The sequence below is a fragment of the Paraburkholderia caledonica genome, assembly GCF_000383275.1.
GTDB classification, from domain to species: domain Bacteria; phylum Pseudomonadota; class Gammaproteobacteria; order Burkholderiales; family Burkholderiaceae; genus Paraburkholderia; species Paraburkholderia caledonica.
The window spans coordinates 115,343-309,344 of record NZ_KB911042.1 but is presented as its reverse complement, the minus strand read 5'-3'; the positions used below and the strand labels follow the sequence as shown (position 1 = coordinate 309,344).

Annotated in this window: 159 protein-coding genes, 1 tRNA gene, 3 pseudogenes and 1 riboswitch (1 of these 164 only partly in view); of the genes and pseudogenes, 67 read left to right on the top strand and 96 right to left on the bottom strand. The window is 60.6% G+C overall.

Features of this window, described 5'->3' with window-relative positions; genetic code table 11:
- Nucleotides 1-564: 564 nt before the first annotated feature.
- The 7 genes from H281_RS36990 to H281_RS0124950 all read right to left on the bottom strand — a co-directional run bounded on the left by H281_RS36990 (nucleotide 565) and on the right by H281_RS0124950 (nucleotide 9,857).
- Nucleotides 565-996, bottom strand: coding sequence for a hypothetical protein (locus H281_RS36990; RefSeq protein WP_164701941.1), 432 nt, complete (start codon nucleotides 994-996; stop codon nucleotides 565-567).
- Nucleotides 997-1,165: 169 nt separating this feature from the next.
- A complete protein-coding gene (locus H281_RS34845) occupies nucleotides 1,166-3,094 on the bottom strand; it encodes an AAA family ATPase (protein WP_020069869.1) in 1,929 nt (642 codons plus the stop codon).
- 83 nt (nucleotides 3,095-3,177) lie between these two features.
- Entirely contained in the window at nucleotides 3,178-3,522 is a 345-nt protein-coding gene (locus tag H281_RS0124985) for a hypothetical protein (RefSeq protein WP_020069868.1), read from the bottom strand.
- A 131-nt stretch (nucleotides 3,523-3,653) separates the two neighbouring features.
- Nucleotides 3,654-3,938 (bottom strand): hypothetical protein, encoded by a 285-nt coding sequence (locus H281_RS0124980; protein WP_020069867.1) that lies wholly within the window; start codon nucleotides 3,936-3,938, stop codon nucleotides 3,654-3,656.
- Nucleotides 3,939-6,160: 2,222 nt separating this feature from the next.
- Nucleotides 6,161-6,547, bottom strand: coding sequence for a hypothetical protein (locus H281_RS36985; protein ID WP_164701939.1), 387 nt, complete (start codon nucleotides 6,545-6,547; stop codon nucleotides 6,161-6,163).
- Nucleotides 6,548-7,051: 504 nt separating this feature from the next.
- The gene (locus H281_RS0124955; RefSeq protein WP_164701937.1) at nucleotides 7,052-7,408 is read right to left on the bottom strand and encodes a hypothetical protein; all 357 of its coding nucleotides are present in this window, start codon (nucleotides 7,406-7,408) and stop codon (nucleotides 7,052-7,054) included.
- A gap of 799 nt (nucleotides 7,409-8,207) precedes the next feature.
- Entirely contained in the window at nucleotides 8,208-9,857 is a 1,650-nt protein-coding gene (locus H281_RS0124950; protein WP_020069861.1) for a methyl-accepting chemotaxis protein, read from the bottom strand.
- Nucleotides 9,858-10,109: 252 nt separating this feature from the next.
- Between H281_RS0124950 and H281_RS0124945 the strand changes: the two genes are divergently transcribed.
- Complete coding sequence (locus tag H281_RS0124945; RefSeq protein WP_020069860.1) at nucleotides 10,110-11,207, top strand: MraY family glycosyltransferase; 1,098 nt, start codon at nucleotides 10,110-10,112, stop codon at nucleotides 11,205-11,207.
- 588 nt (nucleotides 11,208-11,795) lie between these two features.
- On the opposite strand, the gene H281_RS0124940 is transcribed toward H281_RS0124945, so the two are convergent.
- The 5 genes from H281_RS0124940 to H281_RS0124920 form a co-directional block, all read right to left on the bottom strand.
- Nucleotides 11,796-13,628, bottom strand: coding sequence for a hypothetical protein (locus H281_RS0124940; protein ID WP_020069859.1), 1,833 nt, complete (start codon nucleotides 13,626-13,628; stop codon nucleotides 11,796-11,798).
- Nucleotides 13,629-14,020: 392 nt separating this feature from the next.
- Nucleotides 14,021-15,904, bottom strand: a complete 1,884-nt coding sequence (locus tag H281_RS0124935; protein ID WP_027804924.1) for a polysaccharide biosynthesis protein — start codon at nucleotides 15,902-15,904, stop codon at nucleotides 14,021-14,023.
- Between the two features lie 5 nt (nucleotides 15,905-15,909).
- Nucleotides 15,910-16,935 (bottom strand): MraY family glycosyltransferase, encoded by a 1,026-nt coding sequence (locus tag H281_RS0124930; RefSeq protein ID WP_408735245.1) that lies wholly within the window; start codon nucleotides 16,933-16,935, stop codon nucleotides 15,910-15,912.
- Between the two features lie 14 nt (nucleotides 16,936-16,949).
- Entirely contained in the window at nucleotides 16,950-17,906 is a 957-nt protein-coding gene (locus tag H281_RS0124925) for a UDP-glucose 4-epimerase family protein (RefSeq protein WP_020069856.1), read from the bottom strand.
- Complete coding sequence (locus H281_RS0124920) at nucleotides 17,903-18,748, bottom strand: glycosyltransferase family 2 protein (protein WP_020069855.1); 846 nt, start codon at nucleotides 18,746-18,748, stop codon at nucleotides 17,903-17,905. The genes H281_RS0124925 and H281_RS0124920 overlap by 4 nt, the downstream gene beginning before the upstream one ends.
- Nucleotides 18,749-19,193: 445 nt before the next feature.
- Between H281_RS0124920 and H281_RS0124915 the strand changes: the two genes are divergently transcribed.
- From H281_RS0124915 to H281_RS0124885, 7 genes are all read left to right on the top strand, one after another.
- Nucleotides 19,194-20,627, top strand: a complete 1,434-nt coding sequence (locus tag H281_RS0124915) for a mannose-1-phosphate guanylyltransferase/mannose-6-phosphate isomerase (protein WP_020069854.1) — start codon at nucleotides 19,194-19,196, stop codon at nucleotides 20,625-20,627.
- Nucleotides 20,628-20,766: 139 nt separating this feature from the next.
- On the top strand, nucleotides 20,767-21,222 hold the full coding sequence (locus H281_RS0124910; RefSeq protein ID WP_020069853.1) for a GtrA family protein: 456 nt from the start codon (nucleotides 20,767-20,769) through the stop codon (nucleotides 21,220-21,222).
- A 301-nt stretch (nucleotides 21,223-21,523) separates the two neighbouring features.
- The gene (locus H281_RS0124905; RefSeq protein WP_020069852.1) at nucleotides 21,524-22,654 is read left to right on the top strand and encodes a glycosyltransferase; all 1,131 of its coding nucleotides are present in this window, start codon (nucleotides 21,524-21,526) and stop codon (nucleotides 22,652-22,654) included.
- A gap of 55 nt (nucleotides 22,655-22,709) precedes the next feature.
- Entirely contained in the window at nucleotides 22,710-24,608 is a 1,899-nt protein-coding gene (locus tag H281_RS0124900) for a glycosyltransferase family 2 protein (RefSeq protein ID WP_027804922.1), read from the top strand.
- The gene (locus H281_RS0124895) at nucleotides 24,605-25,537 is read left to right on the top strand and encodes an NAD-dependent epimerase/dehydratase family protein (protein WP_020069850.1); all 933 of its coding nucleotides are present in this window, start codon (nucleotides 24,605-24,607) and stop codon (nucleotides 25,535-25,537) included. The genes H281_RS0124900 and H281_RS0124895 overlap by 4 nt, the downstream gene beginning before the upstream one ends.
- A gap of 230 nt (nucleotides 25,538-25,767) precedes the next feature.
- Nucleotides 25,768-28,392, top strand: coding sequence for a glycosyltransferase family protein (locus tag H281_RS0124890; protein WP_020069849.1), 2,625 nt, complete (start codon nucleotides 25,768-25,770; stop codon nucleotides 28,390-28,392).
- A complete protein-coding gene (locus H281_RS0124885; RefSeq protein WP_020069848.1) occupies nucleotides 28,389-29,336 on the top strand; it encodes a glycosyltransferase family 2 protein in 948 nt (315 codons plus the stop codon). Before H281_RS0124890 ends, H281_RS0124885 begins: the two co-directional genes overlap by 4 nt.
- An 820-nt stretch (nucleotides 29,337-30,156) precedes the next feature.
- Here H281_RS0124885 and H281_RS0124880 read toward each other — a convergent pair.
- Nucleotides 30,157-31,161, bottom strand: coding sequence for an acyltransferase (locus H281_RS0124880; RefSeq protein WP_020069847.1), 1,005 nt, complete (start codon nucleotides 31,159-31,161; stop codon nucleotides 30,157-30,159).
- Nucleotides 31,162-31,577: 416 nt separating this feature from the next.
- Between H281_RS0124880 and H281_RS35450 the strand changes: the two are divergent.
- A pseudogene (locus H281_RS35450) lies at nucleotides 31,578-32,630 on the top strand (transposase).
- Between the two features lie 468 nt (nucleotides 32,631-33,098).
- Nucleotides 33,099-33,386: pseudogene (locus H281_RS37360) on the top strand (hypothetical protein); the annotation flags it as partial.
- A gap of 674 nt (nucleotides 33,387-34,060) precedes the next feature.
- Here the strand turns inward: H281_RS37360 and H281_RS0124865 are convergent.
- The 18 genes from H281_RS0124865 to H281_RS0124780 all read right to left on the bottom strand — a co-directional run bounded on the left by H281_RS0124865 (nucleotide 34,061) and on the right by H281_RS0124780 (nucleotide 53,438).
- Nucleotides 34,061-35,788 carry an ArnT family glycosyltransferase gene (locus H281_RS0124865; protein WP_020069846.1) on the bottom strand — a complete coding sequence of 576 codons (1,728 nt, stop codon included), beginning with the start codon at nucleotides 35,786-35,788 and terminating at the stop codon, nucleotides 34,061-34,063.
- On the bottom strand, nucleotides 35,775-37,517 hold the full coding sequence (locus tag H281_RS0124860) for an ArnT family glycosyltransferase (protein WP_020069845.1): 1,743 nt from the start codon (nucleotides 37,515-37,517) through the stop codon (nucleotides 35,775-35,777). Before H281_RS0124860 ends, H281_RS0124865 begins: the two co-directional genes overlap by 14 nt.
- A 14-nt stretch (nucleotides 37,518-37,531) precedes the next feature.
- Complete coding sequence (locus tag H281_RS0124855) at nucleotides 37,532-38,908, bottom strand: glycosyltransferase family 4 protein (protein ID WP_027804919.1); 1,377 nt, start codon at nucleotides 38,906-38,908, stop codon at nucleotides 37,532-37,534.
- Nucleotides 38,909-38,951: 43 nt separating this feature from the next.
- Entirely contained in the window at nucleotides 38,952-40,577 is a 1,626-nt protein-coding gene (locus tag H281_RS0124850) for a glycosyltransferase family 4 protein (protein ID WP_020069843.1), read from the bottom strand.
- Nucleotides 40,577-41,674 (bottom strand): DegT/DnrJ/EryC1/StrS family aminotransferase, encoded by a 1,098-nt coding sequence (locus H281_RS0124845; protein WP_020069842.1) that lies wholly within the window; start codon nucleotides 41,672-41,674, stop codon nucleotides 40,577-40,579. Before H281_RS0124845 ends, H281_RS0124850 begins: the two co-directional genes overlap by 1 nt.
- A 46-nt stretch (nucleotides 41,675-41,720) precedes the next feature.
- The gene (locus H281_RS0124840) at nucleotides 41,721-42,131 is read right to left on the bottom strand and encodes a sugar 3,4-ketoisomerase (protein ID WP_020069841.1); all 411 of its coding nucleotides are present in this window, start codon (nucleotides 42,129-42,131) and stop codon (nucleotides 41,721-41,723) included.
- Nucleotides 42,118-43,092, bottom strand: coding sequence for a GNAT family N-acetyltransferase (locus H281_RS0124835; protein ID WP_020069840.1), 975 nt, complete (start codon nucleotides 43,090-43,092; stop codon nucleotides 42,118-42,120). The genes H281_RS0124840 and H281_RS0124835 overlap by 14 nt, the downstream gene beginning before the upstream one ends.
- Nucleotides 43,089-43,943: a glycoside hydrolase family protein gene (locus tag H281_RS0124830; RefSeq protein WP_020069839.1), complete on the bottom strand. Its 855-nt coding sequence runs from the start codon at nucleotides 43,941-43,943 to the stop codon at nucleotides 43,089-43,091. Before H281_RS0124830 ends, H281_RS0124835 begins: the two co-directional genes overlap by 4 nt.
- A 65-nt stretch (nucleotides 43,944-44,008) precedes the next feature.
- Nucleotides 44,009-44,686, bottom strand: coding sequence for an acetyltransferase (locus H281_RS0124825; RefSeq protein WP_020069838.1), 678 nt, complete (start codon nucleotides 44,684-44,686; stop codon nucleotides 44,009-44,011).
- A 9-nt stretch (nucleotides 44,687-44,695) separates the two neighbouring features.
- On the bottom strand, nucleotides 44,696-45,445 hold the full coding sequence (locus H281_RS0124820) for a methyltransferase domain-containing protein (RefSeq protein ID WP_020069837.1): 750 nt from the start codon (nucleotides 45,443-45,445) through the stop codon (nucleotides 44,696-44,698).
- Nucleotides 45,446-45,475: 30 nt separating this feature from the next.
- The gene (locus tag H281_RS0124815; RefSeq protein WP_241077911.1) at nucleotides 45,476-46,888 is read right to left on the bottom strand and encodes an ABC transporter ATP-binding protein; all 1,413 of its coding nucleotides are present in this window, start codon (nucleotides 46,886-46,888) and stop codon (nucleotides 45,476-45,478) included.
- Nucleotides 46,821-47,678 carry an ABC transporter permease gene (locus H281_RS0124810; protein ID WP_020069835.1) on the bottom strand — a complete coding sequence of 286 codons (858 nt, stop codon included), beginning with the start codon at nucleotides 47,676-47,678 and terminating at the stop codon, nucleotides 46,821-46,823. Before H281_RS0124810 ends, H281_RS0124815 begins: the two co-directional genes overlap by 68 nt.
- Nucleotides 47,679-47,834: 156 nt before the next feature.
- Nucleotides 47,835-48,746, bottom strand: a complete 912-nt coding sequence (locus tag H281_RS0124805) for a glycosyltransferase family 2 protein (RefSeq protein WP_020069834.1) — start codon at nucleotides 48,744-48,746, stop codon at nucleotides 47,835-47,837.
- Nucleotides 48,728-49,621, bottom strand: coding sequence for a dTDP-4-dehydrorhamnose reductase (gene rfbD, locus H281_RS0124800; RefSeq protein WP_020069833.1), 894 nt, complete (start codon nucleotides 49,619-49,621; stop codon nucleotides 48,728-48,730). Before rfbD ends, H281_RS0124805 begins: the two co-directional genes overlap by 19 nt.
- Nucleotides 49,622-49,628: 7 nt before the next feature.
- Nucleotides 49,629-50,180, bottom strand: a complete 552-nt coding sequence (gene rfbC / locus H281_RS0124795; RefSeq protein WP_020069832.1) for a dTDP-4-dehydrorhamnose 3,5-epimerase — start codon at nucleotides 50,178-50,180, stop codon at nucleotides 49,629-49,631.
- The gene (gene rfbA / locus H281_RS0124790) at nucleotides 50,165-51,058 is read right to left on the bottom strand and encodes a glucose-1-phosphate thymidylyltransferase RfbA (RefSeq protein WP_020069831.1); all 894 of its coding nucleotides are present in this window, start codon (nucleotides 51,056-51,058) and stop codon (nucleotides 50,165-50,167) included. The genes rfbC and rfbA overlap by 16 nt, the downstream gene beginning before the upstream one ends.
- 10 nt (nucleotides 51,059-51,068) lie before the next feature.
- Complete coding sequence (rfbB, locus tag H281_RS0124785) at nucleotides 51,069-52,130, bottom strand: dTDP-glucose 4,6-dehydratase (RefSeq protein ID WP_020069830.1); 1,062 nt, start codon at nucleotides 52,128-52,130, stop codon at nucleotides 51,069-51,071.
- Between the two features lie 396 nt (nucleotides 52,131-52,526).
- Nucleotides 52,527-53,438, bottom strand: coding sequence for a GDP-mannose 4,6-dehydratase (locus H281_RS0124780; RefSeq protein ID WP_020069829.1), 912 nt, complete (start codon nucleotides 53,436-53,438; stop codon nucleotides 52,527-52,529).
- A gap of 203 nt (nucleotides 53,439-53,641) precedes the next feature.
- Here H281_RS0124780 and H281_RS0124775 point away from each other — a divergent pair, with 203 nt between their 5' ends.
- Entirely contained in the window at nucleotides 53,642-54,526 is an 885-nt protein-coding gene (locus H281_RS0124775; RefSeq protein WP_027804917.1) for a symmetrical bis(5'-nucleosyl)-tetraphosphatase, read from the top strand.
- A gap of 12 nt (nucleotides 54,527-54,538) precedes the next feature.
- Here the strand turns inward: H281_RS0124775 and H281_RS0124770 are convergent, their stop codons facing one another.
- The 8 genes from H281_RS0124770 to H281_RS0124735 form a co-directional block, all read right to left on the bottom strand.
- A complete protein-coding gene (locus H281_RS0124770) occupies nucleotides 54,539-55,378 on the bottom strand; it encodes a lysophospholipid acyltransferase family protein (protein ID WP_020069827.1) in 840 nt (279 codons plus the stop codon).
- A gap of 69 nt (nucleotides 55,379-55,447) precedes the next feature.
- Nucleotides 55,448-56,728: a dihydroorotase gene (locus H281_RS0124765; protein ID WP_020069826.1), complete on the bottom strand. Its 1,281-nt coding sequence runs from the start codon at nucleotides 56,726-56,728 to the stop codon at nucleotides 55,448-55,450.
- A 93-nt stretch (nucleotides 56,729-56,821) separates the two neighbouring features.
- On the bottom strand, nucleotides 56,822-57,847 hold the full coding sequence (locus H281_RS0124760) for an aspartate carbamoyltransferase catalytic subunit (protein ID WP_020069825.1): 1,026 nt from the start codon (nucleotides 57,845-57,847) through the stop codon (nucleotides 56,822-56,824).
- An 86-nt stretch (nucleotides 57,848-57,933) separates the two neighbouring features.
- Nucleotides 57,934-58,473, bottom strand: coding sequence for a bifunctional pyr operon transcriptional regulator/uracil phosphoribosyltransferase PyrR (gene pyrR, locus H281_RS0124755; protein WP_020069824.1), 540 nt, complete (start codon nucleotides 58,471-58,473; stop codon nucleotides 57,934-57,936).
- A complete protein-coding gene (gene ruvX / locus H281_RS0124750) occupies nucleotides 58,460-58,900 on the bottom strand; it encodes a Holliday junction resolvase RuvX (RefSeq protein WP_020069823.1) in 441 nt (146 codons plus the stop codon). Before ruvX ends, pyrR begins: the two co-directional genes overlap by 14 nt.
- 10 nt (nucleotides 58,901-58,910) lie before the next feature.
- On the bottom strand, nucleotides 58,911-59,489 hold the full coding sequence (locus tag H281_RS0124745) for a YqgE/AlgH family protein (protein WP_020069822.1): 579 nt from the start codon (nucleotides 59,487-59,489) through the stop codon (nucleotides 58,911-58,913).
- Between the two features lie 252 nt (nucleotides 59,490-59,741).
- Nucleotides 59,742-61,151 (bottom strand): hypothetical protein, encoded by a 1,410-nt coding sequence (locus tag H281_RS0124740; RefSeq protein WP_020069821.1) that lies wholly within the window; start codon nucleotides 61,149-61,151, stop codon nucleotides 59,742-59,744.
- A 245-nt stretch (nucleotides 61,152-61,396) separates the two neighbouring features.
- Nucleotides 61,397-61,567 (bottom strand): rubredoxin, encoded by a 171-nt coding sequence (locus H281_RS0124735; RefSeq protein ID WP_006047743.1) that lies wholly within the window; start codon nucleotides 61,565-61,567, stop codon nucleotides 61,397-61,399.
- Between the two features lie 286 nt (nucleotides 61,568-61,853).
- Here H281_RS0124735 and H281_RS0124730 point away from each other — a divergent pair, with 286 nt between their 5' ends.
- From H281_RS0124730 to cysC, 3 genes are all read left to right on the top strand, one after another.
- Nucleotides 61,854-62,714 carry a hydroxymethylpyrimidine/phosphomethylpyrimidine kinase gene (locus tag H281_RS0124730; protein ID WP_020069820.1) on the top strand — a complete coding sequence of 287 codons (861 nt, stop codon included), beginning with the start codon at nucleotides 61,854-61,856 and terminating at the stop codon, nucleotides 62,712-62,714.
- Between the two features lie 267 nt (nucleotides 62,715-62,981).
- Entirely contained in the window at nucleotides 62,982-64,193 is a 1,212-nt protein-coding gene (locus tag H281_RS0124725; RefSeq protein ID WP_020069819.1) for a sulfotransferase family 2 domain-containing protein, read from the top strand.
- A 17-nt stretch (nucleotides 64,194-64,210) separates the two neighbouring features.
- Nucleotides 64,211-64,825, top strand: a complete 615-nt coding sequence (cysC, locus tag H281_RS0124720) for an adenylyl-sulfate kinase (RefSeq protein ID WP_020069818.1) — start codon at nucleotides 64,211-64,213, stop codon at nucleotides 64,823-64,825.
- Nucleotides 64,826-65,002: 177 nt separating this feature from the next.
- Here the strand turns inward: cysC and groL are convergent, their stop codons facing one another.
- Both groL and groES read right to left on the bottom strand, forming a co-directional pair.
- Nucleotides 65,003-66,643, bottom strand: coding sequence for a chaperonin GroEL (gene groL / locus H281_RS0124715; RefSeq protein ID WP_020069817.1), 1,641 nt, complete (start codon nucleotides 66,641-66,643; stop codon nucleotides 65,003-65,005).
- 52 nt (nucleotides 66,644-66,695) lie between these two features.
- Nucleotides 66,696-66,986 (bottom strand): co-chaperone GroES, encoded by a 291-nt coding sequence (gene groES, locus H281_RS0124710; protein ID WP_006047749.1) that lies wholly within the window; start codon nucleotides 66,984-66,986, stop codon nucleotides 66,696-66,698.
- Nucleotides 66,987-67,389: 403 nt separating this feature from the next.
- Here groES and H281_RS0124705 point away from each other — a divergent pair, with 403 nt between their 5' ends.
- Nucleotides 67,390-68,922, top strand: coding sequence for a methyl-accepting chemotaxis protein (locus H281_RS0124705; protein ID WP_020069816.1), 1,533 nt, complete (start codon nucleotides 67,390-67,392; stop codon nucleotides 68,920-68,922).
- A gap of 218 nt (nucleotides 68,923-69,140) precedes the next feature.
- Complete coding sequence (locus H281_RS0124700; RefSeq protein WP_020069815.1) at nucleotides 69,141-70,115, top strand: FkbM family methyltransferase; 975 nt, start codon at nucleotides 69,141-69,143, stop codon at nucleotides 70,113-70,115.
- 130 nt (nucleotides 70,116-70,245) lie between these two features.
- On the opposite strand, the gene H281_RS0124695 is transcribed toward H281_RS0124700, so the two are convergent.
- Nucleotides 70,246-71,289, bottom strand: a complete 1,044-nt coding sequence (locus tag H281_RS0124695) for a glycosyltransferase (protein ID WP_241077910.1) — start codon at nucleotides 71,287-71,289, stop codon at nucleotides 70,246-70,248.
- Nucleotides 71,290-72,217: 928 nt separating this feature from the next.
- Here H281_RS0124695 and H281_RS0124690 point away from each other — a divergent pair.
- Both H281_RS0124690 and H281_RS0124685 read left to right on the top strand, forming a co-directional pair.
- A complete protein-coding gene (locus H281_RS0124690) occupies nucleotides 72,218-73,780 on the top strand; it encodes a hypothetical protein (protein WP_020069813.1) in 1,563 nt (520 codons plus the stop codon).
- A gap of 183 nt (nucleotides 73,781-73,963) precedes the next feature.
- On the top strand, nucleotides 73,964-74,599 hold the full coding sequence (locus tag H281_RS0124685; protein ID WP_020069812.1) for an FMN-binding negative transcriptional regulator: 636 nt from the start codon (nucleotides 73,964-73,966) through the stop codon (nucleotides 74,597-74,599).
- A gap of 506 nt (nucleotides 74,600-75,105) precedes the next feature.
- Here the strand turns inward: H281_RS0124685 and H281_RS0124680 are convergent.
- The 4 genes from H281_RS0124680 to H281_RS0124665 all read right to left on the bottom strand — a co-directional run bounded on the left by H281_RS0124680 (nucleotide 75,106) and on the right by H281_RS0124665 (nucleotide 80,897).
- Complete coding sequence (locus H281_RS0124680; RefSeq protein WP_020069811.1) at nucleotides 75,106-77,064, bottom strand: RICIN domain-containing protein; 1,959 nt, start codon at nucleotides 77,062-77,064, stop codon at nucleotides 75,106-75,108.
- Between the two features lie 25 nt (nucleotides 77,065-77,089).
- Nucleotides 77,090-77,713, bottom strand: a complete 624-nt coding sequence (locus H281_RS0124675; RefSeq protein WP_020069810.1) for an SCO family protein — start codon at nucleotides 77,711-77,713, stop codon at nucleotides 77,090-77,092.
- 367 nt (nucleotides 77,714-78,080) lie between these two features.
- Complete coding sequence (locus H281_RS0124670; RefSeq protein WP_241077909.1) at nucleotides 78,081-79,610, bottom strand: NosD domain-containing protein; 1,530 nt, start codon at nucleotides 79,608-79,610, stop codon at nucleotides 78,081-78,083.
- 375 nt (nucleotides 79,611-79,985) lie between these two features.
- Nucleotides 79,986-80,897 carry a polysaccharide deacetylase family protein gene (locus H281_RS0124665; RefSeq protein ID WP_020069808.1) on the bottom strand — a complete coding sequence of 304 codons (912 nt, stop codon included), beginning with the start codon at nucleotides 80,895-80,897 and terminating at the stop codon, nucleotides 79,986-79,988.
- Nucleotides 80,898-81,517: 620 nt separating this feature from the next.
- Here H281_RS0124665 and H281_RS0124660 point away from each other — a divergent pair.
- From H281_RS0124660 to H281_RS0124650, 3 genes are all read left to right on the top strand, one after another.
- Nucleotides 81,518-83,770, top strand: a complete 2,253-nt coding sequence (locus H281_RS0124660) for a polysaccharide biosynthesis tyrosine autokinase (protein WP_020069807.1) — start codon at nucleotides 81,518-81,520, stop codon at nucleotides 83,768-83,770.
- Between the two features lie 88 nt (nucleotides 83,771-83,858).
- Complete coding sequence (locus tag H281_RS0124655; protein WP_020069806.1) at nucleotides 83,859-85,103, top strand: polysaccharide biosynthesis protein; 1,245 nt, start codon at nucleotides 83,859-83,861, stop codon at nucleotides 85,101-85,103.
- Between the two features lie 10 nt (nucleotides 85,104-85,113).
- The gene (locus tag H281_RS0124650; RefSeq protein ID WP_164701935.1) at nucleotides 85,114-86,268 is read left to right on the top strand and encodes a hypothetical protein; all 1,155 of its coding nucleotides are present in this window, start codon (nucleotides 85,114-85,116) and stop codon (nucleotides 86,266-86,268) included.
- Here H281_RS0124650 and H281_RS0124645 read toward each other — a convergent pair.
- The 4 genes from H281_RS0124645 to H281_RS0124625 form a co-directional block, all read right to left on the bottom strand.
- Nucleotides 86,262-87,194 carry a glycosyltransferase gene (locus H281_RS0124645; protein ID WP_020069804.1) on the bottom strand — a complete coding sequence of 311 codons (933 nt, stop codon included), beginning with the start codon at nucleotides 87,192-87,194 and terminating at the stop codon, nucleotides 86,262-86,264. The two genes, H281_RS0124650 and H281_RS0124645, sit on opposite strands and share 7 nt — an antisense overlap.
- 75 nt (nucleotides 87,195-87,269) lie before the next feature.
- Nucleotides 87,270-88,211 carry a glycosyltransferase gene (locus tag H281_RS0124640; RefSeq protein WP_020069803.1) on the bottom strand — a complete coding sequence of 314 codons (942 nt, stop codon included), beginning with the start codon at nucleotides 88,209-88,211 and terminating at the stop codon, nucleotides 87,270-87,272.
- A gap of 58 nt (nucleotides 88,212-88,269) precedes the next feature.
- Entirely contained in the window at nucleotides 88,270-89,424 is a 1,155-nt protein-coding gene (locus tag H281_RS34830) for a glycosyltransferase (protein WP_020069802.1), read from the bottom strand.
- A 1,273-nt stretch (nucleotides 89,425-90,697) separates the two neighbouring features.
- Nucleotides 90,698-92,419 carry a hypothetical protein gene (locus H281_RS0124625; protein WP_020069800.1) on the bottom strand — a complete coding sequence of 574 codons (1,722 nt, stop codon included), beginning with the start codon at nucleotides 92,417-92,419 and terminating at the stop codon, nucleotides 90,698-90,700.
- Between the two features lie 46 nt (nucleotides 92,420-92,465).
- On the opposite strand from H281_RS0124625, the gene H281_RS37355 reads away from it, so the two are divergent.
- The 3 genes from H281_RS37355 (at nucleotide 92,466) to H281_RS0124615 (ending at nucleotide 95,786) form a co-directional block, all read left to right on the top strand.
- On the top strand, nucleotides 92,466-92,762 hold the full coding sequence (locus H281_RS37355) for a hypothetical protein (RefSeq protein WP_020069799.1): 297 nt from the start codon (nucleotides 92,466-92,468) through the stop codon (nucleotides 92,760-92,762).
- Between the two features lie 1,233 nt (nucleotides 92,763-93,995).
- Entirely contained in the window at nucleotides 93,996-94,631 is a 636-nt protein-coding gene (locus tag H281_RS37350) for a hypothetical protein (RefSeq protein ID WP_084690173.1), read from the top strand.
- A gap of 87 nt (nucleotides 94,632-94,718) precedes the next feature.
- Nucleotides 94,719-95,786 carry a hypothetical protein gene (locus H281_RS0124615; protein ID WP_027804912.1) on the top strand — a complete coding sequence of 356 codons (1,068 nt, stop codon included), beginning with the start codon at nucleotides 94,719-94,721 and terminating at the stop codon, nucleotides 95,784-95,786.
- A gap of 19 nt (nucleotides 95,787-95,805) precedes the next feature.
- Here the strand turns inward: H281_RS0124615 and H281_RS0124610 are convergent, their stop codons facing one another.
- Both H281_RS0124610 and H281_RS0124605 read right to left on the bottom strand, forming a co-directional pair.
- Nucleotides 95,806-96,879 carry a glycosyltransferase gene (locus H281_RS0124610; RefSeq protein ID WP_033379665.1) on the bottom strand — a complete coding sequence of 358 codons (1,074 nt, stop codon included), beginning with the start codon at nucleotides 96,877-96,879 and terminating at the stop codon, nucleotides 95,806-95,808.
- Nucleotides 96,879-98,132: an oligosaccharide flippase family protein gene (locus H281_RS0124605; protein ID WP_020069795.1), complete on the bottom strand. Its 1,254-nt coding sequence runs from the start codon at nucleotides 98,130-98,132 to the stop codon at nucleotides 96,879-96,881. Before H281_RS0124605 ends, H281_RS0124610 begins: the two co-directional genes overlap by 1 nt.
- Before the next feature lie 371 nt (nucleotides 98,133-98,503).
- Here H281_RS0124605 and H281_RS0124600 point away from each other — a divergent pair, with 371 nt between their 5' ends.
- Nucleotides 98,504-99,706, top strand: coding sequence for a glycosyltransferase (locus H281_RS0124600; RefSeq protein WP_020069794.1), 1,203 nt, complete (start codon nucleotides 98,504-98,506; stop codon nucleotides 99,704-99,706).
- 60 nt (nucleotides 99,707-99,766) lie between these two features.
- Here the strand turns inward: H281_RS0124600 and H281_RS0124595 are convergent, their stop codons facing one another.
- The gene (locus tag H281_RS0124595; protein ID WP_020069793.1) at nucleotides 99,767-100,915 is read right to left on the bottom strand and encodes an acyltransferase family protein; all 1,149 of its coding nucleotides are present in this window, start codon (nucleotides 100,913-100,915) and stop codon (nucleotides 99,767-99,769) included.
- 278 nt (nucleotides 100,916-101,193) lie between these two features.
- Here H281_RS0124595 and H281_RS0124590 point away from each other — a divergent pair, with 278 nt between their 5' ends.
- Together H281_RS0124590 and H281_RS0124585 are read left to right on the top strand one after the other, a co-directional pair.
- Nucleotides 101,194-102,636, top strand: a complete 1,443-nt coding sequence (locus H281_RS0124590; RefSeq protein ID WP_020069792.1) for a hypothetical protein — start codon at nucleotides 101,194-101,196, stop codon at nucleotides 102,634-102,636.
- Nucleotides 102,633-103,850, top strand: a complete 1,218-nt coding sequence (locus H281_RS0124585; RefSeq protein ID WP_020069791.1) for a glycosyltransferase — start codon at nucleotides 102,633-102,635, stop codon at nucleotides 103,848-103,850. The genes H281_RS0124590 and H281_RS0124585 overlap by 4 nt, the downstream gene beginning before the upstream one ends.
- Before the next feature lie 98 nt (nucleotides 103,851-103,948).
- Here the strand turns inward: H281_RS0124585 and H281_RS0124580 are convergent, their stop codons facing one another.
- Both H281_RS0124580 and H281_RS0124575 read right to left on the bottom strand, forming a co-directional pair.
- Complete coding sequence (locus H281_RS0124580) at nucleotides 103,949-105,682, bottom strand: FAD-dependent oxidoreductase (RefSeq protein ID WP_020069790.1); 1,734 nt, start codon at nucleotides 105,680-105,682, stop codon at nucleotides 103,949-103,951.
- Between the two features lie 169 nt (nucleotides 105,683-105,851).
- Nucleotides 105,852-106,466: an LbetaH domain-containing protein gene (locus H281_RS0124575; protein WP_020069789.1), complete on the bottom strand. Its 615-nt coding sequence runs from the start codon at nucleotides 106,464-106,466 to the stop codon at nucleotides 105,852-105,854.
- 183 nt (nucleotides 106,467-106,649) lie between these two features.
- Here H281_RS0124575 and H281_RS0124570 point away from each other — a divergent pair, with 183 nt between their 5' ends.
- On the top strand, nucleotides 106,650-107,144 hold the full coding sequence (locus H281_RS0124570) for a hypothetical protein (RefSeq protein ID WP_027804911.1): 495 nt from the start codon (nucleotides 106,650-106,652) through the stop codon (nucleotides 107,142-107,144).
- A 31-nt stretch (nucleotides 107,145-107,175) separates the two neighbouring features.
- Here H281_RS0124570 and H281_RS0124565 read toward each other — a convergent pair whose 3' ends face one another.
- The 9 genes from H281_RS0124565 to H281_RS0124525 all read right to left on the bottom strand — a co-directional run bounded on the left by H281_RS0124565 (nucleotide 107,176) and on the right by H281_RS0124525 (nucleotide 119,465).
- Nucleotides 107,176-108,507 carry a glycosyltransferase WbuB gene (locus H281_RS0124565; protein WP_020069787.1) on the bottom strand — a complete coding sequence of 444 codons (1,332 nt, stop codon included), beginning with the start codon at nucleotides 108,505-108,507 and terminating at the stop codon, nucleotides 107,176-107,178.
- Nucleotides 108,508-108,570: 63 nt separating this feature from the next.
- Complete coding sequence (locus H281_RS0124560; protein WP_020069786.1) at nucleotides 108,571-109,713, bottom strand: glycosyltransferase family 4 protein; 1,143 nt, start codon at nucleotides 109,711-109,713, stop codon at nucleotides 108,571-108,573.
- A 25-nt stretch (nucleotides 109,714-109,738) separates the two neighbouring features.
- A complete protein-coding gene (locus H281_RS0124555) occupies nucleotides 109,739-110,695 on the bottom strand; it encodes a GDP-L-fucose synthase family protein (RefSeq protein ID WP_020069785.1) in 957 nt (318 codons plus the stop codon).
- A gap of 5 nt (nucleotides 110,696-110,700) precedes the next feature.
- Nucleotides 110,701-111,819, bottom strand: a complete 1,119-nt coding sequence (gene gmd, locus H281_RS0124550; RefSeq protein WP_020069784.1) for a GDP-mannose 4,6-dehydratase — start codon at nucleotides 111,817-111,819, stop codon at nucleotides 110,701-110,703.
- A 98-nt stretch (nucleotides 111,820-111,917) separates the two neighbouring features.
- Nucleotides 111,918-114,152, bottom strand: coding sequence for a polysaccharide biosynthesis tyrosine autokinase (locus H281_RS0124545; RefSeq protein ID WP_020069783.1), 2,235 nt, complete (start codon nucleotides 114,150-114,152; stop codon nucleotides 111,918-111,920).
- A gap of 49 nt (nucleotides 114,153-114,201) precedes the next feature.
- Entirely contained in the window at nucleotides 114,202-115,341 is a 1,140-nt protein-coding gene (locus H281_RS0124540; RefSeq protein WP_020069782.1) for a polysaccharide biosynthesis/export family protein, read from the bottom strand.
- Between the two features lie 68 nt (nucleotides 115,342-115,409).
- Nucleotides 115,410-116,795 carry an undecaprenyl-phosphate glucose phosphotransferase gene (locus tag H281_RS0124535; protein WP_020069781.1) on the bottom strand — a complete coding sequence of 462 codons (1,386 nt, stop codon included), beginning with the start codon at nucleotides 116,793-116,795 and terminating at the stop codon, nucleotides 115,410-115,412.
- A gap of 52 nt (nucleotides 116,796-116,847) precedes the next feature.
- Complete coding sequence (locus H281_RS0124530) at nucleotides 116,848-118,395, bottom strand: mannose-1-phosphate guanylyltransferase/mannose-6-phosphate isomerase (protein WP_020069780.1); 1,548 nt, start codon at nucleotides 118,393-118,395, stop codon at nucleotides 116,848-116,850.
- An 86-nt stretch (nucleotides 118,396-118,481) separates the two neighbouring features.
- Complete coding sequence (locus H281_RS0124525) at nucleotides 118,482-119,465, bottom strand: helix-turn-helix domain-containing protein (RefSeq protein ID WP_027804910.1); 984 nt, start codon at nucleotides 119,463-119,465, stop codon at nucleotides 118,482-118,484.
- Between the two features lie 789 nt (nucleotides 119,466-120,254).
- Here H281_RS0124525 and H281_RS0124520 point away from each other — a divergent pair.
- The 4 genes from H281_RS0124520 to H281_RS0124505 all read left to right on the top strand — a co-directional run bounded on the left by H281_RS0124520 (nucleotide 120,255) and on the right by H281_RS0124505 (nucleotide 125,577).
- Nucleotides 120,255-122,255, top strand: a complete 2,001-nt coding sequence (locus H281_RS0124520) for a hypothetical protein (RefSeq protein ID WP_020069778.1) — start codon at nucleotides 120,255-120,257, stop codon at nucleotides 122,253-122,255.
- A 126-nt stretch (nucleotides 122,256-122,381) separates the two neighbouring features.
- Complete coding sequence (locus tag H281_RS36980; RefSeq protein ID WP_020069777.1) at nucleotides 122,382-122,531, top strand: hypothetical protein; 150 nt, start codon at nucleotides 122,382-122,384, stop codon at nucleotides 122,529-122,531.
- Nucleotides 122,532-122,604: 73 nt separating this feature from the next.
- Complete coding sequence (locus H281_RS0124510; protein WP_020069776.1) at nucleotides 122,605-123,057, top strand: GDP-mannose mannosyl hydrolase; 453 nt, start codon at nucleotides 122,605-122,607, stop codon at nucleotides 123,055-123,057.
- Nucleotides 123,058-123,180: 123 nt separating this feature from the next.
- On the top strand, nucleotides 123,181-125,577 hold the full coding sequence (locus H281_RS0124505; protein WP_027804909.1) for an RICIN domain-containing protein: 2,397 nt from the start codon (nucleotides 123,181-123,183) through the stop codon (nucleotides 125,575-125,577).
- Between the two features lie 46 nt (nucleotides 125,578-125,623).
- On the opposite strand, the gene H281_RS0124500 is transcribed toward H281_RS0124505, so the two are convergent.
- The 5 genes from H281_RS0124500 to H281_RS0124480 all read right to left on the bottom strand — a co-directional run bounded on the left by H281_RS0124500 (nucleotide 125,624) and on the right by H281_RS0124480 (nucleotide 132,077).
- Nucleotides 125,624-126,709: a glycosyltransferase family 4 protein gene (locus H281_RS0124500; RefSeq protein ID WP_027804908.1), complete on the bottom strand. Its 1,086-nt coding sequence runs from the start codon at nucleotides 126,707-126,709 to the stop codon at nucleotides 125,624-125,626.
- A 415-nt stretch (nucleotides 126,710-127,124) separates the two neighbouring features.
- Entirely contained in the window at nucleotides 127,125-128,606 is a 1,482-nt protein-coding gene (locus tag H281_RS0124495) for an MFS transporter (protein WP_020069773.1), read from the bottom strand.
- Nucleotides 128,607-128,668: 62 nt separating this feature from the next.
- Nucleotides 128,669-129,907 carry a CaiB/BaiF CoA transferase family protein gene (locus tag H281_RS0124490; protein ID WP_020069772.1) on the bottom strand — a complete coding sequence of 413 codons (1,239 nt, stop codon included), beginning with the start codon at nucleotides 129,905-129,907 and terminating at the stop codon, nucleotides 128,669-128,671.
- A complete protein-coding gene (locus H281_RS0124485; RefSeq protein ID WP_020069771.1) occupies nucleotides 129,904-130,887 on the bottom strand; it encodes a hydroxymethylglutaryl-CoA lyase in 984 nt (327 codons plus the stop codon). The genes H281_RS0124490 and H281_RS0124485 overlap by 4 nt, the downstream gene beginning before the upstream one ends.
- Before the next feature lie 296 nt (nucleotides 130,888-131,183).
- Nucleotides 131,184-132,077 (bottom strand): LysR substrate-binding domain-containing protein, encoded by an 894-nt coding sequence (locus H281_RS0124480; RefSeq protein ID WP_020069770.1) that lies wholly within the window; start codon nucleotides 132,075-132,077, stop codon nucleotides 131,184-131,186.
- A 268-nt stretch (nucleotides 132,078-132,345) separates the two neighbouring features.
- On the opposite strand from H281_RS0124480, the gene H281_RS0124475 reads away from it, so the two are divergent.
- The gene (locus H281_RS0124475; RefSeq protein WP_020069769.1) at nucleotides 132,346-132,987 is read left to right on the top strand and encodes a LysE family translocator; all 642 of its coding nucleotides are present in this window, start codon (nucleotides 132,346-132,348) and stop codon (nucleotides 132,985-132,987) included.
- A 15-nt stretch (nucleotides 132,988-133,002) separates the two neighbouring features.
- On the opposite strand, the gene H281_RS36975 is transcribed toward H281_RS0124475, so the two are convergent.
- Nucleotides 133,003-133,173, bottom strand: coding sequence for a hypothetical protein (locus tag H281_RS36975; RefSeq protein ID WP_164701933.1), 171 nt, complete (start codon nucleotides 133,171-133,173; stop codon nucleotides 133,003-133,005).
- Nucleotides 133,174-133,210: 37 nt separating this feature from the next.
- Between H281_RS36975 and H281_RS0124465 the strand changes: the two genes are divergently transcribed.
- The gene (locus tag H281_RS0124465) at nucleotides 133,211-133,999 is read left to right on the top strand and encodes a sulfite exporter TauE/SafE family protein (RefSeq protein WP_020069767.1); all 789 of its coding nucleotides are present in this window, start codon (nucleotides 133,211-133,213) and stop codon (nucleotides 133,997-133,999) included.
- 90 nt (nucleotides 134,000-134,089) lie between these two features.
- Here H281_RS0124465 and H281_RS0124460 read toward each other — a convergent pair whose 3' ends face one another.
- Both H281_RS0124460 and H281_RS0124455 read right to left on the bottom strand, forming a co-directional pair.
- Nucleotides 134,090-134,338, bottom strand: a complete 249-nt coding sequence (locus H281_RS0124460) for a hypothetical protein (RefSeq protein ID WP_020069766.1) — start codon at nucleotides 134,336-134,338, stop codon at nucleotides 134,090-134,092.
- Nucleotides 134,339-134,706: 368 nt separating this feature from the next.
- Nucleotides 134,707-135,060 (bottom strand): BON domain-containing protein, encoded by a 354-nt coding sequence (locus H281_RS0124455; RefSeq protein WP_020069765.1) that lies wholly within the window; start codon nucleotides 135,058-135,060, stop codon nucleotides 134,707-134,709.
- A 688-nt stretch (nucleotides 135,061-135,748) separates the two neighbouring features.
- Between H281_RS0124455 and H281_RS0124445 the strand changes: the two genes are divergently transcribed.
- The 3 genes from H281_RS0124445 to H281_RS0124435 all read left to right on the top strand — a co-directional run bounded on the left by H281_RS0124445 (nucleotide 135,749) and on the right by H281_RS0124435 (nucleotide 139,166).
- Entirely contained in the window at nucleotides 135,749-137,248 is a 1,500-nt protein-coding gene (locus tag H281_RS0124445; protein WP_020069763.1) for a TAXI family TRAP transporter solute-binding subunit, read from the top strand.
- 99 nt (nucleotides 137,249-137,347) lie between these two features.
- Complete coding sequence (locus H281_RS0124440; protein WP_020069762.1) at nucleotides 137,348-137,992, top strand: 2-hydroxychromene-2-carboxylate isomerase; 645 nt, start codon at nucleotides 137,348-137,350, stop codon at nucleotides 137,990-137,992.
- A 208-nt stretch (nucleotides 137,993-138,200) separates the two neighbouring features.
- Nucleotides 138,201-139,166: a LysR substrate-binding domain-containing protein gene (locus H281_RS0124435; protein WP_020069761.1), complete on the top strand. Its 966-nt coding sequence runs from the start codon at nucleotides 138,201-138,203 to the stop codon at nucleotides 139,164-139,166.
- Between the two features lie 153 nt (nucleotides 139,167-139,319).
- Here the strand turns inward: H281_RS0124435 and xdhC are convergent, their stop codons facing one another.
- Genes xdhC through xdhA form a run of 3 tightly spaced genes read right to left on the bottom strand, consistent with a single transcriptional unit; the run spans nucleotide 139,320 to nucleotide 143,881 of the window.
- On the bottom strand, nucleotides 139,320-139,919 hold the full coding sequence (gene xdhC / locus H281_RS0124430; RefSeq protein WP_033379664.1) for a xanthine dehydrogenase accessory protein XdhC: 600 nt from the start codon (nucleotides 139,917-139,919) through the stop codon (nucleotides 139,320-139,322).
- A gap of 6 nt (nucleotides 139,920-139,925) precedes the next feature.
- Nucleotides 139,926-142,289, bottom strand: a complete 2,364-nt coding sequence (xdhB, locus tag H281_RS0124425; RefSeq protein ID WP_020069759.1) for a xanthine dehydrogenase molybdopterin binding subunit — start codon at nucleotides 142,287-142,289, stop codon at nucleotides 139,926-139,928.
- A gap of 38 nt (nucleotides 142,290-142,327) precedes the next feature.
- The gene (gene xdhA / locus H281_RS0124420; RefSeq protein WP_020069758.1) at nucleotides 142,328-143,881 is read right to left on the bottom strand and encodes a xanthine dehydrogenase small subunit; all 1,554 of its coding nucleotides are present in this window, start codon (nucleotides 143,879-143,881) and stop codon (nucleotides 142,328-142,330) included.
- A gap of 375 nt (nucleotides 143,882-144,256) precedes the next feature.
- Between xdhA and H281_RS0124415 the strand changes: the two genes are divergently transcribed.
- Nucleotides 144,257-145,468: an MFS transporter gene (locus H281_RS0124415; protein ID WP_027804907.1), complete on the top strand. Its 1,212-nt coding sequence runs from the start codon at nucleotides 144,257-144,259 to the stop codon at nucleotides 145,466-145,468.
- Between the two features lie 189 nt (nucleotides 145,469-145,657).
- Here the strand turns inward: H281_RS0124415 and H281_RS36105 are convergent, their stop codons facing one another.
- Entirely contained in the window at nucleotides 145,658-145,846 is a 189-nt protein-coding gene (locus tag H281_RS36105) for a PAAR domain-containing protein (RefSeq protein WP_084690171.1), read from the bottom strand.
- Between the two features lie 5 nt (nucleotides 145,847-145,851).
- Between H281_RS36105 and H281_RS37660 the strand changes: the two are divergent.
- Nucleotides 145,852-146,076 (top strand): annotated as a pseudogene (locus H281_RS37660) (hypothetical protein); the annotation flags it as partial.
- Between the two features lie 19 nt (nucleotides 146,077-146,095).
- On the opposite strand, the gene H281_RS0124410 reads toward H281_RS37660, so the two are convergent.
- The 4 genes from H281_RS0124410 to aspT (H281_RS0124390) form a co-directional block, all read right to left on the bottom strand.
- Complete coding sequence (locus tag H281_RS0124410) at nucleotides 146,096-147,319, bottom strand: pyridoxal-phosphate-dependent aminotransferase family protein (protein ID WP_027804906.1); 1,224 nt, start codon at nucleotides 147,317-147,319, stop codon at nucleotides 146,096-146,098.
- A 190-nt stretch (nucleotides 147,320-147,509) separates the two neighbouring features.
- A complete protein-coding gene (locus H281_RS0124400; RefSeq protein ID WP_020069754.1) occupies nucleotides 147,510-149,174 on the bottom strand; it encodes a bifunctional aspartate transaminase/aspartate 4-decarboxylase in 1,665 nt (554 codons plus the stop codon).
- A gap of 92 nt (nucleotides 149,175-149,266) precedes the next feature.
- Nucleotides 149,267-150,949, bottom strand: a complete 1,683-nt coding sequence (aspT, locus tag H281_RS0124395; protein WP_020069753.1) for an aspartate-alanine antiporter — start codon at nucleotides 150,947-150,949, stop codon at nucleotides 149,267-149,269.
- 86 nt (nucleotides 150,950-151,035) lie between these two features.
- Nucleotides 151,036-152,718, bottom strand: coding sequence for an aspartate-alanine antiporter (gene aspT, locus H281_RS0124390; protein WP_020069752.1), 1,683 nt, complete (start codon nucleotides 152,716-152,718; stop codon nucleotides 151,036-151,038).
- Between the two features lie 519 nt (nucleotides 152,719-153,237).
- Between aspT (H281_RS0124390) and H281_RS0124385 the strand changes: the two genes are divergently transcribed.
- Entirely contained in the window at nucleotides 153,238-154,263 is a 1,026-nt protein-coding gene (locus tag H281_RS0124385; protein ID WP_020069751.1) for a 2-hydroxyacid dehydrogenase, read from the top strand.
- Here H281_RS0124385 and H281_RS0124380 read toward each other — a convergent pair.
- On the bottom strand, nucleotides 154,260-154,874 hold the full coding sequence (locus H281_RS0124380; RefSeq protein WP_027804905.1) for a plasmid fertility inhibition factor family protein: 615 nt from the start codon (nucleotides 154,872-154,874) through the stop codon (nucleotides 154,260-154,262). The two genes, H281_RS0124385 and H281_RS0124380, sit on opposite strands and share 4 nt — an antisense overlap.
- A 96-nt stretch (nucleotides 154,875-154,970) precedes the next feature.
- Here H281_RS0124380 and H281_RS0124375 point away from each other — a divergent pair, with 96 nt between their 5' ends.
- Together H281_RS0124375 and H281_RS0124370 are read left to right on the top strand one after the other, a co-directional pair.
- A complete protein-coding gene (locus H281_RS0124375; protein ID WP_020069749.1) occupies nucleotides 154,971-155,795 on the top strand; it encodes a crotonase/enoyl-CoA hydratase family protein in 825 nt (274 codons plus the stop codon).
- Nucleotides 155,796-156,034: 239 nt separating this feature from the next.
- The gene (locus H281_RS0124370; RefSeq protein WP_027804904.1) at nucleotides 156,035-157,201 is read left to right on the top strand and encodes an MFS transporter; all 1,167 of its coding nucleotides are present in this window, start codon (nucleotides 156,035-156,037) and stop codon (nucleotides 157,199-157,201) included.
- Nucleotides 157,202-157,268: 67 nt separating this feature from the next.
- Here the strand turns inward: H281_RS0124370 and fahA are convergent, their stop codons facing one another.
- Genes fahA through H281_RS0124355 form a run of 3 tightly spaced genes read right to left on the bottom strand, consistent with a single transcriptional unit; the run spans nucleotide 157,269 to nucleotide 161,309 of the window.
- The gene (gene fahA, locus H281_RS0124365; RefSeq protein ID WP_020069747.1) at nucleotides 157,269-158,570 is read right to left on the bottom strand and encodes a fumarylacetoacetase; all 1,302 of its coding nucleotides are present in this window, start codon (nucleotides 158,568-158,570) and stop codon (nucleotides 157,269-157,271) included.
- On the bottom strand, nucleotides 158,567-159,913 hold the full coding sequence (hmgA, locus tag H281_RS0124360) for a homogentisate 1,2-dioxygenase (RefSeq protein WP_020069746.1): 1,347 nt from the start codon (nucleotides 159,911-159,913) through the stop codon (nucleotides 158,567-158,569). The genes fahA and hmgA overlap by 4 nt, the downstream gene beginning before the upstream one ends.
- Nucleotides 159,914-159,944: 31 nt before the next feature.
- Nucleotides 159,945-161,309 (bottom strand): MFS transporter, encoded by a 1,365-nt coding sequence (locus tag H281_RS0124355; protein ID WP_020069745.1) that lies wholly within the window; start codon nucleotides 161,307-161,309, stop codon nucleotides 159,945-159,947.
- A 322-nt stretch (nucleotides 161,310-161,631) separates the two neighbouring features.
- On the opposite strand from H281_RS0124355, the gene H281_RS0124350 reads away from it, so the two are divergent.
- Nucleotides 161,632-162,465 carry an EAL domain-containing protein gene (locus tag H281_RS0124350; protein WP_020069744.1) on the top strand — a complete coding sequence of 278 codons (834 nt, stop codon included), beginning with the start codon at nucleotides 161,632-161,634 and terminating at the stop codon, nucleotides 162,463-162,465.
- A gap of 102 nt (nucleotides 162,466-162,567) precedes the next feature.
- Here the strand turns inward: H281_RS0124350 and H281_RS0124345 are convergent, their stop codons facing one another.
- Nucleotides 162,568-163,353, bottom strand: a complete 786-nt coding sequence (locus tag H281_RS0124345; protein WP_020069743.1) for an IclR family transcriptional regulator — start codon at nucleotides 163,351-163,353, stop codon at nucleotides 162,568-162,570.
- Nucleotides 163,354-163,447: 94 nt separating this feature from the next.
- On the opposite strand from H281_RS0124345, the gene H281_RS0124340 reads away from it, so the two are divergent.
- The gene (locus H281_RS0124340; RefSeq protein WP_006047845.1) at nucleotides 163,448-164,638 is read left to right on the top strand and encodes an acyl-CoA dehydrogenase; all 1,191 of its coding nucleotides are present in this window, start codon (nucleotides 163,448-163,450) and stop codon (nucleotides 164,636-164,638) included.
- 177 nt (nucleotides 164,639-164,815) lie between these two features.
- On the opposite strand, the gene H281_RS0124335 is transcribed toward H281_RS0124340, so the two are convergent.
- Nucleotides 164,816-165,454: a peroxiredoxin gene (locus H281_RS0124335; RefSeq protein ID WP_020069742.1), complete on the bottom strand. Its 639-nt coding sequence runs from the start codon at nucleotides 165,452-165,454 to the stop codon at nucleotides 164,816-164,818.
- A gap of 342 nt (nucleotides 165,455-165,796) precedes the next feature.
- Between H281_RS0124335 and H281_RS0124330 the strand changes: the two genes are divergently transcribed.
- The 3 genes from H281_RS0124330 (at nucleotide 165,797) to H281_RS0124320 (ending at nucleotide 167,272) form a co-directional block, all read left to right on the top strand.
- Nucleotides 165,797-166,099, top strand: a complete 303-nt coding sequence (locus tag H281_RS0124330; RefSeq protein WP_006047848.1) for a DUF883 family protein — start codon at nucleotides 165,797-165,799, stop codon at nucleotides 166,097-166,099.
- Between the two features lie 139 nt (nucleotides 166,100-166,238).
- Nucleotides 166,239-166,625, top strand: coding sequence for a phage holin family protein (locus H281_RS0124325; RefSeq protein WP_020069740.1), 387 nt, complete (start codon nucleotides 166,239-166,241; stop codon nucleotides 166,623-166,625).
- A 173-nt stretch (nucleotides 166,626-166,798) separates the two neighbouring features.
- The gene (locus tag H281_RS0124320) at nucleotides 166,799-167,272 is read left to right on the top strand and encodes a DUF3318 domain-containing protein (RefSeq protein WP_020069739.1); all 474 of its coding nucleotides are present in this window, start codon (nucleotides 166,799-166,801) and stop codon (nucleotides 167,270-167,272) included.
- 101 nt (nucleotides 167,273-167,373) lie between these two features.
- On the opposite strand, the gene H281_RS0124315 is transcribed toward H281_RS0124320, so the two are convergent.
- The 7 genes from H281_RS0124315 to glyA form a co-directional block, all read right to left on the bottom strand.
- The gene (locus H281_RS0124315) at nucleotides 167,374-167,805 is read right to left on the bottom strand and encodes a type IV pilin protein (RefSeq protein ID WP_027804903.1); all 432 of its coding nucleotides are present in this window, start codon (nucleotides 167,803-167,805) and stop codon (nucleotides 167,374-167,376) included.
- A 10-nt stretch (nucleotides 167,806-167,815) separates the two neighbouring features.
- Nucleotides 167,816-168,364: a pilus assembly PilX family protein gene (locus H281_RS0124310; protein ID WP_020069737.1), complete on the bottom strand. Its 549-nt coding sequence runs from the start codon at nucleotides 168,362-168,364 to the stop codon at nucleotides 167,816-167,818.
- A gap of 80 nt (nucleotides 168,365-168,444) precedes the next feature.
- On the bottom strand, nucleotides 168,445-169,254 hold the full coding sequence (locus H281_RS0124305; RefSeq protein ID WP_033379670.1) for a PilW family protein: 810 nt from the start codon (nucleotides 169,252-169,254) through the stop codon (nucleotides 168,445-168,447).
- Entirely contained in the window at nucleotides 169,254-169,712 is a 459-nt protein-coding gene (locus H281_RS0124300) for a type IV pilus modification PilV family protein (protein ID WP_027804901.1), read from the bottom strand. The genes H281_RS0124305 and H281_RS0124300 overlap by 1 nt, the downstream gene beginning before the upstream one ends.
- Nucleotides 169,709-170,269 (bottom strand): GspH/FimT family pseudopilin, encoded by a 561-nt coding sequence (locus tag H281_RS0124295; protein ID WP_027804900.1) that lies wholly within the window; start codon nucleotides 170,267-170,269, stop codon nucleotides 169,709-169,711. The genes H281_RS0124300 and H281_RS0124295 overlap by 4 nt, the downstream gene beginning before the upstream one ends.
- A 203-nt stretch (nucleotides 170,270-170,472) precedes the next feature.
- Nucleotides 170,473-170,955 carry a transcriptional regulator NrdR gene (gene nrdR, locus H281_RS0124290; RefSeq protein ID WP_020069733.1) on the bottom strand — a complete coding sequence of 161 codons (483 nt, stop codon included), beginning with the start codon at nucleotides 170,953-170,955 and terminating at the stop codon, nucleotides 170,473-170,475.
- A 6-nt stretch (nucleotides 170,956-170,961) separates the two neighbouring features.
- Nucleotides 170,962-172,209, bottom strand: a complete 1,248-nt coding sequence (gene glyA, locus H281_RS0124285; protein ID WP_020069732.1) for a serine hydroxymethyltransferase — start codon at nucleotides 172,207-172,209, stop codon at nucleotides 170,962-170,964.
- Nucleotides 172,210-172,375: 166 nt separating this feature from the next.
- Nucleotides 172,376-172,484, bottom strand: a riboswitch (ZMP/ZTP riboswitch).
- A gap of 238 nt (nucleotides 172,485-172,722) precedes the next feature.
- Here glyA and ydfG point away from each other — a divergent pair.
- From ydfG to H281_RS0124230, 11 genes are all read left to right on the top strand, one after another.
- Complete coding sequence (gene ydfG, locus H281_RS0124280) at nucleotides 172,723-173,469, top strand: bifunctional NADP-dependent 3-hydroxy acid dehydrogenase/3-hydroxypropionate dehydrogenase YdfG (RefSeq protein WP_020069731.1); 747 nt, start codon at nucleotides 172,723-172,725, stop codon at nucleotides 173,467-173,469.
- A gap of 59 nt (nucleotides 173,470-173,528) precedes the next feature.
- Entirely contained in the window at nucleotides 173,529-174,008 is a 480-nt protein-coding gene (gene ybgC, locus H281_RS0124275) for a tol-pal system-associated acyl-CoA thioesterase (RefSeq protein WP_020069730.1), read from the top strand.
- A gap of 157 nt (nucleotides 174,009-174,165) precedes the next feature.
- Entirely contained in the window at nucleotides 174,166-174,843 is a 678-nt protein-coding gene (gene tolQ / locus H281_RS0124270) for a protein TolQ (RefSeq protein ID WP_006047860.1), read from the top strand.
- 10 nt (nucleotides 174,844-174,853) lie between these two features.
- Nucleotides 174,854-175,300 carry a protein TolR gene (gene tolR, locus H281_RS0124265; protein ID WP_025601528.1) on the top strand — a complete coding sequence of 149 codons (447 nt, stop codon included), beginning with the start codon at nucleotides 174,854-174,856 and terminating at the stop codon, nucleotides 175,298-175,300.
- Nucleotides 175,297-176,325 carry a cell envelope integrity protein TolA gene (tolA, locus tag H281_RS0124260; RefSeq protein WP_020069728.1) on the top strand — a complete coding sequence of 343 codons (1,029 nt, stop codon included), beginning with the start codon at nucleotides 175,297-175,299 and terminating at the stop codon, nucleotides 176,323-176,325. Before tolR ends, tolA begins: the two co-directional genes overlap by 4 nt.
- 137 nt (nucleotides 176,326-176,462) lie before the next feature.
- Nucleotides 176,463-177,755, top strand: coding sequence for a Tol-Pal system beta propeller repeat protein TolB (tolB, locus tag H281_RS0124255; RefSeq protein ID WP_027777927.1), 1,293 nt, complete (start codon nucleotides 176,463-176,465; stop codon nucleotides 177,753-177,755).
- A gap of 31 nt (nucleotides 177,756-177,786) precedes the next feature.
- Entirely contained in the window at nucleotides 177,787-178,296 is a 510-nt protein-coding gene (pal, locus tag H281_RS0124250; RefSeq protein ID WP_013338115.1) for a peptidoglycan-associated lipoprotein Pal, read from the top strand.
- Nucleotides 178,297-178,315: 19 nt separating this feature from the next.
- Nucleotides 178,316-179,065 (top strand): tol-pal system protein YbgF, encoded by a 750-nt coding sequence (gene ybgF / locus H281_RS0124245; protein WP_020069726.1) that lies wholly within the window; start codon nucleotides 178,316-178,318, stop codon nucleotides 179,063-179,065.
- Between the two features lie 201 nt (nucleotides 179,066-179,266).
- Nucleotides 179,267-179,342 (top strand) — tRNA-Lys (locus H281_RS0124240).
- 362 nt (nucleotides 179,343-179,704) lie between these two features.
- Entirely contained in the window at nucleotides 179,705-180,079 is a 375-nt protein-coding gene (locus H281_RS0124235) for a hypothetical protein (RefSeq protein ID WP_027804899.1), read from the top strand.
- 176 nt (nucleotides 180,080-180,255) lie between these two features.
- Complete coding sequence (locus H281_RS0124230; protein ID WP_020069724.1) at nucleotides 180,256-181,068, top strand: mechanosensitive ion channel family protein; 813 nt, start codon at nucleotides 180,256-180,258, stop codon at nucleotides 181,066-181,068.
- Between the two features lie 108 nt (nucleotides 181,069-181,176).
- Here H281_RS0124230 and H281_RS0124225 read toward each other — a convergent pair whose 3' ends face one another.
- On the bottom strand, nucleotides 181,177-181,842 hold the full coding sequence (locus H281_RS0124225; protein ID WP_027804898.1) for a VTT domain-containing protein: 666 nt from the start codon (nucleotides 181,840-181,842) through the stop codon (nucleotides 181,177-181,179).
- A gap of 192 nt (nucleotides 181,843-182,034) precedes the next feature.
- On the opposite strand from H281_RS0124225, the gene mutL reads away from it, so the two are divergent.
- Complete coding sequence (mutL, locus tag H281_RS0124220) at nucleotides 182,035-184,080, top strand: DNA mismatch repair endonuclease MutL (protein ID WP_020069722.1); 2,046 nt, start codon at nucleotides 182,035-182,037, stop codon at nucleotides 184,078-184,080.
- A 43-nt stretch (nucleotides 184,081-184,123) separates the two neighbouring features.
- Nucleotides 184,124-185,083 (top strand): tRNA (adenosine(37)-N6)-dimethylallyltransferase MiaA, encoded by a 960-nt coding sequence (gene miaA, locus H281_RS0124215; RefSeq protein WP_027804897.1) that lies wholly within the window; start codon nucleotides 184,124-184,126, stop codon nucleotides 185,081-185,083.
- Between the two features lie 144 nt (nucleotides 185,084-185,227).
- Here the strand turns inward: miaA and purM are convergent, their stop codons facing one another.
- Entirely contained in the window at nucleotides 185,228-186,295 is a 1,068-nt protein-coding gene (gene purM, locus H281_RS0124210) for a phosphoribosylformylglycinamidine cyclo-ligase (RefSeq protein WP_020069720.1), read from the bottom strand.
- Nucleotides 186,296-186,440: 145 nt separating this feature from the next.
- On the opposite strand from purM, the gene H281_RS0124205 reads away from it, so the two are divergent.
- The 7 genes from H281_RS0124205 (at nucleotide 186,441) to panB (ending at nucleotide 192,710) form a co-directional block, all read left to right on the top strand.
- Complete coding sequence (locus H281_RS0124205) at nucleotides 186,441-187,517, top strand: AI-2E family transporter (protein WP_020069719.1); 1,077 nt, start codon at nucleotides 186,441-186,443, stop codon at nucleotides 187,515-187,517.
- 71 nt (nucleotides 187,518-187,588) lie between these two features.
- Nucleotides 187,589-188,332: a DnaA regulatory inactivator Hda gene (gene hda, locus H281_RS0124200; protein ID WP_020069718.1), complete on the top strand. Its 744-nt coding sequence runs from the start codon at nucleotides 187,589-187,591 to the stop codon at nucleotides 188,330-188,332.
- Complete coding sequence (locus H281_RS0124195) at nucleotides 188,325-189,011, top strand: histidinol-phosphatase (RefSeq protein ID WP_020069717.1); 687 nt, start codon at nucleotides 188,325-188,327, stop codon at nucleotides 189,009-189,011. The genes hda and H281_RS0124195 overlap by 8 nt, the downstream gene beginning before the upstream one ends.
- Entirely contained in the window at nucleotides 189,008-190,606 is a 1,599-nt protein-coding gene (pcnB, locus tag H281_RS0124190; RefSeq protein WP_020069716.1) for a polynucleotide adenylyltransferase PcnB, read from the top strand. The genes H281_RS0124195 and pcnB overlap by 4 nt, the downstream gene beginning before the upstream one ends.
- 48 nt (nucleotides 190,607-190,654) lie before the next feature.
- On the top strand, nucleotides 190,655-191,188 hold the full coding sequence (folK, locus tag H281_RS0124185; protein WP_020069715.1) for a 2-amino-4-hydroxy-6-hydroxymethyldihydropteridine diphosphokinase: 534 nt from the start codon (nucleotides 190,655-190,657) through the stop codon (nucleotides 191,186-191,188).
- Entirely contained in the window at nucleotides 191,185-191,865 is a 681-nt protein-coding gene (locus tag H281_RS0124180; protein WP_020069714.1) for a deoxynucleoside kinase, read from the top strand. The genes folK and H281_RS0124180 overlap by 4 nt, the downstream gene beginning before the upstream one ends.
- Nucleotides 191,866-191,894: 29 nt before the next feature.
- Complete coding sequence (panB, locus tag H281_RS0124175; protein ID WP_020069713.1) at nucleotides 191,895-192,710, top strand: 3-methyl-2-oxobutanoate hydroxymethyltransferase; 816 nt, start codon at nucleotides 191,895-191,897, stop codon at nucleotides 192,708-192,710.
- Nucleotides 192,711-192,757: 47 nt separating this feature from the next.
- On the opposite strand, the gene pabB is transcribed toward panB, so the two are convergent.
- Nucleotides 192,758-194,002: the 3' portion of an aminodeoxychorismate synthase component I gene (gene pabB, locus H281_RS0124170; protein ID WP_020069712.1), read on the bottom strand. Its footprint extends 645 nt past the window's final position; the window shows 1,245 of its 1,890 coding nt (coding positions 646-1,890); its start codon lies off the right edge, out of view — the gene reads right to left on this strand; the stop codon is at nucleotides 192,758-192,760.

Here is a 194,002-nt window from a genome sequence, read left to right as displayed (position 1 = left end):
CATTCCCTAAGCAATCAGCTTTACACAGGGCGATACGCCAAAAGGTTGCGCAGGAAATCGTACGTGATGACAAGCCAGGTAGGACCGGGACTCGCCAAGCCTGAATGATAGGTCGAGCGTCAAGCTCGTCAGTTGAATGAGGTGCGAGTCAGCGGATTTCATAGGGGCCCGCAGCGGCAGTACCAGCTGCAACAAGGCCGGATATAGATCTGCAAGCCAGCCTGTCTGCCACAACACACGATAACTTGCTCAAACGGGACGCGTTCATATAGACCCATCATGACGATTCACTCCCGTCGTTTGATGCCTTCCAGGATACCTAACATTCCGCATCGCCGCCGACTTTTTCAACAGAATCGGCCGAACGGAGACGATTCCTTTCCTAGCAGTCTCACGAATAACGGAAACGAGTGCCGCCAGTCTCGCGAACGCGGATCGTGCGTCCACGAGTGTCGCGACGGAATTGTTGGCTAGCTCGTTGATTTACCGGATGCCCGACTCTCACCAATTGCGCCTCCCGGCAGTACGGGGCAGTGAGGCGGGAGCCTGAAGGCGGTGGAGGTTTCAGCTGACAATCTGATTGTCGAAGTCAGAAATCAGGGAACAACACACTATCCACCAGACCTTGGTGCCGCCGCAATGTTCGATAAAAACAACCTCGAGGCAACGAGGAGCGAATTGTTTTAGTCTGAGAGGTTCGATCCGCATCGCACGGCGGACTGCGCTGCCCAATCTGCCAGCGCGTCGGCATTGCCCGCGAATGCCTGTTCGCGCGCCCCGCGCTTCATCGTCGTCGCCTCGCCGCGGGCCGGGCTTTTTTCTCGAAGCCCGAGGTTCGCGGCATAGCACGCGGACAGCATGCTGGCGGTGGGACACGGTCAGGTGTACGAAGTCGTGCAAAATCTCGCGCTTCCCGCTGCGGTCAGAACGGCTGTGCCGCTCGCCGAACACCTGGATCAATTCCCGTCGTGCTGCCATGCTGAGTTGCATCGCCATATGTCGCTCCGGGCTGCCGTCTCACAGGTAGCAAATACTTGAGGCAACGAGCCCGGCCTGGCAAGAAAAGACCTGAGTCAATGCGCCGACCAACATGTTTGTCGGCGTCCACTCGAGACGCTAACAGGGCCACGACGGACGGCGGTATTAGCGTGGTTTCACACTCGATTCAGGCGTTGGAGACAGTGAGCGTCGAGAGTGCCGCGCGCACGTCGACCGCAGTGATGGTGGCGGACCCGTCGTCAATATGTCGCGCTGCCGCTTCATCGATGACGCGCTGAAGAACCGTGTCCGCGTCGGCAATCGAACATCCCTTGAGGCCCGTAATCAGACATTCCACTGTGTGCCGGGAGATCGCAAAGGTGTCACCCGCCCTGAGCCTCAACTGGATGCGGATATAGGCGTCAAGCGCTTCTCGTGAAGGAACGTCGAAGCGGATCTTTTGCTCCAGACGCCCACCGCGCAGCGCGGCCTGATCTAGTGCTTCAGGATGATTGGTTACAGCAATGACTAGTACGTCCGGCACTCGACCATCGGCTCCGTCGATCGAGGCAAGGATCCGGTTGGTAAGCGGTGCGACACCGGACATGCGCCGATCACCCAGTACGTCATCCGCTTCGTCGATTAGCAAAATGCACGGGCGCAGGTCCTTTGCCGCCCGATAGAGCTTGTTCCAAGCCGAGTGAGTGCCGAGCAACTCGGCGCCGCTGGTCTTGAGGAATGCCCAGTTGCTTGCCTTCGCGAGGGCCATTGCGGCTTGGGTTTTACCGGTACCGGGCGGACCGTAGAAGAGAACTCCTCGCGGCAGTGCGCCACCCAACTGCTCGATTCGGTGAACGTTCTGAAGCCGTCGCGTGAGGCGCCTCAAGTCATCACGTGATCCGTCAGGCATGATGATCTCGTCGATTGCCTTGACTGCCTCGGGCAGGTGTCCCTTCGAGCCCTGAATACGACGCATGGCCTGCATGGCAATACCGAACGACACGGGACCTTTCCCGAAAAGTCCCTCCGTCCGCATATCGGCGAGCTGCGGTCCGACAGCCGTCAGGCGTGCCGCACTGAATCCAGCCCAGCGCGCCGCGAGGCTACGCAGAGTGGACTGGTCAAGCGCATCAGCACCAAGCGCCTTGCCGAACGAACCCTTCAGGATCGCTTCACGGGCTGGCAGATCCGGCGGCGGCACCTCAACCTTGAAGTCAAAGCGTCCTTCCCGGATGGCGGCTGCATCGAGCCAGGCGATGTCGTTGGTGGCGGCAACCAGCACGATGCCTGTGCCACGCAGGCGCACGATCTCGGTGAGCATTGTGTTGGTGAGGTCGCGATCCATCGAATGGGTCTGGTCACTACGTGACTTAATGAAACCATCTATTTCATCGATTAGAAAAACTGCCTGCCGCAAGCGCGCTGCCTGTGCAAAGGCAGCCTTCACGCGTTCGGGCGTTTCATTGATCCATTTCGACGCAATGTCCTGGTAGGAGATCGACAGAAAGGGGATGCCCAATTCGCCAGCGAGCGCTTCAGCAAACATCGTCTTGCCGTTACCCGGCTCCCCCGAGAGCAGGATCCCGTTTCTGGCCCGCTCCGGGTGGGTGAGGATATCGCGTGCCATGTTAAGCAGTCGGGCCTTGACCTCAGCCATGCCTGTGATAGCGTCAAAGCCGAATCTCGGACGAAGTACGCGGTCATGGAACGAATATGCTTGCTGTGCCGCCATCTGCTCCGTATCACGCTGGGCTGTTAAACCCTGCGGCGACGAAGGCGCGCTCCCCGGAAGCGCGCACCGGCGCACCCGGCCATACCGCCGGTTTCCCGCAGCCAGAATTATCCAGAGCGCCGCGCCGACCCCTAACGCGGCAGCGGTGTGCAACGATGCGTGGCCGAGAACGGCAACCAGCAGCACGACAGTAGCCATTGCCATCAGTCGGCGAGCGAGAGGGATGCGGTAATGAAGCGCGAGCGCCACGCAAACACAGACTACTACGATGACAATCATCCAAAGGTTATCAAAATGGAGCGCGAACCCGAGGCCGAAGCCTGCGCCACATCCGATCAGGAGCGGCGGGCAGTCAGGGGCGGTGGAAAGAATGGCATCCTTCATGGACAATTCTCCGTGAAAGCTATCTAAGCGAAAGTGGACTGACAAGGACGGGCGCGGGCAATGCGCGCCTCGCAAAGCATCGGCTATTGGAGGTCCGCGAGCATCTCGTAGATGTCGTTGCGGATGACTTGCGCGAGTTCATTACGTTCGAAAAACGCCCCAGTGACAAATAGCGCTGAGACAGCGATAGCGCCGTCCCTCAGCAGCTCGATGACGCCAAGGGGCAAACCGTGCGTCAGCGCGGGCCATGCATGCTGCAGTTGGTCAAGGCCTAGCACGACACCAAGGCAGGACGTGACGGCCATCGTATAGGGCGAGATGAACAACAGAACGGCGGCGCTGTTCCAGAACGCTCGCACAGCGAGGGGCAGGCTTGCGTGATCCGGATGGATAAAATTGAAGAGCGACTGCTGCTGATCGTTATGCATGACAAGCTCCAGAAGTGTCGGAAAGCATTGACCTGTTGAGAAGGATTTGCCCGGTCCGGTGAAATGAAAGCGTCTGGGCGGGACAAAGCCAGATTCGCATTGGGTCGCCCAGACGCAAGTGCACATGCGGCTTATCTAATCGAAAGAAGGGGGCGGCGGCGGTGTAGCCGGATGCGCACCATTAATCCTCGCTGGCGCTTCCGTTGACGTACCGGCTCGAACACCCGGCGCTGACTCGCACGCTGCAGACGTCGCTGCCGGGCGATAGGGCGCCCGAGGGCCGCACGGAGGCGACGATGCCAAGCCTCGATCACTTCCGGCGGGATGCTGGCGTCGACGTAGCCGGTCGCCCCCGAATCGGTAACAATCTTGACGACCTCGCGCCCGTTTTGCGCCGTAAAGCGTCTGGTTTCCATTTGAGACCTCCGTACTATCGACGTGTTTATCTCCGCGTGTGACGCCGTATCCATCGCGCGACGACGACCAGCGGTATGAAGACGTCTGCGAGGTACTCGCGGCATTCCTGGACAAATACCTGCCATAGCCGGTTTATTGGATTGCTCATTGGGATGTCCTTGCGGGTGGTTGTGGAAAGGGGTCTACACGTCCTTTTGGTCATGGATGTCCGTCGGCCAAAGGGCTGACGGATCTGACAAAGGCAGTGAGGGCAAGATGCAGACAGCGCTGGCCCGGATGGCCCCCCGCCTGTCTGTCCCTGCGAACCTCACTGCAGGAACAGACTCAGGATCGCACGGGCTTTTGCCAACGCAAGTCGGCCGTGGGCGATGGCCGGCGGGCGCACGACCTCAGGATCATTTCGACGCAATTGCGCCCGGTTACCGGAACACGCCGCTCAACGAACAACGTCACTTTTTCGCGGCGATCGATGCGGCGCTGGCGCTCAGTTCTCGGGCGAATGCAGAGGAAGGACGACCAATCGGGAGATGCGATAGCGCCGGCACGTCGCAAATGCGGGCAGCCCCTGGCGTCCGGTTGTCAGTTTGGCAAGGTGCATGAAACCGCTTTGCTGCGGCCCTTTGCGGCCGAAACGGGTGCCACTGAAATTGATCGTCGAGATGCGCACAGCCCGGGATCCGTTGAGCATGACGACGCATTGGCCAAAGACGTATGACCCAGCCGGCGCACTTGTGCAGTGGCGGCCACCATGGGCGGGTCGAAGCAAAATGCTGCGGCGGCTTAGCGGTACAGCGAACGCGTCTTGGTTTGGGTCACTACTCCAACTCTAATGCTAGAGCGAAGACTGGCGAGAATAGCCCTCACCGATGTCGAGCGCCGCCTCGCGGAGCTCATGTAGCTCGCCGTCGTTGCCGGACAGCCGGTGATAACGATTTTCGCTAGGTGCCAGACCCACGCCCTCATAGACCCTTCTTGTGGGAAGGTCTATGCGAGCCCGGTGCGACGGCTACGGATCACTCGCCAACAACGACTTCCAAGGACTCCCGACGGCCGATGCAGTGGCGCGCTCATTCAAGCATCTTCGCAATACTGTCCTGTGAGAGCTTTGCCACGGTCACGCTCCACGCAGAACGCGAGCTCACCGCCGACGACATCGAGCGAGTGGATATAAAACGGCTGGTCGGCAGAAGCTGGCGGTCGGGGCGTGGCACGGCCGCGGCACCTCACCTGCCGCGCCTTATACGTTTCGCATACGCGGTCTTCTGCGCCCTGTCCTGGCCTACGGGCTGGATGCAGTCGCGGCGCCCGCCGATCCCCGCGACCTCGATAATGCGGTCGAGAATGACGTCGAGCGCCGTGAGCAGGTCGGTGCGCTGGGGCTGCGCGACTCCTCTGCGAGAAAGTACACCACTGTACGCAAGAGGCAGGAAATTCTGGTCAGCACGATGCAGTATCGCGTGGCCCGCGGCGCCGGGTTTTGCGCCGGATAGATAATGTCCCTGAACGCGCTTTTGTCGATCGTGGCTGTAGCCCCGATGACGCGGCCCTACCCCGTTGCGGTTCACTCGCCACACTACTCGGCGCTGCTCACCTGAAGGCCTTCAGATCGCCTTTGGATATTCATCAACCTTCGTCGGACTGTGAGCAAAGCAGACCGCATTCGGCCTCCTCGGAGTCAGCTGGCCGAACCTCGCGAACGTACGTTCAGAGCCGGCGGTACGCGTCTTGCCGTTCCCGGGCTCGAGCACCGGTACCCCTGGCACCTATGCATTGGAGGCTGCAGAGCTTCCAGCTACAAGTTGACCGTCACCGTACGATGCTCGAGAAAGGTCAGCTCTGCACGGAACAGCAGAAGAGCGGCTTCGACTAAGCACTAACGGTTAACGTCCGATTCCGCTTTGCAGGTGGGGGCTCGGCCCGGGTCGTCGGGTGATTCATTCTCACGTTTCCGAACCCTCAACGGGCCAGCGAGCACGCTGACGTGTTCCGGGAAGGGAACTGTGACCGTCTGCAGGGCCTCTTCCCGCGTCGCCAGCGCGAATTGTCTCAACCGTGCACGAAGCTGCTCGGACGTCTCATTAGGAAGAGGCTTGGATCGTTTTTTTTTCTCATTCAGGCTCTTAAGAGGGATATTGCGCGTGCTCCACGTCGCGTGGCCTCAGGGCATTCCGGTAGCGCTTGCGCTGCTGTGCGCGGCGGTTGCTTCCCATACTAGCTAAAGTCACGTATCAAGCAAGCTGACTTGCGGATGAGATTCCGCGTTGTTTGCGTGCCCAGTGGGGGGCGCATCAGGAGCGCAATCTGGGTCGAATAAACTATTGTCGCGGCGAGGATGGATCTGTGGCTTGAGATTTAATGGTCGCGTGGGCCCGATAGTGTCCTGCAGGTGTCGCGAAGCATCTCCCCAAACAAGGCACGGGCCAGACTGCTGCAGCGGGACGATCTCCGCTTCGAAGATCTCTGCCAGAAGATAAGAGTGCCGCCGCTCGTGCGGCGCTTTCTTGCTCGAAGGCAAATGCGGATTTTTTTCTATGCGATAGGCCGTGGCAACGCTGAATCCAGCGCGTGCGGCCGCCGTGGACGGCCTTTCTGTGCGTTTGTATTTCATGTAAAGCGTCATCTGTGGTCGTTGACGTGTCGTCCGGGCACGGCGGCCTCCGTTGCAAGATAGACTCGTTCATATCCTATCCACCGCGACCACCGGCAAGGCTCTGTGCTAAATGCGAGCGCTTCCGGCACGGCGTTGCGTCGCCGTTTCGGGGCTCCGCCCGTCACCGCCCCCCCGGGCTGCGCCTGCATTCTCATCCTGATTGACGCGCGGTTCTCAGCTTGACTGACGCGCGGCGCGCAGGTTTGACTGGCTTCATTTCTTTGGGTGCTTGAAGAGTCGTTTACGAACGGTATGTCCACGTGTACGAGGCCTTCCTGTCGCTCGTGCGTGCGCTGATCGCCGAAGCACGTTCGAGCGGTTCAATTGCCAGTTTTGCATCGCTCGGCGGACGCGTAAGGGGCGTCTGATAGGTCGCGCGATGGCAAAGTGTTGCACTTACCGTCCACTCCGTCGCAGCCCCTGACGGCTTTTGCACGATGAACACCGCTACCGGGTCGTCGATCAGCGACCGCGAATATATTCCGGCCAGCGGACGTAGGTAGACTCGCCGGATGCCTTCCGGGCCACAGATTGAATGTCCTCGACCTGCATCCAGTGCGCACCACTCTCCAGTTGCGAGACGACATCCCAATATTCGTTTTCGATCGCGAGACATTGGGCAGCGCGCGCGCCCTCCCTGATCGCATAGAGTCGCCATTGGGCCGGCCACTGCGTCTCGCCTTCCAAACGGAAGCGCAGTTGTCCATCGATAAGGATGTCGAAAGAGTTTTGACCGTGCGCGACTGCTTGGACGCGGTCCGTGTATCGCTGGCGAGCTGTGCGCCTGGGTGACGTGACAGGGCGTGGGATCAGTGACATGGAGATCTCTTTAGATTGAAGAGGCATCCTCAGTTTCCTATACACCTTTCGTCATGCAACCTGAACAATTGGTCGAATTACTGTCTGTTTGTCTGGCGCTCTGCCATTTCCAAAGATAAGTTGTGCGCCAGGTTTGCTGTTACGGGGACGAAGGTGGTTGCAGGATGTTTGCTTCGCGTCATAACGCAGGCGAAGAAATGACGAGGCGGCGCTCTCACAAGTGGGCAGTCAGACTGCGAACCACTTACAGTGACTTAGGGTTCCCTGTTCGCGTCGCCATGTACATTCATTCGGGATGGGGCTATCTCGACGTACCGCACGACGATGTCCGCATACACAACTCTGACAGTCCAGCGGGGCATTATCGCGACAGCTTGCGTAATGCGAAGGCGGAAGAGATTGCGCCGTGCGATGCCCGCGGACGGCCCGCCTGTGGCTGACGCAGCATCGTCAACCAGAAGGACCTTATTGAATGGGGAGCCACCGGCGCCTGCCAACTCTGCGACTTTGGCTCCCGGGACCGCTTCCTCGACAGGCGCCTCGTTTCGCGCTGCGTGATTTTGGTAATCTGTCAAGCGGCCTGTCCCCGGTTCCCTTGCCCGGTGTCAACTGGAACGCCGTAATTTCGTTCATCGCGACGGCACCTTGATCGGCCACATTATGGCTTCATGGATCGCCCTGAGCGATCCGGCAGGAGCGATGCGGCATTTCCCTCACCGCCGTGCTCGACCGCAGCAGGCATCGATCCCGGTGCCGCATTAGATGCGAAGATACCGGCCGCACACAGACGCGACAGGACCTAAATAACCTGAACAGATAATGTGTCTTTTCGTGGCGATGCAGCACTGTGACTGCCGTAATTCAATGCCACTCGATCACGGACAGCCAATGTTGACACATTGGCATCAAGCCGGAACACCGCTACCGCGTCGCGCAACACACTCGCTTGTTCTTCCAGCGATTTCGCCGCCGCAGCCGCTTCCTCTACGAGTGCCGCGTTGTGCTGCGTGACTTCGTCGATCTGGGAGACGGCCTTGTTGACCTGCTCGATGCCGTCGCTCTGCTCCAGCGCGGCGGCCTCGATTTCTCCCATGATGCCGGTCACGCGCTCGACCGACTGCATCGCCTCGTTCATCGTGCGGCTCGCCTCGGCCACGAGGGACGCGCCCTGCTCGACCTGAGCCGCCGAATCGCCGATCAGTTCCTTGATCTCCTTCGCCGCCGCGCCCGAGCGCTGCGCGAGGCTGCGCACTTCCGACGCCACGACTGCAAAGCCGCGCCCCTGCTCGCCGGCACGCGCCGCTTCCACGGCCGCGTTCAACGCGAGAATGTTGGTCTGAAACGCAATGCCCTCGATCATGCCGATAATCTCTGTCACTTTGCGCGACGACTCGCTGATGCCGTCCATCGTTTCCGTGACACGCGACACCACCTTGCCGCCGCGCGTAACCGTGTCGAGAGCGCCGTGCGCGAGCCGGTTGGCCTGCTTCGCGTTGTCCGCGTTCTGCTTCACCGTTGCCGACAATTGCTCCATGCTCGCCGCCGTCTGCTGAAGCGCCGCGGCTTGCTGCTCCGTGCGCGCGGACAGGTCTGCGTTGCCCGACGCAATTTCATTGGCGCCCTGTGTAATGGCCGTCGTGCTGCCGCGCACTTGCGACACCGTGTCGACGAGACCGTCGCGCATCTTCGTCAGCGCGCTCAGCAACTGGCCCATTTCATTGCGCGACTGGCTCTTGATCGCCACGGTCAGATCGCCTGCAGCCATCCGCTCGAAGTGCTTGACGGTGGCATTGACCGGCTTGATGAGCGCCGCCGACAACGCAACGCGCGCCGCCACGCCGATCACGATGGCGAGTGCGCCGATTGCTGCAAAGAGAAGCGTCGCAATCTGGAAGCGTTGAGCGGCGGTCCCGGCCTGGCGGTGCTGGTTCTCGGTCTGCGCATGTTCGAGCGCGTCGATCGCCTTCGAATACGTGGAGTAAAACCCGTTCGCCGTCTCGCCCTGAATATTGCGGAACGTATTGAAGTCGAAGTCGGTGAGCGCTTTGAACTCCGGTTCGGTTGCCTTATCGACCAGCGCGTTACGGGCCTGCTCGACGTTTTGCGCGAGCTTCTGCTCCGCGTCGCTCGAGAACGGCCCCGCCATGTAATTGCGAAAGTCCTTGTTCGATTCGACCAGCACCTTGTGCGCGGCGGGCAGCAGGTCGTCGGTTTGCTTGCCGACGCTGAAGAGCGTTTGATAAGAGCCCAGCGCGAGTTGCACCTGCAGCAGCTTCTCCGAGCTTGCCTTCAGATGCGAGAGCGCCGCTGCGCTGCGCTGCGTGTCGTCGAGGCTACTGTTGGCAAGCTTCAGTGCGCCATATCCAACGCCGATTACGGTCAGCAGAAAGGCAACGAATACGCTGATCACCAGCGTCAGGCCGCCACGAATTGTGATGTTATTTAGCATTGGGTCTCCGGAACCGTCTTGTCGATCCGCGGCGAGTGTTCTATCCGCCCGCATTGCGCACACGTCGCCGCATCCAGGTTAACGACACGGCGCGACCCTCGCTACATAGGTGAAATCCATGACTGGCGCGGGTTTGCGCGCGATTTGCGCTTCACTATCTGGGATTTATGGCGGCTCTTGCGAGCCCGGCGCTTTTCCGGGCGTCTCGCGTTTCGTTTGTATAATTCGGCGTCTTCGCTCAGGCCCACTTTCATGCTTAGTTTTGCGCTCGGCTTTATCGTTTCACTGCTGATCACGCTGTTGATCGTGCGCTATGCGCATCTGCATGAAAAATTTTCGACCGACACCGATCTGGCCGGCGTACAGAAGTTTCATGTGCGCCCGGTGCCGCGCATCGGCGGAACGGGCATTCTCGTCGGGCTGATCGTTTCGGCCGTGCAACTGCGCTATGCCTACCCGGCGGTATCGGGCGGCATTCTCGGGCTCATTGCGTGCGGCATGCCGGCCTTCGGCTCGGGTCTCGTCGAGGATCTGACCAAGCGTGTGTCGCCGCTCGCGCGCCTCGTCTGCACGATGGCGGCAGCGGCGCTTGCGTATTTTCTGCTGGACATTGCGGTCACGCGCATCAGCGTGCCGCCGCTCGACTTCCTGCTCTCGTATGCGGTGATCTCGTGCGCGGTCACGGTGCTCGCGGTGGCGGCGCTTGCGAACGCGATCAATATCATCGACGGCTTCAACGGCCTTGCGTCGATGGTGGCGTTCATGATGTTTGCGTCGCTCGCTTATGTCGCTTTCCAGGTGCACGATCCGATCGTGCTGTCGGCGTCGTTCATGATGATGGGCGCGGTGCTCGGCTTCTTCATCTGGAACTTCCCGGCGGGGCTGATTTTTCTCGGCGACGGCGGCGCGTACTTCATCGGCTTCATGCTTGCCGAACTGTCGATCATGCTGGTCATGCGCAATCGCGACGTGTCCGCGTGGTATCCGGTACTGCTCTTCATGTACCCGATCTTCGAGACGTGTTTCTCGATTTATCGAAAGAAGTTTATTCGCGGCATGTCGCCCGGCATTCCGGATGGCGTGCATCTGCACATGCTGGTCTATAAGCGGCTGATGCGTTGGGCGGTCGGCGCGCGTACCGCACGCGAACTGACGCGGCGTAATTCGCTGACGTCGCCTTATTTGTGGCTGCTATGTCTGATCGCGGTGGTGCCGGCCACGTTGTTCTGGCGGCATACGCTGCATCTGTTCTGCTTCGTGGTGGTGTTCGCGGCGACCTACGTGTGGCTCTATGTGAGCATTGTCCGGTTCAAGTCGCCGCGGTGGATGGTGGTGAGGAAGGGGAAGTGATGTTGCTTCCATCACGAGGCGTCTCCGATTGTCGTTTCTCGGCGTCTCGCCTACCACTTATTGTCTTGCATAGTAGCTCACCTACACGGCGGGGCCTTCGCATGCATGCGATCGTCGGACGAACTCATTCCTCACGCCATGGATCCGACCGTGCCGTGTTCACTTCTGACGCAATTCTCACGCTTACGCGGGTTTCGCAAGTCAGCATGCCTGCTGACTGCAGAAACTCCTAAGTCGAAACCGAACAGCTGCTTGGACCGTCCAGTGCGCGGTCCTAGGCGGTGGCAAGAGTGGGCGCTCATTTTCCTCACATCTGGCATTCGACCCTTGTAGACTTTGCGCCAGTTCGGTACCGTGGGTGATTTCGATTGACGACGCCATCTGCCCTTCTCGAATGTGCTCCTGGTCATTGCCGTCCATCGGTGTCTGAGAGCGCTGCGGGCGCGCTTGTGCTCAGCCTTGCAAGGCCAAGTGCTAGACCTAGGCGGCTTCGCGGCGAGATGACGAAGGCCGGTAATGTGGAACATTGAAGCCACGAATCGTATCGCTGCGGCGCCGGCCATCAAGGAGAACGCGAAACGCGCACTTTCAGGGCACGGGTCGTATCCGACACAATTGGTAGGGGAAAATTCCCTGCCCTATGTATGCCCGATAATCCGTACAGGTCGTCGCGTTTATGCGGAGTCCATGTCTTTCAGCAACTGACTGAGCGGCATCTATAAGATCGGCATTTTCCTTTCGAATGTCGCGCACGTCGTCGCTGCGAATGTCTAGGTGGCAGACCTGATCTCGGCTCGCCGGGGCATTCCACACCAGGCGAGCATGCAAATGAAGTCTCCTGACCACACGCTCGGATAGATCGCACTGTTGCGCCCCTCGGCCCAGTCCTAACAGCTGAAAGATGTCGTTCATGTTGGCGACGCTTTCTGCTCGCCAGTTGTATTTGCCCTCGACCACTGCGTACGCCTGACCATTTCGGGAGCGGATCATCCGGATTATTTGCTCATCGTAAAGCGGTGTCAGCGGAAAGCTACCGTCAATTTGCGTGAAGGCCGCGTCGACTGGATAGAACTGCGCGAGCCACGCCCATGCCGGGTTGCCTCCTACAAGCACGAGCGTAGCCCCCTTATCAAGCACTGGCACATCTGCACGGAATGCACGCAGCGCCCAGCGTTCGTGTCCCCAAGTCTCAACGCCGCCGAACAGCACTACTGCACTCGTAGCAGCGAGAAGAAAAGCAGCAACCCGGCGTGCAGTCGCATAAGGGAACATTCCCGTCAGCAGCAAATACGCTATAAGAGGCGCTAGCATCTCGATCGGGACAATATAGCGGTAGATGCTGAAAACCACCATCCACAAGATGTACCCTATCGCTACAAACACGAGGAGATAACGTGCTTTTGGCGAAAGCCTGGTTTGATGACGCCGCGACAACACCCGGGACAGCCGGCAGCATACGAATGCGATGAAGAGCACGTATACAACCGGCCAGATGATCTGATGTAAGCGCGCCTGCCCAACCCGCTTTGAATCCAGCGCGAAAACAAAGGGCCAAGCTATGTATTCGAAGAGGTTGCGCGGTAACCACGACCTGTCAGACACGCCAACCGGTGGAGTTAAAGGGTGCGGAAAAATAGAACTGAACTGCGGAAAAAAAGGATTTCCGAATTTCTGCCAGAGGACCCACATCCAATATCCGCCCGTCAGCGCTACGCCGGCCAGCACTCCAATGCCAAAAACGAACGCAACGCGAACCCGCGTCGTCGGAGATCCCGGAACAAACAGCAACGCGAAACACAGCGCGACGGCATACGTGGCATTGGTGAGTTTCAAACCCATCGCAAGGCCAGCAAAAAAACCAGCCGCGACCAGTTGCCCAGCGCTTCGCGGAGTCAAGGCCGCCATCGTCTGCCACTGCCGAAGCAGCAAAAGGGCAGCACCGAGTATAAAGATGGCGGTGGTGTCATCTCCCATCGAGTTGCCTTCCCCCGACAGGAAATTTGCAGTAATCGCTCCTGCAACAGCGAGGAGCAGCGGCGTCCTATATTTATCTTCCTCCGGCAGATCCGGTAGCGCCTCGTGCGCGATGCCCACCAGAACAACGAAGTTAAGACCGTGAAGGTAGCCCATCAGCACGCCCACCATCGGCGCCGGTAGTATCTCATTGAGCCCGAAGTAAAAGACGTCCAGCACTGGATTGAAATACGTCTGCATTCCCGCAGGCGCGAAATCAACGCCAAGCTTCCCATTCAGAAATGAGAACGCGTTATACAAGTGATAATTCATCAGGTCCCAGTTCCGGTCCTGCCCGAGATACAAAGACCATATGGCAAATAGCACCGGAACTGTCACGCATGCGCGTACCGTGGCCTTTCGCGAATTCAGGTCCAGTAACTGAAACGTGTCGAGCAATGCTTTCATTGTTCTCGGTTTTAGCGGTGTTTCCATCTTTGCCAACCCGTTAGCGTTATCTGAATACCCAAAGCTTCGCCCCGATGAAGTCCAATCGACGACTTTCGACAGTGCGCCAATTATCGACACGCTCCCTCAAGATTGTTTCGTGAAGTATCTCGACTACTGGGCGAATTCGTGTCGCCCATAGGTGTTGAGCGCAACAAATGCGGAGGGGTCCTGGCGGGACATTCCTTACCGCTCAACATGTTTGACTCGCGCTTACTGCATAGGACTGGACATTGTCACAACTATTGTCTCGTTCACGGACTACGGTTCAAAGTTGGCGGTTCAATTCTGCGCATCGCGCTTGGCTTCTTAGCCCCTGCGGTTCAGTCACGACGATTCTCGTCGCGAGACAGCTATGAGACACGCATTACCGGGACAGCCACGTTGCGCAATGCGCTCAACGTGGCCGGCTGGTATTCGGCAACCCAACGGCGCAGGTCGCGGCGAACCTCGTCGTCGGTGGGAATGCGGTGCTGCATTAACCACGGCAAAAGGTTGTCGATGAGGCTGTCCGGCACTTCGCGCGCCTTTGCAATACGCAGTTTTGGATGCGGGGTACGCGTCGTAGTTTCGTCATCGGCAAGCAGTTCCTCAAAGAGCTTTTCGCCCGGACGCAGGCCTGTAAACACGACGCGAATCTGCTCGTCGGTAAAGCCGTAGAGACGAATCAGATCGTGAGCAAGATCGGCGATGCGCACAGGCTTGCCCATGTCGAGGATGAAAATTTCACCTCCATGCCCCATGCTCGACGCCTGCAGCACAAGCTGTGACGCTTCGGGAATCGTCATGAAGAAACGCGTGATTTCCGGATGCGTGACTGTGACCGGGCCGCCGCGCGCAATCTGTTCCTGGAACTTTGGGATCACACTGCCTGCGCTGCCGAGCACATTGCCGAATCGCACGGTCTCGAACTGCGTACACCGCGCACCCTGCTGTTGCAAGGACGAGCACACCATTTCCGCAAGACGCTTGCTCGCGCCCATCACATTGGTCGGGTTGACGGCCTTGTCGGTCGAGATCAGCACGAAACGCGCGACGTCGTGACGGATTGCCGCGCGCGCCACGCGATAGGTGCCGAGCACATTGTTGCGTACGGCCTGCCAGGCGTTCACCTCTTCCATCAGTGGCACATGCTTGTATGCCGCGGCGTGGAAGACGATGTGCGGGCTGTAACGTGCCATCACCTGATCTAGGAGCAGTGAGTCCTTGACGTCGCCGATGATCGGGATCACCGACACGTCCGGATACCTGTCGGCGAGCTCTTCGTTGAGCCGATAGATTGAGAACTCAGAGATATCGAACGCCACCAGTTGCACGGGGCCGAAGCGTAAAATCTGCCGGCACAATTCCGAGCCAATGGAGCCGCCCGCGCCCGTCACCATAACGACGCGGTTCTTCAGCAGCGATTCGACGTGGTCGGTGTCGATCATAACCGGGTCACGGCCAAGCAAATCTTCCAGGTCGATCTGGCGCACGCGGGAAAGGAATGCCTGACCTTGGGTGACATCGGTCAATGCTGGGAGCACGAGTGCACGCACGCCCGCTCTCACACACAGCGTCGCAACGCGACGCTGGACATCCACCGACGCGGAAGGGATGGCGATGATCGCGTATTCGGTTTTCAACTCCTCGGCCATTCGCGGCAATTCGCCGATTGAACCGAGAACCTTGTAGCCGTAAATTTCGCGGCCGTGCTTGGCGATATCATCGTCCAGCAGTCCAACGAGGCGCCATTCGCTGGAGCGCGACAACTCGCGGGCGAGGCTGGCACCAGCGTTACCGGCACCGAGCACCACGACAGGCTTCCCCTGAGCGACTAGTCCGCCGTAAAGGTAGAACTCTTTCGTCGCGCGGTAGAGCGCCCGCGCGCCCCCCATAGCCAGAAACAGAAAGAGCGGCGAGACGACAAGGACAGAGCGCGGCACTATTGGCGAAGGCTGCACCAGGACGGATACGACCATGGCGACGAGAGCTCCAGCGGTCACTGCTTTCGCGATCCGAACGAGGTCGGGCAGACTCGCAAACACCCACATGCCACGATACAGCCCAAAAATGCGGAACATCACGCCGTAGACTGGGAGCACCCAGAAGAGGGCGCGCAGCGCGCCGTCGCGAAAATCAACCGGCACTTCGCCGTTGAAACGGATCACGTAGGCCACCAGCCACGCGCCGGAGACGGCGGCCAAGTCGAAGAGAAAAGCGCTGAAGGATAGCCAGGCGGCCTTGGATCTGAGCATCAGCGTCATACCTCGGATTGTTGGGACGGTGTTGACTGGAACCGACGCCAGCGCAAGTCGACGAGGAACCCGGTAACGCCCAGCACTGCGGTCCACCCCGCCACGGTGCTCCACTGAACGGCCGGGGAACGACCAAGTGCAAACAATGCAAGCGCTATGCCGATGAACATGACGGCGTACCAAGCCCACGCGGTGGCTGCATGGCCGACGCCTGAGCGAACCATCCGTTGATAGTAATGCTCGCGGTGAGCTTGCCAAAACTTCTCGCCGCGCGTCAGACGCCTTGCAAGAGTAACCGACGCATCGCCGATGAACGGCGCAAACACCAGCGCCGGAAACCACACCGGCCACGCACCGCCGCGCCACCCCCAGTAGCCCAGCGCGCCCGCCAGATAGCCGAGCGGGATTGAACCCGCGTCGCCGAGGAAAACACGGGCCGGATGAAAATTAAAAAACAGAAAGCCGAGCGCCGCGGCCGATATGGCGACCGATGCCAAGGCGAGTTCTGGCATCGGATGGTCGGAAAGGAGCGCTGCCGCCGAGTAGCCGGCAAAGCCAAACAGCGCCATGCCACCCGCAAGGCCATCCGCGCCATCCATGAAATTGTAGAGATTGACCAGCCAGATCATCAAGAAGGCCAGCGCGCACAGCGCCCACCATGGCGCGACTGCAGGAAACAGCACGACGAGAGCGGTCACCGCGATCAGATGCGCGGCGAAGCGGACGCGCGCGGGCAATCCACGGCGGTCGTCGACCTGCGACACGGCGGCGAGGAAGGCCGTCGCCAGCGCGGCGAACCACAGCGACGGCGCAACCAGCAGCATCGCCACGACGGCGACGGGCACGACGCCCCAGCCGCCGACGCGCGGTGTCGGGCGCACGTGGAGCGAGCGGTCATTCGGGATGTCGGTCGCGAGGCGCCAGGCAAGGCCTGTCTTCAGCAAAACAAGCAGTATCGCCGCGCACACCCAGACGGCCGCGACCGCGACGAGCGGAAGTGTCCACAGAGCCATCATCAGTGAATCTTGCATCGGCACGAGCGGGCTCAATGAGTCGAACGATACCAGTCGGCGGTTGCCGCCAGACCTTCGTCGGTTGAAAACGGGGGGTGCCAGCCGAGCACGTCGCGAATGTGCGACGTATCGACCTGCAGGCTGCCAAGCAGACGGTCAACCCGCGACGATTGCCCCGTCAGCCGGGCCGCCATGCGCAGCCACGCGGCTGGTACGGGCAACAGCCGGACAGGCTTGCCAAGATGGCGCCCGAGCGAGCGCACCAGTTCCGCGACGGTCGGCGCATCGCTGTCCGCAACGTGAAAGCACTGGCGCGCAGCGCGCGCGTCGGTCGCGCAATGGACCAGCGCATCGGCTAGGTTCCCAACGTACACCATGCTGCGCCGCGCATCGGCGCCGCCGAGCGGCAACGGTACGCCGCGCCAAACGGCGTCCATCAAACGCAGGAAGTTAGCGCGCACGTGCGGTCCGTACACGAGTGGTGGCCGCACGATTACGACCTCTAGGCCGGTGTCGTCGCCCATACGGATCAGCGCATCTTCCGCCGCGCGCTTCGAGCGGCCGTAAGCATCCTCGGGGCGCGGAGAATCATTCTCGCATAGCGATTGTCCGCGACTTTGCTCCGCGACCGCCTTTATGCTGCTTACGAACACGAAGCGCGGCACGCCATGCCGCCGGGCCGTCGCTGCGAGGCGCAGCGTGCCGTCGACGTTGGTCGCGCGAAACGCCGTCTCAGGGTCCGCCGCCGTGTCGTGCATCACGTGCACGCGCGCCGCAAGATGCACGACGCAGTCCGCTTTCATGTTGGCGGGCCAGTTGTGTGCAATGCCGTGATAGTCGGTGCTGGCATCGACCCATTCCGTAACGCCGTCCACACAGTTGCCGGAGCGCCGCACGAGACCTGTCACGCAATGGCCCGCGCCGAGCAGCGCGCGGCACAGCGCGCGCCCGACGAACCCGTTTGCCCCGCTAACGACCACATGACTCATAGCCACTTCCAGCCGAATCGGTTGAAGAACTTGAACGCAGATGCTGCGAACATGCGAACGTGCGCGAATCCCTTGCGGGCCGCCCCGCCGCCGTGGTGCAGCACGCGCACTGCGGGCAAATAGGCGATCCGGGCGAATTCGTGGGTGCGTAGGCTTAGGTCGTAGTCCTCGAAGTAAAGAAAATAGCGTGGATCGAAGCCGGCGAGCTTCTTTAGCACGCTCGTTCGGAACAGCATGAAGCAGCCGCTTACGATGGGTGGATCCCAAACGACGTCACACTCGTTGATTAGGTCGTGCATCTCATAGCGCGCGAGGCGCCCCGCAAACAAATGTCGCACGCGCGCCGGCAAAAAGCCGCGGATGAACAAGTCGACCAACGTCGGATAGCGGCGACAGAGATACTGAAGGCGACCGTCTTCGTCTCCGACGCGAGGCGAAAGCAGGCCAACTTGCGAATTGCTTTCGAAAAAATCCACCGCGCGTGCCAGCGCCTGCCGGTCGAGATCGATATCCGGGTTCAGCACGAGGTGGTAGCGGCTCGCCGCACGCTCAATCGCCAGATTGTGTCCGCGGCCATAGCCGACGTTGCCCTGCCCGGCTATGACCGAGCAGGTTGCGCCACGCGCGCGCAGGAGGTCGAAGGCAGCCGTCATGTCTGGCAGCCCGCCGTTGTCGACGACACAGACGTCGAATGCGAACGCAGGATGCGACTCTTTAAGCGCCCCGTAAGCGCGGGCAAGGCTTTTCAGCGTCTGCACCAGCTGTTGGATGTCAGGCCGGTAGACGACCAGTGACACAGAGAGACCCTTAAGCTCGTTACCGGGCTCACGCGTAGTGTTCATGTGGAAGATGCAATGTGTCTTCTCAGCGACACTTTCATAAGACAGGGGCCATATCGAACTCGCAAGTGTGCGGAAAATGTGGGCGTTCGGCAAGCCGTTTTTCGCTTTGCCACGCGAGATACCACAGGAGGTGTAGCATTTTCTAACGACTTCAGCGTAAACGGGACAATGTCCGGTAACAGACCCGCCCCTTAGGAAAGTTACGAGGCCACGGCACTTATCGCCGCGCTGTTCTCCGTAGCCTCTCGGGCTAGCCCAATTACACCGCGGGCCGGCGACAAAAAAGTGGTTGCGTCCAGATTCCGATGCGTCCCGATGTACCGGATTGACAGGATTTGGCACAATGCCGCATTCCGCGCTCTGACACCGCCCCGCTGCGCCCATCTAGCGTTTTCATGTCATGTGACTGCGCACGTCATCCAGAACTTATTGCTCGAGACCTTCCATGGCGAACCTACCTATCGTGCCTGTCATCCTTGCTGGCGGTTCCGGAACGCGCCTGTGGCCTCTATCCAGGGCGTTATTCCCCAAGCAGTTCCTGGCGCTAACCGGGGAACGCACTATGCTGCAGGAAACGCTCGCACGGCTGGCGGGAATTTCGGGACTCGGCAGCCCGATGGTGATCTGTCAAGATGACCATCGGTTCATCGTCGCTGAGCAGCTTCGTGAGCACACTTCGCGGGACGCTACAATCATTTTAGAGCCGGTCGGGCGGAATACGGCGCCTGCCATAGCCATCGCGGCGCTGCAAGCGTTGAAAGATCACCCCGATCCGCTTCTGCTCGTTCTTGCCGCCGACCACGTCATCGCTGATGTCGACGCCTTCCATCGGGCCGTAGACACCGCAGCACACAGCGCCGAGACAGGCGCATTGACTACTTTCGGAATCGAGCCCGTAGCGCCCGAAACGGGATACGGCTACTTGCGGGCGCAGCCAGGCGAGCAAGGCCAAGTGAAGCGGCTCGCTACCTTTGTTGAAAAACCGGATCTGGCTACCGCACAAGCGTATCTGGAGTCCGGTGAGTATTTCTGGAACAGCGGCATGTTCCTGTTTCGCGCGTCGGTTTATCTCAACGAACTTGAAAGGTACGACCCTGACATGCTGAAGGCATGTGTTGAGTCATTGGACAGGGCCACGAAAGACCTCGACTTTGTGCGACTCGATAAGGAAGCGTTCACACAATGTCCGGAGAACTCTATTGACTATGCCGTCATGGAAAAAACGGACAAAGCGGTTATCGTCGCGCTCAATGCCGGCTGGAACGATGTCGGCTCCTGGTCGGCGCTGTGGGACGTCGCAGACAAGGACGATGACGGAAACGTCACGAAGGGCGACGTCATTGAACTGGGGTGCGAAAACTGCTTCCTTCAGTCGTCGGGCGGGAGGCTAGTCGCGGCCGTCGGACTTGACAACCTCATCGTTGTGGACACCGATGACGCCGTCCTCATCGCGAACAAAGATGACGTTCAACACGTTAAGCAGATCGTTGAAAAGCTGAGGCAGGACGGGCGCTCAGAGGCTGTACAACACAGGTTGGTGTACCGGCCGTGGGGAAGCTACGACTGCATCGACCGCGGATCGCGATATCAGGTCAAGCGAATTACCGTCAATCCTGGAGCCCGGCTTTCCGTGCAGATGCATCACCACCGGGCGGAGCACTGGGTGGTCGTCTCGGGAACCGCACGTGTCAAGAACGGAGAGAATGAAACGCTGCTGACGGAAAACGAGTCGATTTACATTCCCGTTGGAAATATTCACGCGCTCGAAAATCCTGGGAAGATTCCGCTCGAATTGATCGAAGTGCAATCCGGCGCTTATCTTGGCGAGGATGACATCATCCGTTTCGATGACCGCTATGGCAGACATGAAAGGACGTGAACGCGGACGGCGTTTAGCGAGGCTCTCGTCGCCCGGTGGCTGATCATGTACCATACGCCACCTGGCATTCTTGCGACGAGAGAAGGATATTCTTGCGCAAACGGCGTGGGCCGTAGAACCCCACGAGGGCAATCACATTATGACTCGTTTCTTCTCGATCGCGTTCCTTAGGGAAATTTTTGCATTCGGAGTCGTCGGTACAATCGGATTTGTTGTCGACACTGCCGTCCTTTACCTGGTGAAAGGTCATATCGGCTTGTTTTACGGCCGAGGGACGTCCTTTGTCTGCGCCGTAGTTACGACTTGGCTCATCAACCGCACGTGGACGTTCAAGGATAAGCGCTCGTCGCTAGACGCAAAATATGAGTTCGCCGTTTATTTGCTGCTGATGCTAATCGGCGGGGCGGTCAACTACTCGGCGTATGCGTTCACAGTGTCAAAATATCCCGTCGCGGCGACGCACCCGATCATCGGTGTTGCCGTCGGCAGCATCGCGGGCATGTTCGTCAATTTCATGACGTCGCGCATGATCTTGTTCAAACACCGGAAACCATCGGCTCAGTCCGATGAACAGTTCCGCACGACTGTGGGTTAACACTTAACACCATCCCGCCACCTTCGTTTTCCGTTGCATCGCCGCTGCACTTCTGCGCACGAGAGTGACGGCTCCGGCCTTACACAATGTCAACTACATCGGCTGGCGGCTTGACCCCGAATCCAGCCGCGTCATTGTTCGTAAAGAGAGGCTACCCTGCAGGGACGCGCGGCTAGCGGCATCGTCGGGCTCTACCTCTCCACAAGGCTAGCAACCGATGGAACGCCCCTGATAAATCGGCGCCAGCGCGCCAGTGACTCTTCCCTCGAATTCAAAGACACTGCTCAAGAGAACGCCATCCATGCATTCTACGGACTCACAACCTTCGGTCGCGCTCGCGCAGAACCTGCTTGCCCCCGAACTTTCTATCATTGTTCCGACGTTTAACGAAAAGGCAAATGTCGGAGAACTCGTCCGGCGGCTCGATCTGGTCCTCCGCGATATCGCGTGGGAAGTGATTTTCGTAGATGACAATAGTCCTGACCGGACATACGAAATTGTCAAGCAAATTGCTCACAAGGATTCGCGCGTTCGTTGTATTCACCGGGTCGGGCGCAGAGGGCTGTCCGGTGCGTGCATCGAGGGCATCATGTCCAGCTCGGCGCCGACGGTCGCCGTCATGGACGCGGACCTCCAGCACGACGAAACGATCCTGCCGAAAATGTACCAGGCGATTCGCGACGGCGCAGATCTTGTCATTGGCACACGATATTCGGGGGAAGACGCCTCTAGCCAAGGGCTGTCGCCAATCCGGCAATGGGGGTCAAATTTGGCCACCGATCTGGCGCGCAAATTTCTGCATATCGACGTCAGTGACCCGATGAGCGGCTTCTTCATGCTGCCGAGGACGCGAGTGGACGCCGTCACCGCGAAGCTTTCGGAGGAAGGGTTCAAGATCCTGCTCGATATCATCGCATCGACGCCGACTCCCTTGAAGACCGTCGAAATTCCGTATCACTTCAGACAGCGGATCGCAGGCGAGTCCAAGCTCGACAGTCTGGTGACGGCCGAGTACCTCGGACTGTTGTGCTCCAAATTATCGGGGGGCTATCTTCCGATCCGCTTTCTAATGTTTTTGATCGTGGGTGCCACGGGTATCGCGGTGCATCTTGCCATGCTGCAGGTCGCGCTTCATGCCTTCGGCTTCGCCTTCCCTACTGCGCAACTGACGGCCACATTGGTGGCCATCGCGTGGAATTTTGTTCTGAATAACCAGCTGACCTACCGCGATCGGCGGCTAAAGGGCATAAAATTCCTGTTCGGCATGGCAACATTTTATGTGGTGTGCAGTCTGGGTACCTTCGCCAATGTCGGTGCATCCAGCTGGCTCTTTGAACGCGAGCCCAACCAGATCATTGCCGGTCTCGCTGGGGCGATTCTTGGGGCGGTCTTCAACTATGCGGCGTCCTCCACGTTGACATGGCACAAGTAGGCTAGCGGCCATCGACTCTGCTTAGGACCACCCCTTAGAAACTGCTCAGTTCACCATGAAAAGATATGTCAACCTCGCCCGCAGAGTGATCGGCCTTGTTAGGCGCGACGGCGCCTATTCCCTGTGGAAAAGGAGCCTGGCCGTGTACAGCCGCGAAGGGTTGACCGGGCTGAGACGGCGCGCTGGCAATAGCGCGATATCCGGTCGGGACTACGCCGACTGGATAGAGTTGTATGACCGCCTTGATGAAGGCGCCCGCAGCCTGATCCAGTTAGAAATCGCGGCGATGGCTATGCCGCCGCGCATCTCCGTAGTCATGCCAACCTACAATGCCGATCCAGTATGGCTGGCCGAAGCGATTGATTCCGTTCGCAACCAGATCTATCCGCATTGGGAACTCTGCATTGCGGACGACGCGTCCACGAGCGCGAAGGTCCGCCCCCTACTCGAACGGTACATGCAGGAAGACGCACGTATCCGCGTCGTGTTTCGCGCGAAAAATGGGCATATCTCGGCGGCTTCAAACAGCGCACTGGAACTCGTGACGTCCGACTGGGTCGGGTTGCTGGATCACGACGACCTCCTCGCGCAGCATGCGCTCTATTGCGTCGCAAAAGAGATTGCCCGCAAGCCCGATGCGCGGCTGATTTACTCCGACGAAGACAAAATCGACGTAAACGGACGGCGTCACGAGCCGTATTTCAAGTGCGACATGAACATTGACCTGTTCTACTCGCACAACATGATCTCGCACTTCGGCGTGTACCAGAAACGCCTGCTCGACGAAATCGGCGGCTTCCGTGTAGGCCTTGAAGGGTCACAGGACTATGACCTCGCTCTGCGTTGCCTGGAGCGCATCGGCCCTGAAGCGATCGCGCACATCCCGCGCGTTCTCTATCATTGGCGAGTCCATCCATCCAGCACGGCTGCGTCGGGAGACGCCAAACCCTACGCGGTGGTGGCCGGCGAGCGCGCTCTGAACGAGCACTTCGGGCGGCGGGGCATCGACGGTAGCGTTGAAGGTCTTGCCTACGGCTATCGCGCGCGCTACGGTTTGCCTGAGCATCGGCCGCTTGTCAGTCTGATCATCCCGACTCGCAATGGCGTCAATCTGCTAAAGCAGTGCGTCGATAGCATTCGCATCAAGACTACATACGCTCCGTACGAGATCATCGTTGTCGATAACGGCTCCGATGAGAAGGCGACACTCGACTACCTGCACGGTCTCGCATCTGCGGACAATATCCGGGTGATTCGCGACCACCGCCCGTTCAACTATTCAGCGCTCAATAACAGCGCGATCGCAAGCGCCAACGGAGAAATCATCGGCCTCATCAACAACGATATCGAAGTGATTTCCGACAGGTGGCTCGACGAGATGGTGTCGTTGGCCATCCAGCCAGGCATCGGTGCGGTCGGGGCGAAACTGCTATACCCGGATGGAAGAATCCAGCACGCGGGAGTCGTCGTCGGCATGGGCGGCGTCGCAGGCCACGCGCACAGACTGTTCCCGCGTGACAGTTTTGGCTATTTTTCCCGCAACGCCCTGATCAGTTCATTCTCGGCCGTGACGGCGGCCTGCCTGATCGTGCGCAAGGCGATCTATGAGCAGGTAGGTGGATTGAACGAGGTCGACTTGACAGTCGCGTTCAACGACGTCGACTTCTGTCTTCGTGTCAGACAGGCCGGCTATCGTAATGTCTACACACCCTACGCAGAGTTGTACCATCACGAGTCAGCAACACGCGGCACCGAAGACAATCCGGAAAAAAAGGCGCGCTTCGCTCGCGAGGTCGCTTATATGCATCAGCGCTGGAGTGAGTCGCTCCGATACGATCCCGCCTACAGTCCGAATCTGGCATTAGACCGGACTGATTTTTCCCTCGCCTGGCCTCCTCGGGTCGAACCGCTGACGGGCCATGCTGCGCCGCACGAAAATAAGGAATTAGCATGAGAATCACTGTCTTCGGCGGCGGCGGGTTCATCGGATCGACGATCGTCGACCGCCTGCTGCGCGATGGCCACGAGATTTGTGTTTTCGAGCGTGCGCGTGTCGGCCCTTACCGGCGGTTCGACAATGGTGAGGATGTGCGCTGGATGACCGGTGATCTCATGAGCGTGCACGACATCACGGAAGCCATCGACAGTACCGACATCGTCGTTCATCTGGTCTCGACGACACTGCCGAAAAGCTCAAATGACGATCCGATCTACGACGTCCAGAGCAATCTAGTTGCGACGCTACACTTGCTCAACGCGATGGTCGCGAAGAGCGTGAAGAAGATTGTATTCATTTCTTCCGGGGGAACCGTGTATGGCGATCCCATTTACCTGCCGGTCGACGAAAAACACCCGACCAACCCGAAGGTCTCCTACGGGATTACCAAACTGGCGATCGAAAAGTATCTGCTTCTTTACCAGTATCAATACGGGATCAAAGCAAACATCCTGCGCGTTGCGAACCCTTACGGGGAAAGGCAGCGCGTGGAGACGGCACAGGGTGCGATCGCCGTTTTCCTCGACAAGGCGCTCAGAAGGCGGCCAATCGAGATTTGGGGAGACGGTACGATCACTCGCGACTATCTCTACATCGGAGATGTCGCCGAAGCATTCGCCCGCGCAGTCCAATATGATGGTACGGAATCTGTGTTCAATGTCAGCTCGGGTTACGGCACTAGCCTGAACGAAATCGTCGGCAAGATCGAAGCGATACTCGGACACCCGATTGAACGGAGCTACCGCCCGGGCCGTCCCTTCGATGTTCCCGCCAGCGTGCTCGATAACACATTGGCAAAAAGAGAATTGGAATGGCATCCCAAGGTTGACTTGGACGCGGGAATAAAAATGACGGCCGCGTGGCTACGCGCCCAGATTCACGAATAACACCGCGCAACGCGATCGATTTGCGCCCAAATACCGGACCGGTCATACGCCTAGCATCGTAGCGACCGGACAAGGCATCTGCACATGAGTATCGAGATATCATGCCGCGACGCGGTTTGACAAGCGCAACGGAAGATCTTCCGCGCGCAATCAGGTGAGTTCCAATTCCACTCGGGGATGACCTTTTGCCAACGATTATTTGGCGTATTCAGCGAACGGATGCCATTCCGTTGCTTTTACTCATTGCGCTGCCCATCGTTGCGGCGCTGCCGGGACTAATCGGTCTTTATCACGCGAACCCGATGCTGTATCTGGGCGCCGTTGCGCGGAATTATCGGCCCGGTCTGACCCCGGGTTTTCCATACCTCGACCCAAACAACGCTTTTACCGCACAAGCGCTCGGCTATCGTGCCGCGCTGGACTGGATCGGCGGAATCGTTCCCTGGTGGAATTACTTCTCAGGCGTCGGTTTGCCTCTCGCGGCCGAATATCAGCCTGCCGTTTTCTTTCCACCGACGCTGATGCTGCTCTTGCCCAACGGAATGCTGCTGCAGCACATCTTGCTGCAGATTATCGCGGGCTGGGGCGCTTACGGCCTGCTCCGTCAACTCGCGCTCGGCCGCCTCGCCGCCGCAACGGGCGGCATGCTGTTCGCGTTCAACGGCGCGCTCGCTTGGTTCGATCACGCGCCCGCGCTGCCCGTTCCCTTCCTGCCCTGGATCCTGTGGGGCGTCGACCGCGTGTTCGCCAAAGCTGCGCTCGGGATGCCTCGCGGCTGGCGTCTATTCGCGGTCGCGCTGTGGATGAACCTCGTCGCCGGCTTTCCGGAAACCGCGTATCTGAACGGCCTGCTCGCGCTTGTATGGGCGCTTTTGCGCTTTCGGCAGGCGCCTGGATTCAGGCTGGCGTTCATCGTGAGACTTGCGATCGGCGGTGTGGTCGGACTTGCGCTCGGCGCGCCACAAGTGCTTGCGTTCTTCGAGTTTCTGCCGCACGCGTGGCTCGGTGGCCATGACGGCGGGTTCGCCCATTCGGCGCTCGACCCGGCCGGCGTATTGCCCAGTCTGCTGTTCCCGTATGTCTACGGCTCAATTGCGTCCGGCGCGGCGGCTTGGGACCGGCTGGGCGCGATCTGGGGCGGTATAGGGGGCTATGTCAGCATTGCAGTGGTGGTCGTCGGACTGTATGGCGTCATGCTGCGACGCACGGCGATTACCTGGCTGCTGCTGTGCTGGCTGCTTATGGCGTTGGGCAAATCGTTCAATGTGCCTGTCGTGAGCGCGTCGTGGAACATGATTCCCGGCGTCGCGCAAGCCGCGTTCTATCGCTATGCCGTGCCCACTTGGGAACTCTCGTTCATCATCCTGGCGGCGCAGGCTCTTGATGACCTTCGAGGGCAACAGCACGAACGGGCCGCGTATCTATGTCGCATCACGGTCCTCGCCGCGCTGCTGCTGCTCGCGGGCGTCATCTATACGGGATTGCTCTGGCACCACCTTCGCGACTCCGTGGCCGTCCGGAACGCGGCGCTGGCGTCCGTCGCGTGGGGCGTGATTTCCGTCGGCGCTTTCGCCACGATCATGCTGCACTGCCGTCCGGCCCGGGCCGCCACGGCAATCGCCGTGTTTCTCGTCGTCGACAGCGTGCTGATGTTCACCGTTCCGACGCTGAGTAACCCACGTTCGGGCGAAGTGGACATGGACGCGATCGGCTTTCTGCAAAAAAACGTCGGACTGCAGCGCGTCTACTCGCTGGGTCCGATCCAGGCGAACTACGGCGCGTACTTTGGCATCGCCGCCATCAACCACAACTACTTGCCAATCAACCGGCGCTGGGTCGACTGGATTCGCGCGAATCTCGATGCGTACGCTGATCCCATCGCATTCATCGGCAACTATCGGACAGCGGGTTCCACCGTGCCGACGTCCAGCCAGGAACTCGTCCGCCATCTGGAGAACTATGAATGGATCGGCGTCAAATACGTGATCGCGCGCGGCGGCGACAACCCGTTCGTTTCGACACTCTCCAGTAAGACGGATGTCGCGACGCAATCCGCGCTGCCCGTCATGCCGGGCGAAGTCGTGTCGGGGACGCTGCCACCGGGTCTAACCGACAAAACCGTCACGATAGATCACATCGGCATGTTGATCGGCAACTATGGCAATACGTCGGAAGGTATTATCACAGCGGAAGTCTGCGTCGACTCCGTCTGCGCGAGCGGGCAGCGGGACTTGAACGGATCGAGCGACAACTCGATGTTCTACATCCCGTTGGCGCGCCCCTTGCCTGTCGAAGCTCGCTCCGTTGTCAATTACCGATTCACGCGCAGCGGCGGCAGCAAGCCGCTCGCGCTGTGGATGACAACCGTGCACGAACCCGCCGACGACCAGCAACTGAAACGCCTCGACGGCCTGCTCACGGGCCACGGCTTGCAAATCAAGCTGGTGATACGCGATGACAAGCCTTCGCTGGGGAAGCAGGTCTTCGCCGACCAGGTCATGAACATCTACGAGCTGGGCCAACCAAAGCCGTACTTCGAAGAGCTTGGTCAGGCGTGCCAGATCACGTCGCATGATCGGGAGCGTGTGACGGCGTACTGCTCCGCTCCGTCGACCTTGCTGCGCCGCGAGTTGTTCTTTCCCGGATGGTCGGCGAAGGTTAATGGTTCACTCGCGCAGATCTCGGAACATAAAGATCTGTTCCAGACCATCACTTTGCCTGCAGGTGAAAGCAGCGTCGTATTCAGCTACGAACCGCCGCACATGATCTGGGCGTGGACCGCCATGCTCGTCGCTTGTAGCATGTTGTTCATGCCCGTCATAAAAACGAAATCGCAACAAAGGAAACGTCAATGAGGCCGCACAAAATCGCAGTACTGATTCCTTGCTACAACGAAGAAATCGCCATCGGCAAGGTAGTCCGTAACTTCAGGGAGACGCTCCCCGAAGCGGCGATTTATGTCTTCGACAACAATTCCCGCGACAAGACGGCAATCGTGGCCGCGCAGGCGGGCGCGATCGTGCGGACGGAAACGCAGCAGGGGAAGGGGCACGTCGTGCGCCGGATGTTCCGCGACATCGACGCCGACCATTACATCATGGTCGACGGCGACGATACCTATGAGGCCGGTCTCGCGCCCGACATGCTGCGCACGGCCATGGCCGGTCCGTACGATCTGGTGAACTACATCCGCAAGGAAACCGAAGATGCGGCCTATCGTGGGGGACATCGGTTGGGTAACCGCATGCTGACGGGCGTTGTGCGCAAGATCTTCGGCAATCGTGTCAAGGACATGCTCTCGGGATACAAGGTGTTCTCGCGACGCTTTGTGAAATCGTTTCCCGCACTATCGTCGGGCTTCGACATCGAGACCGAGCTCACCATCCACGCGCTCGAACTGTCCATGCCGATTTCGCACGTCGAGGGCCCGTATCGCGGCCGGCCCGAAGGATCAGAAAGCAAGCTGAACACCTATCGCGACGGCTACCGGATCCTCATGCTCATAATGAAACTGATCCGCCACGAACGGCCTATGTTCTTCTTCAGCTGCATCAGCGCGCTGCTGGCGTTGATCGCGCTGGTGCTGGTCGAACCGGTTCTCGTGCAATACTTGGAAACGGGACTCGTGCCCCGCCTGCCGACGGCGATTCTGTCGATGAGCCTCGTGATACTGGCATCGTTGAGTCTGATGACGGGGATGATATTGGACACCGTCAGCCGCGGGCGCAGGGAAGTGCGATTGCTGGCGTATCTGCAGTATTTGCCTTTCAGCACCGTGGAGCGGACTGAACCGGCTTGAAGAGTCGGTACTCTGCCGCACCTGTCCAGCTGTTCCGGCCAATCCCAGCATTAACTAGCTCGACTCATTCGGCCGCATCGCGCCCCGTCACTGAAATTCGCCGACGCAAGCTGGTAATATGCCTGCGCTGATGTCATGGGGATCCTGAATGTAAGGGCGAAACGTCAAGCATTCTGCCTTGAATGAAACGCAGGCGTGATGCGCGGCTCAACTGTGATGTTCCCAAGAAGACGTCAGTCAGAGGTTTGATTCCGCAGAACCGTGACGAACTTTCCCTGAACTAGATTTGATGTCCGCACTCTGGTCGTACCCGAAAATGTGCGGACACCATTCGGGATTTGCTCGCGCGATTGATGCTGAGATCGGACAGATTGTCCCCCATGATCGCGGCGTCTTTTCGTTGCCAATCGGTAATTCGCCCCTGGAGAAGCCCAAAAAATTATCCGTCGCGAGGCTGAAAACAGGGCAGCCACTTCCTCGCGAAACGGCGAGCCGGAACTTTTACCGTCATACATTAAGAACGACCGGGTTTTTTTCGCATCGCTATTAGCAAGGTCGTCCTCGATGAACGAAGCTACGCCAATCTTAAAGATCGCCGATCATCTTGGCACTCATGTGTTGGCAAAATGACAAACAACGAATTGCCAGTTTTCAGGCGTTCGATCGAGCAACCGCCGAACTGTCGGAAACAGTATACCGACAGTATCGCGTCACCCACAAGGATACGAATGCGGAAACCTCTGGTGATAGGAGCCCGCATCCTACCAGCGTATCGACCGAATCGGCATAATCGAGCGCATATGCTGCACGAGATCAACTACTACAAAAAAGAACTGAAAAAATTAATCTTTCTGATCGCAGCCGTAAATAGTGCAGAAAACAGAAAAACAAGTGGAATCGCCAGAATGACAATCTCGGACTGAGAAAATCCACCGATGTGATTCAGCGCATCGAATACAAAAACCATAAACGCGTGATGGAATATATAGATACCCAAAATCAATTTGGCCACTCGCGACAACAACGGCAAGAATGTCGCTTGGATTTTCACGTCCTTGATCATCATGAAAAAAGCAAGTGCTTGCGTAAACACCAGCACCCCGGTATACAACCCGGGATCGAGCAACGGAATATCAACTGCCCTCGCGGCCATCAGCGTGCTAATAGCGGCAATTGCAAAGCTTGCTGCTAAAAATATAAACCAGCAGATTTTTTTGCTGAAACGGAAAATTGAATCTGCGCAGAACCCTAGCAGAAAATACAGCGGCCCTAGCGAACTTTCAACCTGAAAACTGGTCCCGGAGTTTGTTGCCACGACCATCACGCCCGACAGATTTATCAATATGATCGACACAACAACAAACACAAAGACATATTTTTTATCTTCATCCAGAATGCGCATAAAAAGCGGATAGAAGAAATATACAGCGATTAATGCCGGGATAAACCACAAATGGAAATGAGCATGACCCGCAAGGAAATCGACAGGCCACGACTTCATATCCTGGCGCTGGTAGAATCTGTCGAACAGATAATAGGCCAACGAAGCGAATAGGTAGACCTTCACCAAGCCGACCACTTTGGAAAATACGTAGGAAGTCGGTTTTAGGGTGGGTCGGCCGCACAAAAGATAACCGCTAAACATAAAGAAAGCAGGAACAGAGAACCGTGAAAATCCGTTGACTATGTTCGCCAAATAGAACGCTGATGCACTGCTGTCCTTACAAAAGACACCGCTCACGTGGATTGCGATAACACAAATCGCTGCTATACATCGACCGAGATCCATCCATGCGAGTCTCGTGGCCCCACCAGTCGTATCCATGCAGTCTATTTTCCACTGAACTTATTCTTCCGTCCTCACATCGCGAATAGACGATCTGCCGCGAGCAACCGGTTACCGATTGGAGATCGACGAGCGCGCGATGTAGTAAATCGCGCGTCGTTGCGAAGGCGTTTTATGCCTAGGTTGAAGAATACCACCGATTGCTTACCATTGCTTTCGACCACGAAGATTCTCAACGAGCAACGGGACAATGACACCAATCAATGCGTGCGACATCCATAGGTACAGATACGCATAGATCTACGTATGTAGCGCGAGTGTTGAGTAAGTCAGTATGACTCCCGTTCGGCAAGGCTGGCCGCCGCGAGAATTATGCGCGGGTAGCATGGCTGCCAGAGCCGCATTGAGTGCGGCGGAACCGCCACTCAACGGTTTATTCCGCCGCGGAGGCCGGCATGGAACACGATAGCACGCTGTATGTGGCCTGGGTGTCCGCAAGGTTTCGATCACGGTCGCCTATGCGCCCGGATGAGCGAAGTGCAATTGTTCGACAAAGTCGGCACTATGCAGATTGGTGTCGACCGGTTGTGCAAGCGGCTGCAGCCGAACGCGCAGCGCATCTGCCTTGCCTATGAAGCTGGCCTATGTAGGTATGGCCTGTACCGACGGCTGGTCGATAAAGGCCTCGACTGCATGGTCTGCGCGCCCGCGACCTGTCAGCCGTGCACGTGCCGACGGTCGAAGATGAACCCTGGCAGCCGACCAGGCGCGGGCCAGCTCGCGGAAGAGGAAGATCTGAAGGCAGCACGCTGCAGGCTCAAATCTTTCCTGCTGGCCCACGGCGTCCACGATCTCGACCGTCCCAACTGGGGCCAACACACAGGCGCTGTCTCGTTCGACAGCATCTGACAGCAACTGGCGTTCAACTAACATCGGCGCTCGATTGGGGACCGCCTCGCGCAATGCGAGCGGCTGGAGCTGGCTTTGCATCAAGCCGTCATCAGTTGGCGGTTCCATCCAGTGGCACTTGCTTTGCAAGCGATGCGCGGAATCAACTTCACATCGGGAATCGGCCCAATGTCCGAACTGGGTGACCTCACGCGTTTCGAACATCCACGGCAACCGCGCCCCCTGGATTGGCCTGATGCCTTCGGAGCATTCATCAGGCGGAAAGCGACGGCAAGGTAGCATTACCAAGACCGGCAACAGCTATGCATGCAAGCTGCTGGTTGAATCTGCCTAGAGCTGTCGACACCCGGCATGTGTGAGCACCGCTATCCAGCGCCATCATGAAGGTCTATCCAACCGATAATCGATCGTGCCTAGATGCACAACTGAGGCTGTGCAGGCGATATCGTAAACTCCTCGCCGGAGGGAAGACCGCACACGTCGCCATCTTCCCTGTCGCACGCGAACTGGCTGCCTTCATCCGGGACGTCGGTCGGCTTGGGGTGACTCTGGCTGCACCCGCACAGCGAACAAGCAGCATAGACGCAGGATGTAACTGAGGAAAGCCAACTACCAATGAAAGTATCCTGAAAGGCGACGCAGCTTGGTATTCGGGTAACCCGCAGCCGCGTTTGACAAACATCAGTCGACTCGCGTAGTAAGGAAGCGGCATGCTCATGAGACGGAGCTCTGTAGTGCGGAACCCGACTCGCGAATATCAGGTTGATCCACCGTCGAACTTTACTGCTACGCCGCCCCCAGGACATTTGCTCCAACCATGGAGTCGATCTTGAAGACCGATCCCGATCGACATCGGCAGCCATATCAGCGAGGTGCCAGCGACGTCTTGACTCGAGATTGCGATCTCCAGACTCCGGTGCACAGCTATCGACGACGACTTGCGGTGCCAGTGCGTCGATGCGGTTGATCGCGTGCTTCTGGCGATGCGCTCGACGCTCGTCGGGCGGCTTGCGCCCGATCGCTTTCTCAACCTTACCTGGCGCGCCGATGTGCTCGAGCGCCGACCCGAGCTCGACAACCTGCCCGTCGAGCGCGCTGCGGGGCGTGGCCAACCGGCGCAACTACTTGTTTGCCGACGCAGATTCCGGCGGCGAACGGGCCGCCTTGATTTACGGCTTGACCGACACCGCCAAGCTCATCCGAAGTCAATCTGGAGGCGTAGATGCTATGTCCTCGCGCGCATCGCTGAGCACTCGCTCAACCTTGTAGAGGAGCTATTGCCATGGCACGTCGCAGCGGCGTGTACGCCTGCCGCACGTCATCGATCGGTTGCAGCGATGACCAACACTGAATGAACCCCCAAGACTGAAAACACATCGACTCTGCCGGCAACATCCTCGCGCCAAAGCGTCTGTTGAATGCGGACGCTCGGCCTCAAAAGAGATCTGACGTCGCAAAACGTCGACCTCGCAGCAATTCACTTGCCCACGTTCTGATGGCCCGCCGGCGGCCGCAAGTTCATGGTCGCCGCTGAAAATCTGAAGATCGCGGGAGCGACTGCAAAATCTTCGTAGACGAGTCAACGCAGGACCGATTTCACACGCACGCCAACCAGTCAAGACGTTGCTCGGTTGGCGCTTACGATCGTATCCGATGCGCTGACGCGCCCGCAGCGGTCTGCGTCCAAGACTGCGCCGCGCCGTCTTCGGCACGGGCGGCACGCCAGTTTCGGGTATCCGGACGGTTTCTGACGCGAGATCATCCTTATGCGCCTCGCGGGCAGCGATCTGCTTGACCTCATCGAACTGCGGAACTGCATTCGTTGGCGTGCCTGAAGGCTTGCCGTGCGATTGAGCGCCGACGGGAGGCTCGATCGAACATGCGCTGCAGGCTTAACACACTTGAAGCGCGTCAGGGGATTCGTGCTGCTATCGACGCGTTCGCACCGAATGAGTGCTTAACAGCCCCCGTCCTATCGCAGATCCGGCGTCAGAATTACTGTAGGTGAGAAATGAAGTTCTACCTGGCATCAAGCGAGGCCTCGGCACGCAGGGACCTTTTTCTGCCAAACCCAAAGACGTTGTCCTGAGCGGGGCGTAGCGAAGCTCGTAACCCGTTCGTATTCAGATTCGGACAAAACCTGCGTCATAACGCTCACATCTGCACGCGGGAAAAACTCTCCGTGCTGATCATCGAGCATCAACGCAAAACAGGCCGAATCGTGCGGGGCTTGGGCTAGCCAACTGGAATAGGATGCTGCCGTCGGTTCCAGTGCAGCGGGATCGATCTGAACCATTGGTAAAATGGTACCCGCGCCCTTGATCATCTCTAGTCCAATTGAATTAGCATTGAGGATCATGTGCCGAGACAAGAGCAGAACCACGCTTCTACTGCCATCTTCCTCGAGCAAATACGAAGAGACTAACCGATTCAGTTGTCGCCATGCGACAGCCTCGTCGCGCTCTTGGATGAAGTTCGGCTGGTTGTCCGGCGGGAATTCATTAGTCCGCAGATACCCGTGGATACTTGCGACGCAGTTGACCAATGGCCCATAGCCCCAAATTCCCTCCACAAATTCTTTTGGCATTTTGAGGCAGCGATGCAGATCCTCGTGGGCGTAGCTCGCCACCGACAGGAACGTCAGGGACAACGCTATATATGCAATCCGGAGCCATTTAATTCCCGACGTTGCGATCCACATAATTGCACATAGAATCATGACCGGATAGATCGGAGCATCGAATCCGGTGCCCATGTTCTGACTGGTGGATAGAATAAAAAGAGACGAAAGGCAAAGAAGAGCCCCCGATAAAATAAGACTATCGATCGCATTCTTCTTTCTTAAACACACAAGGAAGGCCGCAATAAATGCCGGCACGATCATAATGAAATGCGCCGGGTGTATCTGGGAAATAATAACGTCAAGGCGTGCTTTCCAGTTTGCTAGTGTGAAAATCCCTTGTGAATGCCCGTATTCTGCCGCATGCGAACCATAACCAAACGAAAAGAGATAGCCAAAAACGCTCCTGAAATTTTCCAGATACCATGGCATCGCGACAAGCAGACAAGCCAGAATCGATGCGACGATATTCTTGCAAATCTCGCGCGAGAATCCTCGCACCCGGTAGAAATACACCAAAAACGAAAACGCAAACGCGGGCAAGAAGGCCAATGCCATCGTTCGGGACAGGATCATTGCGCCAAGCGCCATTCCACTTAGCATCGCATACCTTCGGCGACTGAACCCTTCCGAAAAAACGAAAAACACATATGCTGCAAAAAAGAAAAATGTGGTCGCCGAAACGAACTGGAAGCTTCGACTGAACATCACGAAATTGGGCAACGATGCTAACAGAATTGAGGCAACTAGACCGAACAAACTCGAAACGCGGTGCGCCGCGACAAACATCAAAACCAGCGTGCCGACAGCAAAAGCAATGTTGCAGACGAAGCCGAGATTCTCGTTGATTCCAAAAGCGATAAAGACTAGCGACGCGATTAGAGGCACCAACGGAGCAAATCCCAGCGGTGCAGAAATGGCGTGCCACCAGCCAGTCCACCCGCCATTCATTTTGGCCTTCGCAAAGGCCACTGCCACCGCAAGATAGCCCGATTCGTCAATGTCCAGCGATTGATCGAACCGATATTTGATCACCCATTCGACGTTCTGATATACAAAAAAACCAAGCAAAAATATGAACAACAAGTGAACAATCAGATTGCTGTGCTTTAAGTTCGTAAAGTTATTTTTTTTCATTACCGCATCCAATTGGAGACGACCACAATTCGGCGAGCATATCGCTTTCTGGTGTGGCGATGCGTGCGGTGAGCACGAATCCGCGATCACTGACGACCTTGTGCAAGATATCGAGATCTGGTCGCGGAAAGAAGTCACCGGTGGTGTTGCTCATCATTACGACAGCACACGTACTGGCCGGCGCGGAAACAGTATCGAACCATTTTCGGTAGTCAGCATATGACCGCGGAAGGACGGCCGGCTCGATTTGGGCTGCGGGCAGAATGTAGCCGTATCTCTTGATGGATTCCAGCATGACAGTATTCACGTTTACCAGCCGATTACGTGTGACATAAATAACGGCGTTTCTGCTTTTGTCGACATCTGCCAACCTGTCAGCGAGCGCCGCGCTCACATCACGCCAACGACGCTGGTCCCTAACGGAGATGTCGCTCCAATACGGTTTATCTTCGCCCGGTTTATAACCGATGCCCCTTATATATTCGCCGATGGATCCATCGCATAGATTCTTCTGAGACGAGCCCATCAACGAACGGACAATGAAATTGGGACCGCGAGTGCACACAGAGGTGTCGGACTCGAAGTAGCCAACCAGCAGGCATCCCAACACTATGACGACGAGTGCAGTTTGCCTTAAACCGCAATTCGTTATCCACATCGGTAACGCACAAATGGCGCAGAGCGCCATAACCGGATAAAGCGGAGCATCAAAACCAGACCCGATGTTTTTCGAAGATAGCAGGATCGCCGCGCAAAATATCGCAACGGCCGACGGGACGTAGAGACTGGGAATCGTAGATTCACGCCTGCCAACGCATGCCCTTATCTGTTGGAAAACACCAATAACAAATAGCATGAAGAGACATACAAAGTGAAACGGAAATAGCGAATCCATGAAGTATCGATTTCTCATCTTGAGATAGTCGATGGACAGCATTGATTTGGATCCCCCATACTCGGATGAATTCGCGCCATAGCCAAATGAGAAAAGGTATCCGAATATTTCCTTGAAATTCAGCGCATACCAAGGGATAGCAACCAGTAAGAACATTACGACGGCAATACACAGGCCCAACAAATTCTGCCGAAAGGCCTTCCTACTGTCCACGAACCATACAAGGCCGAACGCCGGTAGAAATGCAATGCTCATCGTTCTAGATAAGAGCATCAGCCCTAGTGCGACTCCGACGCAAAACGACCAGAGCAACGACGAAAACCGCTCAGATTTATAATAGGCAAAATTCGCCAGCAAGAAAAAGAACGTGGTAGGCAAGCCGTACTGATATGTCCTCGTATAGAGGACGATAATTGGAAGAGTGGCTACGAGCATGCTGGCGGTGGTCGCCGCCAGCCTCGATGAACACGCTCGCATCCACCAGAAAGTAACAAGCACAGTACCCGCATAAAATAATATGTGTGTGTAAAAGGCGACGTTCTCGTCTAGGCCTAATTCGGCCATTAATATGGACGTGACAATAGGGCTTAGAGGCGCAAACTTCGTCGGGAACGATAGCGCCGACAGCCATGCGGAAATTCCGCCGAATTTGAGCGCATTGGCGTATGCCATAGCCTGAGACATATATCCGGCTTCGTCGATCTCCAAGACCAGTCCGAATCGGTAATGTCTGACCCACAGGAAATGACCGTACGACAAGAGAACGGTCAGCATCAACGCCAAGCCAATATCGATCCCTCGCGCCTTCAGCGCGTCCGGGAGCCTGTTTTCCATTTAGATGTCTCCGGTCAAAAAGGTTTGACCAGTGACACGACTTCCCTCACATACCGCGCCATGTCGAAGCTATCGGCAACTTGCATCTGGAGCGTCGCCTCCACATGAGCCTTCGTCTCCGCGGACAGCAGCAAATGACTCGCCTTCTTAGCGAGATCCTCAACGTTGAGATACTCGGCGACGCAAATCGCTTTCAGTCCGACACGTTCGAGGAACGACACGACCCCGGTCGTATGGTCGAAGCAAACCAGGGGCTTGCTGAAGAACATCGCATCAATGGCAACGTTCGGCAGCGGGTCGAGTCTCGAGCTCAGCAGGAAAAGATCCGACAACGCGTAGGCGGTTTCGATCTGCGTCGTCTCGTCGATGATCTGAACGCTTTCTGTTAAGCCCGCGCGCAAAATCTGGTCTTCGAGATAGACGGAATATGCAGGGTCCTTTCTTGGCTGGTATCCCTGACCGATCCAGACAAAGCGGCACTTGCCCTCGCCAACCATTGCCGAAATTCGGCCGGCGCACTGCAAGAACAGATCAACGCCCTTGCGATAATTCACCGACCCTGCGCCCAGTACAACGAATTGCGTCGAATCATCGCCACTTGGCCGCAAGACAGCGCGCAGCCGATCTCGCTCCTGTTGTGCGGATTCATCGTCGAGACGTTTGCCAGGAATGCCTGAACGCCCCTGCGGCAAGATGTGTATTTTTTCGGGATTGAAGTCGTCAACGAAACGAGCCGCGTCCTTGAAGGTGATTTCGGAAGAAAACACTACCTGGTCCGGAACCGTCATCATGACTTCGAAACGCTCGCGAGGATTCGAATAGCACGGAGCAAACTCGTGGATCAAACTCACTTGGGGAATCCCCGCTTGGCGCAACGGTTCAATGACCAACTGCGACTCGATGCTGTTGACAATGGCAAACGCGGGACTGAATTCGCGAATCAGACGCTCAATCGCATATTCGGCGTACAAGGCGCTGAATCGCGCGTAATGCGCAGGGACGAAGGAAACATCGAGATCCTGAAACAAGGCTTCGAGCATGCCAGGGCCAAGGGAGAGCACCACAACGTTCAGCGAATGGGACAACAGCTGTGCGATGTTGTAGACAAGAACGGGGGCGCCCGTCAGCGAGCACTCATGCGTGACCACCAAAGCGGTTTGGCGGGCCGAATCAAATTTGGCGTTCTTGAAGTACTCGAATGTCGGAAACCGATACACTCGTTTTTCAGCAAGGCCATGTTCGACATAGTGCTGCGACGGATCCACGCCCGCGTCGCGAACGTCGGGGTTCAGCTTTAGATAGGTTGCCGGATCGAAGTCATCGGGCGTCCGTAAAGATGTTTTCGGAACGCTGACGCGAGCCTTCCTGAATATGCTTTTAACTATTCTCACCGGTCTACACCAGAATATTTTGAAACTTTAAAAAGTGATCTGATCAGCTCTTCTTATTCGAGAACATCACGCCGAACAGCTTCCTCGCTCTGGCCTTCCACGATTGCGACATGTCGTCACTTCGCATTTTCTGACGACCAACCTGATGCTCCAGGCGCGTCATCGTAAGCGCATGTCTTTCGCTTGCCAGCCGCTCGTTGTCAAGCTGCAGCTGCGAAATGGTAGCACTGTGCTCTTCGTAGGCAGCATAGAGCTTCGACCATTCAGCAAATATCCGATTTTTTTCGGACTCAAGCTCCACGAATCTTTGTTCACGAACCCGCCTAATATCAAGATAATTCTGGAGCCGATTTCCGTGGTAGATCCGCAAAGGCGGAACGTCGGGGGCCAGGTTCCGATCGCCTTCAAAAGCCTTCAGGAAGGCGTCCTTCGAGTAATAACGCTCGAAATGCCGCAACGCGAACCCGGCATGCGCCTTTAGCAACGCTTCGTTCCAAAGTCTAAAGATGTCAACAAGCCTTTCATAGTCGCTCCAGACAAAGCTCTCCGGATAGGCAAGATTGACGCATCCAAGATAGCGTGACCGATACGACTCGTGCGTGACAACTGGCACGCCCGCAGCCATCGCTTCTACCAGCGCTTTGCCGCCACCGATCGGAAACGAGGGAATATAAACGTCCACTGCATGTTCAATCAGCGCCTGGGACAGCGAAGCGACCCATTCTATGTAAATGAACCGGTCATGGCTCACCGCTGCGACGTCCAATTCGGCGTGAATCTTTTCGATGAATTCTGCGGTCAATTCTCCGATGTGTACGTGATACCCGCCCGTCGCCTTTAGTATGAGCGCCACGGCACGCTCGTACCTGAATGCGTATGTTCCTGCCTCGAATTTCGGCATCCGTCCACACGCGCAGGTTGTCAAGCTTCCACGCCGAAGAAAGCGTGTATTGATCTGGGACGGCCGCACTACGCTGAGCGGCCAAAAGTACTGCTGCGCCACGCCGATCTCGTCTTTGCACAGTTCAAATGTCATGTTGTGCAAATCGACGTGGTGAAACTGCTTGCAAGTCACGCCCAAGGCCAAGTGGTGATCACCATGATGAATGTAGTAGCGGTTCCCAGCGCCGGGAGCAAAGGCCGACATCACACACACCACGTCCTGATTGTGACCAACGCTGACGATCGTGCAAGGTTTCCATTCGGCAAGCCGTGCAGTGAGAACACCGAGTTTGTCGCCAAGGCTGCTCTCTTCCGCGATGAACACTTCGCAACCAAGTAGCGCTTCCCACTCGTCAATATGGTCGCGATCGATACGATTGAACAGATCAGTCAAGGCGACGCGAACCGGTGCCTCGAACAGCTCTAAGGCCAGGTAGTCCTTGATCAGTTCAACGTGCCCGCCGGCCTTGACCAGTTCGGATGCCAGAATAACCGTCCCGCGCCCAGCATTTGCCGGTTCGCCGTGGCGATCGCAATAATACGCATCTGCCAGCGTTTCGCACAGACTGTCCAGCTCCCTGCTCGCAAGCACCACGCCGACGGTTTCCGGGTCATTGATTACCTCTTCGACAAACAACTTGATGCGCGTCATCGCGTCGCCAAACTGCTGCTTTGCAATACATTCCACGACCGTCTCTTGCAAACGGTCGAGATCTAGTTCAAGCATTACTTAAAGTCCGCGATCATTTCACAAACATATTCCGCATGGTCCAACGACATGTGCGGCCCGATAGGCAAACTGAGTTCCGTCTCGGCCAGTAATTCAGCAATGGGAAAATCGCCCTTCTCGAAACCGAGGGACTGATACGCCTGCTGCAAGTGCGGCGGGATCGGATAGTGGATGAGGGTTTCGATGCCCGCCTCCTTCAACTTTGCCTGCAGCGGATCGCGGCGCTCCGTGAACACCGGGAACAGATGCCACGACGACGCGCAATCAGGGTGCGGCGACGGCACACGCACCGCTGCACTCGTCAGGTTCTTCCGATAGTAGTCGGCGATCGCCCCGCGGCGCGCATTCCACTCGTCGAGCAGCGGCAGCTTCGCAGCCAGCGCGGCCGCGTGAAGGGGATCGAGGCGGCTGTTCACCCCGCACACCTCATTCACATACTTCACTTTGGAACCATAGTTCGCAATGGTGCGGATCCGGTCCGCAAGTTCGGCGTCGTTGGTCGTGACGCCGCCCGCATCGCCGAAAGCGCCGAGATTCTTGCCCGGATAGAAGCTCCACGTCACCGCGTCGCCGTGTCCGCCGATCCGTTGACCGCAATAGCGCGCGCCGTGCGCCTGGGCACCGTCCTCGAGAACCCGAACTCTTTTGCTGCGCGCTAACTCGACAATCGGCCCCATCTCCGCAGGCTGCCCATACAGATGCACGGGCAGGATGACCTTGGTCTTGCTGGTCATCGCTTGCTCGATACGCTTTGGATCGATATTGAGCGTCTCGAAGTCGGGCTCGACGGGCACAGGGCGCGCACCACACTGCGTCACGGCCAGCCAGGTCGCGATATAGGTGTTGGACGGCACGATCACTTCGTCGCCTTCAGACACGCCCATCGCCATTAGCGTAACACGCAACGCATCGAGACCGTTGCCCAGACCGACCGCAAAGCGAGTGTCTGTGTATTCGGCAAATGCCTTCTCGAATCCGGCAACCTCTTCTCCAGAGATGTACCAGCCCGATTCGAGTGCGCGCGCAACGGCCTCGTCAAGTTGCGGTTTGAGCTCGATATAAGCGCTCCGGACATCAAGAAATGGCACTTTCACAATTGGGTTCCTTACTGTCGAAGGGGACCGCGGCGGCGGAGGACCGTCAACGTGACTTCAAGGCGGCCAGAAACTGGTCGTAGTCCCGATAGTAGTCCGATTCGTTGAACGCCATCGACGCCAGAACCAGGCACACCGAACCCGGGTCGAAATTCAGTTCGGCCGCCCAGATCATGGGTGGAATGTGCAAACCTTGCCACGGGCGGTTGAGGCGAATCGTCTTTTTGTCTGTCCCGTCGTCCAGCGCAACGTCGAAGCTGCCTGAAAGACAGATCAGAAATTGATGCAGTTCCTTGTGCGCATGCGCGCCGCGGGACCCGCCCGTCGGAATATCGTAGATGTAGAACACCCGTTTGATATCGAAGGGAATATGCCGCCGACCTTCCATAAAGGTCAGATTCCCCCGCGGATCCGCGATCTTGGGCAAATCAATAATCTTGCAGTCAAACAGAGGCATGCCAAGCACCTAATAGATCAATATCGTAGAACTCGTGCACGACGCCTCCGCCTCCGTACTCGTGCTTGTACTGGTAGAGACTTTCATTGAGTACCGTCCCGTCGTGCTCGTTGCTCGTGCCGAAGTCGAAATAACGGACTCCCCCCGCAGCCGCATCGGCAATGATGCGATCGAATACTGCATCAAGCGCGGATACCGCGTAGGCGGCTTCACTGGCAGCGATGTACTGCGCGTGCCACGCAGTACGAGTCTTGAACACGACGACACCCGCCTCAACTTGCCCGTCGATCTGTGCGCAGTATAGGTCGATGAAGCCGGGGAACAGCGCGATCAACTGTTCCATCTCGTCGATACTGTGCACAGGCGCGGCATCATGCTTGCGCGTCAGATTATCTGTCAGCACCTGCCACAACGACTGCACTTGCTCAGCGCCAGCTACGACCAACACCGACCTTAGCGCCTTTTTCAAGCCGCGCCGGCGGCGCTCGGAAGGCTTCGCGCGATCGTTCAGATAGATGGTGCAGGACAGGTCGCAGCGCGAGCGGCCGGCACCCAGCCGGAACAACGCGTAGAGATCGTCCTGCGATGGCCGGGCCTGGTAGAGATGCGGCACTGCCTTGTAGTGCAGCCGCCGGTATCCATCCGCCCGATAATGTTCACGCAGCCGCTCGAACGCTTCGATCGTTTTGCCGCCGCACAACGCGCCGGCGTGCACAATGCCGCCATACGTGATGCCTGGATGGCTGACTACCATCGAGCCATCGGCGGGCGCTTCGGCGGCCGGGAACACGCCGACGATGGCGCCGTCCTGCATGAACATTGCGGACACATCGCGAAAACGGTCGCCGTGATAACCGAGAAAACGGCGCGTATGCAGGAACGTACTATTTACCGCACTCTCGCAGAACGCGTCCCACGCTTCATCGAGGGACGGTTGATATCGAACGACGTTGAGGCTCACGAGACGAGCTCCGCAACGCAAAAGCCCTGCTCGCCAAAGTTGTTGCCGTTGTAGAAGCAGTACGTTTTTGCGCCGATCGATACGACAGCCGAGTACATGATCGCATCCGAATCGATCCCATCCGGCGACACGTCGAGACCCATCTCGTCGTCCTTCCGCACCCAGTTGATCCCGTCGGCGGACTCAGCGTATCCAAGACGATATGCTCCGAAAGACCGGCGCCTGATCGAATAGAACATCTGATACGTGCCGTCGTCACGTTTGACGACCCAAGGACGACCGAAACCGTGCTCGTCGTCACAAGTCAGCGCCATGGACAATGTGCCGCTATCGGACCACGTCACACCATCCGCAGACTCTTGATACCGCAAATTGTACACAGGCATCATTTTTCCGTGAACCTCAGTCCAGTCGCTGCCCGCCACGTACCACAACTTGAAAACGCCACGTTCCTTCATGGCGAAATTGCCGCACCGAAAAAGCCTTTCGGTATCGCTGCGATCGAGGATGGGCGCCCTGCTGTGGCGCCCAAATGTTTCGCCGCCATCCCGGCTGATTGCGAGACCCGTAAAAATCCGGTACCGCACGTTCACGCAAAGCTCGAACCCTGCATAGTACATGTACACGGTATCGGCATCGACAGGCACGAGACTTAGAAGCATCAGTCCGTTGTCATCGAACGCACCCGGCTCGCCGATATCGAGCAACGGCTGCGTCGAGACCTTTACAATTTTCGTCGGATCCGCGCTCGACACGTCGACGTAACCCGGCCGACCGCGCCCCTTGTCGTCCAAGCAAGTCAGATAGACGCGAATCGTGTCGTCGTCGAGCCGATGAGGTGTGGGGCCCATGGCATGCGTTCTCGCCCAATCAAACGACCCGTCGGGTTTCCAGACGACACCCAGCTTATGCCACTTCATGACTTGACCTTGAAGAAACGCCGCGCAGAGACCTTGGCCGCCTGAGGCTGCTCGCCCTTGAAAATGCAATCGGGTTCAGTGTTGCCGAGAATTCTGACGCCCACGCCGAGCCAGTTGTCCGCGCCGATGACGACGTTGTTGGCAATCGCGGAATTGACGCCGATGAACGTATTCGCTCCGATCGTGCAAAACCCGGAAATCACGGCATGCGAAGAGATGAAGCAGTTGTCTTCGATTACGGAGTGATGGCCGATGTGATTCCCGCTCCATAGCACCACGTTGTTGCCGATCTTCACGAACGGCTGGATCGTGTTGTCTTCGAAGATGAAGCAGTGTTCGCCGACGACGGCATTGGGCCATACGAACGCCCGGCTGCTGACGTAGCTGGCCGGCCGATAACCCTTCGCCTTCGCGAGATTGTAAAAGCGCGTCCGCAAGCGATTGAGTTGCGTATAAACGAGCGCCGCATAGAATTCAATCTCAACGGGGTCGAAGAAATTTTCGATCTCCTCGAACGGCACGACGGGCAGGCCGAACAACTGATCGCGACCGAGAAACGCCGAGTCGACGGAGAATCCGATGACTTCATATTCCGAGTCGTGAGTGAAGCACTCGTATGCGACTTCCGCGAAGGCGCTGTCGCCGAGAATGACCAGCTTTTTCGTTTTTGTCATGTCGTGCCCTCAAGGTCTGACGATGAGGATGTCCTCGCGCCGGTTGGCCATCGGCAGCGCGGAATCCTGCGGCACTACATAGGCATCGAATCCCTGCGCACGCGCGCGCTGGACGAGTGACATCATGACGGCATCGTCGATCTGATCGTGCTCGACCTTGTTGAATTCGACGACGGGAGCTTCGTCCGTCTTCATGTAATCCTTGTGGAAGCGCACGCCCGTTTCGCTGCCGAAGAACCGCTTGCGCTTCGAGATGTTGGGTATGTCGCCGATCAGCATCTGGCCGCCCGGCGCCAGCAGCGACAGCGACGCATCGAGAAAGCGGAAGAAACTGACGTCGACGAACACGTAGTGCAGCACGCTGTAGCACAAGATCACATCGACCGTGCCCGCATGGTCCTCAATCCAGTCCCAGCACTGCGGATACATCGCGTCCACCTTTTCGATGAAGGGCGCATCGTCGAGCAGCTTCAGCATTTCTTGGCTGTCAATCAGCGTCAATGGATGACCTTTCGACGCGCACAGGTCGATCAGCATCTTGGGCAAATCGCTGCAGCCCGGCCCGATATCGACGACCTTGCGGCCGTCTTTCTGCAGGTTGGTCAACTTGGCGCAGATGTCCGCGAAGATAGCGGCTTCGTAGCCCTGCCGATAGGAATCGGGAAAGCCGATGCGCTCATATTTCGACATCGACTCGTCCTGCGCGAAACGCCGGAAATCGTCGAAGCCGATATGTTCAAAACGGTTGGGTGACGCCATGCTCATTTCTCCAACAACGATACAGCCCCTTTACGCCGCAACGCGCGCACCGATTTCCCTGATTTCGAACTCTACGTCCTGCCAGACCATCGCCGGGAATATGTTCTCGACGCGCGGGCCAAATGTACTCTGAAACACCCGGCAGTTTTCCAGCACATCTAGGTATTGATGAATTTTGTTCGGCTGAACCATGTTCTCGATGCCGACGTTGACGGTATAACCGCCCTGAGTCAGCGTATTCGTCCCCGTGATATCGATGCAGTAGACCTTGCCCGCTTCAAAGGACGGCATGTCGACGTCGGGGAAGTTGGAATTCATGGCGCCCACCACCTGGTTGCCCTTGAAATCGCGCGCCGAATAACCCACGACGGGCCGCTCGATATCCACGTTCGCCTTGACGATGACGCGCAGCGTATAAGCCTCGTGCAGTTCGAGCAGCTCTGTCGGCTTTCCCTGCCCGTTCATGATGGTCACGTTCAGGATCGTCGCGCGTCCGTCGCCGTAGCGCGTATGACCGTCGAGGAACGACACCGATTGCTGCGGAACGACTTCCGGTGCGGGCTCCGCGTCTGCCTGTTCGGGTGCTGGTTCCACCTGATGTCCGCCCGAAATCCGGTTGATCTCGAGGTTCATCTCGCTGACGTAGGCCCCGACCACCTGCTTGGGGTCGCCATACGCCACCGCCCGACCTTGCTTCAACCAAAGTACCTTGCTGCAAATATTGCGCACGCTGCTCATATCATGGCTCACGAAGAGCACCGTCGTCCCCCGGTCCATCAGTTCGCGAAGTCGGACCATGCACTTGGCCTGGAACGCAAGATCGCCGACAGCCAACGCTTCGTCGACGATCAGAATGCTCGGATCCATGCTCGCAGCGATCGCGAACGCGACACGAACGTACATACCCGACGAATACATTTTGACGGGCTGATCAATGAACATGCCGACGTCGGCGAACGCAACAATATCGTCGTACCGCGCCTCGATTTCCTGCTTGCTGAGTCCAAGCAGCGTGCCGTTCATGAAAATGTTCTCGCGCCCCGTGAAGTCCGGATTGAATCCCGCGCCAAGTTCAAGCAAGGCGGCCACGCGACCATTCACCTCGACATGGCCTTGCGTCGGACTCAAGGTGCCGCAAATCATCTGCAGTAGGGTGGATTTGCCGCTTCCGTTGCGTCCGATGATGCCGACCGTCTCACCCTTCTTCACTTCGAAGGACACATCGTTGAGCGCCCAGAACTCGCTGAAATAATGCTTCGGTTTCGCGCCGAACAGTGTCTGTGCACGCGGCAGCACAAACTGCTTCAGACGGTCACGGGGCGTGTCGTAGATCTGATAGCGTTTGGCGAGTTGATGAACGCCAATAGCAATATCGTCAGAGAACATCCGCGAACCCCTTTCTGGTCTTCTGAAACCACGCGTAGCCCGCCCACGCCACGACACACGCGGCGACCAGGTAGATGGCGAGGCCCAGCCAATCGGGCATTTTCCCCCAAACCAGCACGTCACGCGCCTGCTCGATAATGAACGTCAGCGGATTGGCCATGATGAACGGCCGAAAGCGCGCCGGCACGGCGTCAACGGGATAAAACACGGGTGAAAGAAACATGAGCACTGTGGTCAGCAACGAAATGGTCTGCCCAACGTCGCGAAGGAAAACGCCGAGCGAAGCGAGAATCCACGCCAAACCCAGCGTGACGATGACCAGCGGGAGCAGCACAAGCGGAAAGAACACCACGGTCCATGCAAGGCCACCGTTAAAAATGAGGATCGCGCACAGTAGTACTGCCACACTGATGCAACCGTGGAACAACGCCGCACCCATCGTGGAAACCGGCAGCACTTCGATCGGAAACACGACCTTCTTCACGAAGTTGACGTTCGCAATCACCAGCGTAGGAGCGCGGTTGATCACTTCAGAAAACAGATTCAGCACGATCAGGCCGACAAACAGCAGGACAGCAAATTCGGTCTTGTTTTGCGCTGCACCCGTACCACCCCAGCGCGCCTTGAACACTTCGGAAAATACGAATGTATAGACTGTCAGCATGAACAGCGGCTGAACAAACGACCATGCGAGCCCCATCGCAGATCCCTTGTAGCGGCCCAGCACTTCGCGCCGCGTCATTTGCGCGATGAGCTGCCGGTTCCGCCACAGCCCCGAAACGAGGGAAATCGGGCCGGAAGGCGTCGCCGCGTGCGGGTCGAACGCCCGAATCCTCGGCACGTTCATAAGTAACACTCCAAAATAAGCTCCTTCAATCCATGATCGCGGGCAACGCGGCCGCATTGCCCGCACCGCCCATTACACTCAAACTCGTCTAGCGGTAAAGCTGCGCACCTCTTCGCTCGCGAGCCACGTCGCAATACGTGGCCGGGCACCGTTGTGTCAGTGGCGACCCAGCCGGCCAGCCCAGCCGTCACGCAGTCCCCTCAGGGCCATCGTGATGTGCTGCAAACGCTGGTCGGGGAAGAACGAATAGACCACGAGCCGGGCGGGCAGCTTGACCAACTCAGTGGTTTTCCAGCTCCACGGCATGTACGAGCGCTTGAGCAAAGCGATGACGTTGCGGAACTGATAATAATGGCGCAGCGGGCCGTGCATCGGGTAAGGGCGACCAAAAATGCGCACGGGCTCCGCACCGAGTTCATGACGCATGCGTATCCACGGTAGGCCCAGAATGCGGTAGCCCTTGTGCTTCGCCCGTACACACCACTCCAGATCCACGAAATCAATAAAAAGCGCGTCGTCCATCGGCCCTACCTCGGACCAGTAGCGCAGATTGACACAGGAGCCGGAGGTGATCAGAAAATCTACATCAATTGGCTCGTCACCTTCGGGCGCCAGCCGTTCGAGCTTCCAGTGCCGAAACCTGACGAACGGCGCAACGCCTCCGAGACGTGGGTCGTCATAAGCGGGTCCGACGAGAGCGACCCGCTCTCCCGAGTCGTTCGCTCTGGCGACTGCCACAGGAAGGTCCGAAAGCAGCGCGGCGGGCGGGTCGCTGTCCTGGTCGAACAGAAGCGCCATCTCGGTCCCCGCGCGCCTGAGTGCTTCGATTCCCTGATTGAGCGCAGTCGCAATGCCGACGTTCTCACCATTCGGCAAATAATCGACCAGTTCCGAAAGCCCAAGAGTGGCAGCCGGACGGATCGCGGGGGTGTTGTCAACCACCACGCAACGCATCGTCGACGCGAGCCTGTTGGCTCGTTCAACACACGCTGCATCCGGATTGAAGAAGACGACCACCGCACCGGTACGGGGCGTAATTAGCGTCTGCGTCAAGATACCGCCATGCATAGCCGCAATGCTTCACGCCAGTTGGGAGCACGAACACCAAATGCAGCACCAAGCTTGTCGTTCGACAACGACGAATTGGCGGGTCGGTTTGCCGGAGTTGGGTAAGAGGATGCGGGGATAGGCTTTACGACCGGCTTCCGAGGAAGGTCCGAGAACTCGAAGATCGCTTCAGCAAATCCGCGCCACGAAGTGACGCCAGCGGAGGTCAGGTGATAGACGCCCGAGTGCTCGAGCCACCATTGATCGCCTTCCGAAGCGATCGATTGGGCCAACACATGCGCGGTCGATGTCGCAATGGTGTTCGACCAGGTCGGCGCGCCTAGTTGATCAGCGACGATACCAAGTTCCTCGCGTTCCGAACCGAGGCGCAGCATTGTCAACAGGAAGTTCTTTCCGCGCTTACCGTATACCCAACTCGTTCGGAAGATCAGATACGCACCGCCGACAGCGGCAATCGCCTCCTCGCCGGCAAGCTTGCTGCGCCCGTACACGTTGATGGGATTAACGGAGTCACTCTCAACATAGACACCGGCTTTCGTGCCATCAAACACATAGTCTGTCGAATAGTGAACCATTGCCGCGCCAAGACGCTTCGCCTCCTCGGCAAGCACGGCGGGCGCTTCGGCGTTGAGCCGCATTGCAGCATCAACATCGGTTTCCGCCTTGTCGACAGCCGTGTAAGCCGCCGGGTTCACGATCAAAGCGGGCTTCAGCTCACGTACCACACGCCGGACCTGCGCAAGGTCAGAAAGGTCGAGTTCACTGCGCAGTGGAGCAACGATCGTGCCGAGCCCCTGAAGGCTGCGAGCCAATTCGAACCCGACCTGGCCATTGACCCCCGTCAGCAAGATTGTCCGTTGCGCAGACTCCTTCATATCACCCTCACGCAAAGCATTCGGCCTCGCTCAACCGCTTTCCTGCCGCGTCTTTGGCGGCGAGCACCGGCTCGAAATCGATCGGCCATTCAATGCCTATCTGGGGATCGTCCCAGACAATGCTGCGCTCGTGCTCCGGATACCAGTAGTCGGTCGTCTTGTAGAGGAATTGCGCCGTTTCAGATAACACGACGAAACCGTGTGCAAATCCCGGTGGAATCCACAGTTGCCGGTGGTTGTCGCCTGTCAGCGCCACGCCCTCCCACTTGCCGAAGTTCGGCGAACTCTTGCGGATGTCGACGGCGACGTCGAACACTTCGCCTTCAACCACGCGCACGAGCTTGCCCTGCGCATGTTGAATCTGATAATGCAGGCCGCGCAGCACGCCTTTCGCGGAGCGCGAATGGTTGTCCTGCACGAACGTGACGCCGCTCTCCACGTGCTCCGCGAACTCGACAGCATTGAAGCTCTCGTAGAAATAGCCGCGGGCATCACCGAATACTTTCGGCTCGATGATCTTGACTTCAGGCAGCGCGGTAGCGGTTACTTGGATGGCCATGCCACTTGGTCCGTAAGAATGTTTTGCAGGTACTGCCCATACGCGTTCTTCGCGAGCGGCGCGGCAAGTGTGAGCAACTGCTCGGCGCCGATCCACTGCTGGCGGTACGCGATTTCCTCGGGACACGCCACCACGAGGCCCTGGCGCTTCTGCAAGGTCGCGATGAACGTGGCGGCTTCGATCAGTGAATCGTGCGTGCCCGTGTCGAGCCACGCATAGCCGCGCCCCATGATCTCGACGTTCAGCGCTGCATTGGCGAGGTAGTGCGAGTTGACGTCGGTGATCTCAAGCTCGCCGCGCGGCGACGGCCTGATCTCCGCGGCAATGTCGCACACCTGTTTGTCGTAGAAATAAAGACCCGTGACCGCATAGTTCGAGCGCGGCCTGGCCGGCTTTTCCTCGATCGACAACGCGCGGAACTGCTTGTCGAATTCGACCACGCCGTAGCGCTCCGGATCGTGCACGTGATACGCGAACACGGTGGCGCCATCGGCCTGATCGTTTGCACGCTCGAGCTGCTTTGCGAGGTCGTGGCCGTAGAAAATGTTGTCGCCGAGAATCAGTGCCGACGGGTCATTACCCACGAACTCGCGGCCAATGATGAACGCTTGCGCGAGACCGTCCGGAGACGGCTGAACCGCGTACTGAATGTTCATGCCCCACTGGCTGCCGTCGCCGAGCATCGCTTCGAAGCGCGGCGTGTCCTGCGGCGTGGAGATGATCAGCACGTCGCGAATGCCCGCCACCATCAACGTGGAGAGCGGGTAATAGATCATCGGCTTGTCATAGACAGGCAGTAACTGCTTCGAGACGACATGCGTGATCGGATAGAGCCGGGTGCCCGAACCGCCCGCGAGAATAATGCCTTTGCGCGCCATTGCCGTGCCCTTACGCGCGTTGCGCGTAGTTGGTCTCAACCCACTTCCGGTAGTCTCCCGAAGCGACTTCGTCAGACCACGCCTGATTGTCGAGATACCACTGCACCGTCTTTGCAAGACCCGTTTCAAACGTTTCCGCGGGCTTCCAGCCGAGTTCGCGTTCGAGCTTGCGAGCGTCGATCGCATAACGGCGGTCGTGGCCCGGACGGTCCTTCACGTAGGTGATCTGGTCGCGATACGAAGCGCCCGCCTTCGGGCGCAGCTGATCGAGCAGATCGCACAGCGTGTGCACGACGTCGAGGTTTTTCTTTTCGTTCCAGCCGCCGATGTTGTACGTCTCGCCCGGCGTGCCGCGCGCGAGTACTTCGCGGATCGCGCTGCAATGGTCGCCGACATACAGCCAGTCGCGCACATTCTGACCGTCGCCATAGACGGGCAACGGTTTGCCGCCGAGCGCGTTCGCGATCATCAGCGGAATCAGCTTTTCGGGGAACTGGTACGGACCGTAGTTGTTCGAGCAGTTCGTAGTGAGCGTGGGCAAGCCGTACGTGTGATGGTAGGCGCGCACCAGATGGTCGGAGCCCGCCTTCGTCGCCGAGTAAGGGCTGTTCGGCGCGTATGGCGTGGTTTCGGAGAATTGCGGATCGGTAGCGGAAAGCGAGCCGAAGACTTCGTCGGTCGAGACATGCAGGAAGCGGAATGCGGCCTTGTCTGCGTCGCCGAGCGTGTTCCAGTAGCTTCGCGCGGCTTCGAGCAGCGTGAACGTACCGACCACGTTCGTCTGCACGAAATCGGCCGGGCCGTGAATCGAACGGTCCACGTGGCTTTCGGCCGCGAAGTGCAGCACAGCGCGCGGCTTGTGCTCGGCGAATAGCGCGTCCATGGCGGCGCGGTCACAAATGTCTGCGCGCACGAATACGTGCTTCGCATTGCCCTGCTGCGACTTGAGCGTGCCGAGATTGCCGGCATAGGTCAGCTTGTCTACATTCAGCACCGCTTCGTCCGACGTATTCAGCCAGTCGAGCACGAAATTGGCGCCGATAAAGCCGGCACCGCCCGTAACCAGGATCATGAAATTCCCTTCCAGATGTTTGCGACAGCCCCGGCATTGGTCGGCCGGCCCGCGCGCCACGCGTTGTGGAGTCTGATTTTCTCAGCGGCTGCGCCTCCGCAACAAAGCAGACGCTCAGACACCAATCTTATAAAAGCCCCGATTATAAAGCGGCCCTGAACAAAAACTAGAACCCTAACAACTTGAAACAGCTTGACAAGTTCGCATTCGGGCGGAATTCCCGACGCCCCACTGCCCGGGTGGCCCATGCTTACCGGATCGGCGCTTTATTTATATGAGATATATCGCGGCATGAAGCGTGTAATTTTTTGTCAGCGACGCGATGGTGATGGAAGGCCTCGCCCCTTGCGGAGCGGGCCCGTCATGAAGCACGGGCGAGCGACCGGTCCACGTGCTTCAGGCAGCGAGCATCCAGCGCAGCGTATCCATGAACGGGATAGCGTGCACTTCGGGTACCAGCGAGCGCAACTTCGCGGGCGATCCCGCGAGCACCTTGACATCGGTTTGCCGGACGAAAGCGGGATTGATGTGCACTTGCAACTCATGGCCGGTCAGGTCGCTTGCGGCCGAGAGAATTTCGCGCAACGTATAGGGCGTGCCGGTGCACACGTTCACGGTCTCGGAAGCGGCCTCGGAATCGAGCAGCGCCTCGTAAGCGCTCGCCACATAGCGCACGTCGGAAAAATCGCGTGCAACATCGATATTGCCGAGTTCGATAGAGGGCTCACGCCGCGCGAAGTGCTCGACGATTTTCGGTACGAGGAAGTTCGGCGCCTGCCCGCGCCCCGTGTAGTTGAACGGACGCGCAATCAGGATGGGCAACCGGTCGAACCAGGTGTGCACCATCGTTTCCATCGCAGCCTTGCTGGCCGCGTAGTGATTGACCGGCGTGAGCGGAAAGCTTTCGTCGATCGCGTCGCTCGTCACGTTGCCATACACGTTCGCGCTGCTCGCGATCAGCACCTTGCGCGGCGTATGACCGGTCGCGGCACACGCCTCCAGCAGATTCAGCGTGCCGATCACGTTGACGCGGTAGAAGTCGAGCGGATCGTCGTGGCCGACAAAGCTGATCGCAGCAAGATGAACGATATAGTCGGGCCGCGCCGTTTCGATCACGCGCCGGCAGTTCTCCGGCGAGGTGATATCGAGCCTCAAACGCGTGGGCATTTCCGGCTCGTCGCGGCCGGCGAAGGTTTCGATCACGGTATGGCCGCGACCGAGCAGGTTATCGACCAGATAGCGGCCAGTAAAGCCGCTCGCTCCGGTGACGAGCGTGCGGACGGGTTGCTTCGCATGGGAAGACGACATGCTTTCTCCGTTCACGAGGGTCATCCTGTTGTGATGCAATATCGCGCCGGGCGTTCACTGCATGCTGCGACAACAGCCGTAGCCGCGGCATGGCGCGATGCCGGCGCTTCAAACGGGCTATTATGTCACGCTCGCTTGCTGCACTGCCCAACGCGGCACGCCCCGTTCGCCGCCGCGTGTATCGAACCGCAAACATTTCCTCGATGACTCCCTTCACCGCGCCTTCATCCCCTTCGTCAATTTCGCAGCGGCACCCCGTGCCTCTGGCCTTCGGCGATCTGCAAGGATGCCGCACGCCGTTCCAGCGGCTGCTCGCGAAGGCCGCGCCGCCGGCCGGCACGCCGCTATGGTTCGCGGGCGATCTGATCAACCGCGGCGCCGAATCGCTTGCCACGCTGCGCGACATCATCGCGCTCGGCGATAGGGCGGTGCCGGTGCTCGGCAATCACGATCTGCATCTGCTGTCGGTGTCAGCGGGAATTCGCAAGTCGAAAAAGGGCGACACGATCGACGAAATTCTTGCCGCGCCCGATGCCGCAGACCTGCTCGAATGGGTCCGTCACCGTCCTATCGCGCACTACGAGAACGGCATGCTGATGGTGCACGCGGGTGTGGTGCCGCAATGGGACGTGAACCTCACGCTCGAACTCGCCGACGAATTGCAGCGGGCGCTGCGCGCGCCGGACTGGAAGGAGACACTGGCAGGCCTGTATGGCAACGAGCCGAGCTTATGGACGCCGAATCTGAAAGGCATCGAACGCCTGCGCGTCACGTGCAGCGCGTTGACGCGCGTGCGCTTCTGCAATGCGGAAGGCGCGATGGACTTCAGCAGCAGCGGCGGCCTGAACGCCGCGCCGCCCGGCTGCATGCCCTGGTTCGACGTGCCTTGGCGCAAGACCGCCGACGTGACCGTGGTGTTCGGCCATTGGGCCGCGCTAGGGCTGATGCTGCGCGACAACCTGATCGGACTCGACTCTGGCTGCGTGTGGGGCGAAAAGCTGTCAGCGGTGCGGCTCGCGCAGAATCCCGCGGAGCGCACACTCACGCAGGTCCAATGTGACAACTGCCGCTCGAGCGGCGGCAATTAAGCGGTAAGGGATTTAGACGCCTGGCGAGCGGACTGGGTTGTCGGCGGGTTCAATCATTGTTTCGGCAGATGCGGACGTTTGCGCCTGCTCGGCGACGAGCGCGCCGCTTGTTGCCGCGCCGCCCTGCATCTCGCGCAGCGCCGCTTCGATTACGCCCTGCGCTTGCGCCGCCAATGTACGACGGTCCGCGCCCGCCGCAAGCGGCGCACACACGTACACATGTGCGGTCAACGGCCCGCCGCGCAGCAGCAGGTTAAGCGAGTCCGCGAGCGACAGATCGTCGATATAGGCAGGTGCCGTGGACTGCCGGCCGTGCGCGTCTTCATACATGATGCATAGCGGCTGCACCGGCGCGCACGCCGACACCGCCGCCTGAAACATATTCGCGTGAAACGGCAGCACCGCGAGTCCATTGGACGTCGTGCCTTCCGGAAACACGCACATCAGCTCGCCCGCGCTCAAACGGTCGGACAGCTCATGCATGATCCGCTTTGCGTCGCTGCGCTTCTCACGCTGGATAAACACCGTATCCAGTTGCTGCGCGAGCCAGCCGACCAACGGCCATTGGCGAATCTCCGCTTTCGACACGAACGGCGTGGGCCGCCACGCATTGATCACATAGATGTCGATCCACGAGATGTGATTGGCCACCACGAGCGCACCGCGGTCGAGCCGCGCGCCGTCGTTATGCACGACGAGCCGCATGCCGCACAGGCGCAGCATCTTGAGCGACCATTCGCGATTGAGCGCGTGACGCCGGTCCGCGTCAACCTTCGGAAAGCGCGTCGCCACGATCCACATGCCGTGCAGCAGATGCGCGATGAGACGGGCCTTGCGTAACGCGAGCTTCATGTTCGGAGCTTTCCGTTGCGGGTCGATGCGAAATCCAGGCTGGCCAATGCGTGAGCCATGCCGGGCACGTTAGCGCTGCTCGAATGCGACGCGACCGGCCACGATGGTCGCGCGAACGCGAGCCGGCAATTCGTAGCCGAGGAACGGCGTGTTATGCCCTTGGCTCTTCAGCGCGCGCGGCTCGACGCGCCAATGCGCGTGACGGTCGAATACGCAGAGGTCGGCTACGCTGCCTACCGCAACGCTGCCCGCCGCTGGCAGATCGAGCACGGCGGCCGGCGCTGCGGTGATGCGGTTGAGCGCCTTTGCAAGCGGCACACCGGCTTCGTCGGCCCATTTCACCGTTAGCGACAGAAACAGTTCGAGGCCGGTAGCGCCCGGCGTGGCTTCGCCAAAGGGCAGCAGTTTTTCGTCGTCGTCGACCGGTGTGTGGTCGGAGCAGATTGCGTCGATGGTGCCGTCGACGAGACCCGCGCGGATCGCTTCGCGATCGCGCTGTTGACGCAGCGGCGGGTCGAGCCGGAACTGCGCGTCGAAGTAGCCGATGTCGAGGTCGATCAGATGCACATGGTTCACGGTGACGTCGCACGAAACCGGCAAGCCCTCCGCCTTTGCCTCGCGCATGAGCGCGATGCCCGCCGCCGACGACACATGCGACAGATGCACCCGCGCGCCCGTCACCCGCACGAGTTCGAAGATGGTATGCAGCGCGATGGTTTCCGCCGCGACGGGCACGCCGGAAAGGCCGAGCCGCGACGCCAGCGCGCCGCTCGCCGCCACGCCGCCCTTGCCGAGGTAGGCATCCACAGGACGCAGCCACACCGTGTAGCCATACGTTTTCGCGTATTGAAGCGCGCGCATCAACACCTGCGTATCCACCACCGGCGCGTCGGCCTGCGAAAAACCGATGCAACCCGCTTCGGTCAGTTCGACCATTTCCGTGATGACCTGGCCCTTCAGGCCGACCGTCAACGCGCCGAGCGGATACACATGCGCCTGATCGAGATTACGGGCGCGGAACTTCAGCATTTCGACGAGACCGGGTTCGTCGAGCGTCGGATCGGTGTCCGGCGGACAAACGAGGCTCGTCACGCCGCCAGCGAGCGCCGCGGCCATTTCCGATTCGAGCGTGGCCTTGTGTTCAAAGCCCGGCTCGCGCAGACGCGCGGACAGGTCGACGAGACCGGGCGCGATATGCAGACCGCGCGCGTCGATGGTTTGCGTCGCCTCGAAACCGGCGGGCGCGTTGCCGAGCGCGACGATCTTGCCCGCCTCGATGAAAACGTCCTGCTGCTGTTCGGTACCCGCTGCCGGATCGATCAGCGTGCCGCCTTGAATATGAATCTTCATGCGCTGCCTTAATGTTTCAGCCGGATTCGGCCAGGTTCTGCGTTGTTTGCCGCATGTGCGCCGGGGTGGCTCAGCACGCATGCGTTTGCCGGATCAATCGTTATTGCCTGCGACGATCCCCATCACCGCCATGCGCACTGCAATGCCGAACGTCACCTGATTCAGAATCACCGATTGCGGACCGTCGGCCACCTGAGAATCGATTTCGACGCCGCGATTCATCGGGCCTGGGTGCATCACGATTGCGTCGGGCTTCGCGAGCGCAAGCCGCTCGGGCGTCAGGCCCCAGCTCTTGAAATACTCCTGCGCCGACGGCAGCAGCGCGCCGCTCATCCGCTCGTTCTGCAGACGCAGCATGATGATCACGTCGACGTCCTTCAGCCCTTCGTCGAGGTTGTGGAACACTCGCACGCCCATTTGTTCGAGGCCGCCCGGCAGCAGCGTACGCGGGCCGATCGCGCGCACTTCGGGCACGCCGAGCGTGGTTAGCGCGTGGATGTCCGAGCGCGCGACGCGCGAATGCAGAATGTCGCCGACAATCGCCACACGCAGATTCGTGAAGTCTTTCTTGTAGTGGCGGATCGTGTACATGTCGAGCAGACCCTGGGTGGGGTGCGCATGACGGCCGTCGCCGGCATTGATCACGTGCACGTGCGGTGCGCAGTGCTGGGCGATCAGATACGGCGCGCCGCTCGACGCATGACGCACGACGAACATGTCGGCGTGCATGGCCGACAGATTGTTGATCGTGTCGAGCAGCGATTCGCCCTTGCTCGTGGACGAAGCGTTGATGTTCAGATTCAGCACGTCGGCCGACAACCGTGTCGCGGCAATTTCAAACGTGGTGCGTGTGCGCGTCGAATTCTCGAAGAACAGATTGAAGACCGACTTGCCGCGCAGCAGCGGGACCTTCTTGACCTCGCGATCCGTCACGCTGACGAACTGGCTTGCCGTGTCGAGAATGTGGTTGACGATCGCCTTCGGCAAACCTTCAATCGACAACAGATGCTTCAGCTCGCCGTTTTTCGTGAGCTGCGGGTTGCCCTTCAGGAAGCCGTAGCGAAAGCGCTCGGTGGCGCTGTCGGCTTGGTCGTGAGAGGCCTGGTTCGCGGTGTTCATGAGTTACCTGCTGGAGAAACGGACTTCAACGTGTGTGCGGCGGGCGGCGAGTCGCGGTGCGTGCGCACTCGCGCCCGATGCCGTGCTCAATCGGCGCGGGCTTCGGTGTGAAAGGTGAAACGCGGCTGGCCTGCGCTGCTCTCGTCGCGCGCGAGCACCAGCGTCGCGTCCGCGGGCACATCCACCACGCCGCCGACGAAGCGTGCCGCTACCGGCAACTCGCGCCCGCCGCGATCGGCGAGCACCGCCAGTTCGACCGCCGCCGGGCGGCCGTAGTCGTAGAGTTCATTGAGCGCTGCGCGGATCGTGCGGCCGGTGTACAGCACGTCGTCGACCAGCACGATGCGGCGGCCGTCGACGGAAAACGGCAGCGACGTCGGACTCGCCTGCGAATGCAGACCTTTCTTCGCGTAGTCGTCCCGATGAAGTGCGACATTCACCACGCCGAAACTCGGGAGCTTCAGATCATGCGCGAGCCGTTCGGCGAGCCACGCACCGCCGCTGTAAATGCCGGCGAGCACGGCGCCCTCGGCACCGTTTTGCGCCGCACCGAATTCGTCGCCGTAGGCGGCGCGAATCTGATCGAGCAGCGCGCGATAAAGCGCTTCGGCGTCAATGGAACTCATGATTGTCGGAAAGTCCGTCTAGATATTGCTGAAGGATGATGCTGGCGGCTTCGGCGTCGAGCATGTCGGCACGGCCCTTGCCCTCGCGGATACCCGACTTTGCCTCCACCGATGAATAACGCTCGTCGATCCACGTGACGGGCAAATTGAAGCGGCCGTTCAACTGGTTTCCAAAGCGCTTGGCGAGCTGCGTCATTTCGTGCGGCGTGCCGTCCGGATGCATTGGCAAGCCGACGACGAGCGCGTCCGGCTTCCATTCGGCGATCAGTTTGCCGACCTCTGCGAAGCGAAATTCGCGGCTGCGATTCTGCACGATGACGAGCGGCCGCGCGCTCTTCGTCAGCGAATTGCCGACCGCCACGCCGATGCGCTTTTCACCGTAGTCGAACGCAAGCAGCGTCGCCTCACGTCCGGCCGGCAGGCTCATGCGGCGCCCCTCATGCGTGCCCGGCCTCGCCCGACAGCATGGACAGCGAAATGCCGAGCAGCGCCAGCGCCGCTTCGAGACGCTCTTCGGCCGGCACGTCGAACACGATTTTCGGATCGGCCTCGACCGTCAGCCAGCCGTTTTTCGAAATCTCTTCTTCGAGCTGACCCGCGCCCCAGCCGGCATGACCGAGCGTGAGCAGGAAACGCTCGGGACCGGTGCCGCTGGCAACCGCCTCAAGCACGTCTTTTGACGTGGTCATCTCAAGACCGCCGGGCACCGACATGGACGACGTATAAGTGTTGCCGTCTTTCGGGTCGTGCAGCACGAAGCCGCGCTCGGTTTGCACCGGGCCGCCGAAATACACGGGAACATGAAGGAGAGGCTCGATTTCGAGCTTGAGGTCGATGCGACTGAAGAGCGCTTCCAGGTCGATATCGGTCGGCCGGTTGATCACGAGGCCGAGCGCGCCGCGCTCACTGTGATCGCAAAGGTAGACCACCGTTCCTGAAAACGTCGGATCGGCCATGTTGGGCATGGCGATCAGGAACTGGTTGGTCAGATTGATGCGATCGGTACTCTTGGACATAGTTCGGATTTTAGCAAAGACGGTGCAGGATGGCGGGCTTTGAGCGTGGATTGGCGACGCGAGTCATGGAGCGTGCCGCAAGCCATCGACGGCGATTCATATTGCACTCTATCACGCACGCGGGCCTTGCCACGGTGCAGCTTGGGCCTGCGCGCTTGACTGCCTGGTAGCCCGCCTGGTTGCCTACTTCGTTGCCTGCGTAGTTGCGTACCTCATGCGCTCGCTGCGCGGCCCGGGCGCACGTGACGCCCGCTACGCGCCGCCCTGCTCGATCGCCCGTGTAAGCGCGCTCAGCGCCGCGCCGCTGGCCGGCGGCGCCACGCCGGCCGCCACCTTGTGCAGCGTGGCGCGCAATGCCTCGGCCGCGCCTTCCAGCGCACTGGCCGCGGGCGCGTCAACGATCACGTGCGCACGCACCGCAGGCGTCGACACGCCGGCATGAGCGCGACGCCGCCAGGCGAGCCCCAGCGCATCGGCCAGCAGCGCGACATGGCCAAGACCGAGCGCGCAAGCTGCGGACCCGAGCCGGTACGCGGCGTCGCCCGCCTGGAGCGCTTCGCTCGGATCGGCCTTCTCAGGCTGGTCCGCGGCGCGCGCATGTTCGGCGAGCGCGGAGATGGCCGCGTCGGCCGTCTGCAAAAAGTCTTCGTACGCATGCGTGTTCACGCTCAGCACGCCCAGTTCGCGTGTCATGGAAGTGCGTGCGCTGAATGACTGCGCCTCCACGGCTCCGGCTTCCCAAAGCATTTCCGATGCCTGCGTGCCTGCCACGTGCCAATCGACCGTCAAGCCGTAATCGTGCAGCACCTCGACCTGGTCGGCATCTTCAGCGGCGGCGCCGAACAGTGCGTAATCGCGCCACAGCAGCGCGAGGGTGGCTCGCACCAGCGAGCGCTGCGCGCGTTCGATGCCGCGTGCATGATCGGCAAGCGCCAGATTGCAACGCGCGTAGAAACGCCGTGAGTCGGGCTCACCCGCCGCGCGCCCGCTGACTCGCAATGCACGGGCGCAGGCTTTGGCAAGACGCCAGAAGTCGTAGGGATCGGGACCGGCGAGTTCGGTGAATACAGCGTCGAGTTCGTCGAGCGCGGCGTTAGTGGCAGCGCGCGCCGCCACGCTGCCCGTATCCGGCTGCGAGCGCAGCACCGGGAGCAGCGCGCGTTCGTAGCGCGCACGCAGATGAGCCAGTTGCTCGGCCGACTGCGCATGAAACGAAACCGGCGGCACGGGCCGCGCGGTCAGTGCGAGGTCTTCGAAGGCCACCGGAGAAGCCGCGGTGTGTTCGCCGAGATCGGCACACAACTCGCGGTAATGACTGAAGAGCGTAGGCGAGCAAGCCAGTTCGCGCAGGTTGTGACGTTCGAGCGCTGCACGGAAGTCGCGCAGCGCGGCACCGAACGCCGGGCGCACGTGTTCGGCCTCAGACGGATCGCCCCCGGCCAGCGGCGAAAGGCGCACGAGCACGTCGGCGAAGCGCGTGGCACTCAGCCAGCCCGCGCTGCGCAGTGCGTGCGAGGCGCGCACCAGCGCGGTGGTGCAGCCGGTGTGTTGCTCGAACGCCAGCAGCGCTTCGGCTAGCGCCAGTTCCGCAAGGCGAACAGCGCCGCCGCGCGGATTGGGCAATGCGTCGAAGGGAACGGGTGCTGCGGATCGAAGAGTCATGAGTTGGCGACGGAAAGTCGGCGGGCCTCCGTTGGGCGCCGCGCGCAGACTGAGCGCCTAACGCGCGAACCGGCGACTGAACAATGACAAATGCGCGAGGACAGCTGCACAGAGACCAAATGCAGAACGACCAATGCGCCATGACAGACTACGCAACGTCAACCTGCGGTTGGAGACACGGCCAGCACGAGGACGTTCCGGCGCGTGCCACACCTCGGCCGGGCTACGCCGGCCGCCGTTTGTCTTCAGATCTGGACCATCTCGAAGTCTTCCTTGCGCGCGCCGCACTCGGGGCACGTCCAGTTGATGGGAACGTCTTCCCAGCGCGTGCCCGGCGCAATACCCTCGTCCGGCAAACCGGCTTCTTCGTCGTAAATCCAGCCGCAAATCAGGCACATCCAGCTTTGATATTCCATTCTTGTATCGCGTCGTGAAGTCCGTGGAAACGGGAGCCATGATGGTACCGTGTTGCCGCCCTAATGCCTAGCAATCGCAAACGCGCAGTCCCTGTGCCCGCCGACCTTCGGCGATGCCGGATGGGAAAAAGCGCCGCTGCGTGCGGCGTCGCGCCACAGGTTAGCCAGGAAGAACGGGACGAAGCCGACGGGGATGCGAAAAAACGCCCCCGGGCCGTTTTAGGACGCATAATTGAGCCGCTTGCGCACTCACCGCGCCAAAAATACTGCTCCTTTGTAAATCTTCATGCCTAGCGACACGCCTCCGATCGTCCTCACCTTCGGCCTCTCCGATCCCACCGGCGGCTCTGGCCTGCAAGCCGACCTGCTGACTCTTGCCAGCATGGGCTGTCATGGCGTCTCCGTGCTCACCGGCTATACCGTGCGCGACTCGGCGAGTTGCGACGAAGTCAACGGGCTCGACCCCGAGGTCGTCGCGACCCAGGCGCGCATGCTGCTCGAGGACATGCCGATTGCAGCGTTCAAGGTCGGCGCCTGCACGCGCGCCGAGGTAGTGAGCGCGATCGCCGAAGTAGTGGCCGATTACGACGACATTCCGCTAATTCTTGCCCCCGACTTCACACTCGACGACGAGCACGTCCTCGCCGCCGATGAACTGCGTGAAGCCATTGCCGACCTGCTCGCGCCGCAAACCACCTTGCTGGTCGCCGACTCGGCCACCCTGCTCGCGCTCGCCCAGCCAGACGGCGACGCCGAAGCACCGAGCCTCGACGCCGCGATCTCGCATCTGCTGTCGCAGGGCTGCGAATACATTCTGTCGACGGAAACCGGCACGCACCGGCTGGTCAATACGCTTTTCAGCGAAGACGGCCAGTTGCGCCAGGACATGTGGGATCGCGGCAGTCACCGCATCATGGGCCTGACGGATACGCTCGGCTCGGCCATCGCGGCACTTCTTGCCAATGGCCAGGAGCCGGCAGAGGCGGTTCGCGAGGCTCAGGAATATCTGTACCAGGCGGTGCGCAGCGCGTTCCGGCCGGGTATGGGCGCGTATATGCCGGACCGGTTCTTCTGGGCTCGCAGTAGCGACGACGAAACGCCGCCGGCAAGCGGCAAGGACGCGGCGCCCGGCGAAGCGCGGCACTGACGCGCTCTCCTCTTTTCGCCTTACCGCCCATCGCCTGTTTCGACGTTCGCGCGCCGGCACCTCGCCCGGCGTGCGCGGCAGCCGCGTGCTGCGGCGTTTTCCTGTCTCCTGGCGGTTCGCGCATCTGACGCCATCTTTTGTCGCTGGGCAGCGGCCTGTAAATGACGTCCCGCCCCCCGAATCCAGAATCCGTCGCGTAATTAAACGTTACAACGAGAGACAAACGCGCGCGATACACTCAGGAATCGAAATATCTTCATATTTCATATGTCATCGCCCACGTTTTTCATTCACCCGCCCAAAAGCGGGGGATCCACGGTGATTTCATTTTTCGACCTGAATAGAGGCAAAGATCAATTCACCGTATTCGAATGGACCGGCGACGGTTGGGACCGGTGCCGTGCCAAGCTACTTCAAACGCGCATTGGCGGCGGTCATCAACCGTACGGTATTCATAGAAGTCTCAAGACGCCGCTCGCCTATTGCACCATTCTGCGCGATCCGCTCGCCCGGCAAATATCGCATTACCGCTATGCACTGAACGGAAAGAACGGTGATGTCGCACGCGGTGCGAGCGTGTCGGCAACCGAAGCGCTCGTGCTGCGCGGCGCCCTTTCGCTCGACGAGTGGGTCAGCGAGTCGCTCGGCGGCAAAAATGTATTCGTGCAAATGTTGAGCGGTCATCCGGCACCAGATGAACTCAGTCTCGGTATTGCGAAAGCCAACCTGCAGCATCACTTCAGCGCAGTCGGCATCTGCGAAAACATGAGCGAATTTCTCCTCCGGCTTTGTGCCAAAACCGGAATGAAATTGCCGTTCTACTTTGAGACGAACATTACGAGCGGTTCGGCGAAAAACATTGGTCAGTTGAGCGAAAGCGCGAAACAGAAATTTATTCAGGACAATCGCCTGGATTATGAGTTCTTCGAATACGCGAAGCGCGAAATTCAACGCGACGCGCATAAGTCGGGCAGCGTGTTTGCGAATGCCCTCAATCTGGTTCACGTGATCCAGGCAGAAATTAATCAGCTCGAGAATCCGTACCTTCACAGCTCGGTGGTATTCGGCTTCGACGAAGCGTTCCTTGTCAAAGTACACGGCGTGATCAACCGCTTCGACCTCGCGCCGATCAACGAATACCTGCGGTTCGCGCAGGGCGAAGCGCGAACGTTTGCCGATATGTACGACGGCTTTGTCGACTCGGTGCTCGACGGTGTCGTGTCCGGCTGGGCCGTGAACCTCAGTCGCCCGGAACAAAGTGTGCGGCTCGAAGTGCGCGTCGGCAGCGAGGTCGTTGCGAGCGGCTCAACCGGCGAGCATCGGCCGGATGTTGCAAGCGCCGGCTATCCGAGCGCCTACACCGGCTTTTCGATCGCTTTGCCGCCGGACGCGCCGGACGGATTCCATGTCGCCGTGGCCGATTCGGCAGAACGGCTTCATAACGCCGGCGTATGGCGCCGGGGTTGGCACTGCGTTTAAGCCTTCAGGAACACACAATGAAACAGCAGCTCGGCGGCCCGGTGCAACGGTTTCACGGTGCCATTACGCTCGCGGACAGGATGCGTCTTCTCCACCAGAAGCCGGTCACGATCTGGCTGACCGGCCTCTCGGGAGCAGGCAAGTCGACCATCGCGTTCGAACTGGAACGGCAACTCGTCTGCCAAGGCCGGGCCTGCTATGTACTCGACGGCGACAACGTTCGCCACGGCCTTGGCAGCGATCTTGACTTCGATCAGCACGACCGCCACGAAAACATCCGCCGTGTCGCGCATGTCGCCCAGTTGATGAACGACGCAGGACTTATCGTTATTACTGCGCTCATCTCGCCGACGCAGGCCGACCGGACGATGGCGCGCGATATCGTGGGCGCTGACAAATTTGTGGAGATATATCTGTCCGCGCCGTTCGCGGTATGTGCGCGCCGCGACCCGAAAGGTCTGTATGCAAAGGCGCTGGCCGGTGAAATTGCATCGTTCACAGGCGTATCAGCGCCCTACGAATCCCCGGTCGATCCGGATATCACAATCGACACCGCAACGTTGACGCCGGCCGAAAGCGTAGCGGGTATCTTCCGGTACTTGCATGAGCACTGCCTCGCGCAACCGGCTTAGTCGTAAGCCGTTGACCGCTTGTCGTCGCGCAGAAACGCAAAAACGAATGAGCGCAGAAACAAAAAAACCCGCATTTGATTGCGGGTTTTCTCTTTTGCAAGCGCACCTTGCGGCGCGCTTTTCCATGGGCTCCCGGTTGAACCTCTGTACGAGGCGCAACCAGGGAGCGGACATGAATTACATGTCCATGCCCATGCCGCCCATGCCGCCGGGCATGCCACCAGGCATCGGTGCGTCTTCCTTCGGCAGTTCGCAAACAGCTGCGTCGGTCGTCAGCAGGAGACCTGCCACCGATGCTGCGTTTTGCAGTGCAGTGCGCGTGACCTTCGTCGGGTCCACGACACCAGCGTCAACCAGGTCGACGTACTCGCCGGTTGCTGCGTTGTAGCCGTAGTTGCCCTGGCCAGCAGCAACTGCCGCCACCACGACGCTGGCTTCTTCGCCGCCGTTCGTGACGATCTGGCGCAGCGGCTCTTCCATTGCGCGCAGGACGATCTTGATACCTGCGTCCTGATCGGCGTTAGCGCCCTTCAGGCCGGCAATCGCCGTACGTGCGCGGATCAGCGCAACGCCGCCGCCTGCAACGATGCCTTCTTCCACAGCTGCGCGCGTTGCGTGCAGTGCGTCTTCGACACGTGCCTTCTTTTCCTTCATTTCGACTTCGGTCGCAGCGCCGACCTTGATCACTGCAACGCCGCCTGCCAGCTTGGCAACGCGCTCTTGCAGCTTTTCACGGTCGTAGTCCGACGTAGCTTCTTCGATTTGCGTGCGGACTTGCTTGACACGCGCTTCGATGTTTGCAGCTTCGCCAGCGCCGTCGATGATCGTCGTGTTTTCCTTGCCCACTTCGATGCGCTTCGCCTGGCCCAGTTCTGCCAGCGTTGCCTTTTCGAGCGTCAGGCCGGTTTCTTCAGCGATGACTTGGCCGCCGGTCAGGATCGCGATGTCTTCCAGCATGGCCTTACGGCGATCGCCGAAGCCCGGAGCCTTCACGGCAACCGTCTTCAGAATGCCGCGGATGTTGTTCACCACCAGCGTTGCCAGTGCTTCGCCTTCGACGTCTTCTGCGATGATCAGCAGCGGACGGCCAGCCTTGGCGACTTGTTCCAGAACCGGCAGCAGATCGCGGATGTTCGAGACCTTCTTGTCGTGCAGCAGCACGAACGGGTTCTCGAGCACGGCAACTTGCTTGTCCGGGTTGTTGATGAAGTACGGCGACAGGTAGCCGCGGTCGAATTGCATACCTTCGACGACGTCCAGCTCGTCTTGCAGCGACTTGCCGTCTTCGACGGTGATGACGCCTTCCTTGCCGACCTTGTCCATTGCTTCAGCGATACGATCGCCGATCGACGAGTCGCTGTTTGCCGAAATCGCGCCGACTTGTGCGATTTCCTTGTTCGTCGTGCACGGCTTGCTGATCTTGCGCAGTTCTTCGATCGCGGCGCCCACGGCCTTGTCGATACCGCGCTTCAGGTCCATCGGGTTCATGCCCGATGCAACGTACTTCATGCCTTCGCGGACGATCGACTGAGCCAGAACCGTTGCGGTCGTGGTGCCGTCACCTGCGTTGTCGCTGGTCTTGGAAGCCACTTCCTTGACCATTTGCGCGCCCATGTTCTGGAGCTTGTCTTTCAGTTCGATCTCTTTTGCGACCGACACACCGTCCTTGGTGACCGTCGGGCCGCCGAAGCTGCGTTCCAGGACAACGTTGCGGCCCTTCGGACCCAGCGTGACCTTCACAGCGTTCGCGAGGATGTTCACGCCTTCGACCATCTTGGCACGGGCGGAATCACCGAATACGACGTCTTTAGCTGCCATCTTCTAACTCCTTGAATTCTTGGGATATAACCGGGGAAGTAGCGGCTTGCGCTTACTTGTTCACCACGGCCATGATGTCTTCTTCGCGCATCACGAGCAGTTCGTTGCCGTCGACCTTGACGGTCTGGCCTGCGTACTTGCCGAACAGGACGCGGTCACCAACCTTCACGTCGAGGGCGATCTGTGCGCCCTTGTCGTCACGCTTGCCCGGGCCGACTGCCAGGATTTCGCCCTGATCCGGCTTTTCTGCTGCGGCTTCGGGGATCACGATGCCCGACGCGGTCTTGGTTTCTTGATCCAGACGCTTGACGATCACGCGATCATGCAAAGGACGAAGGTTCATACATACTCCTCTCTTGATTGAGACTGAAGAACGCTTGGAAAACCCGGCTGGCCGAGCCAACCGGCGAAGTTGTTAGCACTCTCGTGCAGCGAGTGCTAATTATATGGACGGGTGGTGACAAATTCAAGAAGGGATGTGGGGACAGTTGAGATTTACATGCTCTGCCCCGCCACGGGATAGTTAGCCCGCCCACTCCACCAGATCCGAGGCGGCCAAGGCAGGGAGAAACCCGAACCTGCTCACTCACAAGAAATCTTCTCGACCTTCCCGCCAACCCAAGGGGCGCGCGTCATCGAATCCATAGAAACCCTAATACAGTATCGGTGCGCCGTGCCGTTGATGAGAAACCTGCGCGCTTTTTATACTGATCCGGCGCGGGACCACTGAACAATTGAGGTTTCCAATGAAGGTTTCCACGCGCCTGACGATGCTTGCGCTCGCGGCGCTCGTCGCGCTCCTGGTTGTCGGTTCCTACAGTCTTTACAGCGTCAGACAAGCGATGCTCGACGACAAGCGCGCACAGATCACCAATCTGCTGCGAATGGCAGAGCACCTCGCGACGTACTACCACGACCAGGAAGTGGCCGGGAAGTTGACGACCGAGCAGGCGCAGTCCGCGACGAAAGAGGCGTTGAGCCAACTGAATTATTCGGACGAGAGCTACTTCTGGGCTCGCCTTCCCGACGGCCTCACGCTGGTACACCGCAAGGCTTCGACCGTCGGCAAGATCAACGTCGGAAAGGCACCCGACGGACGTCCCGACGGCGACCTCTACCGTGAAATGCTCGCCCGCGAACATATTCCGATCATGACGGTGCTCGCCAAACATCCCACCAGCGGCGAGATGGTAGAAAAGATCAACGGACTGGTCGAATTCAAGCCGTGGGGATGGTGGATCGGAACGGGCATATTCACCACCGATATCAGCGCGACGTTCTGGCGAACGGGCGCGTTCCTCATCACCCTGATCTCGGTTGCGATTCTGGGTATTGCGGCACTTGCCTGGCAAATCATTCGCCGCGTGACCGGCGCACTTGGCGGCGAACCCGCCGACGTTTCGCAGGCCATGCACCGCATGTCGGTCGGCGACCTGAGTCTTCCGATCGTCGTTACGGGCGCTAATGAAACGAGCTTGCTCGCATCGGTGGCACGCATGCGGCAGTCATTGCTCGACATGGTGGTCCGCATCGGCACGAGCTCCGAGGCCGTAATGAGTGGGACGAGTCAGATCGCAGCGGGCAACACGGACCTCTCGGCACGGACCGAGCAGCAAGCCGCATCGCTGCAGGAAACGGCGGCGAGCATTGAAGAACTGACCGCGACCGTCAAGCAGAACTCGGAAAACGCGAGGCAAGCGAACGGACTCGCCGACAATGCAAATCAGGTTGCGCTCGAAGGACGCAGGATCGTGGGCCAAGTCGTGGACACGATGAGCGGGATTCAGGAGAGCTCGGGCAAGATCGCCGAGATCATCGGCATCATTGAAGGCATTGCGTTTCAGACGAACATTCTTGCGCTCAACGCGGCGGTCGAAGCCGCGAGAGCCGGCGAGGAAGGCAGGGGTTTTGCCGTCGTCGCGAGCGAAGTCCGCAGTCTCGCGCAAAGGTCGTCGAGTGCGGCCAAAGATATCAAGGCGCTCATCGAGGCATCGGGCTCGCGGGTCGAGGCAGGAGCCGAACTTGTCGCGAGCGCAGGGGAAACCATGGAAAAGGTCGGCATCGCGATTCAGCGAGTGACGGACATCATGGGCGAGATCGCGTCGGCGTCGCACGAACAGAGCCGCGGCATTGAGCAGATCAATCAGGCGATCACACAGATGGACGAAGTGACGCAGCAGAACGCCGCGTTAGTCGAAGAGGCGGCTGCGGCCGCCGGCTCTCTCGAACATCAAGCGCAGCAATTGCGCACCGCCGTATCGGTTTTCCGCACCGCCTGACACATGAGCCGGAGGTTCGCGGCGCAATGCTAGATCAACCGTTATCTAACGTTGCTTCGCTCATATAGCGGCCCCGGGCCTGTTGCGTCACCAGCGCGGCGTTGCGTTCATTGTCGTGTCGTCCGCTTACCAGGCCTGGCCGATTTCGTTGATGCCTTTGCCGAAAGCGAGGAGATGTGGAAACGCTGCGGAAATAGGGTTGCTGTATTCTGTTTCTCATGAAGAAACTCGTTCTCTCCGCCGCTGGCGCTGTAACCTCGATGCTTCCCTTGAGGCTTCGGCATGTGATGGCAAAGTCCCTCCTGGAAGATAACTCGCTCGCGAGAGAGTATGGCTATCTCTACCTGTCCAGCCTCTCACGGAAGCTCAATGTTGTGCGGTTCTCGGCAAATGGACAGTACGGCACGATGGTCAGCAGTTCGAATGATCTGAGCATTCTGAAGAAATACGCCGAGACCGGACGTTGGGCGCCTGAGCTTTCCGACAAGTTGAAATTGTTCTTCGCCGGTTCGGGAGGAACATATCTCGACATCGGCGCGAACATCGGCATGACGACCATACCGATTGCGCAGCACAACGAGCGCGTGAAGTGTTATGCGTTCGAACCGGAACCGGTCAATTACCGCAATCTTCTACGCAACATTGCGGAAAATTGCCCGTCACCCAACATAGAGACTTTCCAACTCGCGTTGCACGAACGAGAGGAAGTGCTGCCCTTCGAGATTGCCGACGGCAATCTGGGCGACCACCGCCTTCACTTCGAAACCAACCTTCCCGCAAAACAGAACGAGGTGGGTCGCAAGATCATCGAAGTGCGCTGCGCAAGGCTGGATGATCTTCCTATTCAGTTATCCGGCCCTGTCTTTGCGAAAGTCGACACACAGGGTGCGGAGCCCTATGTCTTTGCTGGCGGCAGCAAGACGCTTGCGAAAGCCGATGCGATTCTCGTGGAATGGTCGCCATATCATATGGCCCGGTTAGGGGGCGATCCCAACGTCGTGCTTAAGTTTCTTGAGGAACACTTCACTTACGGCAAGGTTGAAGAAACCGACGCAAAGGCGGGAATACCAGCCGAGACGGAACCCATGCGAACAATCGCAGCGCGCCTGCGGAGCACAATTACAAAATGGCGCGACGATCCACTCAATTACGTCGATATCTTCGCGACGAAGACGGCGTCACTCGCGCGATAGCAAAAGCGGCTTGCTGCACGCAAGCCGCTTGGCGCTTTAGAACCGCAGCGGATAACAGCCGGGACTAACACGGCCTCCGCTAACTAAGAACGTACCAACGAACCTAACAACGCCCTACCGGCTCACAGCGTCACTCAGTGACCGGTTTTTCGACAGCGTTCGTATGCCCTACGACCGACTCGAAAAACTGCGCGTACTGCCGGGAGCAGGCGTTCCACCCGAACTCGTCGACAGCTTTGCGCTTGGCCGCATTGCCGGCAATGGTCTGCCACGACTCATTGACCGACTTCAGAATCGCAGGAAGCTCGCTTACGTCATTGAACAGCATGACGTTGTCGAACCTCCGCGCGGCCCACGCCATGAAAGGTGTCGATCGTGCGATCAGAACCGGCACGAGACCAATGGCTTCAAAGAAGACGCCGCTGACGAGCATGGAGTCGGCCGCGTGCGGCAAGATCAACACGTCGCTCTGCGCAATGCCTTGCGCGAACTCTGCGTCGGTCAAAAACTTCGAATCGATGCGCACGGCTTCTCGCAGCGATTTCCTGTCGATGATTTCGTTCAGCGTCGCGAGATAAGCTTCGGTGCCGTGGCCGGCGACGTGCAGTTTGCAATCGCCCGGCCAAACGTCGAGTACCGCGTCGATCTGCTTATATGGACGAATCACGCCGAGCATCGTATAAAGCGGCGCCGCGCCGCGGGGCTTCGCCGTACCTGACGGATGGCCGGGAGCGTCCCAATAGAGCGGATGAGGTAAATACTGCGCACGGTAGCGAGCCTGAAAATCCGGCGCGTGTACAACACGGACATCGGCAAGACGATGAACGAGCGCAATAATCCGCATAGACAAGCGCCTGTTGAAGCCGACCGTATCGTGCACTGCCTGATCATGTACGAAACACACGACCTTGGCTCGCCCGATCAACATCAATGAACAGTAGAACGCCAGCAGCAGGCAGCCGGTCACGCTAAGTTGTGCCGTGCCTTTCTGACGCCTGAACGCCCGGTATTCAAGCCAATGAAATACAAGCATGTTCTCCGGCTTGAACAGATCGGCCAACCCGCCGCTCAGCAGTCCCCTGATTGACAGCGGGAACACATCGTAGCCGGCGGATCTATATAGATCCTTCTGAATGTCGATGTAGCGGTTTGTAGGATTTCTAAAAGGGCACATTAACACTCGCGGCCGTCTTTTCACTTCGTCTTTTCCATTCGCGTAACTGGTTTCGTCATTGACCTGCGACATTCGACAATCTCCGGTCAAGCTTCACGCGCGAAAACAACACGCTCAGGCGAATACCCGGACATTTACGATGCCCACCATTCAAACGCCTAAACCAGTATTGGGTGAATTAACGCTCCATCTTTAAGTTCAGCTTAGCATGCGCCAAATCGTTTTGCGAAGTTGCATCACCTTAGAACGCGCCAATCTCACAGGAGCCCAGGGCGTCCGTGTCCGAAAGTGCTGAACGCAGGCATTCGTGTCGTTTTTGCCACGCGAGGATGTGGCGGCGGGAAGCTAAGCCGACGCGCATGAAAGCGGAAAATATGACATCCATCTCTTGGGGTCAAAGCGAAAAAAATGCAGGGCGACCAGTCCCCATACGATAAGGAGAAAGTAAAACTTATTTGGGACAACCCGCGAAATCGGAAACGATCTTGCTTTCTGGCGGGAATTTGCTATTTCTCGTTTTGTCCGACGACTCTTGCGGGTAAGATCTACCCCGTTCGCAGTAGCAACCCCGCAAATTTTACGCATTGCGGGTTCGCTCCCAGCAAACGTTTGCATGGACACCGTTCTGATCCGCGGTTCCGGCAAACAGTTCGGTTGACCCCACTGTTGATGATTCCCCGACGCGCGAATCGGCCCGGCCGTTTCGACTGGCTCGTGCGCGTTTGTTTGAACCGCCTCGTTCATTAAAGCGGCGCGAACCGGTTCGGCAGACGCACGGCATGACGCACTAAATAGCACTGATATTTTATAGAAGATCAGTAGTGCGAATAAAAACAAAGATTTTCTAGTTTCAAGATCAGTAATCAACAAAATACAAAATCAAATTTATAAATTTTTTCGGGGTTTTTTCGATAGCGGATAATTCAAAATGTTGAAAAGACGACAGTTTATTGGCGCACTGACGGCACTGAGCGGTAGTGTTATTTTGAGCGCATGCGGCGGCGGTGGTGCGGAAGAAGGCGGCGCAATTACCGCTAATTCTGCGGCGCAAAAGACGAACGCAACGGCCAAAGGCACGTCGCCGAACGGCGCCGCGATGCCGCCGGCGACATCCCTGGTCGACGGCTCGGGCGCCACCTGGACTCTTTCGGGCGGTGTCGCTTATCGCAATGGCGCGAAGGCCGGGAACAACTACAACGTGATTCTCGCGCTGTGCTTCAACGGCAACATTTACGTTGAGAACACCAGCTCACAGTTTTACCAGTGGACTGGATCGACGTGGCAGTCTACGAGTGACCCGCGCCAAGGCACGACGTCGCCGGACGGTACGACGATGCCGTCGGCTCCCAACATTGTCGACAAGACCGGCGCCGTGTGGACGCTGACCAACGGCGTCATCTCCCGGAACGGCGCGGTTGTTGGCAACAACTACAACGTGTCGCTGGTGCTCTGGTACGGCGGCAAGATCTATTGCCGCAACACCAGCGGACAGTTCTACGCGAACGCAGAGGTGGCCGCCCAATGGTTGCCATGTAGCGATCCGCGTATTGCCACCGCCGCGACCGCCGGAAGCTTCTTTGGCATTAACGGTCACTTCGACTACACGTACACGCCGACGCAACTCATATCGATCCTGAAGGGCCTGGGCTGCACGAGCTACCGCGTCGGCTGCACGGCAGATCCGAATCAATTGAATGCTGTGGTCAAACTGGCACAGGCGTTCCAGTCGGCGGGTATGACGCTGCTCGTGCTGGTCAACTTGGGTCTTTACGACAGCAGCGGCAGACTGCTCGCAGGCGAATCCGCTGCGTACAACGCCACGTATGGACCGGCATTCACAATCGCAAACGCGTTGAAGCCGTACGGCGTGACGTTCTATGAATGCGGAAACGAGTTGACGCGCGACAGGGCGATCATCATCGATTCGACGAACGCAGGAACGAAGGCCCTCGACTTTAACAACGCAAACTGGCCCACCATGCGCGGCGCAATGCGCGGCATGATCGACGGAGTGAAAGCCGCGCAGCCCGGCGCGAAATGCGGTATCAACTTCTGCGTCGCCGACGTCGGTGCCTCGGACGCGCTGTGGGACGGCATGCAACCGGACGGCAGCGGCGGCTATCCGAAGGTGCGCTGGGACATCACGACATGGCACAACTATGAAGTGTATGGCGACATTTTCAACATCGGTACCGATGGCGCGGGTCCGGGCATCAACCTGCCTGCGTACTGCAAGGCCCGATACGGTGTGCCGTTCTTCATCACCGAGTGGAACACCGGCCCGGAGCAGTCGCAAACATATCGAGCGAGTTACATTACGTCGCAACTGGGTTCGTTCTATGCGGCTCGCAAGACGCACAACATTCAGTCCGTCATGTACTACGTGCTCGACAGCGGCAACAACACGTTCGGCATTATGACCAACGGTACTGCGCTGAATCCGCCGTACGGCGCATTCACGAACTTTACGTCGGGCCACGCGGACAGCTGATCCGCCCGACCGGGTTCGATGTACGAAATGGCCTCCCGCTGCTTTCTGGCGGGAGGCCATTTCTTTTTCACGAGACACCGACACGCGGCGCCGCGACTCTGGCCTGAAGAAATCGCCCGAAGCTGGCTCTACAGGCGACACGAGTTTTGGCGCACACTGCGTACAGAACTCAACGGAGCAGCCATGTACGTACCCGACCATTTCAACGAAGCGCGCAAAGACGTGCTGCATGCGTTCATCGCGCACAATCCCTTCGGCACGCTAGTCACTCACGGCACGAGCGGTCTGGACGCTAATCACATTCCGTTCGAACTAGCGCCGGAAGAAGGCGAATTCGGCGTGCTGCACGCGCACGTCGCGCGAAACAATCGGCTGTGGCAGGACGTGGCCAACGGCGATGAAGTACTCGTCGTCTTCCATGCGGGCGACGCCTATATTTCGCCGACGTGGTACCCGAGCAAGCAGGAAACGCACAGACAGGTGCCCACCTGGAACTACATGGTGGTGCACGCGCACGGCCGCATCACGATTCGCGACGATGAGAAATACGTGCGAGGCCTCGTGGCGCGCCTGACTCGCACACATGAGGCGAGCCAGCCTCGTCCTTGGAAAATGGGAGACGCGCCGAGCGAATATATCGACACCATGCTCAAAGCGATTGTCGGCCTGGAGATCGAGATCACGCGGCTCGTGGGCAAAAGCAAGCTAAGCCAGAATAAGGACGCACGCGACATCGAGGGCGCGGCCGAAGCGCTGAAGGAAAACGGCAATCATCGAATCGCCGATGCGATGCTCGAGCACGCGCCGCATAAGCAGTAAGTCATGTTGGCCCCGGCGCCCTCCTCAAGTCGGCCAGTGGGCAACATGCCCGCAGCGTCCAACGCACTACGGGTTAGTGACAAAGCGCCAAAGCGCTGCACACTCGGCACTCGATAGCTCGAAATGAGGCATGGACTTGCGCAACACCACGCTTGCCGGATCTATGCCGTCTTTGACTGCCCGACAGAAAGCAACGGGATCGTACCGACTGGGCGGCCCGCCCCGGCGGCTTCTTGCGTCGAGCAAGTAGCCACGAGTAAGGGGCGGTGCAAAGCCCGGCGATGGATCCGTCCGTGTATGGCAGTTCACGCATCGCGTGGTCCATTCCGGCAGCGATTGATTGTCGTCGCGCAGGTGCGCTACTGCCGCACGTTGCCCAGTGAAAATCGCACAGCCCATATCGCCCGGAGAGCAGCTCAAGTCGGCATGCGCGAAATGCGCATTGCTTAGTATCGCCAGGCAGATCGTCAGCCGAATCGCCCGGCGTAAGGTTGTCGACGTAATCATCAGTGCAGGCGCAGCGTGCGTGACACGCTCGGCACGCCATTGGTGTTCAACGCAAAGAGCATGTAGTAGCCAGGCACGACAACACCAGGATCGGCCGGAATCTTCAGAATGAATTCACCGGCCGTACCTACCGTGAAGCTCAACGGCACGCGTCGCTGCTCGTTATTTACAGCATGCGTGTTGGACGACAGGCGCATGAGCGCGAATGCCTTGACACCACTACTCGCTTTCACGGCGATGGAAGTACCGAGCTGTGCATCGGCGGGTACGTTACTGAGGGTCGGCCGTGTCGCTGCCGATCCATCCGCATTGAGTAGATACGGCGGCGTAAGTATTTCGATGTCCGTGTGGTTAGTCGCGCAGCCGCCGCACAGTCCCCCGCCTCCGCTCAGCACGCGGCCATCCGCCAATAGCAGCGCAACGCTGTGATACGTCCGCGGCACAGCTTGCGGCGCGAGCTGCGAAAAGACTTTCGTCGTCGGGTCCCACAACTCCGGAGTCAGCACCGCAGTGTCGTCCGAGAAAGGCTGCGCAAAGGCTTGACCGCCCACCACGACGACCTGCCCGCTCGGCAACACAACGCTGCTGCTGAATGCCCGCGTATAGCTCATCGGAGGCAGCGCGGTGGCGACCGCTGTGCCGGTGCTGATATCGATGAGCGTCGCATTCGACGTCGCATTCGACTGCTCGTAACTTGGCGCACCACCAACAGCGAGAATCTTGCCGATGTCGTACATGACGGCGTTCCCGTTCATCGCATCGGTATCGTTCGCGCGCTTGCCGGCATCGGTCACGTTGCCGTTACCTGCCGTGTCGAACCAGTGCATGGCCTGGCTCGGGCCGGCGTGGAAAACGCGTCCATTGGACACTGCGAACAACCACGCGTGATTGTCGGCGCGGAATATGCCCGCCGCGTCCTGGGTCAATATGTAGTCGGCGAGTATCGCGCCGTTGATTTGCCAGCCCGAACCGGACGTCCACGTTTCGCCGTTTTTGCCGCCCTCGCCGCCATTCCATGAGCCACCGAGCGTGAATACGCTCCCATTGCTCAACGTAACGGTCCCCTGATAGCCGCGTGGGATCTTCATCAGGTTGCTCGACGACCATTGACCTGTCGAAGGCGTGTAGATGCTCGTCTTCGAGCTGCTCGATCCCCCGTTCACCAGCAGGCGGCCGTCCGGCAGATTCGCGATACCGGGGCAGAACATATCGTGCCCGGTGTTGCTGACCAGCACCTGCTTGTTGGTTCCCGTGGTCGGGTTGAAGACCGCGGTGTAGGTCTTTCCCGGCGTGATTTCACCGGACGTAAAGTCGAGAAGCATATCCGACGACCACACCAGCACATTGCCGTCAGGAAGATTGGCGGCTGCCGCGGGAACCATCGGCACTCCGACAGGCGCCGACCACTTCGACGGCAACGTCTTCACATTCAGGCCGCTCAACTGCCACGTCTGCAGAGCGCTCCCATTGCATACCTGCTGCCGGATTTGCTGACCCCATCCAGTCAGACTCTGCGCCGCCAGACACATGCCGCTGTGCGCCGCGACGATCGCGTAGCCGTTGCCTTGCGGCTTCGCGGTAAATGTCTGGTTCGTCTGACCGTTGCACGCCCACTGGATAATGGCGGCACCAGCATTCAAGCTCTCTCCTGTCACGTCCATGCACAGGCCGCTGTTCTGATTTACGAAGTGGAACTGTGATCCGGTGGGTACGGGCCGCCATTGCTGATTTGCACCGCCCGAGCAGCCCCAGGAAATGACCGAGGCGCCACCCGTTGTCGATGCAGCGTCAACGTCCGCGCACAGATTCATACCGCTGAGCGTGATCGGACCTACCGTTTGCGCCTCTACGCGGGTCGCAAACGTGGTAAGCGCGAACGCTATAGCGGCGACGCAAAGTGCATTCACGCACCTGCCTGCATAGAGCCCGATGAATCTGACAAACGGAATTGGCGCCATGATCTCTGCTCCAGTTAACGTTGAACTACGCGCGCCCCAATGCGCCCAGCGCATTGCAAATTTCGTCTACACGTGGAAGATCCGCGCTGCGCCAGCGCAACCGCGCGCTTGCATCGAAGCAGTAGATCTGGGTTGCATGATCCGCAATGTTGCCGAGCGGCAAGCGGCTGCCTGCAAGCGCCATCCGCATTCCGTCGACGTCTCGTAGTGTCGGAGTCGCAGCAGTCCATGCTGGCCCGGCCTGAAAACGCTTGAGCCACTCATGCAGCGCGGACGGTGAGTCGGAAAGCGGATCGATTCCGATCGAGAGCAATCGAACCGGATAACGTCCACGAGTTTGTTGCAACCGTTGCTGCACCGCGCTGAACAGCGCTCCTTGCAGAGGACATACGGAGCTACATCCGGTATAGATGGTCTGAACTGCTGTCACGCCATCTAGCAGCATGCTGTTCAGCGATCGCTCTGTACCGGTCTGATCGACCAGTCGCGTGTCTTCCAGACGAACTGGCGGAGTGACGAGCCCCGACGTCCCATGCTGTGCGTACGACGACAAAGGCGCCGCCGCGAGTGCAAGCATTGCGGCATCACGCAGGAAGACGCGGCGCGACGATCTTTCAACCGGCGTGGACTCGCCAGGTTCAGCGCGCATGAGAGCTTTTGGATCAAACAAGGCGTCGTCCTCCGCAAAAGCTCACAGAACTGCACACTCGCCTTCGCAAACAGCGTTTGGCGCGGCAGTCAATGAACACGTCGGGTGAGTCGGCGATCGCTACGTTGCTTCGGTTCCGGAGACGGCGAACCGGTTACGTGTTTGGAGGCAGCGATTAACGTCGACGGCATTCGATCGTATGCGAAGACGGCGACGACGGTTTGTTTAGTACCCCACACTTCCTGGTGCTTCGTTACGTGAAACTTGTCCACACGCGGCGGCTCGGGACTTCGGCCAAATGAAAGAATCCGGCAATGCGAAGCGTTGCCGTGATCTATATTGATTCGCGCGCCGCGATGTTATTTTCTCAGCCCGCACTGGCGTTGCTTGCCAGGAGCATGCCGGCACCGCGTGCCTGCGAATAACTCGTGCCACAGCTCATTGCACTGTTTCCCGTCACCGACATGGCAGTGCAGCCGTTCAGATTCATGCCCGTCTCGCAACGGCGAACGAGATTGGCCGACACAACACCGCCAACGCGATTTGCCGCCGCAATTCCACTTCCTCCAGGCCCGCTGAAACCCTCGACCACATTACCCACTACCACGGCCCCCGTCGCGCTCGACTCCAGATAGATGCCATTTTTCGCGCTCTCTTGACCGAGCACGGTATTGCCGTTGATTACCGGGTCGGACACGTCCAGACAATGAATGCCGTGCGCGCCCATGTAACGCAGGTTATTGCCTAAAATCGACGGCGAATCCTGGTAGAGCGCGAGAATGCCAATTGCACCATCCGCAGCATTACAAAGCACACTGTTATTGGTGACAGCTGTGCCTTGTCCGCGCTCGTGCCATATGAAAGTCAATAGCGGCGAGCCGGCGCGTATCGGGTTGCTCGCAACCAGCGCAGTTTCAGCAACACTCACGACAAAGGTTGCTGACGGCACGCCAGGCCCAGTAATAAGTTGGCCGAGTTGAACCGCAGGATTTGCGGATGTCAGCGTCACACGAGCCGTGCCGTTTGTCGTCGCCCGCTGCTCCACTGAGACCGCGTTATCGGTGTCCGAGCCTATCAAGCAAATTGCGGCTCTCGCGTGACCGCGCGTGAGGTCGACCGTGTTGCCCGATATGACGCACTGCACGGCTCCGCCATACACGGCAATGCCTGCGTGAATCGGGTCCCATGCGGACCCGGTGCCGTCGGTTGCGGCGCGGTCGAATATCACCGTGTTACCCGTGACCGAGCACGCCAGCGATCGGACGATAGCTATGCCCCACCACTTCGCGCCCTCGCAGGTGTTGCCCGTAATGGTCGAGTTATTGACGTTCTCCGTCACGATGCTGCGCCGGAACGAACCTCGCACGACGTTGCCCACCACCGTGCACATGTTGTCCTGCAGCGGGAACGAGTCGGCATGGTAGTTCGCCAGCCCTTCCATGTGTATTCCGATGCGGCAGTCCTGACCGGCTCTGGCTGTTACGAGATTGCCGGTGATCGTCGCTGCGCAACCCCAGACCGTGATACCGTCGCCGCGATCCTCGCCATAAGTGGACTTTTGCGTCGGGCCGCCGCCAGCGCCGATACAGTCAATAACCCTGTTATTGGCGATGATGAAATCGTGGTACTCGCCTGTCGACTCGACCTGAATGCCGTTCTGAAAATAACGGATGGTCGAGCGCGTCACGGAGCCGAGACTCGCGCGAAAAATGATGCCGACGTTGCGTTCGCCGCTATTCGACTGAAGCATGTTCGGGTTCGTGAGATAGACTCCGTCGAATTCACAGCCTTGAGCAGTCACCGTGATCGCCGCTGCATTGGCGATGCCGGCTGTAAATCGCAACTCGCCGCCGCCGACTACACGAATTGCCTTCTCAATCCTGAGGGGCTTGGTCACCTTGAACACGTGCCCGCCAGGGACATTCACGACTGCGGCACCGCTGCTAAATGCCGCTTGTATCGCAGCGCTGTGATCGACGGACGGCGCGCCAGAGCGTGCGTCAGCGCGTGCTTCGGGCGACATGAAGTCCAGCACGCTTGCTTCGCCACTCGGCCCGCGTGTATTTGTTGCATTCGACGCAGTTGCCGGTTTAGCCGAAAAGTATCCCGCCACTGCCGCGCATGCGGTCGTGGATAACTTCGTCAGGAAGTTGCGCCTCTGTTCGCTCAAAATTTTTCCCGCAGGTTCGAGTACAAATGGTTTGCCGTCGAGAAGACCTCAGCATCTGCCGCGATGCGATGGCAACATCACCCACTGCACCCTACCGATCAATTAACCGGCATTCGTCTGCGGCTTGCCGATACGAGCGAAGTGAAACGTCCTGATCAATATCGACTTCATCGCGCCCAAAGGTAGCCTTCGCCACGCGAGCGGCACTCCGGTCATTTGCGCGGCAAACCATGGCAATGACGAATCGTCTTCGATATCGAATGCGCTCAGACGAAACGGATCACCTTTTTCGTCGTTCCAGCCGACTGCTGTAGTGCGTCCACTCTTGTATCCGGTCGCCTTTAGCATCGCCACTTCGCGCGACCCATACCGGCCATAGGGATATGCGAAGTGTTCGCAGGGTGCCCCGGTAAGCTCTTCAACCTCACGCTTCGATTGCGCGAGTTCCTCGATGCACTCCCGATCGTCGAGGCGTGTGAGCGTCGGGTGAAAACGCGTGTGGGATTGAAAATCCACGTACGGCAGCATCGCTTCTATCTGGTCTTCGCTGAGTCCGCTGACCGGAGCTTCGTCGCTGCGTGCATTTTGCTGAAACCCGTGCCGCGCCAGCTCTTCGAGCCTTTGCGCGTTGGGAAGCTTGATCAGACGCTTGACGCCCGCATGCTGGGCGCCCGGCGTGAGCCACCAGTGAGTGCGCTCATGTGCCACGATGCTGCTGCAAATATAAATGGTAGGACGAACGCCATGCTTGATGAAAATCGGCAACAGCGCCGCGTTTCCAACATGGCCATCATCGAATGTGAGCGCCGCGCGCCGGCGACCTTTTCCAGGCGTGTTCACTTCGGACATCGGAACAAAGTCGCAATACTGCTTCAAATACGCAAGGTGTGAATCAAGCGTCGCTGGATCGGGGTCGTGATAAAGAAGTACCGCAACCCGGTCTCGCCACAGTAGAAAGCGTGTGAGCGCTGGTAAGCCGCTGAGAAGAATGGCGTGCGTAAAAATCGTGCGCATTAGTCGCTTCGGTTTCATGTCGCCTCTTCAGGTCACGAAATACAGCACGGTTGAGCGCTTCCTTATACCGTTCCCAATAAGGCCCGAACGTGCGGTTAACCACAAAGACGCTGCTTGCCTGCATTTGCCTTTAACGGTTTCACTTTTCGCGAATACCGTCGCCGACAAAGTGCATATTCATATCTTATGCACAGTGGTGCTGCGCCTATGCAGTGCAAATGATCCCGCTCAGGTTGTGCGCTCGCGAACATACGCGTCGAAAATGGCACCCCAGACTTTGGCAGTGCTGACTGGTGCGCATCACGCGCTAGTCCACCTTCACACCGTTCTACACGCGACCCGGTTTCATTCAGGCACGATCCGCGTCTGACGAGTCGCAGCATTCCGACAATGTATGAGCCTTGTTTGCCGCCCTCTTCCATTGAAGCGATGGAAAGACTTTCGTCGGCATATTCAGGGGTTCGAACGACGCTCGCAACTCGGGCGGAAAGTAATGGGCCGCGACGCTTGACGCCGATACGCAGACAAATAGCGTGCGGCAACGTAACTTTGCTGGCATCAGCGCCTGCACATCCATGTGTGCGGGTGGTCGGTTAAACCTCTTCGATGATGGGCTCCTTATGAACGAGTTTTCTCCAAAATCGCAGGCTGCCGGCTCCCGCCAGAATGACGTTGATCTGGTCCGTTACCTCGACGTAGTCCTGGCGAACCGGTGGCTCGTTCTGGCAATCGCGAGCATGGTGCTTGCAATGGGCGTGGCCTACAGTCTTCTCGCACCGCCCGTTTACCAGTCCGATATTCTCCTGCAGGTAGAACAGGAGAGCCCCACCAATACCAAGAGTCTGCTTGGCGACGTATCAAGCCTTTTCGACGTCAAAACAGAAACCACCGCTCAGATCGAGGTACTGCGCTCGCGTATGGTGGTAGGAAATGCGGTCGACAATCTCAAACTCTACATAAGCGCGGAGCCGAAGCGCTTTCCACTGATCGGCAATTGGATTGCGCGTTGGAACAAGGGCTTGTCACAGCCCGGCTTGCTCGGAGCCGGCGGCTATGCGTGGGGCAGCGAATCGGTCAACGTAGGGACGTTCGATGTTCCAGAAGATCTCGAAGGCGACGACTTCAAGCTGACCTCGCTCGGCGGAGGTCGCTATGTTGTCGAACAGAAGCAGCTTGACGCGCCGATCTACGGACGTGTCGGCGAGACGATCGTTTCCAACGAGAGCACGGGAAAGATAACGCTGCGCGTGCAGGCACTCAATGCGAATCCCGGCACGGAATTCCTGCTGGTGAGGAACTCGCGACTGAAGACGCTGGAGAACCTGCAAGACAAGCTGTTCATCGTTGAAAAAGGCAAGCAGAGCGGCATTATTGGCGCGTCGCTGACAGGCACCGACCGGCAACTTACCGCGAAGATCCTGAACAACATTGGCGACGAGTACGTTGCGGCAAACATCGCGCGTAAGGCAGCCGAAGCCGAAAAGTCGCTGGCGTTTCTCAGCGATTTACTCCCCCAACTGAAAAGCGAACTTGAAGATTCCGAGCGCAGCTACAACGCGTTGCGAATGAAGCGCGGCACATTCGACATCAGCGAGGAAGGCAAGACCTATCTGCGCGAAAGCGTCGAGTTACAGGCTAGTGCACTGGCGCTGAAGCAGAAACGCTCCGAACTCACCGCACTTTTCACGAGTGAGCACCCGTCGGTTCGTGCCGTCGATCAACAGCTTGCGGCCTTGAGCGCCAAAGAGGCCGCTGTTTCGCAGCGAATGACGTCACTGCCGGAACTGGAACAGGAGTCGTTGCGCCTGATGCGCGATGTGCGCGTCAATAACGATCTCTACGTCGGCATGCTCAACAACATGCAGCAGTTGAAACTCGTGCGGGCAGGCAAAGTCGGCACCGTGCGACTGCTCGACCGATCCGTCGTACCGAAGGAGCCCATCAAGCCGAATAAGCCGCTGCTGATCGCAGGTTCCGCAGCACTCGGCCTCGTCCTGGGAATAGTGGTGACCTTCATGCGCCACATACTGCGCGGCGGCGTGACAAATCCTCAGGACATCGAGCAGGAAACTGGTTTGACTGTCTATGCGACCGTGCCGGTTTCGCGCACGCAAGCAGCGCTCGAGCATGAATCGCCAAAACGGAACGAGGGCTTGCTGTTGCTCGCCACGCATTCTCCGGGAGATCCATCTGTCGAGAGTCTACGCAGTCTGCGCATCGTGCTGCAGCTTTCAATGCTGGAAGCGGGAAACAATCGCGTGCTGCTCACCGGTCCGAGCGAACAGATCGGCAAATCGTTTCTATCGGCCAATCTGGCAGCCGTGATGACGGGATCGGGCAAGCGTGTGCTGCTAATCGACGCTGATTTGCGCAGGGGCCATCTGAACGAGTATTTCAGCAAGGAATCGCAACCAGGGCTCGCGGACGTTCTGACGCAGAGTGCCACGTTAGACGACGCCCTGCAGCGTAACGTAGCGCCCGGACTCGACTTCCTCCCCAACGGTACTACACCGTCCGACCCCGCGGAGCTTCTGATGGGCGATGCAATGTCCCGTCTTCTGGAGTCGGTAGGCGACAGATACGACATGGTGTTGATCGATACTCCGCCCGTCCTCGCGGTATCCGATGCCGCCGTATTGGCGCACCGCTGCGGCACTGTGTTCCTTGCAACACGCTTTGGCACGACGTCGGTCGAAGAAGTACGCGAGTCCGTCAAGCAACTCAGGCATGCGAACGTGGAAGTCAAAGGCGTGATCTTCAACGCCTTCCATCCCGCCGCCTATCGCTACAGCTTGGGTTCGCATGCGGGCCGTAACCGATATCTGTCGTATCAGTACGCGACCGCCTCGGGCGACTCCAAATCCGGCAGTTGACCCGTGCGTAAGCGCATGCCGCGGAAAGCCTATATGGCCAATGCGGCATAACCGGTACGGCTTTGTCAAACCGAACTCCGAATAGAAGATGATCGTTAATGTAAAGCATTCGGTCGTTAGCATCGCGGGCGTTGTGCTCAGTCAGGCCGCGAACTTCATTGCGGTCATACTGATTGGCAAGTTCTGCGGGCCGAGCGAGCTCGGTTACTTCAGCCAGTTGAATGCGATTGGCCTTTTCGCCGGTTCGGTTCTGGGCTTGCGGCTCGAAGTGGCCTGTATGGCCGCGGATAAAACGCTTGCCGTTCGCGCGCTGGTGAGTTCGAGTTGCGTCGCCATGGCGATCGCACTGCTGCTCGCCGCCGTCGCAGTGGTCAGCGGCGAGCAGAAGTATTTGACCGTAGTGGTGCTGGCGAGCGGTGTATTCCTCCAGCAGGCACTGTCGTCTGCACTGGCAAGCGAGCGCAAGTACGTGAGCATCGCCGTGCAACGCGCATTTCCGAATGTCGCTTTTGCAGTGGCATTCGTTGCGCTGATGATGTTGGCCAGCCACCCGTGGAGCGGGCCGGACATTTTCGCGGTGTACAGCTTCGTGTTTTTTGCTTCAGCCGCCGTTCCGCTGGCTGGCTATCTCTTCACCTCCCGGTCGATGCTTTCGCCGGAGTGCCTGAAGTTCTCCCGGCTGCAACTCGATTACGCCAAATTCTCGCTGCCGACAACGTCACTCAATTCGGTCGTAATCTATTCAATCGCGATCCTCATGCCACTTGCTTTCGCACCCCACGACGCGGGCGTGTTTGCTCTTGCCTATCGCGTCGGCTATTTCCCTGCGTCTCTCCTGTCACAGAGCCTCGGCGCGGTGTTCCGACGGGATCTCATCGATCTGGTGGAAAGAGGAACGGACGTGCGCGGCGCAAGGAATCCGGCAACATCGTTCTCTCTGGTTCTAATGCCACTGAGCGTGGTGCTCATTGCAGCGGGCTACCTCGGTCTCGCGCTCATCATCAACTTCAAGATGGGAGACCTCTGGCAGCAGTCGATGCACGTTTACATGCTGTTTTCGCCGTACTTCCTGACGATGGCCGTGTTCGGTTCGCTTGCGCAGGTATTTATCGTCTTCAAGCAGCAGAAGTTTGATCTGGTGATTCAACTGATGAGCGCTGTCAGCATATTTATCATTTTCGCTTTCACGAGCGTCTTCAAGCTGGACTTTATGTCGGTTGTTCTGCTTCTCAGCCTATCGGGAACGCTTGTGGCATGCGTCGGCATCTACTATTCGGTGAACGTGGCGAAAGGCGGCATGAGCATCAAGCCGCGGGATTCGGTTGCAATCTAAGGGGGTGAACGTGCGTATTGTCAAAGTACCCGGGCTGATCGGGCGAAGCGCGAGTCCCGGTGTGTCGGCGACAATCTGGATGCTTCTGCTCGCCCTTCTTTGCTTCGTTTCCATCGCCCATGAAACGGTGCTGCCGGCCAAGTTCCTGCTCGACGAGCAAGTTATCCTCGAACGAATGCTGACGGTTAGTCGCTTCGAGGCCTTTGGCGACTCCTTCGACAACCTTGCGTGGACGTTCCGGTCCCTCGGCATTAGCACGCCGGGAATATCGTTGATCGGGTTTTTCGCTTCAACAGTCGGACTCGTGCTTGCGATCTGGCGCTCAGGAGTGACGTCGCTAACTTACATGGAATTCCTGCTGGCCTGCTTCTGGCTCTTTGCGCAGACGGTCTACATTGGTATGCCTTCGAAGGAGATCGTTATATCGCTAGCGGTTCTCTTCATCCTGCAGTGCAAGGACTCGCGGTTCATCGTTGTCGTATTCACAGTTTGCGTCGCGCTCATTGCCATCTTCTTTCGCACCTACTGGGCCATCACGTTAGCGCCGGCGCTGTTTCTGTACTTCGCGCCCGCTGTTCTGCGCAGGCCGCCTTTTCTTGCATTGCTGGCTGTCATTCTGTTCGCGTGCGTAGCCGCGAACTTCCGTATGCAATACGGCGAAACGCTGGACTTTGCACGGCAGATGGTCAACGAATCGAGAGATCCGAGCGAGGTCGGCTCGCTTATCGTGCAGATCATTCCCGGCGGCAATATGGTCTCGGACGTGACCAATGCCATGCTTATTCTGGGCACCTTTCTGCTGCCTTTGCCGCTGGTTCTCTCAGGGGTGGCGACACAGACCATCGGCGGAATATGCACGTTCTTTACGCTCGGCTCGATGTTCTCGCGGTATCAGAAAAGAGGTGCGGTCGCAGCGCCTGCTCGCTTTGAGAAGCTGTGCTTCTGCTTCATCGTCAGCTTTCTTGCAACTCAGGCGATCTTCGAACCCGACTATGGGTCGTTTCTCCGTCACCTGTCGCCGATTTCGCCGCTCTTAATGTATCTGCTGCTTTCATCGCGATTGGAGCGCGAGCCGGACGCGCCTCATGTCGCCACGATCCGGGGCGTCCGCTTCCATTTCGGCCAGCCAGAGCGCAGATGGCTCAGGTCCCACGATGGTCAATGAAAGCGCAGCGCGGCGTTCAGGCAGCGGTCGATTCCCGATGACGCAATGACGTTATTCCACCGAAGATGTTCGAGACTGGAAGGGTCGTTGGCCGGCACTGTCTCATCCGACAGCTGACCTATTCCTGCAAAGATGTCGGGCCCCGTGACCTTGCAGAGAATGCCGAATGCGGCCGCCGCAGTGAGGTTTGACGGTGAGTCGTTACAAATGATCCTTTTGCCCAACGCGGCATATTCGAGCAGCTTTGTCGGAGTCTGGACGTTATAGGGGCGTGAGTACGGAATCGTCGATATGGCGTACTCGCAGTTCTTTACTACCTCGAGAGCATCCCGCTGCGGCAGTTTTCCAGTGAATATCAGGCCAGGCGCTCCTTGATAAGCGTCGGCAATCTCCTTTTCCACGGCACCGACAAGTACCAGGGTTTCGGAACCGCGCCGCGCGGACGCGAAACCTGCAAGAAAATCATCGACGCCCCTCTCACGGGTGATCTCGCCCATATAGCAAAACGTTCCCGTCGGCAGCGCCCCGTTACGCGAGCCCTTGCAGGAGAAGATCCAGTCGGGCACGCCCATGGGCAACAGAATGGTTTCGACGCTGTCGTCGAAGTCCATTAGCTTCTGCATCGATTCGTTCTGGAAGATTCTCAGATTTGGACGCGGCTGTAGCAACTTCTTCGCCGCGTCTTTCAGTGTGATATAGCTGCCCACCGACAACGAGCGGTAGTCGTGAATCACGTAGCGCGAGGGCAGTCTCTTTGGGTAGAAGCCCATGATGCACCAGAGCACATAGTTGTGCGGGTCCGCAATTTTCCGGTAGTCAGCCATCGTGCCTGAGTTGACGAAATAGCCGTTCTTTTCGAAATACTCCGTGTACGCGGCCACCTCTGGATAGTTCGCCTTGCCCGTATGCAAAATAAACAGTTTCACTTTTTCCTACCTCCGTTGCTCACACTCGGCACCCACGTGGTCGACGAACTCTTTGCTTGCGAAGGCGTTTGCGTCCTACTGGCTAAAGTTTATTTTTAGCGAAATATAGCTATTGATGTTCGATTTCTCGATAACGTTGTCCCACGCGAGCTGCGTGAAATTTGCCCTTTGATTTGGCTTCGCCGTCTCGATGGTGGCAGCGGTCATACCGGTGAAAATGGAGGAACTGGTGATGATGCTGTTGATGTGCAAATCCTCGCAGCACGCGACGTTCGACGGAGAGTCATTGCACAGAATTTTCTTTCCAAGCGCAGCGTATTCGAGAAGCTTGGTCGGCGTCTGGTAGCAGTGCGGACGGTGGTACGGGAAATACGACACCGCAATCGACGACCTGGCAACCAGGCCAAGTGCCTCGCGCTGTGGCAACGCGCCTGCGAACACCAATCCGCGCTTACCGGCGTACCGCTCGTAAAGACGTGGCTCCGGCTTGCCGACGAGCAGCAGCGAAGCATCCACCTCGCGGAAGTTCTCAAGAAATGCCTCAATGACGAGATGAAAGCCCCGCTCGAAGCTCATGTCGCCGATATAGCAAAAGTCGGCGATATCCTCGGCATCAGGCGGTTGTTGCGGCACCTCGAAGATCCATTTCGGAACACCCATTGGAAGGATCACCGAGGGCACGTCATCATTGAACTTCATGATGTTTTGCTGCCGCGTATTCTGGAAGATCCGCAAGTTGGGCCGCGCGTTCAGATATCGCTTTGCGATGTCTTTCAGGCCAGCCGAGCCGCCCACAGAGAGCGACCTGTAGTCGTGAATGACAAAATCCGACGCCAGCTGCTTCGGATAGAAGCCCATGATCGCCCACACGAGAAAATCTGCCTTATCCGCAAGCGCTTTGTAGTCGCTCAATGTGCCGGCGACCACATCGACACCGCGTGCGGCGTAGTAGTCCTGATATGCCACGAGTTCGGGGTAATTAGCCCGGCCGGGATGTAGCAAGAAGATTTTGTACACGGTTGGTCCCCGTAAATCGTTGGTGCGTTCAACTAGTCGTTCAGATCATGCGACGGAACTACAGTGACTTGTCCGGGTTGGGCTGGATATCGCAAGGGACAATTGAATGGGTGTCCAGTACTTCCTTGACGTGTTTTTCTCCGCTGGACTCATAGGTGTTCAGCCATCTGTGAAAGATGGTGTCCATCGAGAACTTCGCCACCGCGAGTTCTCGTGCGGCCGCACCCATCTGTTCCCTCAGCTTCCGGTCGCCGCGGAGCTGCTTCAGGTAACCCGGCATCTCCTCATCCGACCCAACGAACCCCGTGACGCCGTGAACCACCACGTCGCGGTTGCCGACCACGTCGGTCACGACCGCTGGAATGCCCGCCACCTGCGCTTCGATCAGCGCTACAGGCATGCCTTCCCAGCGTGAAGTCTGCACGTAGATGTCGAGCTCGGACATCAACGAAAGCGCGCGCGAACGCGTTAGCCAGCCGCTGCACGTGAGCGCCGACGCCTGACTCGCGTCGGGCAGTTCTTCGCTGTTTCCGCCAATCCACACAAACCTGGTGGTTGCGTCGTGCAACGTGTTCGCGAGAGAGATAAAGAGCTCGTGGTGTTTCTGAAACGACGCACGGCCATTCATTCCGACGACGACATTTTCGTCCTCGCGATTCTTGCGCAGCGGAATACTGCTGATGTCCACACCGTTCTCTATCAGCGTTGCGTCCTTCACTCGAACCTTCTCTTCAATTTCGCGCAACTCTCCGGGTGAGCACGCAACGACAGTCCCTCCCATCATGTCGGCCATGCGCTCGAACATCAGATACGCGAGCTGCTTCGCGCGAGAGACGTCGCGACGTAAGAATGCAAGGCCGTGCGGTGAGTACAAAACCTTCGCGTTCTGCGTCGCAATTCTGGCGGCCGCTCGCCCCAATACGCCGGCCTTCGACGAGTGCAGGTGGATTACTGTCGGATCGCAGCGCCGGATATGTCTTGCGAGTTCCCACACGCTCGCCCAGTCCTTGCGGACATGGACGTCCCTGCACATGGACACGTGCACCAGGTCGACCTTGGGGTGGAACAGTTCGATGAAGTTCTTGGGAGTTTCCGGCCGTGTCGAATAAAGGACCGTGACATGTGCGCCGATTGCCGCTGCGCGATTGCAAAGCTCCGTGAGCATCGACAGAACGCCTCCTCCGAATGCCTCGGTAACGTGAACGATTCTCATGGGGCTCCCGCGCCAATTAACAATCTGCCAAGTTATCCACCGTGCTCGCCGCCCAGGTACGCGCCAAATTTATCTAATGACCTGGAGCCTGCGTTCGTTTTAAAACGCAAAATGCGAAAATTAATCTGCATAACTTATAAATCATGCGAAGCGTCGTGAAACGCCGATTTCACGACGCCGCGTTTATTTCATGTCGACGCCAAACTGCGTTGGAGCCGCAAAACGCGAAGCAATGCAAGGGATTGGTACCACTTAACGCGAACACGCAATTCAGGCTCGCGAATAGCGCGAGACTTTCAACTTTTTCGGATTCGTGCTTGTCGACCAACAAGCAACCAGGGATGGCTTACTGTTATTGCAAGCAGCGTATTGCGCAAAACGGGATGGAGCACAGCGGGCAAGCAGGTTTGCCTGAATCTTTCGAGTAGCAAACAGTAGAATGCGGAAACCTTGCGTGACGATAAGAGCCTAAAATGTCCCGCTCCGTGCGGAAGGACACATCGCGCGGTAAGTATTGCAAACAACAGTAACAAGTACCGTCAAATAATATTATTACTTTAAGGCAACGTTTCGTTTTATCCTTGGTCCGCGCCTTTCTGGGGAGTACGGTGCCATGGCAATGGGGCGCGCGTTCAGATGACGCCGAGGTCGTTGGATTGATCTAGACAACGGCAGGTCACGGCTAGGACGGCAACGTATGCTTAGGTGAAAAGACAGGCATACGATGCTGCGGGATGATCGCTTCGCTCCAACGTTTCGAGGCAAGCGGGAATAGCTAGCCGCGTTGAATGGTTTGCTCATCTCAGCGTCAGGAGGCGACTTACTTATAACAAGGCGCCGCAACCAGGCCGGAAGGTTCGACGCGAAGGTGACGCGTTGACGGCTTGTTTGCTATTTTTTCGAGTTCGCCTGGCTTAATCTCTGTGGAGTACGGCATTGACGACGATTCCGATGACCCTGAAGATCAAGCGCGCGTTCTCCGTCGCACGGGTTCTATGCATCTTTCTTGTACTCAGCGTGTCCATGCAAGCATTCCAGACAATAGAACGTTTGGCCGGCCGGCGAAGAGCGCGCCGACACAACAAATAGGCTCAGCATCGTGACACCCATGCTGGCGCTGATGTGCTTGCCGGCCCGCCGTCGGAAGAAATAGACCAACGTTACATTTAGTACTTTTCGCAGACCGCTGTGATCCCCACCAAATGCGAATCGACGCGCCACCATGTTCAATGGCGCGCGTCGAAATTGACTCAGTGCATTTATTAAGGCGCGGTTACTGGCCGGTATAACCGAGTGGGACCGTCGAATTGTTTTTCGCCACCGTCGCGTTATTCGACACGATGTACTGCGGCATTTCAGTAAGCGTCAACGTCACAGCACCGTTGCTATAAGGAAGTGTGCTGACATTGCCGTATCCATCGATCCTCGTCACATTGCCCGACGTGCCCGCATTGTCGACCTGCAACGTATAACTGCTCGAGTAGGTCTGGCTGTACACGCCGTTGCTTGCCGGCCATTGCGCGTTGCTATGCGCCCATGCGGCGGTCACCACTTTGCCGTTGCCGAGTTGCTGGAACGCGTACACAAATGCGCCCGACGGCGTGCCCTTTACGCGACCGAGCGTATTAGTGCCGTCGAGTACGCGGGTCATCGTGGCGAATGCCATTGCCTCCGGTTTTGGCGACAGATTAGTCGCGCCAAATGCACCTTGCGCGTTGTTCAGATCGAAGAACGAGCCGTAGCCCACTTCGCCCGGATAGTCGGGGCCGTAGAACAGTGTGGTGACCTGCGCGCCGCCGCCGAGCACGATGATGTGTGCGCGCACGCCGACTGCCGCGTGAGCGAACAACTGGTTCTGCGACGGCACCGTCGGACCATAACTGAGGCCCGGATCGTAGCTGGTACCCGCTTCGGTGAAAAAGAGCTTCATGTTCGGCTTGCCCGCTTGCATCACCGAACGCAATTGCGTCATCTGGTTGTCGAGCGCGTTGGCCTGGTTCGCCGGGTCCGGGTCGGAGTCCTGCAATTCCGGCGGATGTGCCGGATAAGTACCGGCGTTCCAGTAACCATGCGTCGATACGGCGTCGATGTAATTCCACAGACCCAGCGCACCGAACTTCTTCAGATATCCGGCCGTGCAGGTGTCGCAATTCGCAGCGAATGGATTGCCCGTACCCATCACGATCGCGCTCGGATCTGTCGAGTGGATGCCTTCGTATGCGGCCTTGTACATGGCAACGAAATTCGCGTCGCTGTCTGCCCAGCCGAGGCTCGGTTCCCACGTTACCTGATAGTAGTTCTTCTGCTGGTTCGGATAGTTCGCGGCGCGAATTGCGCTCGTATCGGTGCCGACTCTTGCCATGAAGTTCTGGAATTCCGGCATGTTCGACGGCGCGTAATAGCTGTCGTTGAACTGCCCCGTCTTCGAGTCCCACGCAGGCAAACCGTCCAGACGCACAATGCGCATCTGATCGGGATTGGCCTTATAGAACGGATCCAGGTCGTTCGCGCTCGGCGTGTAGGTGTTTGGACCGTTGGGTTCCATCGCCGACACTTGCCGATCGTCGATCGTCCATGAGATACCGAGCGCATGAAGTGCCGCGATATTGCCGTTGAAGCCCTGCATACCGAAGCGGTGCTGGTCCTGATGCGCATAGGCGACGGTCCCGATCGCGGAACTCAGATCGGGCAGAACACCGAACGTTGCGATGCCCACCGGTCGCGTCCCGCTTCTGGGCAGTGTGCCGCCGCCGGAGCGCAACGTAGCAGTCAGTGCGCCGTAGCCGGCCCACGTCGACTTGCATGACAGCGTGTTGGTCTGCACGCCCGAACTCACGGCAAAACTGCCCTGCGTCTTGATTGCGCCATTCGAGTCCGCCACTGACCAGACGACGGTGTCGGCGTTCGGTGCATTCGTCGTAATGGCGATCTTGAACGCGGCGTTGTTCGGAAACACGCGCAGACCGTCGGTGGTCGGCGTGTCGGCGCTGATCACGCCGTTAGCAGTTCCGCCTGCCGTTTGCGTCGGGTTGCCACATGAGATGGCAGCGCTCGTAGACGCCGCTGCAGACGAAGACGGTGTAGTGCTTGGTGTCGGTGTCGGTGTTGGCGCGGGAGTGGGCGTTGGTGCAGGCGTTGGCGCGGGTGCAGGTGCAGGTGCAGGCGCGGGTGCAGGCGTTGGCGCGGGTGCAGGTGCAGGTGCAGGTGCAGGCGCGGGTGCAGGCGCGGGTGCAGGCGCAGGTGCGGGCGCAGGTGACGGCGTCGCTGCCGCGGCTCTCATCCAGCACGCCTTGTTGTATCCGAACGCGGGATCGGCCTGCGAAACGGAGCCGACATAACACCCGACGCCGTTACTGAACGTACGGGGACTCGTCAGCATTGTCGACGGTGCATCGGGCGGGACCGCGCCGAACACCACCGAAGCCGTGCCGAGAAACGAGCACTTGCCGTTCTCTTGCGCGCACAGCTTGAATTGTTGACCCGCAACCGTAATCGTACTTGGCTGCGCTTGCGCGCTTTGAGCACCCAGAGATGTCAGCGCCGTCGTCGCCGCGATTCCCACCAACCTCGAATATCTAACCATGTCCCTGTCTTTGTGAAGAGAAGTTATCCCCGAAAAAGTAGGCAGGATCGGCTGCACCGTCACGCCTTTGTCTTATTGGATGTGAGAGAAAAGCTGTCCCCCGGACGCAATGTGGTCCGTCTTGCAGCATCAAACGCGGGACGATCGAAGGCCGGCGCGGCTGTGCCTATGCGCGCGGTGCGAAACAAAAATCACGGCTGTGCGAACGCCGCCGTTCCTAACATTCAATGATTAGGATGGCTAACCTACTACTTCAGCCAGATGGCTTTTCATCAACGATCAATCTGTTCGTTGGTGTGACGTGCGCCACATGAATCAAAGACTGGCCGCAGAAACGAAGCAAGCGACAAACGCCTTGAGAATCTGCGCCATTAGCGCGGCCCCGCGGCGAATGCTCGGCGCGCAGGCCAATAAGGAAAAATTACTCAGAGCCGGTGTCTGACGATAACGCTGCAGCATTAGTTACTGAGCGTCTCGGCGGGAGAATTATAAACGTTTCAAAACTGCAACCAAGGGGGGCGCGCTTCAATAAGTAGCAATTAAAACTGTACTTGCCCTGAAGAGCCGGTGCATTCCCCAATTCGCCGCTGTACGAAAATCTCGCCTCCGCATTGCGTGGAAAACGTAAAAGCTCTATTCGTCGGCGGATAAGGCTATAACTGTTGCGTTTAGAATTATTTGATCGCCCTTTTCGGCCGCATCGGCAGAAGGAACTTAGCAATTTTCGAAGAACGCGTGACACGGGTACGCGTATTGCGTAGTGTTTAACCTAGGCTAAAGGCCATTGCCGACTGTCCTGATTCGACTGCACCATGGCGTTTTCGTGTGTTACGCAACGCACTGATATTACGCACCAGAGTGGTACGCTGAAGAAAGCAGCCTTCGCGGGCAGTGAGCCGCCGCATTGCGGCGACAATCGAGCGACTAGAACGCACCGCGAAGCGCAATTGCCGGCTAACGGCTCAACATCGCTGCGGGAGCCACTGCGATGGGATACAAAACCTATACCTTGATGACCTTACTGGCGGTTAGCAACGCAGCCCAAGCGTGGCAGCCGCTCATCTACCCCATTCGAAGTCAAACCGCGTATCAGCGCAGCGTCGACAGTGCGATGTGCTACGCGTCTGCAAATAAGGAAACCAAAGTCAACACCGTGCGCGAGGCGCAAATTCCGCCGCCAAAGCCAACGGCAACCAAGACGTCTTCTACCGGCGCACCATCGCGTCCGCCGCTACCTCCGAGCACGTTCTCAGCCGCGCCTGCTGGCCCCGCGCTGCCCGATGGCACAGCGCCGGCCGCGCCCAACGCCGCTTCGGCGCCGCAACCCGGTGCCGCCACAGCGAGCAATGGCGCGCCGGCGACTCGTGCGACACTTGCCAGTGGAGTTCCAGCGGCACCCAAAACCGCAGATGCGGGGCACGCTGCATCTGCCGCATTGCCACCTTCCGCGGCAATCGTGCAACAGCCCGCCTCTGAGCCCGCGACTACGGCAAGCGCTGCGGGCGCGTCGCAACCGGGCACCGCCGCCCTGCCGCCACTACCGGCGCCCGAGCCACCCATGACCCGCTACTGGGCCGCCTACGGCTCATGCATGCAGGCACGAGGCTATGTCGTTGCGCAGTGAGCCTTCGCCGCAAGCATGCTTGCGGCGTCCACTACGCCGGCTACGGGGAGCGCCGCACGCCTTCGGCAACATCGCGGATATAACGACATGAATAGAGACCAAAACTATTATTCGGAATGCGAACAATGTGGCGCACCGCTCGTGAGCCGCGACGTTCCCTGCCCCTCATGTCATGCGCGCAGCGTCCCTGCGTACGCCGCGATGGTGCCCACGCTGACCGTGCGACTCACCGACGCGCGGCCGCCGAAAGCACGGCGTCTACCGACGCGAAGAGTCTGGAGCCCGACACGTGCGCTCGCCAATCCATATGCTGCGGTGGAAGATGCAGCCGTCGTGCAGAGCACCTATCAACGGATGCGCCAGCCGCTGGCTCTGGCCGCCTCCGCTGTGATCGTGGCTTCGGCGGTCTACGTCGGCTTCATACACAACCAGGACAGCGATGCAGACGGCGACCCCATAACGGTGTCGGGTGCGATCAGCAGACCGAAGAGCGCGCCGCCGGTCCTGGCGATGCAGCGTCCTGAAACTGCTGCGCCTGCGCGCGCGACAGCGGTCACTTCGGCTCCTCGCGTCGACACGGCGCCCAGGTCGCCAGCGGCAACGACCGCGGAGTCAGCCGCGTTCGCGTCGTTGCCCGCGCGCCGCACCGCGCCGGCCGCTTCGGCTGCCGGGACCATGTCCGCTGCGCCGGCCACCGCCGCTCTCACGACTGCATCCGCGCAAGCAAAACGCAATCCGGACGTCGCACCGCCGCTCAGCCCAGAAGAAAAAGTGCGTGCCGACCTGGCGCGGCATCTGCGTGCCGCGCGTGCAAGCCTTCAGAACAATAATCTATCTGCGACGAAGGCGCGCGTCGCCGCGGCGATCGCGGTACAACCTCAAAGCCGCGACGCTCAGAACCTGCGCGCGGCCGTCAATACACGCGAACAGCAGCGCGACGCATTGTTGAGTCTTGCCCGAGGCTGCGGCCACATCGGCCGGTGGGATTGCGTGTCGCTCAATGCAGGCAGCGCACTCGGTATCGATTCGAGCAGCAAGGAAGCGCGGCATCTGATGACACTTGCGGCACAGGAGTCGGCGCTAGATAGTGCGCGGACCATCGAGCCGACAACCGAAACCGCGGCCGATACACGCGACATCAACTTGCACCATTAAAGCGCACCCGGCTCGAGGTTTAACGCGCCGACACTGCCGGGCACACTTGTCGCGCGATCGCGCGATATCGCTCGGCCGTGTCTCTCAGCGTGAGCCCTGCAAGCGATCTTTGCACGCGCTTCTCGCTCAACGCCTTTACGATGGCGTCGGCGTAAACGCTCACGTTGTCGGCATCGACCAATTGCACGCCGGGGAAACCATTGGCGAATGCGAACGCCGGTATCCTGCTCGCGACGATCGGCACGCCCGAAGCCAACGCCTCCAGAAACGCGACGCTGTGCCCTTCCGAACGCGAAGGCATGACGAAAACGTTCGACTCGGAGAGCACGGTCGCCACATCGCTGCGCGGCCCGGCGACCACGACACGTTCTGCGATGCCCAGTTCTGTTGCGAGCGCAACGACCGCGCGCTGATAGTCGGGGTCCTCGACTACACCGTACAGCACGAGCCGGGCGTCGTCGATCTGTTTGAGCACTTCCCCGAAAGCGCGCACCGTGAGCAGCTGATTTTTGACGGACGCGTATCGGCCGATCTGAACGATCTGCGGAACACTTGCAGCTCGCTGCGCGCCGTCTGTAAATGCGAAGCGGGCTAGATCGACGCCGTTCGGCACCACCGTCATCGACGGATGCACGCCGATTGCCTGGATGTAGTCCGTGACGCCTTGCTGCGATACGCCGATCACGACGCTCGCGCGCCCCGACAGAAGATGTTCGATGCGCCGAAACAGCGGGCGCTCGAAATCGTTGGTCGCGGAATGCATGACGTAGACGACAGGCACGCCCAGCGGCAACGCACGCGCGTAGAACGACGGAATAGTCGCATGCGCGAAGATCACGTCTGGGCGGAACCGCCGCACCGCGACGAACAGATTCCACAGTTTGCGTGCCGCGTGGTGCCGTTTCTGTGGAAACCAGCATTGCACGCCGTGCGCCTGCAACTCGCTCGCCAGCGAAGCGAAGTCGTCATGCGCAGGCAGTAGCGACCCCACGCATACCGCCATGCCGCCGGCGCACTGATCGAGCGCGAGGTCTTTCGCGAGCACTTCAGCACCGGACAAACGCGGCGCCAGTACGAGATGGAAGACGCGCATCATGCAGTCCTTGCTCTCAAGGTTCTATAAAGCATCCACGCCGCGGCACAGCCGAGGCCCAGTGTCATCGACCATGCGATACCAGTCACGCCCCACCAGCGGACCGCGAGCGGCGCGCTGATCAGCAGCACCACGACCTGAATCGCCGACGCATGCACAGTCGCTTTTGCATCGCCGATTGCCCGCAAATACGAAACGAGCACCGCGATCAAAGCGCCTACCGCCATGTTGATGACAAGTATTCTGAAGAGCGGCACCGCGGGCAGCCAGGCCGCGCCGAGAATCAGCGAGAACATTGGCTCCGCGATCAGCCGCAGCACCTCGACAAACGCAGCGAGCCCGATTGCAGCCGCCAGCAGATAAACCCTGATGAGGCGCGACGCCGCCTTGGGATCGCGGCGATGATGCGCGGCAAAAGTCGGAAACAGGTATTGCGACATCGCGATCGCCGCATCGGCCAGCAACATCTGCGCGAGACGCGACGACATCTGATAGCCGCCGAGTTGCGCGGGGCCGAGCAGCTTGCCGACCACCACCTTGTCGAACTGGTTGAGCAGCAGGTTGATCACACTGCTCGCCCAGATCCATCGACTGAAGCCGACATACTGGCCAATGCCGGACCACACCGGGCGCACCGGCGGCCTGGGTGTCATGGTGGCCCACGTCAGCACGCTTTTGAGCGATTCGCCGGCGACGAGGCCGATCAGTACCGAAGCGGCGCCCGCGCCGAAATAAGCGAGTGCAAGGCCGACCGAGCAGTCGACAAACGCCGCGGCCACCTCAACGCCCGCGATATGCTGAAAGCGCCGCTCGCGCTGGACCACGTAATAGGTCGGCGACGCGAGCCCGCGCAACAGCGGCAGCAACGCGGCAAGCTGGATCAGCACGAGCGACCCGTCGAGATGAAACTGACTGCTCAGTAACGGCGCGAGCGCCACCAGTAACAGCGAAATCAATAAGCCACGCGCCGTTAGTGTGGTCCATACCGCGCCGAGCTGCGAGCGCGTCGGTGCGTGCTCGCCTTGAATGACTGCCTGCGCGAGTCCCGTGTCGGATAGCGCCTCGGCAATCGCGACCGCGAGCAAAGCCACGCTCACACTGCCGATCGCCGCCGGCCCGAGCATCCGGCCGATCGCAAGAAATTTGATGGCCACCAGTCCACGCACCGCGAACTGTTGCAATAACACCCATGTCGCCGCGCTCGCGCCGAAACTGCTGGCTATCGAGAGCGCGGGAAGCCTGATCGCCCGCAAGCTGGTTCTCCGTCTAATTGCAGCGCTTTGCAGCGGTTTAACCAGCGTGTCGTGACTCGCTGTGAACGCCGCGGCGCCTGATTGGAATTGGGTCCCGCCAGCAAGCTGGCGACGGTTCATGCATCACCGTAAGCAGGACCATACCGCGAGACATTCGCCGTCAACCGCCATCAACCAGGCGGCTTCGGCCCAAGCCTTTGTCTGGTAGTACGTTTACCCACACAACGGGAGAGATAGGTGTTTTTCATGCGGTGGCGAGTGCTACCGTTATTCATCTGACGCCACGGCAGAGCCCGCGGCTCGGGCCATTTCCGCTCGCTGCGGAGAACCCGCTGACGCAATTCGTCCACCCATGCACGCCTATTTTCACTATGCCTACCGACGTGATCGAACCTGACTTTGTCCTGATCGTGGAGCCCAATCTCACCGGCCACCGGTGGCGGTATGCCGAGTGGACGATGCAAGCCTGCGCAGAGGCCGGCTATCCGTGCATTCTGGTCACTGAGTGCGCCAACGAAGATCACCGGCTCGCCAAACAGATCACTGCAGCCAACCGCCCCGATCAGCAGATCGCTTTTGTCGATCCGGACGAAAGCCGCACTCACCGTTTGCGCGAGCGCAATCAGTACTGGCGCTTTCACAACTATTTCCAGCGTGCATATCGCATTCTCAGCCGCACTCAGTCGATCCGGCTGGTCGTCGTGCCCTATGCCGATTATTTCTTCAATGGACTGCCGTTTCTCGGCTCGCCGTTCGGCAAGACGCCGTGGGTCGGCATTACGATGCGCTCGACGTTTCATCATCACAAGGTCGGCATCAAGGCGCCCGATCGTCCGCTCGTCAACGCCATCAAGGCACAGTTGTTCAAACGCGCGGTTCGCACGCCGGGACTGCGCACGTTGCTGAGCATCGATCCCACTTTGCCGGAATGGGCGGCGCTCAATACGTCGAAAGACAGTGCAAAGGTCGAGTATGTGGCCGATCCTTTCCCGGATGAACGCGCGGAAGACCCTGCACTCGCGCGCGAGCGGCTCGGGCTCGATCCCGCGCAACGCTACCTGCTCGTGTACGGTGCGATTACCGAGCGCAAAGGCATCTACGAACTCGTTCATGCGATGACGCGTCTCGAGAGCGCCCCCACGCTGATCGTTGCAGGCGAACAGGATCCAGTCACGCGGCACTTCATGCGCAATCACGTTCGCAGTCTGACGCCCGCGCCGCTCGTGCTGGATTCGTTTATCTCCATCGACATGGAGCGCGATCTGTTCTCCGCTTGCGACGCGGTATGGCTCGGCTACAAAGGCCATTACGGCATGAGCGGCGTGCTCGTGCAGGCTTACCGATTCGGCAAGCCGGTAATCGCAACAGAAGACGGGCTGATTGGCTGGTTTAGCAGGCGCTGCGAACTGGGACCGATACTGAGCGACCTGAGCTCCGCGTCGATCGGCAAGGCCATTGCCGAAACAATGACTTCGTGGCCGCACGAGCATGCAACGGCATCGTCGCGCGACAATCTACTGTCGCGGAATACGCTCGGCGAATTCAAGCAAACCTTGCTGCAACAGATGGCGTGATTTAACCGCCATCCGCATGATGTGCGCCGCCGGTCACGCCGGCGCACATCATGCGTTTACTCACGACAACTGCCCGCTGGCCACAGGCACTTCCTCGCGCACCGAGCTGCTGCGCTTTTCCGGAAACAACGCGTTGCGCATCAGCAGGAACGGATATTCGATTGCACGCGTAGTCACATAACCGATCACGATTGCAATGACGAACTGCGCCGTGAGCGCAACGATCCAGATGACGCTGGGCGCGAAGCCAAGCGCGGTGGCCTTGCGAATCACCATGTCGCCGGGAGCGAGCGCGAGAGAGTGCCACAAGTAGATTCCGTACGAATACAGACCCACCCAGGCCACGCCGCGATAAATCCATGTCGTGCGCAGCGACCCGGAGTACTCCAGAACCAGCACGATCAGCGCGGCAAAACCGAGTGCCTGAATCGTGTATCCAATGCTTTCGTCGAGTGCGATGTTGCTCGTCGCCAATACGAGCCATGCACATAGCAGCGCGACACTCCCGATCAGCAGCCACTTGCGCTTAGCGATCTGGTGATAGATGCCCGGCTTCATCCAGTAGATCGCGGACAGGATCACACCAATCAGCAAGCTGTCGATGCGGTACTGGGTATAAGCAAACGCCCCTTGCAGATCGCCGCCCGCCACCGCAAAGCAACGCGCTGTGAGCGTTACCGCACAGATTGCCGACAGTACGCCGATAATGGTCCACGCACCGAGTCGCAAGCGTGAGAAAAGTAACAGCAGCGCCGGCAGCACGAGATAAAAATGTTCTTCAACCGCGAGACTCCATGTCTGTGTGATCGAAGTACCGAGGTAATTCTGCAGATGCGTCATGTTCTGGAAAAGAAATGTATTCCACGGATGCCGGCCGGCCAGCACATGGAAAACAATCAGAACGTAATACGCGGGCCAGATACGGAACATCCGCCGCACGATAAAGCGGCGCGCGTCGACATGACCCGTTTCAGCGTATTGCCGAAGCAGCAGGCCTCCGACGAGAAAGCCGCTCAATGTGAAGAAGAGATTGACGCCCTCTCGTCCAAAGTTCTTGAGTGGATACTCGATAATCTGAAGGAGTACATTGTCGGTATGAACAGCGTGAAAGTGAAAGCCCATCACCGCAATGATTGCGATGCCACGAACGAAGTCCAGTTCGATCGCACGTCCGGCTTTCGCGGGTCCCGTCCCGCCAAATAGCTTCATTTTGTTTTCCCCTTTCCGTTTTTTCGGTCGCATCCCCCGTCTTTGCATCTTCGGTGTCGGCAGGTACAAGCGACCGCCAAGATCAAGGCATTCACCGACAATAACGGAGAGCTTGCGTGCGTCTTGCAGGCATAGCCCTTTCCACTGTCGCCAGAATCCAGGCAGGCGGAGACGAACCGCAATTTGCGATATCCGCAAGCACAAAGTTGCGCTCACAATGACTCGACGCGAGACCGTCCGCTTAGACGACGGCAAACGGCGACGGGGAGGAAAAAAGAATGCGCCATCAGTATGCAGCACCTTGGATATGGATTTTTCTATTACCGCTTGCGCTGGACTACAAGGCCACCAACGCGACCACGGGCCATTTCGCCCAATTCATATTCGTCGCTCCAGCAGTGGCAGCGGGGCTCGCCCTCCTGCTCATTGCACCGCGCTTTCACGAGCGCTCCCGGCTTCGCACGATCGTCACCACGAGCCTGCTGTTGTGCGTATTCGGTAGTGTCGTTGCGCAACTCATCCAGGATAACGACGGCGGGAACTATTTACGCGTGCTGCTGCCGTTCATGCTTTTCCTGCTCGGCTATCTTGTCGCGTGCAGACCGTGGAGCGAGCAAAGAATCGCGCAGTTTGAAAAAGCGCTCTTCGCGGCGAACGTAGTCAGTCTCGTGTTCACCTTCGTCTATGGTCTCGCGACGAGCGGCGGCCTCGACGACGCGCGCTTTCGCATCATCTCCGTAACTTTGCTCGGACTGCAAGGCGTGCTGCTTCACGAATTCGTGGTCGCCAAACGCTATTCGCCGTTCACCATCGCTGTCTTTGCCGGCACCGTGATTGTCGAACTGCTGAGCGTGACTCGCAGCCTGCTGGTCGGTACGGTGCTTCTGTTCGTGATAGCAATGGCACTGAGCGCGCCGTCGATGCGGCAGATCTGGCGTGCCGTCGCTCGTGGCCTCATGGTTGTCGTGGTGTTGGCAGGCGTGGCGGGTATCGCGGTATTGGCGGTCCCCAATGTCGCGGAGCACTGGACGCAGCGCATTTTCGTGGCGGAAGCAACCATCTCGGGGAAGGATCCGACCACCATCACGCGTCTGGCTGAAATGCGTGACCAGTATGACCAGGTCACCGCTTCGCCGGAAACGCTGTTGTTCGGTGCGGGCTACGGGCACTACTACCGTTATTCGCCGGACTACCTGCCGGACCTTGCAGGCCAGTTCAGCAAGCAGGATTTCTACGCGATCAACGAATGGGCTGCGGGCCACAACTTCTGGGTCTATCAGCTGTTCGCGGGCGGGCTCGTGTTCGGTATCGCGATGCCTCTCGCCACACTCGGCGCGCTTGCGCTCTGCTTCTTCGCCTATCGCTACTGGCGCTCGGTGGTACCCGATGCACCCATGCTGCCGATACTCGGCCGCGCGATCATGCTGTTCGCAGCATTGCCGGCCACCTCTATTGGTGGCAATCCACTTGGGCCGCGCTTTTCGGGGCTCGTATTCGGCATTGGACTCGGTTTGATGATTGCCACTTACACGCGTTTGCAGCGCGCGCTGCCGGCACGCGCGAACCGCATGAGCGCCGCGCGCCGCATGCGGGCCGCCGCCTCGCCTGACCTGCCGCGCCGGATGCAACCAGGCATGGGCCGCACGGATGTCGCCAGTACGCTGGGCATGTCGCAGACGGCACGGCTGCCGGGTTCCAACCGACCGGATATCGCGCGATGAAAATCCTACACGTGCTTGCAAGCGTCGATCCGCGCGCCGGCGGTCCAGTTGAAGGCGTTCGCCGTAGCGGCGTGGCCATGCAGGATGCCGGTCATGAAGTCGAAGTTGCCACCTGCGATGCCCCGGACGATCCATACCTCGCGGCTTTTCCGTTCCCGGTTCATGCGTTCGGACCCACGACCAACCGCTACAGCTATAGCGCCTATCTCGCGCCGTGGCTCGCGAATCATGCGAAGCGCTTCGACGCCGTCGTCGTGCACGGCCTGTGGCAATACCATGGCTTTGCGACATGGAAAGCGCTGCATGACAGCGGCGTGCCGTACTACGTGTACACGCACGGCATGCTGGACCCGTGGTTCAAAGAAGCGTACCCGCTCAAGCATCTGAAGAAGTGGCTCTACTGGCCGTGGGCTGAGTATCGTGTGCTGCGTGACGCGCGCGCTGTGATCTTCACCACCGAAGAAGAACGCACCAGGGCCCGCCAATCGTTCTGGCTCTATCGCGCTCGCGAGCGCATCGTGCCGTTCGGAACAACGGTGCCCAAGGTCGACGCAGCGTCGGTACGCGAAGCGTTTTTGCAGGCAGTACCCAGCGCACGCGGCAAACGCGTCGTGCTGTTTCTCGGCAGAGTGCACGCGAAAAAAGGCTGTGATCTGCTGATCGACGCATTCGCTCGCGTGGCCAAACGTGACGAGAGGCTACATCTCGTGATCGCCGGCCCGGATGAAACCGGCTGGGCCGCGAGTCTTCGCGCTCAGGCGCAGTCTGCTGGGATCGCACATCGCATGAGCTTGCCGGGTATGCTGCAGGGCGATCTGAAGTGGGGAGCCTTTCACGCAAGCGACGTATTCGCGCTGCCGTCACATCAGGAGAACTTTGGCGTCGCGGTAGCCGAGGCGCTCGGCTGCGGTTTGCCCGCGCTGATCTCCGATAAGGTCAACGTGTGGCGCGAAATCGAAGAAGACGGCGCTGGGCTGATCGGACCGGACACCGTCGAGGGCACCGAAAAGAGCCTGGTTCGCTGGCTGGAACTGGACGACGCTGCTCGTGAAGCGATGCGTGTGCAAGCCGCGCGCACATTCAACGCCCGCTTCAGGATCGAAACCATGGTGAGCGCGTTGACCACTTTGCTTGAAACGAGAGGCGGTCACCACGACGAAGCAGAGAAGGCCACGCTCCCCGCTTTTCGCAAAGCCACTCAGCAGGCTCGCTGACATCCATAAAAAAGGCGGCGCTTATATAAGCGCCGCCTTTTTTTATTCCTGGCGACGCCGCGTTCACCGCGCCGTCGCCTTTTCATTGCACTGCCGGTTCACTGCTCCTTCATCAACGGCGTCAACGTCGAGGCCGCGATCGGCAGCGTCTCTACCGGCGACTGCGCCGGCGTAACACCGCTATTGGCCGCTTCGGCGCGCGTATTGCCGACGATGTTCGGAACGTCGAGCTGCCGGGCCAGGTGGCCGGCGAGCCGCAACGACAGTGCGGCGATCGTAATGGTCGGGAAGTTCGCGCCGACAGTCGGGAACACCGAACTGCCGCCAATGTAAAGATTGCTGATGCCGTGTACCTTGCAATCGCGATCGACCACGCCCTCGCGCGGCGAATCATGCATGCGCGTCGTGCCCATGTGATGCCACGTCCCTTCCAGTTTTTGCGGCCAGGCCCTGCCTTCGAGCGGCGCATCGAGCTGGACTTCGGCGACGCGTGCGAGCCGCAGTTCCTTCGCGAGCGCGTCGAACGTTTTGTCGAAGGTGCGCTTTACCTGGTCGCCGAGGCGCCAGTCGACCTTCACGCGCGGCATGCCGAACTGATCGCGTTTATCGGCGCTCAGTGTGACGCGGCTGTCCGGATCGGGCACCGCCTCGACGATTGCCTGCAGCGTGACGTCGGTGATCAGCGCGGGCCACTGTAGCAGCCGCGTCAAGCCATATCCCACCGTATGCAGAGGGTGCGCCGCCATCGTCGCAATGTCCGCCTTCAGGCTGCGCCCCGGCTGGTCCTTGTGCATCAGCGCTTCCTTGCAGCGGATCAGCGCCTCGGAGCCCGCACTGCCTTCGCCGTACCACCGCGAATAAAGCCACACGCGAGAATTGAGCAGTTTTTCGCGCTCCATCATCTCCGGTCTCGGCGCGAACTGAGAAGAGATCTTCGTTCCGTGTGCCGAGACAGCCGGGTTCTGGTAGTGGTACTTGATGTCATACAGCTTGTTGCGCGCAACGCCCGGCAGGAAACGCACTTTCCCCGACATCATGCGCGGGTGATCCATGAAGTAGCGTCCCACCAGATCGTTCGCGTTGCCGAGTCCCGCCGCCTGCACGTTGTTCGAAGCAAGCAGCAGGCGCGCGTTCTCGATTCCGCCCGTGGCCAGCACGAAGATACGCGCCTTCACGGTCATCCTGCGGCCGCTGAGCGTGCCGACCTGCACTCGTGTGATCGTCGTGCCTTGCGCATCCGCGTCGATGTTCAGGACGTTCGCGTACAGAAACACGCGCACACGCGTAGAGCGCGACAGTTCCTCGCGATACACCTTGCCGAAGCGCACCGGAGGGCTGAACTGAGCGACAGTGTCGCGCATATCGCCGGTACCTAGCGGGATGCGGCGCACGTCCGGGCGGCCGATCTCGCGCTCCCAGTAGGCGGGATCGAAGGTTTGGGGGCCGAGCTTCAGCAGATCGTGCGTGCGCGCATAGTATGGCGCGAGCTCGTCCAGACCGAACGGCCAGCCGCTATGCGGAATCCAGTCGCGCTTCTCGAAGTCCCACGGATCGAGCGGGCGGCACCAGCCGCCCCAGCAGTTGCTGCTGCCGCCAAGATAGCGGCTGCGCGAGCCGTCCGCGAACCGGTACGGCAGCCCGGCGTTCTCGCCGCGATAGAGGTCGCGTGTCTCCTCGTCGGGAACTAGGCCGCCGCTTTCAAGCATGCAGGTATCCACGCCAATCCGCGACATTTCGCGAGCGAGCGTGATGCCCGCGACCCCTCCCCCGATGATGCAAACCGTCGTTTCAATGACCGTGTTTTGCTCGACATTGCGAGTATCGATGAACATCCGCAGCTCCCGTATTCTTCATAATGTTTGTGGGGCGTCGCTGGCTCGCAAGCGAGCGGCTCGCGAGCAACGCGCCCATATGCCGTGACCGGATGTGCCTTTTCTCCGGTTGCCACCACGTCGGTCTCCTCAGCGTATAAACGCTGCGGTTTTACTTCTGTGCTTCAGGTCACGAAAGAAACCTCTTCCGTAAAAAACGGCACGGATTTCCGCCATACACGCCCTCGGCTTCAAGCGAACGATGTACGACCGACAGCGGCGTGACGACTGCCGAGCGGCCGATCGTCACGCCCATTTGCACGACGCATTTCGACGTGATCCACACGCCGTCCTCGATCACAATAGGCGCCACCCGCAGGTCCATCGTGGTGCTCATGTCATGCGAGCCGGCCGTGAGGAACGTCCCTTGAGAGATGCACACATTCGAGCCGATGCGTATCAGAGCCTGGTTGTAGATCCATACGTCGACGCCAAACCAGCACTTGTCACCGACCTCGAGATTCCATGGCGCCTTCACGCGCAATGGATGCACGAAACGGCACCCTGTACCAATCTTTGCACCGAAGAGGCGCAGCAAAGCCACTCGCACGAATGAGAACGGCAGCAGCTTGTTGTTGATCACGCACGCTTCCACGAAGAACCAGATGAGCTCTACGAGCGCACTGCGCCCCGCGCGGTAATTCCCCTTGCCGGCGAGACTCAGGTCGATGACGCGGCGCTCGGCGGCGCCGCTTTCTGCTTGCGGCGCACATGCGAGCCGCGGATCGTCAGCAATGTTGCCCATCATCTTCCTCCACACCTTGCTTTCCTGCGTATATACACAGGCATACTGATTAGTTTGCTGAGAGTGGCATTGGCCGCCAAGGTACGTTCAAACGTGTCGGTCCAGGCAAGCGTTTTGGCGGCTACGTGCATGGATTCTGGCGCACGATATCTTCACCACAACTGTATTAACCCGGGGACCACAATGACCACCTTGCTTCAACGTACTGCCACCTGCATGCTCGTCCTTGCCGCCGCGTGCGCAGGACCCGCGCTCGCCCAGAACGCCGCGCCCGCGCGAGCACCGGCAATGACCGCCACCGCGCCGACCGGCTATGGCGCGCCCCAGCAAGCTCCCATCGATCGCCGCGCAGTGCAGCGCAAGCGGGAGCAGAAGCTGCTCGGCGCGCCCGACGGATACGGCGCCGCCGATGCACGAGGCGGCAATATCGACGACGCACGCCGCGCGGCGTTGATGGACGAGCAACGCATGACTGTTATCGGAGGCGAGCAAGCCGGTCAGCAGGGCGCCGCGGGCAAGCGCAAGGCGCCTGCCGCAGCCAACGGCCAGTTGCGGGTGGCCGACGCGGCCCCCGGCCAACGCGCGGCGGACAAGCTGCTGCCCGAAGGCGCGGCCAAGGCCGCCTACACCGACCCGTACGCAACGGGTAAGCGCTCCGTCTACCGGTCGCCGTGGTGATCGCGCATTCATGAGAAGGCCGCATGCCGGTTCAGTCCGGCGCGGCATCCTCCGTAGTAGCCGGCTTTGCGTGCGGCACCGCCACCGCTGAAGGCCTTGCGTCGAAATACGTCTTGCTCGCTTTCGCACGCCTTCTTCCTGCCGCGCGGCACAGCATTCCAACGCGTTCTTCGAACGTACTAATCGTCGAATCCGGCGACAGCGTGCTCTCCGCATAGTCACGCCCGGCGCGGCCGAGCGCAGCCCGCCGCTGCGAGTCGTTTGCGAGTGCAGTGATAGCGGCGACCAGCGCCTTCACGTTATCCGGCGGCACCACTACGCCACGCGAATGCACCGCCTCGTGAAGCGCCGTGCCGCGCCGTGCCATCGCAATCGTCGCGCGACCGCTCGCGAGCATGCCGGTCAGCTTCGACGGCATCACGAGGTCGGCCGCATCGGCGCGTTGCGGCAGCACGTGAATGTCCGCGAGATTGAGCAGTTCGTTCAGGCGCTCCACCGGCTGCAGCGGAAGAAAGATGCAGTTCGGCAACGCGGCGCAGCGCTTGACGAGGTTCTCTCTGGCGGCGCCGCTACCGCAGAAAACGAACGTGACGTCGGGGCGAAACGCGAGCGAGGCCGCTGCTTCCGCAAGCGTCTCGATACCCTGCTTCGCGCCCATGTTGCCCGAGTACAGAACGACCTTCTGCTCGTCGGATATGTTGAGCAGGCTTCGATACTCGCTCGGCCGCGACAGCGGAAACACCGCTGACACGTCGACCCAGTTGGGCAGGCACACCACCTTCGAAGGCTCGACGCCTTTCGTCGACGCACGCGCGCTCATTTGCCGCGTGATGGACGACACTGCATCGAAGCGGCGCAATAACTGGCTCTCGATCCAGCGTGCGATCCGCGCGGCACGCGAACCTTTGAGCAGGCCGAGTTCAAAGGCGGCGTCGACTTCATAGTCCTGAATGTGCAGCCACGCGCTCGCGCGGGCGACCTTAGCGAGCGCGATCGTCGCGGGGGCGCACATCAAGGTCGGTGCGATCAACAGTACTGCATCGGGGCGCCAGAAGGCCTGCAACGCGAGCAACGGCAAAGAGGTTGCCGCGAAGCTGGCCAGATGAATCATCCGCTTCACGCCGCTCGGGCGTGAAGGCACCCATAGCGGCGCGCGCCATACCGTGACACCGTCGCGCTCTTCCCGACGATAGCGCCACGATGTGTACCCCGAGGAAACTCGCCAATCCGGGTAGTAAGGCGGAGCGCATACCACGCGGACGTCGTGCCCCCGGCTCGCAAGCAGCGCGGCCATTTCTGCCGTGTACTTGCCAGTCCCCGTGAGTTCGGGCGCGTAATTGAGGCCGTAGATCAGGATCTTCATTGTGCGTGTCTGAACGTGTTTAAGGCTGCTATGCCCGACCTCGCGGCGACGCCGCGACGCCCGTCAATCGCTCAGCATCAGCGCACAGCCCCGGGCAATATTGGCGGCTGCAGAAGGCGGATCGAAACGACGAATTACATCCATGCACCGGTGAGCGGTGCGGCTCGCATCGGCGAAAGCCTCCATCGCCTTCAGGAGCGTGCGCTGCAATCCGGCAACGTCGCCGGCGGTAAACGAATAGCCGCTCACTCCATCGACGACGAGTTCCGGCACGCAGCCGCAGCTTTCGCTGACCACTGCCGGACAACCGTGCGCGAGCGCCTCGTTCACCACGAGGCCCCACGGCTCGCTATAGCTCGGCAACACCATGCACGTCGCGCCGTAGTACTCCCGCGTGAGCGGCTCGTCCTGCAGACTGCCGGCGAAAGTCACCGCGCCGGTCAGTCGCAGGTCCGCGACCTTCGCGTGCAAAGCGTCGGCCATCGGCCCCGTGCCGACAATGCGTAACTGAGCTGCAGGAATTCGCTTGCGCAGGCCGGCGAACGCTTCGATCAGCGTGCCGATGCCCTTCTCTTCCGACAGACGTCCCACGTACAGAAAAACCGGGGGATTGCCGGCACGTGCGGCGACGCGCTCCACTAACGCGCGTTCCGGAGAAAACGAGCCCGGCAACGCGGCCGCCTGGCACGGCACGAAAATCTTCTCCCGCTTCGCGCCGAGCGACAGCAGATAATCGCGGCTGCGCTCCCCAAACCCGAAATAGCCGTCGCACAGCGAAAAGAACACGCGCTTTGGAATCGACGTAATGAGCTTCTTCGGCCGATCCCGCGCTGTCGAATCGCAAAACACCGCGCGCCGCTTGCCCGTCACGATGCACGCCGCAAGCATCGCCCAATATTCCGGACGGTGATAGCCGGGAAGCACGATCAGATCGGACTTGGCCTTCAGCACCTCCCATGTGAGCCGGGCGATCATCTTGATTGTCGGCACGTCTTCGTAGCAGCCGTCGAACAGCTTTTGCATCGGATACCGATGGTACGAATAATCGACATCGGAGAAGCCGATGCGGTCGTGCTCGGTATCGGCGATCTGGACCATCGAATACCGAATTGCTCCGGATGCCGAAATATTATGCAACGCAGAAAAGACGACACCTTTGTGACGCGACCATACGACGTTGTGGAAGATGGTGACTGATGCAGACATTTTTATGCAGCTCCTCGACAAGGCGTCATTGCATGGCAGCCGTAGTCGCCGACCCGGTATACGATTCGACGAAGTCCCGATACGTCGACGCGATTCCCTGCTCGAGTCCGATCGTCGAGCGCCAGCCCATCTTCGCAAGACGCGAGACGTCGAGCAGCTTGCGCGGCGTGCCATCCGGCTTCGATGCATCGAACACCAGTTCGCCTTCGAAACCCACCACCTTGCAAATGCACTCCGCCAGCTCGCGAATCGACAAATCTTCGCCGACGCCCACGTTGAAGAGACCTTCGGTCACGTTGTTTTCAAGCACGAACAACGTGGCCGCTGCCAGATCGTCGACATGAAGGAACTCGCGGCGCGGAGTGCCCGAGCCCCACACCGTCAACGTGTCCGCTCCGTTCAGCTTCGCTTCATGCGCCTTGCGCAACAGCGCGGGCAACACGTGACTGCTGTTCAGGTCGTAGTTGTCGTTCGGGCCATACAGATTGGTCGGCATCAACGACACGTATTGCGTGTTGTATTCGCAGTTGTACGCCTCGCACAACTTCACGCCCGCGATCTTCGCAATCGCGTACGCGTCGTTGGTCGGCTCGAGCGACGAGGTCAACAGATATTCCTCGCGAATCGGCTGCGGACACTGCTTCGGATAAATGCACGACGATCCGAAGAAGACGAGCCGTTCCACCTGTGCGCGATACGCCGCGTGAATCACGTTGGTTTCGATCACCAGGTTTTCATAGATGAACTCGCCCGGCCGCGACGCGTTGGCAAGAATGCCGCCCACGCGCGCCGCGGCCAGCAGCACGATATCGATCTTCTCCGCCTGGAAGAAGCGGTTCACGGCTGCCTGATCCGTGAGATCGAGTTCGACGCGCGACCGGGTAATCACGTTGGTATAGCCCGCGGCAGCGAGCCGTCTGACCAGCGCAGAGCCGACCATGCCGCGGTGCCCCGCGACGAAAATGCGTGAATGTTTGTTCATCGCAGTCACTCGTGATGTTCGAGCGCCGTGAAACCGGCGAGCGTGACGAGCGCGTCACGACGTGCAATCTGAAAGTCGGAGCGAACCATCTCCTTGACGAGCGAAGCGAACGACGTGGTCGGCTGCCATCCGAGCTGCGCATGCGCCTTGGACGGATCGCCGAGCAGCGTCTCCACTTCCGCTGGACGGAAGTAGCGCGGATCGACGCGCACGATCACGTCGCCCGGCGACATTCTGGTTTCGCGCCCTTCCACCTTCTCGACAATGCCGATTTCCTCGACACCGCTGCCTTCGAAACGCACGGTAACGCCCAGTTCGGCGGCTGCGTGCTGAACGAACTGACGCACGCTGTACTGCACACCAGTGGCGATGACGTAATCCTCCGGCCGCTCCTGTTGGAGCATGCGCCATTGCATCTCGACGTAGTCGCGCGCATGGCCCCAGTCGCGCAACGCGGAAAGATTGCCGAGATACAGCGTTTTCTGCATGCCGACCGCGATACGTGCAATGGCACGCGTGATCTTGCGCGTCACGAAGGTCTCGCCGCGTACGGGCGATTCGTGATTGAACAGGATCCCGTTGCATGCATAAAGGCCGTAGGCCTCGCGATAGTTGACGGTCGTCCAGTACGCGAACATCTTCGCCACTGCATAAGGGCTGCGCGGATAGAACGGCGTGGTCTCCGATTGCGGCACCTGTTGCACGAGGCCATACAGTTCCGAAGTCGACGCCTGATAAAAGCGCGTCTTGTTCTGGAGTCCCAGGATGCGGATAGCCTCGAGAATACGCAGCGTGCCGAGACCGTCCGCGTTAGCCGTGTATTCCGGCTCTTCAAACGATACTGCAACGTGACTTTGCGCCGCCAGGTTGTAAATCTCGTCCGGCTCCACGCGTTGAATCACGCGCAGAATACTGGTGGAATCCGTCAAATCCGCATGATGCAGAAAGAGCCGCTGTTCCGGATCGTGTGGATCGCGATACAGGTGATCGATTCGATCTGTGTTGAATAGCGACGAGCGGCGTTTGATGCCGTGAACTTCGTAATCCTTAGCGAGCAACAGCTCGGCAAGATACGACCCGTCCTGCCCCGTGATCCCCGTGATCAGCGCGACCTTGCGTTTCATGAAGCTTCCCCTTTTGAACTTTTTAGTACTTGTGGCGAGAAAACTCAGCCCCGATTTTCAACCTGTAATACTGTCTTTCAACCCGCGATACTGTCTTTTCAACCCGCTATACTGTCGTATCCGTAATAGCCGCCCTGATAACCCGAACCGAGGAATGCTCCTTCCTGCGGCACATCAGTCAGCAATACACCTCTGAGTCCGACGCCTCCATTACGAAGACGCTTGGCGGTCTCCGCAATTTCATTCACCGGATGACGGCCATGGCGCACCACCAGCAGTGTCGTACCCGCATGCTTGCCGATCAGCGTCGAATCGGTCACCGCGAGAACCGGCGGCGTGTCGATGATCACCAGGTCGTAACGCGCTTTCAGTTCTTCGAGCATCGACTCGAAGCGCGAACTCATCAGCAGTTCGGACGGATGCGACGGCAGCGTGCCCTTCGCCAGCACGTCCAGACCCGGCAGCACGTCACGCTGGATCATCGACGCGAGATCGCCGCCGCTCAGTACATCCGACAAACCGGGTTGATGCGCGATGCCGAAATGCGAGTGCACGTCACCGCGCCGCATGTCGCCGTCGATAACCAGCACGCGTTTGTTCGCCGACGCCACCAGTGCCGCCAGATTCACCGACAGGAACGACTTGCCCGCGTCGGGCCGCGAACCCGTGATCATCACCACGTTATTCGGAGCGTGGTCGAGTGAAAGCTGCAGCGACGTACGCAGATTCCGCACGCCTTCGACGGCGATATCTTCCGGTGCCTGCTGGGCGAGAACATGCAAGCCGCGACGGCGCAACATGACGTTTTCCTGCAACCGCAACTGCGTCTGGCTGCGCGGCACCACGGCGAACACCGGGACGCCCAGCACCGCTTCGAGCTCGTCAGGACGCTCCACGCCGCCGTACATCGCGCGCTTGAAGAAGGTCAGCATGATGCCGAGCACGAGGCCGCCGCCAAGCGCGATCAGGATTGCGATCACGCGCTTCGGACGGACCGGCTCATCCGGCGCCTCGGCGAAATCGACCACCCGCACGTTGCCGACCTGACCAGCCTTCGCCACGCGCAGTTGTTGCGCGCTATTGAGCAGGTTCGTGTAGAGCTCGGTATTGACATGCACATCACGCAACAGACGCAACGCGGTCTGCTCCGTGTCAGGCATCACCGATACGCTGCGGTTCATATTGGTCTGCGCGCCCTGCAGTGCTGCGATTTGCGCATCCAGCGAAGCGACCGCCGGGTGGTTCGCAGTAAAGCGTTGCGACATCTCCGCACGTTGCGTTTGCAGGTCCAGCAGCTTGGTCTTGTTGTCGACGATCTGCTGAAGCAGCAAGCGGCTCTCTTCGCCAAGATCCACCGTACCGTGCGTGTTGCGGAACTTGTTGTAGCGCTGTTCGGCGTCGTCCAGCTCCTTGCGCAAGCCCGGCAATTGCTGATCGAGGAATGCGAGCATGTGCTCGGCTTCCGTCGAACGGCTCGCAACGTCCTGGCGCACGAATTCACGCGCCATGCTGTTGACGATCGCCGCGGTCAACGCGCTGTCGCCGCCTTCGAGACTCGCGCGGATCACGCCGGACTGCAGCGTGGTTTCCTGCACGACGAGCGCTTTCTGCAAACGATCAACCGTGCTCAACGTCGATGCACGCGACAACTCGAACTGCGAGCCCGGCGCGCCAGTCAGCGAATCGACACGCAGGGCGATCGGACCGTCCGCCGTGTCGGTTTCAACCGTTTCGCCAACGTGGCCAGACAGAATCGCAATGCCGTTCTTGTCGCGCAGCACATACGAACGGTCGTTGCCGGCGATCAGCGTGAACGTCGTGTCGTACATCTCTTTCGACGTGTCGAAACGCGACACCGCGATACTTTCATTGCCCCACGCGTAGCCGGACAGATTGATGAACTGCGGCAGTTTAAAGCCCCACTGCCCGTTCACGAGCCCGGCAATCAGGCTGCCGATAACCGGCATATAGCGCGGCGTAGCGGTGATGTCGAGATGCAGTTTCTTAACGGTCTCCTCGGTCACGAGACGCGATTTGAGCAGCTCGATTTCGGCCGCGGTCGACGGCTTGGTATCGAACATCCCCGTGAGCGGCGGCAAGGAGTCCTTGCCGTTCGCGTTGGCATTCGCCGTCTTGTCCTCGACGTGAAACAACACATCCGCTCGATACGTTGGCGGGGCCAGGAAAGCGTACGCGCACCCCAGCGCGAGCGCGATCAGCGTCACCATAGCAATGGTGCGCCAGCCCCGCACGATCGTGCGGAGATAGTCCGACAGATGAAGCTCGTCCGGTCCGGACACGTCGGTGTAGCGGTTTTCGAAATTGATTGCCATTTTGGTCACCCAGCGGAACCCGGCGGTTCTGATTTACGTTATAGGGTCGTTATTTCGCGAGCACGGCACCAGTCACAGCCGCATTGATTGCCGGCAGCAGCAGGTTCAACACACGGTTAAAGCGAACCAGTCCGCCCTGACCGACATACACCACGTCCTTCGGTTGCAGCTCGAACTGGTTGGCGAGAATCATCGAAACCGGCGAGGTTGCGTCGAGGTGATAGACCTGCGGCGAATCGCTCGTCGAGTTGCGGATCACGAACAGTTGCCGCGTGGCGGCTGTGTTCGAATCGAAGCTGCCGCTATCCGAAATGGCTTGCGAAAGCGTCAGCGAACCGTTGCGCATAGGCGTGATCGTCGCAGGCTTGTTCACTTCGCCCATCACATAGACACCGCTGTCTTCACGCGAGGCCACGCGGATCGCGTCGCCCGGTTGCAGATAGATGTTCGACGGGTTGTGTCCGCGCTTGAGCAGCTCGTCCATGTTCAGCTGATACGTGACGCCATTACGAACCAGCTCGACGCGGCTGCGATCGGCATTCGGGCTGAAGCCACCGCCCTGGTTGATCGCGCTCGTGAGCGACATCGAAATGTCGTTGATCGACTGCGTGCCCGGCGTGCGGACTTCACCGTCTACGTAAATCTGCGCAGCGCGGAAAGACGCTACACGCACGGTCACTTCCGGCTTCTGATAGACCTTGCTCAGGCGGCTATACAGTTCCTTCTGGATCGTGCCGACGTCTTTGCCTGCCACGTGCACCGTGCCCGCGTACGGGAACTGCACATCGCCCTTTTCGTCGATGAGAAAGCCCGATGCCGCGTCGGTCGTCTTGCCGTTCTGCGCCGGCTGGCCCAAAGCTGCCGCGAGTTCCGGGTGATCCCACACGACGATTTGCAGCACGTCGCCGGGGCCCACGCGATAGGGAGTCGGCTTGCCGAAAAGCGCCAGTGTTTCGGGCGGCAGTGCGGCAGTGGATTGCTCGGTGCGCATCTTGCGCACCAGCGACAGATTGATATCGGTAATCGGTATCGTCTGTTGCTGCGCGGGTTCGGTGCTGAAATCGCCACCTGTTTCCTGAAGCATGGCCGGTGTGTCCATCCGCTGACCAGGCGCGGCGGCGCAGCCCGCGAGCAATGCAGCGATGGCGAAAACCGTAAGACTTCCCGTGCGTGTACCAAGCGAGCTCATAACATTTCCTCCTTGCGCGGGAGCGGCGTTCCCCAGATAAGGCGACGCCCCGCGTGCTTTGTTAACAACTAGTAAGCGTTTCGATGCACCAGTCCGGCAACAATCGTCGCGCCGATGATCCGCATGTCGAGTGCGAACGACCAATGCCCCAGGTAGTAGAGGTCATGTTCGACGCGACGTTCCATTTTTTCTATGCGGTCGGTCTCGCCACGAAAGCCGTTGATTTGCGCCCAACCTGTAATGCCCGGCTTGATCCGATAGCGATTGATGTAGCCCGCGACCACTTTCTGATAGAGGTCGTCGTGCTCGAGCGCATGAGGACGCGGTCCTACGACCGACATGTCGCCACGCAATACGTTAAAAAACTGCGGCAGTTCGTCGAGGCTCGTGCGGCGCAGGAACGCACCCACCTTCGTCACGCGCGGATCGTTGCGCGTGGCCTGTTTGACGGTGCCTTTTTCTTCGGTGTGCAGGCGCATCGAACGGAACTTGTAGATGGTGAATACACGTCCGTCCGCACCCTTGCGCTTCTGCCTGAAAAACACCGGCCCACGCGAAGACAGCTTCACCGCAATGGCGATAGCAAGCAGAACCGGAGCGAGACAAAGGAGCGCGGCGGCCGCGAACAGGCGGTCGAAGATCTCCTTCTTCAGCATTGAGTTCGCCGACAGCGGCGACGCGACCAGGTTGATCGCCGGCACGCCGAGAAGGTCGATCACGCCGCTGCCTTCGAAGAGTGCCAGGCTGCGCACGTCGGGCATGAAACGGATGTTCACCAGATCGTCGCGGAACTCGCTGACGAGCGAACAGATCAACGGCTCTTCGGAGAGCGACAACATCAGCCACAACTCGTGAACGTCGTTCGTGCGGATGTATTCAGCGAGCGCATCCACACTGTCGAACACCGGCACCCGCGTACTCGTGACCGGCGACTTCTCCGGGCTCGTGTTGTAGACCGCCGTCGCGCGAAAGCCCGTGGTGGGTGCGGATTCGATGCGCCGAATGATCGCGTCGCATTGCGAGCCGCTCCCTACTATCGCCACCTGATGCAGATTCATGCCCGCACTGCGTGCTCGCGCAAGCACCGCATGCGTGATGAGCCGGTACAAGATCAGCAAGCCACCTGTTACGGCAGTCCAGTACGAGAACCACAAACGCGACACGAAGTCGATCCGATGCAGCGAATACATGAGCACGAGCGCACTGCCCTGCACGATCAGCCATGCAAGCGACACCTGACCGGCCAGCATCAGCTTCGAACGGCCGCGCCACGATTCATACACGCCGAACGCGGGAAAGATCGCCAGCGCGAAGGCAGCGGCAAACATCACCAGCGCCCAATAGAAACCAGATTGAGCGAGGTAATCGAAGCGGATCTGCGACGCTACCGCCGCACCCGCCAGCACCAACGCGACATCGAACATTCGCGCGAGCAAATCCTGAAACTTGCGCATTTTGCTTACCTCGTACTGGCCGTTCCTGTTCGCAACCCGTCCGGCCCGCTGCCTATGAGCAACGGCCGTAGTTGTCGTTGAATCGCACGATGTCGTCTTCGCCCAGATAAGTACCCGACTGAATTTCAATAATTTCGAGCGGCACCTTGCCCGGGTTTTCGAGCCGGTGGCGCGTGCCGAGCGGGATGTAAGTCGACTCGTTCTCGCTCAGCAGGAATTGCTCTTCGCCTCGCGTGACGAGCGCCGTGCCGCGCACCACGACCCAATGTTCCGCGCGGTGATGATGCAGCTGGAGCGAAAGCTGTGCGCCGGGCGACACGACGATGCGCTTCACCTGAAAGCGTTCGCCGTGATCGATCGAATCGTAAAAACCCCACGGGCGATGCACCTTGCGATGCGCATCGGCTTCCGGTGCGTGCTGCGCCTTGATGCGCGACACGAGACCCTTGACGTCCTGCACATGCGAGCGGTCCACCACGAGCACCGCGTCGGCCGTTTCGACGACCACCACATTCGTCGTGCCGACGCACGCAACAAGGCGTCCTTCGGAATGCGCGTAGCTCGACACCGCTCCTTCGAACGTCACGCGGCCACGCCCTGCGTTGCCGTTGGCGTCTTTCTCCATCGCGGCCCACACCGCATCCCACGAACCCAGATCGGACCAGCCGGCCTCCAGCCTGACCACCACACCCGCCGGCGATGCGCCGTCTGCGTGAGCAGGCTCGGTCGCATTTGCGTCCGGTGTATCGGTCAGGCGCTCCATCACGGCGTAGTCGATCGAATCGGCAGGCGCACTGAGGAACGCGTCAACGAGCGGCCGGAAATACGCGCCTTCGCTGCGCCCGTCACGGAATGCGCGCTCGCACGCAGCGTGCATCTCGGGCTGGAGGCGCGCGAGGGTGTCGAGCCACACGCTCGCACGCACGATGAAGATGCCGCTATTCCACCAGTACGTTCCCGCGGCAACGTACTTCGCAGCGAGTTCCTCCGCTGGCTTCTCGACGAAGCCGTCGATCGCATGCCCACCGTCGGGCAACGCGGCACCGATGCGGATATAGCCGAAGCCAGTATCCGGCCGCGTGGGCGGCACGCCCAGCGTCGCGATCGCGCCTCGTTCCGCGTAAAGCGCTGCGCTTTCAAGCGCGGCCTGCAATGCGCCGAGATCCGCGATCGAATGATCGGCCGGCATCACGACGAGAATGCCGTCCTTACCGTCCGCACACGCAAGCGATGCGGCGAGCGTAAGCGCGGGCGCCGTATCGCGACGAGCGGGCTCGACGATCAGGCGGGCCTCGACACCGTTCTCATGCAACTGCTCGGCAATCACGAAGCGGTGCTCTTCTCCGCAAACGATGATGGGTGAAGCGTCGACCTGCCAGTTCGACGGGAATCCGTTCATGCGCCGCGCAGTGGCTTGCAGCAGAGAATCCGAACCCACCACGTCGATGAGCTGCTTCGGATAGTTCTCGCGCGACACCGGCCACAGCCGCGTGCCCGATCCGCCCGCAAGGATGACGGGGACGATGCGCGTGCAACGCGCGCCGGTTGCCTCGCCACTCGCATTGGAAGACGCGCCGTTTTCGGTTCCCTGAGTCAACATATTCGTAATCCTTATGATTCTTCAATAACGCCAGAGCAGACGTGGCGACTGCGTGTATCAGGCGGGCCCGGTTCGCGCCGTCGAGGCTATTGGCCCACCATGCGGCGGCTTTGAATCCGGAACTCCGTAGGCGAAATTCTCATTCGCTTGCGAAACACCTTCGCGAGCCTGTCACCGTTGCCCATGCCGGTGCGTCGCGCGATTTTGTCGACCGGCAGTTCGGACTCGGTCAACAGACTGCACGTCACCGCGAGACGCTCGTGCAGCAGAAAACTGGAGGGCGTAATGCCCATTTCCATCTTGAAGCGGCGCAGAAAGTTGCGCTCGCTCATCGCCGCGAACTGCGCAGCGTCGGCAATCGAAATCGACTGCTGACAGTTTTCCTGCAGCCAGCGCGCCGCCGCGCGGACCTTGTCACCCGGCGTGAGCGCGCCGTCTTCGCTCAGCAGCGGACCGAGGTTCGAGCACGAATCGGCCAGCAAACGCTCCGCAACGGTGCGCGCGGTCGCGGCGCCCAGATCGCGCTTGATCATTGCGAGCGCACTGCGCATGGACTCGAGACGATCGCCTGCGTCGGCGGTCTGCTCGGTCTGGCGCGGCAGTGCCGACGGCTCGCGCAACTCGTTGCCGCCGGTTGCGTCCGGCACGTATGCCGCGTCGAGCAGAGCGCGCCCTTCCGCGATCGGCCGGATCATCCCTGTGTTGTGACGCACGCGGCGCAACCAGGCAATCAGGCGTTCGTCCTTCGCAGCGGCCAGGGCACCCTTGCCCCCCGCCACGTACAAAGCGTCGAAGCCGCTGTAATGTCTCGCGTCGAGTCCATCCGTCCACACTCGCAGAGCCGACGATGAAGTCACCATGCCGCCGTCTGCCGACAGGAAACACACGTCATAAGAGCAGCCGCCGGAGCCCGTGGACGCGAGATCGTTCGCCGCCTGAAACACTTCGGCTACGACGCCGGCGCCTTGCAGCGAGCAGTCGTTGAACATCAATATCGCGATGCGACGCATCCCTTTGTTCGGTGCGTGCACCCAGCGCAGCATTGCTGACTCGAGACTCGCGCAGGTCATAGCTATCCTCACCAGAAAACGGCTTCCTTCACCGTCACGGCCACTACGGGCCGACTCCGAGCAGTGCATCATAGCCACCCTAAATCAAGTATTTAGCCGCCATGACCGATAGTGTTGACATGTTGGCGCATTGACAGGGGTGGCTCGCCGGTGATTTTCGGCAATATTCTGCCGACACCGAATTGCACCGAATTAATTGCCGATTCCGCATATCATTGAATTGGCGTTGTGCGAATGTTAGTGCAAACCAGGAGCGCATTTCGTTCGCCACCGCACACTGGATCACGACTCAAAAAAGGGCGGTTACAATCCAATCCGCGCGCGCCGGTCGCTGTTATAAAACTGTTTTTGCCAGTTTCTGCGCGATGTGCAGATGTTTTCTCCTCCACGCCAGGGCTCGCCGCCCAACTTGCTGCGCAACTTCGCGAGTTCGATGGACACCACGCACTTCAATAGCGCAAAGAAGTGTCTAATATAGGCGCGTTACTGCCCGCTTAAATTATTTAATTTGTTCTTATTGAGCGACTTGAATATAAAGATGCCGATTAATGTTTCAGACCTGAAACATCGAAATAACATCGGATAACGCGGCAGCGCAAATGACGGACCAGAAGCGTAAGGCGTGAGACCGCAAACCGGCGGAAACCGCCACGAAATTGCGGAATTGCACTATGCGCTTTCCGCAACACGGCGAAACGGACGCTACACCGAGGCGGCTCTGACCTGGTGAATTAGCAGTTTGACGACGTTCGCGCGTCCACATACGCCGCGAACCGCACGGGGGAATCTATGTCGAATCGAAGCAAATACGGCGCAACGCGGAGCTTGAGCGATCCATCCGCAGCGCACGGTCAAACGCGGCCCGCCGCCCTCTTTTTCGCCGTCGTCACCCTACTGTGGTGTTTCCCGGCTCAATGCGACGCAGCCGCTGCGGCCGCGGCCGCATCCGCAGCGCCAGCGGATCTTAAAGCGCCGTCGGGTCAAGGTCTGCGCTGCTCGGCGCCGTCATCGCAGACGCGCGCGGCATCCAACGGCGATCTCATCGAAGCCGACACGCCCAGCGACGGCACGCGCCTCTTCGCCGCGTCGAAACCGTTCACGCTCGTCATCACCACGCGCGCACCGCAAAACGACACGCTCAACTGGCAGATACGCGACACGTGGAACGTTGTGCGTGCAAGTGGGAGCTTCGGCGTCGCGGCGGGCACGACGTCGGCGACGCTAAGTTGCTCATCTACCGTAGCGGGCTACTTTGCCGTGTCGGCCTCGCTCGAACGTGCGCGAGGCCAGCTCGAATCGCGCGGCACACGTCCCGCAGGAATCGCGACCTTCGGGGTACTGCCCGATACCGCGCCGGCCTTGCCCCCGGTGCGGTTTCCCTACGACGACCTGCACCGCTTCGGCGGCCAGGGCACCGCTTATCTCGCGCCCGGCCAGCATTGCTGCGACGGCGACGGCTACCGTCCGGTCTATACCGCGCTCGGCCTGACGTGGGCCAACGACAATCGCAACTGGTATATGGAGGAGCCCGATAAGCCGGGCACCTTCAATCCTGCGACGAAGCAGCTCACGCCGTACTTTCAGCGCGGCGACATCATGCGTCTGATCCAGCTCGACGGCATCCCAAAGTGGGCAAGCCCCACGGGCAAGGAGACTCATAGCTACGCACCTACTTCACTCGCGCAGATGAAGGACTTTATGGCAAAGGTCGGCGCGGAATCGAACCGGGTCCGCAGCACGTATTTTCCGAAGCAGCGTGACAACTACTATCAGGTGACGTGGGAGCCCGACGCGGATGGCGGGTTGCCATGGCGCGATAGCGACGCAAATTTCGTCGCGATGTACAAGGCAGTGTGGGAAGGCATCCATCAGACAGACCCGCATGCGGTGGTCATGGGGCTCACGTATTCATCGGTGCAGGGCAACGTGACGTGGATGCGCCGTCTGGGTCCGCTAGGCATCGGCCGCTATATGGACGGCATGACCGTTCACGGTTATTACGACATCGGCACGACGCCATCGCATCCGCCGGAGCGTGTCGCCGACACACGCAATGAGGGCACCGTGTCCGGAGCACTGGCTGCTTCGATGCGTGCGCTGCGCCACGAAATGCGTCAATACCTGAAGCCGGGCGCGCCGCTCTTCGTTACCGAAACGGGCATCAGTTACGACATCGGCGAATCGTACGGTAAGAACTATCCAGGCGCGGACGTGCTGTACGCACAAGCCGCGGTCGTCGCCCGCACGCATTTGATCCTGCTCGGCGAGGGCGCCGACATGACCTACGTGTTCTATCTCGCGGACATGCCGGATGCCGCGCCGGGCTACGGCATCTTCTTCGAGCTCGAACACGCGAAAGGCGCATATGGTCCCTCGCGGATCAGCCCAAAACCCGCGGCGCTCGCGGTTGCGGCAATGACACGCATCATCGACGGAACCAATACGCTTGGGCCTTTGAAGGGCCTGCCAGCAGGTGTCCATGCATATGCGTTCAGACGGCTTGGCGGCGGCAAGATCGTGACTGCGCTGTGGACTCACGACAACGGCCGATGGAGCGCGAAAACCGGTTTCAACGCGGGACAAAGCGTCGACTACCGCTTGCGTGTCGACGCACCCGGCACGAGCGGCGAAGTCACTGCGCTGGACATGATGGGCAACGCAACGGCCGTACCGTATCGCGACGGCGTCGCGAACCTGAAACTGTCGCCCGCGCCTCTCTATGTGCTGTCGGGGAACGCCGACGTGTTCAAGGACGCGGTGACTGCGCCGGAAGGCTACGTTGCCCGATAGAGATCCGGACGCATGACGCGATCGGTACGCGACATCGCGCGGCGAAACCGCCGCGATAGCTAGGTAGCGCACAAAAACTCCGCGCCGGTAAAGCTAGCATTCTTATCGACGCGCTGGAGCCGCTGAATGAACGGCGTTGCATGGATCAAGCTGTTACTCGCGGCGGTGGCCGGCGCGTTTGTGCTTGCGGCGGCGGGCACACTCGTGCTCCTGTCGCTGTTCGCCTATGTAGCCGAGAAGCTGACCCGCGACGATGACAACCGCGGCGATTACTAGCGATCATTAGCCATCCGGGCGCTTGCAACAGAAAAGTCGCGCCGGACATCGCACCTTCGCTTAAGGAACTGAAATGCTGACGGAGATCGACTTTCTCGACGTTGTTCGTCTAACGCCACTCGTCGCGATCGATCTGATCGTGAGGGACGCGGACGGACGAATCCTGATCGGCCATCGCCGGAACCGGCCCGCGCGCGGCACGTGGTTTGTGCCCGGCGGCCGCATTCTGAAAGATGAAACGCTCGACGCCGCGTTCGCGCGCATTGCGGATGCCGAACTGGGTATCGCAAAGCTTGCGCGTTCGTCCGCGCGCTTCGAAGGCGTGTTCGAACATCATTACAGCGACAATTTCGCGGCAGAGCCCGGCGTGTCGACTCACTACATCGTGCTCGCCTATGCGCTGTCGCCCGGCAACACGCAGCAGATCGGGCGGCCCGATCAGCACAGCGACTATCTGTGGCTCACGCCGGCCGAGCTATTCGCTCACCCGGACGTCCACGAAAACACCAAGGCGTACTTCCGCTAATCGCGCGGACATATACGGATCGGCAAAGCGCGGACATCATGTCGCGCGCAGTGTTATCCCGGCAACGTGGAACGTCAGACCATTGCAGTATGATCGAGCCCACTTTTAACGGCTCGAATCGACATGCGATCAGCAGTAGCCAGTTCTGTTCGGGAATCATGCATTGCGCTCGTCGCGGTGCTTGCAGTGCTCGTATTCGCCATGCTCCCGGCGACAGCGCGCGCAGCCGACTGCAGGGCGGGCACACTCGTCACGGTCGTCGCGCATCTCGACGACGATCTGCTGTTTGTCGACCCGGCGATCAGCGAGCGCCTGGATGCAGGCTGGTGCATCACTACGGTGCATCTGATCGGCGGCGCAAACGGTGCAAACTTCTCCTACGTGCTCACGCGCGAACGGGCCTCGCGGCTCGCGTATTCGCGCATGGCGGGGGTGCCTGACGCGTGGAGCGAATCGAACGTCGAGATTGCCGGCAAGCTCGTGCATCAAATGGTGCTGAAAGCAAAGCCCCAGGTTCGCCTGCTCGAATTGCGGCTGCCCGGCGGAGGCGTGCGCGGCGGACGCCAACCGCTCGGCTTGCTGTGGGAGCAGCGCGCAACGCTTTTCTCGTATCCGATGAGCACGGACGGCTCGGGGCGCATGAAATACGACCGCGACACGCTGTCGGCCACATTGAAGGCGATTCTCGCTCAGGCTACGCTGATCTACACGCTTAATCCGGACACCGTACCATTTGTCGAACATCCGGATCACATCGTTGCCGCACGCATTGCGCGTCATGTTGCGCAGACTCTCGCGAAGAGCGTGCCGATCGTCTATCACGTGACATACCCGACGGGCGGCTGGCCGGCCAATGTTCCCGCGACCGAAGTGCAGCGCAAGCGCGACATTGTTGCGAGCTACTTTTCGATCGACGGAAGCGAGTCGTCGCATGTATTCGGCGAGTTCCAGTGGGACGGCAACTGGATCGCGCGGCGCTATGCATTCGCGGATCGCAGCGATCGCCGCGTGCCGGACTTCCAGGCGCGTCCCATACAGCTATTCAATGTCGCGACGAATCGCTGCGTAACTGCAAACGGACCCGGCCGCGCGCCTACGCTCGCCGCATGCAATGGATCCGCCGCGCAGCAATGGCGATGGGAGCCGGTACCGGTCTATCCCGGCAACGCGCGCAATGCGGCGCTTGTCAGCGCGGCGACGTCGCAATGCATCGCCGAGCGCGACGGCTATCTGCGCTCGGAAAGCTGCGATCAGTGGGACCTTGCGCAACGCTGGACGCCGTGGGACTTCGGCCTCGTCTACACGCCTATGCGCCATTGCCTCGGTGAAAACGACGGCAAGCTGACAATGCGCGGCTGCACCGCGCTCACCACGCGTTACCGCTGGGCCACGACGCAACGCATCCAGGCAAACGATCTGCGGCTCGCCACCGCAATGTACGCAGACGTGACGGGCACGGGAGCACAATCCGCAATCTATGTGCAGCGGCAGCACGATGGTCCCGGCTTCAACGTCTACGCAGCGTCGATCGAGAAAGCCGCGCTCCCGGCGCTCTGGTATGCAGCCGCTGTGCCGTTCGACCCGGACGCCACCGCGCCGAGCTGCGCGGGCGACAAACTGTGCTTCGACAGCGCGCGTTTCCTGCTCGGCGACTTCGACGGCGACGGCAAAACTGACCTGATGGTTGTTACTGCGCGAGAGAACGGTACCGCCTTCTGGCTACTGCGCAGTCTGGGCGATCGTTTCGATGCACCGCGCCTCTGGTTGCAAACGGACGCGGCATTCAAACCCGAACTTGCTCAGCAATACGTGGCTGCGGATTTCAGCGGCACGCGTAGAGCCAGTGTGCTCATTGCGCAAAAGCGCGCAGACAGCGGCCTTGACTTGTGGATCGCGTCATCTGTCGGCGCCGCAGATCCCGGCACCGCCCCTGTGCTCGTCGCGCAAGCTCGAGGCCTCGCACAGAACGCTGCGTTGCTTCCGTTCGGCAACGCGGGCTCGCGCTCGTCGCTCGTCGCCATGGAGACGGCGCAAGAACGCGTGTCGCTCACGATCATCTCCAACGACGGGGCACGGATGAGCATCGGCGAACGCAGAATGTTGCCCGCCACTTTCCTACCGGGCTTCGTGAAGACGACGGTCGCATCGTCGCGCGGCGACGATCGCGACACGCTAATGCTGGTCACGCCGCGTGTAAATGGCACCGACGCCGACACGCTGATCGACATCGCCACACTCGACCTCGCTGCATCCGCAGCGACGCCGGTGCACGTAGCTTCGTTGCGCGGCATGTCGTGGTCGGATGTATTCCCTGGCTATGTGCGCGACACGCATGGCGCGGCACTCGTGCTTTATCGCAGAACCGACGCGACGCTCGGCGACTTCTACTTCACTGGCGGCGCACCGGCGCTATTGCGCTATCCGCTGGAAAACGGCTTAGCCCTGGGCGCGCCGCACGATCTCGGCGAGCTACCAGGGCTGTTTTCCGAGACGGTGAGAATAGACCGGCTCGCGCAATAACGCGTGGCGTGCCGGTCCTTAAGCGCAGAATGAACTCAGGATCGACTCAGGCCGATACCTGCATCGGCTGAGCGAACTTGCGCACGATCGACATGTAGCGGTCCGCGGTGTCGTGCAGCGTATAACCCGCGAGTTGCCGGTGCGCGCGCGGCGTTTCCAACGCCTTGACGAGCGCATGAGCATAGGCGTCGACGTCCGTCGTATCGACGAGATTCACGCCGGCCAGATTGCTCGCGAAACCGAATGAAGGAATGCGGTTCGCCACGACCGGAATTCCCGATGCGAGCGCCTCCAGAAATCCTATGCTCTGGGCTTCGAAGCGCGATGGCATCGCGAACACGCGCGAGGAGCGCAGCACCGCGGCAACGTCCGAGCGCGGTCCGCATACGCTGACCTTGCTCTCCAGACCAAGTTGCCTGACGAGCGACACCACCGCGCGGTGATAATCGAGTTCCTCGACCACGCCGCACAGCAGCAAACGCGCTTCGGGTTCGACCTGAAGTACACGCTCGAATGCGCGAACCGTGTCCAGCTGACTCTTTCCTTCTATGTATCGGCCGAGCTGAACGATCTGCTTCGAAGGCACCGCACTGTCGGGTGCGGGCGAACTGTCGTGTCCGGCGAACAGCGACGCGTCGACGCCATTGGGAATGACCACCATCGAAGGATGCCGGCCGATCTCGCGCATATAGTCGTCGATATTCTGCTGCGAGACGCCGATGATGGCTCTCGCCCGGCGCGATAGCAGGCGTTCGGCGCGCTTGAGCGCACCGTTTTCGAAGTCGTTGACGCCCGAGTGCATCACCCATGCGATTGGGGTGTGCACTGGCAACAGACGCACGTACAGCGCAGCAAGCGTCGCATGCGCAATGATGAAATCCGGGCGAAACTCGCGCACCACGCGATACAGGTGCAGCAGTTTGCCGATCCTGCCGTGCCGCACATCGGGAAAACGGCACATGACACCCGCCGCCGCGAGCTCGGCTCGAATAGCGACGAAGTCGTCTTGCTGCGGCAACAGCGAAGTCATGCAGACTTCGTGTCCGGCACGCTGATGGTGAATCGCAAGACCTTTTACGAGTACTTCTGCCCCGGACAATCGTGGTGCGTGAACCAGTTGAAGAATCCTCACGATTTATCTCTCTGATGACCGCCCAGTCTGCAGCGGATAGATGAGTCGGCCCAGCGAACAACGGCACGCCGGGCGCTCTCATCCGATAGTTTGTATGTGGCGCACGCCTTTGCAACGCGCGCCCTTTCCGCAACACGCGACCGGCCAATGCACCGGTTCTCGTCGCGAGAAAACGTTACACCCAAGATCCTGCAAGTTTGCGCCAAGTCCAAGACTTCTTCGGCTTCGAAATGAGCGGTATCGCCCACTTGGGCGGTGAATTTCTTCTGGAGACCGAATAGGCCGGCCGATCCATTACACCATTTCGCCATATGTCTGACGAGCGTTAATGAGCGCTACCGCACATTGGCGAAACGGGCGATGAAAGCGGCGGCACCTGACGGTCTATACGCGAGGCAGGAACCAAAGAAAGACCCTACTTCGAGATGTCCTCCAAAGCGACATCGCGCGTCTTCGGGCCGAGCGTGCCGATAGCGAGCATCACAATTGCCATCGCACCGGAGATGAACACGAACACGCCATTTACGCCGAAGCGGCTCAGGCAACCAGCAATCACGAATGCGGAGAACATTGCCGACAGCCGGCTCCACGAATAAACGAAGCCCACTGCGCGTGCCCGGATACTCGTCGGAAAGAGTTCTGCCTGGTACGCGTGATAGCTATAGGAAATGATGTTGCCCGCGAGCACGAGACACACGCCGAGGCTCACCAGCAGCACCGTCTCGCGCACCTGGCTAAACAGCAGGCCGCACACCACGTTCACGGCCGCCATGAAGATGATCACGGTCTTGCGCTCGAAACGGTCGGCAATCAGCAAGCCGAGCAACGGTCCGAGCGGCGCCGCCACCGCGATGATGCTTGCGTACATCAGGCTCGTCGTCACCGTAATGCCCTGCTTGATCAGCAGCGTCGGAATCCAGTTGGCAAAGCCGTAGTAGCCCATCGTCTGGAATACATGAAAGATGATGAGCATCAGCGTGCGCTTGCGGTACGGCGGCACCAGCAGATCGCGGAACGCTGCGCGGGCCCGAACCGGCTCCGGCAATGCGGGTTCCGGCAGCGCTCGTCCGTATTCGCGTTCGACTCGCGCTTCGAGCCGCGTCATGATCGCGTCCGCTTCGTCGATCCGGCCTTTTTGCGCGAGCCACCGAGGGCTCTCCGGCAAACCCAGCCGGATCCACCACACGACGATCGCGCCCACCACGCCGGTCAACACGACAAGACGCCAGCCGTCCAGACCAAAGAACTGATGAGGCACCAGCAGATAAGAGAGAAAAGCGACGATCGGCACTGCGCAGAAACCGACTGCCTGCGAACACGCAGACGCTCGGCCGCGCACGTGCTTGGGCACGAGTTCGGAGATATACGTGCCGATCGTCACGATTTCCACGCCTATGCCGATGCCCGCAATGAAACGCCATAGATTGAGCCCGAGCGCCGTGTCCTGAAACGCCATGATGACGTTCGCCGCCGTGTACCAAAGCAGCGACCACGTGAAAATTGCGCGGCGCCCGAAGCGGTCGGCGAGAAAGCCACAAGCCGCGGTTCCGATGAAGAGTCCCGCGAACAACGCGGCGATGAAGCTCGCCACGCCGCTCGTGCCGAACAGGCCGTGCGTCGTCGCGGTCAGAATGCCGCTGCGCACGAGTCCCGGCGCGATATAGCCCGAGAACATCAGGTCGTACAGTTCGAAGAAGAGCCCGAGGCTCAACAACATCACCAGCTTCCAGATGGAACGCGTGGCCGGCAAGCGGTCGAGCCGCGCCGAAATGCGCGCGCCGCCCAGCGCTATTTCTTCTGCACGGCTGCCCGCCGACGCACCTGCGCCCGAAGGCAAGCCGAGGGCGCCGGCATCGCCGACCGCTGTCGCATACACCGTCTGATTCGACGACTTCATCGTCTGTCTCCTTGAATGCCGGTCTGCGCCGGATAAGCTTGATTGACTGTGCGCGCTGCGGATTACGCAGCCTCGCGTGGCGCCCGGTTCGAGTCGTTGTTCAACAGCGCGATTTGCGCCTCGTCATAACCCAGCTCGCGTAATACCGCCTCCGTGTGCTCGCCGATCTTCGCGATGGGCTGACGCGGCTGCAAACGCGCGCCGTCGATCGAAATAGGCAGCAACGGCATGGCGGTTTCGCTGCCATCGTCTAGCGTGAGGCGAGCAAGGCCGCCGCTTTCTTTCAGATGCGGGTCGTCGAACAGTTCTTCGGGCTTCGCAATCGACGCGAACGGAATGTGGTCGCGCTCGAACAGCGGCACGAGCGCCGCGCCTTCGAAACGGCTCAAGGTGTCGCCCAACGTTTGCAGCAGCCATGAGCGCGCGAGCACGCGGTCGTTGTTCGTTGCGAGACGCGGGTCGGCGAGCAGATCGCCGCGGCCGAGAATCGCGCACAATGCGCGCCATTGGCCGTCGCCGGTCGCGGCAATGAACATCTGCTCGTTGTTCGCGAGCGTGAAGACGTCGTAGACGGCCCATGCACTGATGCGCTCAGGCATCGGCGCCGGCGGCACGCCGGTCGCGGCGTACTGCTGCATGTGCTGCGCGGACAGCAGCACACAGTTTTCGAAGAGCGCGCTTTGCACTTCCTTGCCACGCCCGCTCGCATGCCGTTCGTGCAGTGCGGCGAGCACGCCGATCGCGCCGAACATGCCGCCCATGATGTCGTTGACCGAACTGCCCGCGCGCAGCGGGCGGCCCACCGGACCGGTCATGTACGCGAGGCCCGCCATCATCTGCACGACTTCGTCGAGCGCGAGGCGGTGTTCGTACGGGCCATTGAGAAAACCCTTGTGCGATACGTAGATCAGCTTCGGGTTGCGCTCGCGCAGCGACGCATAGTCGAGACCGAGCGTCGCCATGCGGCCCGGCTTGAAGTTTTCGACGAACACGTCGGCAGTATCGACAAGCTTGTGAAGTGCAGCCAGTCCCGCTTCGCTATCGAGATCGAGCGCGACGCTCTTCTTGTTGCGATTAAAGGTGCGGAAAAAACCGGCGCCGGTGCCGAGCAAGCGGCGCGTGCCGTCGCCGCGCGGCGGCTCGACCTTGATGACTTCTGCGCCGAGGTCGCCGAGAATCATCCCGCAGGTCGGGCCCATCACCATATGCGACAACTCGATCACGCGAATGCCGGCAAGCGGCAATGCGCTCTGCTGCGGCGCTTCAGTGGCGGAACTGGCGGTAGCGGAATGGGCGTTCATTGCAGCACCTGTGAACAGGAAGAAGGTAAAGATTCGATCTGTCTCGAAGCGGCGAACTGCGTGGGCAAACCGGCACGCGCGAGATAGCCGTAAAGCGGCTCGCCGGGCAATGCATCGGCGAGCACTGCACGCGACGCGATCAGGCGCGTGAGGTCAATGCCGGTTTCATAGCCCATGCTTTCCAGCATGAAGACGAGATCTTCGGTGTTGACGTTGCCGGTCGCGCCAGGCGCGTGCGGGCAACCGCCAAGCCCGGCGAGCGACGCGTCGAATTCGCGAATGCCGTGTTGCAGTCCGACCAACGTGTTGGCGAGCGCAAGGCCGCGCGTGTCGTGCAGATGCAGCGAGCGCAGTTTGTCGCCCGCCACGCCGCGCACGACTTCGATGATTTCGCCGACCTGGCGCGGCGTCGCTTCGCCGGTCGTATCGCCGAGTGCGATCACATCGGCGCCTGCACGCACCGCGTCGCGTGCAATCGCGGCGATGTCTTCATAGGGCACCGCGCCTTGCAGCGTGCAGCCGAATACCGTCGACAAACCGGCAATCAGCTCCACACGCCGCGTGCCTGCAGCCGGCGCACCGTCGATCGCCTCGCGCATTGCCGCGAACACGTCGATCATTTCGGCCGGCGTCTTGCGCACGTTCGCGAGGCTGTGCGCGGCGCTCACCGAGATCGGCGCGACGATCCGATGCACGCCCGCTTCGAGTGCGCGTTGCGCGCCTTTCAGGTTCGGCACGAGTGCGGTCACGATCAGATCGCGGTAACCCAGCGCGTGGGCGATGACCTCATCGGCGTCGGCCATTTGCGGCAGCAGCTTCGCCGGCACAAAAGAAGCCACTTCCATGTGCCGCACGCCGGCGGCATAGGCGGCGTCGATCCAGCGGCGTTTGGATTCGGTGGGCATCGTTTGGGCGATGCTTTGCAGACCGTCGCGCATGCCGACCTCGGTCACGACGACGCGCTCCCTGATATCACTCATGTTTTGAATCCTGCGGAAAATGCGGGGGAAATGAAGCACGGATCACAGCGTGCCTGCGCGACGCCGCGTCGCAAAGTCTGCGTTGACGAAGCACTCCATCGCCGTTGACGATGGCCGCCGACTCAAGCGGGACGGGCATGCGCCGTCGCAAAGGGGAAACCCTTAAGGGCTTTTCAGAGGACGCGAAATGCGGACCTGCGCGGCCATGCACGTCGCTTGAATCGCATATTGAAGAGCGGTTGAGCGGCCTGATTTCGCTTCGGACCGGAAGTCGGGACGCTACTTCTGCGCGTGCCTCAAACGATGCGCAGCAGATGCTCCAGCAGATGCGACGCGGCGAGCGTCAGCGCGTTGCGGTCGCGCACGCAGATCACGAAGCGCCGTTCGGCCCACGCTTCGCGCAACGGCACGGCGACGATCCCATACTCGTCGGCGGCATGACGGGGCAGCGCCTCGCCGGGCAGAATGGCTACCGCGAGGCCGGCCTGGATAAAGCGATAAGCGGCGTCGAAGGTCGACACGTAGGTGCGATAGTTGAGTTCGCGCCCTTTCTCAGCCGCGATCCGCTGCATCAGCGCATTGACCGACGCATTCGACGAGAGCCCGAGGTGATCGAACGCAAGCGTCTGCTCGAAGCCGATGGCCGCCTCACCGGCAAGTGGATGGCCGCGCGGCACGATTAGCGCGAGGTGATCGGCTCGATACGGCAGCGCGTCGAGACTTCCCATCGGCACCACGTCGCGGCAGATGCCGAGATCGGCCACGCCTTCTTCGAGGCCCCGAACGATTTCCGTGCTCACGCGCTCTTCGACATCCACGCGTATCTGCGGGTTCGCCTTCAGAAATTCGGACAACGCCTCGGGCAAAAACTCGACCATTGACGACACGTTCGCCAGCACGCGAACATGGCCGCGCGCGCCGGCTGCATATTGGCTCAGCTCGGCCTGCATGCGTTCATGGCTGCGCATGATGAGCCGTGCATGCCGCAACAGTGCCTCGCCCGCGGCAGTGGCGCGCACACCGCGCTGACTGCGCGAAAGCAGCGCGACGTCCACAAGCGCCTCGAGATCGGCGAGCCGCTTGCTGACCGCAGACGGCGCGATGAACTCGCGTTCCGCGGCGCGCGCGATCGTGCCTTCCTCGCAAACGGCAATGAACAAGCGCAACGTCACCTGATCGATCTGCCACATGCGGGATGGCTCCGAAGTTAGAGTGGGGAAAATTATGCCCGAGTAAAGCGGTGCCCGACCTGATGCCAGGGTATCCACGGTCGATTCATGCGCAGCGCTTGCGCGCCGGCTCTGCCCTTGGACCGCTGGCCGCTTGCTCGCGGCTTGCGCGCTCGCTATGCTGAGCGATGCTCGCGGATGCCGCCGCATTATCTAAATGTTTTGCGATGCATGCGGACCTCCCGGTGACTGTATCGCTACCGACCATGACCACTTCACGGAAATAGCCATGTCCATGACCAGCCTCTTCGTTACCGCTGCCGGCGTCGGCCTTGCGATTGCCGCGCCGGTCGGGCCCATGGGTATGCTTTGCATCCGCCGCACGCTGACGGGCGGCCCGCGCGCCGGACTCGCGATCGGCCTGGGCATTGCGAGCGGCGACGCGTTCTATGGTCTGATCGCGGCGCTCGGGCTCGTCGGCATTTCGCAGTTCATGCTGGCATACGACCGGCCGTTGCATCTGCTTGCCGGATTGTTTTTGCTGTATCTCGGCGTGCGCACGCTGCTGCAAAAGCCTCCGGTCGACGCGGCCAACGGCGAAGCGAACGGCAAGCTCGCGCAAGTGGGCCGTGCGGGGGCGCTGCGCGCCTACGCGAGTTCCTTGCTGCTCACGCTGACCAACCCGCAGACGGTCATCATGTTCGCCGCGTTGTTCACGACGCTGGCGCCTCGGGGCGCGTTTTCGTCGACGATTGCGCTTACGACGGTCGGCGGCGTTTTCTGCGGCTCGATCGCGTGGTGGTGCTTTCTCGTGACGGTGGTCTCGCTCGCGCGGCACGCTATCGGCAGCAAATTGCGGCTCGCGATCGACCGGCTCGTCGGGATCATGCTCGCGGCCTTCGGCGTCGTCGAAATTCGTCGCGCGCTTTGAGCGCTGGGCAGCGCGTTATGCCTCGCGCGGACGGCCGCGGCGCGCGCGTTCCGCGCCGTTCGTACGCTCGCGCGTCAGTTTTGCGACAATAGCGGCTTTCGCTGCGCCGAGCGTTGCCTGATGCCCGATCTGCCGACCTGCGTCGGCGGTGGGGAACACGCGCGCCGCCCGTGCACTAACTGTCAATCCACGGTCAATCCACCGACCGCCAGCGGTCTCATCAATGGCTCTTCCCCATATCGATTTGCTGTACTCCGCCTCCGGCCTGTTCGTCGGCTTTTTGGTCGGGCTGACGGGCGTTGGCGGCGGCTCGCTGATGACGCCGATCCTGGTCCTTCTGTTCAACGTACACCCGGCGACCGCAGTCGGCACTGACCTTTTGTACGCGGCTGCCACCAAGGCGACCGGAACGCTGGTGCACGGCCTGAAAGGCTCCGTGGACTGGCAGGTGACGCTGCGACTCGCCGCCGGTAGCGTGCCGGCCGCGACGGTCACGCTGGTGCTGTTGCACCGCTACGGGATGGACACGCCGGGCGCGAGCCGACTGATCCAGATCGTGCTCGGGGTCGCGCTTCTGGTGACGGCAGTCGCGCTCGTGTTCCGCCCGCAACTCGCGGCGTTGGGCGCGCACCGTCAGCGCACGCCCAGCCAGGGACGCACGCTCGGACTCACCATGCTGACGGGCGCGGTGCTCGGTGTGCTCGTATCGCTGACTTCGGTGGGCGCGGGCGCAATCGGCGTGACCGTTTTGTTGCTGCTTTATCCGATGCTGCCGACAACGCGCATCGTCGGCTCCGACATCGCGCATGCGGTACCGCTTACGCTGCTCGCAGGCGCGGGCCATTGGCTGCTCGGCTCGGTCGACTGGTCGATGCTGCTGTCGCTGCTCGTGGGGTCGCTGCCGGGCATCGCGGTGGGCAGCATGCTCTCCGCGCGCGCGCCGGATGCGCTGCTGCGCAATCTGCTCGCGGCGACGCTCACGCTGGTAGGCGTGCGTCTGGTGCTGGCGTGAAGCCGCGCGATGCTGGCGTCACGCCGGTCTGATTTTCGCCTTGTCTCAGACTGATGACGCAACCCCGATGCCGGGCTCCCGCCGTCACCGTCACCTGAAAAAGCGGCAGGTCAAATCGGCCTCGAACTGTCTGACCCATTGACCCTGGCGGTCGTAATACGATTGAGCCCAGCCGCCACGTCGCACGGTGACGAGGCGCTCATGGGCAGCATCGGCGGGATCGGCGCAAATGCTGACGTCGAAATGCGAGGGCGCAAAGCCGTGCCGCGCGCACACCAGTTCGAATGCGGCCCGGTCGGTGATGGGCAGATCGGTATAGCGCAGGAGCGTAGTTTGCATGGCGTTGACTCCGGTTCTTCATGCATACGGTACGCTTGGCGCGGCGTCGCCAATGTGTCATCCCACACATTGGGCGACGGCGCGTGGCTTGCACTGCAGCGTCTGATGAAACCGTCGCTGCCGCTTTGTCGTCACCCTTTTGCCGCTGGCGTTTCTTCAACGGCGTCGCACAAAACAAAAAAGCTCCGGCATGGCTGCCGGAGCTTTCTCGTCGTACACATCGAAGTGGTGCATTGCGCCGGAAAATGCCCGACGCAGCGTCGCCACCTCATAAGCCGCGCCGTGTGAGGCGCGCTGATCGCTGCGCGGCTAGCCGCCTGATCAGTGCGCCGTCACAGCGGGCTTACCGATGCGCCCGCTCGCCGCACTTACTGCTGCATCACGTTCAGCTTGTTCGACACCGACGTCACGCCGGCAACACCCTTCGCTGCCTCGCCGGCCGCGTCGATCTGACCTTGATCGGGCACCGAGCCCGTGAGCGTCACGGCGCCGCCGCGGGCGCGCACGGCGATGTTGGACACGTCGATGCCTTGCGTCTTGGCGAGCGCGGCGCGCACCTTGCGGCCCAACTGGCTATTGGCCTTCTTGCTCGCCTTCGCGGTGGCGGCGGGAGCGGCTGTCGTGCCCGTTGCCGTTGCATCGCTTGCCTGAGCATAGACGTTGCATGCCACCACCATTGCCACCACCGAGCCCAGCGTCTTCAGAAAACCGACCGATTTCATATTGCTTCTCTCCTTAGCTTCACATTGGACCGCTTGAATAAGCGGCTTCGTTACGACTACCTGCGGCCATGCCCGAGGCGCGACGAGGCGCGCGGCGAGGCAATGGCCGGCTGTGGCTGCGACACGAGATGCGAGAGGCGAAGGGAGGCCGGCTGCCATGTGCCGCACGCGATGGCGAAGACGCTCATGCGATGCGGTCCGCAGACCGGCAAGCCGCGATATTCGCAGACGCGCCCGGTTCTTGTGTGTCGTGCCGGGTCGCGCCGCGCGAAACGTGTGTTCGCGGCAGCGATGCACAATTTAATCTAGCCGCGCCAGAAGCGCAAAGGGTTTAGTTGTGCTCGATGCGAGGGGGCTGAGTTAAATACGGATGTTTGCAGGCGTTCATATGCTGTTCACGTGCTTCTTATATGCGCTTAACCTGCTGAAGCATCTGTCGCCGGAGCGCTTTTTAATAGCCACCTGCGCCCTGCTTGCCGCCGAAGCACTCGCTGGTCACCGAGCCTTCATTGCGCGCTCCTCACCCCGCGCTCGCCGCTTGGCCGCTACTCCGTAGTCACTTTTTGTTACGGGTTTCTCCGCGCCCTGCCCAGTCGTCCATTCCGCCGCCGCGGCAATCTCAGGTACCATCGGCGCCACGCGCAGCGCCCCATTCAGTTCACTCCGGACGTAGCCGTCCTGTCATCCGATGAAGCCAGCCACCGGCCGCAAACGCCCTACCCACCTCGTTGCCCGTTTCGTCGCGATCTCGTGGCGCGATCTGGCTGTGTCGTTCGGGCCGATCGTGCTGATCGCTGTCGTCGCGATCTGGCTCGCGGTGCGCCTGATCCAGCCCGCGCCGCCCAGCACGCTCACCATTAGCGCCGGCCCGCAAGGCAGCAGCTTCTGGACGGCGGCTCAAAAGTACAAAGAGATTCTGGCGCGCAACCGCATCACGTTGAATGTTCTGCCGTCGGAAGGCTCGCTGCAAAATCTCAAACGGCTGTCAGACCCGAACTCGAACGTCGACGTGGGCTTCGTGCAGGACGGCGTCGCGCCCGGCGCAGCAAGCAACGGCCTGATGTCGCTCGGCAGCGTGTCGTATGTGCCGCTCGCAATCTTCTATCACGGGCCGACGGTCGCGCGGCTTTCCGAATTCAAGGGCCAGCGGCTCGCAGTCGGCGCCGAAGGCAGCGGCACCCGGGAACTGGCGCTCGCGCTCCTGAAGGCCAACGGCATCGAGCCGGGCGGCGCGACCAAACTGCTGCCGCTATCCGGCGAAGACGCGGCGCAGGCCCTCATCTCCGGGAAGGTCGACGCGGCTTTCCTCGCCGGCGATTCCGCGCAACCCGCGGTCATGGGCAAGCTTTACCGCACGCCAAACGTGCAGTTCTACGATTTCACGCAGGCCGACGCATACACCCGCCGCTTTCCGTACCTGACGCAACTCGAATTGCCGATGGGCGCGTTCGATCTCGGTAAGAACCTGCCGTCCGCGCCGATCCATATGGTCGCGCCGACCGCCGAACTGGTGGCGCGCGACTCGCTGCACCCGGCGCTGTCGGACCTGCTGATCGAAGCCGCGCGCGAAGTGCACGGCAGGGCCAACATCATGCAGCGCGCGGGTGAATTCCCTGCCCCGCTGGCCCATGACTTCACGATTAGCGACGACGCCGCGCGCTATTACAAGTCGGGCAAGAGCTTTCTGTACCGCCTGTTGCCGTTCTGGCTCGCGAGCCTTGCCGACCGGCTGCTCGTGGTGGTCGTGCCGCTCGTGGTGCTGCTGATCCCGGCGCTGCGGCTCGTACCGTCGCTGTATGCATGGCGGGTGAAGTCACGCATCTATCGCTGGTACGGCGCACTGATCGCTATCGAGCGCAGCGCGCTTAGCGACCATTCGCCGGCCGAGCGCGCGTCGCTTCTGCAACGGCTCGACGCGATCGAAGACTCGGTGAATGGTCTGAAGATGCCTCTCGCCTATGCCGATCAGTTCTATGTGCTGCGCGAGCACATCGGTTTTGTGCGGGCAAGGCTCATGCAAAGCCGCGAAGCGCAGCGCGAGATGTCCGAAGAAGAGCCGGACGAAGGTACCGGCCAGGACTTCGACACGGTGACCGAAGCCGGCGACGCGGCCGCCGCGCCCGGCGCGCCGAACGAAGCCGCAGAGATCGGCGAGTCACGCGCCGACGAGCGCCGCAAACCAGATTGACGGTGCAAGCCGCCGCCGCACCGCGTAAGATCGTTACAATTCCGACGATCTGGCAGACGCAACCGCCGATCTGTCGGACAGGCAATCCGGGAGACACATATGACCGTTGGCATCGACGCCGCGCAGCCGCTGTGGTTTTACGATTTCGTCTCGCCGTTCACGTATCTGCTGCTCGAGCAACACGACAAATGGCCGGGCTTCGACTTCGCATTCACGCCGGTGGTGCTGAACGACCTGTATCGTCACTGGGGGCAACGGCCGGCTTACAGCGTGCCGGCCAAACGCACCTTCCTGTACCGGCACGCGCTCTTTCGCGCGGAGCAACTCGGCATACCGTACAAGATGCCGCCGGCTCATCCTTTCGACTCCATGAAGCCGCTGCTGCTTGCCACCGCCGCTCAGGCAGACGTGGTCTGTGTGCGCGAAATCTTCCGCTTCATCTGGCGTGAAGGCCGCGATCCGTCGAGCGACGCGGCGTTCGCCGAATTGTGCGAACGGGTGGGCATACCGGACGGCCCCGAACTCATCAAGAGCGAAGAAGTGAAGGCGCAGTTGCAGCGCAATACCGCCGACGCCATCGGCCTCGGCGTGTACGGCGTGCCGACCTTCCGGCTGAACGACCAGTTGTTCTGGGGCGAAGATGCGTTGCCGATGGTGTTGTACTGCGCACGCACGCCCAACTGGCTGGAATCGAGCGAAGTGAAGCGGATCAGTGCGCTGCCGTCGGGTTTGCCCAACATCTGAGCGTTCGGTTCGGTGCAGTGGAGTGCGTGGGGCGCGCGTGGGGCTACCGGGCGCTGCTGATGCCGGACATACCGCGTCCGCTATGGCGGCCGCAGTGCAATCGGGCCTAAGGTTATAACCTTTGCGCCACGCATAGACCGCGTGCTGATCGCCTCTCGTGCGGTGCGGATTCTTGTGACGCCCGCTCGACTTCGCCTCCCTCTTTTCCATGGACGACACCGCCGCCTCCCTCGATATCTGGCTCGTGCGTGTGCTGCGCACGCTGCTGGTCGAGCGCAGCGTCACGCAAACCGCGCTGCGCCTGAACCAGACACAGCCCGCAATCAGCACTGCGCTGCGCAAGCTTCGAGAGACGCTGAACGACCCCATCCTCGTACGCGGCAAGTCGGGCATGGTGCCGACCGAATATGGCGAGTCGCTGCTCGCATCCGCGCAACGGGTGCTGCGTGAGGTCGATTTCGTGGCCACGCCGCACGGCGACTTCGACCCCGGCCGTTCGCGCCGGACCTTTCGGGTAGCCGCACCGGATTATCTGAACGACTTCTTCATGCCGACCGTGATCGCGCAGTTCCGCGAGGCGGCACCGCACGCCCGGCTCGAAATCGATTCGCTGAGCCCGATGCTCGACCACACTGCCTCGCTCGATGCGGGCGAACTCGACCTGGTAATCGGCAACTGGCCGAAGCCCGATCCGCGTTTCGAGCGCAGCGACCTGTTTTCGGACACGGTTGTGTGCCTGATGCGGGCGGACCATCCGTTGGCGCGCGCGCCGCTCACGCGCGACGCGTATCTCGCGGCGCCGCATCTTGCGCCGACTCCTTATAGCGGCGCGCGCGGTGGCGCCATCGACATCGGGTTTGCGAGAGCGCGCGCCGAGCGGCGCATCGTCGCCACGCTGCCGTACTTCGGCCTCGTACCGCAGACGCTGCTGCAATCCGATCTGATCTTCACGACGACGCGGCGCTTCGCAACGCACTACGCGAGCATTCTGCCGCTCGCGGTTGTCGAGGCGCCCATCCCCTTTCCGCGTATCAAGTGCTATCAGATGTGGCATCCGCAGCCGGCTCGCCCGAGCGATCTCGGCTGGCTGCGCGCATTGATGTCACAGGTGTCGGACGGGCTGGTCGCGCAGAAGGTTCGGCGCGCGAAGCAGCCGCGGCAAGGGTCCACCTGAGGGCGAGGCGAACGCGCTAATGGAGCGATGGAGCGTCCATGCGGTGGAGACGGTTAAGGAGTGATCGGCGGCTGATGTTGTCGTGCGGATGACTTAGTCGATCAGGCCGCGTCGGCTAATGGTGCTAACGGCGCTAAACGCAGCCAATCCATTTCAGACGTTTGCCGCCACAGGTTGAAGCGCCGCTTGGGTTCCGTTTGCCGTTGCGGGCTGAACCGTGGCTCGCCGCCCGCGAACCTGCAGCAACTCCGCGCATACCGCCACCGCGATCATGGCCGGCGCCTTGTCGACGATGCCTGGCACGCCGATCGGACATGTCATCTGCTGCAACCGTTCGAGCTCTACCCCACGCGCGAGCAGGCGCCGCTCGAACTTCACGCGCTTTGTCTTCGAACCGATCATGCCGAAGTAGCTGAAATCGCGTCGCCGCATGATGCGTTCAGCAAGCGAGAAATCGAGCGCATGGTTATGCGTCATCACCAGAAACCAGGCGCCGGGCGGTGCCGTATCGACGATCGCGTCTGGCGTGTCGGTGGCTTCGATCTGCACATTCGCGGGCGTTTCGTCGGGGAACAGTTCATCGCGCTCGTCCACCCACTGAACCACGCACGGCAGGTTGCCGAGCAATTGAATAAGCGCATGACCCACATGGCCCGCGCCGAACAGCACGACGTGCATGGGCGCGGGGCGGGACTCGTCGACCTCGCTGCGCCGGCCGATGCGAACCGAAGAACAGTGGTTGATCGCGTTCATCTTCAATTACCTCGCGGCCGACGTGGCGGCCCGCACCGCGCCGATCGCCCTGAGGATTTCCTCGCTCGTGGCAGGTGCATTGAGCGGCGGATTCACCCGATGACCGCCGACTGCCGACACCGCGTCGCGAATCGCAAAGAATACCGAGAACGGCAACAGCAGCGGCGGCTCGCCAGTCGCTTTCGAGCGATGGATGCTGTCCTCTGCGTTGCGGTTCTTGAACAGACGCACGTTGAAAACCGGCGGCGTATCGTTGACAGTCGGAATCTTGTACGTGGACGGCGCGTGCGTCATCAGCTTGCCGCCGGCGTTCCACCACAACTCCTCGGTGGTGAGCCAGCCCATGCCCTGAATGAACGCGCCTTCTACCTGGCCGATGTCGAGCGCCGGATTCAGCGACGCGCCTACGTCATGCAGCGCGTCCGCGCGCAGCACGCGCATTTCGCCGGTCAGCGTGTCGATCACCACTTCGGACACGGCCGCGCCATACGAGTAGTAGTAGAACGGCCGGCCTTGCAGCTTCGCCTGATCCCAGTAGAGCTTCGGTGTCGCGTAAAAACCATCGGACCACAGCTGGATTCGCGCGAGATATGCCTTTGCGACGACTTCTTCGAACGGCACCACTGCCTCGCCGACAATCACGCGGTCATGCGCGAAGCGCACGTCGGAAGCATTGACCTGGCCGCCGCCGAAACGCTCGGCGGCAAACGCGGCGAGCCGTTCGCGCAGCTGGCGCGCCGCGTCCTGTGCAGCCTTGCCGTTCAGATCCGAACCCGTCGAAGCCGCCGTCGCGGAGGTATTCGCGACCTTGCTCGTATCCGTCGCCGTTACGCGAATCCGGTTGAAGCCGACGCCCAGTTCATGTGCGACGACCTGTGCGACTTTCGTGTTCAAGCCCTGGCCCATTTCGGTGCCGCCGTGATTCACGAGCACCGAACCGTCGGTGTAGATATGCACGAGCGCGCCGGCCTGATTGAAGTGCGTGACGTTGAACGCAATGCCGAACTTGACCGGCGTCAGTGCGAGGCCTTTTTTCAACACCTCGTTGTTGGCGTTGAATTCGTTGATCGCTGCGCGGCGCGCGCGATATTCGCTGGTCGCTTCCAGTTCGTCGATCAGTTCGTGAATCACGTTGTCTTCGACGATCTGGCCATACGGCGTCTGATTACGCTCGGTCTTGCCATACAGATTGCGGCGGCGCACGTCGAGCGAATCCTCGCCGATCGAACGCGCCACGTTGTCCATAATGTATTCGATCGCAAACGCACCTTGCGGACCGCCGAAGCCGCGAAACGCGGTATTCGATTGCGTGTTGGTCTTGCCGCAAAAGCCGTCGATGGTCACATCGGACAGCCAGTACGCGTTGTCGAAGTGGCACAGCGCGCGCGTCATCACCGGGCCGGACAGGTCGGCCGAAAAACCGCAGCGCGAGGTCATGTCGACGGCCACGCCTTCGATCACGCCCTTGTCGTCGTAGCCGACTTCATACGTGTAGTGGAAGTCGTGCCGCTTGCCCGTCACCATCATGTCGTCGTCGCGATCCGGGCGAAGCTTGACGGGGCACAACAGCTTCCATGCGGCGAGCGCTGCGCAGCACGCGAAGAGACCCGACTGCGATTCCTTGCCGCCGAAGCCGCCACCCATTCGGCGACATTCGATCAGCACGTTATGGGACGCAATGCCCAACGCGTGAGCGACAAGATGCTGCATTTCAGTCGGATGCTGCGTTGAGCAATAGACGTGCATGCCGTCGTCGTCCTTCGGCACCGCATACGAAATCTGCCCTTCCAGATAGAACTGCTCCTGGCCGCCGAGCAGCATTTCGCCAGCCTCACGATGCGACGCGCGCGCGATCTTCGTGCCGGCCTCGCCGCGCGCGAGTTTCATCGGCGGCAGCACGTGCTGATTGGCGGCACGCGCCTGCTGCGCGGTCAGGATGGCAGGCAATTCCTCATAGACGATCTCCGCGCGGCGCGCGGCGAGCCGCGCGGTTTCGTGCGACGTCGCGACCACGATGAACACCGGCTGACCGACGTACTGAACAATGCCGTCGGCGAGAATCGGGTCGTCGCCGTGGACGATCGGCGCGACGTCGTTGGCGCCGGGAATATCGTCCGCAGTAAAGATAGCGACCACGCCGGGCGTCGCGCGCACCTTGTCGAGCGACACGGACACGATCTTCGCGTGTGCTTTGCTCGACAGGCCGAGCGCGGCGTGCAGCGTGCCGGCGACCGTCGGGATGTCGTCGGTATAAGTCGCGCGGCCGCTCACGTGCAGATGCGCCGATTCATGCGGGCGCGACACATGAACCTGCGTGAAGTCGTCGAGCGCCTGAGCGTCCTTCAGAAAGGGTTCAGCATGCTGATTCATTGTTGGGTTCTCCGTATTCTTCGTGCGCTTCGTGCGCTTCAGGCATTCGCTTCGACGCGTCCGCCGACACCGGTGTCCGCAGTCGCGCACGCCGCAGCCACCGCGCGCACATCGAGCGAGCTTTTCGGCAACGGATTGTTGGGACGCGTTTCGAGCCAGAAGCGATACAGCGTGTTCTTTGCAGCTTCGAGACGATAATTGCTGGTCGCGCGCATATCGGAAAGCGGCGCGTAGTCGTTGCCGAGCGCGAGCATCGCGGCTTGCGCGGTGGCTTCATGCCATTCGGCGTCGCGCAGCACGGCTTCTGCGTGCGTTGCCCGCTTCGGCGTCGCGGCCATGCCGCCGAACGCGATGCGCGGCTCGCGAATCAACTCGCCGTCCGCGATAAACGAGAATGCGGCACACACGGCGGAGATGTCCGAGTCGAAGCGCTTCGACAGCTTATAGGTGCGGAATTGCAGCTTTGCACGCGCGCCCGTGCAAGTCGGCACCTTCAGGCCGACGACGAACTCGTGCTCGGCCATATTCTTCTTCTGGTACGCGACGTACAGGTCTTCGAGCGGCATTTCGCGTTCGACGTCGCCACCTCGGACAATCACGCGCGCGCCGAGCGCGATGAGACCGGGCATCGAATCACCGATCGGCGAGCCGTTCGCGATGTTGCCGCCGAGCGTGCCCGCGTTGCGAATGGGCAGCGAAGCGAAGCGTAGCCACATTTCGGTAAGCTCGGGATACTGCTTTGCGATCGCCGCGTAGGCGTTTTCTACCGTCACGCCCGCGCCAATTTCGATCCAGTCGGCACGCGTTTCGAGCTTCTGCAATTCGGCGATCTGTCCAACGTACACGACATTGCCGAGTTCGCGCATTTGCTTGGTGACCCACAGGCCGATGTCGGTACTGCCCGCGAGAATGCGCGCGGCCGACTCGGCCTGCTTGATCTGCGCGAGCGCTTCGACCGTGCGCGGCGCGTCGAAGCGCTGGCCGGCGTGCTCGTAATGGAACGTGTCGTCGCGTTGCAGCGTCGCGAGCGTGCGTGCGAGCGCCTCCACATTCACCGGTGCCTTGGGCGCGGGGACTTCGAACATGCGCACGGCCGCATCCACGATCGGACGATAGCCGGTGCAGCGGCACAGATTGCCTGTGAGCGCGTTGCTGATTGCTTCCCGCGAGGGCACCGTCCTGTTTGCGCAGCCATGCTCGTGGCCGTGCTTTTCGTAGAGCGACCACATCGACATGACGAAGCCCGGCGTGCAGAAACCGCACTGCGAGCCATGGCATTCGACCATCGCCTGCTGTACCGGATGCAGCGAGCCGTCGGGCTGACGCAGATCTTCGACGGTGAAGAGCGCCTTGCCGTCGAGCGTCGGCATGAACTGGATGCAGGCATTGACCGCCTTGAAGTCGACGCCGCCCTTTTCGTTGCGCTCGCCAACCACGACCGTGCACGCGCCGCAATCGCCTTCGGCGCAGCCTTCCTTGGTGCCGGTGCAGCGCGCATCTTCACGCAGATACTGCAGGACCGTGCGGGTGACAGGCGCGTCCTTGATTTCGCGGATCGCGTTGCGATGGTAAAAGCGGATTGGCTCAGTCATGTCTTATCGCTCTCGAATTTTCTTTGTCCAGCAGGGATGGTTCGAAAACTATCACCGTCAATAAATACAACCCATAGCCCGGGTCGCATGCGGAACATATGCGCAATGCGATATAGAGATGAAATCGACGCGTTGTTGGCTTATGTTGGGCTGGCTGGTTCTAGAAGTTTGTTGGCGGAATGCTTGATTTCAGCCATTTTGTAGAGGCGCGCGGTGAGCATTTCGCCCTTCGCCGAAGGCAATTGAGCGTCCGACGCCCCACTATCTGGGCTTCGCGCCGGCTTAAGTCTGACCAATTATTAAGCAAATGCTGCAAGAGAATCGGTTCCATGGGAAAATCACGCCTTCCCGCCGTTTTCAAGTCTGGTTTTCCCCATGTCCACCGACACAGCGACACCCCGCAGCGAATTCGCCACGACCATGCAGATCATTCCGGTCGTCTTTTTCACGTTTCTTTGCTATCTGACGATCGGCATTCCGCTGGCGGTGCTGCCAGGCTACGTGCATGACGACCTCGGCTACAGCGCGGTGCTCGCGGGCGCGGCGATCAGCGTGCAGTATCTGGCGACTCTGGCGTCGCGGCCGCTGGCAGGACGTTCGGCAGACACGTTGGGACCAAAGCGCACGGTGACGATCGGCTTGCTCGGATGCGGCGCGAGCGGCGTTCTTTTGCTGCTGGCGGTTTTGTGCGGACGCTGGCCCGGGCTGAGCCTTGGCCTGCTCGTGTGCAGCCGGCTCGTGCTGGGATTCGGCGAGAGTCTGTGCGGCACCGGCGCGATTCTGTGGGGGATCGGCCGAGTGGGCACGAGCAACAACGCACGAGTGATCTCGTGGAACGGCATCGCCACGTATGGCGCACTGGCGGTCGGCGCGCCGCTCGGCGTTGCGATCGAGCGGACGGTCGGATTTGCGGCGCTCGGCATTCTAGTGATTCTGCTGGCGGCGCTCGGCTTCTACCTTGCGCGGCCGATGGCATCCGTGCCGATCGTGCACGGTGAGCGGATGTCGTACCGAAGCGTGTTCACGCGCGTTCTGCCGCACGGCATCGGCCTCGCGCTCGGCTCGGCCGGTTTTGGATCGATTGCAACGTTTATCACATTGTTCTATGCGGCGAAGCAGTGGCCGAACGCGGCGTTGTCGCTGACGGTGTTCGGCACGCTGTTCATCGGCGCGCGGCTGCTGTTCGCCAACACGATCAAGACCTACGGGGGTTTCCGGGTCGCGATTGTTTCGTTTTCGTTTGAATGTGTCGGCCTGCTGATGCTGTGGCTTGCGCCTGAGCCGCATATTGCGCTCGCGGGGGCGGCGTTGACCGGATTCGGGTTTGCGTTGGTATTTCCGGCGCTCGGCGTCGAGGCAGTCGGACTCGTGCCGCCCGCGAGCCGTGGTGCGGCGTTGTCGGCTTACTCGGTGTTTCTGGATCTGTCGCTGGGTATTACAGGGCCGTTGGCGGGGTATATTGCCGGCGAGTTTGGGTATGGGTCAGTGTTTCTGTTTGCAGCAATTGCCGCTGCAGCGGCAGTGGGGCTTTCCGGTTTTCTTTATCTTCGGGATGTGAAGGTTGGGAAGATGCCTGCGGCGCTTTGAGGGTTTCTTCTGCTCAACGCACCAATTCACAAACGAGTTCCGTGCCTCGGGGCAGGCAGCGGCGTAATCAGGACCGGCGCCGTGGAACGCCTGGCCTTGGTGAGCAGGTAGTCGTACGTTCAGCTGGTACTCGTGGGAACGCTCGGCCTCGAGTCGCCCCGAGTTGCGTTTGTCGAGCGGCTAAAGCGATCATCGTTGCGACAGGCTGGAAATCAATCGGCAACCACACGTCGCACGATGTCCATGATGAGCAACAGGAAGGCTGTCGTCCATCATCGACTCATCACTCGCAACAATTAGGTTCGGTCTAATTTCCGGATGCCGCGGGCAGAAGACTTCGTCGCCCATACGGGCGACCGGACGACCATCGAAGATCATCGTTGGTGCTGGGAACAGCTACATCCGGAGGTACGCGCGTGACGTTCAACTTCGGCGGGCGCAAAGCGATATTCAACATTGTGCGGGCGGGCAGCGTTGCCAATCCACTGACGAGCGATGTGCTGAAGACGTTCCACTGTCCGAGTTCCATGTCAGCGTTCAGTTTGACCGACAGTGGTCCGCCGTCAAGACTACCTCCGGCAGGCGGACTTTCGAGCGTGTCGCATTAGCGGAGTGGTCCCCAACTCGCTACTTGCCTTCCGACAATCCACGCTCCAACGCCGCGACCCCGGCGGGCAAATCGACCTTAACCCCGAGATCGACCATCGTCCGGCCCAACGCGTGCAGAGTGCGAAACAGATTGTGCTCGCGGCATTGCTCGCCCATTTGCCCGATCCGGACAATCGGCAATCCGAACGACCCCGAAATTTCGACCTGATGCTGCCGCGAAATATGCGCGCATACGTCACCTGGACTCAGCCCCGCGGGCACTTCGATGCCCACCACCGAATTCAGCCGGCAAGCAACCGGCGCATATAGTTGCAAGCCGAGCGCGGTCACGCCTTCCTGCAACGCCACCGAACACTTGAGGTGCCGCGCAAAACGCTTTTCAAGCGTCTCTGCGCATACGAGCCGCAGTGCCTCATGTAAAGCCAGCACGCCCGAGACCGGCGCCGTGTAGTGATATCCCGCGTTATGCCAGAAGTTCTCGGCGAGCGAGGCGTCGAGACACCAGTGCGCATTGGGCGCGGTACGTCCTTTCACGCGCTCCCAGGCCGCATCTGAAAACGCAATCAGCGAGACTCCCGGAATAGACGACAAGCCCTTCTGCCCGCCCGTGATCACAGCGTCGATACCCCACGCGTCCATGGCGAGCGGCATGGTGCTCAATGTGCACACCGCGTCGACGATCACCAGCGCGCCTGCCGCCTTCGCCAGTGCGGCGATGTCTTTCAACTGGTAATTCCAGACCGTATTCGAAGTCTCGCCCTGCACCACCGTGACGATCTCCGGACGCTCACGGCGGATTGCCTCGGCGATCTCGTCGAGACTCGCCACCGTGCGGTCGGCCACTTCCAGTTCCGTCACTCGCGCGCCGACGCGGCGGCCCATCTCCGCCATGCGCCCGCTGAAGAAACCGTTCTTGATGCTCAGCACGCGCGTGCCTTCCCACGCGAGATTCGAGATTGCCATTTCCATCGCGGCCGAACCGGGTCCCGCCACGCCCAGCACCCATTTCGAATTGGTCTGGAACACGTAGCGCGCCATCGTCTTCACCTGACCGATCACCTTCACCATGGTTGCGCCCAGATGGTTGATGACGATCGTATTGGCCTTGGCGACCGCTGCAGGAATCGGCACGGGGCCGGCGCCCATCATCAGTAACGGCTCTTCGGGGAGAATGGCGTCGAGCGATTCGACAACCGGACACGGCACAGCAGTAGACGCAACGTTAGATGATGAAGTCGGCATGATCGGTACTTGAAGGAAAGCGCAAAGATGGAATGCACAGGAGCCAACGGCCTCGCCAGCTATGACACTGGCGAGGCCGTCGTCCGATCATTCACCGATCCGCGCAATTGCGCAAGTTTTTTGACCATGCTTTACCGGCGGCGCCGCAAACGCGCGTAGGCGACACGCCTGGCCGCACCGCCGCAAAACCTCATTTCACCTTCGTCTTGTCGAGCTTCTTGCCGGTTTCCGCATTGAAACGCTCGACGTATTCTTCGATCAGCCGCCGCACCGCGCGTCCGATCTGCCGGTAGTCCGACTCGTTGAGGTTGGCCAGCGACACACGCCCCGACGCATGCTGCGTGCCGAAGCCGAGTCCCGGCAACAGCACGACCCGAGCCTCGCGCGCGAGCCGGAACAGCAATTCGGTAGGCTGCGTGCTCTTCAACTGCCAATCGACGAACTCGCGCCCGAACATCCGTTCGCCAAGGTACTCGGCGTCGAGAATCGTGTAGTAGTCGACCTGGTTCGGGTCGCTGTCGTCGAATGCAATGCCGACCTCCTCATAAAGCGCCTGCTTGCGCTTGCGGATCAGGCGCTTCAGCGCGTTCTTGTATGCGTCGGGCGTATCCATCAGCGAGAACAGTGAGAACAGCACCATCTGCACCTGCTGCGGCGTCGACAGCCCTGCCGTGTGATTCAGCGCGACGGTGCGGCTGTCGGCCACCAGACGATCGATGAATTTGAGCTTTTCAGGCTCTGTCGTGATCGACTCATAACGTTCGTGCAACTGCTTCTTCACGTCTTTCGGCAGCTCCGAAATCAGCCTGTCGAGCACGTTGTCGCGATGCGTCGCAATCGTGCCGAGACGCCAGCCGGTTGCACCGAAATATTTGGAGTACGAGTACACGAGAATCGTGTTCTTCGGCGCAAGCGCGAACAGCGACACGAAGTCGTCCGCGAATGTTCCGTACACGTCGTCGGTGAGCAGAATCAGATCGGGCCGTTCCTTGACGATGTCGGCAATGTACTGAAGGCTCTCGTCGTCCATTTTCACCGAAGGCGGATTACTCGGATTCACGAGAAAGAAGGCCTTCACTTTCGGATCGCGCAGCTTGTCGAGCTCTTCTTTGGTGTACTGCCAGCCATTCTCAACACCGGCGTTCAGATTCACCACGTTCAACTGGTAGTCGTTCAGCCGCGGAATCTCGATGTACGGCGTGAAGATCGGCATGCCGAGCGCGATGGTGTCGCCCGGCTTGATCAGGTGATTCTCGCGCATCGTGTTGAAGATGTACGTCATGGCCGCCGTGCCGCCCTCCACCGCGAACACGTCGAATTCGCCGACGAACGGATGCCGGCCGATCATCTCCCGGCGCAGATATTGTCCGACGATAACTTCGGATAGCTTGAGCATCCGGTCGGGCACCGGATAGTTCGATCCGAGAATCCCCTCGCACATTTCATAAAGGAAGTCGCCGGCGGAAAGCCCCAGCTGATCGCGCACGTACGATACCGCGCCGCGCAAAAAATCGATCCCCGCGACGCCTTTGTTTTCGCGCAGGAACAGGTCGAAGCGCTCTTCGAGGCCTTCGCGCCGCGGAAATCCGCCGACGCCTTCAGGCATATAAGCGAACGAGCGCTCCGACTCGCGCATGGCGAAGAGCCCGAGTTGCCAGAAGCCGTGACGCGGGATCGTTGCGAGAAAATTCGGGTTGCCCCGACCGGCGTTCAGCATCGACGCATTGGCTGGCCGCTCGACTGCGCCCCCGCCCGCAGCCTTGATGAGTTCGTCCTTCAGCTCGAACGGGCTGAGCGCGGCAAGACCCGGCTGTGCCATGTCGCCATGTTTCTTGTCGTCCTTCTCTTTTGCCATGATGTGTTCTCCTGAGCCATGTGAAAGACGCCGCCGGGCATTGATCAATGCGATGCCGCGGCCGGCGCGAAGAGATCGATACAACGCGTTTGCTACACGAGTCCCACCACGAGCGGGCCGAGCAACGTCAACGCGACGTTCGCGATTGCATAGGTAATGGCGAACGGCACGGTCGGCACCGCGCTTTCCGCCTTGTCCAGCACGCCGCCAAAAGCCGGATTGGCACTACGTGAGCCCGACAGCGCACCTGCCAGAATGGCCGCGTTGTTGTAGCGAAGCACGTAGCGGCCGAACAGCATCGTGAGCAGGAGCGGGAACAGCGTGACGAACACGCCGAGCAGGAAGATCGTCATGCCGCTTTGCTTGACCGTGACCACGGCCTGCAGGCCGGAATTCAGACCGACCACGGCGACGAAGGCCGCGAGCCCGAAGTCCTTCAGCAGTTGCGAGGCTGCCGTGGGCATCACGCCGTACATGGGATGCTTGCCGCGCATCCAGCCGAACAGCAGGCCGGCGAGCAGACAGCCGCCGCCTGAACCGAGCGTGAGCGGAATTCCACCCACGTTGATAACGATGAGCCCGATCAGCAAGCCGAGCACGAGACCGACGCCCATGTAGATGAAGTCGGTTTTGTTGCTGTACGGCAGCTCGTAACCCGCGGCTTCCACGGCGCGCTTGGTGTCTTTCGGCGAGCCATAAAACGTCAGCACGTCGCCATGTTCCAGATGGGTTTCCGGCAGCAGCGGCAGCGGCTGCCCGGCGCGCGTCACGCCTTGCAGATAGACGCCATGGCGCATGTCGCGATCCACCATTTCCCGCGCGGCCGCGATCGTCGTGTGGTTCATGCCTTTGCGGGTGAATACGCCTTCGCGCGTTTGCATGACGACGCCGACATCGCCAATGTCTGCAACTTCGCTGCCGTTCGAGCCGAACTCGACGACGGCTTCGCGACGGCCGACGACGAGCACGACATCGTCGTGATCCAATACCAGGTCGGGCGTGGGGTCGAGCGTATGGCCGCCTCGCTTGACGCGCTCGATTGTCAGCATGTCGCGATGCAGTGTCTCGACCTGCTTCACCGTCTTGCCCGCGCTGACGTCGATCCGGTACGCGCGCCCTACCAGTTCCGGCAACGCCAGAAGCTGTCCTGGCCCGCGAGCCGGCGCGCCCGCGGTGAGCTCCCGTTCTGCTTCGATGGACGCATCGCGCAGACTCTGCCCCATGAACTTCGGCAAAATGTTCACGCATACGATGATCGCGCCGAGCGAGCCGAACACGTACGTCACCGCATAGGCGATCGCAACGTCGGATTGCAGCGATTTCACCTCGTCGGCGGGCAGCCCGAGGCGCGCGATCGCGTCGCCCGCAGTGCCGATGATCGCCGACTGCGTCAGCGCGCCGCCAGCGAGCCCGGCCGCCAGCCCCTTGTTCAGGTGGAACAGCTTTGCGCAGACCACCACGGTGATCAGCGCGGTAACCGCGAGGAAAACGGCCATCGCGATTTCGCGCAGCGTCTTGCGGTTCAGCGAATTGAAGAAACCCGGACCGGAGTCGTAGCCGACCGCGTAGATGAATACGGCGAACATCACCGACTTCACGCCGTTGTCGATCGTCACGCCTGCCTGACTGATTACCACCGCCGCCAGCAGCGATCCGCCGACGCCGCCCAGCTGGAACTTGCCGAAGTTGATCTGGCCAATGAAGTAGCCAGCCGCGAGCGACAAAAACAGCGCGATCTCAGGTGATTTCTGGAATATGTGATGTAGCCAGTCCATCATGTCCTCGCTGAATAGTTTGCGATGCTAATTACCCGACACTGCCCGCCGCGGGTGTTCGACCCCCGCGCGGTGAATCCGACCGGCTAGCTGAGCTTACCGGCCAGGCCGACCACGACCGGTCCCATCAACGGCAGAAAGATGTTGGACAGCGCGTAGGTGATCGTGTAGCCGATCACCGGCGTGGAGTTGCCGGTCACACCGACGAGCGCGCTGATTGCCGGCGTGCTGCACTGCTGACCGGCGATGGCGCCGAGCAGCATCGGCGTTTCGAGCTTGAGGAACATGCGGCCAATCCACAACGACAGCAGCCCCGGCACGAGCACCATCAGAATGCCGGCCACGGGCAGCGCGAGGCCGTATTCGCGCACCAGCTTGATGGCGTCCGGTCCCGCCGACAATCCCACCGCGGCAATGAAAGTGGCGAGCCCGAAGTCCTTGAGAATCTGCGCAGCCGCCGGAGGCAGCGAGCCGACGAGCGGATGGCGCGAGCGGATCCAGCCGAACAGCAGCCCGGACAGCAAACAGCCGCCGCCGGTGCCCAATGCGAGCGACACGCCGCCGATGCGCCCGCCCAGGTGGCCAATCGCCATGCCGACCAGCACGCCGAGGCCCAGATAGACGAAGTCGGTCTTCTGCGTTGCGACGAGCACATAGCCGAGACGCCGCGCGCCGCGCTCGACATCGGCCTTGGCGCCGACAAGCGTCAGCACGTCGCCGCGATTCAGTTCGGTGCCGGGCAACGCGGGTATCGTCGTCTCCAGTCGCGTGACGGCCGCGATGTAGACGCCACGCGCCTCGTCCGGCGGTGCCCGCTCACGCATCTGGGCAACCGTGAGACCGTGCGCGTCGCGCCGTGTCAACACGACGTCGAGCTTCTCGGCAAGCACCTGGCCGAAGCCGGCGCCGTCGACTTCATCGCCGAGATCGGGTGCCGCGGCGACGATCGCTTCGCGGCGGCCCGCGACGAGCACAATGTCGCCCGAGGCCAGCGCGAGGTGCGGATCTACCGGCACATTCGCGCCGTGGCGCCGCACCTGCTCGATGGTGAGATTGAAGCCGTGCTGCTGTTCGATGGTGAGAACTGTTGCACCATGCGCCGCCCCGACGCGAAAAACGCGGCCCACCAGCGCCGGTGCGGCGGCATGCTGGCCCTCGCCCAACGCTCCGTCGCCGCCGAGCTTGCGCCATACGCGCGCCGCCTCCTCGCGCAAATCGACGCGCAACAGCAAAGGTGCGAACTGGCTCGTAAAGAGGACGATAGTGACCAGCCCGAACAGGTAACTCACGCTGTACGCGGTCACGATGTTGGCTTGCAGACGCAGCGTCTGCGCTTCGTCGAAGCCAAGCCTGGCAATCGCCTCGGAGGCTGTGCCGATCACGGCCGACTCGGTCGCCGCGCCGGCCAGCAGACCAGCCGCAGTGCCGGCATCGAGCCTCATGACGGTCACCGCGATCATGATCAGCACGAGCACCGACACGATCTCGACCACTGACAGCAGCCCATAGCGCCACCCCCGACCGATATTGGCGAAGAATTGCGGCCCACCAGTGAAGCCCAGCGCAAAGATGAACAATGCGAAGGCGATGTTCTTCAGATCGGGCGCGAGGCGCGCGCCTGTCTGGCCAAGTAACAACGCAACGATCAATGTGCCGCAAACACCGCCCAACTGGATAGGACCAATACGGAAAGAGCCAATCAAATAGCCGATTGCGAGGCTCGTGAACAGAGCGATCTCCGGTTGAGTCCTCAGCAATTCACTGGTCATGTTGACTAGCCGATTTTTGAAATTATTCGCAAATTGCTAAATATCTACGTAAGAGAAATTAAGCCCGTTGCCGTTGTCGATAGTTGACTTAAATCAGCTATCCCACGGAAAAGATGGAATGGCGTCATATTGCGCAAAGATAGCGCGCAGCAAATCACGAATGCCGCGCTGACTACTGCGTCATTAGACGGAACACATTGCTGACCGGACTTCGCTTGATGCGCCCGGCAGGGTGACACACCGCAAGTGCGGTTTGCACGAAATGCCTTTACTCATGAATGGAGCGGTGATTCACGAGCTTTTTTAAATTATGAAAGTTTAGTATCCCTGTCAATGCTATTTTTTTGCCATGAACACTTGACTTCACAGAGCGCGGACCTAAACAAACTCCATCCGCATTCGCTTTAGCGCATTGCTTATTGCGATAGCTCCCTTATACTCATTCGCTCCAGGCAGACTTGACTCGCCATCATTAGCCGGGAATTCGCGAGCGCCGCGAAACGTTCATGGGGATACGCGATGCGCATCATTCTCTTCAGCAGCCGCCAATACGACATCGAAACTTTCACTGGAGCGAACAGCCGCCATGGCTATGAGCTGCATTTCCAGGAATCGCATCTGGACAGCGAAACTGCTGTTCTGGCGCAGGGCTACGAGGTGGTGTGCCCGTTCGTCAACGACCTGGTCGACGCGGCCGTGCTGGAGCGGCTGTATGCAGGCGGCACGCGGATGATTGCCTTGCGTTCGGCGGGCTTCAACCACGTGGACCTCGCAACGGCCGAACGTCTCGGCATCGCGGTCGCCCGGGTGCCCGCGTATTCGCCGCACGCGGTGGCCGAGCACGCAGTCGGCTTGATCCTCGCGCTGAACCGGCGCATTCCGCGAGCCGTCGCCCGTACACGGGAAGGCGATTTCTCGCTGCATGGGCTGCTCGGTTTCGATTTACACGGCAAGACGGTGGGCGTGATAGGCACCGGCATGATCGGCCGCGTGTTCGGCCGCATCATGGCGGGCTTCGGCATGCGCGTTCTCGCGCACGACCCCGGCACGCCCGCGAGCGACCTGCTCGCGCTCGGCGCGCGCTATGTCGCACTCGACACGCTTCTGGCGGAATCGGACATCGTGAGTTTGCACTGTCCGTTGGTGCCGTCGACCTACCATCTGATCGACGCCGCCGCGCTGGCCAAAATGAAGCGTGGCGCGATGCTGATCAACACGGGGCGCGGCGGACTCGTCGAAAGCAATGCGCTGGTCGGTGCCTTGAAGGACGGCCAGCTTGGCCATCTGGGGCTAGACGTCTACGAGGAAGAAAGCGGACTCTTCTTCGAAGACCATTCGAATCTCCCGCTGCAAGACGACGTGCTCGCGCGTCTCCTGATGTTCCCGAACGTCATCGTGACCGCGCACCAGGCGTTTTTCACACGCGAGGCGATGAACGAGATCGCGCAGACCACGCTCGATAACGTCGCCGCCTGGCAAACGGGTGTGCCTCGCAACACGGTCTCTGCAACGGGCACAACGAGCGCAACGGGCACAGCAAGCTAGACGCCGCCGACCTTCAGCGAAACGGGGCGGATCGCGGTGCGGGCGTCGTCCGGCGCACCGCACATCTCACGCAGCAAGGCGGCCTCGCGCTCGTGCACTTCCACCGGAAACCAGCGTGCGCCGGCGTCGGCAAGATAACGTGCGCGATGCTGGCCATTGCGAAACGCCACCACACCCTCGCGCTCGAAACCGAACCAACCCAGTAGACCCGGTGCGCGGCGCGTGCAAATCGTCACGTAGGGCATCTGCGGAATACGAGGATTGTCCGGATCGAGAAATTCGCGAATGCCCCGCACCTTGCCCGCATGCCATTCGGCGATAGGCTTCAGAACGTAGTCGGTGTTGTCGCGATCGGCGCAGGCAAGCAGCTTGCGCACGTCGACCAGCACGACCTGATGCCGGGTGCCGTCGGCGACGAACACGCGTTTCAGGCGCACATGGTCGTACCATGAATGTTGATGCAGCGGCACGATCCAGGCCGTCTCAGCGCAGGCCGGCGCAGTTCCGGACGATGAATTGATTAGAGGCAAAGGCAGGCTCGAAGAGCCGGCGAAGATTCGCCAGCGCGTTAAGAGAGCGCTAACGCTACGAGTCGATTGTGAAAGAAGCATGTCAAGCCACGGTATTAACTGCTCTGCATGAGTGCCGACGAGCGCGGCACAAACGCCCGAACTGACGGGCGAACGCGGACCTTCAAGGACACAACGATGAAAGACACCCTGAATTTCAATCGATATGTGCGCATAGAGGCTAACCAGGATAACGGCGTAGCAACGGTCGTGCTTGAGCGCCCCGAGCGCCGGAATGCTGTCGACCGCGTTGTCGCCGACGCTTTGAGCGCCGCGTTCCAATGCTTCGAGGCTGAACCGGCGTGGCGCGCCGCAGTGCTGTTCGGCGCAGGCGGCACCTTTTGCGCGGGCGCGGATCTGAGCGCGCTGGCCGACGAAAACCTCCGCAACGAAATACACGCAGACGGCAGCGGACCTGGGCCAATGGGACCGACTCGCACGAGCTTCACGAAGCCGGTCATCGCGGCCATCGCGGGCTATGCGGTGGCGGGCGGCCTGGAACTGGCTGCGATGTGCGACCTGCGTGTCGCGGAAGACGATGCGGTGCTCGGCGTGTTCTGCCGGCGCGTCGGCATTCCGTTGATCGACGGCGGCACGATCCGCTTGCCGCGGCTGATCGGCATGTCGCGCGCGCTCGATCTGATTCTGACGGGACGTGCGGTGAGCGCCCAGGAAGCGCTCGGTTTCGGCCTCGTCAACCGGGTGGTTGCAAGGGGCGAGGCGCGCGCCGCGGCAGAGCAACTGGCCGCGGATCTCGCAGCATTCCCGCAGGCGGCGCTACTGGCTGACCGCCTTTCGGTGCTCGAAAACAGCATACTCGGCGACCTGGCCGAGGCACTCCAGCGCGAAGGCGCCGGCGGATATCGGGCTGTATTCGACGAAGGTATCGCCGGTGCCGCGCGTTTTGCAAAAGGCGTTGGATGTCACGGCGAGACGCCGGATTCGCATGAAGGAAGCAACTAGCGGGGCGCGGAAAAGGAGTGGCTGCAGCTATCGGCACCGCGGGTCGTACACACTCAAGCGGCGTGGAATCCCGCGGTGTTCAGCGAAAAACAACATGTGCATCGGCGCTCAGCACTATCGTTTTGACTTAGGTAGAATCCCTGACTGTTTTGCATCCCGCACGGCGCATGCGCTCTCGTCCCGAAAACGCGCGCCGGCCGCGCGACGCTTCGCGCCGCGCCGATCCACAGTCTGCCGCCATGCCTTTGCCCCTGCTTGCTCTTGCCGTTGCCGCCTTTGGCATCGGCACCACCGAATTTGTCATCATGGGGCTGTTGCCCAACGTCGCCCGCGACCTGTCTGTCTCGATCCCGGCAGCGGGCATGCTGGTCTCGGCATATGCGCTTGGCGTGACCATCGGCGCGCCGATCGTGGCAATCGCGGTCGCCAACATGCCGCGCAAGAAAGCGCTGATGAGCCTGATCGGCGTATTCATCGTCGGCAATCTGCTGTGCGCGTTGGCGCCGGGCTATGCGGTGTTGATGGCCGCGCGGATCGTCACGGCGTTCTGCCATGGCGCGTTCTTCGGCATCGGCTCGGTGGTCGCCGCGGGTCTCGTCGCGCCGAACCGCCGCGCGCAGGCCATCGCGCTGATGTTCACCGGCCTCACGCTCGCGAATGTGCTCGGCGTGCCGCTCGGCACCGCGCTCGGCCAGGCTGTCGGCTGGCGCGCGACCTTCTGGGCCGTGACGGCCATCGGCATTGCCGCAGCTGCCGCGCTCGCCGTGTGCCTGCCGGCGCAGATCGAGATGCAGAAGGCGAGCCTCGTGCGCGAATTCAGCGTACTGAAAAATCCGCAGGTGTTGATGGTGCTCGGCATCAGCGTGCTCGCTTCAGCGAGCCTCTTCTCCACGTTCACGTACATCACGCCGATTCTCGAAGACGTGACCGGCTTCACGCCGCACGCCGTCACACTCGTGCTGCTGCTGTTCGGGCTCGGCCTGACGGTCGGCAGCACGCTTGGCGGCAAGCTCGCCGACTGGCGCCTGATGCCGTCGCTGGTGGCCTTTCTGCTCGCCATCGTCGTGATTCTCGCGATCTTTGCCGGCACCATGCATGCCGAAGTTCCGGCAATGATCACCGTTTTCGTTTGGGGTGTTCTGGCATTTGCAATCGTGCCGCCATTGCAGATGCTGATCGTCAATCGGGCGAGCCACGCGCCGAATCTTGCGTCGACGTTGAACCAGGGCGCGTTCAACCTCGGCAACGCAACCGGCGCATGGCTCGGCGGCATGGCGATCGGCGCGGGCGCGCCGTTGACCACGCTGCCGTGGGTCGGCGTCGCGACGTCCATCGGGGCGGTCGTGCTCACGCTGTGGTCGGTGTCCATCGACCGGCGCGCGCAGCGGATGGCGGTGGCGGGTTGACAGCAGCCTGCGCGGGCTCGCGCCGGTTCATGCCGGCGCGCTTCGCGCGAGCGCGGCCGTTTCTTCCTCAGGCCTTCGCCGGCAGAATCTCGCCGACGCACGTTCCAAAGCCCACGCGATAACCGTCCGCCTGGCACCAGCCCGAGAGCGTCAACTCGTCGCCGTCTTCGATAAAGCTGCGCGTGCCGCCCTCGTTCAATTCCAGCGGCTTCTTGCCGTTCAACGTGAGTTCGAGCAGGCTGCCGTACGAGTCTTCCGTCGGCCCGCTGATCGTGCCCGAGCCCATCAGGTCGCCCACTCGCGTGTTGCACCCCCCCACCGTGTGATGCGCGAGTTGCTGAGCCATCGTCCAGTACATGTACTTGAAGTTGGTTCGCGCAATGGTCGTGGCCTGTTTCGCGCCTTGCGGACGTAGCGTCACTTCCAGCGCTATGTCGAATGCATGCTCGCCGTCGTGCCGCAGATACGCAAGCGGCTGCGGCTCCTGCACGGGCTGTGCGACGCGGAACGGCTCGAGCGCATCCAGCGTGACGATCCACGGCGAAATGGTGGTCGTGAATGATTTTGAATTGAACGGGCCGAGCGGCACGTATTCCCATTGCTGGATGTCGCGCGCACTCCAGTCGTTCAACAGCACCATGCCGAAGATATGCGCTTCGGCATCGGTACAGGCGATCGGCTCGCCCAATGCGTTGCCGCCGCCGATCACGAAGCCGGTCTCCAGCTCGATGTCCAGCTTACGGCACGCGCCGAACACGGGACGCTCCTGATCGGGCAACTTCAATTGACCGTTCGGCCGGCGCACCGGCGTGCCGCTCACCACGACCGACGACGCGCGTCCGTTGTAGCCAATCGGCATCTCGGACCAGTTCGGCAGCAGCGCATCCTTCGGATTGCGGAACATGGAGCCGACATTCGTTGCGTGCTCTTTCGACGAATAGAAATCCGTGTAGCCGGGAATTTGCACGGGCAGATGGAGCCGCGCGTCGGCCTGACGCACCAGCGCCTTCGCGCGCAATGCAGCGTCGTCGCGCAAAGTCGCGGTGTCGCGCGAAAGCAGATTACTCAACTGGATGCGCACGCTGCGCCATGCGTCGCGGCCGAGCGCGATGAACTCGTTCAAAGTATCGCGCGCGAAAACGCCTGCGTTCGAGGGCACCGTGAGCAAGCCCGCCGCCTCTAGCGCGGCCAGATCGACGATCTCATCGCCAATCGCAACGCCCACGCGCGGCGTGTCGTCTTTGCTATCGCTGAAAATGCCGAACGGCAAGTTCTGAATCGAAAAATCGTTGCTCGGTTCGTTGGCCGACTGCACCCAACTTTTGCGCGACGGATCGAGCGTCGCCTGAAGATCGCTCAATGCGCTCATCGTTGCTCCGGGTTGAAGTGTTTCTTAAGACCTTGCCAGCACTCGTAGTAGTGCGCCTGAAGTTGCGCGGTTTCGAGCGCAAAACGGGTCGGCTTGATCAGCGTCCTGGTTTCGAACATGAACGCCATGGTGTCGCCAACCTTGACCGGCTTCGACGTATCGCTGTGCGAAGCTTTCTCGAAGGTATCCGCGTCCGGGCCGTGACCGGACATGCAGTTGTGCAGGCTCGCGCCACCCGGCACGAAGCCCTCGGCCTTCGCGTCGTAGACGCCGTGCACAAGCCCCATGAATTCGCTTGCGACATTGCGATGAAACCATGGGGGGCGGAACGTGTCTTCGGCGGCGAGCCAGCGCGGCGGGAAGATCACGAAGTCGAGTGAATCCACGCCCGGCGTGTCGCTTTGCGATTGCAACACCAGAAAGATCGACGGGTCCGGATGGTCGAAGCTAATCGAGCCGATGGTGTTGAAGCGCCGCAAGTCGTATTTATACGGCGCGTAATTGCCGTGCCACGCGACCACGTCGAGCGGCGAATGTCCGATGTCCGCGCGCCACAAGTTGCCGTTCATCTTCGCGACGAGTTCGAAGTCGCCTTCGCGGTCCTCGTAAGCCGCATGCGGCGTGAGGAAGTCGCGCGGATTGGCAAGGCCGTTCGAGCCGATTGGCCCGAGGTCCGGCAAGCGAAGCAAGGCGCCGAAGTTTTCGCAGATGTAGCCGCGCGCCGTGCCGTCCGGCAAGCTCACCGCGAAGCGCACGCCGCGCGGAATCACCGCGATCTCGAACGGCCGCACTTCGAGCCGGCCCAGTTCCGTCGCGATATCGAGGCGCCCTTCCTGCGGCACGATCAGCAACTCGCCGTCGGCACTGTAGAAGAAACGGTCCGTCATCGAACGGTTCGCTGCGTACAAGTGAATCGCGCAGCCGCTCATCGAGTCGGCGGCGCCGTTGCCCGCCATCGTGACCCAGCCGTCGACGAAATCCGTCGGCTCGCCTGGCATCGGCAATGCGTCCCAGCGCAACTGATTCGGCGGCGTCGGCGGCACTTCGGCGAAATTCGCGACGAGCCGCTCCGAAGGCAGCGGCGTGAACGGCTTATGCACTGCCGCGGGACGAATGCGGTACAGCCAGGTGCGCCGATTGTGCCCGCGCGGTGCGGTGAAAGCGGTGCCGGACAACTGTTCGGCGTACAAACCATAAGCCGCGCGCTGTGGCGAATTGCGCCCTTCCGGCAGCGCGCCCGGTAAAGCCTCGGTCGCGAATTCGTTGCCGAAGCCCGACTGATAGCCGGGTTCGATCTCGAGCCGCGACCTGACTGTATTCGGCTGACGTGTTGAGGTATCCATGCAAGATTCTCCGTTGACCCTAGACATCACTTCACGCGGTTTGCGGTTCGGACGGGCGGCTGCGTTGCCGCGTCGCCGCGGCGAGCGCGATCACCAGCAACGCGGAACACAGCACCGGCACCGCGGCCGCATGGAACAGCGATTCGTTCGACCAGTTCAGCGCAATCAGTTGACCGCCGACCAGCGGCCCGATCACCGAGCCGATACGCCCGATTCCGAGGCTCCAGCCGATGCCCGTCGATCGCAGTGTGGTCGGGTAAAAGTGGCCCGCGAGCGCGTTCACGGCCGGCTGCCCGCCGACTACACAGAAGCCGCCTGCGAACACAACGATTAGCAGCCACGGCAAAGCATGCGCCACGCTGCCGATGGTGCCGACAGCGAGTGCCGCGCCCGCGAAGCACACGAACAGCACGCGCACGAAACCAAAGCGTTCGATGAACCAGCCGAGCAGCAACGTGCCGACCACGCCGCCAGTCTGCAACACCGTGCCGACGATCACCGCCGTGCCCGGCGAATAGCCTGCATCGCGCATGACGGTCGGCAGCCAGTTCGACAGAAAGTACAGATCGATCAGGTTCATGAAGCTGATCGCCCACAGAATCAAGGTGACCGGAGCACGCCCCGCGCGGAACAACTCCGCGACCGGCGCACCGGCATTGCCCTTCTCGCGCACGACGACGCGTGTGTTCGCATCGATCGGCAGGCTGGGATTGAACTTCGCGAGCCAGCGCAACGCGCGCTCGCTGCGGCCCTTCAGTACGAGAAATTGCAACGACTCGGGCAGCGCGACGAGCATGGCGACCGCCAGCACCAGCGGCACCGCGCCGCCGACCCAGAACACCGCGCGCCAGCCGTAGGCCGGAATCAGCGCAGCGCTGATGAAGCCGCCCAGCGCCGCGCCCAACGTGAAGCCGCACGACACCAGCATCATGCGCTTGACGCGATGGGCGGGCGTCGAAAATTCGCCTACTAGCGCCATTGCGTTCGGCATGATGCAACCGAGGCCGAGGCCCGTGATGAAGCGCAGCGCGATCAATGCGGGAATCGTCGAGACAAACGGCGTGGCCAGCATCGACAGCGCAAAGAAAAACGTTGCACCGATCAGCACCGGACGCCGACCGATGCGGTCCGCCAGCACCGACAGCCCCAATGCCCCGAGCAGCATGCCGAACAGGCTTGCGCTGAATACCGGGCCGAGCGCCGCCTTCGACACATGCCATTCGCCGATCACGCTCGGCGCGACGTAACCCATGGCCTGCGCGTCGAAGCCGTCGATCACGAGGCAGAGTCCGCACAGCGCGAGCAGCATGAACTGGAATGCCGGGTGATGCGTCTCGCCGAGCACCCGCTCGACTTCGATCACGTTAGTGGCGGCTGATGCCGGCTTGGCGCTCATGGGAATTGTCTCCACGTGTAATGGTTGGAATGTCGGCGGCTGCGGGCCAATGCGAATTGCACGAAACGGCGCGAGTCGGCTCTCGTCAGTCGCGCGACAATTTACGCATGGTAAAACGAATTACGTTAAGTGAAATTAACGTATACCCTGGAAGCGGGACAACAAACGCGCGGCGGCGCCGCCAGGCAAGGGCTGGCGGATATCGTTAGCAGCATTTTGTTCATGTGCGCGCGATGCGGACTGCTACCATCGAAGCATGCGGCGCATGAGCTCTGTCTGGAGTCTCTAGCGAACGCACCACTTACCCTACCCATTCGCCTAAATGATTCCGCCGACCATTCCCAGCCTCGTTGCCCGCGCCTCTGAGCATCCGTTCCTCGGCACACATCTGGCGATGGGACATGGCGCGCACGGCGAGATTGCGCTCGCCCGGTTCCACGACCTCGAACTCACGAGCGCCTACGAACCGATCTTCGACATCAGCGTGCATGCGCTGGCGCAATCGATGTCGTCGGATGTCGAAAACGTCGACCGTTTCGGCGATGAGTTGGGCTTCCAGGCAGTCACGCAACGGCTCGACGCCGCGCCGTTCGATATGTTCGACGCGTTCGACCGCATCGCCGACGACCAGGAGGTCGTCGCGCTCGACCGCATGTCGCGCGCGCTTCACTCAGTCAATTTCTTCGGCGCACAACGGCACGGGCTGCTATTTCTACGCGTACACGAGCGGCTTCTGAAGAGCGTGAAATACGATCACGGGCGGCACTTTTCGAGCGTGCTCACGTCGTTCGGGTTGAACCCGTCGAGGATAGTGATCGAACTGCCGGCAGCCGCGGTCGCGCATAAGACGTTTCTCGGCTATTTGACCAAGAGCTATCAGCACTACGGCTTCAAGGTGGCGGGCAACCTGTCCAACGCGGGGCAGATTCTGTCGGTGTCGGACACCGCTCGCCTGGACTTCATCAAGATGGATGCGGCGACCGCGTTACGCGACGCGACGGTCAAGCCGTTAGTGGGATACGCGAGCCGGCTGCGGATTCCGCTGATCTTCAATCGCGTGATGGACGAACCGCAATTCGAAGCGTTGCAGCAATACGATGTGCGCTTCGTGCAAGGGCCGCTGTTCAATGCGCATTATCACGACCGCGCGGCTTGATCTACTGGTTTGGCTTGATCCACTCGGGGCGATTCGCGTGGCTTGATCCGGTTGATGCGCTTGATGCGCTTGATGCAAGCCACTCGGCTCGAACGCGAATCCTCAGCCAGCGTCGCCGAGGCGCCGCGCAAGCGCCTTCAGCCGCGGCGCAACCTTCTCCCGAAACACGTCTTCTCCCATCGACGAAGCCGGCCCGCTGCAACTGAGCACAAGCCAGCGCCCTTCGCGCGGCTCGCGAAACGGCACGGCAACCGCGTTGACGTCGTCGTGCCAGGCGCGGAACGAATAGCAGCAGCGCTCCTTTTCGAACGCGGCGATTTCCTTCACTGCGTCGGCCACCAGCGCCGCACCGCCCTTCCCCGCCGCTTTCCTGAGTTCCGCAAGCAACGCGGCGCGCACGTCGACAGGTTGCACAGCGAGATATGCGCGACCCATGGAACTCGTCAGCATCGACAGTTTCGAGCCGGGCGCGAGGCCGAGCGTGAGCGCGGTTTCGCTGCGTATGGTGTCGAGGTAGATCATGTCGAGGCCGTCACGGCAGCCAAGCGAAACAGCCGCGCCTACCTCGCGCGCAAACCCGCGCATGTGCGGGCGGGCGAGTTCGAGCGTGTCGGTGCCCGAGAGCAGCGCAAACCCGAGCGACAGCACGCCGGCATCGAGCGCGTACTTTCCCAACGCCTCATCGAGCCGAAGATAGCCGAGCACGGTCAGCGTATAGGCGAGACGGTTCACAGTCGCCTTGGGCAAACCCGTGCGTTCGACGAAGTCCCGATTCCCGAGCATCGTTTCGCCAGGCTTGAATGCGCGCAGCAAATCGAGCCCGCGTGCGAGGGCGACAACGAATTTGCGCTCGTCGAGCGGATCGGACACAGTGGATGCGGGCGTCATCGGGTGATACACTCAGTCGTGGTTTGCAAAACATTGTTCTGCATAGCGGAACTCTAGTCAAGCTTGAATCAAGCAAAGAATCAGGAGATACGTCATGGCCGAGGCCGCGCAGTTTCACTGGGAAGACCCGCTGCTGCTGGATCAGCAGCTCACCGAAGACGAACGCATGGTGCGCGACGCCGCCGCGGCGTATGCGCAGGACAAGCTGCAGCCGCGCGTGCTAGAAGCGTTCCGTCACGAGAAGACCGACATCGAAATCTTCCGCGAAATGGGCGAACTGGGCCTGCTCGGTCCGACCATTCCCGAGCAATACGGCGGTCCCGGGCTGAACTACGTGGCGTATGGCTTGATCGCGCGGGAAGTGGAGCGTGTCGACTCCGGCTACCGGTCAATGATGTCGGTCCAGTCTTCGCTGGTCATGGTGCCGATCTACGAGTTCGGCTCCGAGGCACAGAAGCAGAAATACCTGCCGAAGCTCGCCACCGGCGAATGGATCGGCTGCTTCGGACTGACCGAGCCTAATCACGGCTCCGACCCGGGCAGCATGGTGACGCGCGCAAAGAAGGTCGACGGCGGCTATTCGCTGTCGGGCTCGAAAATGTGGATCACCAATTCGCCGATCGCCGACGTTTTCGTGGTGTGGGCCAAGCTCGAGGAAAACGGCAAGGACGCGATTCGCGGCTTCATCCTCGAGAAGGGCTGGAAGGGACTGTCCGCGCCGACCATCCATAGCAAGGTGGGCCTGCGCGCGTCGATCACCGGCGAGATCGTGCTCGACGAAGTGTTCGTTCCGGAAGAAAACCGCTTCCCGGAAGTGAGCGGCCTTCGAGGCCCGTTCACGTGCCTGAACTCAGCCCGCTACGGCATCGCGTGGGGCGCGCTGGGCGCCGCGGAATCCTGCTGGCACACCGCGCGTCAGTACGTGCTCGACCGTAAGCAGTTCGGCCGGCCGCTCGCGGCAAACCAGTTGATTCAGAAAAAACTCGCGGATATGCAAACGGAGATTACGCTCGGGCTGCAAGGCGTGCTGCGCCTCGGTCGTATGAAGGATGAAGGCACGGCGGCCGTCGAGATCACGTCGATCATGAAACGCAATTCATGCGGCAAGGCACTCGACATTGCGCGGCTCGCGCGGGACATGCTGGGCGGGAACGGGATCTCCGACGAGTTCGGCATCGCGCGGCATCTGGTGAATCTCGAAGTGGTCAACACCTACGAAGGCACGCACGACATTCACGCGCTGATTCTCGGACGCGCGCAAACGGGCATCCAGGCGTTTTTCTAAAGCCTTTCCGACGGCAAACCGAGGTTTGTCGCGGCGCGGTTTGCTCCTGCGTCGAAAGTAAAAGGCCGGTTCGCGATGAACCGGCCTTTTGTCCGTGTATGGCGCGACTTTAGGCTTCCGGCTTTCTGCTCGGGGCTTTCTGCTCCGAACGCCTCTGGCCTTGCGCCGAGCCCGCGCTTACTTGTTCGGCTGCGGCGTCATGCGCAGATACGGACGCAGCGCCTTGTAGCCTTTCGGGAATTTCTGTTTGATCACCTCTTCGTCCTTCAGCGACGGCACGATCACAACATCGTCGCCCTGCTTCCAGTTGCCGGGCGTTGCAACCGAGTGGCTGTCGGTGAGTTGAAGGGAATCGATTACGCGCAGCACTTCGTCGAAGTTGCGCCCCGTGCTTGCCGGGTACGTAATGATCAGACGCACCTTCTTCTTCGGATCGATGATGAACAGCGAGCGAACCGTGAGCGTTTCATTGGCGTTCGGGTGAATCATGTCGTACAACTCGGACACTTTGCGGTCGCCATCGGCCAGAATCGGAAACCCGACGTTGGCGGCCTGCGTCTCGTTGATGTCCTTGATCCACTCCTTGTGCGACTCGGCGCTGTCGACCGACAACGCAATGGTCTTCACGTTGCGCTTCTCGAATTCCTCGGCGAGCTTGGCAGTCAGGCCGAGTTCCGTGGTGCAGACCGGCGTAAAGTCGGCCGGGTGCGAGAACAGCACGCCCCAGCTGTCGCCGAGCCATTCATGAAACTTGATGCGGCCGATACTGGATTCCTGCTCGAAATCCGGTGCGGTATCGCCAAGACGTAGACTCATGTGCATCTCCTTAAGTATTCGGACACCAGCGCGAGCATTTGCCCGCAGCGCTTGGCAAAGATAAAGCATACGGCAGCGACCGTACATGACGAACGAACATCGGCTCACTACTTTATGCCTTTTTGTAATTTTCGCCGATTTAGTGGAAACTTTGCGGGACAGATCAACTCAATCATGCACTAACATCATCTGTGAGAGTCATGCAGATGTTGTCCGGAAGTGTTTAGCCTCGCCGGGAACGGTTCGTGCGTTCGGCTCCGCAGACCGGGCAGTGCGCTCGCCAGCCGCCGTTTCTTTGGTTAGGATTCACGCGTGGCGTGAGAACGAAAAGGGGAGCTGTCAATGTCGGAAGTCAACAAGGAGAGATTGATGTCGGATATCAAAACCGTCCTCGCGGACGCGGAAGACCTGCTGAAACAGGCCGCAAGCGCAACGGGCGAGCGCGCTTCGGAACTGCGCGAAACGGCGCTGTCCCGTCTGAAGCAAGCCCGGGAAAAAGCTGCCGACGTGCAAGTCGTCGTGGTCGAGAAAGGCAAGAAGGCTGCTCGCGCGACCGACGACTACGTTCACGAGCATCCGTGGGCATCCATCGGCATTGCTGCGGGCGCCGGCGTGTTGCTGGGTCTGCTGATCAACCGCAAGTAACACCATTGCACGTTGCCGGACGAACTAAGTCCGGCTTGCCAGCGAATCAAGCGGACCGGCGCACGTCCGGCCGGTCCGCTTATCTTGGCGCGCACGTTTGCACGCGCCGCTTAGGCCACCACGCGCAACGCCCACAGCCATGACGACCGACACACATTCGCAGCGCGAACTACATAGCCCGTTACGCCGCATCATCAGTTCGGTGTCTGCCATTCTGCAAACACGCCTTGAACTGGTCGGCATTGAACTGGCTGAGGAAAAAGACCGCCTTCTGGGCGTGCTCTTTCTTGGCCTTGCGGCGATGATGCTGACCACGATGGCCCTGATCGCTCTTACCGCGCTGGTCGCCATCGCGTTCTGGGACACATACCGGTGGCAGGCGCTTGCCGGCATCACACTGGTTTATGCGATTGCCGGACTGATCTGCGCGCTAAAAGCGCGCAGTGGTCTGCGTAATGCGCCGATGGTCTTCGAGTCCACCATCGCCGAATTCGAAAAAGACCGCGACGTATTTCGTAGACCGTAGCAGCGCGAGCGCGCGGAGCGCGAGACGTTTTTTGTCGATTGGCAAGTTCGTGAACCGGTTGTTCAGCGTATGTGAAGCGCACCGGTTGCACCCACTCTTTTCATGCCGTTCTTTGCGCCGCTCGTTGTGCCGTTCCGTGCGCTGTTCCTAGCCCTCCATAATGCCGATACGCCATGAGCCAGAGCCATTCAAGTTCCGCATTCCGCAACAAGCGCCAGCCGGCGAGAGACCTCAGCGCGCCGCACTTGCGAGCGCTACGCAAGGAATTGCTGCTCGTGCGCGCGGACGTCGAGCGCATGGAATTGGCCCAGGCGACGATCGAATTGCGCGAAGCCGTCACACACTTCAGTTGGCTCAAGTTCATCGTGCCGGGTTTCGGCGGATTGCGCATGGGCACCGGCTCTAAGGCGAACTTCCTGAACGCCGGGACCATTGGCGCTCTTCTCAAACAGTATCCGCTTGTCAGCTCGATCGCCTCGCTCGTCCTCGCGAAGCCGCTGCGCGCGACCGTTGCTGCTGGCGCAAAGCCCGCGCTGAAATGGGGTGGCCTCGCGCTTGCCGCGTGGGAAGCGTACCGCGTGTGGCAGCAGATCAAAGGGGAGTCGCGTGCATCGTATGGTCCGGGCGGTTCGGGCGACGAAAGGTGACGTGCCGGGGTTGTTGGCTGATTACTTGAGCGCCCAGTGGTTGCCTGCTCTCCTGGCCGTCAACGAACGCACTGCCGCGTGTGCCGACTTCGTAGCTCTTGCTAGCCAGTGCCCCAACACTGCCCGGTGGACGGTGCCGACCCGTTCGCGACATTCTTGTTACTTCGCATCCCTGTTGCGTCGAGCGTGAAGACGCCACACGGGTCATCGCGCATCGGCCCCGATTCGTCCGGGGCCGCTTCAATTGAATAGCCGCCGTTAGCATCGTCCGCCGGCAGTACATGCAACCGATAGACAGCCGTGCCGAATTGCGGAGCCTGATCGAGGCCCGGCGGCAGCGAGGCAATGCTGTCACTTGCTGCACCTTCGACGAACTGCGCCGCCCGAAACAGCGCCGATGCCGCGTCGACTCGATGCGTTCGTGCGACGTGGTTGCAATACGACGGCACGGCAAAGACGGCCAGCACCGCGACTATCGCGAGAGTGATAATCAGCTCGAGCAAGGTGAATGCGGATACGTGCGCCCTTCTCATCTATGCCTCACTAAAATGGCCGCGCGGCGACGCGCCGCCAATGGCGTTCGATCCTGTCGCCGTCGATAACAAGTTGCATTTGCAGCCATACCTGCGAGTCGTTGTTCATGCCGAACCCGCGCGATGTCAGCAGGTACGCGCGCGCGTCGGGGCGAGCCGGCAGACTCCATCCTTCGACCATGCATTGCGGCGCGCGCAGTGCCCCGGGCCACTGAGCGACGGGTGTCGCGGCTGCGGCCTCGAACGTAGCTTCGACTTTCCACTGGGTCGGCTCGCGGGCGACTGACGGCGATGCCAATGCGCCGATGCCCGTGCCTGCGACGACGCTGCGGGCACACAAGCTCAAGGCCGAGTCGGCAGCGTGGAATGCCTCCAAGTAGTCGCGCACATTGACGGCGCTACGCGCGGCCGCGACCGATGCTTCGAACCAGGCCGCCGATGTCGCCAACAGCATCGCCGAAATCAGCAGAACGATGGGTATCACGGCGCCACGGCAACGCGTGCGATACGCGTGGCGGTGTGGACGCGAAGCACGGTGCGTCTTGCCACCAGACGCCACCTGCAACGTCGCCAATTGCTGCGAGCAGCCGCACAACGCATGAGCGACGCAGCGGCAAGCCGTTCTGCGTAGTGTGTCAGTCACGAAATAGCCTCCGCGTAGTTACGCAATGCGATCCGACGCCAGAATGCCTGCCGCGGACGCAGGTCGCTCGCAATGCTGCTGACGCCATCGCAATCCGCATAGCGCGAGCGCTGCCCTTGGGGCGCGCCCCGCACGAGCACACACAGATCGACCGCGACAACGCTCGCCCACTGGTCGGGCATTACCGCCGACGCGTCGATTGCATTCACCGCGCCGGCCAGCCAATACCTGATGCGCAACCGCTCGACGCCTTCGACCAGCGGTTGCGCAGAGCCTGTCTTGCCATTGCCTTCGCAATAGAGCTCCGGCTCGCCGGTCGAGCCGCTCGCCTTGGCGTAGAAGCGATTGACCACCGGCACGCCGCGCTCGCCAAGCGCAGCGCTGTTACTGGTCACGGCTTGCCCGAGACAGTCCGTTGTTTGTCCCATGGATGACGGCCACGTCGACACGCTATCGCCGACATATCGCACCGCGACGCCGTCTGATTTACCAGGCAATGTCTCGCAAGTCAGACGGCTGTCATCCGTGCCGGCGGGGTGACCTCCGGAACAGCCGAACAATGGCGCCGGTGCGCGGTATTGCGAAGCGTCTGCCGGCACGAACCCTGCCATTTGCAACTGCTGCCCGACAACGGTCAGCGCCGTCCAACCGGCCTCGCGGATTCCCAGCCCGTTGCTCGCATGCTCAAAGGCTGCGCGCTGCGTCGTATAGAGCGACACCGTCCCTGCGGTCACCACGAGCCCCAGCGCGACGGCAATAACAAACTCGACCAGCGTATGACCGCACGCACGATGCAAGCGCGACATCATTTGACGAACGCCAGTGCGATGCACGAGAAGCCCACGGGCGCGCTCACTCCGCCACACGGCTCGGGCTTGTCGATCACGTCGTTTGCGCGCGGCAAGTTCTGCGAAGCCGACCATGTCACGCGAGCCGCCGACACGCCACCTGTCGCGACGACCGACGCGTCGCCGCGCGGCAACACTGTCGCCGCTCGCAAGTTCCACCACGCGAGCGCGGCCTCGTTGCCTGACGGCGCAGACATCGCCTCAGCCACGGAATCGGCTATCCACGCGGCCTGTTCCCGCATCGACATTGCTCGGGCCTCGCGCGCTGTCCACAACTGCCCGGCGATCAAACCGAGTGCCGTGACCGCGAGCACTGCGACGGCCAGCATCACTTCGATCAACGAGCTGCCGCCGCACTTGCTGCTGCAACGCTGCGATGGTGCTTGCGCCAAAGATGGTTCGGTGAGCCGCCTCATGACGCCGCCCCGCACGCACCTTCTGCAATCCGCGTCCGACCACCCGCCGCAATGCGAATGCAGCGCCGCCACTTATCGCCCTGAGTCGCTTTCGATGGCGCACGCGGCGCAATGTCGAAACTGCGGAAAGTGCCGATCAACTGACCCGCGGGCGGCGTGAACGTCAAATTCGTCTGCGTACCCACAATGCTCACCGATCGAAGCGAGGGATGGGCGCGCAGCAACGTAAGAGTGCCGCCTCGATCCGCCAGTACCGCCCAGCCGCAAGACCAGTCGGTCGGGCCCGTGCCGCACGGTTGCCCGGCGGCCAGGCAGTGCCGCGCCGCATCTGCCCGGCATACGGTCACGCGAGCGCCGCGACGCAAAGCCTCGCTGCGCGCATAGCCGAGCGTCGATACGAGCGCCTTTGCGCGGGCATCGACCTGATCCCGCACCTGCCACGCTACGAACGATGGAGTCGCCATCAACACGACCACCGCCAGCAGCGCGACCACGACCAGCGTTTCGACAAGCGTAAATCCGCCGCACGGCGGCGGAGCGATTGCATGCTGTTTCATTTGCATCCCTGAATATTTCAAAGAATGCGACCAATCTAGCGGTTCGAGAACGGCTCAACAATCGGCCGAATGGCCAGGTGGCATTCAGACGCTATTGCGCGCAAGAATTCACGCGACGAACGATGAGGGAGCGGGAAATGCAGAGACTCGAAGCGACGCGGCACAACACGAATAGTCGGACGCGACGCGAGGGACGTGGGCGCTCAGCGCTTGCGCGACGGCTTGGGAGGAGAGGAAGCGTGGCGGAACTCTTCGATCACGTCTTCAAATTCAGAGACGTCTTCGAAGCGCCGGTAAACGGAGGCGAAACGAACGTAGGCAATGGTGTCGAGCGCGCGCAACTCGTTCATTACGAGTTCGCCGAGGCGCTCGCTGCGCACTTCGCGCTCGCCGCTGCCGAGCAGTTGGTACTCGATCCGGGCGACGGCCGCGTCGATCGCGTCTGCTGCAACCGGGCGCTTGCGCAGCGCCAGTTGCATGCTCGCGACAATCTTGCGGCGATCGAATTCGGTACGGCTGCCGTCTTTCTTGACGACCGACGGCAACGCCAGCTCGACCCGCTCATACGTCGTAAAACGTTTGTCGCAGGCCGGGCAGCGGCGGCGCCGGCGAATCGTCGCGCCGTCTTCGGAGACACGCGAGTCGACAACCTGCGTATCGGCGTGACGGCAGAAAGGGCAATGCATGGCGGCTTAGCCGTAAACCGGGAAACGCTGCGTCAACTCGGCGACCTGGCCGCGCACGCGGTCGATCGTGGCCGTGTCTTCCGGGTTGTCCAGCACGTCGGCGATCAGGTTACCCACCTGCTCGGCTTCCTTGGTGCCGAAGCCGCGTGTGGTCATGGCCGGCGAACCCAGACGAATACCGCTCGTCACAAACGGCTTTTCCGGGTCGTTCGGAATCGCGTTCTTGTTGACCGTGATGTGAGCGGCGCCGAGCGCGGCTTCCGCAGCCTTGCCGGTAATCTTCTTCGCGCGCAGATCGACCAGCATCACGTGGCTTTCAGTACGGCCCGACACGATGCGCAGACCGCGCTTGACGAGCGTTTCCGCCAGCACGCGGGCATTCTCAACGACTTGTTGCTGGTAAGCCTTGAATTCCGGCGACAGCGCTTCCTTGAACGCAACCGCCTTGCCGGCGATCACGTGCATCAGCGGGCCGCCCTGAATTCCCGGGAAGATTGCCGAGTTGATCTGCTTTTCGAATTCGGCCTTCATCAGGATCACCCCGCCGCGCGGGCCACGCAGGCTCTTGTGCGTGGTGGTGGTGACGAAGTCTGCATGCGGCACCGGGTTCGGATACACGCCCGCAGCGATCAGACCCGCGTAGTGCGCCATGTCGACCATGAAGTACGCGCCGACCGACTTCGCAATTTTCGACAGACGTTCGAAGTCGATGCGCAGCGCGAACGCGGACGCACCGGCAACGATCAACTTCGGCTTGTGTTCCTGGGCCAGCTTCTCGGCAGCGTCGTAGTCGATGTCTTCGGCTTCGTTCAGGCCGTAGCTCACGACGTTGAACCACTTGCCCGACATGTTGACGGGCGAGCCGTGAGTCAGGTGGCCGCCGTGCGCGAGGCTCATGCCCATGATCGTGTCGCCCGGCTTGAGCATGGCGAAGAACACGCCTTGGTTCGCCTGCGAGCCCGAGTTCGGCTGCACGTTGGCGGCCTCGGCGCCGAACAGTTGCTTCACGCGGTCGATCGCGAGCTGCTCCGCCACGTCGACGTATTCGCACCCGCCGTAGTAGCGCTTGCCCGGGTACCCTTCGGCGTACTTGTTCGTGAGTTGCGAGCCTTGTGCAGCCATCACAGCCGGGCTCGTGTAGTTTTCCGACGCAATCAGTTCGATATGCTCTTCCTGACGACGGTTTTCCTGTTCGATCACCTTCCAGAGTTCAGGGTCGACGTTGGCGATGGTGCTTTGGGCTCTGTCAAACATACGGATTCCGTTGAGTGTGTTCAGGTTGACCGGATCGTGCGCCGAATCTTGCGTAGAGGGTACGCGGCGCTGCTGGCGGCTGGGCCAGCCCTGACGTGGCGAGAGGAGAGTCGCCGCACACGCGAGGCAGGACAGCCACCGTCAACGCAGATTGATGCGCGCGGATCACGGCTGCCCAGGCGAACGGCAAAACGGCACCCTGCGCTTCACGGTGGGTTTTTCCACCTTGAACCCGATTTGTTGGATCGGTTCTATCGCCAGTCACGCAGGGATGAGCGCGTTAGTTTATTGGAAGAGGATCGAATAGGCAACCAGGTTTTCCCCGTCGCGCAAGGCACCGGCACGACGGCACCCGAGGGCGCGAAACACAGCGCACAGCCGTCCCGCGAAGGCCCGCCAGGAAGCGTGCGCGGACGTCTTGCGGCGCAATCCATCCGGCTCGCCTATCCTTGCCGCAGCGCCGCATTGGAAGTAGGCTTGGGGCCTTTGTCTTCTACCGACCAGGGAACTGTAATGATCGTGTTCGTCACCGGTGCGTCCGCAGGATTCGGCGCCGCCATCGCTCGTGCCTTCGTCAAGGGCGGCCATCGCGTCGTCGCCACGGCCCGCCGCAAAGACCGTCTGGATGCGCTTGCCGCCGAACTCGGCGACGCCCTCCTGCCCTATGAACTGGACGTGCGGGACCGCGCGGCGGTGGAAGCGGTCCCAGCAGCGTTGCCGGCCGACTTCGCCGCGATCGACGTGCTCGTGAACAACGCCGGGCTCGCTCTCGGCGTCGAGCCGGCGCAGAAAGCGAGCCTCGACGAATGGCAGACGATGATCGAAACGAACTGCACCGGCCTCGTTCAGGTCACGCACGCGCTGCTGCCCGGCATGGTCGAGCGCAACCGCGGCCATATCTTCAACCTCGGCTCGGTAGCGGGCCGCTGGCCTTATGCGGGCGGCAACGTCTACGGCGCCACCAAGGCGTTCGTGCGCCAGTTCAGCTTGAACCTGCGCGCGGACCTCGCGGGCACTGCGCTTCGCGTGACGGACATCGAACCCGGTCTGTGTGGCGGCACCGAATTTTCGAACGTACGCTTTCGGGGCGACGACGAAAAGGCCGACAAGGTCTACGAAAACGTCCAGCCGCTGACGGCCGAAGATATCGCCGATTCGATCTACTGGATCGCCACGCGCCCGGCACACGTCAACATCAACACGATCGAACTGATGCCGGTGGCGCAATCGTTCGCGGGCTTGTCCGTTCATCGGGGCTAAACGCCCGCCAGACGGCGCGCACATCTTGAAACAGACCTCGCAGTGTGCGATCCGGTAAAATGCGCCGCATGAATATGACGACCAGCCAGCCAGGCACGGAAATCGGCCATTCGTGGGGCATCCGCGTGTACTACGAAGATACCGACGCCGGCGGCATCGTGTTTTACGCGAATTACCTGAAGTTCTTTGAACGGGCGCGCACCGAATGGCTGCGCGCGTGCGGCATCGACCAGAACCGGCTCGCCGATGAAACGGGCGCGATCTTTATCGTCCGCAGCACCGCGGTCGACTATCGGGCGCCCGCGCGTCTCGACGACGTCGTCAAAGTGGTGAGCCGGATCGAGCGGCTCGGCAGAGCTTCCGTCGACTTCGCGCAAGAAGCGTGGCGCGACGGCACGTTGCTTGCTACCGGCTCGATCCGGGTCGGTTGCGTCGAGCGTACAGCGCTGCGCCCCGCCGCGATTCCGCCGCAGGTTCTGGCAGCTTTGCGGCGCGGACCAGGCGTGCGCGACGGCGGCGTGTCAACGAACGCATGCTGACTCTCGTTGTTACGGGGCCAGTGAACTCGCATCGACCAAGCAGCACAAAAGCATGGTTCGGCTTGCAGTACCGCCGACGCTTCCGTTTTGCTCACGGAAAGCTTCGCGTGGCCTTGCAAAGCCGGACGCCCCTTTCGGGACGATAAAACGAACCTTTATGAACACTACACAAGATCTGTCGATCGTTTCTCTCGTACTCAACGCGAGCCTGCTGGCGCAGGCCGTCATGGCGCTCCTGCTGTTGCTGTCACTGCTTTCGTGGACTTTCATCTTCCGCAAGTGGTTTGCGATCCGTCGCGCCCGCGCGCAGACTGAGCGTTTCGAACGTGATTTCTGGTCGGGCGGCGACCTGCAGGCGCTGTATCAGAGCGCTGCCAATAACCGTCACACCATCGGCGCGCTCGAGCGGATTTTCGAGTCTGGCATGCGCGAATTCCTCAAGGGCAAGGAAAAACGCCTGAACGACCCGGGCGCGATTCTCGACGGCGCGCGCCGTGCAATGCGTGCGGCGTTCCAGCGTGAGATGGACGTGCTCGAAGCGAACCTCGCGTTTCTGGCGTCGGTCGGTTCGGTCAGCCCGTATATCGGTTTGTTCGGTACGGTGTGGGGGATCATGAATGCATTCCGCGGACTCGCCAACGTGCAACAGGCCACGCTTGCGAACGTGGCGCCGGGCATCGCCGAAGCGCTGACTGCAACCGCGATCGGCCTGTTCGCCGCGATCCCGGCCGTGGTCGCATACAACCGCTACGCGCACGACATCGACCGTCTGGCGATCCGCTTCGAGACCTTCATCGAAGAGTTCTCGAACATCTTGCAGCGCCAGGCGCACTAAGGAGTCCACGATGGCAGGCTCTCGCTCCTCCAGCATGCGCGGCGGCCGCTCGCGCCGCGCGATGTCCGACATCAACGTCGTGCCGTATATCGACGTGATGCTCGTGCTGCTCGTCATCTTCATGGTGACCGCGCCGCTCGTCGCGCCGTCCATCGTCAATCTGCCGACTGTCGGCGGCGCAGCGCCGCAGCAGCAAACGCCGCCTGTGATCGTCAACATTCGCGCGGACGGCAACATGAGCGTCAAATACAAGGACGATTCCGGCGCGCAGCAGCAGGAGGACATGACCAAAGCGGGCCTCAACGGCTTTATCGCCGATCGCGCGCAGTCGCATCCCGATCAGCCCGTCGTGATCGCCGCCGACAAGACCGTGAAGTATGAAGCCGTGATGAACGTGATGTCCGAGCTGAAGGCACGGGGCGTCAAACGCGTTGGATTGCTCGTCAAATCGCAATGATCCGTAAGAACACCGACTATCCGCTCCAGCCACCGCGTGAACGCGGCACCGGCCGCGCCTTTGCGTTCGCGCTGGTGATGCATGCGCTGCTCGGGTTCTTCCTCTATCACGGCATTCAGTGGCAGAACAGCACGCCCGAAGGCGCCGAAGCGGAACTGTGGACCGAAGTGCCGGACACCGCGATCCCGCGCGTGGCGCCACCGCCGCCCGCGCCTGTGGTCCCTGCTCCGCCGGTGGCGGACGAACAGGCCGAGATCGCGCTGCAGGAGAAGAAACGCAAGCAACAGGAAGCGGCTCGTCAGGCGCAACTTGCGGAGCAGCAACGTCAGGAAAAGCTGCAGGCTCAGCAGGAAGCCGAGGCGAAGCGTCAGCAACAGTTGGCCGAACAGGCGGCGCAACTGGCTGCCCAGAAAGCGGCGGCCGCGAAGCAGAAGCAACAACAGCAGCAGGCGGAAAAGCTGAAGCAACAGCAGTTGGCCGAGCAGCAAAAGCAGCAGCAGTTGAAGGAACAACAGCAGGAAAAGCAGCAGGAACAGCAAAAGCAGGCTGAGGCCGAAGCGCAGAAAAAGGCGGACGCGCAAAAGGCGGCGAAGGCAAAAGCACAAGCCGCACAAGCCGAAGCAGCGGCGCAAGCGAAGAAGGTCGACGCGGAACGCCGCGCGCGCCTCGCGCAAATGCAAGGCATGGCCGGGCCTCCGGGCTCGACTGGCAATGGCCTCGGCAAGAGCGGCACGGGCAGCGGCTCGGGTGGTAATGCGGCATCGCCGGGTTACGCTGACAAGGTGCGTCGCGTGGTGCGGCCAAACATTTCGTGGGGCGGTGAGACGGAGGGCCTCGAGACTGTGATCGCCGTTCGTTGTTCACCGACAGGCACCCTGTTGAGCGCAACGATCGCTCACAGCAGCGGCAATTCCGCGTGGGACGACGCGGCGTTGCGAGCCGTTCAGCGTTCGGACCCAATGCCTCAGGACATCGACGGCAAGACACCGGCGAGCTTCAGAATTACGTTGCGACCGGCAGGTTGATGAAAGCCTGACAGTACCTTGACAGCAGACCCAGCGCCCCGCCCGGCGCGGCGTGCTCGGGAACGAATTAGCTCTTTTCCGGTCTGTCTGCTGTCGCGAAGCTTTAGTAAAACCGTTTTTTGGGGAATCCATACAGCATGAGTTTGATGACCAAGCTAGGCCTGCGGACACTTGTAGCGTCGTGCCTGATCGCCGTCGGCGGCGCCGCGAACGCACAACTCAACGTCCTCGTGACGGGCGTCGGGTCCACCCAGTTCCCGATCGCAACGGCGAACTTCGCCAACGAAGCGAGCTCGCCGCAACAGGTCAGCACCATCGTGCGTCAGGACCTGCAACGCAGCGGCAAATTCACCAATATCGACGCAGGCTCGACGCCGGTTCCCGAAACGGCTTCGGTCGACCTCGGTAGCTGGAAGGCCAAAGGCGCGAATGCATTCGTAGCCGGCAGCGTGAACCGCCTGCCGAACGGCCAGTACGAAGTGCGCTTCAAGCTGTACGACACGGTCAAGGGCGAGAGCCTCGGCGGCCTCGTGCTGGTCAGCCCCGAAAGCGGCCTGCGCATGAGCGCGCACAAGGTGGCCGACTACATATACGCGAAGCTGATGGGCGGCCGCGGCGTGTTCGCGACGCGGCTGTCGTATGTCATCAAGACCGGCAACCGTTATCAGTTGCAGATCTCGGATTCGGACGGTCAGGACGCGCACATTGCGTTGTCGAGCCCCGAGCCGATCATCTCGCCGGCATGGTCGCCCGATGGCACCAAGGTGGCTTACGTATCGTTCGAAAAGAAGAAACCGATCGTCTATATCCACGATCTGCCTACGGGTCGGCGTATTGTCGTTTCGGACCAGAAAGGCAATAACAGCGCGCCTGCATGGTCGCCGGACGGGCGCACGCTCGCCGTGGCGCTCTCGCGCACGGGCAACACGCAAATCTTCGCCGTCAATGCGGACGGCACCGGCATGCGCCGTCTCACGCAGGGCAGCTCGATCGACACGGAGCCGACTTTCTCGCCAGACGGCCAGACGATCTATTTCACGAGCGACCGCGGCGGTCAACCGCAGATCTACAAGATGTCGGCGCAGGGTGAAAGCGCCGGCGCGGCACAACGGGTCACGTTCACCGGCAGCTACAACACCAGTCCGCGCGTGAGCCCGGACGGCAAGCAACTCGCGTATATTTCGCGCGTCGGCGGCGGTTTCAAGCTGTATATCCAGGACCTGCAAGGCGGAACGGCCACGGGCCTGACGGACACGACACATGACGAATCGCCGAGCTTCGCGGCGAACGGTCAGTACATTCTTTACGCCACTCAGGTGAACGGCCGTGGCGTATTGGCTGCGGTTTCGACCGACGGTCGCACCCGGCAGGTCCTGTCAGTGCAGGGCGGCAGCGTACGTGAGCCGTCCTGGGGCCCTTTCATGCAATAACGTTGATGCAATAACACAAGGAGAGTAAAAAATGATGTCTAAACTTCGCTTCGCATTCGCAGTCCTCATGGTCGGTGCACTGGCCGCATGTCATTCGGGCGTCAAGCTCGACGAAAACGCAAACAAGGGCGGCGCCGTCTCGACGCAACCTAACCCGAACGATGTCGCGCAAGTGAACGTCGACCCGCTGAACGATCCGAACAGCCCGCTCGCAAAGCGCAGCATTTACTTCGACTTCGACAGCTATTCGGTGAAGGACGACTACCAGTCGCTGCTGCAACAACACGCGCAGTATCTGAAGAGCCATCCGCAACGCCACGTGCTGATCCAGGGCAACACCGACGAGCGCGGCACGAGCGAGTACAACCTGGCACTGGGCCAGAAGCGTGCTGAAGCAGTGCGTCGTTCGCTGTCGCTGATGGGCGTGACCGACTCGCAAATGGAAGCCGTGAGCCTCGGCAAGGAAAAGCCGCAAGCTACCGGTCATGACGAATCGTCGTGGGCACAGAACCGCCGCGCCGATCTCGTGTACCAACAGTAAGTAACAGGTGATGAGCCGAATGACGCATCGTTTCTCCTGGCTGCGATTTGCCGCAGCGGCCTGCGTCGCGGGCACGGTCTTCATGGCTATGCCCGCGCACGCCGGTATCTTCGACGACGATCAGGCCCGCCAGGCCATTCTCGATCTTCGGTCGAAGACTGACAGCCTGTCGAGCCAGTTGTCGGCAGCACAGCGCACGATCCTCGATCAGTCCAACCGTCTCGACCAGATGAATCAACAGGTCGCGACGCTGCGCGGGCAGAACGAGGACATGGCCAATCAGCTCGCCACGCTGCAAAAACAGCAGAAGGACTACTACACCGATCTGGACACGCGCCTGAAGAAATTCGAGCCGCAGCAGCAAACGGTGGATGGCGTTCAGGGCGAGGTGCAGCCGGGCGAAACGGAGTCGTTCAATGCGGCCTCACAGCAGTTCCGCAACGGCGACTTCAAGAATGCGGCGGCGTCGTTCCGCAGCTTCATCTCCAAGTATCCGAACAGCCCCTATCAGCCGACCGCGCAGTACTGGCTCGGCAACGCGCTGTATGCGTTGCGCGATTACAAGGGCTCGACGGCGACCTGGCAAGGTGTGGTGAAGAATTATCCGCAGCATCCGCGAGCGCCTGAAGCATTGATGGCAATCGCGAACAATCAGCTCGAGCAAGGTCAGAAGGCCGCGGCCAAGAAGACGCTCGAGCAGATCGTCGCGCAATACGGCGGCTCGGACGTCGCGCAGTCGGCGCAAAGCAAGCTGTCGCAGATCAAGTAGTCGTAGTCGTGTCGAGCAGTTGGCAGTAACGCGCAGTGTCCGTGAGCGCCAAAAAGATGGTCACGCGCGCCTCTCGCTGAAAAGCCCGGGTCTTCACGCCCCGGGCTTTTCACTATCTGGACTGCACTGACGTGTATATCGGATTGCTCGGAACGGGTTGACAGTCGTCCAGGGCTATCGCTATAATTTCGCTTCTCTTTTGGGTCGTTAGCTCAGCTGGTAGAGCAGCGGACTTTTAATCCGTTGGTCACAGGTTCGAATCCCGTACGGCCTACCAAAAGATTCGAGGGCTTACACGCGTCAGCGTCGTAAGCCCTTTTCTTTTTTCGTCGCGGTTTCTTTGCAGCGCGCGCTCCCCTAGTCTCTTAGCAACACTCTTCTCTCCAAGAAGAAGTAGCGCAAACCACACGGCGAAGTCCAAAGCAAAACAGCCCACAACTCGCCGCGATTTCTCGTTACGCCCCTGACTTTTCTCACGCGATACCTCGCACATTCCGACAACGCTACGGACTGCGAACGTGAGCATTTATTGAGACATAAAGACGTGCAATGATCGCCGCCGTCTGTCAATCCGCCGAGAACCGACGGACGCAGACGCTCTCGCAACACCGCAACCTGCGGCGCTTTCATTCCATCGATATGACCAATTTTCTGTTCGATCTCGCTTCGAATCTTGCGTTGCTGGCGATCGTGCTTGTCGCGTGCAATGGGTGTAATCGCCTGATACCCGGCGCAGCGATAGACGGCTCTCGCGTGTTTTCCGCGCTGGCGCTCGCCGCAATGCTGCTGGATGCAGCCCTCACTTTCCTTGTCTTTGCCGACGCCCGCACACGTTACGGCCAGTTCAGCACGCCGACCGCGTTCTTCGTACGCAGCGCCGCATATGCGCTCGCAATCGTTGCGGCAGTTGCGTGGCGCAGTTTTGGTCGCCGAAACCGCCCCGCCAGATCGACGTTAGGCAAGACGTTGGTCATTCCGACATCGCCCTACTCCGACTCTCACCTGCCGATGTAAAACGCGTCGTGCGAGCGCGAGGCGCGGCGGGAACGGTCCTTGCGCAGCCTCGCGCCTTCACCTATAACTTCCCAAGACCAGGCAGCATCCGGTTGGATTCAGCCACCCAGGCGCCCGCCCGCAGCATCGCGTCACGTCGTAATCAGTCAAAGCAAGTTCACCGATTGGGGAACATCTTGGATTTCGAAACCGTACGCGTTTTCATGATGACCCGCGGCATCGACCTCGGCGTCAAAGTGCTCGGTGCGATCGTCTTGTGGATCGTCGGCCGCTGGGTCATTGGACTGATTACCCGCTTGCTGCGTGCGGTGCTAACGCGTAACAGCCGCGTCGACCCGACACTCGCGCATTACCTCGGCTCGATTCTCGGCGCGCTATTGAACCTGCTTCTGATCCTCGCGATCTTGCAGGTATTCGGCGTGCAAACCACTTCGTTCGCGGCGTTGCTCGCCGGGCTCGGCCTCGCGATCGGCACGGCGTGGGGCGGATTGCTCGCGCACTTCGCGGCCGGCATCTTCATGCAGGTGTTGCGTCCGTTCAAGGTCGGCGACTTCGTGACCGCGGGCGGCGTCACGGGCACCGTCTCTGAACTCGGTTTGTTCGGCACGACCATCGTTACACCAGATAACGTGACGACAATCATCGGCAACAACAAGATTTTCTCCGACACGATTTCCAATTACAGCGTGCTGCCGGTGCGACGGGTCGAACTGACAGCGAAGATCGCGAACGGCGTCGACGCGACGGACGCGATGAACCGGCTGAAGGCTGCCATCGCCGACATACCGAACGTTGCGGAAAGCCCCGCGCCCGATGTCGAAGTGCTGAGCTTCACGCCCGAAGGACCGCTGCTTTGCGTGCGACCCTACGCACACAATGAGCATTACTGGCAGGTGTACTTCGACACTAACCGCGCGATCATTCAAACATTCCGCGAGGCCGGTTACCCAACGCCCGAAACACCGCTCGCGCCGCGTGCAGTCACGTGAACGCGCACGCAGGCGTGTGGCCGCGCACGCAAAAAAAACGGCGTCGCAATTTACGCGACGCCGTTTGCTCATCCGACTAGGTCAGCGGACTAAGTGCCCGCGCCAGCGTTAGCCAGGCTTCGACGCACTCTTGCGCATCATCTTCCAGAGCGCGCCGAGCACCACCGGCACGATTGCAGCGCCAATCCCGACGAGCACGATCACATTCAGATACTGGCGGATAAACGGAATATTGCCGAAGAAATAGCCGAGCAGAACAAGCAGCAATACCCAGAACAGCGCGCCGGCGACATTGAACAGCTGAAACCGGCTAACCGTCATCTCCGAAGCGCCCGCGACAAACGGCGCAAACGTCCGCACAACCGGAATGAAACGCGCAAGCACGATGGTCTTGCCGCCATGCCTCTCGTAGAAGTCATGTGTTTTCTGCAGCGCGCGCCGGTCGAGAAAACGCTCGAGCACTGGAATACGCGAATTGAAAACCTTCGGCCCGATCGCTCGCCCGATCATATAGTTGACGGTATTGCCCGTGGTCGCCGCGACGAACAGCAACAGGATCAGCAGACCGAGATTCATCTGCCCAGACGCGCAGAAAGCCCCGCCGATAAACAGCAACGAATCGCCCGGAAGAAACGGCACAATCACGAGCCCCGTTTCGCAGAACACGATCAGGAACAGCACCGCATAGACCCAGGCGCCGTACACGTGGATGAATTCTCCCAGGAACTTGTCGATGTGCAGCACAAGATTGGCTAAATGTAGCAGCGTGTCCAAAAAGCGTCCTTTATGAGGCAAGAGTGAACGTGGTGTGAGGGTCGGCAGCAGACCCGCGGGATAATGGCGAGCGCTCGCTCGCCGCCCGAATTGACCGCGTCATGATACAGAAAGTGCCCGGGCGAACTTCGAAAATCTCCGGCGTGTTTCCGCCATTCGAGGGCCGCCGCGCTGAATCGCTATAATTTCGCCATGTCCGAATTTTCCGAAACGCCTGTCGACGCCACGGCCGCCGCCGCTACACCGGCTGTGCGCCCGCTGCGGGCAATCCTGCCGCTGCCCGATCAGCTCATCAGCCAGATTGCCGCCGGCGAAGTGGTCGAGCGGCCCGCATCGGTGGTGAAGGAGTTGCTTGAAAACGCGCTCGACGCGGGCGCGCGCACGCTTCGCATCATGCTGGACGAGGGCGGCGTCAAACGTATTTCGATCACCGACGACGGCTGCGGCATTCCCGAGAACGAACTTGCACTCGCGTTGATGCGCCACGCGACCAGCAAAATCCGCTCGCTCGCCGAGCTCGAGGCCGTCGCGACGCTCGGGTTTCGCGGCGAGGCGCTGGCGTCGATCGCGTCGGTCGCGCAGATGACCATCACGAGCCGCACAGCCGACGCGCCGCATGCAGTGCGCGTCGATGCACAAACCGGGGTGCTGAGCCCGGCTGCGGGCACGCAAGGCACCACCATCGAAGTGCGCGAGCTGTACTTCAATACGCCCGCGCGTCGCAAATTCCTGAAAAGCGAACAGACCGAACTCGGCCATTGTCTCGAACAGATCCGTCGTGCCGCCTTGGCGCGACCGGACGTCGCCATTTCGGTCCTGCACAACGGCAAGGCCGTCGAGCATTGGAACGCCAGCGAACCGCCCGCGCGAGTCGCAAAGATACTGGGCGAAACTTTCGCGACGGCTCATCTGCCGCTCGATGAATCCGCCGGTCCGCTCGCCGTCTACGGTTGCGCGGGTTTGCCGACCGCGAGCCGCGGACGCTCCGATCAGCAGTACTTCTTCGTCAATGGCCGTTTCGTGCGCGACAAGCTGCTGACGCACGCGGTGCGCGCCGCTTATGAAGACGTGCTGCATGGCGACCGTTATCCGTCGTATGTGCTGTTTCTCGATTTGCCGCCCGAAGCGGTCGACGTGAACGTGCATCCGTCGAAAATCGAAGTCCGGTTCCGCGATTCACGCTCGATTCATCAGTTCGTTTTCCACGCGGTCCAGCGTGCGCTGGCGCGCCATGCGGGCGCGTCGCCGGAGACGACCGCAGGCGGGCACGCGGCGCATCTGCAAGCGTCGGCGGACGGAGCGGTTTCGTTCGGAACGTCGCCGGGCAGTGCCGGCGTTGCAGGGTTCGGCGCTTCCGCTGCGGGCAGCTTTGTCGGCGGCTTGAGTTCCAATGGCACCCCTGGATCGACGGGTAGCGGCTTCAGCGCGTCGCAAGCGGGCAATACGTGGATGCGCCAGTCGCGCATGACACAGGGCACGCTGCCGGTCGCCCAACCGCTCGCATTCTATGACGCGTTGTTCGGCCGCAAGGACACCAGCGCAGGCACTGCGCAAGGCGCGACGCTCTTCGAAGCACGCGATTCCGCCGCCGAGGGTCCGTCGCCCTATAACGCGTCAGCGTCCTACGCGCCGCCCGCGTTCAATCCCGCCGACGACCAGCCGCTCGGCTTCGCGCTCGGCCAGATTCACGGCATCTACGTGCTTGCGCAGAACGCCCATGGACTCGTGATCGTCGATATGCACGCCGCGCACGAGCGCATTCTTTACGAGCAGTTCAAGAACGCGCTCGCCGACCGTACGATCGCCGTGCAGCCGTTGTTGATTCCGCAGACGATGCAGGCGGATCCCGTCGAAATCGGCACAGTCGAAGAAGAGCGCGACACGCTCGACGCACTCGGCTTCGACCTGGCGGTTCTGTCGCCGACTACCCTCGCCATCCGCGCGGTGCCGGCGCTGCTGAAAGACGCAGACCTTCAGGCATTGGCGCGCGCGGTGCTGGCCGATCTGCATGCTTACGGCGGCTCGCGTGTCCTGACCGAGCGTCAGCACGAACTGCTCGGCACGCTCGCCTGCCATCACGCGGTGCGCGCGAACCGGCGTCTCACGCTGGACGAAATGAACGCGCTGCTGCGTCAGATGGAAGCGACCGAGCGCGCCGACCAGTGCAACCACGGGCGTCCCACGTGGTATCAGTTGACGCTCTCCGACCTCGACCGCCTCTTCATGCGTGGACAGTGACGGTGCGCTTCTTGAGGCGCGATTGCCGGGCGCCGGCACGTTCATGAACGCACGCACCGCCACGCCCATTCCATGCCTGCTCGGCCCGACTGCGTCGGGCAAGACCGCGGCCGCATTGGCTCTCGCCGCGCGGCGGCCGGTGGAAATCATCAGCGTCGATTCGGCGCTCGTGTATCGCGAGATGAACATCGGCACGGCAAAGCCTACTGCCGACGAGCGCGCGGTGGCGCCGCATCATCTGATCGACATTGTCGATCCCGCCGACGCCTACTCCGCCGCGGAATTTCGCGCCGACGCACTCCGGTTGACCGCAGAGATCACTGCGCGCGGCCGGCTGCCCCTGCTGGTCGGCGGAACGATGCTGTACTACAAGGCGCTGACTCAAGGGCTCAACGACTTGCCCGCAGCCGACGCGAATGTCCGCGCGCAACTCGACGCCGACGCAGCACGCGATGGCTGGCCCGCGCTGCATGCACGTCTGGCTACCGTCGATCCGGCGACTGCCGCGCGCCTTGCGCCCAACGATTCGCAGCGAATCCAGCGCGCGCTCGAAGTCTTCTTGCTAACGGGTCAAGCGATGTCCGCATTGCTGGCCGCGCCCGCTCGCATCGACGACGCCGCGGCGCAGTGGCGCTTCGCGCCGATCGCACTCGAGCCGTCGGACCGAAGCGTGCTGCACGCGCGCATCGAGCAGCGTTTCGATGCCATGCTGGCGAACGGCTTTGTCGATGAAGTGGTGACGCTGCGCGAACGCGGAGATTTATCGCCCGAGATGCCGTCGATGCGTTGCGTCGGCTACCGGCAGGTCTGGGAGTATCTCGATGGAACCGTCGACTATCCGACCATGCGCGACAAAGGCGTGTTCGCGACGCGGCAATTGTGCAAACGGCAACTCACATGGCTGCGCAGCATGAACGAGCGGGTGGTGGTGGACTGTTGCGACCCAAACGCGAGCGCGCGGGTGATTGATTTGATCGAAGCGCTGGTTTCGCAACCTGTTTAATGCGCTTTGGTGAAGCACGCCGAAGTGCTGCGCTTTCCAGCAAACTAGATGACGAGCACACTGGGGAACTACGAGACCTCAGAAAACCTTGAACTTGCGAGCCTGCGCGGCGTTTAGTATTCACGCCGCGCAGGCTGCCAATCTTTACACCACTACCGTCTGTGCTTCACCCGGCGCGCTCTCGCGAATCGTGCCGATCTTCCAGACCTGCTCGCCGGCTGCGGACAACAGACCGATTGCAGCGTCCGCGTCAGCAGCCGAGACGACCACCGCCATCCCGATACCGCAGTTGAATACGCGATGCATTTCCGCATCCGCCACGCCGCCGTGCTTTTGCAGCCACGAGAAGAGCGGCGGCAGCGGCCAGCCGCGATGATCCAGCTCGGCCGTCAGGCCTTCGCGCAAAACCCGCGGAATATTTTCGACCAACCCGCCACCGGTGATGTGCGCCATGCCCTTCACCGCGATTTGCTGCATCAGCGAGAGAAGCGGCTTAACGTAAATGTGCGTGGGCGCCATCAAAGCGTCGGCTAGCGAACGGCCGTCGAAATCCGCATTGAGATCGGGCTGCGCGCGCTCGATGATCTTGCGCACCAGCGAAAAACCGTTCGAATGAATGCCGCTCGAAGCGAGGCCCAGCACCACGTCGCCGGGAGCGATGGTGCTGCCGTCGATAATCTTGCTCTTTTCCACCGCACCGACCGCGAAGCCCGCGAGATCGTATTCGCCGTCCGGATACATGCCCGGCATTTCAGCCGTTTCGCCGCCGATCAAGGCACAGCCCGCCAGTTCGCAGCCGTAGGCGATACCCTTGACGACCGTTGCCGCCGTGTTCACGTCCAGCTTGCCGCAGGCAAAGTAGTCGAGGAAAAACAGCGGCTCGGCGCCTTGCACGAGAATGTCGTTCACGCTCATGGCGACCAGGTCCTGGCCGACGGTGTCGTGCTTGTTCAACTCGAACGCGAGGCGCAGCTTCGTGCCCACGCCGTCTGTGCCCGATACCAGCACAGGTTCTTTGTACCTCTTCGGCACTTCGAACAGCGCGCCGAATCCGCCAATGCCGCCCAGCACGCCGTCGCGCATCGTCTTTTTGGCAAAGGGCTTGATCGCGTCGACAAGGGCGTCGCCCGCGTCGATGTCCACGCCGGCGTCGCGGTACGACAGACCTTGGGCCGAACCGGTTGAATTCGGGGCGGATTTCGGTTGATTCATGGGGGAGAGCTCGAAGGTCGGTAAAATGCGATTTTACCCGATGCCGATCCAGAGTAGGCGCTTCAGCGCTTACTCCGGTCCCATACAGAGTTGCCGGCCGGCTGGATTTTGAATCATCCGTTCCGGCGACACCAGGGAAACAACTTTGCAACAGAACTCCTCGATACTGACTCCGGTCCAGCGCCGCGCTTTCATCTGGCTAGCCATCGCGCTTGGCGTCGGCATTCTGCTGTGGCTCTTGAGCCCCGTCCTCACGCCGTTTCTGCTCGGCGCGATTCTCGCGTACATTCTGCAGCCGGGCGTCGCGTGGATGGTGCGCCGGCGTGTGCCGCGCGCGATCGCTGCCTTGCTGATGATGCTGCTTTTCACGTTGCTGGTGACAATGCTCGCGCTGCTGGTTTTCGCCGTCATCCAGAAGGAAGGCCCGCAGCTGCGGCAGCAGGTGCCGCAACTGTTCGCCCATGTGAATGCGTGGCTGCAGCCCAAGCTCGCCATGCTGGGGCTCGCCGATTCGCTGGATTTCGCAAGCGTACGCGATCTCGTGATGGGCCAGTTGGAAGGCAGCGCGCAGACCGTCGCGCGTTATGCATGGACTTCGATCGTGACGAGCGGCAACGTCATGATGACCGTGATCGGCAATCTCGTGCTGGTGCCGCTCGTACTGTTCTATCTGCTGTACGACTGGAACCGCATGCTGCTTCGCGTACAAGGCGTGGTGCCGCGCCGCTGGCTCGACAAGACGCTGCAACTCGCGCGCGACATGGATCAGATGCTGTCGCAATACCTGCGCGGCCAGTTACTCGTGATGGGCGTGCTCGCGGCGTTCTATGCGGTGGCGCTCAGCATCGCCCGCTTCGAGATCGCGCTGCCGGTGGGCATCTTCACCGGGCTAGCAGTGTTCATCCCGTACATTGGCTTCGCGACCGGCCTCGCGCTGGCGCTTCTCGCGGCATTGCTGCAGTTCGGCAACTGGTACGGCTTCGGTGCGGTGGCTGTGATCTACGGCGTCGGTCAAATCGTGGAGAGCTTCTTCCTGACGCCGCGCCTCGTCGGCGAGCGGATCGGGCTGCACCCGCTCGCGGTCATTTTCGCGTTGCTCGCGTTCGGGCAACTGTTCGGCTTTTTCGGCGTGCTCCTTGCGTTGCCCGTGAGTGCGATTTTGTCCGTGGCGGTGCGCGAATTGCGGCAAAGCTATCTGGAAAGCACCCTGTACAACAATTGACCTTCTGCTCCAGTGACCCGGCTCGCCAGGACCATCGGCAGCCTCAGCCCTACTTTCGGCATCAACCTACTGTGCTTCGTCAACTGACGCTCGATCTCGGCACTCCGCCGCCATCGACATTCGATAATTTTTTCGCTGGCGCAAACGCCGAGCTGGTGACGCGCCTGCGTGAACTCGACGGCGCGCTCGCGGCCGGGCCTGTCGCCGATCGCACCTTCTATATCTGGGGCGAAGCGGGCAGCGGCCGCACTCACCTGTTGCAAGCGCTCGTGCACGAAGCGCCGCCGGGCCACGCGCGCTTCGCGGGTCCGCAAAGCAGCCTTGCCGCGTTCAGTTTCGATCCGCGCGTGGCGCTCTATGCGATCGACGATTGCGACGGTCTGTCGGCCGCGCAGCAGATCGCCGTGTTCAATCTCTTCAACGAAGTGCGCGCGCATCCGACGAGCGCGCTCGTCGCCACCGGCAACGCGGCGCCGATCGGCATGACGGTGCGCGAGGACCTGCGCACGCGGCTCGGCTGGGGACTCGTTTTCCACCTTGCCCCGCTGCCCGACGAAGGCAAGGCAGCGGTGCTCAAGCACGCGGCTCGCGAGCGGGGCATCATGCTGGCCGACGACGTGCCGGCCTATCTGCTCACGCATTTTCGTCGCGACATGCCAAGCCTGATGGCGCTTCTCGACGCGCTCGACCGTTTTTCGCTCGAACAGAAGCGGGCGGTTACGTTGCCGCTTTTGCGCACGATGCTGGCTTCGCCGGGCGCGGACGGGCCCGCCGCGTCGTCCGCCGCTTCAAGTAAAATAGATCCCCATGGCTAATCTCGCACTCTTCGACCTCGATCACACGCTCATTCCCACCGACAGCGACCACGAATGGGGCCGCTTCATGGTGAAACACGGTATGGTCGACGGCGAAAATTTCGCTCGTGAAAACGACCGCTTCTATGCCGACTACAAAGCCGGCAAGCTGGACATTCACGCCTATCTGATCGCCATGCTCACGCCGCTCGCGAAATACACGCGCGCGCAACTCGCGGACTTTCACGCGCAGTACATGCACGAAGTGATCACGCCGGCCATCCTCCCGGCGGCCGTCGAACTGGTCAAGCGGCACCGCGAAGCCGGCGACCTGTGCTGCGTGGTCACGGCGACAAACGAATTCATCACCCGTCCCATCGCGAGCGCGTTCGGCGTCGACACGCTGATTGCCTGCGAAGCGGAAACCGTCGACGGCCAGCCGCATTCGGCCTACACCGGCCGCCCCACCGGCACGCCGAGCTACAAGGAAGGCAAGATCGTGCGCACCGAGGCATGGCTTGCGTCGCTCGGCAAAAGCTGGAGCGACTTCGAGCGCAGCTACTTCTACAGCGATTCGCACAACGACATTCCGCTGCTCGAAAAAGTCACCGATCCGATCGCAACGAATCCCGACGACACATTGCGCGCCCATGCGCAGGCCAAAGGCTGGCGCATCCTCGAACTCTTTCAACCCACGTGATCAAAAAACTCATCCGTAAGCTATTCGGCCAGGACACAGCGTCCGCCGACGACACCGTGCCGGCTGAAGCCGACTCAGACGAACCCGGCAGCGCACCGGCACGCAATGCAGCAGGCGCCGCGGGAACCGGCCGCGCGCGCCGGAAGCCCGTCCGAAATGGCGCGCCCGCAAAGACAGTGCGCGACCCGGACGTGCCGGTCATCATTCCGCACGACGTACACGGCATCGACCCCACGCTGATCTCGCGCAACGCGATTCGCGTGACCGAAGGCCTGCAACAGGCGGGGCACCGGGCGTTTATCGTCGGCGGTGCGGTGCGCGACCTGTTGCTCGGCATCAAGCCGAAAGACTTTGACGTAGCGACCGACGCCACGCCCGAACAGGTGCAGAAGCTGTTCCGCCGCGCGCGCATCATCGGCCGCAGGTTTCAGATCGTGCATGTGCAGTTCGGCCAGGAAATCATCGAAACTTCCACGTTCCGCGCGCTGGTCGATCCGCCCGCCGCTGACGCCGCGCCGCCGCGGCGCCTGAAACGCGACGAGCTCGACCGGCGCACGCACGCGGTCGACGCAAGCGGGCGCGTATTGCGCGACAACGTGTGGGGCGAGCAGCACGAAGACGCCACGCGCCGCGACTTCACGATCAACGCGATGTACTACGATCCCGCCACCGAAACGGTGCTGGACTATCACAACGGCATGGCGGACGTACGCGCGCGCCTGCTGCGCATGATCGGCGACCCGGCCACGCGATATCGCGAAGATCCTGTGCGCATGCTGCGCGTGGTGCGTTTTGCGGCAAAGCTCGACTTCGAGATCGAAGACGCGACCCGCGCGCCGATCGCCGAAATGGCCGATCTGATCAACAACGTGCCGGCCGCGCGTCTGTTCGACGAGATGCTGAAGCTCATGCTGTCCGGCCACGCGCTCGCCTGCCTGAAGCGCCTGCGTCAGGAAGGCCTGCATCATGGTTTGCTGCCCCTGCTCGACGTCGTGCTCGAGCAGCCCACCGGCGAAAAATTCATCACGCTCGCGCTCACCAACACGGACGCACGCGTGCGCGCCGGCAAACCGGTGTCGCCAGGCTTCCTGTTCGCCACGCTGCTCTGGCACGACGTGCAGCAGCGCTGGCAGAAGTTTGAAGCGAACGGTGAGTATCCGGTGCCGGCGCTGCATCGCGCGATGGACGAAGTCCTCGACATGCAGACGGAAAAACTCGCTATCCACAAGCGCTTCTCGTCCGACATGCGCGAGATCTGGGGCTTGCAGCTGCGCCTCGAAAAACGCTCGGGAAGAAGCGCGCTGAAGCTGCTGGAACACCAAAGATTTAGAGCGGGGTATGATTTCCTCCTGTTGCGCTGCGAATCGGGCGAACTCGACGAGTCGGTCGGAGCGTGGTGGACGGAGTTCATTGAAGGAGACATCGCGGCGCGTGAAACATTGCTTACGCAAGGCGGGAAGGACCGAAGCCCCAGAAAACGACGGAGACGCAGCAGTGGCGCGAGAAACCGCAAATCGGGCGACGGAATGGAGGGCGGCACGCCAGCCGAACGCACAGACGCCGAAGCGGGCCATGAAGGCCCGCACGAAGACTGACGCAGCGTTCGCTGAAGCCGTCGAACGATAGTTGCAGGAAGTTATGCCATGACGGTTGCTTATCTCGGCCTCGGCGCGAATCTCGGGGACGCGCGCCAGACCCTGAAAGACGCAGTGGTGTGCCTCGCACAACAGCACACCATCACCGTGCTCGCCAAGTCGAGCCTGTATCGCACGGCCCCGATCGACGCGGGCGGTGACGACTATTTCAACTGCGTCGTCAAGATCGACACAACGCTCCCCGTGCGGCATCTGCTCGCGCTGTGCCACAAGATCGAGCATCAGTTCGGCCGGGAGCGGCCCTTTCGCAATGCACCGCGAACGCTCGATCTCGACATCCTGCTTTTCGGCGATCAATCGATCGACGAAGCCGATCTGATCGTTCCGCATCCTCGCCTCGTCGAGCGTGCTTTCGCGCTGGTGCCGCTTGTCGAAATCGACGCTGCGCTGATCATTCCGCGACATGGGCGCGCCGACGCGCTGCTCGACGCCGTGCGCGATCAGCGCATCGAGAAAGTCAAAGGACCCTGCCAGTGCCCGATGCTGAACGCACTCGCCGCGGGCAAGGGCCGCTGCGAATGAATTCCACACCGCTTACCGTCACCGCGCCGCAATTGCGGCCTCCATTCGGCTATCTGGCGATCGAAGGGCCTATTGGCGTCGGCAAGACTTCGCTCGCGCGGCGTCTTGCGCAACGCTGGTCGATGCAGGAACTGTTCGAGAGGCCGCAGGACAATCCTTTCCTCGAGCGCTTTTATCGCGACACCGCGCGTTATGCGTTGCCCGCGCAATTGCATTTCGCGTTGCAACGCGCGCAGCAGGCCCAGGAAGTGAACGCGGCGCAAGTGGCGGGCACGCCGCTCGTCGCCGATTTCATGACGCAAAAGAACGACATCTTCGCGCGCCTCACGCTGCAGGAAGACGAGTGGCATCTGTATCGCGCGCTCGCCGCGCGGCTGGAAGTGAGCGCGCCGGCACCGGACTTCGTCGTGTATCTGCAAGCGAGTCCCGAAGTGCTCTTCTCGCGCATTCAAAAGCGCGCAGTGCCGATGGAGTTGCAGATTTCCGATGCGTATCTGCATGCCCTTTGCGACGCCTACAACGAATTCTTCTATCACTACGACCGCACGCCGGTGCTGACGGTTAACGCCGAACATCTGAATCCGCTCGACTCCGACGCGGACCTTGCGCTGCTCGCCGAGCGCATCGAAACCATGCGCGGACGCAAGGAATTCTTTGTCAAGGGCACGTCGCTCTGAGCGGCGCCTCTCTCTTCAACGGATCGACCATGACCTATTTGCAGGAGACGAGCCGCAGCGCCGTCACCGTGCCGAAACTGCAGGCAATGCGCGATGCTGGCGAGAAAATCGCCATGCTCACCTGTTACGACGCAAGCTTCGCCGCACTGCTGGATCGCGCGGGTGTCGACGTCATGCTGATCGGCGACTCGCTCGGCAACGTCCTGCAAGGACAGACGACCACACTGCCGGTTTCGCTCGCCGACATCGCCTATCACACGGCGAGCGTGGCGCGCGCGCGGCCGTCTGCGTTGATCGTCGCGGACTTGCCGTTCGGCACGTATGGCACGCCGGAAGAAGCGTATAGAAGCTCCGTCGAATTAATGCGCGCGGGCGCGCAGATGGTGAAGCTCGAAGGCGGTGAATGGCTCACGGATACTGTCCGTTTCCTCGTGGAACGCTCAATTCCGGTGTGTGCGCATGTCGGGCTGACGCCGCAGTCGGTGCATGCTTTTGGCGGCTTCAAGGTGCAGGGCAAGACCGAGGAAGGCGCGAACCAGTTGCTGCGCGACTCGCTTGCCATGCAAACGGCCGGCGCCCAGCTCATCGTGATGGAAGCGATTCCGACGCTGCTCGCGAGCGAAGTCACGAAGCAGTTGCGGATTCCAACCATCGGCATCGGCGCGGGCCTCGACTGCTCAGGTCAGGTGCTGGTATTGCACGACATGCTGGGCATCTTTCCCGGCAAACGGCCGCGTTTCGTGAAGGATTTCATGGTCGGGCAGCCGAGCATTCTTGCTGCGGTGGAAGCGTATGTGCAGGCCGTGAAGGACGGGACTTTTCCTGGGCCTGAGCACTCGTTCTGAGAGTGCTTTCGCGGGGGCGATATTAGCGTGGCCGCGCTTCGGTGTTTCTAGCGGACAATCCGGGCCGGCAGCGCGCCGCGCAATGCATTGCAGATCAGCAGTGCTTCGGCGTTGAATACGTCAGCCTCTGTCAGCACCTTTTCAGCCGCCTGCAGATTAGCGTCGTCTTCAAGCAGGATGCTTCGCATCACACCGGGCAGCACGCCCGACGCGAGCGGCGGCGTCCACCACCGCCCCGCCAGCTTCACGAATACGTTCGAGCGCCCGCCTTCCGTCAACTCGCCTCGTTCGTTGAAGAACAACGTATCGAAGGCGCCTTTTGCCTCGGCTTCGCGCCAGCCGCGATCGTACTGTGCTCGGTGCGTGGTCTTATGACGCAGCAGTAGATCGCCGGATTGGGTCGATGCAAAATCGTGATCCGTTGCGAGCAGAACGTTGACCGTCGAATCGGCCAACGGCACCAACACCGCGGCCGTAATTTGGGTCACACCGCTCTTGCCTAGCGCGACGCGCATGCGGTGCGGTGTGGCTGCGGGCAACGATGAGCATCGCTCCGCGATCTGCGCGCGAATGCTTGCCGCATCGAATTGAAAGCCTAGCGTCGCTGCACTCGCCGACAGCCTCGCGAGATGGCGCGACACATGGCGCACGCCCTCTTCCCGCGTCGCGTACATGGTTTCGAACAGCTCGAAGCCGGGTTCCGCACCGGTCAGGAAACGCGCTTTCAATCGACACTCCGCATATTCGTCTTCGGCGACGCTGTCGAGCACGATGCCCGCGCCTATGCCCATCGTGCCGCGCAATTCTCCCGTGGGCGCTAACGGCTTCAAGGTCAGCGTGCGAATCGCGACGGACATGCAGAAGTCGCCGCCGCTATTTTCATTCGCCGCCGGCTCGAGCACGGGTGCGTCCAGCCAGCCGATCGCGCCGGTGTAAAGGCCGCGCGGCGTGCTCTCCAGTTCGTCGATCAACTGCATCGTGCGATGCTTCGGCGCACCGGTGATCGAGCCGCAAGGAAAGAGCGCGCGCACTATCGCGGCGAACGACGTGCCGGGCCGCAAAGCGGCTTCAACCGTCGACGTCATCTGCCAAACCGACGCATACGGCTCGACGGAAAAGAGCGCGGGCACTTTGACGGAGCCCGTCTGAGCGACGCGCGACAGATCGTTCCTCAGCAGATCGACGATCATCACGTTTTCGGCGCGGTTCTTGGGGTCGTTGCCGAGGAATTCAGCGGCGCCGCGATCCGCTGACGGATCGGCTGAACGTGGCGCGGTGCCTTTCATCGGGCG

Excerpts from the sequence above, each read along its gene's own strand:
- H281_RS0124680 (WP_020069811.1), bottom strand. The coding sequence starts at position 77,064 with ATGGCGCCAATTCCGTTTGTCAGATTCATCGGGCTCTATGCAGGCAGG.
- rfbB (WP_020069830.1), bottom strand. The coding sequence starts at position 52,130 with ATGATCCTGGTTACGGGCGGTGCCGGCTTTATCGGCGCCAATTTCGTG.
- folK (WP_020069715.1), top strand. The coding sequence starts at position 190,655 with ATGACGGTTGCTTATCTCGGCCTCGGCGCGAATCTCGGGGACGCGCGC.
- H281_RS0124895 (WP_020069850.1), top strand. The coding sequence starts at position 24,605 with ATGAGAATCACTGTCTTCGGCGGCGGCGGGTTCATCGGATCGACGATC.
- H281_RS0124295 (WP_027804900.1), bottom strand. The coding sequence starts at position 170,269 with ATGAAACAGCATGCAATCGCTCCGCCGCCGTGCGGCGGATTTACGCTT.
- H281_RS0124535 (WP_020069781.1), bottom strand. The coding sequence starts at position 116,795 with ATGCGCAAGTTTCAGGATTTGCTCGCGCGAATGTTCGATGTCGCGTTG.
- H281_RS0124910 (WP_020069853.1), top strand. The coding sequence starts at position 20,767 with ATGACTCGTTTCTTCTCGATCGCGTTCCTTAGGGAAATTTTTGCATTC.
- groL (WP_020069817.1), bottom strand. The coding sequence starts at position 66,643 with ATGGCAGCTAAAGACGTCGTATTCGGTGATTCCGCCCGTGCCAAGATG.
- H281_RS0124780 (WP_020069829.1), bottom strand. The coding sequence starts at position 53,438 with ATGTCGTCTTCCCATGCGAAGCAACCCGTCCGCACGCTCGTCACCGGA.
- H281_RS0124505 (WP_027804909.1), top strand. The coding sequence starts at position 123,181 with ATGCGATCAGCAGTAGCCAGTTCTGTTCGGGAATCATGCATTGCGCTC.
- H281_RS0124385 (WP_020069751.1), top strand. The coding sequence starts at position 153,238 with ATGCGCATCATTCTCTTCAGCAGCCGCCAATACGACATCGAAACTTTC.
- H281_RS0124665 (WP_020069808.1), bottom strand. The coding sequence starts at position 80,897 with ATGCGCACGATTTTTACGCACGCCATTCTTCTCAGCGGCTTACCAGCG.
- H281_RS0124350 (WP_020069744.1), top strand. The coding sequence starts at position 161,632 with ATGATTCCGCCGACCATTCCCAGCCTCGTTGCCCGCGCCTCTGAGCAT.
- H281_RS36990 (WP_164701941.1), bottom strand. The coding sequence starts at position 996 with ATGGCGATGCAACTCAGCATGGCAGCACGACGGGAATTGATCCAGGTG.
- tolA (WP_020069728.1), top strand. The coding sequence starts at position 175,297 with ATGATCCGTAAGAACACCGACTATCCGCTCCAGCCACCGCGTGAACGC.
- H281_RS0124410 (WP_027804906.1), bottom strand. The coding sequence starts at position 147,319 with ATGCCGACTTCATCATCTAACGTTGCGTCTACTGCTGTGCCGTGTCCG.
- H281_RS0124700 (WP_020069815.1), top strand. The coding sequence starts at position 69,141 with ATGAAGAAACTCGTTCTCTCCGCCGCTGGCGCTGTAACCTCGATGCTT.
- H281_RS0124325 (WP_020069740.1), top strand. The coding sequence starts at position 166,239 with ATGACGACCGACACACATTCGCAGCGCGAACTACATAGCCCGTTACGC.
- pyrR (WP_020069824.1), bottom strand. The coding sequence starts at position 58,473 with ATGAGTTCCATTGACGCCGAAGCGCTTTATCGCGCGCTGCTCGATCAG.
- H281_RS0124435 (WP_020069761.1), top strand. The coding sequence starts at position 138,201 with ATGGACGACACCGCCGCCTCCCTCGATATCTGGCTCGTGCGTGTGCTG.
- pal (WP_013338115.1), top strand. The coding sequence starts at position 177,787 with ATGATGTCTAAACTTCGCTTCGCATTCGCAGTCCTCATGGTCGGTGCA.
- H281_RS0124920 (WP_020069855.1), bottom strand. The coding sequence starts at position 18,748 with ATGAACACTACGCGTGAGCCCGGTAACGAGCTTAAGGGTCTCTCTGTG.
- tolB (WP_027777927.1), top strand. The coding sequence starts at position 176,463 with ATGAGTTTGATGACCAAGCTAGGCCTGCGGACACTTGTAGCGTCGTGC.
- H281_RS0124865 (WP_020069846.1), bottom strand. The coding sequence starts at position 35,788 with ATGAAAAAAAATAACTTTACGAACTTAAAGCACAGCAATCTGATTGTT.
- H281_RS0124335 (WP_020069742.1), bottom strand. The coding sequence starts at position 165,454 with ATGAGTCTACGTCTTGGCGATACCGCACCGGATTTCGAGCAGGAATCC.
- H281_RS34830 (WP_020069802.1), bottom strand. The coding sequence starts at position 89,424 with ATGAGAATCGTTCACGTTACCGAGGCATTCGGAGGAGGCGTTCTGTCG.
- xdhA (WP_020069758.1), bottom strand. The coding sequence starts at position 143,881 with ATGACTGAGCCAATCCGCTTTTACCATCGCAACGCGATCCGCGAAATC.
- H281_RS0124545 (WP_020069783.1), bottom strand. The coding sequence starts at position 114,152 with ATGGCAATCAATTTCGAAAACCGCTACACCGACGTGTCCGGACCGGAC.
- H281_RS0124305 (WP_033379670.1), bottom strand. The coding sequence starts at position 169,254 with ATGTCGCGCTTGCATCGTGCGTGCGGTCATACGCTGGTCGAGTTTGTT.
- gmd (WP_020069784.1), bottom strand. The coding sequence starts at position 111,819 with ATGAAACGCAAGGTCGCGCTGATCACGGGGATCACGGGGCAGGACGGG.
- H281_RS0124935 (WP_027804924.1), bottom strand. The coding sequence starts at position 15,904 with ATGCTCAGATCCAAGGCCGCCTGGCTATCCTTCAGCGCTTTTCTCTTC.
- H281_RS0124380 (WP_027804905.1), bottom strand. The coding sequence starts at position 154,874 with ATGCTTCTTTCACAATCGACTCGTAGCGTTAGCGCTCTCTTAACGCGC.
- H281_RS0124480 (WP_020069770.1), bottom strand. The coding sequence starts at position 132,077 with ATGTGGCAGATCGATCAGGTGACGTTGCGCTTGTTCATTGCCGTTTGC.
- H281_RS0124610 (WP_033379665.1), bottom strand. The coding sequence starts at position 96,879 with ATGCGCGTCTTCCATCTCGTACTGGCGCCGCGTTTGTCCGGTGCTGAA.
- H281_RS0124595 (WP_020069793.1), bottom strand. The coding sequence starts at position 100,915 with ATGAAGCTATTTGGCGGGACGGGACCCGCGAAAGCCGGACGTGCGATC.
- H281_RS0124950 (WP_020069861.1), bottom strand. The coding sequence starts at position 9,857 with ATGCTAAATAACATCACAATTCGTGGCGGCCTGACGCTGGTGATCAGC.
- H281_RS0124730 (WP_020069820.1), top strand. The coding sequence starts at position 61,854 with ATGCCTAGCGACACGCCTCCGATCGTCCTCACCTTCGGCCTCTCCGAT.
- ybgF (WP_020069726.1), top strand. The coding sequence starts at position 178,316 with ATGACGCATCGTTTCTCCTGGCTGCGATTTGCCGCAGCGGCCTGCGTC.
- H281_RS0124510 (WP_020069776.1), top strand. The coding sequence starts at position 122,605 with ATGCTGACGGAGATCGACTTTCTCGACGTTGTTCGTCTAACGCCACTC.
- H281_RS0124850 (WP_020069843.1), bottom strand. The coding sequence starts at position 40,577 with ATGCTTGAACTAGATCTCGACCGTTTGCAAGAGACGGTCGTGGAATGT.
- ybgC (WP_020069730.1), top strand. The coding sequence starts at position 173,529 with ATGCGCCGCATGAATATGACGACCAGCCAGCCAGGCACGGAAATCGGC.
- H281_RS0124445 (WP_020069763.1), top strand. The coding sequence starts at position 135,749 with ATGAAGCCAGCCACCGGCCGCAAACGCCCTACCCACCTCGTTGCCCGT.
- H281_RS0124860 (WP_020069845.1), bottom strand. The coding sequence starts at position 37,517 with ATGGAAAACAGGCTCCCGGACGCGCTGAAGGCGCGAGGGATCGATATT.
- H281_RS0124885 (WP_020069848.1), top strand. The coding sequence starts at position 28,389 with ATGAGGCCGCACAAAATCGCAGTACTGATTCCTTGCTACAACGAAGAA.
- H281_RS34845 (WP_020069869.1), bottom strand. The coding sequence starts at position 3,094 with ATGAAGGATGCCATTCTTTCCACCGCCCCTGACTGCCCGCCGCTCCTG.
- H281_RS0124880 (WP_020069847.1), bottom strand. The coding sequence starts at position 31,161 with ATGGATACGACTGGTGGGGCCACGAGACTCGCATGGATGGATCTCGGT.
- H281_RS0124355 (WP_020069745.1), bottom strand. The coding sequence starts at position 161,309 with ATGAGCGCCAAGCCGGCATCAGCCGCCACTAACGTGATCGAAGTCGAG.
- rfbD (WP_020069833.1), bottom strand. The coding sequence starts at position 49,621 with ATGAAGGAGTCTGCGCAACGGACAATCTTGCTGACGGGGGTCAATGGC.
- hmgA (WP_020069746.1), bottom strand. The coding sequence starts at position 159,913 with ATGGATACCTCAACACGTCAGCCGAATACAGTCAGGTCGCGGCTCGAG.
- H281_RS0124235 (WP_027804899.1), top strand. The coding sequence starts at position 179,705 with ATGACCAATTTTCTGTTCGATCTCGCTTCGAATCTTGCGTTGCTGGCG.
- H281_RS0124900 (WP_027804922.1), top strand. The coding sequence starts at position 22,710 with ATGAAAAGATATGTCAACCTCGCCCGCAGAGTGATCGGCCTTGTTAGG.
- groES (WP_006047749.1), bottom strand. The coding sequence starts at position 66,986 with ATGAACCTTCGTCCTTTGCATGATCGCGTGATCGTCAAGCGTCTGGAT.
- H281_RS0124330 (WP_006047848.1), top strand. The coding sequence starts at position 165,797 with ATGTCGGAAGTCAACAAGGAGAGATTGATGTCGGATATCAAAACCGTC.
- H281_RS0124600 (WP_020069794.1), top strand. The coding sequence starts at position 98,504 with ATGCCTACCGACGTGATCGAACCTGACTTTGTCCTGATCGTGGAGCCC.
- H281_RS0124805 (WP_020069834.1), bottom strand. The coding sequence starts at position 48,746 with ATGCATGGCGGTATCTTGACGCAGACGCTAATTACGCCCCGTACCGGT.
- H281_RS0124830 (WP_020069839.1), bottom strand. The coding sequence starts at position 43,943 with ATGGGCCCCACACCTCATCGGCTCGACGACGACACGATTCGCGTCTAT.
- H281_RS0124940 (WP_020069859.1), bottom strand. The coding sequence starts at position 13,628 with ATGAAAGCATTGCTCGACACGTTTCAGTTACTGGACCTGAATTCGCGA.
- aspT (WP_020069752.1), bottom strand. The coding sequence starts at position 152,718 with ATGACCAGTGAATTGCTGAGGACTCAACCGGAGATCGCTCTGTTCACG.
- tolR (WP_025601528.1), top strand. The coding sequence starts at position 174,854 with ATGGCAGGCTCTCGCTCCTCCAGCATGCGCGGCGGCCGCTCGCGCCGC.
- H281_RS0124685 (WP_020069812.1), top strand. The coding sequence starts at position 73,964 with ATGTACGTACCCGACCATTTCAACGAAGCGCGCAAAGACGTGCTGCAT.
- H281_RS0124455 (WP_020069765.1), bottom strand. The coding sequence starts at position 135,060 with ATGAAATCGGTCGGTTTTCTGAAGACGCTGGGCTCGGTGGTGGCAATG.
- H281_RS0124675 (WP_020069810.1), bottom strand. The coding sequence starts at position 77,713 with ATGCGCGCTGAACCTGGCGAGTCCACGCCGGTTGAAAGATCGTCGCGC.
- H281_RS0124320 (WP_020069739.1), top strand. The coding sequence starts at position 166,799 with ATGAGCCAGAGCCATTCAAGTTCCGCATTCCGCAACAAGCGCCAGCCG.
- H281_RS0124660 (WP_020069807.1), top strand. The coding sequence starts at position 81,518 with ATGAACGAGTTTTCTCCAAAATCGCAGGCTGCCGGCTCCCGCCAGAAT.
- ydfG (WP_020069731.1), top strand. The coding sequence starts at position 172,723 with ATGATCGTGTTCGTCACCGGTGCGTCCGCAGGATTCGGCGCCGCCATC.
- H281_RS0124345 (WP_020069743.1), bottom strand. The coding sequence starts at position 163,353 with ATGACGCCCGCATCCACTGTGTCCGATCCGCTCGACGAGCGCAAATTC.
- H281_RS0124840 (WP_020069841.1), bottom strand. The coding sequence starts at position 42,131 with ATGCCTCTGTTTGACTGCAAGATTATTGATTTGCCCAAGATCGCGGAT.
- H281_RS0124530 (WP_020069780.1), bottom strand. The coding sequence starts at position 118,395 with ATGTTGACTCAGGGAACCGAAAACGGCGCGTCTTCCAATGCGAGTGGC.
- H281_RS0124490 (WP_020069772.1), bottom strand. The coding sequence starts at position 129,907 with ATGAACGCCCATTCCGCTACCGCCAGTTCCGCCACTGAAGCGCCGCAG.
- H281_RS0124735 (WP_006047743.1), bottom strand. The coding sequence starts at position 61,567 with ATGGAATATCAAAGCTGGATGTGCCTGATTTGCGGCTGGATTTACGAC.
- panB (WP_020069713.1), top strand. The coding sequence starts at position 191,895 with ATGACCTATTTGCAGGAGACGAGCCGCAGCGCCGTCACCGTGCCGAAA.
- H281_RS0124955 (WP_164701937.1), bottom strand. The coding sequence starts at position 7,408 with ATGTCACTGATCCCACGCCCTGTCACGTCACCCAGGCGCACAGCTCGC.
- H281_RS0124745 (WP_020069822.1), bottom strand. The coding sequence starts at position 59,489 with ATGTCCAAGAGTACCGATCGCATCAATCTGACCAACCAGTTCCTGATC.
- H281_RS0124930 (WP_408735245.1), bottom strand. The coding sequence starts at position 16,935 with ATGCAAGATTCACTGATGATGGCTCTGTGGACACTTCCGCTCGTCGCG.
- H281_RS0124925 (WP_020069856.1), bottom strand. The coding sequence starts at position 17,906 with ATGAGTCATGTGGTCGTTAGCGGGGCAAACGGGTTCGTCGGGCGCGCG.
- H281_RS0124415 (WP_027804907.1), top strand. The coding sequence starts at position 144,257 with ATGTCCACCGACACAGCGACACCCCGCAGCGAATTCGCCACGACCATG.
- ruvX (WP_020069823.1), bottom strand. The coding sequence starts at position 58,900 with ATGAGCCTGCCGGCCGGACGTGAGGCGACGCTGCTTGCGTTCGACTAC.
- purM (WP_020069720.1), bottom strand. The coding sequence starts at position 186,295 with ATGAATCAACCGAAATCCGCCCCGAATTCAACCGGTTCGGCCCAAGGT.
- H281_RS0124565 (WP_020069787.1), bottom strand. The coding sequence starts at position 108,507 with ATGAAGATCCTGATCTACGGCCTCAATTACGCGCCCGAACTCACGGGG.
- H281_RS0124775 (WP_027804917.1), top strand. The coding sequence starts at position 53,642 with ATGACTCCCTTCACCGCGCCTTCATCCCCTTCGTCAATTTCGCAGCGG.
- H281_RS0124760 (WP_020069825.1), bottom strand. The coding sequence starts at position 57,847 with ATGAACACCGCGAACCAGGCCTCTCACGACCAAGCCGACAGCGCCACC.
- H281_RS0124740 (WP_020069821.1), bottom strand. The coding sequence starts at position 61,151 with ATGACTCTTCGATCCGCAGCACCCGTTCCCTTCGACGCATTGCCCAAT.
- H281_RS0124980 (WP_020069867.1), bottom strand. The coding sequence starts at position 3,938 with ATGGAAACCAGACGCTTTACGGCGCAAAACGGGCGCGAGGTCGTCAAG.
- xdhC (WP_033379664.1), bottom strand. The coding sequence starts at position 139,919 with ATGAACGCGATCAACCACTGTTCTTCGGTTCGCATCGGCCGGCGCAGC.
- fahA (WP_020069747.1), bottom strand. The coding sequence starts at position 158,570 with ATGAGCGCATTGAGCGATCTTCAGGCGACGCTCGATCCGTCGCGCAAA.
- H281_RS0124725 (WP_020069819.1), top strand. The coding sequence starts at position 62,982 with ATGTCATCGCCCACGTTTTTCATTCACCCGCCCAAAAGCGGGGGATCC.
- H281_RS0124615 (WP_027804912.1), top strand. The coding sequence starts at position 94,719 with ATGAATAGAGACCAAAACTATTATTCGGAATGCGAACAATGTGGCGCA.
- H281_RS0124655 (WP_020069806.1), top strand. The coding sequence starts at position 83,859 with ATGATCGTTAATGTAAAGCATTCGGTCGTTAGCATCGCGGGCGTTGTG.
- H281_RS0124585 (WP_020069791.1), top strand. The coding sequence starts at position 102,633 with ATGAAAATCCTACACGTGCTTGCAAGCGTCGATCCGCGCGCCGGCGGT.
- H281_RS0124485 (WP_020069771.1), bottom strand. The coding sequence starts at position 130,887 with ATGAGTGATATCAGGGAGCGCGTCGTCGTGACCGAGGTCGGCATGCGC.
- H281_RS0124705 (WP_020069816.1), top strand. The coding sequence starts at position 67,390 with ATGAAGGTTTCCACGCGCCTGACGATGCTTGCGCTCGCGGCGCTCGTC.
- H281_RS0124180 (WP_020069714.1), top strand. The coding sequence starts at position 191,185 with ATGAATTCCACACCGCTTACCGTCACCGCGCCGCAATTGCGGCCTCCA.
- H281_RS36980 (WP_020069777.1), top strand. The coding sequence starts at position 122,382 with ATGAACGGCGTTGCATGGATCAAGCTGTTACTCGCGGCGGTGGCCGGC.
- H281_RS0124580 (WP_020069790.1), bottom strand. The coding sequence starts at position 105,682 with ATGTTCATCGATACTCGCAATGTCGAGCAAAACACGGTCATTGAAACG.
- H281_RS0124370 (WP_027804904.1), top strand. The coding sequence starts at position 156,035 with ATGCCTTTGCCCCTGCTTGCTCTTGCCGTTGCCGCCTTTGGCATCGGC.
- H281_RS0124810 (WP_020069835.1), bottom strand. The coding sequence starts at position 47,678 with ATGAACGTGCCGAGGATTCGGGCGTTCGACCCGCACGCGGCGACGCCT.
- H281_RS0124765 (WP_020069826.1), bottom strand. The coding sequence starts at position 56,728 with ATGAAGATTCATATTCAAGGCGGCACGCTGATCGATCCGGCAGCGGGT.
- xdhB (WP_020069759.1), bottom strand. The coding sequence starts at position 142,289 with ATGAATCAGCATGCTGAACCCTTTCTGAAGGACGCTCAGGCGCTCGAC.
- H281_RS0124820 (WP_020069837.1), bottom strand. The coding sequence starts at position 45,445 with ATGGCGTCACCCAACCGTTTTGAACATATCGGCTTCGACGATTTCCGG.
- H281_RS0124520 (WP_020069778.1), top strand. The coding sequence starts at position 120,255 with ATGTCGAATCGAAGCAAATACGGCGCAACGCGGAGCTTGAGCGATCCA.
- H281_RS0124375 (WP_020069749.1), top strand. The coding sequence starts at position 154,971 with ATGAAAGACACCCTGAATTTCAATCGATATGTGCGCATAGAGGCTAAC.
- miaA (WP_027804897.1), top strand. The coding sequence starts at position 184,124 with ATGAACGCACGCACCGCCACGCCCATTCCATGCCTGCTCGGCCCGACT.
- H281_RS36105 (WP_084690171.1), bottom strand. The coding sequence starts at position 145,846 with ATGATCTTCGATGGTCGTCCGGTCGCCCGTATGGGCGACGAAGTCTTC.
- rfbC (WP_020069832.1), bottom strand. The coding sequence starts at position 50,180 with ATGGCCATCCAAGTAACCGCTACCGCGCTGCCTGAAGTCAAGATCATC.
- glyA (WP_020069732.1), bottom strand. The coding sequence starts at position 172,209 with ATGTTTGACAGAGCCCAAAGCACCATCGCCAACGTCGACCCTGAACTC.
- H281_RS37355 (WP_020069799.1), top strand. The coding sequence starts at position 92,466 with ATGGCAGCGCTCGTAGACGCCGCTGCAGACGAAGACGGTGTAGTGCTT.
- H281_RS0124540 (WP_020069782.1), bottom strand. The coding sequence starts at position 115,341 with ATGAGCTCGCTTGGTACACGCACGGGAAGTCTTACGGTTTTCGCCATC.
- tolQ (WP_006047860.1), top strand. The coding sequence starts at position 174,166 with ATGAACACTACACAAGATCTGTCGATCGTTTCTCTCGTACTCAACGCG.
- H281_RS0124915 (WP_020069854.1), top strand. The coding sequence starts at position 19,194 with ATGGCGAACCTACCTATCGTGCCTGTCATCCTTGCTGGCGGTTCCGGA.
- H281_RS0124440 (WP_020069762.1), top strand. The coding sequence starts at position 137,348 with ATGACCGTTGGCATCGACGCCGCGCAGCCGCTGTGGTTTTACGATTTC.
- nrdR (WP_020069733.1), bottom strand. The coding sequence starts at position 170,955 with ATGCATTGCCCTTTCTGCCGTCACGCCGATACGCAGGTTGTCGACTCG.
- H281_RS0124555 (WP_020069785.1), bottom strand. The coding sequence starts at position 110,695 with ATGAACAAACATTCACGCATTTTCGTCGCGGGGCACCGCGGCATGGTC.
- H281_RS0124945 (WP_020069860.1), top strand. The coding sequence starts at position 10,110 with ATGCTTAGTTTTGCGCTCGGCTTTATCGTTTCACTGCTGATCACGCTG.
- H281_RS37350 (WP_084690173.1), top strand. The coding sequence starts at position 93,996 with ATGGGATACAAAACCTATACCTTGATGACCTTACTGGCGGTTAGCAAC.
- H281_RS0124770 (WP_020069827.1), bottom strand. The coding sequence starts at position 55,378 with ATGAAGCTCGCGTTACGCAAGGCCCGTCTCATCGCGCATCTGCTGCAC.
- H281_RS0124905 (WP_020069852.1), top strand. The coding sequence starts at position 21,524 with ATGCATTCTACGGACTCACAACCTTCGGTCGCGCTCGCGCAGAACCTG.
- H281_RS0124465 (WP_020069767.1), top strand. The coding sequence starts at position 133,211 with ATGGCTCTTCCCCATATCGATTTGCTGTACTCCGCCTCCGGCCTGTTC.
- H281_RS0124495 (WP_020069773.1), bottom strand. The coding sequence starts at position 128,606 with ATGAAGTCGTCGAATCAGACGGTGTATGCGACAGCGGTCGGCGATGCC.
- H281_RS0124570 (WP_027804911.1), top strand. The coding sequence starts at position 106,650 with ATGACCACCTTGCTTCAACGTACTGCCACCTGCATGCTCGTCCTTGCC.
- H281_RS0124460 (WP_020069766.1), bottom strand. The coding sequence starts at position 134,338 with ATGCAAACTACGCTCCTGCGCTATACCGATCTGCCCATCACCGACCGG.
- H281_RS0124315 (WP_027804903.1), bottom strand. The coding sequence starts at position 167,805 with ATGAGAAGGGCGCACGTATCCGCATTCACCTTGCTCGAGCTGATTATC.
- H281_RS0124575 (WP_020069789.1), bottom strand. The coding sequence starts at position 106,466 with ATGGGCAACATTGCTGACGATCCGCGGCTCGCATGTGCGCCGCAAGCA.
- H281_RS36985 (WP_164701939.1), bottom strand. The coding sequence starts at position 6,547 with ATGAAATACAAACGCACAGAAAGGCCGTCCACGGCGGCCGCACGCGCT.
- H281_RS0124340 (WP_006047845.1), top strand. The coding sequence starts at position 163,448 with ATGGCCGAGGCCGCGCAGTTTCACTGGGAAGACCCGCTGCTGCTGGAT.
- H281_RS0124590 (WP_020069792.1), top strand. The coding sequence starts at position 101,194 with ATGCGCCATCAGTATGCAGCACCTTGGATATGGATTTTTCTATTACCG.
- H281_RS0124475 (WP_020069769.1), top strand. The coding sequence starts at position 132,346 with ATGTCCATGACCAGCCTCTTCGTTACCGCTGCCGGCGTCGGCCTTGCG.
- aspT (WP_020069753.1), bottom strand. The coding sequence starts at position 150,949 with ATGGACTGGCTACATCACATATTCCAGAAATCACCTGAGATCGCGCTG.
- mutL (WP_020069722.1), top strand. The coding sequence starts at position 182,035 with ATGTCCGAATTTTCCGAAACGCCTGTCGACGCCACGGCCGCCGCCGCT.
- cysC (WP_020069818.1), top strand. The coding sequence starts at position 64,211 with ATGAAACAGCAGCTCGGCGGCCCGGTGCAACGGTTTCACGGTGCCATT.
- H281_RS0124985 (WP_020069868.1), bottom strand. The coding sequence starts at position 3,522 with ATGCATAACGATCAGCAGCAGTCGCTCTTCAATTTTATCCATCCGGAT.
- H281_RS0124825 (WP_020069838.1), bottom strand. The coding sequence starts at position 44,686 with ATGACAAAAACGAAAAAGCTGGTCATTCTCGGCGACAGCGCCTTCGCG.
- H281_RS0124525 (WP_027804910.1), bottom strand. The coding sequence starts at position 119,465 with ATGACCTGCGCGAGTCTCGAGTCAGCAATGCTGCGCTGGGTGCACGCA.
- H281_RS0124560 (WP_020069786.1), bottom strand. The coding sequence starts at position 109,713 with ATGTCTGCATCAGTCACCATCTTCCACAACGTCGTATGGTCGCGTCAC.
- H281_RS0124300 (WP_027804901.1), bottom strand. The coding sequence starts at position 169,712 with ATGAGGCGGCTCACCGAACCATCTTTGGCGCAAGCACCATCGCAGCGT.
- H281_RS0124695 (WP_241077910.1), bottom strand. The coding sequence starts at position 71,289 with ATGTGCCCTTTTAGAAATCCTACAAACCGCTACATCGACATTCAGAAG.
- H281_RS0124195 (WP_020069717.1), top strand. The coding sequence starts at position 188,325 with ATGGCTAATCTCGCACTCTTCGACCTCGATCACACGCTCATTCCCACC.
- H281_RS0124400 (WP_020069754.1), bottom strand. The coding sequence starts at position 149,174 with ATGGCAAAAGAGAAGGACGACAAGAAACATGGCGACATGGCACAGCCG.
- rfbA (WP_020069831.1), bottom strand. The coding sequence starts at position 51,058 with ATGGCGCGCAAAGGCATTATTCTCGCGGGCGGTTCGGGCACCCGGCTC.
- H281_RS0124690 (WP_020069813.1), top strand. The coding sequence starts at position 72,218 with ATGTTGAAAAGACGACAGTTTATTGGCGCACTGACGGCACTGAGCGGT.